212 protein-coding genes and 2 tRNA genes (2 of these 214 cut by a window edge) are annotated in these 221,634 nt (G+C 64.2%); 105 read left to right on the top strand and 109 right to left on the bottom strand.

The annotated features are described in order from the left end of the window. Nucleotides 1-917 carry the 5' portion of a reverse transcriptase family protein gene (locus AADZ90_RS15485; RefSeq protein ID WP_367310622.1) on the bottom strand. Its footprint begins 355 nt before the window's first position, so the window shows 917 of its 1,272 coding nt (coding positions 1-917); its start codon is at nucleotides 915-917; its stop codon lies beyond the left edge, outside the window. 203 nt (nucleotides 918-1,120) lie between these two features. Between AADZ90_RS15485 and AADZ90_RS15480 the strand changes: the two genes are divergently transcribed. The 3 genes from AADZ90_RS15480 (at nucleotide 1,121) to dacB (ending at nucleotide 3,896) form a co-directional block, all read left to right on the top strand. Further along, nucleotides 1,121-1,591 carry an MOSC domain-containing protein gene (locus tag AADZ90_RS15480; protein WP_367310623.1) on the top strand — a complete coding sequence of 157 codons (471 nt, stop codon included), beginning with the start codon at nucleotides 1,121-1,123 and terminating at the stop codon, nucleotides 1,589-1,591. Nucleotides 1,592-1,660: 69 nt separating this feature from the next. After that, entirely contained in the window at nucleotides 1,661-2,284 is a 624-nt protein-coding gene (locus tag AADZ90_RS15475) for a nicotinate-nucleotide adenylyltransferase (RefSeq protein WP_367310624.1), read from the top strand. A gap of 88 nt (nucleotides 2,285-2,372) precedes the next feature. After that, nucleotides 2,373-3,896, top strand: coding sequence for a D-alanyl-D-alanine carboxypeptidase/D-alanyl-D-alanine endopeptidase (dacB, locus tag AADZ90_RS15470; protein WP_367310625.1), 1,524 nt, complete (start codon nucleotides 2,373-2,375; stop codon nucleotides 3,894-3,896). Between the two features lie 50 nt (nucleotides 3,897-3,946). Here the strand turns inward: dacB and AADZ90_RS15465 are convergent, their stop codons facing one another. Beyond that, a complete protein-coding gene (locus AADZ90_RS15465) occupies nucleotides 3,947-4,132 on the bottom strand; it encodes a PLD nuclease N-terminal domain-containing protein (RefSeq protein WP_367310626.1) in 186 nt (61 codons plus the stop codon). 163 nt (nucleotides 4,133-4,295) lie between these two features. Here AADZ90_RS15465 and AADZ90_RS15460 point away from each other — a divergent pair, with 163 nt between their 5' ends. Beyond that, nucleotides 4,296-4,568 (top strand): hypothetical protein, encoded by a 273-nt coding sequence (locus AADZ90_RS15460; protein WP_367310627.1) that lies wholly within the window; start codon nucleotides 4,296-4,298, stop codon nucleotides 4,566-4,568. A gap of 55 nt (nucleotides 4,569-4,623) precedes the next feature. Here the strand turns inward: AADZ90_RS15460 and AADZ90_RS15455 are convergent, their stop codons facing one another. Continuing rightward, nucleotides 4,624-5,073 carry a tellurite resistance TerB family protein gene (locus AADZ90_RS15455; RefSeq protein WP_367310628.1) on the bottom strand — a complete coding sequence of 150 codons (450 nt, stop codon included), beginning with the start codon at nucleotides 5,071-5,073 and terminating at the stop codon, nucleotides 4,624-4,626. A 72-nt stretch (nucleotides 5,074-5,145) separates the two neighbouring features. Between AADZ90_RS15455 and AADZ90_RS15450 the strand changes: the two genes are divergently transcribed. The 14 genes from AADZ90_RS15450 (at nucleotide 5,146) to AADZ90_RS15385 (ending at nucleotide 17,900) form a co-directional block, all read left to right on the top strand. Further along, nucleotides 5,146-6,726: a lysine--tRNA ligase gene (locus AADZ90_RS15450; protein ID WP_367310629.1), complete on the top strand. Its 1,581-nt coding sequence runs from the start codon at nucleotides 5,146-5,148 to the stop codon at nucleotides 6,724-6,726. A gap of 54 nt (nucleotides 6,727-6,780) precedes the next feature. Then, nucleotides 6,781-7,191: a DUF4864 domain-containing protein gene (locus AADZ90_RS15445; protein WP_367310630.1), complete on the top strand. Its 411-nt coding sequence runs from the start codon at nucleotides 6,781-6,783 to the stop codon at nucleotides 7,189-7,191. Nucleotides 7,192-7,313: 122 nt separating this feature from the next. Further along, nucleotides 7,314-9,605, top strand: a complete 2,292-nt coding sequence (locus AADZ90_RS15440) for a glycosyl hydrolase family 28-related protein (RefSeq protein WP_367310631.1) — start codon at nucleotides 7,314-7,316, stop codon at nucleotides 9,603-9,605. A 224-nt stretch (nucleotides 9,606-9,829) separates the two neighbouring features. Continuing rightward, nucleotides 9,830-10,570, top strand: a complete 741-nt coding sequence (locus tag AADZ90_RS15435; RefSeq protein ID WP_367310632.1) for an urease accessory protein UreD — start codon at nucleotides 9,830-9,832, stop codon at nucleotides 10,568-10,570. Nucleotides 10,571-10,572: 2 nt separating this feature from the next. Then, on the top strand, nucleotides 10,573-10,875 hold the full coding sequence (locus AADZ90_RS15430) for an urease subunit gamma (RefSeq protein WP_367310633.1): 303 nt from the start codon (nucleotides 10,573-10,575) through the stop codon (nucleotides 10,873-10,875). A gap of 12 nt (nucleotides 10,876-10,887) precedes the next feature. Then, entirely contained in the window at nucleotides 10,888-11,694 is an 807-nt protein-coding gene (locus AADZ90_RS15425; protein ID WP_367310634.1) for a cyclase family protein, read from the top strand. A gap of 2 nt (nucleotides 11,695-11,696) precedes the next feature. Further along, entirely contained in the window at nucleotides 11,697-12,002 is a 306-nt protein-coding gene (locus AADZ90_RS15420; protein WP_367310941.1) for an urease subunit beta, read from the top strand. Further along, complete coding sequence (locus tag AADZ90_RS15415) at nucleotides 11,999-12,325, top strand: antifreeze protein (protein WP_367310635.1); 327 nt, start codon at nucleotides 11,999-12,001, stop codon at nucleotides 12,323-12,325. The genes AADZ90_RS15420 and AADZ90_RS15415 overlap by 4 nt, the downstream gene beginning before the upstream one ends. 16 nt (nucleotides 12,326-12,341) lie before the next feature. After that, nucleotides 12,342-14,045, top strand: a complete 1,704-nt coding sequence (ureC, locus tag AADZ90_RS15410; protein WP_367310636.1) for an urease subunit alpha — start codon at nucleotides 12,342-12,344, stop codon at nucleotides 14,043-14,045. 39 nt (nucleotides 14,046-14,084) lie between these two features. Continuing rightward, complete coding sequence (locus AADZ90_RS15405) at nucleotides 14,085-14,534, top strand: urease accessory protein UreE (RefSeq protein ID WP_367310637.1); 450 nt, start codon at nucleotides 14,085-14,087, stop codon at nucleotides 14,532-14,534. Then, nucleotides 14,534-15,160 (top strand): urease accessory protein UreF, encoded by a 627-nt coding sequence (locus tag AADZ90_RS15400; RefSeq protein ID WP_367310638.1) that lies wholly within the window; start codon nucleotides 14,534-14,536, stop codon nucleotides 15,158-15,160. Before AADZ90_RS15405 ends, AADZ90_RS15400 begins: the two co-directional genes overlap by 1 nt. After that, entirely contained in the window at nucleotides 15,157-15,771 is a 615-nt protein-coding gene (gene ureG / locus AADZ90_RS15395) for an urease accessory protein UreG (RefSeq protein ID WP_367310639.1), read from the top strand. Before AADZ90_RS15400 ends, ureG begins: the two co-directional genes overlap by 4 nt. A gap of 109 nt (nucleotides 15,772-15,880) precedes the next feature. Continuing rightward, the gene (locus tag AADZ90_RS15390) at nucleotides 15,881-16,141 is read left to right on the top strand and encodes a spike base protein, RCAP_Rcc01079 family (protein WP_367310640.1); all 261 of its coding nucleotides are present in this window, start codon (nucleotides 15,881-15,883) and stop codon (nucleotides 16,139-16,141) included. A gap of 118 nt (nucleotides 16,142-16,259) precedes the next feature. Further along, the gene (locus AADZ90_RS15385; protein WP_367310641.1) at nucleotides 16,260-17,900 is read left to right on the top strand and encodes a hypothetical protein; all 1,641 of its coding nucleotides are present in this window, start codon (nucleotides 16,260-16,262) and stop codon (nucleotides 17,898-17,900) included. Here AADZ90_RS15385 and AADZ90_RS15380 read toward each other — a convergent pair whose 3' ends face one another. The 9 genes from AADZ90_RS15380 to AADZ90_RS15340 all read right to left on the bottom strand — a co-directional run bounded on the left by AADZ90_RS15380 (nucleotide 17,901) and on the right by AADZ90_RS15340 (nucleotide 27,963). After that, nucleotides 17,901-19,235 carry a hypothetical protein gene (locus AADZ90_RS15380; protein ID WP_367310642.1) on the bottom strand — a complete coding sequence of 445 codons (1,335 nt, stop codon included), beginning with the start codon at nucleotides 19,233-19,235 and terminating at the stop codon, nucleotides 17,901-17,903. Then, nucleotides 19,228-19,908, bottom strand: a complete 681-nt coding sequence (locus tag AADZ90_RS15375) for an ATP-binding cassette domain-containing protein (RefSeq protein ID WP_367310643.1) — start codon at nucleotides 19,906-19,908, stop codon at nucleotides 19,228-19,230. Before AADZ90_RS15375 ends, AADZ90_RS15380 begins: the two co-directional genes overlap by 8 nt. Then, nucleotides 19,905-20,708 carry an ABC transporter permease gene (locus AADZ90_RS15370; protein ID WP_367310644.1) on the bottom strand — a complete coding sequence of 268 codons (804 nt, stop codon included), beginning with the start codon at nucleotides 20,706-20,708 and terminating at the stop codon, nucleotides 19,905-19,907. The genes AADZ90_RS15375 and AADZ90_RS15370 overlap by 4 nt, the downstream gene beginning before the upstream one ends. After that, nucleotides 20,701-21,714 carry an NAD-dependent epimerase/dehydratase family protein gene (locus AADZ90_RS15365; RefSeq protein ID WP_367310645.1) on the bottom strand — a complete coding sequence of 338 codons (1,014 nt, stop codon included), beginning with the start codon at nucleotides 21,712-21,714 and terminating at the stop codon, nucleotides 20,701-20,703. The genes AADZ90_RS15370 and AADZ90_RS15365 overlap by 8 nt, the downstream gene beginning before the upstream one ends. 1 nt (nucleotide 21,715) lies before the next feature. After that, complete coding sequence (locus AADZ90_RS15360) at nucleotides 21,716-23,680, bottom strand: glycosyltransferase (RefSeq protein WP_411997054.1); 1,965 nt, start codon at nucleotides 23,678-23,680, stop codon at nucleotides 21,716-21,718. A gap of 5 nt (nucleotides 23,681-23,685) precedes the next feature. Further along, nucleotides 23,686-25,740, bottom strand: coding sequence for a hypothetical protein (locus AADZ90_RS15355; RefSeq protein ID WP_367310647.1), 2,055 nt, complete (start codon nucleotides 25,738-25,740; stop codon nucleotides 23,686-23,688). Nucleotides 25,741-25,748: 8 nt separating this feature from the next. Beyond that, on the bottom strand, nucleotides 25,749-27,071 hold the full coding sequence (locus AADZ90_RS15350) for a nucleotide sugar dehydrogenase (protein WP_367310648.1): 1,323 nt from the start codon (nucleotides 27,069-27,071) through the stop codon (nucleotides 25,749-25,751). A gap of 402 nt (nucleotides 27,072-27,473) precedes the next feature. Beyond that, nucleotides 27,474-27,549: transfer RNA gene (locus AADZ90_RS15345), tRNA-Ala, on the bottom strand. Nucleotides 27,550-27,630: 81 nt separating this feature from the next. After that, nucleotides 27,631-27,963 (bottom strand): TIGR02300 family protein, encoded by a 333-nt coding sequence (locus AADZ90_RS15340; protein ID WP_367310649.1) that lies wholly within the window; start codon nucleotides 27,961-27,963, stop codon nucleotides 27,631-27,633. Nucleotides 27,964-28,079: 116 nt separating this feature from the next. Here AADZ90_RS15340 and AADZ90_RS15335 point away from each other — a divergent pair, with 116 nt between their 5' ends. Continuing rightward, nucleotides 28,080-28,781: a M48 family metallopeptidase gene (locus AADZ90_RS15335; RefSeq protein WP_367310650.1), complete on the top strand. Its 702-nt coding sequence runs from the start codon at nucleotides 28,080-28,082 to the stop codon at nucleotides 28,779-28,781. A gap of 3 nt (nucleotides 28,782-28,784) precedes the next feature. Beyond that, the gene (locus AADZ90_RS15330; RefSeq protein ID WP_367310651.1) at nucleotides 28,785-29,435 is read left to right on the top strand and encodes a GntR family transcriptional regulator; all 651 of its coding nucleotides are present in this window, start codon (nucleotides 28,785-28,787) and stop codon (nucleotides 29,433-29,435) included. Here the strand turns inward: AADZ90_RS15330 and AADZ90_RS15325 are convergent, their stop codons facing one another. Continuing rightward, nucleotides 29,436-30,080, bottom strand: coding sequence for a GntR family transcriptional regulator (locus AADZ90_RS15325; protein ID WP_367310652.1), 645 nt, complete (start codon nucleotides 30,078-30,080; stop codon nucleotides 29,436-29,438). Nucleotides 30,081-30,169: 89 nt separating this feature from the next. Here AADZ90_RS15325 and AADZ90_RS15320 point away from each other — a divergent pair, with 89 nt between their 5' ends. Genes AADZ90_RS15320 through tcuB form a run of 4 tightly spaced genes read left to right on the top strand, consistent with a single transcriptional unit; the run spans nucleotide 30,170 to nucleotide 35,743 of the window. Continuing rightward, a complete protein-coding gene (locus AADZ90_RS15320) occupies nucleotides 30,170-31,768 on the top strand; it encodes a thiamine pyrophosphate-binding protein (protein WP_367310653.1) in 1,599 nt (532 codons plus the stop codon). 2 nt (nucleotides 31,769-31,770) lie between these two features. Further along, nucleotides 31,771-33,183, top strand: a complete 1,413-nt coding sequence (locus AADZ90_RS15315; RefSeq protein WP_367310654.1) for an aldehyde dehydrogenase family protein — start codon at nucleotides 31,771-31,773, stop codon at nucleotides 33,181-33,183. After that, complete coding sequence (gene tcuA / locus AADZ90_RS15310; protein ID WP_367310655.1) at nucleotides 33,180-34,598, top strand: FAD-dependent tricarballylate dehydrogenase TcuA; 1,419 nt, start codon at nucleotides 33,180-33,182, stop codon at nucleotides 34,596-34,598. The genes AADZ90_RS15315 and tcuA overlap by 4 nt, the downstream gene beginning before the upstream one ends. Next, a complete protein-coding gene (tcuB, locus tag AADZ90_RS15305; protein ID WP_367310656.1) occupies nucleotides 34,595-35,743 on the top strand; it encodes a tricarballylate utilization 4Fe-4S protein TcuB in 1,149 nt (382 codons plus the stop codon). Before tcuA ends, tcuB begins: the two co-directional genes overlap by 4 nt. On the opposite strand, the gene AADZ90_RS15300 is transcribed toward tcuB, so the two are convergent. The 3 genes from AADZ90_RS15300 to AADZ90_RS15290 form a co-directional block, all read right to left on the bottom strand. Beyond that, entirely contained in the window at nucleotides 35,740-36,828 is a 1,089-nt protein-coding gene (locus AADZ90_RS15300; RefSeq protein ID WP_367310657.1) for a 4-oxalomesaconate tautomerase, read from the bottom strand. The genes tcuB and AADZ90_RS15300 overlap by 4 nt on opposite strands. A gap of 9 nt (nucleotides 36,829-36,837) precedes the next feature. Then, nucleotides 36,838-38,892 carry a tripartite tricarboxylate transporter permease gene (locus AADZ90_RS15295; protein WP_367310658.1) on the bottom strand — a complete coding sequence of 685 codons (2,055 nt, stop codon included), beginning with the start codon at nucleotides 38,890-38,892 and terminating at the stop codon, nucleotides 36,838-36,840. 73 nt (nucleotides 38,893-38,965) lie between these two features. After that, on the bottom strand, nucleotides 38,966-40,066 hold the full coding sequence (locus AADZ90_RS15290; RefSeq protein ID WP_367310659.1) for a tricarboxylate transporter: 1,101 nt from the start codon (nucleotides 40,064-40,066) through the stop codon (nucleotides 38,966-38,968). Between the two features lie 127 nt (nucleotides 40,067-40,193). Here AADZ90_RS15290 and AADZ90_RS15285 point away from each other — a divergent pair, with 127 nt between their 5' ends. Together AADZ90_RS15285 and AADZ90_RS15280 are read left to right on the top strand one after the other, a co-directional pair. Continuing rightward, nucleotides 40,194-40,862 carry a response regulator transcription factor gene (locus AADZ90_RS15285; RefSeq protein ID WP_367310660.1) on the top strand — a complete coding sequence of 223 codons (669 nt, stop codon included), beginning with the start codon at nucleotides 40,194-40,196 and terminating at the stop codon, nucleotides 40,860-40,862. Then, nucleotides 40,862-42,238 (top strand): sensor histidine kinase N-terminal domain-containing protein, encoded by a 1,377-nt coding sequence (locus tag AADZ90_RS15280; RefSeq protein WP_367310661.1) that lies wholly within the window; start codon nucleotides 40,862-40,864, stop codon nucleotides 42,236-42,238. Before AADZ90_RS15285 ends, AADZ90_RS15280 begins: the two co-directional genes overlap by 1 nt. A 13-nt stretch (nucleotides 42,239-42,251) precedes the next feature. Here AADZ90_RS15280 and AADZ90_RS15275 read toward each other — a convergent pair whose 3' ends face one another. Beyond that, nucleotides 42,252-43,262, bottom strand: coding sequence for an AbrB family transcriptional regulator (locus tag AADZ90_RS15275; RefSeq protein ID WP_367310662.1), 1,011 nt, complete (start codon nucleotides 43,260-43,262; stop codon nucleotides 42,252-42,254). Nucleotides 43,263-43,824: 562 nt separating this feature from the next. On the opposite strand from AADZ90_RS15275, the gene gmd reads away from it, so the two are divergent. From gmd to AADZ90_RS15260, 3 genes are all read left to right on the top strand, one after another. Next, entirely contained in the window at nucleotides 43,825-44,838 is a 1,014-nt protein-coding gene (gene gmd, locus AADZ90_RS15270) for a GDP-mannose 4,6-dehydratase (protein ID WP_367310663.1), read from the top strand. 21 nt (nucleotides 44,839-44,859) lie between these two features. Further along, the gene (locus tag AADZ90_RS15265; RefSeq protein ID WP_367310664.1) at nucleotides 44,860-47,430 is read left to right on the top strand and encodes a glycosyltransferase; all 2,571 of its coding nucleotides are present in this window, start codon (nucleotides 44,860-44,862) and stop codon (nucleotides 47,428-47,430) included. Nucleotides 47,431-47,641: 211 nt separating this feature from the next. Further along, entirely contained in the window at nucleotides 47,642-48,568 is a 927-nt protein-coding gene (locus AADZ90_RS15260) for a sulfotransferase family 2 domain-containing protein (RefSeq protein WP_367310665.1), read from the top strand. A gap of 71 nt (nucleotides 48,569-48,639) precedes the next feature. On the opposite strand, the gene AADZ90_RS15255 is transcribed toward AADZ90_RS15260, so the two are convergent. Continuing rightward, nucleotides 48,640-51,351 (bottom strand): DUF4214 domain-containing protein, encoded by a 2,712-nt coding sequence (locus AADZ90_RS15255; RefSeq protein WP_367310666.1) that lies wholly within the window; start codon nucleotides 51,349-51,351, stop codon nucleotides 48,640-48,642. Nucleotides 51,352-52,204: 853 nt separating this feature from the next. Here AADZ90_RS15255 and AADZ90_RS15250 point away from each other — a divergent pair. Continuing rightward, nucleotides 52,205-52,582: a hypothetical protein gene (locus AADZ90_RS15250; RefSeq protein ID WP_367310667.1), complete on the top strand. Its 378-nt coding sequence runs from the start codon at nucleotides 52,205-52,207 to the stop codon at nucleotides 52,580-52,582. 7 nt (nucleotides 52,583-52,589) lie between these two features. On the opposite strand, the gene AADZ90_RS15245 is transcribed toward AADZ90_RS15250, so the two are convergent. The 4 genes from AADZ90_RS15245 to AADZ90_RS15230 all read right to left on the bottom strand — a co-directional run bounded on the left by AADZ90_RS15245 (nucleotide 52,590) and on the right by AADZ90_RS15230 (nucleotide 59,119). Next, entirely contained in the window at nucleotides 52,590-53,921 is a 1,332-nt protein-coding gene (locus AADZ90_RS15245) for a sigma-54-dependent transcriptional regulator (RefSeq protein WP_367310668.1), read from the bottom strand. After that, nucleotides 53,918-55,744 (bottom strand): sensor histidine kinase, encoded by a 1,827-nt coding sequence (locus tag AADZ90_RS15240; protein WP_367310669.1) that lies wholly within the window; start codon nucleotides 55,742-55,744, stop codon nucleotides 53,918-53,920. The genes AADZ90_RS15245 and AADZ90_RS15240 overlap by 4 nt, the downstream gene beginning before the upstream one ends. A gap of 58 nt (nucleotides 55,745-55,802) precedes the next feature. Then, nucleotides 55,803-58,025 (bottom strand): TRAP transporter permease, encoded by a 2,223-nt coding sequence (locus AADZ90_RS15235; protein ID WP_367310670.1) that lies wholly within the window; start codon nucleotides 58,023-58,025, stop codon nucleotides 55,803-55,805. Nucleotides 58,026-58,141: 116 nt separating this feature from the next. Beyond that, entirely contained in the window at nucleotides 58,142-59,119 is a 978-nt protein-coding gene (locus AADZ90_RS15230; protein WP_367310671.1) for a TAXI family TRAP transporter solute-binding subunit, read from the bottom strand. Nucleotides 59,120-59,346: 227 nt separating this feature from the next. On the opposite strand from AADZ90_RS15230, the gene AADZ90_RS15225 reads away from it, so the two are divergent. After that, complete coding sequence (locus tag AADZ90_RS15225; RefSeq protein ID WP_367310672.1) at nucleotides 59,347-59,973, top strand: class I SAM-dependent DNA methyltransferase; 627 nt, start codon at nucleotides 59,347-59,349, stop codon at nucleotides 59,971-59,973. A gap of 32 nt (nucleotides 59,974-60,005) precedes the next feature. Here the strand turns inward: AADZ90_RS15225 and AADZ90_RS15220 are convergent. The 5 genes from AADZ90_RS15220 to AADZ90_RS15200 form a co-directional block, all read right to left on the bottom strand. Then, nucleotides 60,006-60,080 (bottom strand) — tRNA-Gln (locus AADZ90_RS15220). A gap of 62 nt (nucleotides 60,081-60,142) precedes the next feature. Further along, complete coding sequence (locus AADZ90_RS15215; RefSeq protein WP_411997053.1) at nucleotides 60,143-61,480, bottom strand: mechanosensitive ion channel domain-containing protein; 1,338 nt, start codon at nucleotides 61,478-61,480, stop codon at nucleotides 60,143-60,145. A gap of 15 nt (nucleotides 61,481-61,495) precedes the next feature. Further along, complete coding sequence (locus tag AADZ90_RS15210; protein WP_367310674.1) at nucleotides 61,496-62,986, bottom strand: KpsE/RkpR family capsule polysaccharide export protein; 1,491 nt, start codon at nucleotides 62,984-62,986, stop codon at nucleotides 61,496-61,498. After that, nucleotides 62,970-63,623, bottom strand: coding sequence for an ABC transporter ATP-binding protein (locus AADZ90_RS15205; protein WP_367310675.1), 654 nt, complete (start codon nucleotides 63,621-63,623; stop codon nucleotides 62,970-62,972). The genes AADZ90_RS15210 and AADZ90_RS15205 overlap by 17 nt, the downstream gene beginning before the upstream one ends. A gap of 84 nt (nucleotides 63,624-63,707) precedes the next feature. Further along, nucleotides 63,708-65,006: a Na+/H+ antiporter NhaA gene (locus AADZ90_RS15200; protein ID WP_367310676.1), complete on the bottom strand. Its 1,299-nt coding sequence runs from the start codon at nucleotides 65,004-65,006 to the stop codon at nucleotides 63,708-63,710. A 356-nt stretch (nucleotides 65,007-65,362) separates the two neighbouring features. Between AADZ90_RS15200 and AADZ90_RS15195 the strand changes: the two genes are divergently transcribed. After that, a complete protein-coding gene (locus AADZ90_RS15195; protein WP_367310677.1) occupies nucleotides 65,363-65,716 on the top strand; it encodes a hypothetical protein in 354 nt (117 codons plus the stop codon). Between the two features lie 92 nt (nucleotides 65,717-65,808). Here the strand turns inward: AADZ90_RS15195 and AADZ90_RS15190 are convergent, their stop codons facing one another. Further along, complete coding sequence (locus AADZ90_RS15190) at nucleotides 65,809-66,678, bottom strand: DUF2927 domain-containing protein (RefSeq protein WP_367310678.1); 870 nt, start codon at nucleotides 66,676-66,678, stop codon at nucleotides 65,809-65,811. A 170-nt stretch (nucleotides 66,679-66,848) separates the two neighbouring features. Here AADZ90_RS15190 and AADZ90_RS15185 point away from each other — a divergent pair, with 170 nt between their 5' ends. Both AADZ90_RS15185 and AADZ90_RS15180 read left to right on the top strand, forming a co-directional pair. Then, entirely contained in the window at nucleotides 66,849-67,445 is a 597-nt protein-coding gene (locus AADZ90_RS15185) for a uracil-DNA glycosylase family protein (RefSeq protein WP_367310679.1), read from the top strand. After that, the gene (locus AADZ90_RS15180; RefSeq protein WP_367310680.1) at nucleotides 67,438-68,193 is read left to right on the top strand and encodes an SseB family protein; all 756 of its coding nucleotides are present in this window, start codon (nucleotides 67,438-67,440) and stop codon (nucleotides 68,191-68,193) included. Before AADZ90_RS15185 ends, AADZ90_RS15180 begins: the two co-directional genes overlap by 8 nt. A gap of 2 nt (nucleotides 68,194-68,195) precedes the next feature. On the opposite strand, the gene AADZ90_RS15175 is transcribed toward AADZ90_RS15180, so the two are convergent. The 6 genes from AADZ90_RS15175 to AADZ90_RS15150 form a co-directional block, all read right to left on the bottom strand. Further along, complete coding sequence (locus AADZ90_RS15175) at nucleotides 68,196-69,134, bottom strand: 2-hydroxyacid dehydrogenase (RefSeq protein WP_367310681.1); 939 nt, start codon at nucleotides 69,132-69,134, stop codon at nucleotides 68,196-68,198. Then, on the bottom strand, nucleotides 69,115-70,254 hold the full coding sequence (gene rodA, locus AADZ90_RS15170; RefSeq protein WP_367310682.1) for a rod shape-determining protein RodA: 1,140 nt from the start codon (nucleotides 70,252-70,254) through the stop codon (nucleotides 69,115-69,117). The genes AADZ90_RS15175 and rodA overlap by 20 nt, the downstream gene beginning before the upstream one ends. Continuing rightward, nucleotides 70,251-72,200 carry a penicillin-binding protein 2 gene (gene mrdA / locus AADZ90_RS15165; protein ID WP_367310683.1) on the bottom strand — a complete coding sequence of 650 codons (1,950 nt, stop codon included), beginning with the start codon at nucleotides 72,198-72,200 and terminating at the stop codon, nucleotides 70,251-70,253. Before mrdA ends, rodA begins: the two co-directional genes overlap by 4 nt. After that, the gene (locus AADZ90_RS15160; protein ID WP_367310684.1) at nucleotides 72,197-72,736 is read right to left on the bottom strand and encodes a rod shape-determining protein MreD; all 540 of its coding nucleotides are present in this window, start codon (nucleotides 72,734-72,736) and stop codon (nucleotides 72,197-72,199) included. The genes mrdA and AADZ90_RS15160 overlap by 4 nt, the downstream gene beginning before the upstream one ends. Then, on the bottom strand, nucleotides 72,729-73,628 hold the full coding sequence (mreC, locus tag AADZ90_RS15155) for a rod shape-determining protein MreC (protein WP_367310685.1): 900 nt from the start codon (nucleotides 73,626-73,628) through the stop codon (nucleotides 72,729-72,731). The genes AADZ90_RS15160 and mreC overlap by 8 nt, the downstream gene beginning before the upstream one ends. Before the next feature lie 61 nt (nucleotides 73,629-73,689). Next, nucleotides 73,690-74,736, bottom strand: a complete 1,047-nt coding sequence (locus AADZ90_RS15150; protein WP_367310686.1) for a rod shape-determining protein — start codon at nucleotides 74,734-74,736, stop codon at nucleotides 73,690-73,692. Between the two features lie 178 nt (nucleotides 74,737-74,914). Between AADZ90_RS15150 and AADZ90_RS15145 the strand changes: the two genes are divergently transcribed. Next, nucleotides 74,915-75,889 carry an ATP-grasp fold amidoligase family protein gene (locus AADZ90_RS15145; protein WP_367310687.1) on the top strand — a complete coding sequence of 325 codons (975 nt, stop codon included), beginning with the start codon at nucleotides 74,915-74,917 and terminating at the stop codon, nucleotides 75,887-75,889. An 18-nt stretch (nucleotides 75,890-75,907) separates the two neighbouring features. Here AADZ90_RS15145 and AADZ90_RS15140 read toward each other — a convergent pair whose 3' ends face one another. Together AADZ90_RS15140 and AADZ90_RS15135 are read right to left on the bottom strand one after the other, a co-directional pair. Beyond that, entirely contained in the window at nucleotides 75,908-77,476 is a 1,569-nt protein-coding gene (locus AADZ90_RS15140) for a 2-isopropylmalate synthase (protein ID WP_367310688.1), read from the bottom strand. A gap of 12 nt (nucleotides 77,477-77,488) precedes the next feature. Then, nucleotides 77,489-77,845: a cupin domain-containing protein gene (locus AADZ90_RS15135; RefSeq protein ID WP_367310689.1), complete on the bottom strand. Its 357-nt coding sequence runs from the start codon at nucleotides 77,843-77,845 to the stop codon at nucleotides 77,489-77,491. A gap of 228 nt (nucleotides 77,846-78,073) precedes the next feature. On the opposite strand from AADZ90_RS15135, the gene AADZ90_RS15130 reads away from it, so the two are divergent. Then, entirely contained in the window at nucleotides 78,074-78,739 is a 666-nt protein-coding gene (locus tag AADZ90_RS15130; RefSeq protein ID WP_367310690.1) for an SDR family oxidoreductase, read from the top strand. Further along, a complete protein-coding gene (locus tag AADZ90_RS15125) occupies nucleotides 78,733-80,259 on the top strand; it encodes a cryptochrome/photolyase family protein (RefSeq protein ID WP_367310942.1) in 1,527 nt (508 codons plus the stop codon). The genes AADZ90_RS15130 and AADZ90_RS15125 overlap by 7 nt, the downstream gene beginning before the upstream one ends. 392 nt (nucleotides 80,260-80,651) lie before the next feature. Here AADZ90_RS15125 and AADZ90_RS15120 read toward each other — a convergent pair whose 3' ends face one another. Further along, the gene (locus AADZ90_RS15120) at nucleotides 80,652-82,259 is read right to left on the bottom strand and encodes a 2-isopropylmalate synthase (RefSeq protein WP_411997057.1); all 1,608 of its coding nucleotides are present in this window, start codon (nucleotides 82,257-82,259) and stop codon (nucleotides 80,652-80,654) included. Between the two features lie 119 nt (nucleotides 82,260-82,378). Between AADZ90_RS15120 and AADZ90_RS15115 the strand changes: the two genes are divergently transcribed. Continuing rightward, a complete protein-coding gene (locus tag AADZ90_RS15115) occupies nucleotides 82,379-84,064 on the top strand; it encodes an NAD+ synthase (RefSeq protein WP_367310692.1) in 1,686 nt (561 codons plus the stop codon). 63 nt (nucleotides 84,065-84,127) lie between these two features. On the opposite strand, the gene AADZ90_RS15110 is transcribed toward AADZ90_RS15115, so the two are convergent. The 5 genes from AADZ90_RS15110 to AADZ90_RS15090 form a co-directional block, all read right to left on the bottom strand. Beyond that, nucleotides 84,128-85,303: a PAS domain-containing sensor histidine kinase gene (locus tag AADZ90_RS15110; protein ID WP_367310693.1), complete on the bottom strand. Its 1,176-nt coding sequence runs from the start codon at nucleotides 85,301-85,303 to the stop codon at nucleotides 84,128-84,130. 85 nt (nucleotides 85,304-85,388) lie between these two features. Further along, a complete protein-coding gene (locus AADZ90_RS15105; RefSeq protein WP_367310694.1) occupies nucleotides 85,389-86,300 on the bottom strand; it encodes an MBL fold metallo-hydrolase in 912 nt (303 codons plus the stop codon). 154 nt (nucleotides 86,301-86,454) lie between these two features. Continuing rightward, complete coding sequence (locus AADZ90_RS15100) at nucleotides 86,455-87,459, bottom strand: NADP-dependent oxidoreductase (RefSeq protein WP_367310695.1); 1,005 nt, start codon at nucleotides 87,457-87,459, stop codon at nucleotides 86,455-86,457. 203 nt (nucleotides 87,460-87,662) lie between these two features. Next, complete coding sequence (locus AADZ90_RS15095) at nucleotides 87,663-88,658, bottom strand: DUF4062 domain-containing protein (RefSeq protein WP_367310696.1); 996 nt, start codon at nucleotides 88,656-88,658, stop codon at nucleotides 87,663-87,665. A gap of 239 nt (nucleotides 88,659-88,897) precedes the next feature. Beyond that, nucleotides 88,898-89,290 carry a metallopeptidase family protein gene (locus tag AADZ90_RS15090; protein ID WP_367310697.1) on the bottom strand — a complete coding sequence of 131 codons (393 nt, stop codon included), beginning with the start codon at nucleotides 89,288-89,290 and terminating at the stop codon, nucleotides 88,898-88,900. Nucleotides 89,291-89,351: 61 nt separating this feature from the next. On the opposite strand from AADZ90_RS15090, the gene gltX reads away from it, so the two are divergent. After that, nucleotides 89,352-90,671: a glutamate--tRNA ligase gene (gltX, locus tag AADZ90_RS15085; protein WP_367310698.1), complete on the top strand. Its 1,320-nt coding sequence runs from the start codon at nucleotides 89,352-89,354 to the stop codon at nucleotides 90,669-90,671. On the opposite strand, the gene AADZ90_RS15080 is transcribed toward gltX, so the two are convergent. Then, the gene (locus tag AADZ90_RS15080) at nucleotides 90,668-91,624 is read right to left on the bottom strand and encodes an aldo/keto reductase (RefSeq protein WP_367310699.1); all 957 of its coding nucleotides are present in this window, start codon (nucleotides 91,622-91,624) and stop codon (nucleotides 90,668-90,670) included. The genes gltX and AADZ90_RS15080 overlap by 4 nt on opposite strands. A 402-nt stretch (nucleotides 91,625-92,026) precedes the next feature. After that, nucleotides 92,027-93,013, bottom strand: coding sequence for a DUF2125 domain-containing protein (locus AADZ90_RS15075; RefSeq protein ID WP_367310700.1), 987 nt, complete (start codon nucleotides 93,011-93,013; stop codon nucleotides 92,027-92,029). Between the two features lie 65 nt (nucleotides 93,014-93,078). On the opposite strand from AADZ90_RS15075, the gene AADZ90_RS15070 reads away from it, so the two are divergent. The 9 genes from AADZ90_RS15070 (at nucleotide 93,079) to AADZ90_RS15030 (ending at nucleotide 101,786) form a co-directional block, all read left to right on the top strand. Continuing rightward, on the top strand, nucleotides 93,079-93,600 hold the full coding sequence (locus AADZ90_RS15070) for a gamma-glutamylcyclotransferase (RefSeq protein ID WP_367310701.1): 522 nt from the start codon (nucleotides 93,079-93,081) through the stop codon (nucleotides 93,598-93,600). A 102-nt stretch (nucleotides 93,601-93,702) separates the two neighbouring features. Further along, the gene (locus tag AADZ90_RS15065) at nucleotides 93,703-94,896 is read left to right on the top strand and encodes a biopolymer transporter ExbB (RefSeq protein WP_367310702.1); all 1,194 of its coding nucleotides are present in this window, start codon (nucleotides 93,703-93,705) and stop codon (nucleotides 94,894-94,896) included. 3 nt (nucleotides 94,897-94,899) lie between these two features. Beyond that, on the top strand, nucleotides 94,900-96,510 hold the full coding sequence (locus AADZ90_RS15060; RefSeq protein ID WP_367310703.1) for a peptidoglycan -binding protein: 1,611 nt from the start codon (nucleotides 94,900-94,902) through the stop codon (nucleotides 96,508-96,510). A gap of 231 nt (nucleotides 96,511-96,741) precedes the next feature. Then, nucleotides 96,742-97,659: a manganese-dependent inorganic pyrophosphatase gene (locus AADZ90_RS15055; protein WP_367310704.1), complete on the top strand. Its 918-nt coding sequence runs from the start codon at nucleotides 96,742-96,744 to the stop codon at nucleotides 97,657-97,659. Between the two features lie 129 nt (nucleotides 97,660-97,788). Further along, nucleotides 97,789-98,661, top strand: a complete 873-nt coding sequence (locus tag AADZ90_RS15050; protein ID WP_367310705.1) for a TIGR01459 family HAD-type hydrolase — start codon at nucleotides 97,789-97,791, stop codon at nucleotides 98,659-98,661. Nucleotides 98,662-98,755: 94 nt separating this feature from the next. Continuing rightward, nucleotides 98,756-99,199: a MaoC family dehydratase gene (locus tag AADZ90_RS15045; protein WP_367310706.1), complete on the top strand. Its 444-nt coding sequence runs from the start codon at nucleotides 98,756-98,758 to the stop codon at nucleotides 99,197-99,199. 112 nt (nucleotides 99,200-99,311) lie between these two features. Beyond that, a complete protein-coding gene (locus AADZ90_RS15040; RefSeq protein ID WP_367310707.1) occupies nucleotides 99,312-100,250 on the top strand; it encodes a bifunctional riboflavin kinase/FAD synthetase in 939 nt (312 codons plus the stop codon). After that, nucleotides 100,243-100,728 carry a YcgN family cysteine cluster protein gene (locus tag AADZ90_RS15035; protein WP_367310708.1) on the top strand — a complete coding sequence of 162 codons (486 nt, stop codon included), beginning with the start codon at nucleotides 100,243-100,245 and terminating at the stop codon, nucleotides 100,726-100,728. Before AADZ90_RS15040 ends, AADZ90_RS15035 begins: the two co-directional genes overlap by 8 nt. Further along, nucleotides 100,728-101,786 carry a threonine aldolase family protein gene (locus AADZ90_RS15030; RefSeq protein ID WP_367310709.1) on the top strand — a complete coding sequence of 353 codons (1,059 nt, stop codon included), beginning with the start codon at nucleotides 100,728-100,730 and terminating at the stop codon, nucleotides 101,784-101,786. The genes AADZ90_RS15035 and AADZ90_RS15030 overlap by 1 nt, the downstream gene beginning before the upstream one ends. Here AADZ90_RS15030 and AADZ90_RS15025 read toward each other — a convergent pair. Together AADZ90_RS15025 and AADZ90_RS15020 are read right to left on the bottom strand one after the other, a co-directional pair. Next, nucleotides 101,783-102,523, bottom strand: coding sequence for an alpha/beta fold hydrolase (locus AADZ90_RS15025; RefSeq protein WP_367310710.1), 741 nt, complete (start codon nucleotides 102,521-102,523; stop codon nucleotides 101,783-101,785). The genes AADZ90_RS15030 and AADZ90_RS15025 overlap by 4 nt on opposite strands. Before the next feature lie 3 nt (nucleotides 102,524-102,526). Further along, nucleotides 102,527-103,126, bottom strand: coding sequence for a 2-hydroxychromene-2-carboxylate isomerase (locus tag AADZ90_RS15020; protein ID WP_367310711.1), 600 nt, complete (start codon nucleotides 103,124-103,126; stop codon nucleotides 102,527-102,529). 100 nt (nucleotides 103,127-103,226) lie between these two features. Here AADZ90_RS15020 and AADZ90_RS15015 point away from each other — a divergent pair, with 100 nt between their 5' ends. Then, a complete protein-coding gene (locus AADZ90_RS15015) occupies nucleotides 103,227-104,243 on the top strand; it encodes a ribose-phosphate pyrophosphokinase (RefSeq protein ID WP_367310712.1) in 1,017 nt (338 codons plus the stop codon). A 10-nt stretch (nucleotides 104,244-104,253) separates the two neighbouring features. Here the strand turns inward: AADZ90_RS15015 and AADZ90_RS15010 are convergent, their stop codons facing one another. From AADZ90_RS15010 to AADZ90_RS14985, 6 genes are all read right to left on the bottom strand, one after another. Continuing rightward, the gene (locus tag AADZ90_RS15010; protein ID WP_367310713.1) at nucleotides 104,254-104,601 is read right to left on the bottom strand and encodes an H-type lectin domain-containing protein; all 348 of its coding nucleotides are present in this window, start codon (nucleotides 104,599-104,601) and stop codon (nucleotides 104,254-104,256) included. 104 nt (nucleotides 104,602-104,705) lie between these two features. Beyond that, a complete protein-coding gene (locus tag AADZ90_RS15005) occupies nucleotides 104,706-105,149 on the bottom strand; it encodes a F0F1 ATP synthase subunit epsilon (protein WP_367310714.1) in 444 nt (147 codons plus the stop codon). Between the two features lie 10 nt (nucleotides 105,150-105,159). Then, nucleotides 105,160-106,584 carry a F0F1 ATP synthase subunit beta gene (atpD, locus tag AADZ90_RS15000; RefSeq protein ID WP_367310715.1) on the bottom strand — a complete coding sequence of 475 codons (1,425 nt, stop codon included), beginning with the start codon at nucleotides 106,582-106,584 and terminating at the stop codon, nucleotides 105,160-105,162. A gap of 18 nt (nucleotides 106,585-106,602) precedes the next feature. Then, entirely contained in the window at nucleotides 106,603-107,478 is an 876-nt protein-coding gene (locus tag AADZ90_RS14995; RefSeq protein ID WP_367310716.1) for a F0F1 ATP synthase subunit gamma, read from the bottom strand. A 6-nt stretch (nucleotides 107,479-107,484) separates the two neighbouring features. Further along, the gene (atpA, locus tag AADZ90_RS14990) at nucleotides 107,485-109,023 is read right to left on the bottom strand and encodes a F0F1 ATP synthase subunit alpha (RefSeq protein ID WP_367310717.1); all 1,539 of its coding nucleotides are present in this window, start codon (nucleotides 109,021-109,023) and stop codon (nucleotides 107,485-107,487) included. Then, the gene (locus AADZ90_RS14985; protein WP_367310718.1) at nucleotides 109,023-109,583 is read right to left on the bottom strand and encodes a F0F1 ATP synthase subunit delta; all 561 of its coding nucleotides are present in this window, start codon (nucleotides 109,581-109,583) and stop codon (nucleotides 109,023-109,025) included. The genes atpA and AADZ90_RS14985 overlap by 1 nt, the downstream gene beginning before the upstream one ends. Nucleotides 109,584-109,860: 277 nt before the next feature. On the opposite strand from AADZ90_RS14985, the gene AADZ90_RS14980 reads away from it, so the two are divergent. Then, entirely contained in the window at nucleotides 109,861-110,484 is a 624-nt protein-coding gene (locus AADZ90_RS14980) for a VOC family protein (protein WP_367310719.1), read from the top strand. Between the two features lie 291 nt (nucleotides 110,485-110,775). Here AADZ90_RS14980 and AADZ90_RS14975 read toward each other — a convergent pair whose 3' ends face one another. Further along, complete coding sequence (locus AADZ90_RS14975; protein WP_367310720.1) at nucleotides 110,776-111,552, bottom strand: class I SAM-dependent methyltransferase; 777 nt, start codon at nucleotides 111,550-111,552, stop codon at nucleotides 110,776-110,778. A 61-nt stretch (nucleotides 111,553-111,613) separates the two neighbouring features. Here AADZ90_RS14975 and gloB point away from each other — a divergent pair, with 61 nt between their 5' ends. Beyond that, nucleotides 111,614-112,381 (top strand): hydroxyacylglutathione hydrolase, encoded by a 768-nt coding sequence (gene gloB, locus AADZ90_RS14970; RefSeq protein WP_367310721.1) that lies wholly within the window; start codon nucleotides 111,614-111,616, stop codon nucleotides 112,379-112,381. Between the two features lie 200 nt (nucleotides 112,382-112,581). After that, nucleotides 112,582-114,906: an ATP-dependent Clp protease ATP-binding subunit ClpA gene (gene clpA, locus AADZ90_RS14965; RefSeq protein WP_367310722.1), complete on the top strand. Its 2,325-nt coding sequence runs from the start codon at nucleotides 112,582-112,584 to the stop codon at nucleotides 114,904-114,906. Nucleotides 114,907-115,079: 173 nt separating this feature from the next. Here clpA and AADZ90_RS14960 read toward each other — a convergent pair whose 3' ends face one another. Continuing rightward, nucleotides 115,080-115,961 (bottom strand): LysR family transcriptional regulator, encoded by an 882-nt coding sequence (locus AADZ90_RS14960; protein WP_367310723.1) that lies wholly within the window; start codon nucleotides 115,959-115,961, stop codon nucleotides 115,080-115,082. A gap of 94 nt (nucleotides 115,962-116,055) precedes the next feature. Between AADZ90_RS14960 and AADZ90_RS14955 the strand changes: the two genes are divergently transcribed. Then, nucleotides 116,056-116,544, top strand: coding sequence for a nuclear transport factor 2 family protein (locus AADZ90_RS14955; RefSeq protein ID WP_367310724.1), 489 nt, complete (start codon nucleotides 116,056-116,058; stop codon nucleotides 116,542-116,544). Nucleotide 116,545: 1 nt separating this feature from the next. Here the strand turns inward: AADZ90_RS14955 and AADZ90_RS14950 are convergent, their stop codons facing one another. Beyond that, nucleotides 116,546-117,538 carry a TraB/GumN family protein gene (locus AADZ90_RS14950; RefSeq protein WP_367310725.1) on the bottom strand — a complete coding sequence of 331 codons (993 nt, stop codon included), beginning with the start codon at nucleotides 117,536-117,538 and terminating at the stop codon, nucleotides 116,546-116,548. A 238-nt stretch (nucleotides 117,539-117,776) separates the two neighbouring features. Between AADZ90_RS14950 and groES the strand changes: the two genes are divergently transcribed. Together groES and groL are read left to right on the top strand one after the other, a co-directional pair. Further along, entirely contained in the window at nucleotides 117,777-118,088 is a 312-nt protein-coding gene (gene groES / locus AADZ90_RS14945) for a co-chaperone GroES (RefSeq protein ID WP_367310726.1), read from the top strand. A 57-nt stretch (nucleotides 118,089-118,145) separates the two neighbouring features. After that, entirely contained in the window at nucleotides 118,146-119,786 is a 1,641-nt protein-coding gene (groL, locus tag AADZ90_RS14940; RefSeq protein WP_367310727.1) for a chaperonin GroEL, read from the top strand. 55 nt (nucleotides 119,787-119,841) lie between these two features. Here groL and AADZ90_RS14935 read toward each other — a convergent pair whose 3' ends face one another. Then, on the bottom strand, nucleotides 119,842-120,813 hold the full coding sequence (locus tag AADZ90_RS14935; protein ID WP_367310728.1) for a Hint domain-containing protein: 972 nt from the start codon (nucleotides 120,811-120,813) through the stop codon (nucleotides 119,842-119,844). Between the two features lie 366 nt (nucleotides 120,814-121,179). On the opposite strand from AADZ90_RS14935, the gene AADZ90_RS14930 reads away from it, so the two are divergent. The 3 genes from AADZ90_RS14930 to AADZ90_RS14920 all read left to right on the top strand — a co-directional run bounded on the left by AADZ90_RS14930 (nucleotide 121,180) and on the right by AADZ90_RS14920 (nucleotide 123,923). Beyond that, nucleotides 121,180-122,367, top strand: coding sequence for an acyltransferase family protein (locus tag AADZ90_RS14930; protein ID WP_367310729.1), 1,188 nt, complete (start codon nucleotides 121,180-121,182; stop codon nucleotides 122,365-122,367). A gap of 170 nt (nucleotides 122,368-122,537) precedes the next feature. Then, entirely contained in the window at nucleotides 122,538-123,074 is a 537-nt protein-coding gene (locus AADZ90_RS14925; RefSeq protein ID WP_367310730.1) for a hypothetical protein, read from the top strand. Between the two features lie 12 nt (nucleotides 123,075-123,086). Then, complete coding sequence (locus tag AADZ90_RS14920; protein WP_367310731.1) at nucleotides 123,087-123,923, top strand: DMT family transporter; 837 nt, start codon at nucleotides 123,087-123,089, stop codon at nucleotides 123,921-123,923. On the opposite strand, the gene AADZ90_RS14915 is transcribed toward AADZ90_RS14920, so the two are convergent. Further along, nucleotides 123,889-124,326, bottom strand: coding sequence for an NUDIX domain-containing protein (locus AADZ90_RS14915; protein WP_367310943.1), 438 nt, complete (start codon nucleotides 124,324-124,326; stop codon nucleotides 123,889-123,891). The two genes, AADZ90_RS14920 and AADZ90_RS14915, sit on opposite strands and share 35 nt — an antisense overlap. Nucleotides 124,327-124,415: 89 nt before the next feature. Between AADZ90_RS14915 and AADZ90_RS14910 the strand changes: the two genes are divergently transcribed. Next, nucleotides 124,416-125,135 (top strand): alpha/beta fold hydrolase, encoded by a 720-nt coding sequence (locus AADZ90_RS14910; protein WP_367310732.1) that lies wholly within the window; start codon nucleotides 124,416-124,418, stop codon nucleotides 125,133-125,135. 64 nt (nucleotides 125,136-125,199) lie between these two features. Here AADZ90_RS14910 and AADZ90_RS14905 read toward each other — a convergent pair whose 3' ends face one another. Next, on the bottom strand, nucleotides 125,200-125,913 hold the full coding sequence (locus AADZ90_RS14905; RefSeq protein WP_367310733.1) for a M48 family metallopeptidase: 714 nt from the start codon (nucleotides 125,911-125,913) through the stop codon (nucleotides 125,200-125,202). Nucleotides 125,914-126,023: 110 nt separating this feature from the next. Between AADZ90_RS14905 and AADZ90_RS14900 the strand changes: the two genes are divergently transcribed. Genes AADZ90_RS14900 through AADZ90_RS14890 form a run of 3 tightly spaced genes read left to right on the top strand, consistent with a single transcriptional unit; the run spans nucleotide 126,024 to nucleotide 127,570 of the window. Further along, nucleotides 126,024-126,266, top strand: coding sequence for a DUF8831 family protein (locus tag AADZ90_RS14900; protein ID WP_367310734.1), 243 nt, complete (start codon nucleotides 126,024-126,026; stop codon nucleotides 126,264-126,266). Nucleotides 126,267-126,269: 3 nt separating this feature from the next. Next, nucleotides 126,270-126,848 (top strand): nitroreductase family protein, encoded by a 579-nt coding sequence (locus AADZ90_RS14895; RefSeq protein WP_367310735.1) that lies wholly within the window; start codon nucleotides 126,270-126,272, stop codon nucleotides 126,846-126,848. Further along, nucleotides 126,845-127,570: an EI24 domain-containing protein gene (locus AADZ90_RS14890; RefSeq protein ID WP_367310736.1), complete on the top strand. Its 726-nt coding sequence runs from the start codon at nucleotides 126,845-126,847 to the stop codon at nucleotides 127,568-127,570. The genes AADZ90_RS14895 and AADZ90_RS14890 overlap by 4 nt, the downstream gene beginning before the upstream one ends. Here AADZ90_RS14890 and AADZ90_RS14885 read toward each other — a convergent pair. Both AADZ90_RS14885 and mce read right to left on the bottom strand, forming a co-directional pair. Beyond that, a complete protein-coding gene (locus AADZ90_RS14885; protein ID WP_367310737.1) occupies nucleotides 127,536-127,820 on the bottom strand; it encodes a DUF1467 family protein in 285 nt (94 codons plus the stop codon). The two genes, AADZ90_RS14890 and AADZ90_RS14885, sit on opposite strands and share 35 nt — an antisense overlap. A gap of 4 nt (nucleotides 127,821-127,824) precedes the next feature. Continuing rightward, nucleotides 127,825-128,229, bottom strand: a complete 405-nt coding sequence (gene mce, locus AADZ90_RS14880; RefSeq protein WP_367310738.1) for a methylmalonyl-CoA epimerase — start codon at nucleotides 128,227-128,229, stop codon at nucleotides 127,825-127,827. A gap of 133 nt (nucleotides 128,230-128,362) precedes the next feature. Between mce and AADZ90_RS14875 the strand changes: the two genes are divergently transcribed. Continuing rightward, nucleotides 128,363-129,082: a response regulator gene (locus tag AADZ90_RS14875; protein ID WP_367310739.1), complete on the top strand. Its 720-nt coding sequence runs from the start codon at nucleotides 128,363-128,365 to the stop codon at nucleotides 129,080-129,082. Between the two features lie 280 nt (nucleotides 129,083-129,362). Here the strand turns inward: AADZ90_RS14875 and AADZ90_RS14870 are convergent, their stop codons facing one another. From AADZ90_RS14870 to aspS, 3 genes are all read right to left on the bottom strand, one after another. After that, complete coding sequence (locus AADZ90_RS14870; protein WP_367310740.1) at nucleotides 129,363-130,568, bottom strand: DUF1501 domain-containing protein; 1,206 nt, start codon at nucleotides 130,566-130,568, stop codon at nucleotides 129,363-129,365. A 2-nt stretch (nucleotides 130,569-130,570) separates the two neighbouring features. After that, entirely contained in the window at nucleotides 130,571-131,953 is a 1,383-nt protein-coding gene (locus AADZ90_RS14865) for a DUF1800 domain-containing protein (protein ID WP_367310741.1), read from the bottom strand. 120 nt (nucleotides 131,954-132,073) lie between these two features. Further along, complete coding sequence (gene aspS / locus AADZ90_RS14860; protein ID WP_367310742.1) at nucleotides 132,074-133,855, bottom strand: aspartate--tRNA ligase; 1,782 nt, start codon at nucleotides 133,853-133,855, stop codon at nucleotides 132,074-132,076. A gap of 164 nt (nucleotides 133,856-134,019) precedes the next feature. Between aspS and AADZ90_RS14855 the strand changes: the two genes are divergently transcribed. Further along, nucleotides 134,020-135,219 carry a class I SAM-dependent methyltransferase gene (locus tag AADZ90_RS14855; protein WP_367310743.1) on the top strand — a complete coding sequence of 400 codons (1,200 nt, stop codon included), beginning with the start codon at nucleotides 134,020-134,022 and terminating at the stop codon, nucleotides 135,217-135,219. Here the strand turns inward: AADZ90_RS14855 and AADZ90_RS14850 are convergent. Then, the gene (locus tag AADZ90_RS14850; RefSeq protein WP_367310744.1) at nucleotides 135,204-135,878 is read right to left on the bottom strand and encodes an HAD family hydrolase; all 675 of its coding nucleotides are present in this window, start codon (nucleotides 135,876-135,878) and stop codon (nucleotides 135,204-135,206) included. The genes AADZ90_RS14855 and AADZ90_RS14850 overlap by 16 nt on opposite strands. A gap of 165 nt (nucleotides 135,879-136,043) precedes the next feature. Here AADZ90_RS14850 and carB point away from each other — a divergent pair, with 165 nt between their 5' ends. Together carB and AADZ90_RS14840 are read left to right on the top strand one after the other, a co-directional pair. Further along, entirely contained in the window at nucleotides 136,044-139,598 is a 3,555-nt protein-coding gene (carB, locus tag AADZ90_RS14845) for a carbamoyl-phosphate synthase large subunit (protein WP_367310745.1), read from the top strand. Between the two features lie 346 nt (nucleotides 139,599-139,944). Next, nucleotides 139,945-141,066, top strand: a complete 1,122-nt coding sequence (locus tag AADZ90_RS14840; RefSeq protein WP_367310944.1) for a beta-ketoacyl-ACP synthase III — start codon at nucleotides 139,945-139,947, stop codon at nucleotides 141,064-141,066. On the opposite strand, the gene arsH is transcribed toward AADZ90_RS14840, so the two are convergent. Beyond that, nucleotides 141,063-141,791, bottom strand: coding sequence for an arsenical resistance protein ArsH (arsH, locus tag AADZ90_RS14835; RefSeq protein ID WP_367310746.1), 729 nt, complete (start codon nucleotides 141,789-141,791; stop codon nucleotides 141,063-141,065). The genes AADZ90_RS14840 and arsH overlap by 4 nt on opposite strands. An 80-nt stretch (nucleotides 141,792-141,871) precedes the next feature. Here arsH and AADZ90_RS14830 point away from each other — a divergent pair, with 80 nt between their 5' ends. Further along, entirely contained in the window at nucleotides 141,872-142,438 is a 567-nt protein-coding gene (locus AADZ90_RS14830; RefSeq protein ID WP_367310747.1) for a thymidine kinase, read from the top strand. On the opposite strand, the gene AADZ90_RS14825 is transcribed toward AADZ90_RS14830, so the two are convergent. The 3 genes from AADZ90_RS14825 to AADZ90_RS14815 are packed head-to-tail and all read right to left on the bottom strand — an operon-like array spanning nucleotide 142,435 to nucleotide 144,250. Beyond that, nucleotides 142,435-143,505: a 5-(carboxyamino)imidazole ribonucleotide synthase gene (locus tag AADZ90_RS14825; RefSeq protein WP_367310748.1), complete on the bottom strand. Its 1,071-nt coding sequence runs from the start codon at nucleotides 143,503-143,505 to the stop codon at nucleotides 142,435-142,437. The two genes, AADZ90_RS14830 and AADZ90_RS14825, sit on opposite strands and share 4 nt — an antisense overlap. Further along, nucleotides 143,498-143,974: a 5-(carboxyamino)imidazole ribonucleotide mutase gene (gene purE / locus AADZ90_RS14820; protein ID WP_367310749.1), complete on the bottom strand. Its 477-nt coding sequence runs from the start codon at nucleotides 143,972-143,974 to the stop codon at nucleotides 143,498-143,500. The genes AADZ90_RS14825 and purE overlap by 8 nt, the downstream gene beginning before the upstream one ends. 54 nt (nucleotides 143,975-144,028) lie before the next feature. After that, the gene (locus tag AADZ90_RS14815) at nucleotides 144,029-144,250 is read right to left on the bottom strand and encodes a YdcH family protein (RefSeq protein WP_367310750.1); all 222 of its coding nucleotides are present in this window, start codon (nucleotides 144,248-144,250) and stop codon (nucleotides 144,029-144,031) included. Between the two features lie 162 nt (nucleotides 144,251-144,412). Here AADZ90_RS14815 and AADZ90_RS14810 point away from each other — a divergent pair, with 162 nt between their 5' ends. Both AADZ90_RS14810 and AADZ90_RS14805 read left to right on the top strand, forming a co-directional pair. After that, complete coding sequence (locus tag AADZ90_RS14810) at nucleotides 144,413-144,832, top strand: Hsp20 family protein (protein WP_367310751.1); 420 nt, start codon at nucleotides 144,413-144,415, stop codon at nucleotides 144,830-144,832. Next, nucleotides 144,829-145,053 (top strand): DUF1150 family protein, encoded by a 225-nt coding sequence (locus AADZ90_RS14805; RefSeq protein ID WP_367310752.1) that lies wholly within the window; start codon nucleotides 144,829-144,831, stop codon nucleotides 145,051-145,053. Before AADZ90_RS14810 ends, AADZ90_RS14805 begins: the two co-directional genes overlap by 4 nt. A 35-nt stretch (nucleotides 145,054-145,088) precedes the next feature. Here AADZ90_RS14805 and AADZ90_RS14800 read toward each other — a convergent pair whose 3' ends face one another. Further along, nucleotides 145,089-146,795 (bottom strand): bifunctional sulfate adenylyltransferase/adenylylsulfate kinase, encoded by a 1,707-nt coding sequence (locus AADZ90_RS14800; protein WP_367310753.1) that lies wholly within the window; start codon nucleotides 146,793-146,795, stop codon nucleotides 145,089-145,091. A gap of 171 nt (nucleotides 146,796-146,966) precedes the next feature. Next, complete coding sequence (trxB, locus tag AADZ90_RS14795) at nucleotides 146,967-147,968, bottom strand: thioredoxin-disulfide reductase (RefSeq protein ID WP_367310754.1); 1,002 nt, start codon at nucleotides 147,966-147,968, stop codon at nucleotides 146,967-146,969. A gap of 163 nt (nucleotides 147,969-148,131) precedes the next feature. On the opposite strand from trxB, the gene AADZ90_RS14790 reads away from it, so the two are divergent. After that, entirely contained in the window at nucleotides 148,132-148,632 is a 501-nt protein-coding gene (locus AADZ90_RS14790; protein ID WP_367310755.1) for an Lrp/AsnC family transcriptional regulator, read from the top strand. On the opposite strand, the gene AADZ90_RS14785 is transcribed toward AADZ90_RS14790, so the two are convergent. The 5 genes from AADZ90_RS14785 to lgt all read right to left on the bottom strand — a co-directional run bounded on the left by AADZ90_RS14785 (nucleotide 148,629) and on the right by lgt (nucleotide 152,585). After that, complete coding sequence (locus AADZ90_RS14785) at nucleotides 148,629-149,399, bottom strand: Hint domain-containing protein (RefSeq protein WP_367310756.1); 771 nt, start codon at nucleotides 149,397-149,399, stop codon at nucleotides 148,629-148,631. The two genes, AADZ90_RS14790 and AADZ90_RS14785, sit on opposite strands and share 4 nt — an antisense overlap. Before the next feature lie 216 nt (nucleotides 149,400-149,615). After that, on the bottom strand, nucleotides 149,616-149,771 hold the full coding sequence (locus AADZ90_RS14780; RefSeq protein WP_367310757.1) for a hypothetical protein: 156 nt from the start codon (nucleotides 149,769-149,771) through the stop codon (nucleotides 149,616-149,618). A gap of 104 nt (nucleotides 149,772-149,875) precedes the next feature. After that, nucleotides 149,876-150,631 carry a peptidoglycan editing factor PgeF gene (pgeF, locus tag AADZ90_RS14775; protein ID WP_367310758.1) on the bottom strand — a complete coding sequence of 252 codons (756 nt, stop codon included), beginning with the start codon at nucleotides 150,629-150,631 and terminating at the stop codon, nucleotides 149,876-149,878. Continuing rightward, nucleotides 150,628-151,695, bottom strand: coding sequence for a class I SAM-dependent methyltransferase (locus AADZ90_RS14770; protein WP_367310759.1), 1,068 nt, complete (start codon nucleotides 151,693-151,695; stop codon nucleotides 150,628-150,630). The genes pgeF and AADZ90_RS14770 overlap by 4 nt, the downstream gene beginning before the upstream one ends. Further along, nucleotides 151,692-152,585: a prolipoprotein diacylglyceryl transferase gene (gene lgt, locus AADZ90_RS14765; RefSeq protein ID WP_367310760.1), complete on the bottom strand. Its 894-nt coding sequence runs from the start codon at nucleotides 152,583-152,585 to the stop codon at nucleotides 151,692-151,694. Before lgt ends, AADZ90_RS14770 begins: the two co-directional genes overlap by 4 nt. Nucleotides 152,586-152,680: 95 nt before the next feature. Between lgt and AADZ90_RS14760 the strand changes: the two genes are divergently transcribed. From AADZ90_RS14760 to AADZ90_RS14740, 5 genes are all read left to right on the top strand, one after another. Beyond that, nucleotides 152,681-152,929, top strand: coding sequence for an accessory factor UbiK family protein (locus AADZ90_RS14760; RefSeq protein ID WP_367310761.1), 249 nt, complete (start codon nucleotides 152,681-152,683; stop codon nucleotides 152,927-152,929). Between the two features lie 258 nt (nucleotides 152,930-153,187). Next, nucleotides 153,188-153,691 (top strand): type III secretion system chaperone family protein, encoded by a 504-nt coding sequence (locus AADZ90_RS14755; RefSeq protein WP_367310762.1) that lies wholly within the window; start codon nucleotides 153,188-153,190, stop codon nucleotides 153,689-153,691. A 32-nt stretch (nucleotides 153,692-153,723) separates the two neighbouring features. Next, nucleotides 153,724-154,539, top strand: a complete 816-nt coding sequence (proC, locus tag AADZ90_RS14750; RefSeq protein ID WP_367310763.1) for a pyrroline-5-carboxylate reductase — start codon at nucleotides 153,724-153,726, stop codon at nucleotides 154,537-154,539. Beyond that, on the top strand, nucleotides 154,532-154,870 hold the full coding sequence (locus tag AADZ90_RS14745; RefSeq protein WP_367310764.1) for a tRNA-binding protein: 339 nt from the start codon (nucleotides 154,532-154,534) through the stop codon (nucleotides 154,868-154,870). The genes proC and AADZ90_RS14745 overlap by 8 nt, the downstream gene beginning before the upstream one ends. Further along, nucleotides 154,867-155,826, top strand: a complete 960-nt coding sequence (locus AADZ90_RS14740; protein ID WP_367310765.1) for a 2-hydroxyacid dehydrogenase — start codon at nucleotides 154,867-154,869, stop codon at nucleotides 155,824-155,826. Before AADZ90_RS14745 ends, AADZ90_RS14740 begins: the two co-directional genes overlap by 4 nt. Before the next feature lie 143 nt (nucleotides 155,827-155,969). Here AADZ90_RS14740 and trhA read toward each other — a convergent pair whose 3' ends face one another. Continuing rightward, entirely contained in the window at nucleotides 155,970-156,620 is a 651-nt protein-coding gene (trhA, locus tag AADZ90_RS14735; RefSeq protein ID WP_367310766.1) for a PAQR family membrane homeostasis protein TrhA, read from the bottom strand. Between the two features lie 133 nt (nucleotides 156,621-156,753). Continuing rightward, nucleotides 156,754-157,407, bottom strand: a complete 654-nt coding sequence (fsa, locus tag AADZ90_RS14730) for a fructose-6-phosphate aldolase (protein ID WP_367310767.1) — start codon at nucleotides 157,405-157,407, stop codon at nucleotides 156,754-156,756. 79 nt (nucleotides 157,408-157,486) lie between these two features. On the opposite strand from fsa, the gene AADZ90_RS14725 reads away from it, so the two are divergent. Further along, a complete protein-coding gene (locus AADZ90_RS14725) occupies nucleotides 157,487-159,676 on the top strand; it encodes a primosomal protein N' (RefSeq protein WP_367310768.1) in 2,190 nt (729 codons plus the stop codon). A gap of 582 nt (nucleotides 159,677-160,258) precedes the next feature. Then, nucleotides 160,259-161,551 carry an ABC transporter substrate-binding protein gene (locus AADZ90_RS14720; protein WP_367310769.1) on the top strand — a complete coding sequence of 431 codons (1,293 nt, stop codon included), beginning with the start codon at nucleotides 160,259-160,261 and terminating at the stop codon, nucleotides 161,549-161,551. An 82-nt stretch (nucleotides 161,552-161,633) separates the two neighbouring features. Here the strand turns inward: AADZ90_RS14720 and AADZ90_RS14715 are convergent, their stop codons facing one another. Next, a complete protein-coding gene (locus AADZ90_RS14715; protein WP_367310770.1) occupies nucleotides 161,634-162,629 on the bottom strand; it encodes a Hint domain-containing protein in 996 nt (331 codons plus the stop codon). A gap of 192 nt (nucleotides 162,630-162,821) precedes the next feature. On the opposite strand from AADZ90_RS14715, the gene AADZ90_RS14710 reads away from it, so the two are divergent. The 5 genes from AADZ90_RS14710 (at nucleotide 162,822) to AADZ90_RS14690 (ending at nucleotide 166,770) form a co-directional block, all read left to right on the top strand. Further along, nucleotides 162,822-164,051, top strand: a complete 1,230-nt coding sequence (locus tag AADZ90_RS14710; protein ID WP_367310771.1) for an MFS transporter — start codon at nucleotides 162,822-162,824, stop codon at nucleotides 164,049-164,051. Nucleotides 164,052-164,105: 54 nt separating this feature from the next. After that, complete coding sequence (gene msrA, locus AADZ90_RS14705) at nucleotides 164,106-164,759, top strand: peptide-methionine (S)-S-oxide reductase MsrA (RefSeq protein ID WP_367310772.1); 654 nt, start codon at nucleotides 164,106-164,108, stop codon at nucleotides 164,757-164,759. Nucleotides 164,760-164,882: 123 nt separating this feature from the next. Further along, on the top strand, nucleotides 164,883-165,425 hold the full coding sequence (locus AADZ90_RS14700; protein ID WP_367310773.1) for a sugar O-acetyltransferase: 543 nt from the start codon (nucleotides 164,883-164,885) through the stop codon (nucleotides 165,423-165,425). A gap of 7 nt (nucleotides 165,426-165,432) precedes the next feature. Continuing rightward, nucleotides 165,433-166,302 carry a 50S ribosomal protein L11 methyltransferase gene (locus AADZ90_RS14695; RefSeq protein ID WP_367310774.1) on the top strand — a complete coding sequence of 290 codons (870 nt, stop codon included), beginning with the start codon at nucleotides 165,433-165,435 and terminating at the stop codon, nucleotides 166,300-166,302. A 120-nt stretch (nucleotides 166,303-166,422) separates the two neighbouring features. Then, on the top strand, nucleotides 166,423-166,770 hold the full coding sequence (locus AADZ90_RS14690) for a hypothetical protein (protein WP_367310775.1): 348 nt from the start codon (nucleotides 166,423-166,425) through the stop codon (nucleotides 166,768-166,770). Between the two features lie 73 nt (nucleotides 166,771-166,843). Here the strand turns inward: AADZ90_RS14690 and AADZ90_RS14685 are convergent, their stop codons facing one another. Further along, on the bottom strand, nucleotides 166,844-167,017 hold the full coding sequence (locus tag AADZ90_RS14685; protein WP_367310776.1) for a YjiS-like domain-containing protein: 174 nt from the start codon (nucleotides 167,015-167,017) through the stop codon (nucleotides 166,844-166,846). A 286-nt stretch (nucleotides 167,018-167,303) separates the two neighbouring features. Here AADZ90_RS14685 and ruvC point away from each other — a divergent pair, with 286 nt between their 5' ends. The 16 genes from ruvC (at nucleotide 167,304) to folD (ending at nucleotide 183,050) form a co-directional block, all read left to right on the top strand. After that, the gene (gene ruvC / locus AADZ90_RS14680) at nucleotides 167,304-167,810 is read left to right on the top strand and encodes a crossover junction endodeoxyribonuclease RuvC (RefSeq protein WP_367310777.1); all 507 of its coding nucleotides are present in this window, start codon (nucleotides 167,304-167,306) and stop codon (nucleotides 167,808-167,810) included. Next, entirely contained in the window at nucleotides 167,807-168,460 is a 654-nt protein-coding gene (gene ruvA, locus AADZ90_RS14675) for a Holliday junction branch migration protein RuvA (protein ID WP_367310778.1), read from the top strand. The genes ruvC and ruvA overlap by 4 nt, the downstream gene beginning before the upstream one ends. Nucleotides 168,461-168,776: 316 nt before the next feature. After that, entirely contained in the window at nucleotides 168,777-169,799 is a 1,023-nt protein-coding gene (gene ruvB, locus AADZ90_RS14670) for a Holliday junction branch migration DNA helicase RuvB (RefSeq protein ID WP_367310779.1), read from the top strand. A gap of 126 nt (nucleotides 169,800-169,925) precedes the next feature. Further along, a complete protein-coding gene (locus tag AADZ90_RS14665; protein WP_367310780.1) occupies nucleotides 169,926-170,552 on the top strand; it encodes a hypothetical protein in 627 nt (208 codons plus the stop codon). Continuing rightward, entirely contained in the window at nucleotides 170,549-170,950 is a 402-nt protein-coding gene (gene ybgC / locus AADZ90_RS14660; protein ID WP_367310781.1) for a tol-pal system-associated acyl-CoA thioesterase, read from the top strand. The genes AADZ90_RS14665 and ybgC overlap by 4 nt, the downstream gene beginning before the upstream one ends. 107 nt (nucleotides 170,951-171,057) lie before the next feature. After that, nucleotides 171,058-171,729 (top strand): protein TolQ, encoded by a 672-nt coding sequence (tolQ, locus tag AADZ90_RS14655; protein ID WP_367310782.1) that lies wholly within the window; start codon nucleotides 171,058-171,060, stop codon nucleotides 171,727-171,729. 1 nt (nucleotide 171,730) lies between these two features. Next, on the top strand, nucleotides 171,731-172,210 hold the full coding sequence (gene tolR / locus AADZ90_RS14650) for a protein TolR (RefSeq protein ID WP_367310783.1): 480 nt from the start codon (nucleotides 171,731-171,733) through the stop codon (nucleotides 172,208-172,210). A 6-nt stretch (nucleotides 172,211-172,216) separates the two neighbouring features. Then, on the top strand, nucleotides 172,217-173,401 hold the full coding sequence (locus AADZ90_RS14645; RefSeq protein WP_367310784.1) for a hypothetical protein: 1,185 nt from the start codon (nucleotides 172,217-172,219) through the stop codon (nucleotides 173,399-173,401). 84 nt (nucleotides 173,402-173,485) lie between these two features. Further along, nucleotides 173,486-174,814: a Tol-Pal system beta propeller repeat protein TolB gene (tolB, locus tag AADZ90_RS14640; protein WP_367310785.1), complete on the top strand. Its 1,329-nt coding sequence runs from the start codon at nucleotides 173,486-173,488 to the stop codon at nucleotides 174,812-174,814. Nucleotides 174,815-174,879: 65 nt separating this feature from the next. Next, nucleotides 174,880-175,407, top strand: a complete 528-nt coding sequence (pal, locus tag AADZ90_RS14635) for a peptidoglycan-associated lipoprotein Pal (protein ID WP_367310786.1) — start codon at nucleotides 174,880-174,882, stop codon at nucleotides 175,405-175,407. A gap of 10 nt (nucleotides 175,408-175,417) precedes the next feature. Then, nucleotides 175,418-176,254, top strand: coding sequence for a tol-pal system protein YbgF (gene ybgF, locus AADZ90_RS14630; protein ID WP_367310787.1), 837 nt, complete (start codon nucleotides 175,418-175,420; stop codon nucleotides 176,252-176,254). Further along, the gene (gene tilS / locus AADZ90_RS14625; protein WP_490372066.1) at nucleotides 176,251-177,489 is read left to right on the top strand and encodes a tRNA lysidine(34) synthetase TilS; all 1,239 of its coding nucleotides are present in this window, start codon (nucleotides 176,251-176,253) and stop codon (nucleotides 177,487-177,489) included. The genes ybgF and tilS overlap by 4 nt, the downstream gene beginning before the upstream one ends. Before the next feature lie 82 nt (nucleotides 177,490-177,571). Continuing rightward, nucleotides 177,572-179,488 carry an ATP-dependent zinc metalloprotease FtsH gene (ftsH, locus tag AADZ90_RS14620; RefSeq protein WP_367310789.1) on the top strand — a complete coding sequence of 639 codons (1,917 nt, stop codon included), beginning with the start codon at nucleotides 177,572-177,574 and terminating at the stop codon, nucleotides 179,486-179,488. 203 nt (nucleotides 179,489-179,691) lie between these two features. Then, nucleotides 179,692-180,270 (top strand): MOSC domain-containing protein, encoded by a 579-nt coding sequence (locus AADZ90_RS14615; RefSeq protein WP_367310790.1) that lies wholly within the window; start codon nucleotides 179,692-179,694, stop codon nucleotides 180,268-180,270. 127 nt (nucleotides 180,271-180,397) lie between these two features. After that, nucleotides 180,398-182,074 (top strand): formate--tetrahydrofolate ligase, encoded by a 1,677-nt coding sequence (locus AADZ90_RS14610; protein WP_367310791.1) that lies wholly within the window; start codon nucleotides 180,398-180,400, stop codon nucleotides 182,072-182,074. 97 nt (nucleotides 182,075-182,171) lie between these two features. After that, entirely contained in the window at nucleotides 182,172-183,050 is an 879-nt protein-coding gene (gene folD, locus AADZ90_RS14605) for a bifunctional methylenetetrahydrofolate dehydrogenase/methenyltetrahydrofolate cyclohydrolase FolD (protein ID WP_367310792.1), read from the top strand. 117 nt (nucleotides 183,051-183,167) lie between these two features. Here the strand turns inward: folD and AADZ90_RS14600 are convergent, their stop codons facing one another. Continuing rightward, nucleotides 183,168-183,527, bottom strand: coding sequence for a PaaI family thioesterase (locus tag AADZ90_RS14600; RefSeq protein ID WP_367310945.1), 360 nt, complete (start codon nucleotides 183,525-183,527; stop codon nucleotides 183,168-183,170). A gap of 185 nt (nucleotides 183,528-183,712) precedes the next feature. Between AADZ90_RS14600 and AADZ90_RS14595 the strand changes: the two genes are divergently transcribed. Continuing rightward, nucleotides 183,713-184,516, top strand: coding sequence for a LytTR family DNA-binding domain-containing protein (locus AADZ90_RS14595; protein WP_367310946.1), 804 nt, complete (start codon nucleotides 183,713-183,715; stop codon nucleotides 184,514-184,516). Here the strand turns inward: AADZ90_RS14595 and pdeM are convergent. The 4 genes from pdeM to AADZ90_RS14575 form a co-directional block, all read right to left on the bottom strand. Further along, nucleotides 184,513-185,175, bottom strand: a complete 663-nt coding sequence (gene pdeM, locus AADZ90_RS14590) for a ligase-associated DNA damage response endonuclease PdeM (RefSeq protein ID WP_367310793.1) — start codon at nucleotides 185,173-185,175, stop codon at nucleotides 184,513-184,515. The genes AADZ90_RS14595 and pdeM overlap by 4 nt on opposite strands. 246 nt (nucleotides 185,176-185,421) lie before the next feature. Further along, a complete protein-coding gene (locus AADZ90_RS14585) occupies nucleotides 185,422-187,869 on the bottom strand; it encodes a ligase-associated DNA damage response DEXH box helicase (RefSeq protein ID WP_367310794.1) in 2,448 nt (815 codons plus the stop codon). A gap of 150 nt (nucleotides 187,870-188,019) precedes the next feature. Further along, the gene (locus tag AADZ90_RS14580) at nucleotides 188,020-188,835 is read right to left on the bottom strand and encodes an NAD(P)-dependent oxidoreductase (RefSeq protein WP_367310947.1); all 816 of its coding nucleotides are present in this window, start codon (nucleotides 188,833-188,835) and stop codon (nucleotides 188,020-188,022) included. A gap of 62 nt (nucleotides 188,836-188,897) precedes the next feature. Then, nucleotides 188,898-190,223: a DUF8689 domain-containing protein gene (locus tag AADZ90_RS14575; RefSeq protein ID WP_367310795.1), complete on the bottom strand. Its 1,326-nt coding sequence runs from the start codon at nucleotides 190,221-190,223 to the stop codon at nucleotides 188,898-188,900. Nucleotides 190,224-190,369: 146 nt separating this feature from the next. Between AADZ90_RS14575 and AADZ90_RS14570 the strand changes: the two genes are divergently transcribed. Beyond that, a complete protein-coding gene (locus AADZ90_RS14570) occupies nucleotides 190,370-191,989 on the top strand; it encodes a hypothetical protein (protein ID WP_367310796.1) in 1,620 nt (539 codons plus the stop codon). Here the strand turns inward: AADZ90_RS14570 and AADZ90_RS14565 are convergent. From AADZ90_RS14565 to AADZ90_RS14510, 12 genes are all read right to left on the bottom strand, one after another. Continuing rightward, nucleotides 191,974-192,480 (bottom strand): prepilin peptidase, encoded by a 507-nt coding sequence (locus AADZ90_RS14565; protein ID WP_367310797.1) that lies wholly within the window; start codon nucleotides 192,478-192,480, stop codon nucleotides 191,974-191,976. The two genes, AADZ90_RS14570 and AADZ90_RS14565, sit on opposite strands and share 16 nt — an antisense overlap. Before the next feature lie 13 nt (nucleotides 192,481-192,493). Further along, nucleotides 192,494-193,354 carry a tetratricopeptide repeat protein gene (locus AADZ90_RS14560; RefSeq protein WP_367310798.1) on the bottom strand — a complete coding sequence of 287 codons (861 nt, stop codon included), beginning with the start codon at nucleotides 193,352-193,354 and terminating at the stop codon, nucleotides 192,494-192,496. A gap of 28 nt (nucleotides 193,355-193,382) precedes the next feature. Further along, nucleotides 193,383-193,934, bottom strand: a complete 552-nt coding sequence (locus AADZ90_RS14555; protein WP_367310799.1) for a tetratricopeptide repeat protein — start codon at nucleotides 193,932-193,934, stop codon at nucleotides 193,383-193,385. Nucleotides 193,935-193,984: 50 nt separating this feature from the next. Continuing rightward, nucleotides 193,985-194,968 carry a type II secretion system F family protein gene (locus AADZ90_RS14550; RefSeq protein WP_367310800.1) on the bottom strand — a complete coding sequence of 328 codons (984 nt, stop codon included), beginning with the start codon at nucleotides 194,966-194,968 and terminating at the stop codon, nucleotides 193,985-193,987. 4 nt (nucleotides 194,969-194,972) lie between these two features. Further along, on the bottom strand, nucleotides 194,973-195,944 hold the full coding sequence (locus AADZ90_RS14545) for a type II secretion system F family protein (RefSeq protein WP_367310801.1): 972 nt from the start codon (nucleotides 195,942-195,944) through the stop codon (nucleotides 194,973-194,975). Between the two features lie 8 nt (nucleotides 195,945-195,952). Next, nucleotides 195,953-197,398: a TadA family conjugal transfer-associated ATPase gene (locus AADZ90_RS14540; protein ID WP_367310802.1), complete on the bottom strand. Its 1,446-nt coding sequence runs from the start codon at nucleotides 197,396-197,398 to the stop codon at nucleotides 195,953-195,955. An 11-nt stretch (nucleotides 197,399-197,409) separates the two neighbouring features. After that, entirely contained in the window at nucleotides 197,410-198,654 is a 1,245-nt protein-coding gene (locus tag AADZ90_RS14535; protein ID WP_367310803.1) for a CpaE/TadZ family protein, read from the bottom strand. A gap of 278 nt (nucleotides 198,655-198,932) precedes the next feature. Then, on the bottom strand, nucleotides 198,933-199,565 hold the full coding sequence (locus tag AADZ90_RS14530) for an OmpA family protein (protein WP_367310804.1): 633 nt from the start codon (nucleotides 199,563-199,565) through the stop codon (nucleotides 198,933-198,935). 32 nt (nucleotides 199,566-199,597) lie between these two features. Next, a complete protein-coding gene (locus tag AADZ90_RS14525) occupies nucleotides 199,598-201,031 on the bottom strand; it encodes a type II and III secretion system protein family protein (RefSeq protein ID WP_367310948.1) in 1,434 nt (477 codons plus the stop codon). A 200-nt stretch (nucleotides 201,032-201,231) separates the two neighbouring features. Further along, the gene (gene cpaB, locus AADZ90_RS14520; protein ID WP_367310805.1) at nucleotides 201,232-202,074 is read right to left on the bottom strand and encodes a Flp pilus assembly protein CpaB; all 843 of its coding nucleotides are present in this window, start codon (nucleotides 202,072-202,074) and stop codon (nucleotides 201,232-201,234) included. A gap of 78 nt (nucleotides 202,075-202,152) precedes the next feature. Then, nucleotides 202,153-202,332 carry a hypothetical protein gene (locus AADZ90_RS14515; protein ID WP_367310806.1) on the bottom strand — a complete coding sequence of 60 codons (180 nt, stop codon included), beginning with the start codon at nucleotides 202,330-202,332 and terminating at the stop codon, nucleotides 202,153-202,155. Between the two features lie 268 nt (nucleotides 202,333-202,600). After that, nucleotides 202,601-202,792, bottom strand: coding sequence for a Flp family type IVb pilin (locus AADZ90_RS14510; protein WP_367310807.1), 192 nt, complete (start codon nucleotides 202,790-202,792; stop codon nucleotides 202,601-202,603). Nucleotides 202,793-203,162: 370 nt separating this feature from the next. Here AADZ90_RS14510 and AADZ90_RS14505 point away from each other — a divergent pair, with 370 nt between their 5' ends. Further along, a complete protein-coding gene (locus AADZ90_RS14505; protein ID WP_367310808.1) occupies nucleotides 203,163-203,987 on the top strand; it encodes a lytic transglycosylase domain-containing protein in 825 nt (274 codons plus the stop codon). A gap of 1 nt (nucleotide 203,988) precedes the next feature. Continuing rightward, a complete protein-coding gene (locus tag AADZ90_RS14500; protein ID WP_367310809.1) occupies nucleotides 203,989-205,425 on the top strand; it encodes a UbiA family prenyltransferase in 1,437 nt (478 codons plus the stop codon). Between the two features lie 7 nt (nucleotides 205,426-205,432). On the opposite strand, the gene AADZ90_RS14495 is transcribed toward AADZ90_RS14500, so the two are convergent. The 8 genes from AADZ90_RS14495 to topA all read right to left on the bottom strand — a co-directional run bounded on the left by AADZ90_RS14495 (nucleotide 205,433) and on the right by topA (nucleotide 213,398). Further along, nucleotides 205,433-206,170 carry an SDR family NAD(P)-dependent oxidoreductase gene (locus AADZ90_RS14495; RefSeq protein WP_367310810.1) on the bottom strand — a complete coding sequence of 246 codons (738 nt, stop codon included), beginning with the start codon at nucleotides 206,168-206,170 and terminating at the stop codon, nucleotides 205,433-205,435. After that, the gene (locus tag AADZ90_RS14490; RefSeq protein WP_367310811.1) at nucleotides 206,167-207,477 is read right to left on the bottom strand and encodes an FAD-binding oxidoreductase; all 1,311 of its coding nucleotides are present in this window, start codon (nucleotides 207,475-207,477) and stop codon (nucleotides 206,167-206,169) included. Before AADZ90_RS14490 ends, AADZ90_RS14495 begins: the two co-directional genes overlap by 4 nt. Then, nucleotides 207,477-208,448, bottom strand: coding sequence for a lysylphosphatidylglycerol synthase transmembrane domain-containing protein (locus AADZ90_RS14485; protein ID WP_367310812.1), 972 nt, complete (start codon nucleotides 208,446-208,448; stop codon nucleotides 207,477-207,479). The genes AADZ90_RS14490 and AADZ90_RS14485 overlap by 1 nt, the downstream gene beginning before the upstream one ends. Nucleotides 208,449-208,541: 93 nt before the next feature. Continuing rightward, on the bottom strand, nucleotides 208,542-208,832 hold the full coding sequence (locus AADZ90_RS14480) for a GNAT family N-acetyltransferase (protein ID WP_367310813.1): 291 nt from the start codon (nucleotides 208,830-208,832) through the stop codon (nucleotides 208,542-208,544). 19 nt (nucleotides 208,833-208,851) lie between these two features. After that, on the bottom strand, nucleotides 208,852-209,478 hold the full coding sequence (locus AADZ90_RS14475; RefSeq protein ID WP_367310814.1) for a 3-oxoacid CoA-transferase subunit B: 627 nt from the start codon (nucleotides 209,476-209,478) through the stop codon (nucleotides 208,852-208,854). A 5-nt stretch (nucleotides 209,479-209,483) separates the two neighbouring features. Further along, a complete protein-coding gene (locus AADZ90_RS14470) occupies nucleotides 209,484-209,720 on the bottom strand; it encodes a hypothetical protein (protein WP_367310815.1) in 237 nt (78 codons plus the stop codon). 3 nt (nucleotides 209,721-209,723) lie between these two features. Beyond that, nucleotides 209,724-210,419 (bottom strand): CoA transferase subunit A, encoded by a 696-nt coding sequence (locus tag AADZ90_RS14465; protein WP_367310816.1) that lies wholly within the window; start codon nucleotides 210,417-210,419, stop codon nucleotides 209,724-209,726. A gap of 273 nt (nucleotides 210,420-210,692) precedes the next feature. Then, nucleotides 210,693-213,398 (bottom strand): type I DNA topoisomerase, encoded by a 2,706-nt coding sequence (gene topA, locus AADZ90_RS14460; RefSeq protein ID WP_367310817.1) that lies wholly within the window; start codon nucleotides 213,396-213,398, stop codon nucleotides 210,693-210,695. Between the two features lie 116 nt (nucleotides 213,399-213,514). On the opposite strand from topA, the gene AADZ90_RS14455 reads away from it, so the two are divergent. After that, complete coding sequence (locus AADZ90_RS14455) at nucleotides 213,515-213,946, top strand: hypothetical protein (RefSeq protein WP_367310818.1); 432 nt, start codon at nucleotides 213,515-213,517, stop codon at nucleotides 213,944-213,946. Here the strand turns inward: AADZ90_RS14455 and dprA are convergent. Further along, nucleotides 213,943-215,076, bottom strand: coding sequence for a DNA-processing protein DprA (gene dprA / locus AADZ90_RS14450; RefSeq protein WP_367310819.1), 1,134 nt, complete (start codon nucleotides 215,074-215,076; stop codon nucleotides 213,943-213,945). The two genes, AADZ90_RS14455 and dprA, sit on opposite strands and share 4 nt — an antisense overlap. A gap of 122 nt (nucleotides 215,077-215,198) precedes the next feature. Here dprA and AADZ90_RS14445 point away from each other — a divergent pair, with 122 nt between their 5' ends. Together AADZ90_RS14445 and AADZ90_RS14440 are read left to right on the top strand one after the other, a co-directional pair. Beyond that, nucleotides 215,199-215,798: a GNAT family N-acetyltransferase gene (locus AADZ90_RS14445; protein ID WP_367310820.1), complete on the top strand. Its 600-nt coding sequence runs from the start codon at nucleotides 215,199-215,201 to the stop codon at nucleotides 215,796-215,798. Between the two features lies 1 nt (nucleotide 215,799). Continuing rightward, complete coding sequence (locus AADZ90_RS14440) at nucleotides 215,800-216,963, top strand: serine hydrolase domain-containing protein (RefSeq protein ID WP_367310821.1); 1,164 nt, start codon at nucleotides 215,800-215,802, stop codon at nucleotides 216,961-216,963. A gap of 255 nt (nucleotides 216,964-217,218) precedes the next feature. On the opposite strand, the gene AADZ90_RS14435 is transcribed toward AADZ90_RS14440, so the two are convergent. The 4 genes from AADZ90_RS14435 to AADZ90_RS14420 all read right to left on the bottom strand — a co-directional run. After that, nucleotides 217,219-218,382, bottom strand: a complete 1,164-nt coding sequence (locus tag AADZ90_RS14435) for an endonuclease/exonuclease/phosphatase family protein (RefSeq protein WP_367310822.1) — start codon at nucleotides 218,380-218,382, stop codon at nucleotides 217,219-217,221. A 150-nt stretch (nucleotides 218,383-218,532) separates the two neighbouring features. Beyond that, complete coding sequence (locus AADZ90_RS14430; RefSeq protein ID WP_367310823.1) at nucleotides 218,533-219,501, bottom strand: MBL fold metallo-hydrolase; 969 nt, start codon at nucleotides 219,499-219,501, stop codon at nucleotides 218,533-218,535. A 100-nt stretch (nucleotides 219,502-219,601) separates the two neighbouring features. Then, the gene (locus AADZ90_RS14425) at nucleotides 219,602-221,020 is read right to left on the bottom strand and encodes a TldD/PmbA family protein (protein WP_367310824.1); all 1,419 of its coding nucleotides are present in this window, start codon (nucleotides 221,018-221,020) and stop codon (nucleotides 219,602-219,604) included. Nucleotides 221,021-221,158: 138 nt separating this feature from the next. Then, nucleotides 221,159-221,634, bottom strand: partial view of a TetR/AcrR family transcriptional regulator gene (locus tag AADZ90_RS14420; RefSeq protein WP_367310825.1) — the 3' portion only. 112 nt of this gene lie beyond the right edge of the window; only the last 476 of its 588 coding nucleotides appear in the window; the start codon falls outside the window, past its right edge; it ends in the stop codon at nucleotides 221,159-221,161.

Raw genomic sequence — 221,634 nt, 5'->3', positions numbered from 1 at the left:
CGGGTGTAGGTGGCGCCGAGGGAGCGGGCGAGGCCGGTGAGGCGGCGGTCGAGGCGGAAGACGCAGAGGTTGGCGAGTGCCGGCGAGGTCGGGGCGCCTTGCGGCAGGTGGCGGGTGGCGAAGCGCGGGTCGAGATCGTGCGCTTCGATTACGGCGCGGGGGGTGAGGACGGTGGTGAGGTTGGCGAGGGCTTCGGTGACAGGCTCCGGATAGCCCAGATGGTGGAAGAGGCCGAGGATGCGGCTGCGGGTGACGGTGGGGAAGAAGTCCTTGAGGTCGAAGCCGACGAGCATCGGTTCGGCGGCATGTCTGGCCGCGGCGTCGATGGCGCTGCGGCCCTTGGTGAAGCCGTAGCTGGCCGGGTGGGCCGGCACGTGGTCGAGCAGGCCGTGGAGGAGGCGGCGCTGGAGCCGTTTGAGGAGCGGTTTGGGCTCTTCGATCAGGCGCGGGTGGCCATTCGACTTGGGGATGACGTGGTGGCGGTAATGGGGTGCGAAGGGGGTGGCGGTGCGGGCGGACAGGCATCTGGGATCGGTGAAGCGGAGGATCTGGTCGGGCGACAGGGCGAGCCAGTCTCCCAGCGCCTCGGTCGTGTCGAGCGCGGGAAGAGCGCATTTGGCGAAGGCCGGGTGGGGGGCGAAGCGGGGTGGAGAGATTTCGGGCGGCGGTGGGCCGTTCTTGCGGGCGTGGCCGCGGATGGTTGCGAAGGACGGATGGTGGGAGAGCGTCTGGGCGAGGGCCTCCGTTGTCGGGGCGATGGCGCCGGGATGGCTCGCGTGGAGGTCGGCGGCCAGGGCATCGGCCCGGCGTGTGAGGCGGCGGGGGAGAAGCTTGCGGAGGCGGTCGGCGAGGGCGCGTTCCTCCCATGAGCCGCGGGTGAGGTGCGGGGCGATGCGGCGGGCGAGCGGGTCGGTCATGGGATGGACCGGGGCGTGCCCTCTCCTCGCCAGGCAGGGACCGCACTCGGTGCAGCCGAGCCGCGTCCCTGCGCCGGATGTGCATGGTCTGATATATCGGACGGGGAAGCCCCGCCGCGGACGGTCTTGGCCGTCTGTCGCACGATCCGGTCCATCTTGGGGCCGAGCTTATTGGCCGGGGCAGAGGGGAGGCAAGAGGGCCGATGATGGAATTGAGGGAGATGATGGCGCGCCATGCGCGGAACGGGCGGGTCGACTGGATCGGGGTGCGGCCGGGGCGGCGGGAGGACATGCGGGTGGTCGAAGGGGCTGAGATCGATGCCGCGGGGTTGGCCGGAGATCATGGGCGGCCGGGGAAGCGGGCGGTGACCTTGGTGCAGGCGGAACATCTGGGGGTGATCGGCGCTCTGCTGGGGAGAGAGGCGGTCGATCCGGCCTTGTTGCGGCGGAACATCGTGGTGTCGGGGCTGAACCTTCTGGCGCTGAAGGGGCGGCGGGTCGTGGTCGGCTCGGCCGTTCTGGAGGTCTGGGGGCCGTGCCCGCCATGCAGCCGGATGGAGGAGGTTCTGGGTCGGGGCGGATATTCGGCGGTGCGGGGGCACGGCGGTGTTTATGCGTCCGTGGTGGCTCCCGGAGCAGTGCTGGCCGGGGAGGCCGTGTGGCCGGAGGGCTAAGCGGCTCGTCTTGGCCGGAGTAGTGCGGTATCGGTGGCAGTGCCGGGTTGCGCTGGGGATGGATGGACGATGATGCGGGCGAGCTTGCCGCGGGCGGGCCGGGGGCAGGTGGTGGGGCTGCTTGGCGGGTCGTTCGATCCGCCGCACGGGGGGCATGTGCATATCACGCGCGCGGCGCTGCGGCTCTTCGGGTTGGATCGCGTCTGGTGGCTGGTGTCCCCCGGAAATCCGTTGAAGACGAATGCACCTGCGCCGCTAGCGGAGCGGCTGGCGGCAGCGGAGCGGCTGATGGTCGATCCGCGGGTGACCGTGACCGATATCGAGGCGCGGACGGGTACGCGGTACACGGCCGAGACGATTGAAGCGCTGATGGCGCTTTACCCGGGTGTGCGGTTCGTGTGGCTGATGGGGGCGGATAACCTCGCCGGGTTTCATCGCTGGGAGCGCTGGCGGTGGATCATGGAGACGGTGCCGGTGGGTGTGCTCGCCCGGCCGGAGGAGCGCATCTCGGCCCGGATGTCGCCGGCGGCGCGGATCTACCGGGAAGCGCGGCTGAGGGGGCAGCGAGCGCGGTTGCTGGGCCGGGCGGAGGCGCCGGCCTGGGCGTTTCAGAACCTGCCGATGATGAAGGTGTCGTCCTCGGAGATCCGCGCCGCGGGGCGCTGGAGAGGCGGCGGGCACACTTTGCCATGAACTTTACGCGAGGCTGCCCGGTTTCGGGCATGGGAGGCCGCGATGGTGGTTGCGGTTCTCCGACGCTGGGGCGAAGACAGGTAGCGAGATGACAGGGTATTTCCGATCGGACTGGACGCGCCGGGGGCTGCTTGGGGGCCTGGCTGGTGCGGCGGCGGGTGCGGCCTGGGCGGAGGCGCCCTTGCGGTCGCTCAGGCCGGTGGCGCGCGATCCCCGGCTGGCCGAACAGGCGGCGCTGGCGCGGCCGCGGGCGCGGCGGGAATCGCAGGCGCTGGTCGATCAGGCGGGGTTAAGCGGGGTGGTGGCCTTTGCCGTGGCCGATGCGCGGACAGGGCGGATCCTGGAAGCGCTGGAGGAGGATCAGCCTTTGCCGCCGGCGAGCGCGCTCAAGGCCGTGACGGCGGCCTATGCGTTGGAGCGCCTGGGGCCGTCCTACAGGTTTCGGACGGAGGTGATCGGGACGGGGCCCGTGCGCGAGGGCGTGCTGGACGGTGATCTGGCGCTGATCGGCGGCGGCGATCCGGTGATGAATACCGATCATCTGGGACTTTTCGCCGAGGCGCTGAAGGACCGCGGCATCCGGCGGGTCACGGGCGATTTAGTGATCTGGGCCGGGGCGCTGCCCTATGTGGCGATGATCGACCCGTCGCAGCCCGTCTATGTGGGCTATTCGCCGTCGGTCTCGGGGCTGAACCTGAACTTCAACCGGGTGCATTTCCAGTGGCAGCGCAACGGGACCGATTACGATATCACGATGGATGCCCGAACCGAACGGTATCGGCCTGAGGTTGCGATGTCACGGATGCAGATCGTAGATCGCAGGACGCCGGTCTACACCTACGAGGACCGGGAGGGCGCGGATCTCTGGACGGTGCGGCGCGGGGCCCTGGGTGCGAGCGGCAGCCGCTGGCTGCCGGTGCGGAAACCGGTTCTCTACGCCGGAGAGGTGTTCCGGGTGCTTCTGCGCGGGCAAGGAATCACAATCGGCGGGACGATCGCCGAGGCGGCGGAGCGGCCCGAAGGCCCCGTGCTGGCCGAGCGGACGTCACCTGCGCTGCGGGTCATCCTGCGGGACATGTTGCGCTATTCGACCAACCTGACGGCAGAGGTCGTGGGGATGACCGCGACGGCGGCGGCAGGATCGATCCCGGCGGACCTGCGTCAATCGGGCCGTGAGATGGCCCGCTGGGCGGCGGCACGTTATGGCGTGGGGTCGCGGTTTGTCGACCATTCGGGGCTGGGGGACGGTTCGGCCCTGAGCGCGGTTGAGATGGTGCGGATCCTGAATGGATCGGGTGCAGACGGAGCGTTGCGGCCGATTCTGCGGACGATCCCGATGCGGGATGCGAACCGAAATATCATCCAAGGCCATCCGGTGGCGGTGCAGGCCAAGACGGGTACGCTGAATTTTGTGAGCACCCTCGCCGGGTTCTGCGATGCGGTGGATGGGCGGGATCTGACGTTTGCGATCTTCACCGCGGATATGGGCCGCCGGGCGGGGCTGTCGCGGGCGGAGCGGGAGCGGCCGGAGGGCGGCCAAAGTTGGGCGCGGCGGTCGCGCAATCTGCAGCAGCGGCTGCTGCAGCGCTGGGGCGTCGTGCACGCGACATGAAAAAGGCGGCCATCGAGGCCGCCTTTTTCAAAGCTCTTAGAGGTATTCGGTCAGACAGTCGCGCTGCTGCCGCGTGGACCCGCGATCAGCCAGACGATGAAGCCGACGATCGGGAAGAAGATCACACCGAGGGACCAAAGCACTTTGCCGCCCATCGAAGCACCCGAAGTCAAGATATTGTAGAGCGCGTAGATGATAAGCGCGAGATGTATGAGGCCGAGAATACCATATTCCATAGGATTTCTCCTGTCAGATTGCATGACGTTGTGAGCAGTGAATGGATTGACGATCGCGGAAGTTCCGAAATTCCGGCGAAAAATTATTTTGGAACTTTTCCGCCGAGTGCCGCGTCTTGCAGGTGATTGTGGCGAATGACGTCGCGCTGAAAGGAGAGAAAAAATGAAAGCCGTATGGGCTATTCTTGCAGTCGTAGTTGTGGGTGTTGCAGTTTATCTGGGTGTCGCTCTGGTCGACGTGGATCAGACCCAAGAAGCACAGCTTCCCGATGTGGATGTGACCGTCGAGGGTGGCCAGGCGCCGGAATTTGACGTCGATACGGGCGAGATCGAGACCGGTACGACCACCGTCGAAGTTCCGACGCTCGAGATCGAACGGCCGGCGGAAGACAGCCCCGACAATGATGTCGACACTGCCGAAAACGCCGAAAACTAAGTTTTTGGAATATACAAGGGGCGGCCACTCGGGCCGCCCTTTTTGTTTTCCCTTGTCAGATCGTCAGATGACGGGCCCGGGCGCCCCTTTCAATGGCGGCGGCATGGAGACGGTCGAGATTGAGCTCGTAGCGCATTTCTTCCAGAAGGCGCAGTTCGGACTGGGCAATGACACCGTCTGAGGCGGCAACGTCGCAGGCAAGCGCATAGGCAGTCTCATAAAGCCTCTCTGGCAGCGCGTCGCGGATCAGGCCGAAGAGGGCGTCGAGGCCATCCTCCTGCTCGAACAGCTCGAAAACCATCTGGGACACGAGCCGCAGCTTGTCGGGGTCGTAGCCGCCGAAGACCGGCAGCGTTTCGACGATATTGGTGATCTTGAGGAGCTCCGCCGTCCGCATCGTCTCGTCCGAGGCTGAGACGGCCACCATCATCGCGGCAAGCGCGTCTTGCGGGGTCATGGCGGCGGTATTGTTCACGGGCTCGTCCTCTTGATTGTCGTGCGACATTTATTGACCCCGCGCGCGCCCCGCAATAGGGACCGTTCGCCCGGGATGGCGGGCCGATGAGAGGGTTTGACGATGTCGGAATTGCGCGAAGCCGGAATGCGCTCGAAAGCGTGGCCGTTCGAGGAGGCGCGCAAGATCGTCAAACGCTATGAGGCGGGGGCGCCCGAGAAGGGGCATGTGCTGTTCGAGACGGGATACGGGCCGTCCGGTTTGCCGCATATCGGGACCTTCGGAGAGGTGGCGCGCACGACAATGGTGCGCCGCGCCTTCGAGGCGATTTCCGATATCCCGACGCGGTTGATCTGTTTCTCGGACGACATGGACGGGATGCGGAAGGTGCCGGAGAACGTGCCGCAGCAGGACGCCTTGCGCGAGCATCTGCAAAAGCCGCTGACGTCGGTGCCGGACCCGTTCGGGGAGTTCGAGAGCTTCGGGCACCACAACAACGCGATGTTGCGGCGGTTTCTGGATCAGTTCGGGTTCGGGTACGAGTTCATCTCGGCCACGGAGTTCTACGCGTCGGGGCAGTTCGACGAGATCCTGCTGCGCTGTGCGGAGCGGTATGAGCCGTTGATGGCGCATATGCTGAAGACGCTGCGGGACGAGCGGCGCGAGACCTATTCGATCTTTCTGCCGATCCATCCGGACACGGGGCGGGTGCTGTATGTGCCGATGAAGAACGTCGATGCGGGCGCGGGCACCGTGACGTTCGACGATGAGGACGGGCGGGAATGGACGCTGCCGGTGACTGGCGGCCATGTGAAGCTGCAGTGGAAGCCCGATTTCGGGGCGCGTTGGGCCGCGCTGGGCGTGGATTTCGAGATGTATGGCAAGGATCACGCGGCCAATTCACCGGTCTATGACGGGATCTGCCGGATCCTGGGGGAGCGGGCGCCGGAGCACTACATCTACGAGCTGTTCCTGGATGATAAGGGCGAGAAGATCTCGAAATCCAAGGGGAACGGCATCTCGATCGACGAGTGGCTGACCTATGCTTCGGCCGAGAGCCTGGCCTATTTCATGTTCCAGAAGCCGCGGACGGCGAAGCGGCTGCATTTCGACGTGATCCCGAAGGCGGTGGACGAGTATCACCAGCAGCTGCGGGCCTATCCCGACCAGGCGCTGGATCAGCAGCTGGCCAATCCCGTGCACCACATCCATGGCGGGGACGTGCCGGAGAGCACGCTGATCGTGCCGTTCGCGATGCTGTTGAACCTTGCCGCGGTATCTGCGGCGGAGGAGAAGGAGCGGCTTTGGGGGTTCATTCAGCGCTATGCGCCCGAGGCGTCGCCCGAGAGCCATCCGGATCTGGACGCGGCGGCGGGCTTTGCCGTGCGGTATTTCCAGGACTTCGTGAAGCCGGAGCGGGCCTTTCGCGCACCCGACGAGACAGAGCGGGCGGCGCTGGAGGATCTGCGCGGGCGACTGGCGGCCTGGGACGGGCCGGTCGAGGCGGAGGCGTTGCAATCGATGGTCTTTGCGGTCGGCAAGGCGCACGGGTTCGAGCCGCTGCGGGCCTGGTTCACGGCGCTTTACGAGGTGCTGCTGGGGGCCAGCCAGGGGCCACGCTTCGGCGGGTTCATCGCGCTTTACGGCGTCGAGGAGACGGTCGCACTGATCGATGCGGCCTTGGCGGGTGATCTGATAAAATAGAACCGGACAGGGCCATGGCGCGTATCCTCTCTGTAGCCGGAGAGGAGATGTGCGATGTTGAAGCCTTTCGTGTTGGTGGCGGGGTTGACCCTTGCGGGTGCCGCGTTCGGGCAGAATGCGGCGGATGGCGCGGCGATTTCCCAGACGATCCAGAACCAGATGGACGCGTTCAAAGCGCGCGATGCCGCCACGGCATTCGAGTTCGCCTCGCCCAACATCAAGGGGATGTTCGGGACGCCCGAGCGGTTCGGCACGATGGTCGAACAGGGTTATCCGATGGTCTGGAACAACGACGAAGTCCGGTATCTGGAACTTCGCGAGATCGCCGGGCGGCTTTGGCAGAAGGTCATGATCCGCGATGCGTCGGGCGGGCTGACGATGCTGGACTACCAGATGATCGAAACGCCCGAGGGCTGGCAGATCAACGGCGTGCAGATCCTGCCGATGCCGGGTATCGGCGCCTGAGCCGTTGCGCGCCGAAGGGCACCGTGACGGTGGCGTGAGCCTCTGTTGAGGTTTCGTCCTTAACCCCTACCGCGACGCCGGGACGACCCGGCGGTGCTGCTCGCGAGAAAGGGGTTTTCTGGATGAACATGGCGATTACCGACGGGCTGGCGCTGACGCCGCCACCCTTCGCCGACGGACTTGAGGTCTGGTCGAGCGGGAACGGCACACCGGGATCGGACACCTATGCCGGGTCGGGACCGGGGGCGTTCTTGCCGGCGGATCAGGATTTCGGCGGCTGCCTGGAGATCTTCAAGGCCGACGAGCCGACGCGGCTGCGCTATATGGGTCAGACGCCGATCCTGCCGGGCTGCTATCTGAAGGTTACGGCCCGCGTGAAGGCCGTATCCGGCGTTTTGCCGACGGTGCGGATCGCGGGCTATGCGGCGCGGTCCGATGGCAGCGAAGTGACGACCGTCACCCGACTTGGGCCCGCGGTGCAATTGACGAGCTATGGCACTGTCGTCGAGGTGTCGGCGATCATCGGGACCGGGAATCGCGGCGGCGTGCACATGGTCTGGAGCGGGGATGTCGCCTACGGCCACCTAGGGATCGATATACAGGGCGCCAATGGCGCGGTGATCCGGGTCGACGATCTTGAGATCGAGGATATCTCTGGCGCGTTTCTGAGCCAGCTGGTGTCGACCGTCGATGTGCGCGATTACGGCGCCGTCGGGGACGGTGTGACCGACGATCACGCGGCCTTCGTTGCGGCCGATAACGCGGCCGACGGGCGCGAGGTGCTGGTGCCCGAAGGGACGTTTTTCATCGGTAGCAACCTGAGCATGAGCAGCTTCGTGCGGTTCCGGGGGCGGCTGACGATGGCGGCGACGACGCGGTTCATCCTGACGAACAATTACGACTATCCGACCTATGTCGACGCCTTCAAGGACGAGGAAGTGGCCTTTGCCAAGGCGTTTCAGGCGCTCTTGCATTTTACGGACCATGAATCGCTCGATCTGGGTGGTCGGCGGATCGGTCTGACCCGTCCGTTGGATATGCAGGCGGCGGTGGCGACGCGCGACACGTTCGCCGTGCGGCGGGTGATCCGGAACGGGCAGTTCCATGCGCTGGAAAGCCCGGACTGGGAGGCTGGTGAGGTCACGTCGCAGGCGAGCTACAGCACGTCGAACGCGACCACGCTGTCGAACGTCCAGAACATCGCCAATATCGAGGTTGGCTCGCTCGTCGAGGGCAGTGGCGTGGGCCGCGAGGTCTATGTTCAGGCGGTCAATGTGGGCCAGCGGAGCCTGACGCTGAGCCAGCCGCTGTTCGATGCCGAGGGCACGCAGGTCTACACGTTCCGGCGGTTCCGATATTTGCTGGATTTCAGCGGGTTCAACCAGCTGAACGTTTTCGGTCTGGAAGGGATCGAGTTCCAGTGCGAGGGCCGGGCGAGCGGCATCATGCTGGCGCGGACGGGCGTGGGGTCGTCGATCTCGGGCTGTTTCATCACCAAGCCGAAGGATCGCGGGATCACCTCGATCCAGTCGGCCTGCCAGGGCCTGCTGATCGATCAGTGCCAGTTCCTGTCGAACGAGCAGCCGCTGAGGGTGCAGGACCGGACGACGCTGGTGCTGAACGTCAACGCCAACGACGTGAAGATCCGTGATTGCCGCGCCGTGCGGTTCCGGCATTTCGCTGTGCTGGCGGGCACGGGGCACACGATCACCGGCAATCATTGGTTCAACGGCGATGACGAGACGGACGGTGTCCGCGTCGGCGGGATCGTTTTCACGACGCCGAACGTGAAGAGCCTGATCACCGCGAACTACATCGACAACAACTTCATCGAGTGGACCAACGAGCACGAGGCCAATCCGAACTTCAACAATCAGTTTTCGTTCGGGGGGATGACGATCACGGGGAACACCTTCACCGTCAATGACGCGGCGAGCTGGTTCAACTGGCTGGTAATCAAGCCCTACGGCGAGGGGCACTTCATCCAAGGCCTGGCCGTGATCGGGAACGTGTTCCGGACGCTCAACGGCAATATCGACCGGATCGAGCGGGTCGATACGACCTATGCGGACCTGAACTATTTCCGGATGGTGAATGTCGTCTTCTCGGCGAATACCTTCAACGGGATCAACGAGCCGGTCTACAACCCGGTTAGCCTGCGACACGAGGAGGCCTCGGCCGCGTCAGTCTGGACGGTGAACGGGGCGCCGTATTTGCCGTTTGGCGGCAACGCGCGGGTCTGCGAGTCGGTGGTGCCGCGCGGGGCGTTGAAGAACTCGGGCGGGACGACCGTCTATCCCGGGCATCACGTCGACATCAACGCGGGCAGCAATAACGATCAGTTGCGGATTAACTGGGAACTGCCCGTGAAGGGGGCGGTGAATGTTGTGCTGAGGATGGATAATCCGTCCTGATCCGATTTGGGCGGGCGCTGATGGCGCCCGCCCTTTTTGTTTGCGCTTGCCTATTTGATGGGCGTTCTCGCCGTTCGAGGGGGGTGTCGGTGTGGTGCGGGATGGGCAGTGCCCGAAGGGCCGGTTAGAGTTCGAGGAACGACCCCGAAGGCCTGCACGTGCTGGACGCGACAACCGAAGATCAAGCGATTAGCGCGCAGCCGCGGGCACGGGGGGGTCTTTCCGTGCGCTTCGGGGCCGGTGGGCTGGAGCACTTGCGCCAGTCAGGATCTTTCAAAGCGCTGTTTCCGCGGGGCACGGACCCCGAAGAGATCGTCGGGCTGAACACGGCTGGCGGAATGACCGGGGGCGACCGTTTCGAGGTGGTCTTGTCGGTCGGCGATGGCGCGGCGGTGCGATATACCACGCAAGCCGCAGAGCGGGCCTATCGGGCGATCGGCGGGCAAGTTGCCACGGCCGTCAGCCGGTTGGAGGTCGCAGGCGATGGATGCCTGCATTGGCTGCCGCAGGAGACAATCCTTTACGAAGGATCGGCGTTGGACCGGCGGTTCGAGGTGGATTTGTCCGCCGATGCGACGCTGATCGCCGTCGAGACGCTGGTCTTCGGGCGCCGGGCGATGGGCGAAGTGCCGCAAAAACTGCGGTTTCGCGATCAGTGGCGGGTGCGCGTGGACGGAGCGTTGGTGTTTGCCGATGCCGTGCGGCTGGACGACGCGATCACGCAGATGGACCGGCCGGTGATCGCAGGCGGCGCGGGCGCCGCTGCGCAAGTGCTGGCGGTGACGCCGAAGGCCGAAGGACTGGCGCGGATCCCGGCGCCGGAAGGCGGTGCGGTCAACCTGATCCGGCCGGGCGTCCTGTTCGGGCGGGTGCTTGCCGAAGACGGATTTGCGTTGCGCAAGGTCCTGGTGCCTTATCTCGAAAAACTGACCGGGCGACCGGTGCCGAAGGTGTGGAGGCTCTAGCGATGCAATTGACCCCGCGTGAGAAGGACAAGCTGCTGATTTCGATGGCGGCGGAGGTCGCGCGCAAGCGGCTGGAGCGGGGCGTGAAGCTGAACCACCCCGAAGCGATCGCGCTGATCACGGATTTCGTCGTTGAAGGGGCGCGCGATGGCCGGTCGGTCGCCGACATGATGGAGGCCGGGGCCGAGGTCATCCGCGCCGATCAGTGCATGGCGGGCGTGCCCGAAATGATCGAAGAAGTGCAGGTCGAGGCGACGTTTCCGGACGGAACGAAGCTTGTCACCGTGCATCGGCCCATACGATAGGAGAGATGCGAGATGTGTGATCATTGCGTGATCGAGAGCGTCAAGGCGCGGATGCTTTCGCGGCGGGATCTGTTCAAGGGTGGCGCGGCGGGGGCCGCTGCGCTTGCCGTCGGGGCCGCGCCTGCGGTGGCAGCGGCGCATGGGTCGGTCATCGACCTGACCCATACCTATGGTGAGGATTTCCCGACCTTCTTCGGAGAGCCGGGGATCACTTACGATCAGGCGTTCAACTTCGCCGAACACGGTTTCAACTCGTTCAATCTGTCAATCGACGAGCATACGGGGACGCATATCGACGCGCCGCTGCATTTCTCGGCAGATGGGGCGTCGGTCGACGAGATCCCGACCGAGGATCTGGTGGTGCCGCTCTGCGTTGTCGATATCCGCGAGAAGGCCGCGGAGGATGTGGACGCGCAGGTGACGCCGGACGATCTGAGTTCCTGGATCTCGGCCAACGGAGATATTCCCGCGCGGGCCTGCGTTGCGATGCTGTCGGGCTGGGCTGCGAAGGTCGGGTCGGATAAGTATCGCGGCGTGGACGAGGCCGGTGCCTTGCATTTCCCCGGCTTCCATCCCGAGGCGGCGGCGATGCTGCTGGAGACGGAGGCGGCGGTCATGGCCGTCGATACCCTGTCGCTGGATCACGGACCGAGCGCGGATTTCGCGACGCATTACGCGTGGCTGCCCGCTGGGCGCTACGGGATCGAGAACGTGGCGGGGCTGGATCAGGTGCCAGCGGCAGGGGCCACCATGATCGTGGGCGCACCGAAGCATCGCGGCGGCTCTGGCGGGCCTGCGCGCATTCTGGCGCTGGTGTGACCATGATCCCAGGGGAAGTCATCACTGCCGAGGGCGACATCGTGCTGAACGAGGCCCGCGAGGCGATCACGCTGGAGGTCGCGAATACGGGCGACCGGCCGGTGCAGGTCGGCTCGCATTACCATTTTGCCGAGGCCAATGCGGGCCTCGCGTTCGATCGGGAGGCGGCGCGGGGTCGGCGGCTGGATATCGCGGCGGGCACCGCCGTTCGGTTCGAGCCCGGGCAGCGGCGCGAGGTGCAGCTGATCGAGATTGGAGGCGCCCGGCGCATCTTTGGATTCAACGGTCAGGTGATGGGGGATCTATGAGACAGCGCAAGGGCACACACGCAACGCCTGCGGATCTTATCGGAACTTCGGTTCGGTTCTGGATGCTGATAGCGGAAACGCAGTCGGTCATTGCGATGCGGACGCTGGGGATGGCGGGGCTTTGGTCCGTCAAGCCGACGGAGCGGCGGCGGATGGTAGAAGAAAAGCTTCCCGCCTTTACCGAGGCGGCGATGGCCGCGGGCACGGCCGCATTTCACGGCAAGCGGCCGGATCAGGTGATGGATGCCGCGATGCGGCCTTTGGGGAAGGCAACACGCGCGAACTCGAAACGTCTTTCCAGGCGGGGGGTCTGGCGGCGATGAGGAGAGGAGCGATCTGATGGCGGTGAGGATTTCGCGGAGCGATTACGCAGGCATGTTCGGGCCGACGACCGGGGACCGTGTCAGGCTGGCCGATACGGAGCTCTTCATCGAGGTGGAGCGGGATCTGACCACTTATGGCGAAGAGGTGAAGTTCGGCGGTGGCAAGGTCATCCGTGATGGGATGGGGCAATCGCAGGTGACCCGGGCTGAGGGTGCAGTCGACACGGTGATTACCAATGCGCTGATTGTCGACTGGACCGGGGTCTACAAGGCAGATGTCGGGCTGAAGAACGGCCGGATCGTGAAGATCGGAAAGGCAGGCAACCCGGATACTCAGCCAGGCGTCGATATCGTCGTCGGTCCGGGGACCGAGGCGATTGCCGGGGAAGGTAAGATCCTGACGGCGGGCGGGTTCGACAGCCACATCCACTTTATCTGTCCGCAGCAGATCGAGGATGCGCTTTACTCCGGGATCACCACCATGCTTGGCGGTGGCACGGGCCCGGCCCACGGGACCTTGGCGACGACCTGCACACCGGGATCCTGGCACATCGGGCGGATGCTTCAGGCGCTGGATGCGTTTCCGATGAATTTCGGCCTGTCCGGCAAGGGGAATGCGTCCCGGCCCGACGCCTTGGTCGAAATGGTCGAGGCCGGGGCTTGCGCGCTGAAGCTGCACGAGGATTGGGGCACGACGCCCGCGGCGATCGATTGCTGCCTGTCGGTGGCCGACGACATGGATGTGCAGGTCATGATCCACACCGACACTTTGAACGAGAGTGGTTTCGTGGAGAACACCGTGGCAGCGATGAAGGGGCGCACGATCCACGCCTTCCATACGGAGGGGGCGGGCGGCGGCCACGCGCCGGATATCATCAAGATCTGCGGCGAGGCGCATGTGCTTCCCTCCTCGACCAACCCGACACGGCCCTTCACGGTCAACACGGTGGACGAGCATCTGGATATGCTGATGGTGTGCCATCACTTGGACAAGCGGGTGCCGGAGGACGTGGCATTCGCCGAAAGTCGGATCCGGCAGGAGACGATTGCGGCGGAGGATATTCTGCACGATATGGGCGCGTTCTCGATCATCGCTTCCGACAGCCAGGCGATGGGGCGCGTGGGCGAGGTGATCATTCGGACGTGGCAGACGGCGCACAAGATGAAGGTGCAGCGGGGGCGGCTGCCGGACGAGACCGGGGAGAACGATAACCTGCGGGTCCGGCGGTATGTGGCGAAATACACGATCAACCCGGCGATCGCGCATGGGATGTCCACCGAGATCGGGTCGATCGAGGAAGGCAAACGGGCGGATCTGTGCCTTTGGTCGCCCGCGTTCTTTGGCGTGAAGCCCGAGATGGTGCTGATCGGTGGCACGATTGCCGCGGCGCAGATGGGCGATCCGAATGCCTCTATCCCGACGCCGCAGCCGGTCTACACGCGGCCGATGTTCGGGGCTTTCGGGCGCGCGGTGGAGCGGTCGGCGGTGACGTTCGTGAGCGCCGCTGCCATGGGGATCGGGGATCGGCTGGGGCTTGCGAAAGAGACTGTCGCAGTGGTCGGCACACGGGGGATCGGGAAGGCTGATCTGAAGCTGAATGACGCGCTGCCCAAGGTCGAGGTCGACCCGGAGACCTACGAAGTGCGCGCGGATGGGGAATTGCTGACCTGCGCGCCGACGGAGGAGCTGCCGATGGCGCAGCGGTATTTCCTGTTTTGAACCGATGGTCTTTTGCGGTGGCAATGCGAGGGGCAGGCGATGAGTGAGTTGCCGATTGCGTCTGATGTCGCCTTGGGCGGGTCCTGGGATCAGGCCATGGGCGAGGTGACGCTGACCTATGATGAACGGTTCCTGCGGCGGAAGCGGCTGACGACGGATGATGGGCAGCCGTTTCTGGTGGATTTGCCGAAGGCCCGGTCCCTGGTTGCCGGAGAGGCGTTGATCCTGGGCGATGGGCGGTATGTAGGCGTGAAGGCGGCAGATGAGCCGCTGATCGAAGTGCGCGGAGACCTTCCCCGGCTGGCCTGGCATATCGGCAACCGCCATGCCCCCTGCGAGGTTTTGCCCGACGCGTTGCGGGTTCAGCGAGAGCCCGTCATGCAGGACATGTTGGAGCGATTGGAGGCGGACGTTCGAGAGGTAGAGGCCCCGTTTCAGCCCGAGGGCGGCGCCTACGGCCACGGTCGGACCCACGGGCATAGTCACTGATGCTGGCGCCAGAAGAGCTTTTGTGTGTGTCGCAATGGCTGTCGCCCGCCTTTCCGGTGGGCGGGTTCGCTTACAGTCAGGGGCTGGAGGCGGGCGTATCAAGCGGAGACGTCTGCCCGGACACACTCGAGGATTGGGTCGACGGCGTCCTGAGATACGGCGCCGGACGGATGGATGCCGTGTTGTTGTGCGCTGCGGCGCGCGGCGAGGACGTGTCGGAGCTGGCGGAAGCCCTTGCCGTGTCGTCGGGGCGGCGGCGCGAGACGCTGGAGATGGGCGCGGCGCTGGGGCGCTGTTTGCGGGGATCGTTCGACATGGAGATGCCCGATGGCGCCTATCCGGTCGTATTTGGTCAAGCGGTTCGGGCGCGAGGCCTGCCTTTGGAGCCTGTGGTGGTTCTATTTCTGCAATCGCTTACGACGCTTCTGGTCCATGCAGGTCAGCGGCTGATGCCGCTGGGGCAGGAGAAGGCGCAGAGGATCATCGCGGAGTTGGGGCCCGTCTGCGTGTCGGTCGCCGGAGAAGCGTTGGCGAGCGGGATCGACGAGATCGGCACGGCGACGTTCGGGGCGGATCTGGCGAGCTTGCGGCAGGACAGCCTTGAGGTGAGGATCTTTCGATCATGACATCGGCAAACGGACCTTTGCGGATCGGCATCGGCGGGCCGGTCGGGGCGGGCAAGACAACGTTGACGGCAGAGCTTGCCCGGCACTGGCGCGAGCGATTTTCCGTCGCCGTCGTGACCAATGATATCTACACACGCGAAGATGCTGAGGCGCTGATGCGGATGCAGGTTCTGCCGCTCGACCGGATCCGCGGCGTGCAGACCGGGGGGTGCCCGCATACGGCGATCCGCGAGGATGCCTCGATCAACCTTGCTGCGATCGCGGAGTTGCAGGAAGAGATTCCGGATCTTGATATCGTCCTCATTGAATCCGGCGGCGATAACCTGAGCGCGACGTTTTCGCCCGAGCTGGCGGATGTCACCGTCTACGTGATCGACGTGGCGGCGGGGGAAGAGATCCCGCGGAAGGGCGGACCGGCGATCACACGCTCGGACCTGCTGGTCATCAACAAGACCGACCTTGCGCCCCATGTCGGCGCGTCGCTCGACGTGATGCGGCGCGATGCGGCCCGGATGCGGCCCGACCGGCCTGTTGTGTTCGCCAATTTGCGGCAGGGCGGCGGCGTCGGTGAGATCGTCGCCACGCTGGAGGAAGTCGGCGGGCTGGGCTGACCGTTGCGCGCGCCGGGGGTGAGCGTTCGGGCGCCTCACCTCCCGTTCAGATCCGGGGTTTAGATGCCTTTCCTGAAACATCCTTATTCGTTCAGGGAGGGCTTCGGCCATGAAGGATCTCTTTTCCACCCACTCTGTGGGGCTGACCGCCCCGATCTCGGAAGCGGCTGCTGTCGTGCCGGCTGATGATGTCGACCTGCCGTTTGCATCGCGGGTTCTTTTCGTCGGCGGGGGCGGGGATCTGCGGGTGACGCTGACCGGTGGACGGATCGTGACGCTGCGCAATCTGGCCGCTGGCTGGCACCCCCTGCGCGCCGCCCGGGTCTGGGCCACCGGGACAAGCGCCACCGATATCGTGGCGGGCTGGTAATGATCGGTGCCGGCCTTGGGCGACTGGTCTTTCTGCCGGGCAGCCCCGTTCTACCCGTCGCGCCGCGGCCGCCGGTGCTGACCTATTCACAAATCTTACGACATCTGGAGGCCGAGTGATGGCGACCCAACAGGACCTGGACAATGCCGCGGTCGATGCGCTGGCGTTGACGCGATTCATGACCGCGGATGCGGGCAGCAGCAACTACAACTCGGCCGGGATCGCGGTCGGAACCTTGGCCGATCGGGTTGGCGACCTGTCAGCCCAAACGGCGGAGTTCGAGACCGTGGGCGCCCTGCGGGGTGATCCCGTGGCGCGGCCCGAAGGTTCTATCCTGAAAGCGTTGCGGGAGCGTGCCGCTTACAGGGTCGTCGGGGCGGCTGAATGGGCCGATCTGATCACCACGGGCGGATCCCGGCTGCGGCATATCGAGGGGCCGTATGTTATCGTGCTGACGGGGCAATCGAACGCGGCAGGGTCCAATCCCGATGGCCCGAACCCCGCTTCGCCGCTGGTGCGCACCTGGGATCCGGTGATTGGTGCCTGGGGCGGGTCCGACCGGACTGCGACGCCCTGGAGCCGGGCGAACCCCGATGGAAGCGGCGGAAACAACAACTATGCTCTGGCCAGGGCGCACCGCGTCGCGGACGATACTGGGCGGCCAGTCTTTGTGATCTTCGACGCGCGGGGTGGAGCACCCATAGAGGATTGGGTTGCAAACGGCGTATCCTCGACTCGATATGCCAGCCTCAAGGCGAAGGTCGATGCGGCGTTTGCATCCGAACCGCTCGCCTCGGCCGGTGTGACGGTAGTAGACGAGATTATCATGGCCCAGGGGGAGGCGAACTTCGCCGACGATTTTGCGACCCACCGGGACAACCTGAAGATCTTCAATGCGCAGATCCGGGCCGAGAGCTGGTGCACCGATCATACGCCGGTCTATCACATGGCGCCGTCGGATCTTCATGACCGCTACGAGTGGCGTGGAGCGCTGCAATATCTTTGCAGCCACGTCGATAACCGCAATGTCTTTGTGCCGTCGAACGGCCTGAAGACGGAGTATTCCGAGACCGGATCGGGCGATTATACGCATTTCCTGGGCGAGAGCCTCTGGCAGGCGGGCTACTACCGGATCGCGGACGCGACGCTGACGGAGACGGCGCCGCAGATCTTTTATAATCGGGGCAGCGGGCCGCTTTCGCCGTCTGATTTGACAGCACTCTGCACGTTCGACACGCTGGTATCGCGCGACAGCTGGACGTCGTCGACCCCCGCGGACGGGCCGGCAGCGAACGGGGCGATCAGCTGGGGCTATCAGTGTTATGCAGATGGCAACTATACCGTGGCGACCGGCTATGAATGCGCGACCGGAAACCTTGCCAATTACGGAATCGTCGCAGGACGGGCGGTCGTCGCCGATGACACCTCCGATTACTTCGCGGGGTTCGGATACCAGAATACCCTTTCCGCCCGCTACACGCTGGCCACCGGGCGCGGGCATACTGTCGCGGATGAAGGGGCGACTGCTGTCGGTATGTTCTCGGAATATGTGGCAGCGGAGGCCGATCCGATCGTTTTTCAGGCGGGCGCAGGGACGTCGTCGAGCAATCGCAAGAACGTTTTAACCATCCGCAAATCGGGGCGGATCGAGGCAAAGAACCTGCCTGTCCATCCTGACAACGTCACGGCGCTGTCGGGCGGTCTGTCGGCAGGTGATGTCTACCAGACCTCAGGAGGGGATCTGAAGATCGTCATCTGATCAGAACCTCCGCTGCGGAAGGAGCATCTTGATGGCACCAAAGGCACAGAGTGCCAAAAGAAGGGTCAGGAAAGCCGCTGCGGGAATGCTGGGGTGGGTTGGTGTCGCTGCGCTTTGCGGCGGCACCACGATCTGAAAGACGCTCATGTTTGAGGCTGCATCCTCCCGCGCGGCCGAGAGGGCGCGCTGGGCTTCGGTCAACGCCTCTTCCGCGATTCGAACCTCCAATGCGGTGCGTTCATGCTGCATCAGCTGGGCCGTCAGGGGGGTATCGGACGCCTCTGGTCCACCCACGAGGAGCTGGCGTTCCGCGTTGATCTGCGATTGGAGGCGTGTCTGGAATTGCTCAAGCTGTTCCGTCCGATAGGTGCCGGACTGACCCGCGATCTCCGCCCTTGTAAGGTCGGCTTGGACACGATCCGCCTCAGCTTCCAGCGCTTCGATGCGGCTATAGACACCACCAATCCGCTGTCGCGGGTCGGCCTCCCGCGTTTCGAGCTGCAGCTTGGTGAGATCGGCATGGGCCGAGGCAAGGGATTGCCGCGCCTGATCCACAGCCGCTTCGGCGCTCGCGACACGCTTCGTATAGATATCGGTATTCAGGCGGTTGATCTGCTGTGCGGTTTCTTCGAGCGCCAGTTGGGCGATCTCGGTCGACTGGATGGGATCGGGTGTCTGAACGCTTAGTGTCAGGAGCCCGCTTTGGACGTCAATCGACGCGTCCACGAAGCGGCGGAAACCGCTTTCGCGGTCGATGCTCAGAGTTGGGATGTCCCGCAGGCGGAAGACGGGATCGACGGTTGGGCCACTGAGCGTGCCCACGAGGCCGGTCTTGTCGTCGAGGATAGCCATCATCTGCCCGGACCGGACGAATTCGTGGGCCATGTAGAGTTCAGGTGCGGGGGCGACGCGTCCGCCTATGCCGAAAGCACCCAACGCGCCTTGTTCCGCCCTTTGGCCGTCGCGGGTGATGGCAACGACGGCGGTTGCTTCAAAGAGCGGGACGGCGATCGTCGAGAGGTAGGTCACGACCGCGATGACCGGCAGGACGATGAAGGTGGCGAATTGAGCAAGCAGCCGGGATTTGCGTAGGCTGCGGCGCCGGTCGAGATCGGCAGCGATGCGGGCGATGTCGGCCTCGTCGGGAAGAAGCGCCTCGGCTTCGGCACGTTGGCGTTTGGCCTCCTCTGCCTGCTGACGGGCACGGTCTTCCGCGGCCTGAAGAAGACGTTCCTTCTTACCTTCGTCGGCGATGCGGGCGCGTTCCTCGCGCCAGAGGCGAATCCGTTCGTTCTCCTGAGCGGGTTCCGGGGCGGCGAAGGCAGGTTCAGACATGGGCGGGGTCCTTGCGGTTTTGGCGGCGCTCCGCGGCAAGGTCGCAGGCCGCTTGCGCGACTTTGGCGGACGGGCATGGGCGCAGCATTCCGTCGGTGAGGAGGAGAATATGATCGCACCATGCATCGAGCTGCCTGGCGTTCCGGGAGAGGAAGATCAGCCCTGCATGGTCGAGGCGCCCGCGGAGGAGAGCCTCGCTTTTCGCGCGGGTCTCGGCGTCGCCCACGGTGATCGTTTCGTCGGCGATATAGGTGTCGCATCTGATCGCAAGCGAGGCGGCATAGGCGAGGCGGGCGCGTTCGGCCGGGGAGAAGGACTTCATCCGGGCGGAGAGTGGGCGGTCGAGGGCGGCGAAGCTCTGGCAGAACGCGATATAGTGCGCCGGGTCTTCGCCGATCGTCCGGGCGAGGTGATGGAGGTTATCGGCGGCCGTCAGCTCCGGGTGGAGCATCCCGGCATGGCCGAGCGGCCAGGAGACGCGGCCGGTTGACAGGACCGACCCGCTGGCGGGCCGCTCTATCCCGCAAAGAAGGCGCGCTATCGTGGTTTTGCCGCTTGCGGCGGGCGCGAGGATGCCAATCCTTTGGCGGTCGCCGAAGATCGCGTTTGCACGATAGAGGACGGGCCGGGCTGCGCCTGTCGGCCAGAGGGTGACATCCCGCAAGGCGATCATATCCGGTACCTTGATGCGGTCCGCGCGGTGATCACCCGCTCGACGGGGATGGAGAGCAGCCAGAGGCCGCCCGCGATTCCGAGCGGATACCAGATGTTCGAGATCGGGGAGGCGTATCCGTTGAAGTAGCTTTCCCGCAGAAGCTCCACGATGTGGAAGGTCGGGCTGAACCAGAGCGCGGTTTGCAGCGCTCCGGAGAGCTCGCCCGCGGTGTAGAAGATGCCGGAAAGCCAGAAGAGCGGGCGCAGCAGGATCGGGATCGACCTTGAAAAACTGTCGCTCACGAGGACGAGAACGGCGGCGAGGCGCCCAAAGCCGGTGCCGAGGCACCAGGCAAGGACCATGGCGAGCGCCACTCCCGCTGGGGTGGCGGGCATCGGGGCGTCGAAGAGGAAGGTGATCGCGCCGAAGATCACGATGGCGGCGACGGCCATATTGATGAAATCGAGAAGTGCAGAGGCGAGCATTATCTCGTTCATCGAGACCGGTCTGAGAAAGAGCATGTGCCGAGCGCTGACGACGGACCGGCTCATGGACGTGATCGTCTGGCGGAAGACGAGGTAGGGCAGGATGCCGGTCGCGACGAAGATCTCGGGACCGACATGGATCGGCGGGAAGCGGTTGAGCAGGTGGAAGACGATGACGACGAGCGCGATCCAGGTCACGGGCGTCAGGAAGGCCCAGACGTAGCCGATGGCACTGGCGGCAAAGCGGCTCTGCCGTTCGCGCAGCATGAGGGCGGCGATGCGGTCAGCCCGGCCGGCATAGGTTACGGCGAAAAGCGGTGCTGCGTCAGACATCGTAATAGGATCGGTACCAGTCGACGAACCGCCTGACGCCGTCTTCGACGGGCATGTTCGGGCGGAAGCCGGTGAGCGTGTGGAGAAGGTCGGAGGACGCCCAAGTGCTGGGCACGTCACCTTTCTGCATCTCCATGAAGTTCTTTTTCATTTCGAAGCCGAGTGCGCCCTCGGTGGCCGAGATGAAATCCATCAGCGGGATCTGCTGGCCGTTGCCGATATTGACGACCCGCCAAGGCGCGACGGGGCTGAGAGTGTCGCCTTCCGGGATCGTGTCGCGATCGGCCGGCTCTTCGGGGGCGACGTCGATCAAGAGGCGAATCGCGCGGACAAGATCGGTCACGTAGGTGAAGTCGCGCGACATCTGGCCGTGGTTGTAGATATCGATTGCCTCTCCCGCGAGGGCGGCGCGCACGAACTTGAAAAGGGCGAGGTCCGGCCTCCCCCACGGCCCGTAGACCGTGAAAAAGCGGAACACTGTCGTCGGCACCTTCCAGAGATGGGCGTTGGCATGGGCCATCACCTCGTTCGCCTTCTTGGTGGCGGAGTAGAGCGTCAGGGGATGATCAGTCTTCTGGTCCTCGGTAAACGGCATCTCGATATTCGCGCCATAGACGGAAGAGGTGGAGGCCATCAGAAGGTGATCGACACTGCGGGCTCGGGCCTCTTCGAGGACATTGAAGGTGCCGATCAGGTTAGCATCGATATAAGAACGAGGATTTTCAAGGCTGTAGCGGACGCCTGCCTGAGCGGCGAGGTGGATGATGATGTCGGGCTCGGCGGCGTCGAGGGCCTTTTTAAGAAGTGCCTCGTCCTCCAGCATCCCTTCGGTCGCAGTAAAGGCCTCGTTCTGCAGCAGGTTCTGATGACGCCGCCGTTTCAGCGTGACGTCGTAGTAATCCGTCATGCCGTCATAGCCCGCGACGCGGAACCCTTCGGCCAGGAGCAGTTCTGCCAGGTGGTAGCCGATAAATCCCGCGGTGCCGGTGATGAAAACGGTGCGCATGTCAGGCGGATCCTTTTACGTCCAAGAAGAGATCGACCGTCCGATCGATAATCTTGTCGATAAGGAACCGCGGCTCCGAATGTCTACGGGCTTCGGCACCCATTCGCGTTAACTCGTCGGCATCGCCGAGCATTTCTGCGAGGAGCGTAGCGATGTCAGGGATCGTCGGCGCTTCTGCGCAGGGCAGGAGACGGCCCGTTTGCCTGTCCTCGACCACCTCTGCCGTGCCGCCCGCGGGGGTCGCAAGTACTGGAACTCCGGCCAGTTGGGCTTCGATCAGGACGTTGGGCAGGCCCTCCATCCGGGCGAGGTGCATCACGAGATCAGCGCGGTGGAGGAAGAAGCCTACGTTCTGCCGCAGTCCGGCGAGGAATATGCGGTCCTCCATGCCGAGGGATCGGATCCGATCTGCGCAAGTTGGGAAATCGTGTCCGCTGCCAACGAGGACGAAACGGGTCGTGGGGTCTTGCTCAGCATAGGCGGCTGCAGCGTTCACCCAAAGAAGCGGCCTCTTGTTGTCGTCGAAGCGGAAGATGCCGAGAACGGTTCGCGAGCAGCCAGGCGAGCGGTGAAGGGTTCGCGCCCACCACTCTTCATCTGCCGGGTTTCCTTCGGGAAGAACTGGTGGAATGGCATTCGGCAAGACGGCGATTCGTCCTTCGCGCAGGCCAAGCCAGTCTTCGTAGGCACAGGCGGTCGCGGCGCTGTTGGAGGAGAAGGTAACGTGGGGCAGGCATGCCAAAGCCCGGTAGAGAGCTGGCATTTCCGGCCTGAGGAGCGCGGGGCGCAGGTTGGGGGGCAGCCCGCGGAAGGAGGTGACGATCCGAGGGACGCCGGCGAGAAGGGCGGCGAGGGCGGCGGACAAGACGCCGCCATCCTGCCAGAGATAGGCGACCTCGATTTCTTTATCGCGGAACCAGCGCAGGAGCTTTGCGGTGTGTTCAGCAAGGTCTTCGGGGATGACAGAAAGCAGATCGCGCACTCCCTCGTCGATACCGTCGATCTTGGGCAATTCGATGTCTGCGAGCACCGTGGTTTCAACGCCTGCACGGCGCAGAACCGGGAGGAAGAAGTCACCGCTTCCCGGGGTCGCATGCCGCACGCAGACTTGAGGGGGCAACATGATCCGGCGCCTGCTCGCGAGGCCGCCGCTTTCGTGAATTGCCTGAAAGGACGAGGCGAGGCGGGTCATCTGACGCTCTGCCCCGCCCGTGCCGAGCTGGCCGGTGAAGAACGCGACAGCCCCGACGCGGGACCGGTCGAGGGGCCGGACCGGGCTGTCAGCGAGTCGTTTGACTATGCTACCGAGGATTTCATCCTCGCGATCAATCGCGCAGCGCCTCAGTATTCGTGCCTTGGTTTCAATGAGATCGAGGACGGCGCGCGAGCTTGCCCCGAGCTTTTCGCGATCAACCACACCTGCTGCAATACGATCAGCCTCGATGTAACGAGACTGCTGAGCGAGGCATTGGATGTAGCGCATTCGGATCGGGCGCGCGCCGGGAAAGGTTGCGAGAACCCCTACCATCATCTCGTCAATTGCGGTGAAGGCGCGCAATTCGCTAAGGCCCATCAGGCGGGTCTCAGCTTGCGTCAGGTCTGCGGGGGCGTCTGGAGTGGCGGCGTGGAGCATTCGCAGACCTTCGGCATTGCGCTTTGCCCGTCGGTGCCAGCGCATCGCCATCCGTAGCGGCAGGACCTCACCTGGGAACATCAGGGCGAGATCCGACCAGAACTCGAGCATCCCATCGCTCTTGCGCTGCTTTTCAACCAGCATCGCCGCCTGAAGGACAAGGCGCGGATCAGCCTTGTAGCTCTTGAGCGCGGGGAGGAGACGGTCGAACGCGGTCTGCGCTTCTTCGGGTCGCCGGATCGCAGCAACAACTCTCTCGGCCTCCGTCAGGACCGACGGCGGCAACGGAGCTGCCGCCGGATCGTCAGGCACAAGGCGCGAAAGTAGCTGCATTCTGGTCAGACGGCCTCGGCTAGCGGCACCAAGGTGCCATCGGCGAGTTTTAGTGAGGCTTCACGGGCCAGGCTCGATGTGTCTTCATCACAGAGGAAGAGGACTTGACGGGCGAAACGTTCTGTCCGGATGGTGTCGCCTATTTCGGAGGCGCCGCGCATCAGCATCGCCCATAGCGACAGGTTCTCCGGGCGTGCTTCCGCCACCGGTTCACCCACCGCGATCGCCTCCGCGTAGCGCTCCCTCGTAAAGAGGATCCGTGCCCGAGCAAGCGGTAGGTCAATCAGGGGCTGTGGTAGCGTGGCGAGCGCAACCTCGAGCCTCTCGAGACCCTGCAGGTCTCCCGATCCCGCGAGTGCCTTTGCCTCAGCTGCGGCCTCGCGCCGCAGACCGCGCAGCGCGACGCGGGCATCGGCGTAGAAAGGGTGAGCGACCAGGAGATCAGACAAAAGGCCGGATCTTGTGGCGAAATCAGCGTCGGACAATGCATCACTCAGCCATTCTTCAAGGAGTGACCAGACTGGTGCAGCCTCGAGCGCCGGACGATCCTGTGCCTCGCGCCAGATACGTATGAACTCGACCGCAAGCTGCCGTCTGTCTTTCGCAGAAAGGTACCGGCAGACGGTGTCGAGTTGAACTGGGTCGAGTTCCGTCGCCCGGTCGAGAAGATCTGCTAGATCGGTCCCTGCGATTTTGCGGATCGCAAGCTCCATCGCTTTGCCTGCGGGGAGGTGATTGAGGAGGATATCGATGTCGTTCGCTGAAAGCGATCTCACAAGGGACGGATCGTTTAACAGAATGCCCGCTGTGCCGAGCAAGGCATGCTGATCCGGCGCATCTGCTTGTATTGCTAGTTGAAAGAAGCCAAGCGCGACACGTTGCGCGCCTCTGTCCATCGCTGCCTGACCTTTGTCGGCCAGCGACCCGCCATCGCTCCGTTTGCCGAGCTTTGCGAGGCGCCGTTCACTTTCCAACGCTTCCGCGAAGCGATCCATGGAGTGGGCCAATTGTGCGTGCCGGGACAGGACTTCGGCATCCTCTGGGCTTGTACGCAAGGTCGCGGCCAGCAGCCCAAGCGCCTCGTCGGCGCGGGTTTCGGCGCAAGCCAGCTGGCAGCGCAGATCGTGAAGCGCAGGCATATCGGGCAGGGCTCTCGAGAGGGCGGAGAGGCGTGCATCGATCCCATTGAGGTTGCCCACTGCGATCATAGCCTCAATATGCGGAACGAGGACCTGGTCGATCGCATCTTCCCCTTCTCGGCGAACACGGTCGTCGAGTTTCTCGAACAGGATCTGGTCAAACCAAGTGTCGGCTAAGGCGTGGCTGAAGTCTTCGGTGAAATGCGCGAGCCCTCGGCTTTCATCCTCGATTGCGCCGGATTGACCATGCCGTTCCATCAAGAGGGTTGGGTCAAAGACTTTGTGGTTGTCGGCCTCTCCTACCTTGTGGATGAGGTCGATCAGGGAAGACCGGCTGCCGATCCGCTCCCCGTCCGGCATGCGCGCGTTGACGTGAGTCATGAAGAGGACATCCGGAAGAAGATCAGCCAGTTTGGCCATGTCTGCGCGCAGTGTCGCTTCGTCGGTCATGGACAGACGGACGCGGCGGAGGAGAGCGCGATCCATCGCTGGAGTGCGGCATTGAGACAGATAAGCATCGATCTCTGCCTGATCGCCGGTCTTCGCGAAGTCCCAGAAGCGGCGGCTGCGGCTGCGGCTTGAGAAGAAGGTCGGGAAGGCATTCGTCAGGTAATTGTATTGGACATGAACGTCGTCGATCATGATCCTCTTGGCTGACGAAATCTCGACGATATAGATGTCCGACGGATCATGGGTGGTCTGCAGAACGGCGTTTCGGTCGGCATCACGGGCGATGTAAGGCCAGAGCTCTGCGGGAGGCTCGAACTCACCTCGCAGAAAGTGTGCGGTCTGAACCGCCTCGCCCGAGGAATGGCAGAAGCCGAGGCTCCGGCTGCGATTTAGTGTGAAACCGTAGCGCTCGCGCGCCAGGCGTAGCGGCGTTGCGATGCGGCAGGATCCGATCGGGGTAACTTGAAACATGTGTAACCTCACAATGCCCAATAAGTGAGCCCCGCTGGCCGGGCTCTTTTGCGGTAGGCACCTCTGATATCCATCAGGACGCCACCGGGAACGATCCGATCCAGAAAGGACGGGTCATCGAGATAGACCCGATGCGGTGCCACCACGATTGCCATGTCGAGGGCGGTCATCTCTTCCATAGTGCTTGGCCAAAGCCCCTGTTTTTCAAGCACTTCCGGTGCGCAGAGGGCATCGTGAACCATCGGGGCGAAGCCGAAGCTTTCCAATTCGGCCACAAGCTCGATCGCCTTGGAGTTACGGATGTCGGGTACGTTCTCTTTGAAGGCGATGCCAAAAATGCCGATCCGCGTGCTGCGCGCAATCCGCCCGGTCTGGACGAGAATTCGAGTTGCCGCGGCGGCGACATGCCGGACCATCCCGTCATTCAGTCGGCGACCGGCTAGGATGATCTCCGGGTGATGGCCCAGTTGCTCGCCGAGCGCCGCAAGGTAATATGGGTCAACACCAATGCAGTGACCGCCGACAAGGCCCGGGGTGAAAGGCACGAAGTTCCATTTCGACGAGGCAGCCTCAATCACCTCGGCAGTTTCGATGCCCGCGGCGTGGCAGATCAGGGCTAGTTCGTTCATTAGCGCGATGTTGACGTCGCGCTGGGTGTTTTCGATCACCTTCGCGCCCTCGGCCACCCGGATGGACGAGCAGCGGTGAAGGCCGGCGTCTGTGACCTCGGCATAGATCCGAGCCACCCGCTCGAGCGCCTCGGGCGTATCGGCCGAGATGTTCTTGACGATTGTCTCTACCGTGTTGTCCCGGTCGCCCGGATTGATTCGCTCAGGGCTATAGCCGAGATTGAAATCCCGGCCCGGCTGTAGGCCTGACTGGTCAGAGAGGATCTTGCCGCAGAAATCCTCGGTCACACCGGGATAGACAGTCGACTCAAAGACGACGAGGTCGCCCTTCTTCAAAAGCGGGCCGATCATGTGGCAGGCTCTCTCCAGCGGGCCAAGGTCGGGGCGTTTCTGCTGGTCGATCGGCGTTGGCACAGTGATCACAAAGCAGGTCGCAGATGCGATATCGGCTGCATTGTCGGCAAGACGCAGCTTGCTCTTGGCAAGACGCTGATCAGCGACTTCGCCGGTAGCGTCGTGACCGGAGCGGAGGCCGGTGATACGGTCAGGGCTGATGTCGAAGCCGATGACCTTTTCGAAGCGTTCTGCCAGTCGAACGGCAAGCGGCAGGCCGACATATCCAAGACCGATGACCGCAATGGTCTCGACCACCTGTTCGACCTTTATCGGCGCCTCGTCGACAGTAATCTCACTGACATACATGCACTTATCCTCCGCCACTCGTTCACCAAGCGGTCGTCACCAAACCAGCAAGCGCAACGACCGCCCAACCTGAGCGGTAAGAGGGAAGTCTGAAGGATTGGTTAAGCGCTGATTTACTTTGTTTATGTCCGAAGGACGGCCAATGGAGAGTGGGAGACACTTTGCTCCTGAAAGTTTCAGCTAGCATCCTTGGGCGCAGGGTCTTTGAAATACTGGCACCAGGACATTCCCGGCGGGTCACCAACCGGCGCCTATCTCAATTGATGCAGCGCTCTCAAAGGCAGTCGGAGCATCCTCTCATCAGGACAAAAAGCCTCCATAGGCGCGCAATTCAGGACTTTTGCCGATGATTCGGCGAATGGCGTAATGCCAAAACAAGGATTAGCCTGGAGTATTTGGATCTGGTGGAGCCTAGGGGAGTCGAACCCCTGACCTCTTGCATGCCATGCAAGCGCTCTCCCAACTGAGCTAAGGCCCCGTACCGGCGAACTGCCGTGCGCCGGTGTGTATTCTGCGAAGGATGCGAAACGCAAGCGGAAAAAGGCCGTTTCGCGTCGGGTCAGTCGTCGTCCCCGTCAGAGGCGACATCGGCGATATCGTCGAGCGAGACGTCATCGTCGTCGTCGTCTTCCTCGAGAACGTCATCGCCCAGATCGACGTCCGAATCGTCGTCGTCATCGTCCAGGACCAGTTCGTCGTCCTCCTCCTCCTTGTCGCGCAGCTTCTTGGTCTGCGCATCCTCTGCGTCGGCGACCATGGTGCGGCTCTTGACGGTATCGATTTCCACCGCCTCGCCGGTATAGGGGCTGACGATGGGGTTGGCGTTCAGGTCGTAGAAACGTTTTCCCGTGGTCGGGCAAACCCGTTTGGTTCCCCATTCTTCCTTGGGCATCGGTGTCTTCCTCTCTCGGGCGTCTTGCAGCGGATCGGCGTCCCCTGCCATATGCGATAGGCCGTGTCAAAGCCCTCTGAGGCGATGATGGCACGGGTCGTCTTGAGGAGCGCGATATGGGACGTCTCGTCCTGCCTGGCAAGCCCCCGATCGAGATCACGCTGCGGCGGTCGCGGCGGTCGCGGCGGTTGTCGCTGCGAGTGTCGAGCCTGGACGGGAAGGTGACCATGACGATCCCCGAACGGGTCGACCAGCGGATGGCGCAGAAATTCGCGGCGGAGCGGGAGGCGTGGCTGCGACGGACATTGCAGGGTCAGCAGCCGCCCAGCCCTGTCGCGGGCGGTGCGACGGTTCTGTTCGAGGGACGCGAGATCCGTGTCGAAACCGGTCCTGAGCGCCGCACGCGGCTGGAGGGCGATGTTCTGCGCGTTCCGGCAAGCCGGGCCGTGCCGGCATCGGTCAAGGCATTCCTGAAGGCGCTGGCAAGAGAGCGGCTCGCCGCCGCCTCGGACAAATATGCCGCGCGCGTCGGGCAGGACTTTCGCCAGATCGCGCTGCGCGACACGCGGTCCCGTTGGGGATCGTGTTCGTCGGACGGGCGGCTGATGTATTCCTGGCGCCTGATCATGGCGCCGCCAGAGGTGCTGGATTACGTCGCCGCGCACGAAGTAGCGCATCTGGTCCACCTCGATCATTCGCCTGCGTTCTGGGCGCTCGTGGGCGAGATCTGCCCGAGTTATGGCACGCACCGCACCTGGCTGCGGGACAACGGGGCGTCGCTTCACCGGTATCGCTTCGACCCTGTGCCGGTGGCGTGAGGGATGCTCTCGTCCGCCTCGAACACTGCGCCCACAAAAACCGCCCATGACCGGATCTACCGGGCGCTGCGCAACCGGATCATGCACGGAGAGCTGGCACCGGGGGCGGCACTGACGATCCGCGGGATTGCAGCGTCTTTCGATGTGTCGATGACGCCCGCGCGGGAGGCCGCGCGGCGGCTCGTGGCGGAGGGAGCGCTGTCGCTGTCGTCCTCGGGGCGGGTGTCGACGCCGGAATTATCGAACGACCGGATCGAGGAACTGGCGGCGCTGCGGGCGCTTCTGGAGCCCGAACTGGCCGCGCGGGCGCTGCCCCGTGCGCATTTCGCGCTGATCGACCGGCTTGAGGCGATAGATGCGACGATCGCGCAATCCGTCGCGCGACAGGACATCACGGGTTATATCCGCGGCAATCTCGACTTTCACCGGACTCTCTATCTGCGGGCGCAGTCGCCGGCCACTTTGGCACTGACCGAGACGGTCTGGTTGCAACTCGGCCCGACGATGCGTGCGCTCTATGACCGACTGCGCCGGACTGCAGCCCCGCAGCATCACCGGATGATCATCGCGGCGCTCCGCGCGGGCGACGAGCCGAGCCTGAAGCTGTCGATCCGCTTGGACGTCACGCAGGGGCTGAAGATGCTGCGGCAGTGATCACTCGTCGGTCAGGATCATCTTGAGCCGGATGCGATGGGCCGCCCGGATATGCGCCCGGGCAAGCGCGTCGGCCTCTGCCTGATCCCGCCGGCCGATCGCGTCGAGGATCCCGCGATGCTCTTTCAGGGCGGTCGAGCGGCGATCTTCCTCTGCCAGCGTCGATTGCCCGAGAAGCGCCATCGAGACGGAGAGGCCGTCGAGGATTTCCAGCAGATAGCGGTTATGGGCGCCATTGTAGATTGCCTGGTGGAAGATCTTGTTGAGCCGCGAGGCTTCCTTGCCGTCGTCCCCGGCGCGCTCTTCCTCGGCGAGGATGTCGTAGGCGGCGTCCAGTTCGGGTTGCGAGATATGGAGCGCGGCGAGGCCCGCCGCCGTCCCCTCCAGCACCTCGCGCATCAGGTAGAGCTCGTTGGCGGACTGGTAGTCGAGTTGCCGGACGATCGCGCCCTTATTGGCCTCGTGGACCACAAGGCCTGCGCTTTCCAGCCGCCGCAGTGCCTCGCGAACAGGCGTGCGCGACAGCCCGAATTGCTCGGCCAGCTCGCTTTCGCGCAGGCGGGTGCCGGGCTTGAGCTCGCCATCGATGATCGAGGCGTGGAGCCGCTGATACGCCTCGGTTGCGGAGAGTTTGGTGTCGCTCATCGTGCGGGTCCTGATCTGCCGTTCTTTATTGTGCCCAATAAAATACAAGTGTATACAATTGTGGAACTGGCCGCGCGAGGGAGGAAGAAATGAACGTGTCCGAAGTGATGGCCACCTATCTCAAGGAGGCCGGGATCGGGCCGGTTTTCGGGTATCCCGGCGATCCGTCGGTCGAGTTCCTCGAAGGGTGCCGGAAGGTGGGAATCGATTTCGTTCTCGCCCGGCGCGAAGGCACCGCCGGTCTGATGGCAGAGGCTTACGGAATGCTGACCGGCAAGCCCGGTGTTGCGCTGAGCACGCTTGGGCCGGGGTCGACGAACCTCGTCAATGCGGTGGCGAATGCGTATCTCGACCGCACGCCGATGATCGCGATTTCCGGGCAGATCGATACCAAGCGGCTGCCGACATTCACCCATCAAGTGGTGGATCAACATGCGATCTTCTCTCCCGTCGCGAAGTATGTGGCCGATGTGGCGCCGCACACCGTAGGCCACGTCATGCGCAAAGCCCACCGGGTGGCGCTGGCCCCGCTTCCGGGGCCGGTGCATCTGTCGACACCGGCCGATGTGGTGGGCGCGGACGCCTCGGACGACCGGATCACCCTGCCGCCGGTCACGCATGTCGCAGCGGGGGCGCAGGTCTGGTCGGATGCCCTGGGCGATTCCGCCGCGCAGATCGGGGCGGCGAAGCGACCGCTGATCCTTTACGGCATCTCGGCGATGCAGAACGACGCGGGCGAGGCGATCGTCACCATGGCCGAGCGGATTGGGGCGGCGATCGTCAGTTCCCCCATGGCGAAAGGGACGGTGGCTGAGGACCATCCGCTGTTCGCGGGCACGCTGGACATGGCGTGCAACGCGATCATGTGGGATCTGCTGAAGCAGTCGGACCTGATCCTCTGTGCGGGGTTCGACGCGGTGGAGCTGATCAAGCCGTGGAGTGTGGACAGCCCCGTCATCCATATCGACGAGGTGCCGAACACCGATCAGATCTATGCGGCCGAGACCGAGGTGGTCGGACCCATCCCGCAGATCCTGTCCGCGCTGGCCGATCAGGTGAGCGCGTCAGACGGGTGGGGCAGCGCAAGGTTGACCGAACATCGGGAGCAGCTTGCGGCGGCGTTTTCCAGCGGGCGGGTCAGTGGCGTTCTGAACCCGTCCGATGTCATTGCAGTGGCCGGGCAGAGCGTTGCCGGGGATGCCATCGTCACGACAGATGTGGGGAGCCACAAGCTGCTGGTCGGGCAGGGGTGGCGGCCGGGCGGCCCGCGTCATCTGCTGATGACGAACGGGCTGTCATCCATGGGGTTTTCCTTGCCTGCCGCCATTGTCGCCAAGATGCTGCACCCGGACCGCGAGGTTGTCTGTTTCACCGGCGACGGTGGCCTCGCCATGGTGCAGAGCGAGCTTCGGCTTGCCGCGTCGATGCAGCTGGGGCTGAAGGTTGTGGTCTTCCTCGACAATTCGCTCAACCGGATCGAGCTGAAGCAGATGGCCCGGCAATACCCCTCGACCGGGACGGTCATCGAGGAGACCAACATCGTGGCCTTGGCCGGGAGCATGGGGTGCAACGGCGTGAAGGTGGAGACAGAGACCGCCCTTGCCGATGCCTTGTCAGCCAAGACGGACGGCACGCCGCTTGTCATCGGGGCGGTGATCGACCCGGCCCAATACCGCGAGCAGTTCTGAGGATGGCGGGCAAGGAGTACCTCACGGGCTGCTTTGTCGGCAGTCACTTCGTGGACACGCGGGATGCGCTTGCGGTCGAGGACAAGTTCCGGCTGAAAGCCCTGGCCAGCGTGTCCGTCGCGACGCCTGATGTGGCAGAGCGGGCGCTGTCGCTTGCCGCCTCGTACCAACCGACGGCCGGGTATCGCCGGGCGGAGATCCTGCGCAGGGTGCGTGACCGGTTGGCGGCGCGGCGCGAGGCATTCAGGGATCTGCTTGTCGCCGAGGCTGGGTTTCCCTTGCGCGATGCGGAAGGCGAGGTGGCGCGCGCCATCGAAACGCTCGCTCTGTCCGCGGAGGAAGCCAAGCGCATCGGTGGAGAGGTTGTCCCGTTCGATGGCGCGCCGGGCGGGGCCGGGCGGATGGGCTTCACGATGCGGGTTCCGGTCGGTGTGGTGGTGGCGATCACGCCGTTCAACGCCCCGCTCAACACCGTCTGCCACAAGATCGGGCCTGCTTTCGCGGCAGGGAACGCGGTTATCCTCAAACCGTCCGAGAAGACGCCGCTGGTCGCCAACCTGCTGGCCAGCCTTTTTGCCGAGGCCGGGTGCCCGCCCGGCGGGCTGGCGGTTCTGCATGGCGGCCCGCCTGTCGCGGAGGCGCTGTTGGCCGACCAGCGCCCGGGCTTCTATGCTTTCACGGGGTCGACGGCGGCCGGGGCCTCGATCCATGCGAAGGCAGGTTTGCGGCGGACCCAGATGGAGCTTGGGTCGATCGCCGGCACAATCATCATGGCCGATGCCGATTTGGATATGGCGATACCGAAATGCGTGGGCGCCTCGTTCCGCAAGGCGGGTCAGGTCTGCACCTCGATCCAGATGCTCCTGGTGGAGCGGTCGGTCTACGACGAGGTGCGGGAGCGATATGTGGATGGCGTCGGGCGGCTGGTTGCAGGGGATCCGGCTGAGGCCGGCACGGATGTCGGGCCGATGATCTCGGTCGCGGCGGCGGAGCGCGTCGAAGGGATGCTTGGCGGGGAGACTGTCCTAACGGGTGGGGCGCGCGAGGGGGCGGTTCTCTCTCCGACCGTGATTGAACGGCCCGCCGATGACAGCCGGGCTCTGACTGAGGAGATCTTCGGGCCGGTCGCCTGTCTGGTGCCGATCGAAGATCTGGAAGAGGCGATCTCGCGGATCAACGGTACGCTCTATGGTCTTGCGACAGGCCTGTTCACATCGGACATCGATACGGCTTTTGCCGCGGCAAGGCGGTTGCGCGTCGGCGGCGTGCATATCAACGAGACGTCGTCCTCGCGCGTGGACCTGATGCCCTATGGCGGCGTGAAGGCGAGCGGGTTCGGTCATGAGGGTCCGAAATACGCCGTTCGGGAGATGAGCGAGGAGCGATTGATCACCTTCTCTGGGCTGTCGGGATGAGCGACTATGACGTAATGGTGGCCGGCGGAGGCAATGCCGCCCTTTGCGCGGCGATTGCAGCGGCGAAAGAGGGCGCGCGGGTCTGCGTTCTGGAAGCCGCGCCTAAGGTCTGGCGAGGCGGGAATACACGTCATACCCGGAACTGTCGGGTCGCCCATGACGAAGGCAACGGCATCCTGACCGGTCCTTATCCAGTCGACGAGTTTATGGATGATCTGCTGCGGGTGACGGGCGGCGACACGGATGAGGAACTTGCCCGGCTGACGCTTGAGAAGTCAAAGGAGCTTTGGGATTTCCTCGAGGCGCAAGGAGTTCGCTTCCAGCCGTCGCTGGGTGGGACGCTGTCGCTGGGGCGAACGAATGCCTTTTTCCTGGGCGGTGGCCGGTCGATGCTGAACGCGCTTTATCTGACGGCCGAGTCAGCGGGGGTCGAGGTTCGGTATGACACGCGTATCACCGGCGTGAAGGTCGAAGATGGTTTCTTCCTGTCTGCGACGGCCGAGGAGAACTGGGACGGCGAGAACAGCCGCACCTACGACATTTCCGCTCGGACCTTCGTTGCGGCGGCAGGCGGGTTCGAGGCCAATCTGGACTGGCTGGAAGAGGCGTGGGGGCCTGCGGCACAGAACTTTCTGATCAGGGGCACGCCTTACAATACCGGCGGCGTCCTCAGGATGCTGATGGATGCCGGGGTCGAGACGGTGGCCGACCCTAAGCAATGCCACGCCGTCGCCATCGACGGGCGGGCGCCGAAATTCGACGGCGGGATCGTCACCCGGCTCGACTGCGTGCCGTTCGGGGTCGTGCTGAATGCGGAAGGGCAGCGGTTCTATGACGAGGGTGAGGACTTCTGGCCTAAGCGCTATGCGATATGGGGGCGGCTCGTGGCCGATCAGCCAGATCAGATTGGCCATGTCATCATCGACGCGAAGTCGATCGACCTGTTCATGCCGTCCGTCTTCCCGCCGGAACAGGCGGAGACGCTGGAGGAGCTGTCGGAGAAGATCGGTCTTGATCCGGCCACCGTCGGCAAGACGATTGCGGAGTTCAACGCCGCCTGCCGCGTCGGCACCTTCGATCACACGATCCATGATGACTGTACGACAGTAGGCCTGGACCCGCCAAAATCGCACTGGGCCCGACCGATCGACACGCCGCCCTTCTATGCCTATTCGCTGCGGCCCGGGATCACGTTCACTTATCTGGGCGTGAAGGTGAACCGCGATGCGCGGATGGTGATGGAGGACGGCACGGCGAGCCCGAACCTGTTCGCTGCGGGAGAGATCATGGCGGGCAACATCCTTGGCCGCGGCTATCTTGCCGGGATCGGCATGACCATTGGGTCGGTCTTCGGCCGGATCGCGGGGGAGACGGCGGCGAAGTCTCTCCGTAACCTCGAGGAGGTGGCCAGATGAACGCTCCGAACCTGGCTGAGTTGGCGACGTCGTCGCAATCCGAAGTCGCGCGGCAGATGTCGATCTGCAATGCCTGCCGCTATTGCGAAGGGCTCTGTGCCGTCTTCCCTGCGATGGAGCTGCGGCGGGTCTTTTCGGGGGGCGACACCGACTACCTCGCCAATCTCTGCCACAATTGCGGGGCGTGCTATTACGACTGCCAGTATGCGCCGCCGCATGATTTCAAGGTCGATGTGCCGAACGCGATGGCCCGGCTGCGGGAGGAAACCTACGAGCGCTACGCTTGGCCCGCCTTCGCGCGGCCTCTGTTCCAGCGGAACGGGCTGTGGGTGGCGCTGGCGCTGGCGGTGTCGGTCGCGCTGTTCCTTATCGGATTTGTCGTCGCTTCCGACCCGGCGTCGCTGTTCGCCGCGGGGACGGAGCCGGGGGCGTTCTACCGGATCATGCCGCACAACGCGATGGTGGCGCTGTTCGGGAGTGTCTTCCTGTTCGGGTTGTTCGCCATCTTCATGAGCTTACGGTCATTCTGGATGGCCTCCGCGACGGGACCTGTCACGTTGCGAGGCCTGTGGGAGGCCACGCGGGCGGCGGCCACGATGCGCTATCTCGATGGCGGCGGCATGGGTTGCATGAACGAGAGCGAGAAGCCGACCGACCGGCGGCGGCTCTGGCACCATTTCACCTTCTATGGCTTCCTGTTGTGCTTCGCGTCGACCTCGACCGGAACGCTCTTTCACTACGGTCTCGATTGGCAGGCGCCTTATCCGTGGTGGACGCCTGTGAAGGTCTTCGGCGTGCTGGGCGGGATCGGGATCGTCGTCGGGCCGATCGGGTTGATGATGTCCCGCAAGCAGCGCGATCCGGAGTTGCGCGAGTCTACGACGGGGCTTGGGGCGGCGTTTCTCTGGATGCTTTTGCTACTGGGGGTGACAGGGCTTATCCTGACCGGGTTGCGGCACACCTCGGCAATGGGCCTGCTATTAGCCATCCATTTGGGCGTCGTCTTCGCCTTCTTCGCGACGATGCCCTACGGCAAGTTCATGCACGGGTTCTACCGGTTCCTGGCTCTTGTGAAGTATGCGCATGAGACGGGTTTGTCTCATGGGGCCGAGAAGTCCGGAGATGCGGCGGCTCAGCGCGGCTAGGTCGGCCAGGTTGCGCTGCTGACGAAGACCTCTCCGGCGGCGATCTTGCGCGCCGTGCGGAGGAGGCCTGCAGATTTCACACGGATACCGGTGCCGGTGGGTTCGTAGTCGAGGATCACGTCGATCGCGCCGGTGGGATGCTCGATCGTGACGGTTGCAGGCGGGCCGGAGGGGCGGTTGGCCAATCCATCCGCAACGGTTGCGGGTGTCATCGCGCATGTGGCGAGGCATTGGGCGCCGGTGACGGCCATCGTGGGATGGCAGGCCCACGGCATGAAATAGCGTGCCGCGATGGCGCCACCTTGGCGCGGCTTGGCGAGGATGGCGAATTTCGGGGTGACGGATTTGGTCACGTCGCCGAGGCCCATCATCGGCCCGGCGGCAAGGCGGACCTTCTCGATCCGGTCGAAGAAGGTGCGGTTCTCATCAAGCTCTTCGCGTGTCTCGTAGCCGGTCAGGCCGAACGCCTCGGCCTTTGTGATGACGATGGGCATGGCGACGTCCATGCAGGTGACCTCGATCCCGTCGATCAGGTCGATGGATTTACCTGTGGGGAGGAGGGCGCCGGTGCTTGACCCTTCCACTTCCATGAAGGCCAGTTCGACGGGCGCGGCCGTGCCCGAGACGCCATCGATGGCGGTGCCTCCCTCATAGGTCGGGGTGCCGCCGGGGGTCTGGACGGTCGCGATCACCCGGGCGCCGGTGTTGACCGCGCGGATCTTCACCTCCGTGACCTCACCCTGCGGCACGATGAGGCCCATCTCAAGCGCGGCCGGGCCGACGCCGGAGAGGATGTTGCCGCAGGTCGGGCCGAAATCGACGAGGCGGTCGGTGACGCTGACCTGGGCGAAGAGGTAGTCGATGTCGGCCCAATCGTCCTCAGACGCAGAGAGCATCGCGACCTTGGTCGTCACGGCTGCCCCGCCGCCGAGGCCGTCGATGTTTAGGGGGTGTCCGGAGCCCGTGACCTCGATCAGAACCCTGGAGAGTGTTTCGCGATCCTTCGGCAGGTCTGATCTTCGGAAATACGGCCCCCGCGAGGTGCCACCGCGGAGGAAGAGGAAAGGGATCGCGCGCTGGGTCATGGCCCTATTCTATCCCAGCGGCCAGGGAAGCGACACGGCGTCCTGCAACAGGCCTGCGGGGAAGTCTCGGTTGAGCGTGCCCGCGAGGAAGCAGATGAAGGCGATGCCAAGCGCGGTCAGTCCTGCGGCCCTGAGCCAGCTGAGCCCGCCCCGGACCCTAAGGAAGGTGACGAGGAAGATCGCGAGCGCGAGGATGAAGCCCAGAAGGTAGCTGAGGACCAAGAGCCCTGCGAACCAGGAGATCGTCTGCCAGAGGCCGTGGGGGGCATTCGCGTCCTCGCCGTCCGCTTCCCTGTCGGCGAAGGCGAGGTCGTCTTCGGGGGCGAGGAGCATCCGGGCCAGCAGCGCCAACAGGGAGATGATCCCGATGGTCGAGATCGTGAGCGGGAAGATTTTATCCGACATCAGATCGATTTGGTACGCGTCGATCCAGGCGAAGACACAGTAGCCGAGCATCGCGAGCGTGAAGATCACTGGCGCACGCTTCCGTCCGGTCGGAACGTTGCCCTCGGGCAGGATCTGCTTGGATTGCCGGATGCCGATGATGACGGACAGGACCGTCAGCACGATCAGCACGATGACGATGGGAGAGAAGATATATTCCAGCCCCTCCTCAAGGCTGCGCCGGAAACGGAAGCTTGCGATCTGGTGGGCGTTGTTGGCGAAGTTTTCGGCCTGGCTCGACAGGACGAAGCCAATCAGGAAGGCGGGGCGCGACCAGTCGAACCGGCGCAGGAGGATACCCAGAAGCCCGATCGCGAAGAGCGCCACCAGATCGCCGATGGACTGGCGGGACTGGAAGGCCGCGAAAGCGATCATCATGAAGAGGAACGGCGCCAGATAGGTGAAGCGGATCGTCGTCAGCCGTGCGATCCCGCCGGAGAGGAAGATACAGAGCCCCGCGCCGAAGACGTTGGCGATCGCGAGCGACCAGACGATCGTGTAGGTGATGTTCAGGTCGTTCTGGATCAGTTGCGGCCCAGCGTCATAGCCCAGAAGCGCCAGTCCGCCGATGAAGACGGCCATGGAGCCGGAACCCGGGATGCCGAAGATCAGGGTGGGGACGAGGCCGCCGCCCTCCTTGGCGTTGTTCGAGCTTTCGGGGCCGATCACGCCGCGGATATCGCCCGAGCCGAACTTGGTCTTGTCCTTGGCCGATTGAACCGTATGGCCGTAGGCGATCCAGTCGACGACCGATCCGCCAAGCCCCGGAATGACGCCTACGATCACACCGATCACCGCGCAGCGGACGGAGAGCCATTTATTGGCAAACCAGTCCTTGACCCCGTCGGTCCAGCCCTTGCCCAGTGTCGCATCCTTCGAGATGGAGCGGTCTTGACGTAGGAGCGAAATGATCTCGGGGATGGCGAAGATGCCGAGGCCCACGATGACGAGGGTTACGCCGTCGTTGAGGTATTGGTAGATGTTGTAGCGGATGTCGCCGGTATCGGCGAAGGCCCATTCCATCGGTACGATCCGCTCTGACCCGCCTGCACCCGCAGCGCCGATGGCGCCGACGAGCAGGCCGAGGCAGGCCGCGGCGAGCCCCTTGAGCGGCAGGCGGCCGGCGAGGATAGCGACCATCGAGAGGCCGAGGATTGTGATCATCAGCATCTCGGGCGTGCCGAAGGCCAGCACGATGGGCCGGGCGATCAGGACGAAGAACGTCAGTACCGTAGCGCCGAGGAGCCCGCCGAAGAGGGAGGAGATAAACGCCGCGGAAAGCGCCCGTGCAGCCTCGCCTTTGCGGGCCATGGGAAAGCCGTCGAGCACAGTCGCCTGGCTTGCTGAGGAGCCGGGGATGCCCATCAGGACGCTTGCGAAGGTGTCCGAGGTCGGGATCACCGCGATCAGCCCGACCATGAGCGCTAGGCCCGAGACCGGGTCCATCCCAAACATGAAGGGCAGGACGAGCGACAGCCCGGCGATACCGCCAAGGCCGGGGAAGACCCCCACAGACAGACCGAGCAACACACCGAGAACGAGAAAGCCGATCTGCTCCGGCTGGAGGATCAGTGAAAAGGCCTCCGCTAAGGCGGGGAGGGCCGTGGAGATCAGGTCCATCAAACTTCCGATAAAAGTGCGGCGATCCGGCCCCCGAGGGCCCGGATCGCCGCAGCGTTAGGCCGCGCGGGCGTCAGTTCAGCGTCACGCCATAGCGGTCGGCAAGCCAGTTCGTGACGAAGGTCTTCGCCTCGTCCGGCACGTTGGTGCCCTGTTCCAGAGTCGCTTCGGCAAGGTCGCCGGTCATCTGGGGGTAGATGCCGAGCGTACTTTCCGACAGCTCCGCAAAGTCCTCCCGCGCGAGAACGGCGTCGAAGGCGGCGGAATAGGTCGCGATGGCCTCTTCCGGGGCGCCCTTAGGCAGGAAGACCATCTTCTGCGCGGGGAAACCTGCGATGAAGAAGGCTTTCCACGCATCCCAGGCGTCGCCGCTGGTCTCGCAGCCCTCGGTCGCTTCGCAGACCTCCTTGAAGGTCGGGATGTCGGGGAAGGTCGGGTCACGGACGATGTTGCCATCAGCATCCAGCGCGCCCCAGGTCATCATCGGCACCGCCTGCCCGTTTTCGACCAGCGGCACGACGCCTGACAGATAGGAGGAGGACGTCTGATAGTCGATGTTGGCCTCGCCGCGTTCGAACATCAGGCGGCCGTCGCCGCGGCCCTTGATGCCGAAGATCGGCTCGACGCTCATCCCCAGCATCTCCCACGCGAGAAGCGGCACGAGGTCGAGCCGCGTGGCGCCCTGGCTTCCGTAGATGAAGTCGATGCCTTGCAGGTCGTCGGCATCCCCGTCGAATCGTTCAGCAAGGTCGGCAGGCAGGTAGGCGACGCCACCGGTGCCGGATGCGAGGACCACGTGCCAGTCGCCGTATTCGTAGCGGACGCGCGGGTCGTTCAGCAGGTAGGGAAACTGGGTCGAGCCGGACGTGCCAAAGATAACCGTGCCATCCTCGTAGGTCTGTTCCTGGAACCAGTTGGCGCCCTGGGTCGACCCCGCGCCGGGCATGAAGCGGACGACCACCGTGGGGTTGCCCGGCAGCGCTTCGGACAACAGCGGCGCATAGAAGTTGGCCCATTTTGCGGATCCGCCCGATTCCGAGAAGGGAATGACGAATTCCACGGTCTCTCCAGCAAGGTCGAGCCCGTGCCCCTCCGCTGCGGCACCGGTTGCGGCAAGCGAACAACCGATCAGCGCCGCTGCACCAACAGCACGCGTAACTTGTTGAGCTGACATGTTTTCCTCCGTTGGGATGCCAGCGCGATCGACTGGCGTTATTGTTGGTCCCGGCGGCCTCCGAATCCCCGAGACTCGCCTCAAAGTCGTACGAATACCTTTCACTGTCCTTGCGTTGGGAGCAAATATGCGCATCGCGGTCATCGAAGATAACGAGGCGCTGGCCCATGGCATCGCTTTCCGGATGCAGGATACGGGCCATGCTGTGGACCTTCTGCACCGCGGCGACGACGCGGCGCTACACCTGTCGCAGGAGGGGGCGGACCTCATCGTGCTCGACATCAACCTGCCCGGCAAGGACGGGCTGTCGCTGTTGCGGGAGTTGCGGGCGTCCGGCGACGACACGCCGGTGATCCTGCTGACCGCCCGGTCAGAGACGCAGGACCGGGTGATTGGGCTGGACGCGGGCGCCGACGACTACCTCGTGAAGCCCTTCGAGATGGACGAGCTGGACGCGCGGGTGCGGGCGCTGGCCCGCCGTCGGCATGAGACGTTGCGGCCATTAAAGAGGATTGGCACTGCGGAATACGACCCGATCGGGCGCCAGCTTCTCGTGGGGGGCGCAGCGATCGAGATCCCGCGCAAGGAGGTTGCCGTCTTTGAATGCCTGATGCGGACTCCGGGCCGGCTTGTGTCGAAGGCTGCGCTTGTCGACCATGTCTATGGCGTGGGCACAGATGTGGATGACAGTGTGATTGAGGTCTACGTCTCAAGATTGCGCAAGCGGCTGGCCGACTACGGGATTGTCATCAAGACGGCCCGCAGCCTTGGTTACTACATTGATATGTCACCATAATGCGGACGCCTTCCCTTCGTGTCCGGCTGCTCGCGGTCATTCTTGCGCCACTCATTGTCATTTCGGCGCTGGTAGGGATCTGGCGCTTCGTGGATGCCAGCCGGACAGCGGAGCGGCTGTTCGATAGGACGCTTCTGGCCGCGTCCTTCGCGATCGCCAAAGACGTGGTGACGACCGAGGGAGAAATGCTGTCGCAGACGACCTGGGACACGTTGAACGACGCGGCGGGCGGGCAGATCTATTACCATGTGAACGGCCCCGACGGCAGTTTCGTTATCGGCTATGCGACGCCGCCCGTGCCCCCGGCCGAGATCGATGCGCAGGATCCGGGACCCATTTTCTATAATTCTCAACACCTTGGCGAAGACGTGCGGGTTGTCCGTTTGCGCGAGGAGACGGATATGGGCTGGGTGTCAGGGCTCTCGACGGTCACGACGTGGCAGCGGATCGAGGCACGGCGGGCGTTTGCCTGGGATCTGGCGCGCAGGACCGTTGTCGTCATCACGATCCTTATCGGTTCGGTCGCTTTCGTCGTCTGGTTCGGCGTCCGCTACGGCTTGCGGCCCCTTGCCGATCTTCAATCAGCGATCGCAATGAGGTCTCCAGATGATCTAAGAGAGATCGCCCGTCCGGTTCCAAACGAAGTCGAGGGGATTGTTCGAACGCTCAACAGCCTCTTCAGTCAGGTGGAGCGGCAGATCTCTTCGAAAGATGCCTTCATCTCGGATGCCGCGCATCAGTTGCGCAATCCCGTGGCAGGTGTGTTGTCCCTTGCGGAGGCAGCGCGGGACGCAAAATCAGAGGCTTCGCGGCGGCAGCGAATCGCCCTGCTCGTCACGGCTGCCCGGCATACCAGCCGCCTCACGCAACAATTGCTGTCTTATGAAAGAGCGCGATATCAAGAACTTGGGTCGGATGACCCTCGGATCGACCTTGCCGAGATCTGCCGCGACGTGGCCGGGCGCAATCGTGGTTCTCTACAACCTCGCATCAGCTTGCACGTTATGGTGGACGGCGAGGCGTGGGTCCGGGGGGATGCGGCGATGATGGGGGAGGCGATTCAGAACCTCATCGATAACGCGGTCACCCACGGGAAGACGACGACCAAGGTGACGCTTGAGGTTTCGCGAAACGGACATCAGGTCAGGCTGACGCTGAGCGATGACGGGGAAGGCCTTGCTGCCAATGATTTCGACAAGGCGGTCGAGCGGTTTTCGCAGCTTGGAGACGGGCCTGGCAGCGGGTTGGGCCTTTCTATCGTCAAGGCGGTTTGTGACCGCCATGAGGGGGTGCTGACATTGGAGGAGGTTCCGCGTGGGACACGCATTTCGATGACTTTTCCGGCGGTGGAGGAGGTCGCGCTTGCGGCGGAATAGCCGACCCGAATATCTAGCGAAACCAGCGCTTTAGAAGCGGAGCGCCCAGGATCACCGTTGCGAGCCGGCAGACATGGTGGACTACCACGACGGCCACGTCGGCGCCTGTGACGATTGCGAGGATCACCATCTCGGCCTGGCCGCCGGGCGCAAAGGCGAGGAAGGCTTCAAGCGGAGGGGCGATGCCGAGGGTCATGACGGCCGCCGCGAAGACCGATCCAATCACCATGGCAAGCAGGGAGTAGATCAGCCCCGCAGCAACGAAGCGTCTGATTTCATTGAGGGAAATACCCACGTATTTCACCCCGACACCGAGGCCAATGAAGAACTGCGCAGCCACGATCGCCTCTTGCGGCGGGCGATAGGCAAGCATGCCCGCGAGGGAGGCTGCGGCGCCCAGCAGCATCGGCCCGAGGATTGCCGCCCCGGGCAGGCCGATCCGTGCGGCGAGCCACCAGCCGCCAAGTGCGAGGCCGACCATCAGGGCGAGCTGAGCGGGCGGGACGTTCAAGGCCGGAGTGCCGAAGGTGTCGCCGATCGTCATGTCGAAGCCGAAGGACAGCACGAACGGGATCGTGGCGACGATGGTCAGGACGCGGGTTGCGTGGATCAGGCTGAGGGCACGAACGTCGCCACCTGCGGCCTCTCCGAACAGCAGCATGTCCTGCAGGCCACCCGGCATCGCCGCGTAGTAGCTGGTCGCGGTGTCGAAGCGGTAAACCTTTTTGAACAAAGGAAAACCCATGACCGCGATGCACAGAATGAAGAGCGGAACCATCAGGACAGAGACGATCATCGAGCCCGCCTGGGTGAGGAGCGCAGGGGTGATCGTGGCGCCGATCGCGATGCCGAGGACGGTGCGCATCGCGTGGGAGGCGGGCATCCAGACGGTCAGCCTCACCCTCAGCAATGCTGCAATCAGGCAGGCGAACATGGGCCCCAGAAGCCAGGGCAAGGGCAGATGGGCGAGCTTGAAGACAGCGACACCGGCAAGCCCGATCAGAAGCGTCATGACCAGGTGCAAACGGCGCCTCCTTTCCGGATCGGTCTTAGATGGCTTGTGATATGGTATACAATGGAATGCAAAGGAGAGAAAGCACGTGTGGCGCCCGTAGCATGGAAGGGTGAACAATGTGTCTTTGGAGCGGGCGGGCGCGCGGGGCGGGCAGCGAGGGGTTGGGTACGAATCGGCTACTTTCGCTGGTTAATTCAGGAAAAGGGCCTGCGGCATTCGGGCGGCATCACGTCGGCATATGGTCGGAGGGGAAGGGCGGAACGCGCGGGGTTAACGCTGCGAGCGGAGAAAATCCGCGCAACGGCAAAGCGAAACTCCGGAAACGATAAAGCAATGCCGGATCAATTGTTTTTGGGCTATTTCGATCCCGGGCCGTAATCGGCGAAAAGGTCCACGCTGCGACAGGCTGAAAGCGTTCATCCTGAGATCTGGAATCGCGCTGCGCGCGAATTGCAGCCGCGGACAGTTTCACACTTTCACTCTTTCTTAACCTCGATCTTCCAGGGTCGCCTGGCGTGGGGACGCTGTGCTTGGCCACTATTTCCGGCGGGCTTTGGAGGGTGAGTAACAAGTGAAGAAAGTCTTTATTTCCGGCATTTCTGGGCAGGACGGCGCCTATCTTTCAAAGCTCCTGTTGGAAAAGGGCTATGAGGTTCATGGCGGCGTTCGGCGCATTTCGCACCCCGAAACCGTGCGGCTTGAGCATCTGGGCGTTCTGGACGATGTGCATCTCCACGACTTTGACCTTGCCGAGATGGCGGCGATCTGCCGGCTATTGCGCGAGGGTCAGTACGACGAGTTCTACAACCTCGCCGCGCAAAGCTTTGTCGGCTCGTCCTGGGAGCAGCCGCTTTATGCCGCCGACGTGAACGGGCTGGGGGTTGCCCGGATCCTGGACGCGATCCGCACCTTCTCGCCCCAGACACGGTTCTATCAGGCCTCGACATCGGAGATGTTCGGGCTTGTGCAGGCTGTGCCGCAGACCGAGACGACGCCGTTTCATCCGCGCTCTCCTTACGGTGTGGCCAAGGTCTATGGCCATTACATCACCGTAAATTACCGGGAGAGCTTTGGTCTGCACGCCTCGTCCGGGATCCTCTTCAATCACGAAAGTCCGCTGCGGGGGACCGAGTTCGTGACGCGCAAGATCACGAGGGGGCTGGCCAAGCTTGCCCGCGGAGGGAATGCACCCCTGATGCTTGGGAATATGGAGGCCCGGCGCGACTGGGGGTTTGCGGGCGACTACGTCGAAGGCATGTGGCGGATGCTGCAGCAGGGCGAAGCCTGCGATTACGTGCTGGCGACGGGCGTGACGACGAAGATCCGCGACTTCGTCGACTACGCGGCCCAAGCGCTTGGCCTTGACCTGACCTGGGACGGCGAAGGCGTAGACGAGACGGCGACCGACCGAAGGACGGGCAAGCGGATTGTCGAGATCAGCGAGAAATTCTTCCGCCCGGCCGAGGTTGATCTGTTGATCGGGGATGCCGCGAAAGCACGCGAAAAACTTGGGTGGCAGCCGAAAGTCGATGTGCGGGCCTTGGCCGAGATGATGGCGAAGTCCGACTATGACGCTCTGGGCTGACCGCGGGAGAGGATCCGAGACATGACAAGCAATTCATTGATGCGCCCGCCGGTTCTGAGCCGTTTCACAAACCCGGCGGAACGTGCTGTTCGGGTATTGAAGCGCCGGGCCAGTCAGGGGCCCTTTCAGGGCTACCTCGATGGCATTTCCCATGACGGTTTGATCCGTGGCTGGGTGGTGGACCGGGCGAGCCGGAGAGGCGGCATAAAGGTGGGGCTCTATGCCGGTGGGAGATTGCTGGAGGCGGTCATAGCCAATGTGCCGCGTGGCGACGTGCGGGATCTGACGCAAAGCGATGTTCTGTGCGGGTTCGAGCTTCCGCTTTCGGAAACCCTGTTGAAACGGATGCGAAAGGCCGGTGGGCCATACGAGATGCGGCCCGTCAGCAAGCCGCGCCACGTCATCGGAACGCTGGACATAGCCAGCCAGCAGGGCGAGCCAACCCATCCGGCCGAGCAGATTGCCGCGTGCCGGACAGTGCTTGGGGATGACCTGAACGCATTGCTGGATCTGTTGGCGGATCTGCCCGATAGGATGGCTGACTTGCCGCCTGCCTATCCTCCGAAGATGCCGCTGCACGAGACGCTCTTTTCGACGGCCCCGATTATGCCGGAGGCGCCGCAGAGCGGGCAGATCGCCTATATGGACAGCGCCCGTTTCAGGATGCGGCTCGACACGGTTTTTCCCGTCGAGGATGGCGTGGAGACCGGCGATCGGTACCTGCACTGGTACATCTCGAACTACCGCCGGAATGCCAAGATGCGCACGCCGCTGGGGCGCGAGGCGATCGAATATCTGAATGCGCCGCTCGTCATGGGCGCGCAGAAATTCACGCTCAGCCGGATCATGTGGTGGCGGATGACCAGCAGGCCGGAGCTCATGGCCAACCTCAATCTTGATGAACATTCGGAGTATCTGAAACTGCTTTATTGGTGGGCATGGCACGAGAGCGCCATGCTCTATTACGAAGATTGTCTGGTGCCCGAGCGCTTTGCGGATGTGTTGCGTGGCGTTCGATACGAACATCGGCTCGACGACTATCCGTTAAGTGCATTCATGCAGCTGTTCCTCGAAGAGACGCCGGCGCTGCAGTTTCTCAAAACCGGGAGTGCCGCGGACCGGAAGCTTCTGGCGCTTGTGCTGCTGGTCAAGAGCGCGCGGCGTCCCGATCTGCTGCGCTATCTTCCGCAGCGGGTCATCAAGGATCTGCTGGAGGCGGATGCGACGGGGCAGAGCGCGCTTTCGGCGTTCATCAGCGAGTTGACGGGGAGGCCTGTGCCGATCGGCCGCGCGCGTTTCACGGCGGCTTTGCGGAAGGTGGCGTTTGACGTGCCGAGCTACCGGTTCATGACATTCGATGCGTCCGGCAACCGGCTGGCCGCCGCGGCGATGCCCCGACCGGATGATGCGCCCGAGGGCGCGCGGGCGCCCGAAGTCGATGTGCAACTGATCGGCCCCCTTATGAAGACCTCGGGCCTTGGGCAGGCGACGCGGTTATCGGCGGATATTCTGCGTGCAACGGGGCTGGCAATGCGGGCGGTCGACTACGATCTGGACAATCCCGCGCCGGTCGGTTTCAGCTCGGAGACCGAGATTGACGAATATGGGCCGGCCAAGATCAACCTCATCCATCTGAACGCCGAATCCATTCCATTGGCCTTTGCCTACCAGCCCGACGTTTTCTCGGGCCGGTACAATATCGGCTATTTCTTCTGGGAGCTCGACCGGCCCGCCTATTGTCACTATCTGGCACTGGAATTGCTCGACGAGATCTGGGTGTCGAGCGATTACGGCGTCGAGATCTATACGAAGGATGCCAAGGGCAAACCTGCCGTCAACGTGGGCATGTGCTATGAAGAGACCCCCGAGATCAGCCGTGACGAGGCGCGGGACCTTCTGCGCGAGCGCTTTTTGATCGAGGACGGGTGTTTCGTGTGTCTCGTGGCGTTCGACAGCTATTCCTTCACGCAACGCAAGAATCCACTCGGCGCGATCGAGGCGTTTCAGGCGGCGTTCGACGGCGTCGAGAACGTACGGCTGATCCTGAAGACGCAGAACCGCGGCAACGTCTTTGACCCGGTGCAACTGCAGCACTGGGACAGGATCGATGCGTTCATCGCCTCTGATCCGAGAATTGTGCTGATGAACGAAACGTTGAGCTACCACGATCTGCTGCGGCTCAAGGCGGGATCGGATTGCTACATGTCGCTGCACAAGTCCGAGGGGTGGGGATTTGGCATGATCGAGGCCATGAACCTTGGCGTGCCGGTCGTCTGCACCGCGTATTCCGGCAACATGGAGTTCTGTAACGACGACACGGCCTGGCTGGTCGATTATGAAGAGGCGGCGCTGCAGCACGGCGATTACATCTTCGTGCGGCCGGGATCCAAATGGGTTGAGCCGGACCTTCCCCATGCCGCCCGGCAACTGCGCGCGGCCTATGACGATCCTGACGCCCGCGTGGCCAAGGTCGACGCTGCCCGAACTCTGATCCGCAAGTCGTTCTCACGCGAGGCGATTGCAGAGCGCTATGGCGCGCGACTGGGGGAGATCCTGGAGAAGCTCGAATCGTCCCGGCCGTCGATGGGATGAAGCATGCTGGATCGGAAGCGTCTCGCGTTTGGGCGGGGCAATGACCTTAGCGCTGCGGCAGTTTTGCCCGAGCTATACAGGGTGATTTGCTCAACGCTGGGAGTTCCGGGCGGAGCCCTGGCGAGATCTTTAGTCGGCTTGCGCTTCGGTGGTTGCAGATGCAGCGAGCCTGGCCTTTGACGATAAGCAAGCTAGGAATTGGCGTCCCGATATGAGCCTAAGTGATACTGAAATAGAGCTCGCCTACCGTCTTGTTCTGGGACGCTCGGCGTCGGAGCAGGAGCGGGCAACCATTGCCGGTCAGCACGAGACCCTCGGTTCGCTTCGCGACGCGTTTCTGCGATCCGGCGAGTTCGCGCTGAAGTTCCGGTCTCTGCAAGCCGAGGTGAGCCAAGCGATGGTGCCGGCGCTGGTCCATCTGCATATCCCGAAAACGGCTGGCTCTAGCCTGACGCAGGTGCTGCTTGATGGAGCAAAGCACGAACGCCGCTTTACCGTCGGCGACAACGATATCGGGCGGCTTGAGGCACTCTCCTTCCCGGAGCGCAGAGAGTTGCAGTTCATCTTTGGCCACCTGGCCCATGGGGTCCACGACCTTCTGCCTCAGCCGGTCATCTACATATGTGTCTTGCGCGAACCGGGCCCGCGGCTTCTGAGTTATTACCGGTATATCCATCGACGCACCGATCACCCGCTCCACGACGTTGTCGGCGGTCGCGGCATGTCGTTTGGGCAGTTCCTTGAATACGCCGCCGAGACGCCGACGGTGCGTATCGAAATGGACAACGGCCAGATGCGGTGTCTTGCCGGGAACAAGTCTGTCTCCGGATTGGGTCAGGAAAGTGCGCTCTTGCCGAAGGCGCTGCATAATGTCTTTTCGCCGAACCTCGTTTACGGGCTGACCGAGCACTTCGAGCACTTCATGGATCACCTCACGCGCCGCGGTTTCATCGAGGGCTATACTCCAACCGTCGAGAATGCTGCACCTGAGCCGGGACAGCTCGATGACGTCCTTCGGGACCTGACCGAGACTCAGCTGGCGCTCTTCAATGCTTTCAACATTTGGGATGCACATCTCTATGAGGTCTGCCGAAGTGTCTACTTCGCTGGATCTCAGTCCGAGATCATCCAAGGGTAATCCGCACCATCTTCGGCATCATGCTGTGATCACCTGCCGGAGCATGTCTGGATGCATCGGCATGGGACGGGTCAGAGCATGATCATGTCGTCGTTCACAATGTCGATGCTGGTGTTCAGGAACACAATCGTCACGCCTGCATCGGAGAAGTGCAGGTCCTTTCCGCTTTGCTCCATATTGGCCCGCACATCGTCGGCCGACCCATAGCCAAAATCGGTGAAAGACAGGACGTCCCAGGCCTCCAACTCGACGACGGTATGGGATCCCGCAGTGGCGGCTGAGAAATTGAACTTATCCACCCCGAGCCCGCCAGACAGGACGTTCTCGCCAGCGCCTCCATGAAGCACATCGTCCATCCCGTGGGATCGCATCCAGTCGATGAGGTCGGGTTCGGTGCGGTTCACGAACTCGGCACTTCGGGCAAGGGCGCCGACGGCTTCGGCGCGCGGCATACCGGCGTCAAGGCGGCCAAGCCAGGTGGCAAGCCCTTCCGCGTCCGGCTCGCGTTCCAGCACGTTGCGATAGAGCAGGGTGATGAATTCTGTATCGGTCGTTTCGCCGTACCGCCTTTGGAATTCGGCGGATGCGACGAAACGGCCTGCAGCCTCCTCATAGCCCATGCCATCGGCAAGCCGCTTGGTCCATGTCTCGAACCCGCCCAGATCGGGTTCCCGGTTGAGCGTCGCGCGATACAGTCGGAAGATCTCATCCGATCCTGCCGCCTGAAGGGCGCTTTCGCTGACCGTCAGGGATAGGGTTTCGGTCTTGTCGACGAATTCCTGGCTTTCCGAGAAGCCGAGGGCGACCTCTGACCGGGTTGGCCCGGAATCGAGATGTCTGACCCAATGGGCAAGCCCGCTCGGGTCCGGGTTACGGCCGAGGACATTGTTGTAGAGGAGCGTGATGAATTCTTCACTACTCGTCGCCCCGTAGACCCGTTGAAATTCAGCCGATGCCACGAAACGTGCGGCGATATCGCTGAGGTCCAGCTCGCCGCTTTCGAGCTTGTCGAACCAGTGGATCAGACCGTCCACGTCGGGCCTGCGGCCCAGGATGCCTTGGTAGAGCCGGAAGATGGCCGCCGTTTCGCTATCGAATGCGGGATCGATGCTTTCGGCGATGAGCAGGTCATTGCCGTCATCGCCAAGCAGCACGTCGGTACCGCCGCGCCCTTCGAGGCGGTCATTGCCGCTGCCACCATCGAGGAGCTCACCATCCGCGGTGCCCGATACCGTCTGGTCTGTCGGGTCCAGCGGCGCGGCTATAACGTGGTCGAGGTCGCGCAGGTCTTCCAGGTTGAAATCTTCGGCGGTGAGCGACCGGCCGTCGGCGCTTTCGATCAGCAGGCGCTCGTCGCCGAGGCGCAGCTCGGCGCCGGTGGTGGTTTCGGTGATCTCCAGCCCGCGGAGAATGTAGGCCAGGCCCAATTGCGACAGGTCGATACGGTCGACGCCCGCTTCGAAATCCTCGATCCGATCGGTCTGGCCGTCGGCGCTGAGTACAAAGAGATCTGCCCCGTTGCCGCCGATCAGGGTGTCCTCGCCCGCGCCGTCGAGGAGGATGTCGTCGCCGTCGTTCCCGTAGAGCGTGTCGCGCCCGTCGCCGCCGAGGATCTGGTCGCGTCCGGCAGTGCCCTGGACGGTGCCGCCGGTGCTGGCGCGGATTTCGACGATGCCGATCTGGCCCAGATCGGCCTCCAGGTGGGTGATGGCCATGCCACCTTCGCTGAGGCTGCTTTCCGCCTCGCCGGCGATGAAGAGTTGCAGCGACCGGTCGGACGGGCCGCCGGTGAGCCCGAGGTCCAAAGCCGTGGGGTCGGCAAGAGCGGTGTCGAGCGTGTCCTCTTGGGTGGCGACATGGACGAGGCGGCCGTTGGGCAGGAGTGTGAAGAGGGTGACGCCGTCGTCACTGCCGCCTGCGGCGACGTAGATCTGGCCGTCGACGGTGATGGTCTCGAGCGGGCCGTGGCCGGCGAAGCGTGTCGTCTGGTCATCGTTGATCTGGTCGGTGACGGTCATCGAGCCGTCGGTGTTCAGAGCGACGACGGAGATCGCGCCGGAGGCGCCGACGAGGGCGAAGGTCTGCCCATTGATGTCAACGAGTTCGATCTCGGTTGCGGTGTTGAAAAACAGGCCGTCTTCCTGGTTGATCCGGTAGAGAGGTTCCAGTTCGCCGTCTGGCCCGAGGGCGAAGGTGGTGAGGGCGGGGGTCCCTGCCTCGGCGATGACGATGATGGTGCGCCCGCCGATTTCGGCGCTGTCGAGAGCGAAGACATCGTTGCTGTCGAACGCGCTCGCGGCGATTGTTTGGTCAACCGGATCAAGGGTTTGGCCGTCGAGCCGCCAGACGGAGAGGCTGTCCGCGTCGCGGCTGCTGGCGATCATGTAGGTGTTGCCGCCCGTGGTGACGAAATGGCTGGCGATGGGGGTGGAGGCCCCATCCGCCATGGTCAGATCGAAGCGGTTGCCGAGGCTGCCGTCGGGTTCGATCCAGCGCCCTTCCACAATTCCGTCGGCCCGCCCGGTGGTGAGGAGGGCGGGGGTGCCGTTGATATCGATCATATGCAGCTGCAGCGGTGCCGGATGACCGGATGGCGGATTGCCGAGATCGGCGTCTAACAGGCTGAAATCAGGAGATATTTCAAGGGCTCTCACGCCGCCGTCGCCGCGGCCGGTGCTGTAGACCTGCAGGCCGGTGCCGTTGTCGCGGACCAGAAGATCGCTGAGCCCGGCCATGGAGGCGGCGCTGTCGCCGGCCCAGGTGCCGTGGTGTATGAGTTTCATGTCCTAGCCCCGTGCATGATCCCAGGGGCGGAAGACTTGGGGATGTGTGTGGCGCGCGATAGCGCAGCGGTGTGGCGAAAACGTGTTTTAAAACAATATGTTGTCTAAGATTTTCGACGTATTGCGCCGGCTTTTCCGTGGACCGGTGAACGGGATGCTGCCATGGACGTTGACGAGATGTGTGGGCTGCGTGCGGTGTGTCTGGCGGGCACACCTGCACGGCACCTGCGAATCGCATGTTAATGCAGGCATGGCAGGGTGGAGCGGTGATGCGGCATCCGGGCGGCATCACGTCGGCATCTGGTCGGAGGGGGCGGTTCGGTTTCGCGCGGTTAACGGAGCGGACGATGTGATCCGGCGCAATGGTGCAGCGGACCGATCGACGTGCGCTTATAGGACCGGTGATGTCGCGGAACGCTGGTCGGCCCGCTCTTAGATGCAGGAGAGCTCGCCATTTTCGGAGAGCGGCGGCTCGGCGCTCCCTTGCGGGCGCTTCTCGCTTGGGGCCGAAGAACGCCCGCAAGGGAGTGATGAGGGGCTCGTCAGAGGTGGCGCAGTCGAAGCTGGGGGTGTCGGCCCGGCTGAGGGCCGCGCTGAAGACGGCGGGATGAGAGGTGTCGTTACGGGACGTCCCTGTCCGATGAGCCCGGATTATCAATCTATGCGATAATATGCGGGCGGTGATGTGTTGGAATCCATCAGCTTTGTTTTGTGGGGCTTTAGTCGGAAGAGTTCGGCGGGATAGTGCCTGAATCATGACGCGAAGGTGCGTTTTCGCATTGAATATGCAACTTTTGCGAGAAGCGCTTTGCCCGTCGCGGCAGGGCGTCCGGCAACCCGAGGGAGAAAGCCCATGCGTTATCTGTTGACCGTGATACCCGTTGCCCTGCTGGCCGCGTGTGATCTGCCTGAGCCGTCGGAGACGATGATCAGCGCGCAGGCCAACGTCTCTCCCTCCTATCGGCAGGGGTTCGATGACGGGTGCCATTCGGGGCGGCAGGCGGCCGGATCGCTGTTCGATCAGTTCCGCAAGGATCTGGCGCGGTTCAATTCGGACAGGGAATATGCGCAGGGCTGGTCGGACGCGTTCCGGCAATGCGAGACGCAGCAGGAAGCGGAGGATCGCAGGATCCGGTCAGCGGCGACGATCGACGCGATCCAGCAAACGAACGACAACCGGTTCGACCGCGTGCTGCGGGGGATCGATACGTCGGGGCTGGAAGGGCTTTGACCGGCGGTCATTCGTCTGCGTCAGGGAGGAAGTCGTCGCGGTCGAGGCCGTGGCGCTGCATCTTCTCGTAGAGCGTGCGCCGGGACATGCCGAGCGCCTCGTAAGTGGGGCGGAGGCGCCCCCCATTCGCGGCGATGGCGGCGGTGATGAGCGCCTTTTCGTGCGCCGCCATCTGGTCGGCGAAGGGGGCGGGGGCATTCGCCGGGGCCGCAAAGTCGAGGTCGAGGTCGAGGACGTAGCGGTCGGCCATGTTGGCCAGCTCGCGCACGTTGCCGGGCCAGTCGCGCGCAGCGAGGCTGAGGAGCAGGTGGCCCGGCGGCAGGGGGGCGCGGCGATTGTGGCGGAGCGCGGCCTCGGCACAGAGTTCGGTGAAGAGGGCGGGGATATCCTCGCGCCGGTCGGAAAGCGGCGGGATGCGGATCTGCGCGGTGTTGAGCAGGTAGTAGAGGTCGGAGCGGAAGGTGCCGCTCGCGATCCGGTCCTGCAGGTCGCCTTTGGCGATGGCGATCACGCGGATATCCAGCGGATAGGGGTCGTTGGAGCCCAGCCGAGTGACGGTGCGGTGCTGCAGGACGTGCAGGAGCTTTGGCTGAAGGTCGACGGGGAGGCTATCGATCTCATCCAGGCAAAGGATGCCGTGATTGGCGTGTTCGATCTTGCCGAAGCGCGCGCGGAGCGCGCCGGGGAAGGCGCCGGGTTCGTGGCCGAAGAGTTCGTTTTCGATCAGGTGGGCGGGCAGGGCGCCGCAGCTGAGGTGGATGAAGGGCCGGTCGGCGCGGGTGCCGAGGCTGTGGAGCAGCCGGGCCGCGCGTTCCTTGCCGGTGCCGGTGTCCCCGGTGATGAGGACGTCGACATCGGCCGCAGCGAGCGCCTGGATGCGGCGGGCGGCGTCGGCCATGGCGGGGCTGCGGGTGATGAGGCGGGTATCCGTCCGGGGGGCGAGGGCCTGGCGCAGGGCGCGGTTTTCCAGCGTCAGGCGGCGCTTGTCCCTGGCCCGGCGGATGCGGTCGATCAGGTCGGCGGGTTCGAACGGTTTCTGGACGAAATCGTAGGCGCCGTTCTGCATGCAGGCGACGGCGAGGTCGACGTCGCCATGGCCCGTGATGAGGATGACCGGGAAGTCTGGATCGATCTGGAGGACCTGTTTCATCAGCTCGGTCCCGTCCATGCCGGGCATGCGGATATCGGTGACGAGGACGGCATCGGTGGCGCGGCCGATTTCGGCGATGGCCGTCTGCGCGCTGTCGAAGCAGCGGTGGGGCAGGTCGGCGAGGTCGAAGGCCTGGGCCATGGCGAGGCGGATATGCTCCTCGTCGTCGACGAAAAGGGTCGTGGTCATGCCGGGGCCGCCTCTTGCGCGATGCGGGCGCGTTTGAGGTGGATCGTGAACTCGGCGCCGCCGTCCGGATGGGTGCGGGCGGTGAGGTCGCCGCCGAAATCCTGGATGATGTTGTAGGAGATCGAGAGGCCGAGCCCAAGACCGCGGCCGTCCGGGCGGGCGGAGAAGAAGGGTTCGAACAGCTTGTCGGCGGCGTCCGGGTCGAGGCCGGGGCCCTGGTCGCGGATGGCGATGGTCAGCGCGTCTTGCGTTGCCCCGACGGTGATCCCAATGCGGGGGCGGTCGGCGTCGGGCATGGCCGAGACAGCGTTCGTGAGGATGTTGACGAGGACCTGTTCGAGGCGGACCTCGCCGCCGAGGGTCCAGAGGGGTTCGTCGGGTTTGGTGACGTCGACGGCGATGTCGTGGGTGCGGAATTCGGGCGCCATCAGCTCGAGGGCGTGGGTGAGGGCGCGGCCAACCTCGACCGGGCCGAGGTTGTCGCCGGGACGGCGGGCGAAGTTCAGCAGATGGGTCGAGATGCGGGAGACGCGGTTGGTCATCTGGGAGATGCGCAGGACGTTTTCGCGGGCCTCGCCCGGGCGGTCGCGGTCGAGATAGGCGGCGGCGTTGGCGGCGTAGGATTTGATCGCGGCGAGCGGCTGGTTGATTTCGTGCGAGAGGGCGGCGGACATCTTGCCCAAGGCCGCGAGTTTGCCCGCCTGGACGAGGTGCTGCTGGGTTTCCCGGAGCTGGTTTTCGGCCCGCTTGCGGTCGTCGACCTCGCGCTTGAGTTCGGCGGTGCGTTCCTGGACGCGGATTTCGAGCCGTTCGAGATCCTGCTGAGCGAGGCGTTCAAGCTCGCGGCGGCGGGCGATGCGTTGCAGGAGCAGTGTGAGGAGGAGGACAAGGGCGAGGGCGGCGGCGGCCCAGCTGGCGAGGATCTCCAGCGCGCGGGTCTGGAGCGGCGCCAGCGGCTTGAGCACGATGGCGTGCCAGCCAGGAAGCGCGACGGGTTCGGAGGAGACGAGGAAGCCTTCTGCGGCGTCCCCGTCGCCCAGGGCGATCTGAACGACGCCGCCCGACAGCGGGCTGATTGTGGGGTTGAGATAGGCGAGGCGGGACAGCGGCACCTGGCGCGTCTCGGCGATTTCGGCACGCAGGCCGTCGGAGAGGGGGGTGAGGGAGGTGAAGATCCAGTCCGGGCGGCTTGCCATGAAGATGAGGCCGTTGCCGTCGGCGACGGCGACCCCGCCCGAGAGGTGCGACCAGCTGTCCTCGATCCCGTCCACGGTGACCTTGACGGCGACGACACCGATCACGTCGATCCCGTCGAGGACGGGGGCCGAGAAGAAGAGGCCGCGCTGGCCGGAGGTGGTGCCGAGCGCGTGGAAGAAGGCGGCGCGGCCCCGGGCGGCCTGCCGGAAGTAGGGCCGGTAGCTGAAGTTGCGGCCGAGGAAGCTGTCGTCGCGGCGGTAATTGCTGGTGGCGATCGTGGTGCCGGTGAGGTCCATCAGGTAGATGTCGGAGGCGCCGGTGGCGCGGGCGGCGAGGCGCAGGCGTTCGTTGGCATAGAGGATCTGGGTGCGGTTCTGCGGGTCGGCCAGGGCGCTGCGCAGGTCGGGGCGTTCGGCGACAAGCTCGGGGATCGGGTCGAAGCGGCGGACCAGCTGGTCGACGGCCTGTACGACGAGGCCGAGGGTGACGGTGTTGTCCTGTTCGGCCTGGCGCGACAGCCGCTCTTCGATCCGGGGCAGGGCGGCGAGGCAGCCGAGCGCCAGCACGAGAAGGGCCGTGAGCGCGAAGGCGTGCCGCCGGGCGGGAGCGAGGGGGCGTGACGTCATGGGGGTATCGTGGCCCGGGAATGCGGCCCGGGGCAAGCGGCCGCCGCCGCCCCTGCCGTCAGGCGGCGGGGGCGGGGCCGGAGCGGAAGGCGCGGGCCAGAAGGAACAGCGCCACCGCCCCGCCGATGCCGATCAGATCGGAGATGAGCCCACCTTCGATCATGAAGAGCGCGACGACGATCAGCGCGATGCGGATCAGGCCGTTGGCCCGGCCGCCGACCCACCAGCCCTGTACCCCGGAGGAGAGGAGGAACACGCCGAAGACAGCGGTCGCGCCCGCCCGCAGCACTTCATACCAGGTGCCGTCCATCAGGAGGGCTGCGTTGTAGAAGAACATGAAGGGCACGACGAAGGCCGAGATGCCGATCTTGAACGACGCGACGGAGGTCGCCATCGGGTTCGCGCCCGAAATGCCCGCCGCCGCATAGGAGGCGAGTGCGACTGGCGGCGTGATGGCCGAAACGACGGCGAAGTAGAAGACGAAGAAATGCGCCGTCAGCATCGGGATGCCCATCTGGACGAGGCCCGGCGCCACGACCGAGGCCGCGACCGCGTAGGCCGCCGTCGTCGGCATCCCCATGCCCAGCAGGATCGCGATGCACATGGCGAAGAAGAGCGCCAGAAGCTGGTTCGCGTCGGCGATGTTGAGAAGCACCGACGAGAACCGCGCGCCGACGCCGGTCAGGCTGATGACGCCCACGATGATGCCCGCGCAGGCGCAGACGGCGATGATCTGGATCGCCATGGTGCCCGCAAGCTCGAACGCCTTGGAGACGCTGCGCAGGCCCATCCGGTAGGGGGTGAGCCAGCTGACGACCGCGGCGGCGGCAGTGGCGTAGGTGCCTGCGCGGATCACGGAATAGCCCATGAAGAGCGCGGCGATCAGGATGACGATCGGCAGGAAGAGGAAGACGCGGCGCGCCATGTCGCGGAACTTTGGCAGCTCGTCCTCGCGCATGCCGCGCATGCCGAGCTTGGCCGCCTCGAAATCCACCATGAAGTAGATCGACACGAAATAGAGGATCGCGGGGATGATCGCGGCGATGGCGATGTCCTGATAGGGGATGCCGGTGATTTCGGCCATGATGAAGGCGCCTGCGCCCATGATCGGCGGCATGATCTGCCCGCCGGTCGACGCCGCGGCCTCGACCGCGCCGGAGGTCGTGGGGCGGTAGCCGACCTTTTTCATCAGCGGGATGGTGAGCGATCCGGTGGCCACGACGTTGCCGGCGGAGGTGCCGTTGATCATGCCCATCAGGCCCGAAGCGAAGATCGCCACCTTAGCCGGACCGCCCCGCGCGCGGCCGGCGGCGGCGAAGGCGAAGTTGACGAAGTAGTCGCCCACCTTCGAGGCCTGCAGGAAGGCCGCGAAGATGATGAAGAGGATGATGTAGGTGGACGAGACGGCGGTGGTGGGCCCGAGGATGCCCGCGTCGGTGTAGACCTGGCTGAAGAAGCGGGTCCATTCGATGTCGGGCGCGTTGAGGAAGCCGGGCAGGTAATCGCCCACGAAGACGTAGATCAGGAAGACGCCGGCGATGATGATCAGCGCGAGGCCCGCGACACGGCGCGTCAGCTCCATGATGAGGGCGGTGCCCGCGACGGCGGCGAGGCTGATGCCGACCGGCGCGAAGGGCGTGCCGGTCGAATTGCGCATGAGCGTGCCGTAGATCGTGATAAGATAGATCGCGACGGCAAGCCCGCAGACCCCCAGCACCAGATCGGCCGGCGAGACGGCGCCGCGGATGCGGGGGCGGACCCAACCGATCAGGATGCCGACAGTCGTGGCGGCAAGAAGCGGCACGCCGTAATGCCAGATCTCGGCCTCGCGGATGGCCGCGTCGATACCGTTCCACATGGTGCCGCCCGCGATCTGCCCGGCAAAGCCGATGGCCGTCCAGCAGGCATAGAGCGCCGGGATGATCGCGACCCAGGCGAGCAGGTCGAGCGGGTGGCGCCCGCCGCGATCGTCATCGGGGAAGGCGCGCGCCGAATAGAGCGTGAAGCCCAGGATCAGGGCGCCCGCGATATGGATGATGCGGAAATTCCAGGTCTCGAGCGGGAAGGTCGGCAGGAAGGGGATCTCGATCCCGGTCCAGTCGCCGATAGACCAGCCGTTGAGCGCGGCCATGTGGAACAGCGCGTAGAGCCCCGACATCGTGGCGACGACGTAATAGGCCCAGCCCGCGAAGACGCGGCGGTTGTGTTCGACCGGTTCGTCGTCGACGCCTTCGGCGATGACCTGTGGCTCGGAGTTCTGTGTGTCCTGCGACGACGTCATCGTCATGCCTCCCCGCGATGCGATCCGACTTGGATCGCGGACCCTCCCCCGGCCCTGGTCTCAACATATGGGTCCGCCCGCCGCTGGGACGGGCGGACCCGGTCCGTCAGGCGCGATCAGTTCCCGAAGATCTGATCGGCCGGGATTTCTGCGCCCGCATTTTCAGCGAACCATTCGGCCGCGCCGGGATGCCAGGGCAGGACGCCCGCGTTCTTGTCCCAGTTCTCGGGCAGGGTGGAGCGGGCGGCGCGGTGGATGTTCACCATCCGCTCGTTATCGGACATCACCACGTCGACCGCGGCCTTCACGAAGCTGGCCGGAAGGTCGCAATTGGCGATGGCGAAGTTCCACATCGACACCGACCGCGCGTCTTCCTCGAGCGTGGTGTAGGTGTCGGCGGCGATCATGAATTCCGAAACGGGGAACGCCCCGAGGATCGTCGCCTGCTCGTCCTCGGTGAACTCGATGATGTTCACGTCGGTCTGGACTTCCAACTGGCTGACGGCCGGGACGGGCACGCCCGCGGCGAAGGCGATGACGTCGAGCAGGCCGTCCTGAAGCTGGCCGCCGAGGTCGGACCAGCCGCCGTTGCGGCGTTCGAAGTTGACGCCGAGCTCTTCCATCATGCGGGGGAAGTAGGTGTCGGAGGTCGACCCGGCCGGGCCGAAGCCGATCCGCGCGCCGTCGGGGATGTCGGCGATGCTTTCGATCCCCGAGGAGGAGAGCGCGGTGACGCTGAAGGGCGTCTGGTACATCGGGAACATCGCGCAGGCATTGTCCATCTGCAGGCCCGGGGCGATCGGGTTGGTGCCGGCGATGGATTCCGCGGCGGGGCCCATCGTGGTCATGCCGAACTGCGCGTCGCCGGTGTGGACAAGCGCCATGTTCTGCATCGGGCCGCCGGTGACTTCGCCGGCGCCGGTGAGGCCGAGTTCTTCGGCGACGAGGTTGGCCCAGCCGGAGCCGTAGGCAAAATAGGTGCCGCCCTGGCTGGCAGTGCCGACGGTAAAGCTGTCGGGCCAGCCTTCGCGATCTTGCGCGACCGCTGTGCCCGCGAGGAGAGCCGTCGAAACGGCGAGGTAAACGATCTTCATGTGACCTCCCATTGGTCTTTACAGGCACGTTTTGTCGCACCTGGACTTCCATCGGCCTGCAGGTAACGACAGCAGACCTAAAGCTTCAAGACGTAGTCCGTTTCAAAAATTGGCGAATAGTTGCGTAAGTCTGGGTAGAAGGCTGCCCATCTGGCGGGTCGCGTGTGCCGGAACACGCACAGACGCCTCCCTTTGGCAGGCGGTCCGAGGGCGGTTAGGTATGAGCTATGAAGTCGCCAGCCGATCGGGTGATAGAGCTTTACCGCAGCCATGCGCGTGCCTGGGTGGCGCGCCGCGGGCGGCATTTGACGGAGAAGGTCTGGATCGATCGGTTCCTGCAACGACTGCCCGACGCGCCGTCCGTACTGGATCTGGGCTGCGGGTCCGGCGAGCCGATCGGCCGATACCTGCTGGAGACGGGGAGTGAGGTTGTCGGGGTCGACGGGTCCCAGGAATTGATCGAGATCGCACAGGGGAGGGTTCCCGGCGCCACCTGGATCACCGCCGATATGCGGGCCCTCCGCCTGGATATGGCGTTCGACGGGATCCTGGCCTGGAACAGCACCTTCCACCTGACGCCGGAGGATCAGCGCGGAATGTTTGCTGTCTTCGAACGGCACGCCGCGCCCGGGGCGGCGCTGATCTTTACGAGCGGTCCGCGGTATGGAGACGCGCTGGGTGAGTTCGAGGGGGAAGCCCTCTATCACTCAAGCCTTGACGAGGACGAGTATCGGGCCTTGCTGAAGCAACACGGCTTTGCCGTTGTGGATCATGTCGTTGAGGACCCGGATTGCGGTTTTCTTACGGTCTGGCTCGCGCAGAAAGACGCATCTTTCCCACTGGAGAGGCCGTGATGCAGCCAGAATGGCGCGCCGGGGGAGGTGTCTGGCTGGGGTGGTAGGATTCGAACCTACGATACACGGTACCAAAAACCGCTGCCTTACCACTTGGCTACACCCCAATGACGACGTGCCTCTTAGCGGGCAGGACGGAACGGCGCAAGATCTGATCGGGGGTGTTTGGTCATTCCTCGGGAGCGTCTTCCGAGAGGAGGTCGGGCTTGGCCTCATCGCCGCGTTCATCCTCGATAATACGGTCGAGGGCATCTTCGACATCGGCGGTGACATCGGGCGGACCCTCGGCCTCGGGCGGGCCGGCGGGGTGGGGGGCGGCGGCCTGCGGCTGGATCATCTGGATGCGGTAGGTCGTGTCGGGGACCTCGACGCCTGCGGCCTCGATCGCGTCCTTGACGAGCCGCAGCGCTTCGCCCTTGGCCCGCGGCAGGGAGGTTTCGCGCTGGTCGATCCAGCCGGTGACGGTGAGGAAGATCGCCCCGTCGCCGATCCGGTCGATCCAGACCAGCGGCGCGGGATTGGCAAGCGTGAACGGCAGCCCCTCGACCACCTCGGTCGCAAGGTTGCGGATCTTATCGAGATCGGCATCGGAGGCGACGCCGATTTCGAAGAGGAAGCGGCGTTCGGGGTTGCGGGTGAAATTGGTCATCCGGCTTTTGAAGACCGTCGAGTTCGGGATGCGGATATGGTTGCCGTCGAAGCTGAGCAGGATCGTGGCGCGGCTGGTGAGGCGGATCACTTTGCCCATCTCCTGCCCTTCGATCTGGACGACGTCGTTGGGGCGGAACGGCTGACGGAAGCTGAGCATGATCGAGGCGATGAAGTTTTCCACCGTGTCGCGAACGGCGAAACCGATGGCGAGGCCGATGATCCCCGCGGCGCCGAGGATCGTGCTGAGGAGGGCCGTCGCCCCCATGATGTCGAGCGCGATGACGAGGGCCGCGATCAGGAAGACGAGGCGCGCGATCTGGCGGTAGATGTCGGAGATGAAGCTGTTGGGGGCGAGGCGGTCCCAGGGCTGGCGCATCCGGGCGATGGCGAGGCCGAGAAACAGGATGCCCAGGAAGACGGCCAGCGCCACAAGAAAAAGCGGCAGCGCCCCGACCATCTGGTTGAGGCGGGCATAGAGCCGGTCGAGCGCGGGGTCGAGGCGGCGGACCACATCGGAGGTTGCCTGCACCTCGTTGCGGACCTGCACGACACCGTCGACCCGGGCGGCAAGAGCGCTGAGCTCGGCGACGTCGGCGGTTTCGGCGGTTTCCCCGCGCAGGGTGACGACGCCGGAGCGGACGGTGACGGTGACATCTTCGAACCCACCGAGTTCTTCGAGGATGTCGCGCATCCGCTGGGCGATGGCAGCGTCGGTTCCGGCGTCGCCATCGACCGAGATCGGGCCTTCGGGTTGGGTGCCGTTATCCTGGGCGTGCACGGCGGCGCCGGCGAGCAGGAGCGCGCAGGCGAGGAGGGCCGCAAGGGCGTGGGCGAATAGCCGTGGGATCCGTTCCATGTTGCGCCGTATCGCCTAGGACGAGACCTGTTCCCGCAGGATCGACGCGGTGAGCGAGATCATCAGGTAGACCCCCGAAAAAATCAGAAAGACGAGGAGCGTGTTCTCGAAGGCGCGCGGGTAGGTCGCCTCATCCGGCGCGATGGGTTCCACGTTGAGCGAGAGGTAGCTGCGCTGGCGGTTGGCTTCGATGCGGGCGGTCTCCATCTGCTGGAGGGCCGCCTGAACCATGACCGTCTGGAACTGGTAGTTCTCCTCGGCTGTGCGAAGCTCGGCATTCTTGGCGGCCTGGCTGATCCCCTGGACATTGGCGCGGGTCGCCCGCTGACGCAGGTCGGCAATCAGGCTTTCGATCCGGGCGATATCGCCGCGCACCGCTGCAACGGCCGCCTCGTTCGGGCGCTGCGCGCTGAGGAAAGACTGAAGCTCCAGCTGCTTGGTCTGCATCTGGCTTTCCAGCGTCGAGATCTGCCCGACGAGTGCTGCGGTTTCGCCGACCGGGTCGATCGACTGCACCTCGGCCTGGAGCCGCTCGAGCACGCCCAGCGCCGCTGCCCGGCGCGCCTCGGCCTCTTCATAGCTTTCGCGGGCGCCCGACATCTGATCCTCGCGGACGCGTTGGGTCAGAAGATCGACCTCGGCCTCGGCATAATCGATGAGCGCGCGGGAGAAGGTGACGCTGGTTTCGGGATCGGCGGCGATCACCTCCATCCTGAGCAGGCCTTCACTGGGGTCGTAGCCGATCTTGACGTGGTCACTATAGACGTCGAACGATTCCTCCATCGTGGCCTCGGGATCGAGGCGCTGGAGGGGATCGATCCAGTCCTGACTGAAATGGGCGCGGAAGCCGTGCTCTTCGTCCAGCCGCAGAAGCGCCTCGCGCGATTGTAGGAAGGACTGGACGCCGACGCTGTCCTGCTGGGTGGCGAGGCCCGTACCCTGGAAGAGGCTGCCGAAGCCCGCCGCGGCGTTCTGGGATTCCGCCTTGGTGACGACGAACTCCGAATGGGTCGCGTACATCGGCGTTGCCATTTCGTAGAAGTAGTAACCGAAGAGCGCGGTTGGCAGGAACACGAATACCGCAAGCCGCGAGAACAGCATCGCGATATTGGCGCGGCGGCGGCGCACGATGTCGCGCTGCATCTGCATGACCTCGGCCGCGCGGTCCATTGGCTTTGGCTTGCGTTTTTCGGGCAGGTTCCTGGGCTGCGCCTGGGGCAGCTTCACCTCATCCTTGGGCTTCTGATCCTCTGGTACGACCAGTTCTAGGATGGCGGACCGGCTGAACGGATCGATCCCGCGGGCGCGCAGCTGCTTGACCGCATCGAGATCGGAGCTGACCTTGAGCCCGTGCTTGGCAGCGATCCGGCGCGCGGTGCGCAGCTGGCGACCGGTCAGCTTTTCCTCGGCCGGAGGCTCGGCCGCGGCGGAAGATGCGGCGTCGGCGGGCGGGGCCTTGGGGACCCGGCGGATGTTGAACTTGGCGGCTTTAGGCTTGGAAGTCATAGAGCGCTTTTGCCTCTTCCAGCGTATCGAACATGTGTAGTCTACCGTCTTGGAGCACGGCGGCGCTGCGCGCAAACTTTTCAAGCGTCTCAGGCTGGTGCGAGACGATCACCACCGTGGTGGTTTCGAGCCGATCGCGCATGATCCTGCCGGCCTTGCGGTTGAATTCCACATCCGTGGTTGCCGGCATCCCCTCGTCGATGAGGTACATATCGAAATCGAGCGCCAGCATCAGCGAGAACGTGAAGCGGGCGCGCATGCCGGAACTGTAGGTTCCAAGCGGCATGTCGAAATACTCATCCAGCCCGCACATCCAGCGCGAGAAGGCTTCGACATAATCGGGATCGAGGCCGTAGAGACGGGCGATATAGCGGCAGTTTTCTGTCCCGGTGTGCTTGGTCGTTACCCCGCCCATGAAGCCCAGCGGGAAGGAAATGCGGGCGTTGCGGCGGATGACGCCTTCGTCGGGCTTTTCAAGGCCCGCCATCATGTTGATGAGCGTCGTCTTGCCCGTGCCGTTGGGTGCGAGGATGCCAAGCGAATTGCCAAGCTCGATCCGGAAGGAGACCTGGTCGAGGATCACCTTGCGCTGGGTACCCGTCCAGAAGGACTTGCTGACATTTTCGAATTCCAGCATCCGGGTATGCTCGCCTTCAAGCCGTCTGGGCGGCGTTTTTAAGGAGTATACGCCAATCTGTTAAGGGAGTGTGAGGGCGAAACGTCACGCGGTCTGCTTCTCCACGCGGGCGAGGCGGCCCGCCAACACTGCGACGACGGCGGCAAAGAAGCTGAAGAGCGCGCCCATCTTGGCGGCATCCTGGACCGGCCCCGGCTCGAACGCGACAGCAGCAATGAAAAGCGACACGGTAAAACCGATCGCTGCGACGCAGCCGATGACGAAGAGGTCGACGATCCGCATTCCCTGCGGCAGGCCGAGATTGAGCATTCGCGCGCCGATCCAGCCGAACAGGAGCACGCCGAACGGCTTGCCGATCAGGAGCCCCGCCAGGACAAGCCATGTCGGATCCCCGATGGAGGAGAACTCAACGCCCGCATTCAGGAGGCCGAAGAAGAACAGCACGAACTCCACCGGCAGCTTCAGCATGTGTTCGATGTGGTTCAGCAGGTCGGTCAGGTACTGCTCGGCCTCGCTGAAGATGCCGAAGGCGCGGTCGGCATGGGGGATCGTGGGGACGATGGGCAGAAGGCCAAGGGCGGGGTGCAGCCCCGCTTCGGCAAAGCCGTACCAGCTGAGCGCGCCTGCGATGAGATATGGCCAGAAGGACAGCTTGTGGCGCGCCCAGGTCGACCAGCGTCTGTCCTGATCGCCCCGGTCAAGGCGCCGGGGCAGCCAGTTGAACAGGGCGAAGACACCGATGGCCGCCCCAAGCGAGAGCAGCAGCCAGACCGGCGCAAGCTCTCCGCTTGGGTAGAAGACGGCAAGAATGATCAGGCCCGCTGCATCGTCGGCGATGGCCAGCAGGAGCAGGAAACGCACCGCCGGGTGCCCTGCGCCAAAGACGATGCGGCCGACGAGGTAGGAGAACGCGATATCGGTTGCCGTGGGGATCGCCCAGCCGCGGGCCACGGCATCATAGGTGTCGGAGCCGAAGACGAAGTAGGCGAGACCCAGATAGACGGCGACAGGCCCGGCCATGCCGCCGAAGGTCGCAAAAAGCGGGGTGGCGGCCTTTTTGCCGCGCAATGCGCCGTCGCGGAGGATGATCGCCTCCCACACTTCCTTGGCGGCGATGGCGAAGAAGAACGCCATAAGAAGATCGTTGACGAGGTAGTGGAAGGACAGGACCTTTTCGCTGTCACCTCCGTACTTCTCGTAGCCCTCGCCATAGGCCTTCGCCCAGTACTCAAAATCGAGGCCGATTAAATCATTAAACCAGATCGGGTACTCAACCGTATGATGATAAGAGTGGGGGTCAATATTCGCCCAGATGAGTGCGATCAGGGCCCCCGCGATCAGAAGCAGTGAGTAATTGGTGACATAGTTCCATACCCGATACATGCGTCGGTGCTCCTGTCCCGGCGTTCGCGGTGGCATAAACCGGGGTGCGGCATAGAACAATGCTGCGTTCGACGCATCCCCAGACTGTCACAAAGGGTCGCGAAACGGTCACATGACCTCACGGAACCGCGTGATTCCGCACAGATTTATTTCAGTGCGAAGGTTTCAATGCGATCACATAAAATTATCATTTGAAAACAATTTGTTGTATATGTGCATTTTTGCAATCACGTCTCTATACTTTTGCCAGATGGCAAGATCGCCTGGCAGGCCCATTTTGAGCCGTGTCGAGGGCAACACGCTTTCGCACCGAAACAACCAGACCTTCGGGTCACCTGCTAGAAAGGACTAACATTATGAAAACCCTCGCACTTGCCGCCGTTGCTGCTGCCGCTTTCTCCGCTCCTGCTTTTGCAAGCGATCAACTGGCCGCTCAGCTGGGCCTCGACGCCGGCAGCTACTCTGTCGCTGAGCTGATCGAAATCCGCGCCGCGCTGGAATCCGAAGAGCGGACCCAGTCCGACTTCTACATCAACGAGCGTTCCTCGGTCGTTTCCACGCAAAGCGTTGGCATCACCGCCGGTCACTCGCAGCTGGCCGCTCAGCTTGGTCTCGATCCCAGCGCCTACACCGTTTCGGAACTGGTTCAGATCCGCGCTGCACTTGAGAATGACAAGCGGACCTTCGCTGACTTCTACATCAGCCGCTAAGGTTGACGATTATCCGGGATGCGCCGATGGCGCCTCCCGGCAACATCAAGAACCGGTTCTGCTGCGACATCAGCGGACCGGTTCTTCTCTTTTTAGTGGGCGAGCCTGCTGGACAGGGCCGAGACGATCGGCACGACCTCGTTCCGGCGCATACCGGATCGCAGATGCCCGCTGTAGAGGATGCGCAGGAGCATCTTGTCGTGGTCGGTCAGGACCGCGAATTCTTCATCATCGTTGAAGATCGACGGGCGGGCGCTTTCGCAATCGTTGGGCAGGCCCATGCCTTGGGCGAGTTCCTCGGCGATGCAGGAGGCGCGCATGCGGGGGGCGTGTTCGGCGCGGATGATCGCAACGACGCGGCGGTAGCCCTGGCGCAGGTCGCCATGGGGGACCGCGATGACCTTGCAGAGGTGATTGCGCGGCATCCGCTTGATCGCCATCAGATCGCTGCGGCTGAGTTCCGGCGCGGTCCGTTTGAGGTGGTCTGCGACCCCTGGCAGATCGCTTTGGCCGACGACGAGGACCTGGAAATTGGCCGCACCGCGGGCCGCATGGACCGGATGGCCGGTCGCATGGGCGATGGTGGCGAAGGTTTCGGCAATCACCGTATGGTCCGAGATCCGCTGGGACTGGCCGACCGAGGCGCCGAAGGTCACGGAATAGGCCACCGGCGTCTCCCACCGGACTAAAGGCTTCGCACCGGAGCCGCCATATTCGTGGCGCATGGCGATTTCGGCGAAATTGTTCGTCAGGCCGGAGGCTGTGATGGGCGCGTCGTAGGGCCGCGCATCGGTCCGCAGGCGTCCGGCAGAGAGAAGCTGGGCCTGGAGGTGGGCGTAGTATTGGCCAAGCGAGCTGTTGCGGAGGGAGGATTCGACGAGGCTGTTCGCGAAAGCGGACGGCGCGGCCAAAACTATTCCTGCTGCGAGAGTTGCCTCTCGCCAGAACTGTCGTGTCCTCATGCCTTCCCCTGTTCGTCAACAACGCCCCAACCCGACGGATAACAGCACAGACGCCCCCGCCGGATCAAGAAGTCCGCTACGTCGTTTGCGATGCGTTGCACAAACGTTTGGCATCGCCGGCGGGTTCGAATTGCGAGACGCATGCTCGTTGTGCATTAGATGACCCGCGCATGTCCGACCTGACACATCTGAAAAACGAGCTTGCCGGTTGCATGATCTGCGCCGACCGTTTCGCCGCGACCGCGACAGCGCATCGGCCGAATCCGGTGGTGTGGTTTCAGCAGGGCGCGCGGCTTCTGATCGCCTCGCAGGCGCCCGGGATGAAGGTACACAAGGCAAACACGCCGTTCTGGGATGCGTCGGGCAAGCGGCTGCGGGATTGGCTGGGGGTCGACGAAGCGACGTTCTACGACCGTTCGCGGGTCGCGATCGTGCCGATGGCGTTCTGCTTTCCGGGATACAACGCCGCCGGATCCGACCTGCCGCCGCCCAAGGTCTGCGCCGCGACGTGGCGGCAGCCGATCCTCGGCGCGCTGGAGGGGGTCGAGCTGACCGTGCTGATCGGCGGCTATGCCCAGAAGTGGCATCTGGGGACGAAAACGGGCGTGACCGAAACGGTGGCGGGCTGGCGGGACCATGCGCCGAAGCTCTTCCCCTTGCCGCACCCGTCCTGGCGCAATACCGCCTGGCTGAAGCGCAATCCGTGGTTCGAGGCGGAGCTGCTGCCGGTGCTGCGCGCCCGTGTGAAGGAGGTTCTGGATGGATGAGACGCCGCTCGACCGGGCCGCTCTGCAGGCAGCGGCAGAGGGCAGCGATGCCGCGTGGCGCCGACTGCTCAGCCGGGTGTCGGCAACCGATCTGTTCCTGCTGCTGGAGGCAGAGGCGGAGGGGGATCAGGTGCGCCCTGTCGTGACCGATCCCGGCAGCGGGCCGATGGCGCTGGCCTTCGACCGAGAGGCGCGGCTGGCGGATATGGCGGGCGGCGCACCTTATGCGGCCTTGCCCGGCGGTGATCTGGCAGCGCTGCTGGCGGGACAGGGGGTGGGGCTCTGCCTGAATCTCGGAACGCCGGGAGAGATCGTTGTGACGGCGGACCAACTGGGCTGGATCGTCGGGGCGATGGGCGAAGGGCCGTCTGATGCGCCGGACCCCGTGGCGTTGGAGGCGCCGTTAGCCGCGGATGCGGATCTGCTGGATGCGATCGGACAGGCGGTGGCGCCGTTCGGATCGGCGGCGGGGGAGGTCTATCTGGCGTCGTTGCGGCGAGCGGATGGGACTGCGGGATATGTTCTGGCATCCGTCGGTGCCGAGGACGAGGCGCGGCCGGTCTTGGCGGGCGCTTTCGAGACAGCCGTGCGGCTGGCCGGTGTGGCCGATGCCGATATCGCGTTTGCCGAGGCGGGCAGTGCGTTGGCGGAGCGTTTGGCGCGGGTGGGGGTGCGGTTCGATCCAGAGGAGACGGCTGCGCCGAAAGGGCCGGGGCTCGACCCCGAGAAACCGCCGATCTTGCGCTGAGGTCAGTAGCCGGCGGACCTGTCGACGAGGTGGAGGAACGGTTCGCCCGCCTCGCCGCGGCGGATGTTTTCGGCAATGACGCGGGAGGCGGTCGCTGGCCGGGTTTCGGAGGCGATGTGAGGCGTCACGGTCACGCGGGGATGCGCCCAGAAGGGATGATCCTGCGGCAGCGGCTCGGTGCGGAAGACGTCGAGCGTCGCGTGAGCGATGTTCCGATCGAGGGCGGCGAGGAGCGCGTCGTCATCGATCAGCGCGCCGCGCCCCGGGTTGAGGATCGTCGCACCGTTGGGCAGGCGGGCAAGGCGGGCCGCATCGAGCAGGGTGTCGGTGGCGGGCGTCAGCGGCAGGAGCAGGACGAGGATCTCGGCCTGCGCGAGCGCCTGGTCGAGGCCGCCAGCGCCGGAGAGGCAGGTGATGCCGGGATGGGCCTTTGGGGACCGGCTCCACCCGAAGACGTTGAAGCGGAGGGCCACCAGCGCCTCGGCACAGGCCGCGCCCAACTCGCCCAGGCCGAGGATCGTGACGGTGCGGCTTTGCGCCAGAGGCGGCGGCTCGTTGATCCAGGTCCGATCCGGGTTCACGATATGGGCGTCCATGCCGAGGTGGTGGCGCAGGACGTGGCCCGTGACCCATTCGACCATGCCCTGCCTGAGCCCCTCATCCACCATCCGGGCGAGCGGTTGGGTCAGGGTCGGATTACCGACGATGCCTTCGACCCCGGCCCAGAGGCTGAGAACGGCCTTGGCGCGGGTGAAGGGCGTGAAGTCGGCGACGGGGCCGTTCGGGGCGTAGACGATGTAATCGGTCTGGTCGGGCGCATGATCGCGGGAGAGATCGACAGTCAGCCCTGCCTCGTCGAAAGCGCGCCTGAGCGGCGCCTCCCATGCCGTCCATCGTTCGGGCTTTGCGGCGAAGAGAGCCTTAACGGGGCTTGTGGACATGGGCGCTTTGCACCAGCCCGAAGGCGATCATCAGAACCAGCATCGCCGAGCCGCCATAGCTGACGAGTGGCAGGGGAACTCCGACAACGGGCGCGAGGCCCATCACCATCGCCATGTTGACCGCGAAGAACAGGAAGAAGGTCATCGCGATGCCCATTGTCAGAAGTGAGGCAAAGCGGTCCTTGTTGGTGATCGCGCTGGCGATACAGAAGAGGATGATCAGCGCGTAGAGGATCAGCAGGAAGGACGCGCCGAGGAAGCCGAACTCTTCCGCCAGCGTGGTGAAGATGAAGTCGGTGTGTTTCTCGGGCAGGAAGTTCAGGCGCGATTGGGTGCCCTGCATGAAGCCACGCCCCGTCACCCCGCCGGAGCCCAGCGCGATCTTGGCCTGGGTGATGTGATAGCCCGTGCCGAGCGGGTCGTTGGCCGGGTCGAGGAAGGTGTCGATCCGGCGGTACTGATAGTCGCGCAGGATCTGCCAGGACGTGCCGCGGGACTGGAAAACGGCGGCGATGCTGGCGACGCCTGCGGCGATGACGGTGCCGAAATAGGCCCAGTGGACGCCCGCGAGGAACATGACCGTGCCGCCGCCCATCAGGAGCAGCAGCGACGTGCCGAGATCGGGTTGCCGCACGACGAGCAGGACCGGGATCATGATGAGGATCAGCGGCAGGAGCACCCAGAACGGGCGCGACGTCTTCTTGAGCGGCAGCCAGTCGTAATAGGCGGCCAGCAGCATCACCATGGTGATCTTGGCGACCTCGGAGGGTTGGAGGTTCATCGGCCCAAGGTCGATCCAGCGCTGGGCGCCTTTCTGTTCGACGCCGACGAACTCCACGAGGAGCAGAAGGACGATGGAGCCCGCATAGGCGAGCACCGCCATGTTCCGCCAGAACCAGATCGGCACCATGGCGACGAAGATCATCAGGACGAGGCCGAGGATGAAGCGTTCGATCTGAGGCCGGGCCCAGGGATACATCGACCCGCCCGCGACCGAATAGAGCATCAGGAAGCCGGCGCAGGCGACGGCGATCAGAAGCAGGATGAGCGGCCAGTTGAGATAGAGCAGCTTGCGCGGCCCGGATGGCACGAAGGCGGTGTTGTAGACGAGATAGCTCATGCCCGGTCGCTGCCAGACGGCCCGTCGAAATTGCGCAGATTCAGGCGGTCATGCAGTTCCTGCACCTCGGCGTGGACACCTTCCGGGTAGGCCTCTATCGGCACCTCGCCGTCATAGAGGGCGCGCAGGATGACGTCGCGCCCGATGGGGGCCGCGGCGCGAGAACCGCCGCCGCCATGTTCAACGACGACCGCAACGGCATAACGCGGATTTTCGAACGGTGCATAGCAGACATAGAGCGCGTGGTCGCGGCGCTCCCAGGGAAGATCTTCGTTGCGGGTCACACCGCGGGCGCGTTCCTCGGCGGTGATCCGGCGGACCTGGCTGGTGCCGGTCTTTCCCGCGATCTCGTATCCCTCGGCAACGGCGCGCGAGCGGTAGGCCGTGCCGCGGCGATGGTTCGTGACATCGAACATCGACCGGCGGACACGGCGCAGGATGTTGTCGTTAAGGCCCAAGGCCTCGCCTGCGCCATCGGGCTGGGCGACGCCATCGATCGTACGGATCAGGCGCGGTTTCACATCGCGGCCCGTCGCAAGGCGGGCGGTCATGACGGCAAGCTGCAAGGGAGAGGCCAGCACGTAGCCTTGCCCGATGGATGCGTTGACGGTGTCGCCGCGGCGCCAGACCTCCCCGCGGGTTTCTTGCTTCCAGGCGCGGTCGGGGGCGATGCCTTCGGCGACCGCGCTGAGCGGGATGTCATGGCGGACACCCAGACCAAGGCGGCGCGCCATCTCGGCGATCTTGTCGATGCCGACGCGCTGGGCGATCTCATAATAATAGACGTCGCAGCTTTGCTTGAGGCTTTCGTGGAAGTTCATGTTGCCATGGCCGCCGCGCTTCCAGCAGTGGAAGCGCAGGCCCGAGACGGTGGTGTGGCCGGGGCAGTAGACTGTTTCTTCGGGGCCGATCACGCCAGCTTCGAGCGCGGCGAGGCCGGTCACCATCTTGAAGGTCGACCCGGGCGGATAAATGCCCTGGCAGGCCTTGGCAGCGAGCGGGCGATACTTGTTTTCGTTCAGGGCCCGCCAGCTTGTGGTCGAGATGCCGCGGGTGAACAGATTCGGATCGAAAGAGGGGGAAGAGACCACAGCGCGCAGATCACCGGTTTCGCAATCCATCACGACAGCGCTGGCGCTTTCGCCAGCCAGACGGGCCTGGACGTAGTTCTGCAGCTTGGCGTCGATCGAGAGTTGCAGGTCGGCACCGGGGTCTCCTGGCTGGCGGTCAAGTTCACGCATCACCCGGCCGACCGCGTTGACCTCGATCCGGCGGGATCCGGCGGAGCCGCGCAGCATGTGCTCGCGCCGGGCCTCGACGCCTGTCTTGCCGACGGGAAATTTGGGGATCTGAAGGAGCGGATCCTCATCTTCGGCGAGGTAGCCCCGTGTCATATCGAAATCTGAAACGGGGCCGACATATCCGACGACGTGGGCGAGGTCAGGTCCCTGCGGATAGCTGCGCGACAAGCCGACCTCGGCCGAGATGCCGGGCAGGGCGGGGGCGTTGACCGAAACCTTCGCCACATCCTCCCACGGGATGCGGTCAGAAATGGTCACGGGGACGAAGGGCGAGCGGCGGTTCATCTCATCCATGGCCCGGACGAGATCCTCTTCATCGATGTTCACGATGCGGGTAAGACGCGCCAGCACTTCGCCCACGTCGCCGGCATCCTCGCGGACCATGACGATGCGGTAGTTTTGTTCGTTCTCGGCCAACGGACGGCCGTTGCGGTCGAAGATCAGGCCGCGGGCGGGAGCCAGAAGGCGGATATTGACCCGGTTTTCTTCGGCCAGAAGGCGATAGGTTTCCGCCTCTTCCACCTGCATCTGGCGCAGACGCCAGCCCAGGACGCCCATGATGCCCACCTGCACACCGCCCATGACAAGCGCGCGGCGTGTGACGCGCCGCGCGCTTTCGGCGGTTTCCTGTGGCCCGCGCTTCATAGCCTGTGCCCCAGCGCGTCGACTTCGCCCGGGGCGGTCTTGCGCACGCCGAAGAGGGTGTTCGAGGCGAGAACGGCAAGCGGATAGATCAGGATCGTCGCGCCGATCTGGATCAGTGTCAGGCTGAGCGGGACCTGCGGCGTTGCGGTGACTGCGAGGACCAGCCGGTTGCCGACCATCATCGCCAGAAGCACGGCGCCGACCATCGCCCATTCGGCGATGAAGGTGATGTTGCGCAGGTTGTGGATGCGATTGCGCAGGAATTCGGTGCCGAGGACGACCAGCGCCGCCCAGAGGCCGGGCGGACGGTGGAAGAGGAAATCGGTCAGGAAGAAGACCAGCGCGATCAGCCAGACCGGCAGGAAATCCGGGCGGCGGGCCACCCAGGCGAAGGTCAGCGCCAGCAGCAGGTCGGGCGGTGCGATGTTGCGGGGCACCGTGTTGAGCGGCACGAGGCTGAGGAACACGATCCCCAGCGTCAGCAGCACGAACAGCGCATGGTGCCGCCAGATATCCGACGTCGGATTGTCAGCCATCGGCGGGTCCCTCCGCCGCGAGCTCTGCCGCGTCCGGTTCGGCGACAAGCGATCCGGGATCGGTGATCGGCTCTGCCTCGCGGCTGCGCAGGACGCGCAGGAATTCGAGCCGTTCGTAATCGGCGGCGAGGCGGACGCGCAGGCGTCGGTCGGTGGCCTGGCTGACCGAGCCCACCAGCAGATCGCCCGGAAAGACGCCGCCATCACCCGAGGTCACGACCCGGTCGCCGGGGCGTACGAGGCTTGGATCCTCGAGGAATTCGATCACCGGGCCGATCGTGTTGTCGCCCGCGAGAACGGCTTTCTGCCCCGAGGGCTGGATGGTGATCGGGATGCGGCTGGACGTGTCGGTCAGCAGCATGACGCGACTGGTCTGGCCGCCGACGCCCGAGATACGTCCGACGAGGCCGAGGCCATCCATCGTCGCCCAGCCGTCCTGGATCCCGTCCTGGCGGCCAACATTCAGCAGCACCGATTGCCGGAAAGGCGAGCCGCTGTCGGTCAGCACGACGCCGGTGACGAAGGTCAGTTTGGGGTCGATCCGCACGTCGTTGAGGTCGAGAAGGCGGGCGTTTTCCTGTTCCAGCTGCAGCGCGGCTTCGCGCCAGGCCTGCATGCGCCGAAGCTCCCTCCGAAGCTCTTGGTTTTGTTCGTAGATCTTGGCGTAGCTCTGGAAGTCCGACGTAATGTCAGCGACCGTGCGGACCGGCGCGAGCGCCCAGTCGAAGCTCGGCACGACGCTGTCGACGATGGCGGCGCGCAGCCGCTCGACGCGGGGGTTATCGATCCGCCAGAGGACGAAGGTGCCGATCAGGACAAGCAGCAGCAGGCCGACGACGAGCCGCCGGAGCGGGCCGGTAAACTCCTCTGCCTTGCCTTTGTCGCGCGCCAAGCGATTGCCTCCTGACCCCGGTTTGCCAGCCGCCCGTCAACGGGCTGGCGCCCGTGTTCGTTCAGCTGTCGTAATCGATCACGTGCCTGAGCTGTTTTTCATACTCTAGCGCCTTGCCAGTGCCCAGCGCCACACAATTGAGCGACTCGTCCGCGACCGAGATGGCCAGGCCGGTCTGTTCGCGCAGCGCCAGGTCGAGCTCGCCCAGAAGGGCGCCGCCGCCGGTCAGCATCACGCCCCGGTCGACGATATCGGCGGCCAGGTCGGGCGGGGTGGCTTCGAGCGCGGTCATCACCGCCTCGCAGATCTGCTGGACGGGTTCGGCCAATGCCTCCGCCACCTGCGCCTGGGAGATCTCGGTTTCCTTCGGCACGCCGTTCAGAAGGTCGCGACCCCGGATCTGCATCGAGGCGCCGCGGCCATCGTCGGGCATACGGGCGGTGCCGATGGATGTCTTGATCCGCTCGGCGGTGGATTCCCCGATCAGCAGGTTCTGCTGGCGGCGGAGGTAGGAGATGATCGCCTCGTCCATGCGGTCGCCGCCGACCCGGACGGAGCGGGCATAGACGATGTCGCCCAGCGACAGGACGGCGACCTCGGTCGTCCCGCCGCCGATATCGACGACCATGTTGCCGGTCGGGTCGGTGATCGGCATGCCGGCCCCGATGGCCGCCGCGATGGGTTCGGCGATCAGCCCCGCGCGCCGGGCGCCGGCCGAGAGGACCGACTGGCGGATGGCGCGCTTTTCAACGGGCGTCGCGCCGTGCGGGACGCAGACGATGATCTTGGGCTTGGAGAAGGTAGAGCGTTTGTGAACCTTGCGGATGAAGTGCTTGATCATCGCCTCGGCGGTGTCGAAATCGGCGATGACGCCTTCGCGCATCGGCCGGATCGCCTCGATCGAGCCGGGGGTCCGGCCGAGCATCAGCTTGGCGTCCTCCCCCACGGCGAGCACTTTCTTCACCCCATCCTTCACGTGATAGGCAACCACCGACGGCTCGCTCAGGATCACGCCACGCCCCTTTACGTAGACGAGCGTGTTCGCCGTACCCAGATCAATCGCCATGTCGGAAGAGAAGAGCCCCCCGAAGCCTCCGAAACCTGCCATCTTCGCCCCTAACAGTCCGGCGCATTGAAGCCGCGCCTGATCGTATAACGCGCAATCTTATAGGGGGGCGCCTTGTTGGTTGAAAGGCGAAATCCACATGATCTGGGCCTGTTGCCGATCTGACGCTGCATCCCCTATACGCCGCGGGGTCGAGTTGGTGCGGAAGGTGCCCCGAGGAATGAGGCTGAGCTTGCTGGACCGGCTGCTCGTGCGGGCGGTGGAACTCTATATGCGGCGGTCGTTTAGGGGCCTTGTGAAGCGGCGGATCAAGCGTGCCAAGGGGTTGAACGGCAAGTTTTCGCTCGCCGTTCCCCTTTCCGCGGATGACAAGTTCCTGTGGCGCAAGATCTTCGACCACGATCCGCGTTTCCCGATCATTTCCGACAAGCTGGAATTGCGGACTTGGATCGCGGCGGAGGGGATCGACGTTGCCCTGCCGAAGGTCCACTGGGTCGGGCGGGAGGCGGCGGAGATCCCGTCAGAGCTTTTGATCGGGCGCTTCGTCGCGAAGGCCAATCACGGAAGCGGGACGAACCTGTTCATCGAGAACGAGGCGGATGCCGGGGCAAAGCTGCGCGATCTGGGGCCGGAATGGCTGGCGCTCGATTACGGGAGGAAGACCCATGAATGGGGCTATTTCGGGATCGACCGCCGTCTTTTCATTGAAGAGCGGGTGGGAGGTACCTTTGCGGATGTCGATGTGGTTCGGGCCCTCACGATGGGATCCTGGATCGGGCGGGTCGTGCGGACGGTGGATCTGTTCGGCACCAAGCTGGGCCAGGTCTATGACCCGGCTCCGGACGGTGACGGGCTTGTGCTGTCGGAACGCGCGCCCAGCGTTTGCAACGGGGTGTCGGACAAGCCGCTGCCCGGAACGTGGGACCGCATGCTGGAGATCGCGCGCGAGATTGGGGAGCGGTTCGACCACATGCGGGTGGATTTTCTGACCGATGGCAGCGCGATCTGGTTGAGCGAGCTGACGGTCTACAATCAAGGGGGCTTCATCACGCTCGCTGGCGAGGATCCGGAGAGCCGGGTTTCCAAGGCGTGGGATATCCGGACGTCCTGGTTCCTGACGACGCCGCAGACGGGCTGGCGCCGCCTTTACGCTTGGCGCCTGCGGCTGATCCTTGACCGGGCGGCGGAGGCCTGAGCCCCCGCCGCTGGCCGGTCACCCCACGTCGCGATAGCCCACCGTCTTGAGATCGGCGCCGGGATTGGCGCTTTGCCGGCGGACGATCAGGCGGTTGAGCGCGTTGATATAGGCCTTGGCCGAGGCGACGACGGTATCGGTGTCGCTGGCCTGGCCGGTGGCGATGCGCCCGTCCTCCTCAAGCCGTACGGTGACGGTGCCTTGGGCGTCGGTGCCGCCGGTCACGGCGTGGACCTGATAGAGCTGCAGGCGCCCGCCATGGGGATAGACCGCCTTGATCGCGTTGAAGAGCGCGTCGATGGGGCCGTCGCCGGTTTCCTCGACGCTTTTCTCCTCGCCCTCGCGGATCAGGGTCAGCTTGGCGCGCTGGGGCCCTTCGGTGCCGCAGCGGACCTCGAGGCTCTTGAGTTGCAGCGTCTCCTGCCCGTCCGCCGTCTGTTCGGAAACCAGCGCGATCAGGTCTTCGTCGTAGACTTCCTTCTTGCGATCGGCGAGCGCCTTGAAGCGGACGAAGACGTCCTGCAGCTGGTTGTCGGCCAGATCGAAGCCCAGATCCTTGAGCTTTGACCGCAGCGCGGCGCGGCCCGAATGCTTGCCCATCACGAGCGACGTTTCGGACAGGCCCACATCCTCAGGCCGCATGATCTCGAACGTCTCGGCGTTCTTGAGCATGCCGTCCTGGTGGATCCCGCTTTCATGGGCGAAGGCGTTCTTGCCGACGATGGCCTTGTTGAACTGGACGGCAAAGCCCGACACGGCGGCGACCCGACGCGAGATATGCATGATCTTTGTCGTGTCGATGCCCGTCTCGAACGGCATGATGTCACCGCGGACCTTCATGGCCATCACGACCTCTTCGAGGGCCGTGTTGCCCGCGCGTTCGCCTAACCCGTTGATCGTGCACTCGATCTGGCGGGCCCCGCCTTCGACGGCGGCAAGAGAATTCGCCGTCGCCATGCCAAGGTCGTTGTGGCAGTGGGTCGCAAAGATGATCTCGTCCGCGCCCGGAACCTCGCGGATCAGCATCCGGATCAGGTCGGCCGATTCCACAGGTGCGGTGTAGCCGACCGTATCGGGGATGTTGATCGTGGTCGCACCCGCCTTGATCGCGATTTCCACGACGCGCTTGAGGTAATCCTCTTCCGTTCTTGTCGCATCCATCGGCGACCATTGGACGTTGTCGCAGAGATTGCGGGCATGGGTGACGGTCTGGTGGATCAGGTCCGCCATCTGGTCCTGATCCAGGTTCGGGATCGCGCGGTGGAGCGGCGAGGTGCCGATAAACGTATGAATACGCGGCTTTTTCGCGTGCTGCACGGCCTCCCAACAGCGGTCGATATCCTTGAGGTTGGCCCGCGCAAGGCCGCAGATCACGGCGTTCTTGGCGTTCTTCCCGATCTCGCTGACGGCCTGGAAATCCCCTTCCGAGGCGATGGGAAAGCCGGCCTCGATGATGTCGACGCCCATCTCGTCCAGAAGCCCCGCAATCTCGAGCTTTTCCGCATGGCTCATCGTGGCGCCGGGGCTTTGTTCGCCGTCGCGCAGGGTGGTGTCGAAGATCAGGACGCGGTCTTTGGTATCGGTCATCTTTCGTCCCCCTCAGATACGGTCTTTGGGTGCGGCGGGTTGCCCGCTGTCACCGGTGTTGGCTTCGCCCTTGGGCTCGATCAGCAGGACCTTGCACTCCTGCTCTGCCCGTGGCCGATGCACCTGGCCTGCAGGCACGACGACCAGCTCTCCCGCGCCGACCGTGACGGGATCGGCGCCCTCGTAGTCCATCGTCATCTCGCCATCGAGGACGAGGAAGAAATCGTCGGTGTCGTCATGTTTGTGCAGCGGGAATTCCCCTTGGAATTTCACCACCATAACGTCGTTGGTATTGTAGTCGGCGACGACCTTCGGATCCCAGTGGGAGTCGAATTGCGCCAGCTTTTCAGCCAGGTTTATCGCTTTCATCTTGTGTGTCCTTCTGCGTCTTAGCTTTGATCCGGCGCTGATCCCCCCTGAGCGGTCGCGCCGAAAGGCACGCTCAGAGGCGGCTAAGAAGAAGGAGGGCGCGCAGCAGGCGGGCCGGGATATGAGGCTGCGTCGTCATGATGCGCAGTATATCGCGGGTTTTGCGGCTGGGAAGTCACGAATTTCGCGGGCTTGGACTTTCGCCGGGACGGGCTAGCTCGGCCCATCATGGAACGGGTTTTGGTGATCGGGGCGTCGGGCGGCATCGGCTCTGCCATCGCGGCAGAGGCGGCGCGGCAGGGGGCCGAGGTGACGGGTCTGTCGCGGTCGGGCGACGGGCTGGACGTCACGGATGAGGCGTCGGTGGAGCGGGTTCTGGGCGCGCTGGAGGGGCCGTTCGATCTGATCTTCGTGGCGACGGGCGCGCTGGTCGTGAACGGGCACGAGCCGGAAAAGGCTTTCGCGTCGGTGACTTACAACGGGTTCGCCGATCAGTTCGCGGTGAACGCGATCGGCCCTGCGCTGGTGCTGAAGCATTCCCTGCGGCTTTTGCCGAAGGAGGGGTGGTCGGTCTTTGCGGCGCTTTCGGCCCGGGTGGGGTCGATCGGGGACAACAAGATCGGCGGGTGGCACGCCTATCGGGCGGCGAAGGCGGCGCTGAACCAGATCCTGCACGGGGCGGCGATCGAGATGGCCCGGACCCACAAGGACGCGATCTGTCTGGCGCTGCATCCGGGCACGGTGGAGACGGCGTTCACCGCGAAATATGCGGGGCGCCACAAGACGGTGTCGGCGGCGGAGGCCGCTCAGAATCTGTTAAGAGTGGTTAACGAAGCGTTACCGGAGCGCTCGGGCGGCTTTTACGATTACGCGGGGGAGGAGATCCCCTGGTGAAGCTCATCCTTGTCCTCGGCGACCAACTTACCCCCAGCCTGTCGGCTTTGCGCGAGGGCGACAAGGCCGCTGACGTCGTGGTGATGGCGGAGGTCGCTGACGAGGCGTCTTATGTGAAGCATCACCCCAAGAAGATCGCGTTCCTTTTTGCGGCCATGCGGAAATTCGCGAAGCGCCTGGAAGAAGACGGCTGGCGCGTCGCCTATACGCGGCTCGATGACGAGGATAACGCGGGATCCATTGACGGGGAGTTACTGCGCCGGGCGGACGAATTCGGCGCCAAGGAGGTCATCGCGACCGAGCCGGGGGAATGGCGGCTGATCTCGATCCTCGAGGATATGCCGATCCCCGTGCACCAGTTCCAGGACGACCGGTTCATCGCCAGCCACAAGGAGTTCGAGGAATGGGCAGAGGGCCGCAAGGAACTGCGGATGGAGTGGTTCTACCGCGAGATGCGTCGGAAGACCGGGCTGCTGATGGACGGGGACCAACCGGTTGAAGGGAAATGGAATTTCGACCACGACAACCGGAAGCCGCCACCCGATGGCGTCGATTTCTCGGGGCCGATGCAGTTCACGCCGGATGAGGTGGTGGAAGAGGTTCTGGACCTGGTCGAGCGGCGCTTCGGCAACCATTTCGGCGACCTGCGCCCCTTCTGGTTCGCCACCGATCAGGAGCAGGCGCGGCGGCAGCTGACGCGGTTCGTCAAGCACGCGTTGCCCAGTTTCGGCGATTATCAGGACGCGATGATGACGGGCGAGCCGTTCCTGTGGCACTCGATCGTGAGCCTCTACATCAATGCGGGGCTGCTGGGGCCGCTGGAGGTCTGCGAGGCGGCCCGTGACGCCTACAAGGCCGGTGACGCGCCGATCAACGCGGTCGAGGGGTTCATCCGGCAGATCATCGGCTGGCGGGAATATATGCGGGGGATCTATTTCCTTGAGGGGCCGGATTATACGGGGCGGAATTTCCTGAAGCATGACAGGGACTTGCCCGGCTTCTACTGGGGCGGGCGGACGAAGATGCATTGCATCAGCGAGGCGGTCGGCCAGACCCAGAGAGAGGCCTATGCCCACCATATCCAGCGGCTGATGGTGACGGGGAACTTCGCGCTGCTGGCCGGGATCGACCCGCATCAGGTGCATGAATGGTATCTGGAGGTCTATGCCGACGCCTATGAGTGGGTCGAGGCGCCGAACGTCATCGGGATGAGCCAGTATGCCGATGGCGGGATCGTTGGGTCGAAGCCGTATATCTCGTCGGGCGCCTACATCAACCGGATGTCAAACTATTGTAAAAGCTGCGATTATTCGGTGTCGACGAAGACGGGCGAGGGGGCGTGCCCGTTCAACCTGCTCTACTGGCATTTCATCGACCGCCATTTCGAGACCTTCGAGGACAATCCCCGGATGGGGAACATGACCCGGACCTGGGCGCGGATGGATGACGCGAAGAAAGAGACCATCCGCAGCGAGGCCGAGGCGTGGCTGAAGCGGATGGAGGCGGGGGAAGAGGTCTGATCGGGGTGGCGGCACTCCGTCGGCTTTTGGTCGGCTTTCTGTCGGACATGTTTTTGCGGGGCTTTGGCTAAGTCCTTGATTTTTCGCGGTCGCGCTGGTTGCGGCGGCGTTGATCCATAAGTCGCGACGTATCGGTCGGTGGGACGGATAAGTGACACCTTATGGGTTCGGGTGCGGGTCCTCGGGTTGCGACTGATGAGTGCGGGTGTTGCATGGCGCGGACGGTAACGGAGCCGTTGCCGCAACGTGCGGAGTGTCGAGTTGCAGCGCCGGGGATGGCGGCTCGGCGCTCCCTTGCGGGCGCTTCTCGCTGGGGCCGAAGAGCGCCCGCAAGGGAGCGATGAGGGGCCGTCAGAGGCTGGCGCGGATGAATACGCCCGGCCGGGTCACGTTCAGTTGCTTTCCGGGACGCTCTCTTCGGTGGTCTCGGGCTGGGGCGCGTCTTCCGATCCCTCGGTGTCAGCCGCCTCCGTCTCGGGCGCGGGATCATCCGGCACCGCCGCGTCCGACGGGGCTTCGGCGGGGGTCGGCGTCTCAGGCGCCTCCTCGCCTTCCGCGCTGGCTGAGGTCGCGAGGACGCCGTCGGTCCATTCGCCGGTCGCCTCCTCTCCGGAGGCGAAGCGCATCGTGCCTTCGCCCGAGCGGCGGCCGTTTTCGAACGTGCCTTCGTAGACGTCGCCGTTGGCGTAGGTGGCGATGCCCTGGCCGCTCATCTCGCCGTCGCGCCAGTCGCCGGTATAGGTGAAGCCACCGGGCATGGTGATCGTGCCCTGGCCGTGGCGGCGCCCGGCGAGGAAGTCGCCCTCGTAGACCGTGCCGTCGGCATAGGTCGCGATACCCTGCCCCTCGCGCTGGCCTTCGGACCATTCGCCTTCGTAGCGGTAGCCGTCGGGGTAGACCATGACGCCGAAGCCGTGGTTCTGGGCGGCCCGGAAGCCGCCGGTATAGACGATGCCGCCGTCATAGGTGGCGGTGCCTTCGCCGTCGATCACGCCCTCGACCCAGTTGCCCTGGTAGGTGGCGCCGTTGGCGTAGGTGATCTTGCCCTCGCCATGGGCCACATCGTCGGCGAAGGTGCCGACATAGACCGAACCGTCGGGATAGGTCGCCTCGCCTTCGCCCGCGATGCGGCCTTCGGCCCAGTCGCCGGTATAGCGGAACCCGTCGGCGCCGGTGAAGGTGCCGGTGCCATGGCGGCGATCACCCGAGAACGTGCCCTCGTAGACGTCGCCGTTGGCGTAGGTCATGCGGCCCTCGCCCTCGCGCTTGCCGGCGGTCAGCGTGCCTTCGTAGATGTCACCATTGGGTTGGGTGAGGGTGCCTTGCCCCTCGATCTCGCCGCTGACGAAGGTGCCGGTGTAGCTGAAGCCGTCGGGGAGTGTCAGGGTGCCTTGCCCGTTGCGTTCGTCGCCCTTGAGTTCGCCCTCATAGGTCGAGCCGTCGGCATAGGTGATTGTGCCGCTGCCCTCCTTGGTGCCGTTCAGCCAGTCGCCGGTATAGACGTAGCCCGAGGGCGCGCGCATCGTGCCGGTGCCGTGATGGGCGGCGTTGAGGAAGCCGCCTTCGTAGATCACGCCGTTGGCGTATTCGGCGATGCCTTCGCCGGTGATCTTGCCGTCGGTCCACTGGCCTTCATAGGTGCCGCCATCGGCGAAGGTGATCTTGCCGATGCCTTCTGGCTTGCCGGCGGCGAACTGGCCTTCGTAGACGGATCCGTTGGGGAATTCGGCGATGCCGTTGCCGCGGATCTCACCCTCGACCCAGTCGCCTGTATAGACGTAGCCGTTGGGCAGGCGGTAGGTGCCCTGCCCGTGCTGGCGGCCGTCGCGGAAGGTGCCTTCGTAGACGCCGCCGTCTTCGTATTGCTTGGTGATGACGCCGCCATCGGGCTCCGGCACGGTCTGCGCGGCGGGCTCTGCGCCCGGTGTCTCCTGCGCCGGTGCGGCGGTCGCAGCGAAGATCGCCAGCGCGGCTGTCGTCGCGAAATACGGCCTTGCCATCATACGGCTGTCCTTTTCCCCCGGTGAGCCCCTGGGACGAACGGTAGAGGAGCGGCGGGCGGCGGGCAACGGTGAACGCAGCGCTTTCCTGTCGCTGTGGGTCTGCTACATCGGAGGGCATGGATGGATCGGGGATCAGTGGCGATCGCTTCCGGGTGCTGCTGGGGCAGCTCAACCCGGTGATGGGCGATCTGGCGGGCAACGCGGCCAAGGCGCGCGCGGCCTGGGACGAGGGACGCGCGCGGGGGGTGGACCTGGTCGCGCTGCCAGAGATGTTTCTGACCGGTTACCAGCCGCAGGACCTGATCCGGAAGCAGGCCTTTGTGCTGGACGCGGCCGAACATCTGGACCGGCTGATGGCAGAGTGCGCGGATGGGCCGGCGCTGGCGATCGGGGCGCCGTATGTGGACGGCGTGCGGCTGCACAACGCCTATCACGTGCTGCATGGGGGGCAGGTGATCAGCCGGTCGCTCAAGCACTTCCTGCCGAATTTCAACGTCTTCGACGAGGTGCGGGTGTTCAACCGTGGGGGCGTCGAGGGCCCTTGGACCATCGGCAATCACGGGCCGCGGATCGGCAACCCGGTTTGCGAGGATGCGTGGTATCCGGACGTGACCGAGACGATGGCCGAATGCGGGGCGGAGGTGTTCATCGTCCCCAACGGGTCGCCCTATTTCCGGGACAAGTTCGAGATCCGGCTGAACCAGATGGTGAGCCGCGTGGTCGAGACGGGGCTGCCGCTGGTCTATCTGAACATGGTCGGCGGGCAGGACGATCAGGTTTTCGACGGCGGGTCCTTCGTGCTGGACCGGCACGGGGCGCTGATGATGCAGTTCCCGGTCTTCGAGGAGCATCTGGGCGAGGTCGTGTTCGAGCGGCGGGAGGACGGCTGGCATCCTCTGAAGGGCGAGATGGCGGTGCTGCCCGGATCGCTGGAACAGGATTACCGGGTGATGGTTCTGGCGCTGCGGGATTACCTGGGCAAAACCGGGTTTTCGAAGGTGCTGCTGGGGTTGTCCGGGGGGGTGGATTCGGCGCTGGTGGCGGCCATCGCGGTGGATGCGCTGGGGCCGGAGAACGTGCGCTGTGTGATGCTGCCGTCGGAATACACCTCTGCCGCGTCGCTGGAGGATGCGGCGCGGGCGGCGGCGCTGTTGGGCGTGCGGCTGGACGAGGTGTCGATCGAGGGCGCGCGGGCGGCGGTGGAAGAGGCGCTGGCGCCGCTTTTCGAGGGCCGCGCGGCGGATATCACCGAGGAGAATATCCAGTCGCGGCTGCGCGGGCTGATGCTGATGGCGCAGTCGAACAAGTTCGGGGAGATGCTGCTGACGACCGGCAACAAGTCCGAGGTCGCGGTGGGCTATGCCACGATCTATGGCGACATGTCGGGCGGCTACAATCCGATCAAGGACCTCTACAAGACGCGGGTTTTCGAGATCTGCCGCTGGCGGAACGCCAACTGGCGGGACTGGATGAAGGGCCCGGAGGGGGAGGCGGTGCCGGTGGCGATCATCGACAAGCCGCCGTCGGCCGAGCTGCGGGCGGATCAGAAGGACGAGGATTCGCTGCCGCCCTACGAGGTGCTGGACGGGATCCTGAAGATGCTGGTCGACGAGGAGAAATCCGTCGCCGATTGCGTCGCCGCCGGATACGACCGGGAGGTCGTGAAGAAGGTGGAGCACCTGCTCTATATCAGCGAATACAAGCGGTTTCAGTCGGCGCCGGGCGCGCGTCTGTCGCCGCGGGCCTTCTGGCTGGACCGGCGTTACCCGATCGTCAACCGCTGGCGCGATCCCAGCGGGTAGCGTCTTTCGGGGCGCTCGGCGCGCCCTTGCGGGCGCGTCTCGCTTGGGGCCGAAGAGCGTCCGTCAGGACGCGATGAGGGGCCGGTCAGAGAAGGCGGCCCTGCGGGGTTCTGCGCGCCTTTCCGGGCCGGGCGGTTCAGCCCCGGCATCGATCGACAGGATCTTGCCGGGCAGGGAAAACCCGATCTTCGTGCGACCGGTCGGCGCGGGCAACTGGCGGAGCACGCCGTCCCGCTCTTCCACCAGGTCGCGCACGAGGATCATCGCGGGATGGGCATCGGCCGCGTTACGGCGGGGGATGATCGCGCGGCCGTCCGAACGAAGATCGCTTGCCGGTCCGATCCCGTCATCGGTGAGGGTGAACCAAAGCTGATCGCCGCTGATGGGATCGGGTTCAACCCCGAGCTCGACGGTCGACTGCGCGTAGCGCAAGGTCACTTCGAACAAATTGCGCAAAATGAGCTGCAGGGCCACCCGGTCCGCATGGAGCGTGGCGTCGGGGAACCGGATGGCGAATTGTCCCTCGGGGTCGAGAACGCCCGTCACTTCCCGGCAGATGTGATCGAGGGCGAGGTCCGAGGGCGTGTCGGTTTCGAGGTCGATGGACTCGGCCTTGCGCAGGATGCCCTCCATATGCCTCAGCGCGGTCGAGGCGGTGTCTTCCACCATCTGCAGCTGTCCGACCTTTTCGTCACCGAGATCAAGGAAGCCGTCCTTGATCAGGCCGACCAGGCCAAGGATCGTCTGGAACGGACCGCGCATGTCCTGCGCGGCCATGGCAGAGAACAGGCGCAGGTCATCGACCATGCCCGACAGGCGCGCCCGGTCGGCAACGGCGTCGAATTCCCGCGCCTTGTAGGCAGAGATATCGACGGCGCTGCCGACGATCGTTCTGACCGCTCCGCACCGGTCGAAGATGGGCGACAGCGTGGTCTGGTACCATTTTGCCCCGGTCGGAAGCTCGAGCAGTTCTTCGTAGATATGCTCCTTCCCGCTGTCGCGGCAGGTCGCGTAGTGATCGCAGACCGCATCGGCGATGCGCGGCGGCAGCGCGGCGTGGGCCGGCCGGCCGGCCACATCGGCATTTCGCAGGCCGCTGAAGGCTTCGTGTCGCGGATTGAGGTGCCGGATGAGAAAGCCGCCATCCGGGGCGACCTCGATAAGGAACATGATCTGGCTGATCGCGTCGATCAGGCGCTCAAGCTCTGCCCCCCGGCAGTTGTTGGTCGTTCTGTCCATTGCGATTTCCCCCGTCGCCACGCGGAAGGCGCGGCGACACGAGGAAAGCAGACGGTGATGAAGAAACCCCTAACAGGCCCCGGGCTCAGCCGAGGAACTGGTAGCTGACGGGGACGTAATGGAACCCCTCGCCGCGCGTTTCGACAAAGCCCGCCGCGGGGAAGGGCATGTGGTAGCCGATGATCGGGAAGCGGTCGGTCGCGGCCATGTCGAGGATGCGGCGGCGCGAGGCGGCGGCGGCTTCCTTGTCCATGTCGAACCGCACCTCCCAATCCGGGTAGCCGAGCGACCAGACATAGTGGTTGGCGAGGTCGGCGATCAGCAGGATCTGCTGGCCTCCGGATTCGATCATGTAAGTCATGTGGCCCGGCGTGTGGCCGAAGGCGGCGACGGCGGTGATGCCGGTGCGGACCTCGGCCCCGTCGTCGATCATCTGGAACTGGTCCTGAAGCGGCAGGACGTTGTTCGTGACGGCATCGTTGGGGTTGGCCGTCCAGTGGTCGAATTCGGCCTGGCCGGTGATGTGGACGGCCTCTGCATAGGTGGCGGCGCCGTCGGTCATCAGGCCGCCGACATGGTCGGGATGCATGTGGGTGATGACGACATGGGTGATGTCGGCGGGCGCATAGCCCGCGTCGGAGAGGGCCGTGATGAGGCCGCCCTGGCCGAGGCCGGTGTCGAAGAGGATCCGCTCGGACCCGGTATCGACGAGCGTGGGGGTGAAGAAGAAATGGCCGGCCTCGGGGCTGATGAAGTTTTCCTGCGAGACGCGGTCGAATTCTTCTTCGGAGACGTTCATGCCGAAGATGCTCTGGGGGTCGTCGTCGCGGGCGGTGTGGGCGTCGAGGAGGGTGATGACCCGGAACTCGCCCAGCTGGAAGGCGCGGTTGGTGGGCAGCGCGCTGGCTTCGTGGCCGGCCGCGCGGGTGACGCGCGGGGTGAGGGCGAGCGCGGGGGCGGCAAGGCCTGTGGCGAGGGTCTGGCGGCGGGTGAGCATGGGTGGTCCTCCTGTTGTTGGGCAGGAAGGTAGGGCGTTTGGCCGCAGGGAAAGGGGGGATCACGGGGATGCGAGGGCGGGGGCTCGGCGCTCCCTTGCGGGCGCTTCTCGCTCGGGGCCGAAGAGCGCCCGTCAGGGAGCGATGAGGGGCCCGTCAGAGGCGGACGAGGAGTTTGCCGGTATTGGCGCCCTCGAACAGCAGGTTCAGGGCCTCGGGGGCCTTATCCAGCCCGTCGACCACGTGGGTCGGCATCCGCAGCGTGCCGTCGGCCATCCAGCGGGCGAGGTCCTGCGTGATCGCGGGGAAATCGGCCAGGTGGTCGAGGATGATGAAGCCGCGGATGGTCAGGCGGCGGTTCACGATCTCTCCGAAGCGGTAGGGGCCGGGAACGGGGTCGGTCGCGTTGTAGGCGGAGATCAGGCCGCAGATCGTCAGGCGGGCGAAATCCTTCATGTTGGCGAGGGCGGCGTCGAGGACGGGGCCGCCGACATTCTCGAAATGCAGGTCGATCCCCTTGGGCGCGTGGGCGCGCAGGGCCTTGGCGACATCCTCTGTCTTGTAGTTGATCGCGGCAGCGTAGCCGTAGTGGTCCACCAGCGCCGCGCATTTCTCGTCCGTTCCGGCGATGCCGATGGGATGGGCGCCGTGGGCCCGGGCGATCTGCCCCGCCATGATCCCGACCGACCCCGCCGCGCCGCTGATCGAGACGACCTCCCCCGCCTGCAGCCCGCCGATCTTCAGCAGGCCCAGATGGGCGGTGGGGCCGGCGACGCTGAGGATGGCGAAGGCCTCGGCCATATCGGCGCCCTTGGGCAGGGGGAAGGGGGCGAAGCCCTTGCCGTCGGTGACGAACCGCGCGGCCCAGGGGCCGATGCCGCTGAGATGGGTGCCTTCGGGAAACTGCGGATGGCGGCTTTTCGTGACCTCGCCCAGAAGGACGCCGCGCATGGGACCCCCGATTTGCACGTTATCGGTGTAGAGCGCGCCCTCGGTCAGCCAGACCCGGTTGGTGGCGTCGAGCGAGAGATAGCGCGTGGCGACCTCCACCTCCCCCTCGGCGGGCTCGGGGAGGGGGGTGTCCTCGAGCGAGAACGTCTCCCCCGTGATCGGCCCGGTGGGGCGGGTCCGGTAGATCCAGGTGGGGGTGGTTTGGGGCATGGGGTGCTCTCAGTGAAGAAATAGTACTATCAGGTCCCACAAAAGAGGCAATCTGTCCTCCTTGCTAAGATTTCAAAAGTAGAAGCCGAGCGAAGCAAGAAGTTTCGCTAAGCTGCCAATCTATCAACTAACTCTGTATATAGACGTCTCCTGAACGTATTTTAGCTACGAGGGTGAGCTAACTGGAGCTGTCTCCACTCATATCATTTCTTCACTACCATTCCTTCAATAAAAGTAGAGCGACCCCTTTGTGTAAGACTTAGAAATTCAGAAACCCCACCCGCGACCGTCTTTGATACTTTTGTTGAGATTAGGCCAAGTGCAACAAGTTGAACTTTAATTCTTATCTTATCCGTTTCGTTAATCTTCGCTGGTTCATAATCGGCCCCTGCTTCCTTCATGGCCTGTTGCAGGCCATACAAGATAAAAGAGTCTGGTCGAGCTTGATCCAGCTGACCGGCAACTCCTAGAAAAATCTGCCTCCACGACAAAGAAGCTGTCCTTGGCGTATATACTGAATTGCCGCGCCCATTATAATATCTCGACTCGTATCTGAATTCAAAGCTGTCATCAAAATCTGCTATATCATCGAGAGGTGGATTTTGAGCCTTTCGGAGTTTTGCGATCTCTTCGCGCAGCTCTACGTTCTCTTGAAGAGCTTTGTTGCTCTGTTCCAGAACGCTGTCACTTGCGGCGCTATCACCACGGATCCATCCTACTTGAGGAAGATCATTAAATGCATGTATAAGTGACTTTAATACCAAAGGTTCAAGTTCTTGTCGGTTGCTCCAAGTCTTTACTAGTCTGCCGCTCATAACCTTCGTTCGAAATGTATCGAGTGCATTGAGGATGTTCTGATCTATATCACTCTTGCCAACTGGTATCTGACTGGGGTCACTATGAACAAATGCGATAACTACTTTTCCAGTTTCAACGGCATAATCATATTCTCGTTCAGTGTAGCTAATGCCCTCCGAATCTATTGATCCATAACGCCCACCCATGATCAAGAGATAATAGTCACACTCATCAATAACCTTCTTGATATAGTCGAGTTGATTTATATCTGCGGCCGGAAAAAGTTCCATGCCAGCAGGGATGTGTTTTAAGTCGAGAATATTACGAATAGCGTCTTGCCGCTCATCCATTAGGTCTCGAAATGTAGATGAAACAAATACTTGATACTTCTTCTGCGACATCATTAATAACCGGCCAAGCTAACTCATGCCCAGCCATGCCCTTCTCCTGCAAGAACTCTACCTAAGATTGCTTTATCTGGTCTCCATGTCTAGTGCGATTTTCCTCCCAGCGTAAGCCTCATTCTATTGGTGCGCTCAACTGAGCGATGCCAAATTTGCCTGTATCGCTAAACCGCTTTGCTTATCTGTCGAGACGGTTTGCGTCCTAGGGACTAGGTCCAAAGAGCCTTTAGCAACTCTCACTCCCACCACCGATCCACCTCTGCGATATCGTCATCCGACCACCCGAAGTGGTGGGCGAATTCGTGGATCGTCACGTGGGCGACCAGCTCGGGGAGGGTGGTGCCGGGGCGCTCTTCCAGCTCGGCCAGGATCGGGCGGCGGAAGAGCCAGACGGTGTCGGGGCTGAGCGGCTGGTCGAAGCTCGACTTCTCGGTCAGGGGGATCCCGTCGTAGAGGCCCGTGATCTCCCACTTCTCGTCCGCGTCGCCCGGCACCTCCATCAGGTCGTCGGGGATGAAGTCGGCCGCGACGATGGCGACCGCGGCCGCGGGCCCGGCGAAGGGGGCGGGGAGGGCCGCGATGGTGCGGCGGGCGATCTCTTCGATCTCGTCCAGGGTGGGGTCGGCCATGGCCCGTCATATGGACAAAAGTCCCCTCTCGTGAAAGAGGCGGGGCCAAGGAGATTGTCAGATGGTCACGACGCGTTTCGCCCCCTCGCCCACGGGATACCTGCATATCGGCAACCTGCGTGCGGCGCTGTTCAACTATGCCATCGCGCGCAAGGCCGGCGGCACCTTCATCCTGCGGATCGACGACACCGATCCGGAGCGGTCGAAGGAAGAGTATGTGGAGGCGATCCGGGAGGATCTGCAGTGGTTGGGGCTGGACTGGGACCGGGAAGAGCGGCAGTCGGAGCGGCTGGACCGCTATGCGGCGGCGCAGGCGCGGCTGGTCGAGATGGGGCGGCTTTATGAGTGTTTCGAGACCCCGACCGAGCTGGATCTGAAGCGGAAGAAGCAGCTGAACATGGGCAAGCCGCCGGTTTACGATCGGGCGGCGCTGGATCTGTCGGAGGACGAGAAGGCGGCGTTGCGGGCCGAGCGGGCGCCCCATTGGCGGTTCAAGCTGGACCGGGAGCGGATCGAGTGGGCGGACGGGATCCTTGGGGAGATTTCGATCGACGCGGCGAGCGTGTCGGACCCGGTGCTGATCCGGGGGGACGGGCAGGTGCTCTATACGCTGGCGTCGGTGGTGGATGATACCGAGATGGGCGTGACGGATGTGGTGCGCGGGTCGGATCATGTGACGAACACGGCGACCCAGATCCAGATGATCGAAGCGCTGGGCGGGGATGTGCCGCGGTTCGCGCATCATTCGCTGCTGACGGGCCCGCAGGGGGAGGCGCTGTCGAAGCGGCTGGGGACGCTGGCGCTGCGGGATCTGCGGGCGGAGGGGATCGCGCCGGAGGCGGTGCTGTCGCTGATGTCGCGGCTGGGATCGTCGGACCCGGTGGAGTTGCGGGCGGACGTGGCCGAGGTGGTCGAGGGGTTCGATCTGGCGAAATTCGGCGCGGCGCCGACGAAGTTCGACAAGGCCGATCTGGGGCCGCTGACGGCGCGGCACATCGCGTCGTTGCCGTTCGGCGCGGTGGCGGATCGGGTTTCGGCGGCTGGGGTGCCGGACGCGCTGGCCGAGCGGTTCTGGGGCGTCGTGCGCGAGAACATCGCGACTTTGGACGAGATCGAGGGCTGGTGGCGGGTCTTCTCCGACGGGGCCGAGGCGGAGGTCGCCGAGGAGGACCGAGAGTTCGTGACGAGCGCTTTCGAGATGCTGGGCGAACCGCCCTATGACGACGCCACGTGGGCGGACTGGACCGGCCGCGTGAAAGAGGCGACGGGGCGCAAGGGCAAGGGCCTGTTCATGCCGCTGCGGCTGGCCGTGACGGGCCGGGCGCGGGGGCCCGAGATGGCCGACGTGATGCCGCTGTTGCAGGGGAAGCCGGGGCTTTAACGCCCCAGAACGCGGTCGATCTCGGCCATCGTATCGGGCGGCAGGGGGCCGTGCTGGAGGGCCGCCGCCGTCTCTTCGATCTGGTCGGGCGTTCGGGCGCCGGGGATCGGGACGGCGCGGTCGGATCTGGCGAGGAGCCAGCAGAGCGCGCCCTGGGCCAGCGTGCGGCCGCCGGTCTGGAGCAGGTCGCGGACCGCGTCGAGGCTGGCCAGGTGGGCCGGGTTGACCCGGCCGTTTTCGAAGAAATCGCGTGAGGCGCGGGTGGTGGCGCGGACGTCGTCGGCGGCCATCTGCGTGGTCGCGTCGAACTTGCCGGTCAGGATGCCCATGGCAAGCGGTGATCGGATGAGGGCGATCAGGTTATTCGCCTCGGCGATGGCCTGCATCCGGGGTGCATCGTGGACGACATTCATCGCGAATTGGGTGGCGTTGACGCCCGGACGCAGGGCCGCTTCGGCGCGGTCGGGGAGATCGGTGCTCCAGCCATAGGTGCGGATCTTTCCAGTCTGGCGGGCTTCCTCCATCCGGTCGAGGATCGGGAGGGCGTGCTCGACAGCCATCTCGCCCGCATGGAGGAGCAGGATGTCGATCCGGTCGCGGTCGAGGCGGCGGAGGCAGGCGTCTATGGCTGCGGGGACGTTGGTCGGGTCCGTGTCGGGGCCTTTGAGCTGGCGGGCCTCCTCGTCGATGGCGAGGCCGATCTTTGTGACGATCAGCGCGTCGGGCCGGTCCTTGAGCGCGCGGGCCAGCAGACGCTCCGCATGGCCGGTGCCGTAGGCGGCTGCGGTGTCGAAAAGCTGGATGCCGGCATCGAGGGCCGCGTGGATCGTGCGGATGGATTGCGCGTCATCGGCGCCTGAATAGCCAAGCGGCGTGTCGCCGTCGAAGAACGGGCCGCCGATGGGCCAGCAGCCCATGCCGATGGGGGAAATCGTCGTGCCGAGTATGTCCATGATTTTTCCTCACTTTTCGTTGGGGCAGAATGCGCGCCGATGATCGCCTCGCGAAACGGCGAAGATCGGAAGCGGGGTTGCAGGAGTGGAAGTGTGGGATGGGCGCGGGGCCGGAATGGCCGATGTGATGCGCCTGTCGGAGGTGGCTCCGGGAGTGCCGGGCTGACACCTCGGGACTTCAATACGTCTAGCCAAGGGGTGCCCGCCGATCAAGCGTCCCGCCCGGCGGCAACGCCGGGCATCGCCCGACCTCCCCCAGGAAGGCGATTTTGCGACCTTTCAAGTCGCGGGCCGGTCAGATCGCTGGCAATGCCATGCGAAGCGAGACCGTTGCTACGCCCTCCAGGTCGGGCAATGCCCTTATCGCCAGAGCTCTGCGCTTTCTGACTGGATCGCGGGTCTCTACCGCACCATCGGCAACGGTCCCAGATCCACGCCGCCGACGCTGAGATCGCCGCGATCGAGGGCGAAGGGGATTTCCAGCGGCTGGTCGAGGCCGCCGGTGGAGAGGCCAACAAGGCCGCCCTGAAGGACGGTGGCCTGCAGCGGGGTGAGGAGGCCCGCCTGGGTGGCAAGCTCGATCACGCGCACCCAGTTGCGGGCCTCGAGCGTGCCCTCGCCGCTGGGCAGGCCGTCGGCGCCAAGGGTGAGGGTGCCGCGTGCGGTCAGCTCGATCCCGTCCCAGGAGATCTGCGCCTGCGCGACGTCGAGCGCTGTCAGCTCGGGCCGGGTTTCGGCGGCGAAGCGGTCGAGCGGGGCGGTGAGATCGGCGGTGCCGTCGATGCGCAGCGCGGTGATCGTGCGGGACAGGTCGAAGCCGGGGGGCAGCAGGGCGCCGACGGGGATCTCGATCTCGGTCAGCTCGCCGAACACGTCGTAGCGCCCGGGCTGGTCGGGGACGCGGCGGATGGCGAAGAGGCCGCCATCGGCATGGACCTCTCCCACCGGCAGGCCGAGGGCCAGCTGTTCGAGCTGGGCGGTCGCCCGGTCGAGCGGCAGGTCGGCATCGGCGGCGACAGCGGCGCTGGCCCGCAGGTCGGTCGAGCGGATGGGGATCGTCATGTCGCCGATCGTCAGGGTCTGGCGGTCGGGGAAGACGGCGATGACCTCGGTCGGGCGGTAGCTGAGGGCGAAAAGCTGGAAGAACGGTGCGCGCCAGGTGATCCCGGTGGGCACGTCCTGGATATCGGGGGCCGTAATGGTCAGATCGAAGCGCGAGGGGAAGCCGCGGACCGCGATGCTGTCATAGGTGGGCTCCAACCCGCCGGGGCGGGCGGCCTCGTCCTCGAGCCAGGTGATCGCGCCGCGTTCCAGCGCCTGGGCGCCCACAAACCAGTAGCCGCCATAGAGCGCGGCGGCGATGACGACGATCCAGAACAGCCTGCGCATGGGGCCCCTTTGCCTTGTCCGGCGCCTTCTCTATAGACCCCGCCGAAGGAGGGCCAGCGGCGCTTATGTGGGTATTCGGCTACGGATCGCTTCTATGGAACCCGGGGTTCCGGCCGGCCGAGGCGGTGAAGGCCCGGCTGGACGGGTATCACCGGTCGTTCTGCATGCGCTCGGTCGAGCATCGGGGCACGCGCGATGTGCCGGGCCTCGTGCTGGCGCTGGACGCGGCGGAGGGGGCAAGCTGCACCGGCATGGCCCTGCGCGCGGCGGAGGCAGAGGTCGAGGCGGTGCTGGCCATGCTGCGCGAGCGGGAGCTGGTGACGGCGGCCTATCTGGAACGCCACCTGACGCTGGCGCTGGACGATGGGCGGCAGGTCGACGCGCTGGCCTATGTGATCGATCCTGATCATGGGCAATATTGCCGCCTGCCGCTGCAGGAACAGGCGCGGATCATCGCCACCGCCCATGGTGGCCGGGGGCCGAACACCGAATATCTGCACAATACCGCCGCCCATCTGGCGGAACTTGGCGTGCGCGATGCGGAGATCGAATGGCTTGACGCAGAGGTGAGGCGAATCGCCCACTGATGCCGCCCACGGGGCTTATTGCCGCCATATTCCCGTGGTGTTTCCAAAATCGAACCAGTAACCTCTGGGCAAGGACCCAGTTCAACGAGAGGACCCGTCCGCATGGACAGAAGGGATCCCGAGGCCGAGCCGCAGTTTTCACAGCCGATCAGCCAGTTGGTATGGATGCTGGTCGTGCTCGCCCTGGTCGGCGTGGGTGGGTATCTGGCCTATCCGCGTGTGTCGCCGATCTTCGTCGCGAACCCCTATCTGAACGGGTTCATCTTCCTGGTCTTCGTGATCGGCGTGCTGGCCTGCTTCTTCCAGGTTTTCACCCTGATGTCCTCGGTCCGCTGGATCGAACGGTTTGCCAGCAATACCCGCGACGACGCCGCCGGCAGCGCACCGCGCCTTCTGGCGCCGCTCGCCACGCTGCTGCGGTCGCGCAACGCGCAGATGAAGCTGGGCGCATCCTCGACCCGGTCGATCCTCGATTCCGTGGCGACCCGCATCGACGAGGCGCGCGAGATCACGCGCTATATCGTCAGCCTGCTCATCTTTCTGGGCCTTCTGGGCACCTTCTACGGGCTTGCGACAACCGTGCCGGCCGTTGTCGACACGATCCGGTCGCTCGCCCCGCAGGAGGGGGAGGAGGGCGTCGATATCTTCAACCGCCTGATGACGGGGCTGGAGGCGCAGCTGGGCGGGATGGGCGTGGCCTTTGCGTCGTCTTTGCTGGGTCTCGCCGGGTCGCTGGTCGTGGGCCTGCTCGAGATCTTCGCGGGCCACGGGCAGAACCGGTTCTACCGCGAGCTAGAGGAATGGCTGTCCTCCATCACCCGCCTGGGCTTTTCCAGCGGCGAGGAGGGCGGCGTCGGCGGCGGTGAGGTCGCGGGCTTCGTCGATCACATGTCGGCGCAGATGGAAGCGCTGCAGGTCATGCTGCATCAGTCCGAGATCGCGCGCGGCCAGCTTGAGGATCGGCTCGGGCGGCTTGCCAAGGCGATCGAGGGGCTGGTGAACCAGAACAACGAGGACGATACCCAGGCGACCCTGACCGAAGCACTGATGCACATCGCCGAGGGGCAGGACCGGCTGATCACCACGATGCAGGAGGCGGGCGAAGGCGGCATCGATCCCGAGGCGCGGATGCGCCTGCGGTCGATCGATGTGCAATTGATCCGCCTGCTGGAAGAGATCTCGGCCGGGCGGCAGGAAACGATGGCCGAAATCCGCGGCGATCTGTCCGCGCTGTCGCGCACGATCCGCCAGACCCAGGGCGTTCGCCCGCGCGCCGTGGGCGACCGGGAGGGGTAGGGGATGGCGCTTAGCCGACGCTCCGGCGCCCGCTTCCAGTCGTCGATCTGGCCCGGCTTCGTGGATGCGATGACGGGCCTTCTGCTGGTGCTGATGTTCGTGCTGACGATCTTCATGATCGTGCAGTTCGTCCTGCGGGAGACGATCACCGGTCAGGCCTCGGAGTTGAACGAGCTGACCTCAGAGGTCGCGGCCCTGGCCGAGGCGTTGGGGTTGGAGCAGGACCGGACCTCGTCGCTGGAGGACCGGGTCGGGACCCTGCAGGCCACCCTGACCGATGCCGCGCGGGAAGCGGAGGAGCAATCGGCGCTGATCGCGGCACTCACCGCGGAACGCGACCGGCAGGCGGCGGATCTGGCCGCGGCCACCACCCGCATCACCGATTTCGAGGCGCGGGTCGCGGCGCTGCTGGCGGATCGGGACGCCGCCCGGGCGACGGTCGAGGATCTGCGGACCGAACAGGCCGAGCTTCTGTCGCAGCAGGAGGCGCTGGATCTGGCGCTGGCGCAGGCGCGGGACGAGATCGATGCGCAGACCGAAGCCGCGCGTCTGGATGCCGCCCGGCGCGAGGCGCTGGAGGCGCTGGTGGCCGATCTGCGGTCGGAGGAGGCGGACGGGGCCGCCGCCTTGGAGACCGCACAGACCCAGATCGACGCGCTTGAGGCGCAGCGCCTTGTCGATGCCGCCGCTGCCGAGGCGCTGCGCGCCCGGCTGGAAAACGCGGATGCGGAGCTGACGGCCATGACGCTCGCCCTAGAAGAACAGCGGGCCGAGGCGGAGGAGACGCTGACGCTTCTCGCCGCGGCGCGGGCCGCGCAGGACGATGTGACGGAGGCCCTGTCGGATGCCGATGAGCGCGCCCGCCTGCTGGCCCTCGCGCAGGAGCGGCTGGCCGAGGAAGAGGCGCTGTCGGCGGAAAGCCAGCGCGAGGTCGAGGCGCTGAACCAGCAGGTCGCGCAATTGCGCAGCCAGATGGCCTCGCTCCAGACGCTGCTGAACATGGCCGCCGAGGACGACGCGGCGGCCGAGGTCGAGATCCAGAACCTTGGCGCGCAGCTGAATCAGGCGCTGGCCCGTGCGGCAGCCGAGGAACGCCGCCGGGCCGAGCTGGAGGCGCGGGAGCGCGAACGGCTGGCGGCCGAGGCGCAGGACCTCGAACGCTACCGGTCGGAATTCTTCGGGACCCTGCGCGCGCGCCTCGAAGGCCGCGAGGGCATCCGCGTGGAAGGCGACCGCTTCGTCTTCTCCTCCGAGGTTCTGTTCCCCGTGGGCTCTGCCAGCCTGTCGCCGGACGGCCGGGCGCAGATCGCGAGGGTGGCGGCGATCCTGCGCGAGATCTCTGCCGACATCCCGCCCCAGATCGACTGGGTGATCCGCGTCGACGGCCATACCGACAACATCCCGATCTCGCGCGGCGGGCGCTATGCCAGTAACTGGGAGCTCAGCCAGGCCCGCGCCCTGTCGGTCGTGCTTTACATGACCGAGGCTTTGGGGATCCCGCCCGAGCGCCTGGCCGCCAACGGTTTTGGAGAATTCCAGCCGATCGATAGGGGCGATACGCCCGAGGCGCTGGCCCGCAACCGCCGGATCGAGTTGAAGCTGACCGAGCGCTGACGGCGGCCAAGGGTCAGAATTTTCTAGAAAATTCTGCGCATGCAAATTCTTCTAGAAGAATTTGATGCCAAGGGGTTCCTTGCTCGGGGTTTGAGGATGTGAGACCTGAACCCCGAGAATTCCGCCCTGCACGATCTTCTAGAAGATCGTGTTCTGCCTGCCGTCGCACCCCACGTGACAAGCCTCCTTCGCCTGCCTATACGGGCCGCGAACAACGCTGAGGGATACGACATGATCCAAGTTTTCGGCCATCAGGCCCCCGACACCGACAGCACCGGATCGCCGATCGTCTGGGCCTGGTATCTGTCCCAGATCAAGGGCCAGCAAGCCGAACCGCGCCTGCTGGGGGAGCCGAATACCGAGGCTGCATTCATGCTTGACCGCTGGTCCCTCGACAAGCCGCAGATCATCGACGACGTGGCCGAAGGCGCCGATTGCGTGATCGTCGACACCAACAACCCGGCCGAGCTGCCGGCCTCGATCAACGACGCCAACGTCCTGCAGATCATCGACCACCACAAGCTGACCGGCGGGCTCCAGACCAAGGCGCCGATCGAGATGACGATCCGCCCGCTCGCCTGCACCGCGACGCTGATGCACGACCTGATGGGCGAGGACGCCGCCAAGATGCCCGAGGCGATCAAGGGCGCGATGCTGTCCTGCATTCTCTCCGACACGCTCGAATTCCGCTCGCCCACGACGACCGAGACCGACCGCGCGCTGGCCGAGAGCCTCGCCGCCGATCTCGGCATCTCGATTCCCGATTACGCAGCCGAGATGTTTGCCGCCAAATCCGACGTCTCCGCCTTCTCCGAGGCAGAGCTTCTGCGGATGGACAGCAAGGAATACGAGGTGGACGGCACCAGGTTCCGCGTCTCGGTGCTTGAGACGACGTCGCCCGACCAGATCCTCTCCCGCAAGGAGGCGCTTCTTGCCGCCATGCCGCAGGTCGCGTCCGAGGATGGGGTGGATGAAGTCCTGCTTTTCGTCGTCGACATCCTGCGCGAGGAGGCGACGATGCTGATCCCGTCCGACCTGTCGAAATCGGTGGCCGAGAAGAGCTTCGGCGCGGCCGTCACCGGCGACAGCGTCGTTCTGCCCGGGATCATGTCGCGGAAGAAGCAGATCATTCCCGTTCTCAAAGTCTGAACAATCCCTGGCTCTCGGCGCTTGATTGTAAACCGGAAGGCAAGGCAACGCCGCGGTCCCCTCCGACGTAATGCCGACACGATGCCGACCGGATGCCGACCCGCCGTTTTCAGCCCTGAAAGGCCCCCCATGACACAGATTATCGAAAGCTTTTCAGAGGTTTCGGGCCGCTACGACGCCGCCTTCGTCGATCTCTGGGGCTGCATGCACAATGGCATCGAAGCCCACGCAACAGCCGTCGATGCAATGCGCAAGTACCGGGAAAACGGCGGCACGGTCGTCTTCGTCACCAACGCGCCGCGCCCCTGGCGCAGCGTTGAAAAACAGCTCGACCGGCTCGGCGTGCCGAAGGATACGTGGGATGCGATCGCCACGTCCGGCGACAGCGCGCGGGCCGCGATGTTCCGGGGCGCCGTTGGCAACAAGGTCTGGTTCATGGGTGAATCCCATGATGAGGCCTTCTTCGAACCCCCTGAAATCGTTGACGATCCGGCCCCCATCGCGCGCGTCGATCTGAAGGACGCCGACGGCATCGTCTGCTGCGGCCCCTTTGACCCGCATGCCGATCCCGAGGTCAACCGGCCCGACTTCCTCTATGCCAAGACCAAGGGTCTCAAGCTCCTCTGCGCCAATCCCGACATCGTCGTCGACCGGGGTGAGACCCGCGAATGGTGTGCCGGCGCGCTGGCAAAGCTCTATACCGAGATGGGCGGCGAAAGCCTCTATTTCGGCAAGCCGCACCCGCCGATCTACGATCTGGCCCGACGGCGGCTCGTAGCCTTAGGGAAGGATTTACCGAACGAGGGCATCGTGGCCATCGGGGACGGCATCCATACCGATATCTCGGGCGCCCGGGGCGAGGATATCGATTCCGTCTTCATTTCCGGTGGTCTGGCCGCCGACCTAACCAAAACGTCGCATAATCCTGACGCAGAAGCCTTAAACGCTTATATCGAAAAGGAAAATGTCGATCCGACCTTTACCATGGGGCAGCTGCGCTGACCTTCTTTTCGCTGGACTTTCTGCACCAGCAAAGTAATTAAGTTTCAAGTTTTGACCTTTTCGGGTCAATGATGTTACCTCATGGAGCTGGAAGATGCTCGACAACATGCCCCGCGGTACGATTTGCATCGAAGACCTCGAAATCGGGATGACCCGCCATCTGCGCAAGGTGGTGACGGATCGCGATATCGAGCTCTTCGCCGAGGTCTCGACCGACTGCAATCCGGTCCATCTGGACGACGACTACGCCCGCGACACGATCTTTTCGGGCCGGATCGCCCACGGGATGCTGACGGCCGGTCTGGTCTCTGCCGTGATCGGCGAACAGCTTCCCGGCCATGGGACGGTCTATCTGGGGCAGTCCCTCAAGTTCCTCGCCCCTGTCCGTCCGGGCGACATGGTGACGGCCGAGGTCGAGGTCACCGCCATCGACCATTCCAAGCGCCGCGTGACGATGGATACCCGCTGTCTGGTAGACGGGAAGAAGGTGCTGGCGGGCGAGGCGACGGTGCTGGCGCCGTCGCGCAAGTTCGACTGAACTCGGGGCCAAGCCTCTGATCCGAAACGGCTTTCCGCGGTTAATCAATCGTTAACTCTTTGCCTGGTCTGCTCCCCTTGCGGCTCGTCGCCCGGGGCGCTACGCCACATTCATGCGGATCGTGCGCGACATCACCAAGATCACGCCGGAAGATCGTGGCGCTGCCGCCGCCATCGGCAATTTCGACGGCGTCCATCTGGGCCATCAGGCGGTGATCGACCTTGCCCGCAAGGCTGCCAAGGCGCAGAACGCGCCGCTTGGCATCATGACGTTCGAACCCCATCCCCGCAGGTTTTTTGCCCCTGATATCAAACCTTTCCGCCTGATGGACGCCCGCGCCAAGGCCCATCGACTGGAAAAGCTCGGCGTCGACATCCTTTACGAGGTTCCCTTCAACGAAACCCTGGCCGCCCTGACGGCCGAGCAGTTCGCCGGACAGATCATCCATGACGCCCTCGGCCTCTCTCATGTCGTCGTCGGCGCGGATTTCCGCTTCGGGAAGGGGCGGCAGGGGGATGCCGACACGCTGATATCCTTCGGGAAAACTCATGGATTCGAGGTCTCCATCGCCGAGATGGTCGGCACCCCGGTCGGCGAGGTCTCGTCCACCAATATCCGCCAGGCCCTTTCCGAAGGGCGCCCGGACGATGCGGCGGCGATGCTCGGCCACTGGCACCGGATCGAAGGCATCGTCATCCATGGCGAAAAGCGCGGCCGCGACCTGGGCTATCCCACCGCGAACCTGGCGATGGACGACCTGCACTTGCCTGCCTTCGGCGTCTACGCGACGATGGTCGACGTTCTGACGGGGCCGCATAAGGGCAGCTATTCCGGTGCCACGTCGATCGGCATTCGCCCGATGTTCGGCGAGAACACCCCGAATTGTGAAACCTACATCCTTGATTTCAAAGGTGATCTTTACGATGCCGAAATCTCCGTCGCCCTCGTCGAATTCCTTCGTCCGGAAGAGAAATTCGACAGCCTCGACGGCCTGATCCACCAGATGGAGGCCGACTGCATCCGCGCCCGCGAGGTTCTGCAGGATGCCTGACAGCGCCGCCCCCTCGCCCACCCGCACCGGCCTGCGCGACCGCTACTGGGACCGCATCCCGATGGACGAGATGACGTCCGCGGAATGGGAGGCCCTGTGCGATGGCTGCGGCAAATGCTGTCTCAACAAGCTGGAGGACGAAGAGACCGGTCAGGTGGAACTGACCCGCGTCGCCTGCCGCCTTTTCGACGACACGACCTGCCGCTGCCGTCATTACGAGACGCGGCACGATTATGTCCCTGAATGCATTCAGCTTTCCCCCAAGACGATCACGACGCACATGTACTGGCTGCCCCAGACCTGCGCCTACCGTCTGATCTGGGAGGGTCGGGACCTTTACGACTGGCACCCGCTGATCTCGGGCGATGAAGCGTCGGTGGCGCGGGCGGGCGTCTCTGTCCGCGACAGGACGATCTCGGAAGAAGACGTGCCGAACGAAGATGATTGGGACGATCACATCATAGAGGAGCCCGTCTGATGCATTTCGCTTCCGACAACACAGGCCCCGTCCATCCCAAGGTGATGGAGGCGCTGGTGAAGGCCAACGAAGGCTACGCGATGCCCTACGGTGCCGATCCGGGGATGGTCCGAGTGACGCAGACGCTGCGCGACATATTCGAGGCGCCGGAGGCGGCTGTCTATCTCGTTCCCCTTGGGACGGCGGCCAATTCGCTGATCCTGGCCTGTCTATCGCAGCCGTGGGAGACGATTTTCTGCCACAAGACCAGCCACATACAGGAAGACGAGTGCAACGCGCCCGAATTCTACACCGGCGGGACGAAGCTGACCCTGATCGACGGGGCGGCGGGCAAGATGGACCCCGGGGCGCTTCGCTCTGCCATCGCGGCCGAGGAAGGCCGGGGCGTCCACGGCCCGCAGCGCGGCCCCATCTCGATCACCCAGGCGACCGAGAAGGGCGCGGTCCACAGCCTTGATGAGATCCGCGCGATCACCGACATCGCCCGCTCCTTCGGGCTGAAAACCCATATGGACGGGGCCCGCTTCGCCAATGCGCTTGTCCATCTTGGCTGCAGCCCGGCCGAGATGACGTGGAAGGCGGGCATCGATGCGGTCAGCTTCGGCGGGACCAAGAACGGCCTGATGGGCGTCGAGGCGGTGGTCTTCTTCGACCCCTCCCACGCCTGGGAGTTCGAACTGCGGCGCAAGCGTGGGGCGCAGCTGATCTCAAAGCATCGTTACCTCTCGGCCCAGATGGAAGCCTATCTGACCGGCGATCTCTGGCTCGACCTTGCGCGCAGGGCGAATGCAGCCGCGAAGCGTCTGTCGGAGGGGCTCTCGGCGGTTCCCGACATTCGGCTCCATCACGAGGTGCAGGCGAACCTCTTCTTCGCCGATCTCCCCCGGCGCCTGCATCGCCGTCTGCATGAGGCTGGCGTTGAATACTACCTCTGGGAGGGCGATCTCGACGGTCCCGATCCGGATGAGCCGCTGACGGCCCGCTTCGTCGCCGACTGGTCGGCAGCAGAGAGCGATACGGACGCCCTCCTGGCCCTGCTCGCGCCCGAGACCGTTTAGCGCGGCTTTGGTTGCAGGAGGTCGGCGACCACACCCGGATGGGTGATCGGAAGCATATGCCCGGCACCGTCGACGATATCCCGACTTGCCCCTTGGATCCGGCGGGACAGTTCCCCCTGGATCGCGCCGACAACCTGAGGCGACGCTGCGCCTTCGATCAGATGCACCGGCATTTTGAGCGCCTCCAACCGCCCCGGCCGGAGCAGGTCCGCCCGATCCTCCTCAATCGCGGGGGCGCCTGCGGGGATCAGGTGAATGCGGTCGACAAGGTATTGCCGCTGTGCCTGGGGGATCCGCCCCCAGGGCATCCCGGCGCCCCATAGCTCGGTGAAGATGCGCGCTGCGCTTTCCCTGTCGCCATTGGCCATCGCGGCGAGGAACGGCTGAAAGGCCAACGCATGCACGTTATAGGCAGGATCGCCAGCCTCCCGCGCGGCGGCGAAGAAGACCGGTTCTATCAGGGTCAGATGGGCGACGCGCCGGGGCGCTTCGACCGCGAGGCGCAGGGCGACGGTGCCGCCGAACGAGTGGCCGACCAGCGCCACGGGCTGTTCCGGCAAGGCTGACAGCGCCGCATCCAGCGCCTGATCCTGATAGTCCTGTGCCGCGTCCCAATCCGGCGCCTGGCCGTGGCCCGGCAGCTCGATCAGGATCGGATCATCCTCGCCCAGGGCCTTCAGCAGCGGCGCCCAGACCCCGTTATGGGCGAGCGAGCAATGGATGAATGCGCGCCGCACCCCTTAGAGACGGCCCGCCAGATGCGCATCGAGGTCGTCGAGCCGGTCCTGACCCCAGAACCGCTCGTCCCCGTCGGTGATGTAGAAGGGGGCGCCGAACGCCCCGCGGGACACGGCCTCTTCCAGGTTCGCGGCGTAGGTCTCGGCCCCGGACAGGAGGCCGCTGTCGGCGAGCCCCGGATCGAAACCGGCGGCCTCGAGGCAGGCCTTGATGACGTCGTCTTGCGCGATGTCCTTTTCCTCGGCCCAGCAGGCGCGGCAGATGCCGTGGACCAGCGTGCCCAGATCGCCGCCGCCCTCTTTCTGCGCGGCGATGATGGCGTAGGAGGACGGCGCGGGATTCGTGGGCCAGTGCGCGGGCTGCAGGTTGAGCTTGAGACCCGCCTTCGTGCCACCCCGCCGCAGCTCCTGCAGGCGATAGGCCTTGCGGTTTTCGTGCCGGTCCTTCGGGGGCACGCCGCCCGTCCGCCCGAACAAGGCAATGATATCAAGCGGTTTGTAGGTGATCGTCGCCCCGTGGCGCCCCGCAATCTCTTCCAGCCGGGTGCCCGCCAGATAGGTGAACGGCGAAATTGTCGCGAAGAAGTAATCGATATGCGCCATTGTTTCCCCCCTTTTTCTTGCGCCACGCTAACCCCGTGCTAAGCCGTGTCAACGTCACGAATCCGTCACGAAAGATCGTTGCGGCCCCGGGGAGATTACGATGGCAAATGTTCAGGAGCCCAAACTTATTTCCGGGAACGCGAACAGGCCGCTGGCGCAGGCGGTGGCGCGGCGGATGTCGATGCATCGCGGGATTACCGTCGGTCTTGTCGATGCCCGCGTCGAACGCTTCAACGATATGGAGATCTTCGTCGAAGTGTTCGAGAATGTGCGCGGCGAGGATATGTTCATCATCCAGTCGACCTCGAACCCGGCCAACGACAACCTGATGGAACTGCTGATCATGTCGGATGCGCTGCGCCGGTCGTCGGCGGCGCGGATCACGGCCGTGATTCCCTATTTCGGCTATGCGCGGCAGGACCGCCGCACCAAGGCCCGCACGCCGATCACGGCCAAGCTGGTGGCCAACATGATCGCCGAGGCGGGGATAGAACGGGTGCTGACGATGGATCTGCACGCCGCCCAGATCCAGGGCTTCTTCGACCTGCCGGTCGACAATCTTTATGCCTCGCCGATCTTTGCGCTCGATATCCTGCATCATTTCCAGAAGATGGACGACGTGATGGTCGTCTCGCCCGATGTGGGCGGCGTGGCCCGCGCGCGGGAGCTGGCCCAGCGGATCAAGGCGCCGCTGTCGATCGTCGACAAGCGGCGGGAAAAGGCAGGCGAAGTGGCCGAGATGACGGTGATCGGCGATGTGGCAGGCAAGCGGTGCATCATCGTCGACGACATCTGCGACACGGCCGGGACGCTTTGCAAGGCAGCCGAGGTGCTGGTCGAGAACGGCGCGACCGAGGTCCATTCCTACATCACCCATGGGGTCCTCTCCGGCCCGGCGGTCGAGCGGATTACGAAATCGGTCATGAAGTCGCTGGTCATCACCGATTCGATCGAGGCTTCAGCGGCGACCAAGGCGGCCCCGAATATCCGGATTGTGCCGACCGCGCCGATGTTCGCCCAGGCCATCCTGAATATCTGGAACGGCACCAGCGTGTCTTCCCTCTTTGAGACGAACACGCTCGAGCCGATCTACGAAGGGTTCTATACCGCTGCCTGAGACGGTGCGGTCAGACGTCCCAGCCGTCTTCATCGAAGAGCGACCCTATCGCGATCCAGCCGGCCCGGACGCGCGCGATTTTGGTGTCTTCCCACGTCTTCAGAAGCAGCGTGAAACCGTCCCGTGTGACGTTCACGGCTGAAAGATCGATCCGCGCGTTTTTCCCGCCGGCGATGTCCCACATGCTGAGATTTGCCTGAACGACCGGGGGCTCTCGAAAAGGTTGAGAAAATGCCACTTCGCTCTGCACCGAGCGCGGGCCCTCGCCGGCCCACATCTCACCGCCATTTGCAAAATCCGAGAATAGAACAACCTCGCCCTGATCAACCCCGATCACAGGCGAAAACAACTGCTTCATGACTTACCCTCCCGGCTGAACAGCCTAACATCCGGAAAGAAAGAGCAAAGTCAAAAAGCAAAAGGCCCCACAAATGCGGGGCCTTCCGTGGCAAGATCTCTAAATCACAGGTTGGGTTGCTTGGTCGAAAGGCCGATGTGATCCCCGATCGCAACCATGTCGGAGAGGAGCTTGGCCGCCTCATCCACAGGCCCCGGCAGGTTCTCTTTCTGCGCGGCTTCTTTCTTGGCGTCGTAGGCGGCCTGTGCCTCGGCAACCATCGCCTCGTACTCTTCCTGGGTCACCTCCTGCCGCGGCAGAGCCTTCTCGGCCAGCACGGACAGACCTTCGGAGGTGATCTCGGCAAATCCGCCCGAGACGACATACTCGTCCGTCTCACCACCGTGGGCGACCCGCAGGATACCCGGCCGCAACGTTGTGATGACCGGGGCGTGGTTTGCCATGACAGTCATATCGCCATTGCTGCCCGGGATCTGCACCTCGCTCGCCTCGACGGAGGCGAGGCGCCGTTCGGGGCTGACCAGATCGAATTGCATCGTGTCGGCCATCTTGCCCTCCTCAGGCGGCGTCCGCCGCCATCTTCTCGGCTTTCGCCTTCACGTCGTCGATGCCGCCCACCATGTAGAAGGCGCCTTCGGGCAGGTGGTCGTATTCGCCGGCGACAACCGCCTTGAACGAGGCGATCGTGTCTTCGATCGGCACCTGAACACCGGGCGATCCGGTGAAGACCTCAGCAACGTCGAACGGCTGGCTGAGGAAGCGCTGGATCTTCCGGGCGCGGGCCACGGTCAGCTTGTCCTCTTCGCTAAGCTCGTCCATCCCGAGGATCGCGATGATATCTTGCAGCGACTTGTAGCGCTGAAGGATCCCCTGGACGTCACGGGCGACGCCGTAATGCTCTTCTCCGACGACCGCCGGGTCGAGGATCCGCGACGTGGAATCGAGCGGGTCCACGGCCGGGTAGATCCCAAGCTCGGAGATTGCGCGCGACAGAACCGTCGTTGCGTCGAGGTGGGCGAAGGATGTGGCCGGGGCGGGGTCAGTCAGGTCGTCCGCGGGCACGTAGATCGCCTGCACCGAGGTGATCGAGCCGTTCTTGGTCGAGGTGATCCGTTCCTGCAAAGCGCCCATATCGGTCGCCAGCGTCGGCTGGTAGCCCACGGCAGAGGGGATGCGGCCCAGAAGCGCCGACACCTCGGACCCGGCCTGGGTGAAGCGGAAGATATTGTCGACGAAGAACAGAACGTCCGTGCCGGACTGGTCGCGGAACTGTTCGGCCATGGTCAGGCCGGACAGGCCGACGCGCATCCGGGCGCCCGGCGGTTCGTTCATCTGGCCGTAGACGAGGGCCACCTTGGATTTCGTCAGGTCGTCGGCATTGATGACGCCGGATTCGATGAATTCGTAGTAAAGGTCGTTGCCCTCGCGGGTCCGCTCGCCCACCCCGGCGAAGACCGAGTAGCCCGAGTGCACCTTGGCGATGTTGTTGATCAGTTCCTGGATCAACACCGTCTTGCCCACGCCGGCGCCGCCGAAGAGACCGATCTTGCCGCCTTTGGAATAGGGCGCGAGCAGGTCGATGACCTTGATGCCCGTGACGAGGATTTCAGACGACGTCGATTGCGATTCAAAATCGGGCGCGTCGCCGTGAATCGAGCGGTGGTCGTCGGCGCCGATCGGGCCCTTTTCGTCCACCGGTTCGCCGACCACGTTCATGATCCGGCCCAGCGTTGCGTCGCCCACGGGGACGCGGATCGGGCCGTCGGTGTCCTTCACCTCCTGGCCGCGTACCAGACCTTCGGTCGCGTCCATCGCGATCGTGCGGACAGTGTTTTCGCCCAAATGCTGCGCAACCTCGAGAACGAGGCGCGATCCGTTGTTATCGGTCTCAAGCGCGTTCAGGATCTCCGGCAGGTGATCCTCGAACTGCACGTCGACGACGGCGCCGATGACCTGGGTCACTTTGCCTTTTGCGTTTGCCATTGTCCGGTCTCCGGTTCCTTAGAGCGCCTCGGCGCCCGAAATGATTTCGATCAGTTCGTTGGTGATGACCGCCTGACGCGAGCGGTTGTATTCGATGGTCAGCTTGTCGATCATCTCGCCCGCGTTGCGGGTCGCGTTGTCCATGGCCGACATCCGCGCGCCCTGTTCGCCCGCACCATTCTCCAGCAAGGCGGAGAAGATCGCGGTGGCGACGCCGCGGGGCAACAGATCGGCAAGGATCTCCTCCTCGCTCGGCTCGTACTCATAGAGCGTGGAGCTGTCCTCGGCCACCTCTTCCGGCGCCTCGTAGGGGATCAGCTGCTGCTCGGTCGGGATCTGGCTGACGACGTTCTCGAACTTGGAGTAGAAGAGCGTCGCCACGTCGAACTCCCCGTCGTCGAAGCGGGCGAGGATGTCGCGCGCCACGTTCTGGGCGTCGACATAGCCGACCCGCTTGACCTCGGTCAGGTCGATATGACCCACGAAGGCATCGGACCAGTCGCGCCGCAGGACATCGCGGCCCTTCTTGCCGACGGTCAGGAACTTGACCGTCTTGCCCGCCGCTCTCAGCTCCTTGGCCTTGGCTTTGGCCAGCTTCGCGATATTGGCGTTGAACCCGCCGCACAACCCGCGCTCGGCCGTCATGACGACCAGCAGGTGGGTCTCGTCCGACCCGGTGCCCGCCAGCAGCTTGGGCGCACTGTCGCTGTCGCCGACGGATGCGGCAAGCCCCGCCATCACGGCATTGAACCGTTCGGCATAGGGGCGGGCCATCTCGGCCGCCTCCTGCGCGCGGCGCAGCTTGGCGGCGGCGACCATCTGCATCGCCTTGGTGATCTTGCGGGTCGACTTGACCGTCTCGATCCGGTTTTTGAGATCCTTAAGGGAAGGCATCGCGGATTATCCGAAGTCCTTGGCGAACTCGTCGATCGCCGCTTTCACCTTCTCTTCCGCATCTCCCTTGATCTTCGGGTCCTCGTTCGTGATGTGATCGAGAACGTCTTTCCGCTTGGTCCGCAGGTGGTGCAACAGCCCCTCCTCGAACTTGCCGACCTGATCGACCTTGAGGTCATCCAGATAGCCGTTCGTGCCGGCATAGATGACACAAACGATCTCAGCATTGGTTAATGGCGCGTATTGCGGCTGTTTCATCAGCTCGGTAAGGCGCGCGCCGCGGTTCAGCAGGCGTTGCGTGGACGCGTCAAGATCGGAGCCGAACTGGGCGAACGCCGCCATTTCGCGATATTGGGCAAGCTCCAGCTTGACCGGACCGGCGACCGATTTCATGGCCGAGGTCTGGGCGGAAGAGCCCACGCGCGACACCGAGAGGCCGGTGTTCACGGCGGGGCGGATGCCCTGGTAGAACAGTTCCGTCTCGAGGAAGATCTGGCCGTCGGTGATCGAGATCACGTTGGTCGGAATAAAGGCCGAGACGTCACCGCCCTGGGTTTCGATGATCGGCAGCGCCGTCAGCGAACCGCCGCCGTTATCCTCGTTCAGCTTGGCCGACCGCTCCAGCAGGCGGGAGTGGAGGTAGAACACGTCGCCCGGATAGGCCTCGCGGCCCGGCGGGCGGCGGAGGAGGAGCGACATCTGGCGATAGGCCACGGCCTGCTTGGAGAGGTCATCGTAAACGATGAGGGCGTGCCGGCCGTTGTCGCGGAAGAATTCGGCCATCGCTGTCGCCGTGTAGGGGGCGAGGTACTGCATCGGCGCCGGTTCGGAGGCCGTTGCAGCGACCACGATCGAGTAGTCGATGGCGCCCGTTTCCTCGAGCTTTTTCACCAGCTGGGCCACGGTCGACCGCTTCTGCCCGATGGCGACGTAGACGCAGTAGAGCTTCTTCGATTCGTCGTCGCCCGCGTCGTCGTTGTAGCTTTTCTGGTTGAGCATCGTGTCGAGCGCCACGGCGGTCTTGCCGGTCTGACGGTCACCGATGATCAACTCGCGCTGGCCGCGACCGATCGGGATCATGGCGTCGATGGCCTTGAGGCCGGTGGCCATGGGCTCGTGCACGGATTTGCGGGGGATGATGCCGGGCGCCTTGACGTCGGCGACACTGCGCTGCGACGTCTCGATCGGGCCCTTCCCGTCGAGCGGATTGCCCAGGCCATCGACGACCCGGCCCAGAAGGGCGTCGCCCACCGGCACGTCCACGATGGACTTCGTGCGCTTGACGGTATCGCCTTCCTTGATGTCCCGGTCCGAGCCGAAGATCACGACGCCGACATTGTCGGATTCGAGGTTCAGCGCCATGCCCCGGATCCCGCCCGGAAACTCGACCATTTCACCGGCTTGACAATTGTCGAGGCCGTAGACCCGCGCGATACCGTCACCGACGCTCAGCACCCGGCCGACCTCGGCCACCTCGGCCTCCTGGCCGAAATTCTTGATCTGGTCCTTGAGGATCGCGGAGATTTCCGCAGCTTGGATCGCCATTAGCGGGCCTCTTTCATGGTGTTCTGGAGCGCGTCGAGCCTGGAGCGGATCGAGGTGTCGATCATCTTCGAGCCGACCTTGACGACAAGACCGCCGATGAGGCTTTCATCGACGGAGGAATTCAGTTTGATATCGCTGCCAAAGCGCTCTTTGAGCACTTTGACGAGCTTGTCGGACTGGGCCTTGGTCAGCGCCTTGGCGGCGACGACATCCGCCGTGATCTCGCCCTTGGCGTTCGCGATCTTCTCGCGCAGCTGGGCGATCAGGGCGGGCACGACGAACAGACGACGGTTCTGGGCCATCAGGCGCAGCGTGTTGGTCATCGTGGCACTGAGGCCCATCTTTTCCGCCACGGCGCCGATCGCCTTCTCCTGCTGGTCCCGGCTGTAGATGGGCGAGGTCAGCAGCTGCTTGAGGTCATCGCTTTCGTCCACGGCCGCAGAGAGGGCATCGACGTCCTTCTCCAGCGTGTCGAGCGACTTCTGTTCCTGGGTCAGTTCGAAGATGGCGGAGGCATAACGGCCGGCAATGCCAGTTGAAATCGACGCTGTTTCCGACACGAGCACCCTTCCGATCGTCTGGCCGGCGGGTGAGGGTCCGCACGGCGCTTTGTCGGGGGATATAGGTGGTCCCCCGGGAAAATCAGGGGCGATGTAACAGAGGGTTCTGGACGCCGCAACCGCCACGATGGGGCAAAGGTGTATGGTGGGGAAATGGGTGGAAAGGCTTGTAAATACGGGACGTCTCCCACGGCGCGCGGCGATTGCCGTGGGAGGAGCCGCCGCGCTATCAGGGCGCGACCTTTTGTCATTTCAGGGCCGTTTGCGGGAGGATTCGATGCAGATCACCTTTGACCATCTGGCCGTCACCGCCCCGTCGCTGGAGGCGGGCCTGGCCCATGTCGAGGCGCGGCTGGGGCTGATCGTGCCGCCGGGCGGGGCGCATCCGCGGATGGGAACGCATAACCGGCTGATGCGGCTTTTCCCGGACGAGTTCCTTGAAATCATTGCGATAAACCCCGAGGCGTCCGCGCCCGACAGGCCGCGCTGGTTCGGGTTCGACCGGATTGGCGGGGCGCCGGCCCGGCTATCCACCTGGCTTTGCCGGTGCGAGGATCTGGATGCGACGCTGGCCGCTTTGCCCGAGGGGATGGGCGAGCCGCTTGAGATGACGCGGGGCGATCTGCGCTGGCGGATCGCGGTGCGCCCGGATGGGGAGCTGCCGTTCGGCGGGGCCTTTCCCACCTTGATCGAATGGCCGATGCGGCCGTTTCCGGGGGCGGCGATGGCGGATCTGGAATGCCGGCTGGAGCGGCTGGAGATCCGGCATCCGAAGGCTTCGGAGGTCGCCGGGCTGCTTGAGCCGCAGTTTCAGGATGACCGGATTACGTTCGAGCGAGCAGACGAGGTTGCTCTGCGCGCGGAGATCGGGACGCCGGAGGGGACGCGGTTGCTCGTCTAGCTCGCCAAAGGTCTTAACGGATCGTTGTGGGTGCATATGACGCCCCCCGGGATGGTCGCGAATCGGGGGTTAAGCGCGGAGAACCAGGCGAAATGAGGAGGCGGCATTCGGGCCGCATTGGGTCGGCATCACGTCGGAGGGCGTGAGGCTGGAAAGCGTGGTTAACGGTGCGGCCGGTCGGTTTTGGTAAGTGTCTGTTAAGGTCGCATAGGTGGCGGTTTATGGATCGGGAGGTGCCTCTTTCTGCGAAGGGGAGGGTCAGACGCGACCCTAATCGAGTCGCAGAGATGCCTACTTAGTGGATGTGCGCCGCGCCGGTTCCGGCTGCGGGCTCCCGATGCCTTCGAGCACCCGCAGGGGGCGGCGGACGGCCTCGGGCAGGCCGGGGCGTGTGGGGGCGGCGACCTGCTTGCTGGCCTCCACCATCAGCACACCACCTGCCGCCACGGCGGGCAAGGCCCGGCCGACCCGTTCGAGCATGCCGCCGGTCTTGAGCCAGAACCGCTGGTCGGTCGGTGGCTGGTAGAGCGCAGAGGCCACGGTTTCGGTGACGAAGCGGTGCTTGGCCAGCTGATCCTCCAGCTGCGAGGTCGAATAGGGCCGCCCGAAGCCGAAGGGCGTCCGGTCGCGGCGCGCCCAGATCCCGGCGCGGTTCGGCACGATGAAGAGTGCCCGCCCGCCGGGGCCGAGGGCGCGCCAGCATTCATCCAGCAAAGCTGGCGCATGATCCGACGTCTCGAGCCCGTGGAGCAGCACCAGACGGTCTACCGTGCCCGTATTGACCGGCCAGAGGGTGTCTTCGCACAGAACGCTGACATTGGCCTCGCCCGCGGGCCACGGCATCACGCCCTGCGGCCCGGGCATCAGCGCGATGGTTCGGCGCGCGGTTTTGAGGTATGGTCTGAGCAGCGGAACGGCGAACCCGAACCCCGCGACGGTCTGGCTGCGCAAGATATCCTCTTCGGCGGGCCAGATCTGCAGAAGGCGGTCACGGATCACGCGTTGGACGGCGCGGCCAAGGGCGCTGCGATAATAAAAGCGCCTTAGGTCCAGCACATCGAGATGCATTCAGGAACCGCCTCAGACCGTTCGGGTTGACCTGAAGATAATCATCGTGGACCAAATAGCCATGCCCCTGCACATCCTCACCGTTCCGTGCCTTTCAGACAACTATGCCTACATCCTTCATGACGATGTGACGCGCCGCACCGCGCTGGTCGACGCGCCGGAGGTCGAACCCATCCGCGAGGTGCTGGTGGGCCACGGTTGGGAGCTGTCGGATCTGCTGATCACCCATCACCACCCCGACCATATCGACGGCGTGGAAGAGCTGCACCGGATCTACGATTGCCGGGTGATCGGCGCGCAGGCCGACCAGAAGCGTCTGCCGCCGCTGGACATCGCCGTGGGCGAGACGGATGTGGAGGCTGTTGCGGGCGAAGAGGTCCATATCCTCGACGTGCCCGGCCATACGATCGGCCATATCGCCTTTTACATGCCGGGGGCGCAGGCGCTTTTTTCGGCCGACAGCCTGATGTCCTGCGGCTGCGGACGGCTGTTCGAAGGCACGCCCGCACAAATGTGGGAGAGCCTTCTGAAGATGCGGAAGCTGCCGGACGACACAACCGTCTATTCCGGCCACGAATATACCGAGACGAACATCCGCTTCGCCCTGACGCTTGAACCTGACAGCGATGCACTTATCTCTCGTCAGCGGACGGCAGAGGCGCTGCGCGCCGACGACAAGCCGACCGTTCCTGTTTCCCTCGCCGAAGAGAAACGCACCAACCCGTTCCTGCGGGCCGACGATCCGACGCTGAAAGAGGCGATCGGGATGGCCGATGCCTCTGACGTGGAGGTCTTTGCCGAGATCCGCAAACGCAGGGACAACTTCTGACGGATTGCGCGGCTTTCGGGCTGTGGGTTTGGTCGGTTTGGAGGCATCATGGACCCGATCACGGGGAAATGTGACCACCTGAACAAAGAATCTCCTTGAAGAGCGGTTATTAAAACCGAACTTTAAGATGTAAGAGGCCACGGTCAGGACGGGGCCCGTCAGACGCCCCCCGCCGACCCCGATCTAGAGGAGCACGCGACGTGCCGTCTTTCTCGTCCACGCTTGAGCAGAGCATCCATTCCGCGCTGGCCATCGCCAATGCGCGCAACCATGAACTTGCCACGCTGGAGCATCTGTTGCTCTCGCTGATCGATGAACCCGACGCGGCGCGCGTCATGAAGGCCTGCTCTGTGGACCTCGAAGAACTGCGCAAGACGCTGCAGGAATTCATCGAGGACGAACTTTCCAACCTTGTGACCGATGTCGAAGGGTCCGAAGCGGTGCCGACCGCCGCGTTCCAGCGGGTGATCCAGCGCGCGGCGATCCATGTGCAATCCTCCGGACGGACGGAAGTGACCGGCGCGAACGTGCTGGTCGCGATCTTCGCCGAACGCGAATCGAACGCCGCCTACTTCCTGCAGCAGCAGGATATGACGCGGTACGATGCGGTGAACTTCATTGCCCATGGGGTGGCCAAGGATCCGGCCTATGGCGAAAGCCGCCCGGTGACCGGCGCCAGCGATATCGAGGAAGAGGCGCAGGCGGCTGATCCCGGGGAAGAAAAGGAATCGGCGCTCGCCAAGTATTGCGTGGACCTGAATGCCAAGGCCCGGCGCGGCGATGTCGACCCGCTGATCGGCCGCGACCACGAGGTCGAGCGCTGCATCCAGGTGCTCTGCCGCCGCCGGAAGAACAACCCGCTGCTGGTGGGTGATCCGGGCGTTGGCAAGACGGCGATTGCCGAGGGGCTGGCGCGCAAGATCGTCGATGGCGAAACGCCGGATGTCCTGGAATCGGCGACGATCTATTCGCTCGACATGGGCGCCCTGCTGGCCGGGACGCGCTATCGCGGTGATTTCGAGGAGCGGCTGAAAGCGGTCGTGTCGGAGCTTGAGGAGCATCCCGATGCCGTCCTCTTCATCGACGAGATCCATACGGTGATCGGCGCCGGGGCGACGTCGGGCGGGGCGATGGATGCCTCGAACCTGCTGAAGCCTGCGCTTCAGGGCGGCAAGCTGCGCTGCATGGGCTCGACCACCTACAAGGAATTCCGCCAGCATTTCGAGAAGGACCGCGCATTGTCCCGCCGGTTCCAGAAGATCGACGTGACCGAGCCGTCGGTCGAGGATGCGGTGAAGATCCTGCGCGGGCTCAAGCCTTATTTCGAGGACCACCACTCGATCAAGTACACCTCCGACGCGATCAAGACCGCGGTGGAGCTGTCGGCACGCTATATCAACGACCGCAAGCTGCCCGACAAGGCGATCGACGTGATCGACGAGGCGGGCGCGGCCCAGCACCTTGTCGCGGAATCCAAGCGCCGCAAGACCATCGGCACGAAAGAGATCGAGGCGGTGGTGGCCAAGATCGCGCGGATCCCGCCCAAGAACGTCTCGAAGGACGATGCGGAGGTGCTGAAGGATCTGGAGAAGACGCTCAAACGCGTCGTCTTCGGCCAGGATGCCGCGATCGAGGCGCTGTCGTCGGCCATCAAGCTCAGCCGTGCGGGTCTGCGCGAGCCGGAGAAGCCCATCGGCAACTACCTGTTCGCGGGCCCGACCGGCGTCGGCAAGACCGAGGTCGCCAAGCAGCTCGCCTCGACCCTCGGGGTGGAGCTGATGCGGTTCGACATGTCGGAATACATGGAGAAGCATGCCGTCAGCCGCCTGATCGGCGCGCCTCCGGGCTATGTCGGCTTCGACCAGGGCGGGATGCTGACCGACGGTGTCGACCAGAACCCCCATTGCGTCCTCCTGCTCGACGAGATCGAGAAGGCGCATCCGGATGTCTACAACATCCTGCTGCAGGTCATGGATCACGGGAAGCTGACCGACCATAACGGCCGGACGACAGATTTCCGCAACGTGATCCTGATCATGACCTCGAATGCGGGTGCCGCGGAACTGGCCAAGGCCGCCATCGGTTTTGGCCGCGACCGGCGCGAGGGCGAGGATACGGCCGCGATCGAGCGGACCTTCACGCCGGAATTCCGCAACCGTCTGGATGCGGTCATCTCCTTCGCGCCGCTGCCGAAGGACACGATCCTGCAGGTGGTCGAGAAGTTCGTCCTTCAACTCGAGGCACAGCTGATCGACCGCAACGTGACGATCGAACTGACCAAGCCCGCCGCTGAATGGCTGGCCGAAAAGGGCTACGACGACAAGATGGGCGCGCGTCCCCTGGGCCGCGTGATCCAAGAGCACATCAAGAAGCCGCTGGCCGAAGAGCTGCTGTTCGGCAAGCTCGCCAAGGGCGGCAACGTGCGGGTCGGCATCAAGGACGGCAAGCTGGATCTGAAGATCGAAGAGCCGGAGAAGGCCCGCATCGGCAAGGGCGACAAGCCGCCCCTTCTGACGGCCGATTGAGTCCACCATAGGCGTTGACAGGAAAGGCCGTTTCCCAAGGGAGCGGCCTTTTTCATATCACGGGACCGCGACACGCCACGCATGCCGGTCGCACGACGTTCGCCCTCGCCCGCCGATGCCGGAGGGCGCTGGGCTTGCCGCGTCCGAAAGGGACGACCGGATCGGGGGCGGGGTCAGTCGCCGAGTGCCTGAAGCTCCAGGCGGAGGGCGTCGACGAAGCGCCGCACTTTCGGGAGGTTCGCCCGGGCGGCTGTGGTGAAGGCGTTCACCTCGATTTCGGCCAGGCTCCAGCCGGGGAGGATGGGGATCAGCGGATCGGGCGTCAGAAAGCTGGGGAGCATCGCGAGGGCGAGGCCGCGGGCTGCCGCGTCGCGGATGGCGGAGATATCGTTGGTGACGAGCCGCTTTTCGACACGGATGCGCTCTACCTTTCCGCCGCGGATCAGCGTGAGCGGTTCATCGGTCAGGCGGGGGGCGAGCATGGCCACGGGAGCGCCCGACAGATCGCGCGGCTCGGTTATCGGTGGCCAGCCGGGCGGGGCAACGAGCCGGGGGCGGGTTTTTCCGAGGCTGAAAAGATGGAGACCGGTATCGGGGAGGCGGCCGAGGCGGATGGCGAGGTCGACGCCGTCTTGTATCAAGGCGGTTCCGGCGGTGGTCAGGTGAAGATCGATTGCGACCTCGGGATAGCGTTCCAGATAGTCGACGGCGACCCGCTGCACCACGGCCTGGCCGAGGATCACGGGGGCAGTGACGCGCAGGGTGCCGGAGGGTTCCTTGCGGGTGGCGGCAAGCACGGCGCCTGCGGCTTCGGCCTGATCGAGCATGGGGCGGGCGCGATCGAAGACCTCCCGCCCGGCTTCGGTCAGGGCGATCCGCCTCGTCGTACGCTCGAAGAGCGAGACGCCGAACTGGTGTTCCAGTTTTGCGATCCGTCGGCTGATGGTGGCCTGCGGGATCTTTGTCGTACGAGCCGCGGCGGTTAAACCGCCCGCCTCGGCCACGCGGACGAAGAGGGCGAGGTCGGCGACATGGCTGTCTATTAAGTCATTCATGAATGGATTATATCTGATTTGATGGGCTAATCCATTTTTGAAAGCGATCCATCTATGGCCGATAAGTGAAACCGACCATGGAGCATCGAGAACAATGAAAGCTTTTCTGAAATCCGCTGCTTTCGCTGGCGCACTGGCCATTTCGGGCCCTGCCTTTGCGCAGGAGTTGCCGTCTACGGAGGATCAACTGGCGATCCAGGCCCTGATTGCCGGGATGAACCGGGCGGTCGATAACGTGGATAACGACGCCTATCTGGACTTCTATGCCGACGAGTTCGTGTTCGATCCGGGCTTTGGAGAACAATACACGTCTCGTGATGGGATCAGGACTTTTCTCGAAGAGAACCAGGCGAGCGGTTTCATCGTGGGCAAGCGGCATGTCGCGACCAACCTGATGATGGAGCAGCAGGGCGATCGCATCGTCTCGACCTATTACCTGACGGTGCTGGAGCGGGAACAGGCGCCTGCCGTTGTCTCCACGGCACTGATCACGGACGAGTTCGCGGATGTGGGTGACGAGTGGAAAGTCGTACGCCACGTCACCTCGGTCGATCCCGGTATCTTCACGACGATGGAACAGTAGGTCAGCGGGCGAGTGAGGTGATGGTCCAGCCGCGGCGGGCGAGGAGGTTGAGGACGCCTTGTTCGCCCGGCAGGTGAAGGGCGCCGGCGGCGACGGCGATGTGACGGCGGCCCCGGGCGGCGTTTTCGATCACCGGGATCCAGGCCTCGTTACGGCGGGTGATCAGCAGGTCCTCGGTTTGATCCAGAAGCGCCTCGATCTCGGCCGCGCTGAGGTTCGGCAGTGTCCGCGCGGCGCGCTTCGACGTCTCCCAGATGCGGGCGGTTTCGCCATCGAAATAGGCGTCGACCATCGAGACGTGCTGGGCGCGGGCGATGTCTTCGTCGATCAGCGAGATCATGAGCTGCTCGATCTGCTCGTCCAGCGGGATCGTGTTGAAGAGGTTGAAGACGGTGTCGAAGCGTTCAAGCGAGGCGGTGGGGATGCTGCGTTCCGTCGCCTGTTGTTCCAGCCGCTTGTCGAGGCCGCCCTGGCCGCTGAGGAAACCTGGCATCGCGCAGGGCGGGACGGACAGCATGAGGGACAGGAACCACGGCTGGAAGCGGGAGCCCATCGCGGGAAGGATGTTGCGGTCCGACATGTGACGGGAGAGGCGCTGCCATTCATCCTCGGGCAGCCGTTCGGGGAGTGACGGGCCGGGGATCAGGAGCAGACGGGGGTCGCTCGCCAGCGCCTGCTGAAGGCGCGCCTCTTCGGCGGCGTCGGCTTCGAGGAGGAGGAGTTCCGCCGTGGCGAGACGATCGGACAGGGCATTGAGAAGCGTCCGGTGCCGACGATCGGGCAGGTGCATCGTACCGATCAGCGTGATCGTGGTGCCGCCCTGCCTGGCCTCCCATACGCGGCCGGTGCCGTAGGGCGTTGCCGCGGTGGCGGCGTTGATCGCGGCCTGATCCTGGGCGGAGAGGCTTTCGTAATAGCCCGTTCCGGTGCAGCGGGCGGCGGCGGCCTGGCTGAGGCCGAGCGCGAGAAACAGGGCGAAAAGCGTGCGGATCATGGGGATGTCCTTACTGCGGATTGGCGCGAAGGTAGGCGAGGTGCGCTGGCGGCTCAATAGGTGGCGGTCAAGCGGAAAAACAGGGCGCGGGCGGTGTTGACTCCTCCCATCGGGATTTCTACATGACCGGATGTTGGCACTCTCTATCGGGGAGTGCTAACGGGCTGGCGGAGCGCTTGGACCAAGGCTCTGCCATCGCTCAGGGAGCAATGAAACTTTGAGCCAGGGAGCTGCAAAGATGGCATTTACACCGCTTCACGACCGGGTGCTGGTGCGCCGTGTGGAAAGCGAAGAGAAAACCGCAGGCGGGCTGATCATTCCCGACAGCGCCAAGGAAAAGCCGGCGGAAGGCGAAGTCGTCGCCGTTGGTGCGGGCGCCAAGGACGATGACGGCGACCGGATTGCGATGGACGTCAAGGCCGGCGACCGGATCCTGTTCGGCAAATGGTCGGGCACCGAGATCACGATCGACGGTGAGGAGCTGCTTATCATGAAAGAGAGCGACATCCTCGGTATCCTCGACGGGAAAGCTGCCGCGAAGGCTGCCTGAAAGCCGCGCGTCATCACAAACCACCAACCGTAACTCCAGACATCAGGAGCACCATTCATGGCTGCTAAAGACGTCAAATTCGAAACCGATGCCCGCAATCGCATGCTGCGCGGCGTCAACATCCTGGCCGACGCCGTAAAGGTGACGCTAGGCCCCAAAGGCCGCAATGTCGTTCTCGACAAGAGCTTCGGTGCGCCGCGCATCACCAAGGACGGTGTGACGGTCGCCAAGGAGATCGAACTTGAGGACAAGTTCGAGAACATGGGCGCGCAGATGGTCAAGGAAGTGGCCAGCCGCACCAATGACGAGGCCGGCGACGGGACCACGACCGCCACGGTTCTGGCCCAGGCCATCGTCCGCGAAGGCATGAAGTCGGTTGCCGCCGGCATGAACCCGATGGACCTCAAGCGTGGCATCGACCTGGCTACGTCGAAGATCGTCGAGCAGATCCGCGGCATGGCGCGCGACGTGAACGACAGCGACGAAGTTGCGCAGGTCGGCACGATTTCCGCCAACGGCGAAGTCGAGATCGGCCGCCAGATCGCGGATGCGATGCAGAAGGTCGGCAACGAGGGTGTCATCACCGTCGAGGAGAACAAGGGCCTCGAGACCGAGACCGACGTGGTCGAGGGGATGCAGTTCGACCGTGGCTACCTGAGCCCTTACTTCGTGACCAATGCCGACAAGATGACGGCCGAGCTGGAAGACGCGATGATCCTTCTTCACGAGAAGAAGCTGTCGTCGCTGCAGCCGATGGTTCCGCTGCTCGAGTCGGTGATCCAGTCGGGCAAGCCGCTTCTCATCATCGCGGAAGACGTGGAAGGCGAGGCTCTGGCCACGCTGGTCGTCAACAAGCTGCGCGGCGGTCTGAAGATCGCGGCCGTCAAGGCGCCGGGCTTCGGCGATCGCCGCAAGGCCATGCTGCAGGACATCGCAATCCTGACCGGTGGTCAGGTGATCAGCGAAGATCTGGGCATGAAGCTGGAAAACGTCACGATCGACATGCTGGGCTCTGCCAAGCGGGTTTCGATCACCAAGGACGAAACCACCGTTGTTGACGGTGCCGGTGAGAAGGCCGAGATCGAAGCACGGGTCAACCAGATCCGTCAGCAGATCGAAGAGACCACGTCGGACTACGACCGTGAGAAGCTGCAGGAGCGGGTTGCCAAGCTCGCCGGTGGTGTTGCTGTCATCCGCGTTGGCGGCATGACCGAGGTCGAAGTGAAAGAGCGTAAGGACCGTGTCGATGATGCGCTGAACGCGACCCGTGCGGCGGTTCAGGAAGGTGTTGTCGTGGGCGGCGGTGTTGCGCTGGTCAAGGCGGCCATGTCGCTGGACGGCCTGAAGGGCGAGAACTCCGATCAGGATGCCGGTATCACGATCATCCGTCGCGCCATTGAGGCGCCGCTGCGCCAGATCGCCCAGAATGCGGGTGTCGACGGTGCGGTCGTTGCGGGCAAGATCCGCGAAAGCTCGGATGCGTCCTTTGGCTTCAACGCCCAGACCGAGGAATATGGCGATCTGTTCAAGTTCGGCGTGATCGACCCTGCAAAGGTCGTGCGCACCGCGCTGGAAGATGCAGCGTCGGTTGCCGGTCTGCTGATCACCACCGAAGCAATGGTGGCGGATGCGCCCAAGAAGGACGAACCGGCAGGCGCCGGGATGCCCGACATGGGCGGCATGGGCGGCATGATGTAAGCACGCCTGCCGTTCTGGCAGTCAGGGAAGGGGCCCGGTTCGGGCCCCTTTCTTTTTAGGCAACGGCGAGTTCCGGCATGACGGGGGCCGGCGCTGCCGCGGCCATCGCCGGAAGGTGTTCTGTGTAGTGCTGCCCGATGAGCCGCCCCTCCCACCCTTTGAGCGATGGGCGGGCGGAGGGCAGTTCGTCGGCGAAATCTTCGATCATGGCGAGCCCGCCGGCAAAGAGCATCGCCTGGCATCCGGGGACGAGTGTCTCGGACCAGATCCCGTCTGAGCAGACGATCTCGTGCGTGTCGAGCAGGAGGTGAATGTATTCGACCGGCCCGTCGATTGTCGCGCGGCGGATGCTCGACCCGTTCTGGAGGAGGTGAGCGGGTACGAGAACTTCCTCTTCCGCGAAGAGCATCTCAAACTCGTGCCCTCGCAAAAGAATGCGGTGCTGTGGAGAGACCGCGAAAGCCCGGGTGTTGCCGATGGCCCCGGCGTCGAAATGGATGGGTGTGTATTTCGGCATTCGGGAGACAAGTTGCTCTGACAACACACTGCGCGCGACGTCCCTGACACGGCAGGGGCCGTTGTCGAACGTATCGACCATGTCCCCGGGCTTGAGCGCCTCGACCGGACGAAGCGACCCGCCAGCACAGCGGATCAGGGTGCCCGGCGTGAAACAGATGATGAAGTCTTCGTTGATAGTGATGTCGTTGGCCGCGATCTGGCCGGTTCCAACAATGACACCGTCTTCGTTCGCGATAAGATAGGTGTTGAGCTGCAACGGGGGATCTTCGGTGCCGAAGGTTTGGGACGATGTCTGGGTAATTGTGAAACCGGGAGGCACGTTCAGCACCACGGTTTCAATGTTTCCGTCGTCAAGCAGAACATTCTGGGCGGACTGGATATCGAAGGTAAGCGAATTGACGTCGGGTGGCAGGTCGACCGTTGCAATCAGGGTGTTGTCTTCGCCGTTAGCAGGGAACGCAAAATTGAAGGATCCCGGTGAATCGATCGTCTCGTTGAATGTTGCCATCGTGAGCTCCTCGAAGGGCAAAAAACTAAGTTCGTCGATAAATTTCCTGCAGCCTGCCTCGTCTAGATTGTTTCCAAGGATTACCACTTAAACGAGAATTATGGTGGCTCAATATTCTATGATAGGCAGTTTTCTTCTCATTTAGGTTATTTTTTGAGCCGAATAATCTACTTAAGGTAGCTTTTTTGACTTGCTGGAGGCCGGATTCACGCGCGCGACTGTCTCTGAATGGGGAACACTGATGAGCCCGGGAGCGAAGAGACATGCATTGCGTGTCGGGCCGGGCGTAGTTGGGCGTTTTCCTTGCTGCGGGTGATGGCCTAGGGGAAGGACCGTTGTCTGGTCGAGAACTGCCGGGGGGTTTTTATGGAGCGTCGCTACGACATCGACCGGCTGCGGATCCTGCTGTTCGCGCTGCTGGTGCCGCACCACGCGGCGACGGGCTTTGTCGCGTTCGGAGAGCCGATATATGGACTGGTGAATGACCGGCTGGCGGGGCCGGGGCTGGAGCTGGCGATTTACTTCAGCCATGGCTGGCGGCTGCCGTCCCTGTTCGTCATCGCCGGGATCGGGACGGCGTTCGCAACGCGGCGCGGGGTGACAGGCGGGTTCATCGGCAAGCGGATGTGGCGGCTTCTGGTGCCGGTCGTCTTCGGCGTGCTGTTCCTGAACATGCTGTCGGGCTATGCGCTCTACCGGGCGGGGGCGGTGACGAGCGGGGTAGCCGCCGTACCGGCTGGTCCGGCTTTGGGGTTTTTCGCCTTCTGGTGGGAGTGGCTGAGCCATCCGCGGCTCAATCACGTGCATCATCTGTGGTTTCTGCTGAGCCTTGCGGCCTACACGCTGATCCTTTGGCCGGTGATGCGGCTGCGGGAGCGGATCGCGGGGTGGACGGTTTCAGCCCCGGCGCTGCTGGCGGCGATTGTTCTGGTTGTGACGTTCATCGCGATAACCGCCAAACCGTTCGGGGCGGCGGTGGCGGGGGAGGGGTATCAGTTTCCCTGGTATCTCGGGATCTTTGCCGGGGGGTATCTGATCGGGATCCACGCGGAGCGGGTTCTGGCCGTTCTGGAGCGGCGGGCGTTCTGGTTTCTGGGGCTCGGGGTGCTGACCTTTGCCACGGAGGTGGTGCTTTTGGGGGCAGGGCTTGAGGGATCGGAGGCATACGGCGTGGCGCTGGCCGAAGGCGGATGGGCGGCGCAGGGGATTGCGCCCGCCTACGGCGCGCTGCCTGTCGCCTTTGCGGCAGTCGAAGGCGCGAATGCCTGGATGTGGGCCTTTGCCGTGATGGGTCTGGCGGCGCGATATCTGCGGCGGCCCGGACGGGCGTTGTCCTGGCTGACGCGCGCGGTGTTTCCATTTTATGTGCTGCACTTTCCGGTGGTGCTGATCGGGCTGTCGATGCTGGCGCAGGTGGCGTGGCCCTGGGGGTGGGAGCTGCTTTTGCTGATCGTGGGGACGTATCTGGTGACGGGGCTGGTTTACCTCGTAGCGCTTCAGACGGGGCGCGCTGTGGTGCTGATCGGCGGGCGCGCGGTGGCGACGGCGCCCTGAGATCCGGGCGGGGCGACTGCGCTTTCGGCTGCGCCTTAGCGACACCCGCCCGCCCGGCCTTCGGGGACGTTCCGCGGGGTGGCGAATGTTACGGTTCGTCACCGAAGCGTGGTTTGTTCAGGAGCGCGGGCTGCGCCTAGGTTGGGTCTGACTGATCCCGGAGAGTTGCCATGAGACGTTTCGCCTTTGCCCTTCTGCTTGTTTTCGCAGCGCCGGTTGCCGCGCAGGAGGGGCCGGAGTTCTCGGTGACAGAGCCGCCGATGACGCTGGAGCGCATGGCGCGGATTGCTGAGGCGTTGGACCCGGAAGCGCGGGCGCAGGGGAATGTGATCGAGCTGACGATCGATGATATTCCGGTACTGATCGTGACCGATCCCTTGGCGGATCGGATGCGCGCGATGGTGCCGATCCGGTCGGCGGACGGGCTGAGCAACGACGAGCTGATGCGGCTGATGCAGGCGAATTTCGACAGTGCCCTGGACGCGCGCTATGCGGTGGCGAACGGGCGGCTTTGGAGTGTGTTCATTCATCCGCTGTCGCCGCTCAAGCGGGATCAGTTCATCAGCGGGATCGGGCAGACCATCAATGTCGCGACGACCTATGGCTCGCTCTATACCGGGGGTGCGATGCAGTTCGGGGGCGGGGATAGTCAGCCGTTGCAGCGCCAGCTGATCGACCGGCTGCTGGAGAAGGGCGAAGAGATCTGACATCTCTGCCGGATGCGGATCTTTCTACTGACGGCAGTGACGATGGTCGCGTTCGCGGCCAATTCCGTGCTGAACCGGATGGCCTTGGATGGGGGCGCGATCGGGCCTGCGGCCTTTGCGGCTGTGCGGCTGGTCTCGGGCGCCCTGATGCTGGCCGCGCTGGTTCTGTGGCGCGGGCGGGCGCGGTTTGCGTTCCGGCCTGTGGGAGCGGGGGCGCTGGCCGTCTACATGCTGGGATTTTCCTTCGCCTATGTGAGCCTCGATGCCGGGCTGGGGGCGTTGATCCTGTTCGGCGGTGTGCAGGTGACGATGTTTGCCGGCGCGGTTCTGTCGCGGGAGGCGATCCCGCTGCTGCGCTGGCTTGGGGCCGGGGTGGCACTGGCGGGGCTGGGCTGGTTGCTGGCGCCCGGGGCCGCGTCGCCGGATCTTTGGGCGGCGGGGCTGATGCTGGCCGCGGCGGGCGGCTGGGGCGTCTATTCGCTGCTGGGGCGCGGGGCGGCGGATCCGCTGGGGGAGACGGCGGCGAATTTCCTGTGGGCGGCGCCGGTGGCCTTGCTTCTGTGGGTCTTCGTGGCGGATGGGACGAGCTGGCGCGGCGTCGGGCTGGCGGTTCTGTCGGGCGCGGTGACGTCCGGGCTGGGCTACGCGCTGTGGTACCGGATCCTGCCGCAGCTGGGCGCGAGCCGGGCGGCCGTGGCGCAGCTGACGGTGCCGGTGATCGCCGCCGCCGGCGGAGTGCTGCTGTTGGGTGAGGTCATCGGGCCGCGGCTGCTGCTTGGAGGCGCGCTGGTGCTGGGAGGCGTTTTGCTGTCGCTTAGCGCAGGATCGGTTCGAGCGGGTCGTAGGTGAGGGTGCTGTCCTCCCAGGCGAGGCGGGGGAGGGTGTCGGGCTTGATGCGGAGGGTTGCGGCTTCGTCCCGCGTGACCCAGCGGCGCTGGGTGACGATGCCTTCGGGGTCGGTCCAGTCGGCGTGGGGGTCGCCCGAAACGAACGTGCAACGGAAGGTGATTTCGATCTGGTGGAAGGCGCGTTCGGGGTCGTGGAACTCGTTGACGAGAGCGGGGGCGCCGACGGCGACGGTGAGACCGGTTTCCTCGTGGATCTCGCGGGCGAGGTTGTCCGGCAGCGAGGCGTGCGGTTCGACGCCGCCGCCGGGCGCGCACCAGAGGTCGCCGCGGCCGCGATAGGCGTTGACGAGGAGGAGGCGGTTCTCAAGCAGGAGAAGGCCGCGGACGGCGAGGCGGATCGGCATGGCGCCGAGAGTGGCGCGGCGCAGGGGCAGCTGCAAGCGACGCAGCGTGCCGGATAGGCAGACCGGTGATTCGGCCTTATGTGCGAAGGATGAGATTTGTTCTGGCCTTTCTGGTGCTCTTGCCGTCGGCAGTCGCGGCGGAGTGTGTCGTGCTGCTGCACGGGCTCGCGCGGACCTCGCTGTCGCTGACGGTGATGGGCGAGGTGCTGGAGGCGGAGGGGTATCGCGTGGTCGCACCGTCCTACCCGTCGACGGAGGCCAAGATCGGGGCGCTGGTGTCCGCCACGGTGCCGCAGGCGGTCGCGGCCTGCGACGGCGACGTGACCCATTTTGTGACCCATTCTATGGGCGGGATCCTCGTTCGGGCCTGGCTGGCGGAGAACCCGATCGAGCAGATGGGGCGGGTCGTGATGCTGGCGCCGCCCAATCAGGGGTCAGACCTGGTGGACGTGTTCGGAGACTACCCGCCGTTCGAGTGGATGAACGGGCCGGCGGGGATGCAACTGGGGACAGGCGACGATGCAGTGCCGCTGCAGCTACCGCCGCCCGATTACACGGTCGGGGTGATCGCCGGGGACCGGTCGGTGAACCCTGTGACGTCGGCTGTGATCGCCGGGCCGGACGATGGCAAGGTGTCGGTCAAGGCGACGCGGATGGAGGGGATGGCGGACCATATCGTGCTGCCCGTGAGCCATACCTTCCTGATGAACAATCCGATCGTGATCGCGCAGGTGCTGGCTTTCCTCGAGACCGGAGCGTTCGACCACGACCTGACATTTCTGGACGTGGTGTTCGGGACGGAAGACTAACGCTTCTCATGTCCCGGGATGAAGAAAGGCGAGGGAGCATACCCTCGCCTTTCTTGCGTTCCAATCAGAGACCGGCGGCGACCCGTTGGACCGTAGCCATACGTTCGGCATTGGGCGGGTGGGTGCCCAGGAAGCGGTCGCCGGGATCGGGGATGCGGCTGAAGAAGGCGGCGCCGCGGAGGGGGTCGTAGCCCGCGCGGGCGGTGATGACGGTGCCGAGGGCGTCTGCCTCGAGCTCGAACTCCTTGGAGAAGGTGCGCGCGCCGACGGCCGCACCGAGCTGCTGGGCGGTGCGGACGCTCGCCCCGCTGTCGCCGAGCGTGGTGGCGAGCTGACCGAGGACGGTCGCGCCGACCGTCGCGGCCTGGCGCTGGCGGGCGAGGTGGCCCTCGATATGGTGGGCCGCTTCGTGGCTCATCACGAAGGCGATTTCGTCCTGGTTACGGGTGTCGGCGATCAGCGCGAGTGTGAAACCGATCACCGGGCGACCGTTACGGTCGAGCGTCTGGAAGGCGTTCGCGGGCACGCCGGGGCGGTCGTCGACCACGATCAGGAAGTCGCAGTTGAAGGTGGGCTGGCGCTGGCGGCAGTAGGATTCGGCAACGGGTTCGACCCGGCGGACCACGGCGGCGAAGTTGCGCGTGGCCGTCTGCAGGTCGATGCGGTCGGCCTGGGGTTGGGGCAGGGCGGCCGGGGCCGGTGCTGTCGTTGGCCCAACCGGGGCGCAGGCCGCGACCAGGACAAGGCTGGCAGCGAGGAGGCTGGCGAGACGGATCATGGGGGTCTCCTGTAATCTTTTGTCCTTATCGTAGCAGCGGATGCGTCGGTGACCAGTGATAGGGATGTGAACGGTTGCATCATGTGGGCCTCGGGCATACCTCGGATGCCATGTTCACGATCGAGCACGAATTCGACACCACGGTGATTACGCTTGTCGATGAGGGGCCTGCGCCCTTGAAAGAGGACGTGACGGTCAGCGCCTTCGAGGATTGCGTGACCGTGTCCCAGTTCGACCCGCGGCGGGATGCGGAGGTGACTGTGACGCTGTCGATGGCACAGTTGCGCGACCTGTCGGCGGCGCTGGATCTGCCGGAAGGGGTCTACCGCATCGCGCGGCCAGAGGAGCGCTAGGGCGTGCCGGAGGCGAATCAGGCCGTTTTGGACTTTCTGCTGACCCGGCGGTCGCGCCCGGCCAAGACGCTGACAGAGCCGGTGCCGACGCGCGAGGCGCTGGTGCCGCTGTTGACGGCCGCGGCGCGCAGCCCGGATCACGGCAAGCTGGAGCCCTGGCGGTTCATCGTGCTGGAACGGGCGGCGCTGGAGCGGCTTGCTGCGCTGGTCGTGGTTCGCGGGGCGGCGCTGGGTCGGGATATGGCGGATATCGATAAGGCGGCGGATCAGTATGCGCGAGCGGGGCTTGCGGTTGCGGTGATCTCCTCTCCGAAGCCGTCGGAGAAGATCCCGGAGGTCGAGCAGGTGTTGAGCGCTGGTGCGGTCTGTCTGGCGTTGCTCAACGCCGCGCTCGCTTCCGGCTGGGGTGCGAACTGGTTGAGCGGTTGGCCGTCGCATGATCCGGATTTCGTGCGGGAGGGGTTTGACCTTGTGCCCGGAGAGACGGTGGCGGGTCTGATCCATATCGGGACCGAGACCGTCGCCCCGCCGGAACGGCCACGGCCGGATGTCGGCGCGATCACCACCTGGATGGACAGATGATCTTTCACGATTTTTCGCGGGCCCTGTCGCAGATGTTCGATCCGCGGTTTCGCCGGGTTCTGTTCCTTGGGCTTGGCCTGACATTCGTCCTGCTTCTGGGCGCCTATGCCGGGCTTTTGCTGCTTGTGGAATGGCTGACGGGGGACGTCGTCGTTCTGCCGATCGTGGGCGAGGTGACGTGGTTCGGCGATTTGTTGTCCTGGGGATCACTGCTTTTCATGATTGTCCTGTCGTTCTTTCTGATGATCCCGGTGGCGTCGATCATCACCTCGATGTTCCTCGATGATGTGGCGAGCGCGGTGGAGGATCAGTTCTATCCGCATCTGCCGACAGCCGCCGGGATGGGATTCTTCGACGGGCTGAAGGAGACCGTCAATTTCCTGGGCGTCCTGATTGCCGCGAATATCGGCGCGCTGATCCTCTGCATCTTCTTCGCGCCCTTCACACCCTTCATCCTCTACGGAACGAACGGGTATCTTCTGGGGCGGGAATATTTCACGCTGGTTGCGCGGCGCCGTCATTCGGATGCGGAGGCGCGGGTCTTTCGGCGCCAGCACAGGATGCAGATCTGGATGGCGGGCGTGCTGATGGCGGTGCCGCTGACCATCCCGATCATGAACCTGTTCATCCCGATCCTAGGGGCGGCGACCTTCACGCACCTGTTCCACCGGCTGGTTCCGGAGCCGCCTAGCGCGACACCTCGGGCGTCGACATACGGTTGAACCAGTCGAAGTCGCGGACAGTGATTGCGCCCGACCAGATGACGCCTGCGACCACAGCCCAGACCAATGCGGCCCAGATCGTCACGATCTTTGCCTTGCGGCCCAGTTGGGGGTCGCTGGGGGCGGAGGCGTGGGTTCCGGGGACGATCTTGCCTTCGTCGCCTTGCGTGGTCAGCCGCAAGGGCAGGACGATGAAGAGGATCATGAACCAGATGACTGCGAAGAGCACGATGGCGGAGACGGGACCCATACCCTCAGACCTCCTCTAGCTCGATCAGGCAGCCGTTGAAGTCCTTCGGGTGCAGGAAGAGGACAGGTTTGCCGTGGGCGCCGATCTTGGGCTCTCCGTCGCCGAGGATGCGGGCGCCCTGGGCGATCAGCGTGTCCTTCGCGGCGCCGATATCCTCGACCTCGTAGCAGACGTGGTGGATGCCGCCGGACGGGTTGCGGTCGAGGAAGGCCTGGATCGGGCTGTTTTCGCCCAAGGGGTAGAGCAGTTCGATCTTGGTGTTCGGCAGCTCGATGAAGATGACGGTCACGCCGTGATCCGGTTCGTCCTGGGGGGCGCCGACAGTTGCGCCGAGGGCGTCGCGGTATTGGGCGGCTGCGGCGTCGAGATCGGGGACGGCGATTGCGACATGGTTCAGGCGGCCGATCATGGCGATCTCCCTTGCGGTTTGGCGAGCCGTGTACCGTTGCGCGGGACGGTGATGCAAGGGCAGGCGGCGTTAACCGGTCGTTAGGCACGGGCGGCCTAGAGTCGCGGCGGGGACTGCTATGAGAGATACTGCCATGGATGATCTGCAAGATTTCATGTTTCACCAGACGCCGACCGCCGACCGGCCCCTTCTGGGGACGACAATTCTGGTCGTGGAAGACAGCCGGTTCGCCTGTGAGGCCTTGCGCCTGCTTGCTTTGCGGAGTGGGGCACGCATCCGGCGTGCGGATTGTCTGACGGCTGCGCAACGCCACCTGAAGACCTATCGCCCGACCGTCGCCATCGTTGATCACGGATTGCCGGACGGGTCTGGTGCGGAGCTGATTCGCGAACTTGCGGGCGCCGTGCCGCGGATCCCGGTCATCCTGGGGATGAGCGGGGATGACGGCGCAGAGGAGGCCGCGCTTGAGGCCGGGGCTGACGGGTTTCTGTCGAAGCCGGTCGCGCGCCTGTCTGCCTTTCAGCAGGCGCTTCTGGCGCATCTGCCGCCGGACCGGCACCCGACCGGGCCGCGGGCCCTGTCGCAGGACGAGATCGCGCCGGATCCGGTGGCTTATCGCGACGATGTAGCACGCGCGGCAGAGATCCTGTCGACCCGGCGGGATGAAGCGACGGTGGCCTATCTGCGCCAGTTTCTGGCCGGATGCGCCCTGAGCGCGAACGACCGCCCGATGGGTGACGCCCTGGCCGATCTTGCGCGTGAGCGGCGGCCGGGCGGGCCGACGCCGGAACAGACGGCGAAGCATCTGTCGGGCCTGATGGCCTCGCGGATTGCGGGTATCGGAACTTTGTAGACGGCGCTGCCGACACCTTTCCCCGGGAATGGCCACTTTTTGCCAGATTCTCCGGCGAGGACTTTCCTTGCTGCTGAATGTTCTTGGGGATGTCGACCGTGCTAAGCCGTCTGACCGCTGGAGAAACCGGGAAAACGCCGCTTGATCGTGCGGTCTTCTTGATTGGTGCGCTGATGCTCACCGCGGCCCTTCTGGGCACCATCCTTCCGTCATCGATGACAGCGACGGTGTCTGCGGAAGCGTCGTCCCAGTCAGCCCTCTGACCCGCTGGCGAAGCTGATCAGGCGATCAGCTTTGCGTCTTCGCCCATATCGAGACCCGGGAAGATCGCGCTTTCAAGCGTGGGTCGGTCGATTCCGAGCAAATCGTGCATTGCCCAGGCCGCAACGCCGCGGATGTCGCGCGTCGGCATCAGGTCCCGCTCCTGATAGAGCGCCTCTGCCGTGAGGCCCGGCCAGTCGCCCAGCACCTGACCACCGCGCACCGCGCCTCCGGCATAGATGAGTGCACCGCCGGTCCCGTGGTCGGTGCCGCCCGATCCGTTCTGCCGCGCCGTCCGGCCGAATTCGGTCATGGCGAGCAGGCAGGTCTTCGACCAAGCGGGTCCGAGCCGTGTCTTGAGCGTCAGGATCGTATCGGTCAGCTGGGTCAGCGCGCGGGGCAGGGTCCGGTCCTGCGCGGCATGCGTATCCCATCCGTTCAGCGAGAAGGCGGCGACGCGCGCGTCTTCCCGCAAGCGATCAGCGGCGAATTCGGCGATCTTCACGTGCGGCCGCCCGCGCTGGATCTCGGCCATCATGGGCGAGGCCATCATCATCTCGTCGCCCGCCTCTGCAATCTCGGCACCGGCGTCCATTTTGGAGGCGATTGCGATCGCCTCGGCCGAGGCTTGCCGGAAGAGGGGATCGCGGTGCTGCACCAGTTCGAGAAGGCGTTGGGCCTGCGGACTGATTGCGAGCCGGGCATCGGGGGACCAGCGCGATACCGGAGCTGATCCGGTTGTCAGCAGCATCTGTTCGAGGCCGATCGCGAAGGTCGTGCTGGCCTCGACGCCCGGGACCGCCTGGAGCATCCGGTTCAGCCAGCCGTCGCGGGTGGAGCCGTCGACATTGGGGTCTGACCCCGCCTCGAGCAGATCTTGCCCGTCGAAATGGCTGCGCTTGTCGCGGTAGGGGGTCGAGACGGCGTGGACGGCGCCGAATTCGCCTGCATCCCAGAGCGGCTTGATCGGGGCGAGAGCGGGGTGGAGCTGGTAAAATGGCCCCGCGTCGAGCCCGCCTTCGGCGAGGTCGGGGCGCAGCGCGGCGAAGGCCGGGTCGCCCATGGGACGGAACACGTCGACCCCGTCCATCCCGCCGCGCAGGATGATGACGATCAGCCGCTCCTCCCACGGGGCCGAGGCGAGCGCCATGGGGGTGAGCAGCGGGCTGGCGGCGGTGGAGCAGCCTAGGGCCAGGCCGTTGCGCAGGAACGTGCGGCGATCCATCGTCACCTCCGTTGGAAATCGGGCGAGGCGAGGACGATGCCGATCGCCTCGGCCGGGGTTTCTGCGGCGCCTGCGGCGAAGACGACCGCCTCGTCGGGCTCAGGCCCGAGCGCGCCGTGAACGAAGCGGCGCGGGTCGGGCAGGTCAGGGCCGAGGACGACAGGCAGGCGCATCGCCCAGTCGATACGGCCTGCCATGCCTTGCGGGGTCACCCAGGCCTCGGCCTCTTCCGGCCAGCCGTCGGGGCCGACCGGCCCGCGGGGGGACTGGCCCATGACGGTGAGCGGGCGGTGCAGATAGCGCTGCACCTCCTTGCGGTCGAGGGCGAGGAGCTTTTGCGGCGCGACATCGACCGCGCGCAGGGCGCTTTCCACGAAATCGTAGGGTTGCTTGACCTTTTGCTTTTCGACCGACCAGGAGAGTGGATGCCCGACAAGTGTCGCAGCCATTGCGAGCAGCGCGCCGCCCGTCTCCCGGTAGGTGGCCGACAGGGCCATGACCAAATCGTCGGGCGGCACATCCGCGATGAAATGACGGGCGAGCTTGCGGGATAGATGCTCGGCCGTGGCTGGATGCGCGGCGAGGTCGTCGAGTACGGCGTGGATGTCGGACAGGCTGGGCTTGTCGCCACCATAGGATTGTCCGAGTACGGTTTCCGCCCCGGGTTCCGCATAGTGGCCGCGAAAATCGAACTGACGGTCGCCATCATGGCTGAGGCCTGTCAGAAGCTCGGCCAGTTCGCGCACATCGTGCTGGGTGTAGGGCCCGTCGACGCCGAGCGTGTGCAGTTCGAGCAGTTCGCGGGCGAGGTTTTCGTTGAGCCCGCCCCGTCCCAGGCGTTCTGCCCGCTTGCTGTTGGGCCCGAAGGAACGGTTCTGATCGAGGTAGATCAGCATCCTTGGGTGGGTGATCACCGCCTTCAGCATGTCGGAGAACCGGCCTGTCACATGCGGGCGGATCGCCTCTTCGATGTAGATCGGGACGAATTGGAGGTTCTGGCCGCCTTTCGCGCGGATGGTGAAGTGATCGGCCCAGAACCGGACAAGCCGCTCGCGCAGGCCGTCCTGGGTCTCGATCGAGCGGGCGAGGGCGATGGTGGAGAACTCGGCCCATCTTATCATGGCCTGGGTCCGTATCGCCTTGAAGGCCTTGTCGGCTTCTTCTTCCCGCGGGGTTCCGCTCGCCTCCCGTCGGGCGCGGGCGGCCGCGCTGTATTCCGAGGCGGATGGGGTGACCTCTGTCGAGTTCGGGATCGCGTAGCGCTGTGCCACAAGGTCGGGCCCGGCCAGACGGTCGAGCATGGCAGCGGTGGTCTCAGGCGGCGAAACGCGCGGTGACAGGCCGACGCCGAAACGGGTTTCTGCAAGGGTTGGAGTGAAGGGCACGGGCAGCTCTCCTTCCTGCCACCCTAGCCTGTGCGGGCCTTTTTCGCAAAGGCGAAACGGGCTGTTCGCAGGGGGTTGCCGAGCCTGTGACGAAGGCTCGGCAAAGAGGTGCTGGCGCGTCTAATTGTCCTGCTGGACGACGCGCAGCGACAGCTCGCGGAGCTGAGTCGCCGTTGGGTCAGACGGGGCGTCCATCATCAGATCCTGCGCCTGCTGGTTCATCGGGAACATGATGACCTCGCGGATGTTCATCTCGTCGGCCAGCAGCATGACGATCCGGTCGATCCCCGCGGCGCAACCGCCATGGGGGGGCGCCCCGTACTGGAAGGCGGTAACCATGCCGCCGAAGCGGTTGTCGACCTCTTCCTTCGGATAGCCCGCGATTTCGAACGCCCGGTACATGATCTCGGGCTTGTGGTTCCTGATCGCGCCCGAAACGAGTTCGTAGCCGTTGCAGGCGAGGTCGTACTGGTAACCGAGCACATCGAGCGGGTCGCCGTCGAGCGCCTCCATCCCTCCCTGGGGCATGGAGAAGGGGTTATGTTCAAAGTCGATCGCGCCGGTCTCGCTGTCCTTCTCATAGATCGGGAAGTCGACGATCCAGGCGAAGGCGAAGCGGTCCTGGTCGGTCAGGCCCAGCTCGTCGCCGATGACGGCCCGCGCGCGGCCCGCCACGGCCTCGAAGCTTTCGGGCTTGCCGCCGAGGAAGAACGCGGCGTCGCCCACGCCGAGGCCAAGCTGCTGGCGGATCGCCTCGGTCCGCTCGGGGCCGATGTTCTTGGCCAAGGGGCCCGCAGCATCCATCACACCCTGGTCGATTTCGCGCCAGAAGATGTACCCCATCCCCGGCAGTCCTTGCTGCTGGGCGTAGGCGTTCATCCGGTCGCAGAACTTGCGGGAGCCGCCGCCGGGGGCGGGGATGGCACGGATCTCGGTGCCGTCCTGTTCGAGGAGCTTGGCGAAGATCGCGAAGCCGGAGCCGCGGAAATGGTCGCTGACAATCTGCATCTTGATCGGGTTGCGCAGATCAGGCTTGTCCGTGCCGTACCAGAGCGCGGCATCGCGATAGCTGATCTGGGGCCAGTCGGTATCGACTTTCCGGCCATTGCCGAATTCCTCGAAGATGCCCGTCAGCACCGGCTGGATCGTGTCGAAGACGTCCTGCTGGGTGACGAAGCTCATCTCCATATCCAGCTGGTAGAAGTCGGTGGGCGAGCGGTCGGCGCGGGGGTCTTCGTCGCGGAAGCAGGGGGCGATCTGGAAATACTTGTCGAAGCCCGACACCATGATCAGCTGCTTAAATTGCTGCGGCGCCTGGGGCAGCGCGTAGAACTTGCCCGGATGCAGGCGCGAGGGGACGAGGAAGTCGCGCGCGCCTTCGGGGGAGGAGGCGGTGATGATCGGTGTCTGGTATTCGCGGAAGTTCTGATCCCACATGCGCCGCCGGATCGAGGCGACGACGTCGGAACGGAGCGTCATGTTGCGTTGCATGACCTCGCGCCGAAGATCAAGGTATCGGTACTGCAGGCGGGTTTCCTCGGGGTATTCCTGATCGCCGAAGACGATGAGCGGCAATTCGTTTGCCTGCCCCAGGATTTCGAGGTCGCGGATAAAGACCTCGATCTCGCCGGTCGGGATCTTGGGGTTGATGAGGCTGTCGTCGCGCGCCTTCACCTCGCCATCGATGCGGATGCACCATTCCGAACGCACCTTCTCGACCTCAGCGAAGACCGGCGAATCGGGGTCGCAGAGAAGCTGCGTGACGCCGTAATGGTCGCGCAGGTCGATGAACAGCACGCCCCCGTGATCGCGCACCCGATGGACCCAGCCGGAGAGCCGGACGGTCTGGCCGACATTGCCTTTGGTCAATTCTGCGCAGGTATGGCTGCGGTAGGGATGCATCTGTGGCTCCTTCCGGGGGTCGCGATCGCGCGAGGTAACACAGTTTCGGATCGGCAAAGTCAAGCCGATGCCGCCTCTGGACAAATCGTCACAGACTGTGAGTATCGGGGATGGTCTTGCCCGAAGAGGCAAGTCACGGAAGACATTGAAGAAAGGGTCGGACCATGTGGGCCCGTGCATTTGATGCCGTGATGGATCGATTTATCCGGAACGGCGCCCTGGAAATCACCCATGCGGACGGACGGACAACCCGCCATGGCGATGACAGCGTCCCGATACGGATCACGCTGAACGATCCCGATCTGCCGCGGAAGATCCTGATGGAGCCCGAAATCGCGTTGGGGGAGGCCTATATGGATGGCCGACTGACGATCGCGCAGGACGATCTGCACGGGTTTCTGACGCTGGCGATGCGCAACCGGGCGACGCACAGCGCGGGCGACCTGTTCCGCTGGCGCCAGCGTCTGGCAAGCCCCGTCCAACCGGTAATCGATCGCTTCTCGGCCAATCGTTCGAAGGCCAATGTGGCCCATCACTACGACCTGTCGTCTGAGCTTTACGAACTCTTCCTCGATGAGGATCGCCAGTATTCCTGTGCCTATTTCGCGAGTCCGGACATGACGTTGGAAGAGGCGCAGGAGGCGAAGAAGCATCACATCGCCCAAAAGCTGTGCCTGTCGGAAGGTCAGAGTGTTCTGGATATTGGCTGTGGTTGGGGCGGCATGGCCCTGACGCTCGCGCAGGATTACGGCGCGCGGGTGACCGGCGTGACGCTGAGCGAAGAACAGCACCGGGTCGCCAAGCGCCGGGCGGAGGAGGCTGGCCTTGCCGACCGGATCGACATCCGGCTTGAGGATTACCGGCAGGTGAAGGGCACATTCGACCGGGTCGTTTCGGTGGGGATGTTCGAACACGTGGGGCGCCCGCAATACCTGACCTATTTCCGGCATGTGGAAAACAGCCTCGCGCCCGACGGGATCGCCCTGATTCATACGATCGGGACCCTGACGGCGCCCCGTGCAACATCGTCGTGGATCCGCAAATACATCTTTCCCGGCGGCTATCTGCCCGCCATGAGTCAGGTCGTGCGCAGCGTCGAAGTGGCGGGCCTGTCGCTGACCGATGTGGAGGTGTTGCGGGACCATTACGCGCGGACGCTGGCCCATTGGCAGGAGCGGTTCGTGACCCGCATCGAAGAGGCGCGCGCGCTTTATGACGAGCGGTTCTGCCGAATGTGGCGGTATTACCTGACGGCCGCCGAGCTTGGCTTTCGCGTCGACCGGCTAGCCGTCTTCCAGTTTCAGATGGCGCGCGACAAGGACGCGGTGCCGGTGACGCGCGGGTATCTCTATTCGGCCGCCTGAGGCCGGGCAAGGAGTGTCGGATCAAGTGCATCGCCGGCGGCGATGCAGCCGTCCGGAAAATCCTGCCCGTCTGCATCCCTGCCCGCGAAGGCGATGCAGGCGATGCCGGCGGCAAGCGCCGCTTCGGCGCTTTCCGGCGTATCTTCGATCGCGAGAGCGCTTTGCGCAGGCAGGTCGAGTGCCTTGAGCGCGTCGAGGTAGATATCCGGCGCAGGCTTGCTGTTCTCGACCCTGCCCCGTTCGCCGATATAATCGAAATCATCCGCCGAGATCCCGTCGAGAACGCCCAGGATCAGGTCGATCTGGCGCTGCCCCGTCGCGGTGACGAAACCGCATTTCATCCCTTGGTCCTTCGCCGTCTCGAGCATCTTTTTCACGCCGGGGCGCGGTGTGATGCCCTCTTCGCGGACAAGCCGTTCGAAGTGTTCGACCTTGGATGCGTGAAGCGCATCGGCGTCGACCTCCTGCCCGCGCGCTTCGCCGTATTCGCGGATCCGGCGTGTGCCGCCCGGGCGTTTGAGAAGCTCGCGATACTCCGTCTCGCCCCAGTTCCAGCCCAACCCAGCCTCGTCGAAGGTGGCGTTGAAAGCGCGCCGCTGGATGTCGGAAGTTTCGGCAAGCGTTCCGATGGAACCGAAGAGAAGAGCGGAATAGGGCATGGGGAGATCCTGGTTGAGATGATGTTCCGAAAACGCCGGGACAGGCCGAACGTTCCGGCGGAGTTCGGTGGCTGCGAAGTTCCGCGGGCGGGCCGATGTCCAGAAACCGCTTGAACCCGCGGGCAGCCTACCTATACCTCCCGCCAATTTGCGCGAGGTCCGGGGATGCCGAAGAGAACCGATATCAGCTCGATTATGATCATCGGCGCGGGGCCTATCGTGATCGGGCAGGCCTGCGAGTTCGACTATTCGGGCGCCCAGGCCTGCAAGGCCCTGCGGGAAGAGGGCTATCGCGTCGTCCTCGTGAACTCGAACCCAGCGACGATCATGACGGATCCGGGCCTGGCCGATGCCACTTATATCGAGCCGATCACTCCCGAGGTCGTCGCCAAGATCATCGAGAAGGAGCGGCCCGATGCCTTGCTGCCGACGATGGGCGGGCAGACCGGGCTCAACACCTCGCTCGCGCTGGAAGAGATGGGGGTGCTGGAGAAGTTCGGCGTCGAGATGATCGGCGCCAAGCGAGAGGCCATCGAGATGGCCGAGGATCGCAAGCTCTTCCGCGAGGCGATGGACCGGATCGGGCTGGAGAACCCCAAGGCCACCATCGCGAACACCATGGACGACTGCATGGCCGCGCTCGAGACGGTGGGCCTTCCGGCGATCATCCGGCCCGCCTTCACGCTGGGCGGCACCGGCGGGGGCGTGGCCTATAACCGCGAGGAATATGCGGCGATCTGCAAATCGGGCCTCGACGCGTCGCCGGTCAACCAGATCCTGATCGACGAAAGCCTGCTGGGCTGGAAGGAATACGAGATGGAGGTCGTCCGCGACCGCGCCGACAACGCGATCATCGTGTGTTCCATCGAGAACGTCGATCCGATGGGGGTGCATACGGGCGACTCGATCACCGTGGCACCCGCACTCACGCTGACCGACAAGGAATACCAGCGGATGCGCAGCGCCTCGATCGCGGTCCTGCGCGAAATCGGGGTGGAGACCGGCGGGTCGAATGTCCAGTGGGCCGTAAATCCCGAAGACGGGCGGATGGTCGTGATCGAGATGAACCCGCGGGTGTCGCGATCCTCGGCGCTGGCGTCGAAGGCGACGGGCTTCCCGATCGCCAAGATCGCGGCGAAGCTGGCGGTGGGCTACACGCTGGACGAGCTCGACAACGATATCACCAAGGTGACGCCCGCGAGCTTCGAGCCGACGATCGATTACGTCGTCACCAAAATCCCGCGCTTCGCGTTCGAGAAGTTTCCGGGGGCAGAGCCGAACCTGACGACGGCGATGAAGTCGGTGGGCGAGGCGATGGCGATCGGCCGCACGATCCACGAATCGATGCAGAAGGCGCTGGCGTCGCTTGAGACGGGGCTGACGGGGTTCGATGAGATCGAGATTGATGGTGTTAGGCCTGAAGCCAGGACGGCTGCCAGGGCTCTGCTTAAGGAAGCGGCGTCGATCCCTGTCGAGGTGTCTGATCAACTTGCGAAAACGCAGCGCCGTTTGGACGCCACAGAGCCGCTTTCAGAAACGGCGAAAGCAGAGATGGAGCGTCGCCTTGCCGCTCTCGAAGAAGCGAAGCGGCAAGAACTTGTGCAGCGACAGGCCGAGGAAGCGGTTGAACCCGACAGCCAGCACGAGCGCTCCGAGATCGTCATCTTGAATGCCTCAGAGCTGACCGCGATCCACAAAGCGCTGTCCCGGCAAACTCCCGACCGCCTTCGGGTCATCGCCCAAGCCATGCGCCATGGTTTGTCGGATGACGAGATCAACGCGATCACGATGTTCGATCCGTGGTTCCTCGCCCGGATCCGCGAAATTATCGATAGCGAAGAGCGCGTGAAGGCCGATGGCCTTCCGAGCGATGAGCGGGCCCTGAGAGAGCTCAAGATGATGGGCTTCACCGATGCCCGCCTCGCCATCCTCACGGGCATGTCCGAGGCTGAGGTTCGGCGGGCCCGGCAAAATGCCGGCGTCACCGCCGTCTTCAAGCGCATCGACACCTGCGCGGCAGAGTTTGAGGCGCAGACGCCCTATATGTATTCGACCTACGAGACCCCGGTCATGGGCGAGGTCGAGGACGAGGCCCGCCCGTCTGATGCCAAGAAGGTTGTCATCCTTGGCGGCGGCCCCAACCGGATCGGGCAGGGGATCGAGTTCGATTATTGCTGTTGTCACGCCTGTTTCGCGCTGAGCGATCAGGGCTACGAGACGATCATGATCAACTGCAATCCCGAGACCGTCTCGACCGATTACGACACCTCGGACCGGCTTTATTTCGAACCGCTGACCTTCGAACATGTGATGGAGATCCTGCGCATCGAGCAAGAGCGCGGCACGTTGCACGGGGTCATCGTGCAGTTCGGCGGGCAGACGCCGCTGAAGCTGGCCAATGCGCTGGCGGAGGAGGGGATCCCGATCCTCGGCACCACGCCGGATGCGATCGATCTGGCCGAAGACCGCGAGCGGTTCCAGAAACTCGTGCAGGATCTTGGCCTGAAACAGCCGCACAACGCCCTGGCCCGCACCGATGCGGAGGCCTTCGCGGCGGCGGAAGAGATCGGCTTTCCGCTGGTCATCCGCCCGTCCTACGTCCTGGGCGGGCGGGCGATGGAGATCGTGCGAGAGATGCCGGCGCTGGAACGCTACATCGCCGAGGCCGTGGTGGTGTCGGGCGACAGCCCGGTTCTGCTTGACGGCTACCTCGCGGGCGCGGTCGAGGTCGACGTCGACGCGATTTCCGACGGCGAACAGGTTCACGTCGCCGGGATCATGCAGCATATCGAAGAGGCGGGCGTGCATTCGGGCGACAGCGCCTGTTCGCTTCCGCCCCACAGCCTGCCCGACGACATCATCGCCGAGCTTACAGAGCAGACCGAAGCGCTGGCCAAGGCGCTGAACGTTCGCGGCCTGATGAATGTGCAATTCGCCGTCAAGGACGGGGAGATCTACCTGATCGAAGTGAACCCCCGCGCCTCCCGCACCGTGCCGTTCGTCGCAAAGGCCACCGACTCGGCCGTCGCGGCCATCGCGGCGCGTGTGATGGCAGGGGAGCCTTTGTCGAACTTCCCTGAGCGGTCGCCCTATCCGCCTGCGGAGGACCCAATGACTGTTCTGCCTCTGGGCGATCCGTTCACGCTGGCCGATCCGAAGACGCCTTGGTTCTCGGTCAAGGAGGCTGTGATGCCGTTCGCGCGCTTCCCCGGGGTCGATACGATCCTGGGCCCAGAAATGCGGTCGACCGGGGAGGTGATGGGCTGGGCGCGGTCATTCCCCCGCGCATTCCTCAAGGCGCAACTCGGCGCGGGTGTGACGCTGCCGTCAGAGGGCAAGGTCTTCATCTCGATCCGGGACGCGGACAAGACCGAGGCGATGGTGGAAGCGGCGCGAATCGTGATCGATCTGGGGCTGCCGATTCTTGCCACCCGTGGCACGGCCGCCTGGCTTGTCGAGAAGGGCCTCGAAGCGGAAACCGTCAACAAGGTTTACGAAGGGGGCCGCACGATTGCCGACCGGATGAAGGACGGTGACGTTGCACTGGTCTGGAACACCACTGAGGGCGTGCAGGCCATCGAAGACAGCCGCTCGATCCGGGCGATCGCGCTCAACGACAAGATTCCCTATTTCACAACGGCGGCCGGGGCCCATGCCTCTGCCCTTGCGATGAAGGCTCGTCATGAGGGGGATATCGGGGTCCGCGCCCTTCAGGGCTGACCCGTCTGTTATCGGAAAACACGGCCTAAACCTTGGGTATATGGCCCGGATGGAGTGGCGGAATTTGGCCGTCTGTCTTCCGGTTATAGCATAGCGATCTGAAACCGGGTCATGTGGCCCCAGTCTGCAACCGCCCCCAGAGGCGGAAGACGCAATGACGATCCGCAGGTAGTTGCCAAGGGCTGCCCCCCAGTGTCCCGCGGCGACGGATCGCATCAGCACCGTCCGAGCCGCCACTCTCGGACGGTGCTTTCTTTTTGGGGCTGCCTCGGAGCCCGCGCAAAATGTCCATATGGTTGACGGCCCCCGCGTTGTGGTATCGAACGCGCGGAACGAGGAGGCCCCCATGTATTCCGTCGCGATTACCGGTACCGGTGTCTATACGCCCGAGAATGTCATCACGAATGATGAGCTGGTCGAGAGTTTCAACGCCTATGCCGAGCGTTTCAACGCCGAGAATGCTGACGCGATTGAGCGGGGCGAAGTGGCGCCCAAGCCGAGTTCCTCAGCCGAGTTCATCACCCAGGCGTCGGGGATCGAGCAGCGCTATGTGATCGACAAGGACGGCGTACTTGACCCGGCGCGGATGTATCCGCGCCTTGAGCCGCGTACCGATGACGAGCCATCGCTAATGGCAGAGATTGCGCGTGAGGCGATCGGCAAGGCTTTGGCGCAGGCGGGCAAGGGCGCGGGCGATGTCGATGCCGTCATCTGTGCTGCATCGAACATGGAGCGGGCCTATCCCGCCATGGGCGTGGAGATCCAGGCGCTGATGGGGATCGGTGGATTCGCCTTCGACATGAACGTGGCCTGCTCGTCGGCTACCTTCGGCATCCAGACGGCGGCGGACATGATCCGGTCAGGATCGATCCGGTCTGCTATCGTTGTGAACCCCGAGATCTGTTCCGGGCACCTCGAATGGCGCGACCGGGACTGCCACTTCATTTTCGGTGACGTGGCCACGGCGACGTTCCTGGAGCGGGCGGAGGATGCGACAGGGGCGCACTATAAGGTCCGTTCGACCCGGTGCGCGACGCAGTTCTCGAACAACATCCGCAACAACAACGGCTATCTGCGCCGGACCCACGATCAGATGGAAGATCGGCGGGACATGCAGTTCATGCAGAACGGGCGGAAAGTGTTCAAAGAGGTCCTGCCGCTGGTCTCGGCCCATATCGCCGGGCACCTTGGCGATGAAGGTGTGGCGGCGTCAGACCTGAAACGGCTTTGGCTGCATCAAGCGAACAAGACGATGAACGATTATATCGGAAAGAAGGTGCTCGGCCGCGCGCCTGAGCCGCACGAGCAGCCGAATATCCTGCAGGATTATGCCAACACCTCTTCGGCGGGGTCGATCATCGCGTTTTCGAAGTATTCCGACGATCTGGTGGACGGCGATCAAGGGCTGATTTGTTCGTTCGGGGCCGGTTATTCGGTGGGGTCGGTGCTGGTGGAGCGGGCGGCTTAGGTCTGGTTTGCCGAGGCATTGATGCGTGCGCGGGCCTTTTCCGCGCTTTCCACACGTTCGGAATAGCGGTCGGTCAGGCCGTCGGAGCGGGTGCGAATCATCCAGGTGAAGCGCGTCAGTTCCTCGCAGACATCGACGATCCGGTTGTAGAGCGATCCGGGCTTCATCCGGCCCTTTTCGAACTGCATCCACGCCTTCGGGACGGAGGATTGGTTGGGGATCGTTACCATGCGCATCCAGCGGCCGAGGATGCGCATCTGGTTGACTGCGTTGAAGCTCTGTGAGCCGCCGGAGACCTGCATGACGGCCAGCGTCTTGCCCTGCGTCGGTCGGACGCCGCCCATGGAGAGCGGCAGCCAGTCGATCTGGGTCTTCATGATGCCGGTCATCGCGCCGTGACGTTCGGGGCTGGACCAGACCATCCCTTCCGACCAGGTGGCGAGCTCGCGGAGTTCGGCGACCTTCGGGTGTGTCTCTTTTACCGAGTCAGGCAGCGGGAGATCGCGGGGATCGAAGAGGCGCGTTTCGCAGCCCATGACTTGCAGCAATCTGGCGGCTTCCTCCGCGGCGAAGCGGGAATATGAGGACTCGCGGAGGGACCCGTAGAGAAGCAGGATCCGGGGCGGATGGCCTGGATCGCCTTCCAGGGCGAGGTTGCTGGGATCCGGGGCGCGGAAGCTCTCGGGATCGAGATTGGGAAGGTCGGAGAGGTCAGGTGTGGCCATGCCCCGCCTATCGGTCAAACGGGGCTGTCGGGCAAGAGCCACCTTGAAATTCGCAAAGAGGGGCGGCAGAGGATCCCGCCATGGCAAAGCTCTATTTCCACTACTCGACGATGAATGCGGGCAAGTCGACGCTGCTGTTGCAGGCCTCCTACAACTACATCGAACGGGGAATGACGACCCATCTGATGACGGCGGCCCATGATAACCGGGCCGGGATGGGGCGCATCGCATCGCGCATCGGGATCGGATCGGAGGCGGCGACCTTTACGCCCGAGACGGATCTGTTCGCCGAAATCGAAGCGAAGCGCACTGACTGCACCTTCATCGACGAGGCGCAGTTTCTGACGGAGGCGCAGGTCTGGCAGTTGGCTCGGGCGGTCGACGATCTGAGCGTTCCGGTGATGTGCTACGGACTGCGGGTGGATTTCCAGGGGCGGCTGTTTCCGGGCTCGGCGGCCTTACTCGCGCTGGCGGATGAGATGCGGGAGGTGCGCACGATCTGTCATTGCGGGAAGAAGGCGACGATGGTGGTGCGCAAGGACGATCAGGGGCGGGTTCTGACCGAGGGGGCGCAGGTGCAGATCGGCGGGAACGAAAGCTACGTGTCGCTCTGCCGGAGGCATTGGCGCGAGGCGACGGGTGGCTAGGCGGTCGGCTTCAGCCGGTTGATATGGCCCATCTTGCGGCCGGGGCGCGGCTCGGACTTGCCGTAGAGGTGGATTTGGGCGTTTTCATCGGCGAGTGCGGGCAGCTTCAGAACGTCGTCGCCCAGCAGATTCTCCATCACCACATCCGTATGACGCGTGGCGGGGCCAAGCGGCAAGCCTGTGATCGCGCGGATATGCTGTTCGAACTGGTCGATGGCGCAGCCAAGCTGGGTCCAGTGGCCCGAGTTGTGGACGCGCGGCGCGATCTCGTTGACGATCAGGCCGCCCTTGGTGACGAAAAGCTCGACACCCATCACGCCGACATAGTCGAGCGCGTTCAGGATCTGTCCGGCCAGAAGCACGGCGTCGGTCCGGTCGCGGTTGGTGACCTCCGCCGGGACCGTGGTCGTGTGCAGGATGCCATTCCGATGCACATTCTCGCCCGGGTCGTAACAGGCCACGGCCCCGGTGGTGGAGCGGGCCGCGATAACGGAGATTTCTTTCGTGAAGGAGACGAAGCCTTCGAGAATGGCGGGTGCGCCTGCGATGGCATCGACGGCGCCTGAAACATCTTCGGGTGTGTCCAGGCGGATCTGGCCTTTGCCGTCATAGCCCAGTGTGCGGGTCTTCAGGATGGAGGGTGTGCCGATCGCCTCGAGCGCCGTCGCGAGCGTTGCCGTATTTTCGACCGCCTCGAACGGGGCGGTGGTCAGGCCGAGGTCGCGCAGGAAGGTTTTCTCGGTCAGGCGGTCTCGGGAAAGGGTCAAGGCGCGCCGGTTGGGGTGGATCGACGCGGTCTGTTCGATGGCGTCGAGCGCCTCGGGCGGGATGTTCTCGAATTCATAGGTGACGACTGCGCAGCTTTCGGCGAACGCGGCCAGCGCGCCCGCGTCGTCGTACGGGGCGACGGTGCCATGCCGGGCGGTGGCAAAGGCGGGCGCCGCGGGATCGGGATCGTAGATATGGGTCTCATACCCCAGCCGGGCCGCCGCGACCGCCAGCATCCGGCCCAGCTGTCCGCCCCCGAGGATCCCGATGACGGCGCCTTGCGGTAGCGGTTCACTCATCCGATGGGGCGTCCGGGATCGAGGCGGTAAGATCAGCGCGCCATTGGTCAAGCCGGTCGGCCAGGGCCGGATCGCCAAGGGCCAAGATCTGTGCGGCCATCAGGCCTGCATTGGCCGCGCCGCCGATCGCCATGGTGGCCACCGGAAACCCGCGCGGCATCTGCACGATGGAGAGGAGGCTGTCCTGACCGCCAAGCGCCTTGGTCTGGACGGGCACACCGATCACCGGCAGGCGCGTTTTCGAGGCCATCATGCCCGGCAGATGGGCTGCCCCGCCGGCGCCGGCGATGATCACCTTGAGGCCGCGTTCGACGGCCTCGACCCCATAAGACCAGAGACGGTCAGGGGTGCGGTGGGCCGAGACGATGCGGGTCTCGTAGCTGACATTCAGATCGTCGAGGATCGCGGCCGCCTCGCGCATCGTGGGCCAGTCGGACTGGCTTCCCATGATGATACCGACCTCTGGCATTACGGACCTCCCTCGCGTCCGCAGCGGACTAGCGGCGGGGCGGCGGATTGTCCATCAGGCGATGATGTCGGGGGTGATCTGATCCTCGATCCGGGCGATTTCGTCCTTCAGCGCCAGCTTCTTGCGCTTAAGCCGTTGGAGGGTCAGCTGATCGCCTGTCCCCTTTTCCTGCAGGGCGTGGATCGCATCGTCGAGATCACGGTGTTCGCGGCGCAGAACCTCGAGCTTGACGCGCAGAACCTCTTCAGCTTCGAGTCTTTCGGGCGGTTTGGTCACTTTGGCGGCCTTCTGACGGACATATGAAGCATAAACTGTGCCGCCTGCCGCGCCTAGCCGCCTCTTGCGCAGGAGAGTGCCGTTTCCCATATTTCAAACAGGACGCGGGATTGCCTGAGAGGGATCCTGCGGATGATGTCGCTTGGATATCGAGGACACGAAATGACGAAACTTACTTTGGGGGCACACCCTTTTCTTCTGGGGTTTGAGCAGTTGGAACGCCTCGTCGAACGGACCGCGAAGAGCGGGAACGACGGGTATCCACCCTATAACATCGAACAGGCATCCGAGACCTCTTACCGGATTACGCTGGCCGTGGCCGGGTTTACGGAGGCCGATCTGTCGATCACGGTCGAAGACCGTCAGCTTGTGATCCGCGGACGCCAGCAAGACGATGCGGACGACAGGGTCTACCTGCACCGCGGGATCGCGACGCGTCAGTTTCAGCGATCCTTCGTGTTGGCGGACGGTGTGGAGGTCGGCGCGGCGGTCATGGAAAATGGGCTGCTGCACGTAGATCTGAACCGGGCTGTGCCCAACAGCGTTGTTCAGACAATCGAGATTCGGAGGACCGGGTCATGAATACGAAGTACGATTTGAGCGCGATCGAGCAGAAGCTCGTCTATGTAAAGCCCGTCAACGTGGCTGATCTGCCGCAATCCGTGCAGGATCAGGCGGGTGATGCCGAAGAGCTTTATGCGGTGCATAACTCCGATGGCGAGCAACTGGCGCTGGTCGCCGACCGGAACCTCGCCTTCATGCTGGCACGCCAGCACGACATGCGGCCGGTGACGGTGCATTAATGGATGGAAGCCGGTCCCAGTGACCGGCTTCTTTCTTACGCGGCGATCAGCCCCATCGATTCGAGCTTGAGCAGGACCTGATGGGCGCAATTGTCCACCTCGACGTTTTCCGTCTCTAGCCGCAATTCCGGGTTCTTGGGCACATCGTAAGGGTCCGAGATACCGGTGAATTCCTTGATCTTGCCTTCGCGCGCCAGCTTGTAGAGGCCCTTGCGGTCGCGTCGCTCACATTCCTCGATCGAGGTCGCCACGTGGACCTCGATGAAGGCGCCGAACTGCTCGATCTCTTCCCGAACCGCGCGCCGGGTGGTTGCGTAAGGCGCGATGGGGGCGCAGATCGCGATGCCACCGTTCTTGGTGATCTCCGAGGCGACATAGCCGATGCGGCGGATGTTGAGGTCGCGGTGCTCTTTGGAAAAGCCCAACTCCGACGACAGGTTCTTTCGAACGATGTCCCCGTCCAGAAGGGTTACGGGCCGCCCGCCCATCTCCATCAGCTTGACCATCAACGCATTGGCGATGGTCGACTTGCCCGAGCCCGAGAAGCCCGTGAAGAAGACGGTGAAGCCCTGGTTGGACCGTGGTGGTTTCGACTTGCGCAGCTCTTCCACGACGGCGGGAAACGAGAACCAGTCGGGGATTTCCAGCCCTTCGGAGAGGCGGCGGCGCAGTTCTGTGCCAGAGATGTTCAGAACGGTCGCGCCATCCTCGACTTCGTCGGCGGGTTCGTATTGGGCGCGGTCCTGGACGAAGACCATCTGTTTGAAATCGACCATCTCGATGCCGATTTCGTCCTGGTGTTTCCGGAAAAGATCCTGCGCGTCGTAGGGGCCGTAGAAATCCTCGCCCTTCGAATTCTTGCCCGGACCCGCATGGTCCCGACCGACGATGAAGTGGGTGCAGCCGTGGTTCTTGCGGATCAGGCCGTGCCACACCGCCTCGCGCGGGCCGGCCATTCGCATCGCGAGGTTAAGGAGCGACATGGTGGTTGTTGCCGCCGGGTACTGGTCGAGCACGGCCTCGTAGCAGCGGACGCGCGTGAAATGGTCGATGTCACCTGGCTTGGTCATACCGACGACGGGGTGGATAAGGAGGTTCGCCTGCGCTTCTTTCGCGGCGCGGAAGGTCAGTTCCTGATGGGCGCGGTGGAGCGGATTGCGGGTCTGAAAGGCGACGACACGGCGCCAGCCGAGCTTGCGGAATAGCGCGCGAAGCTCGTTCGGCGTGTCGCGGCGGCCGCGGAAATCATAGTGGATCGGCTGCTGGATACCGGTGACGGGGCCGCCGAGATAAACCGGGCCCGCCGTGTTGTGGAGGTAGTTGACCGCCGGGTGGGCGCTGTCATCTGCGCCGTAGACCTTCGCTGCCTCACGCGCCTTGTCGGGGGTCCAGCGGTCGGTGACGGTCATCGTGGCGAGAATCACACCCTCCTGATCGCGAAGCGCGATGTCCTGCCCGATCTCGATCTTCTCGGCGAACTCCTCTGACACGTCGAGCGTGATCGGCATCGGCCAGAGTGTGCCGTCGGCGAGGCGCATGTTGTCGACGACGCTGTTGTAATCCTCTTCGCTCAGGAAGCCCTTGAGCGGGTTGAACCCCCCGTTCATCAGAAGCTCCAGATCGCAGATCTGGCGCTGAGTCAGGTCGTGAGAGACAAGATCACCCGCCTCGGCCTTTAGCTTTTGCGCGCTGTCATAGGAGACGTAGAGCTCTGGAATCGGGACGAGGTTCGGGGTTTGCATGAGGGCACTCCTCGGGAGGGTTCGGCGGGTGCCTAGACGCGGTATGCCGTTCACGCAAGGGCCACGGGGCAGGTTGATCGAGGGTTTTCTCGCTGTTGCAGCATGATCGGCGATCCGCCGCGCGAGAAAGGGGGCAGAGCGCCGTTTTTGGCGGCAGATCAGGTGTCTGCGCTATTCCGCTGCAGTCTCGGTGCCGTATCCCAATGGCTCCGTCACGTCCTCACGCGTCGCTTCACCCTGTTCTGCAAGGAAGCGCTCGGCTTCCAAGGCGGCCATGCATCCCATCCCGGCTGATGTGACCGCCTGGCGATACTTGTGGTCGGTCAGGTCACCTGCCGCGAAGACGCCCGGAATGGACGTTTCTGTCGAATCAGGCTTGGTCACGACATAGCCGCCCATATGGGTTTCGAGTACGTCCTGGACGAGTTCGTTAGCCGGTGCATGGCCGATGGCGATGAAGACGCCCTTCGCCGGGATTTCGGTGATCTCACCGGTTTTTGTGTGCTTGAGACGGACAGCCTCCACACCTTTGGGGTTATCGGCGCCGACCACCTCGTCAAGTTCGTGGAACCAGACCGTCTCGATCTTGTCGTTGTCGAAGAGACGTTTCTGCAGGATCGCTTCGGCGCGGAGTTCGTCGCGGCGATGAACGAGAGTGACCTTCGAGGCGAAGTTGGTCAGGAAGAGGGCCTCTTCCACTGCGGTGTTGCCGCCGCCCACGACGACGATCTCCTGCCCGCGATAGAAGAAGCCATCGCAGGTGGCGCAGGCCGAGACGCCGAAGCCCTTGAACTTCTCCTCAGACGGCAGGCCCAGCCATTTCGCCCGGGCGCCGGTGCAGAGGATGACCGACTGCGCCTCGTAGATCGTGCCGCTGTCGCTCGACGCGATGAAGGGGCGCTGGGAGAGGTTGAGATCGGTAATGATGTCCGAGATGATCTCGGTTCCCATTTCTCGGGCATGATGTTCCATCGTCAGCATCAGTTCCGGGCCCTGGATCGAGGCGTGGCCCGGCCAGTTCTCGACCTCTGTCGTTGTGGTGAGCTGGCCACCGGGCTCGAGCCCCTGAACGAGGATGGGGTCCAGCATCGCGCGGGCCGCATAGACAGCCGCGGTATATCCGGCAGGACCCGAGCCGATAATCAGAACTTTGGTTTTCCGGGTCTCGGCCATGACATCTCTCCTAAGCGGTGGAGCCCTGATATAAAGGGCGCTTTCGCCGGTTGAAAGGGCCGCTGGAACACAGGTGATTTCATATGCGGGTGCGGTTTTGAAAGATTATTGCGTATTTTTGAAGCCGAAACTATGTACCCCTCAGACTTTAGGGGAAGATTGTATGCCCGGTTCCAAGCTGGACGAGATTGATCGCATGATATTGGCCGAGCTTCAGGCGGATGGCCGGATGACGAATGTCGAGCTTGCCAAGCGTGTTGGTATTTCGGCCCCTCCGTGCTTGCGGCGGGTTCGGACGCTTGAGGAGTCGGGGTACATTCGCGGGTATCATGCGGATGTGGACGCGCGGGAGCTGGGGTTCGAGGTTCAGGTCTTTGCCATGGTCGGTCTGCAGAGCCAGGCCGAGGCAGACCTGAGCGCGTTCGAGGAGCGGTGCCGGAGTTGGCCCCTTGTCCGGGAATGCCACATGCTGAACGGGGAGGTCGATTTCATCCTCAAATGCGTGGCACCGGACCTGACGAGTTTTCAGTCCTTCCTGACGGGGGAGCTTCTGACGGCGCCAAACGTGGCCAGCGTCAAGACCTCTCTTGTGATCCGTGGCGCGAAGGACGAGCCGGGCGTTCCGTTCGACGTTCTGGAAGAGCGGCTCGCGAAAGAGGCCTAGGCCGCGCCGTACAGATCGGGCCGGGTATCCATCCTTGGCCAGCGAAGGGGGCCGAAGCTCTCAAGATCGGAAACCTGGGGAAAGAGCGCGCGGTAGAGGCTGCGGAACTCATCGGGAAGATCGGCTGGCTCTGGGCTGCCGGGATGAAAGGTTTCGACATCGATCCCGTTGGCGATGATCGCGGCGTGGTAGCCGACGCTGATCTGAAAGGCCTGGACCGGGGTGGGCGGTGTTACCTGTACGATCGTTTCGCCATCGATCTGGTCACGAGCCGGTCGCAGCTTCAGCGGTGTTCCATCGCTTGACCGGTGCAAGAGCCGCGCATGGGGCCCGAGAAGGAGATCGGAGGCCGGCCGGCAGGGGCCGATACAACCTTCGGTCAGGCGGGTCAGCGTACCCATATCCTCGCATTGATTAGGGGCGCGGGGCACAATGTTCATCGTGCCGATCCAAGTGACGCGCGCCTCTATCCCGTCGGAGGTGAGAACACGGTCACCGGGCAAAAGGTCTTCAATGGCGATCCATCCTTCCGACGTCTGGATCTGGCTGCCGTAGCCCAGACACGCGAAAGCTGCCTCGAACGCAGGAGTCGCTGGAGCGATGCGGGAGAATTCCCTGACCACACCCTCATCAGCAATCCATGCGACATGGTATCGGCGCATCAGTGGTCGGGGGCGTCTTCCGCTTTCGATGAAACGGCCTGACGTCGTCGGGGGAGGGTGGTCGTCCTGTGCCGCGAAGGCGGCTTTGCGGGGTGTTGTGTTCATGCGATTACCTTGCGGTTGGTCACATCATCAGCCGGCCCCCACCAACGACGTCCGAAGGACTGTGCGTCTCGAAGATGTCTAAAATGCGCAAACTGCATCAAAGGATTGGGAGCTATGCGCCGAGTGACAAACCGCGCCCTGTGGTATCCAAATGAGGTAGCTGCGGTTTGATGCAATGCGCGGAACATCAACCGCGCAAAGGTATATTCTGTCAGACTAACCGTTAGCGGTCAGCGGGGGGATCGTCGCCTCATAGCCGCGCAGACGCTTGGACAGGGCGATCCGGCGGGCGCCGCGCGCCCAAGGCATCTGAACCTCGGTCTGGGACGCTTCGTTGGCGAGGGCGAGGATCCAGCGATGCTTTCTGGTCATGCTCGATATTCTCCTTCAGGTTGTATACAGCATGAACCGTAAAAGCGGCCCTAATGCGACCACCAAAAGACGCGAGACGCATTTTTTCGGGGCAGTGAGGCGGATCAGAGACGGATTACGGAGATCAATCGGCCATAATCCGCCTCTTTCTGATGAACGCTTCGACGGTAGCTGAAGAAACGTTCGGGGTCGGAATAGGTGCAGTGCCGGGTCCATTCGGCATGGCCGACACCGGCCTCTCGCAACCTATGCAGGCCGAAACCCGGCAGGTCGAACTGGTAACGATCGCCGTTTCCCTGGGCGAAGAAGCGGGCGTAGTCGTCATCCTCGGTCAGGAAGGCATCCAGGAAATCGGGACCGACCTCGTAAGCCCGCTGGCTGATCGCCGGGCCGATGACGGCAGCGATGCGGCCTCTTTCTGCGCCGACCGCCTCCATCGCGTCGAGGACGGCCTCGAGCACACCGCCCAAGGCGCCGCGCCAGCCCGCATGGACCGCACCGATCACCTGCGCCTCGGCGTCGGCCAGCAGGACCGGCTGGCAATCGGCCGCGAGAACCGAGAGCGCAATGCCAGGCCTGTCGGTTACGAGGCCGTCCGCCTCGACCCCGGCGGGTGCCCGGTCGGTGATCGTGAGGATCCGGGCGGAATGCACCTGATGAACCCCCTTCAGGGCCACGAGCGGCAGGTCGAGCGCGGCGGCGGCCCGGCTGCGGTTGATCGTGACGATCTCGTGCTGGTCGGAGGATCCATAGCCACAGTTGAGACCTTGAAACACACCTGAAGATGCGCCGCCTGCGCGCCCAAAGAATCCATGTTGGAAGGGCCTGAGCGCGTGTGCCGTGATGATGTCCAGCGTCATGGGGCAAGCCCGGGCAGCGGAGGGGCCTGCCGTCGCGTCAGGCCCATTACCTTGAAGAGGTGTCCCATTTCGCCCGTATGGGTCAAGCGGCGATGCGCAGCAATGTGCCGGTCGAGCGGTTCTCCCGTCATCTGCCGTGCGAGTGCCTGAGCGCGTGGCGTGATCCCGAGTGTCTCGAGGAACACCCCTTGCGGGACTGGCCCGGTGGCGCTTGCGCCGGCTGCCTCTGCCGCGGCGATCAGCGGCGCAAAGTCGACATGGGCGGTAAGGTCAGCCTGGCCCGGATGTGCGAGCGGATCGTCTGGAGCCTGCTCGTAGAGGGCCTGGAGCGTATCGCCGCGCGAGGGCATGTCGCCGTAGTCGATGATAAGCGCACCGCCGCCGTGCCGCGCGATGATGCCTGCCACGTGACCAACGACAGCTGGGCCCCCGACGGGAAATTCCACCATCATGCCCGGCTCGGTATCTGCGAGGCGTGGGTCAAGGTCGGGGATGGCGCGTGGTTCGGTCAGGGCGAAGGCCAGCCGGTCGTCGCGCAACGTCACCATCCGCTCGGACCAGCCATCTGTCTGGCGAATGAACTGGCGCACCGGCAGCGCATCGAAGAACTCGTTCGCGATCAGGAAAAGCCGCCCCTCGGGAAGGGTCGAGACGTCGTCATGAAACACCGGCGCATGGGGCGAAAGCGCATCCGCCTGGATCTTCCTCAAGTGGGGCGACAGCTCGACAAGGTGCAGCGACAGCGCGGCGTGAAAGCCGGGCACCGCTTTCGTCGCCCGCAACGCATCCGCCATCAGCGTCCCGCGACCCGGGCCTAGCTCGGCCAGGGCAAAAGGCCCGCCACCTTGGTCCAGCCATGCCCGTGCCAGCGAAAGGCCGATCAATTCCCCGAACATCTGGGATATCTCGGGCGCGGTGATGAAATCGCCCCCCGCTCCGAACGGGTCGCGCGTCGTGTAATAGCCGTGTTCTGGGTGGTCGAGGCACAGCGCAATGTAGTCGGCCACGGTGATCGGGCCATCGAGGCGAAGACGGGTTCGGATGTGGCGCTCGAGCGGCGTCACGCCGGCTGGCGCCGCCGGTTCAGCGCAAAGATCAGGTACAGACCAAGGGCGATCATCGGCAGGCTCAGCGTCTGCCCCGCCGTCAAGCCGACCCCATCGACATGCAGGTACAGACCCAGCGGATTTTCGGGCGATTGGAACTGCAGGTCGGGCTGGCGCACGAATTCCACCAGAAAACGGCCCACGCCGTAGCCCACCAGAAACAGTCCCGTGATCCGTCCGGGCCGCTTCAGCCAGCCACGCCGGAACGCCAGCCACAGAAGGACGATCATCAGCAGAAGACCCTCGAGGAACGCCTCGTAAAGCTGCGAGGGATGGCGCGCGCAAAGCCCTTCGACGCCGGGGCAGAACTGCGCCATCTGGCCGGGAAAGATCACCCCCCAGGGCAGGTCGGTCGGTCGCCCCCACAGCTCTGCATTGATGAAGTTCGCGATGCGTCCAAGCAGAAGTGCAGGCGGCGTGGCGAGCGCGATCAAGTCGGCGGCCGGGATCAGCGGGATCTTGTTCCTGTAGGTGAAGATCAGCAGGACCAGCACCACGCCCAACAGGCCGCCATGGAACGCCATGCCGCCTTCCCAGATCTTCACGATCTCCCACGGGTTTTCCAGATACCGTTGCGGATCATAAAAAATGACGGATCCAAGACGTCCGCCCAGAACGACACCCAGAACGATCCAGGTCAGCAGGTCTTCCAGCTGCTTGGGCGTCATCGGTGGCCCTTCCGGCCCCCAGATCGCGGGCCGCTTGACCGCGACGACCGTCAGCCGCCAGCCGATCAGGATCCCCACGATATAGGCCAGCGCATACCAGCGCAGGGCGATCGTCAGCCCGAAGACCTCGAACGAAAAGATCTCGGGCGAAATCTCGGGGAAGGGGATCGCGGCCAGCATATTCGGCGTCGTGCCGGGAGGGCTGCACGAAGTCAACCTTGAGCGCGCGGGGGCGGAGGCCCATATAGGCAGTGAAGCCGGAAGGAGCCTGGACGATGCAGACGCGCAACAAGATCTTCGACGATATCTCGCAACTGATGACCAACGCGATGGGCGTGGCCCAGGGCGCACGGGACGAGGCCGAGACGGCGTTCAAGGGCATGGTCGACCGGTGGCTCGCCGACCGCGATCTGGTGACGCGCGAGGAATTCGACGCCGTTCGTGCGATGGCCCAGAAAGCGCGCGAGGAAAACGCGGCACTCGAGGCGCGCATCGCAGCGCTCGAGGCTGCCGCCAAAGGCTAGAAAGCCCTTTACAGTCTCGGCCGGTCACACAACCCTTGCGGGACTGTTTCCTTATATTCACGAAACAGCTGATTTCGCGGCGGTTTATCGATCCGCCCACAACTTATTGCGGTTTGCCGCAAGAAATCCCTTTACAGGCCCCCTCTGCCTGACCACCATATCTGGTAAGGAAACGGGCGCAGAACCCCGATCCTTGAACAGGCACCTAGCGGTTGGGACGCTGCCGCAGCCCTCCCGCTAGCTTATCAGGAGGCCGTTATGGCACTGTCCGAGCAGTTCATCGCATCCGAAGACATTCATCCCATCGACGTGGTGGAGCACATCGCCGAGCACCACGACTGGGAGTTCGACCGCATCGCCGACGATCAGATCGCCATGGCCGTTGAAGGCCAGTGGCGGACCTATTCGATCACGCTTGCCTGGTCGGCCTATGACGAGACGCTGCGCCTGATCTGCACCTTCGAGATGGAACCGCCCGAGGGGCGCGTGCCCGCGCTTTACGAGGCGCTGAACCTCGTCAACGACCGCTGCTGGGCGGGGGCCTTCACCTACTGGGCCGAACAGAAGCTGATGGTCTATCGCTACGGCCTCGTCTTGGCAGGAGATCAGATCGCCGGACCAGACCAGATCGACACGATGATCAACTGCGCGGTGATGAGCGCAGAGCGCTTCTATCCCGCGTTCCAGCTGGTCACCTGGGGGGATCGGGCTCCTGCCGAGGCGCTGGATGTCGCCATTGCGGAGGCGTTCGGCCGGGCCTAGAACCGGTCCCGTCGCAAAGGCGGGGAGCGTACATGGCATTCGAAGAAATCGCCGCCCGGGGGCTGGTGCTTCTGGGCGCAGGGCGGATGGGATCGGCCATGCTGTCGGGATGGATCTCGGCAGGCATTCCGCCTGGCGCAGTTACGGTATTGGATCCCGCTCCGGCTGACAGCGTGAAGCGGTCCGGGGTTCGGATTGGCGACGATCTGCCTCAAGCGCCTGCTGTCGTCATCGTGGCCGTGAAGCCTCAGATGATCCGCGAGGCGCTGCCGCAGGTGGCCGGGTTCGGGGGCGGAGAGACGTTGGTCATTTCGGTCGCTGCGGGGACACAGATCGCACTGTTCGAGGAGATTTTCGGAGCGGGCACGCCCGTTATTCGCGCCATGCCGAATACACCCGCTGCGATCGGGCGGGGGATCACCGCGATCGTTGGGAATTCGGCGGCCGGAGCGGACGACCTTGATGTGGCGGAGGCGCTGCTTGTCTCGGTTGGTCAGGTGGTTCGGTTGGAAGCCGAGGAACAGATGGATGCTGTCACCGCGCTCAGCGGGTCGGGTCCGGCTTATGTCTTTCACCTGATTGAGTGCATGACGGCAGCGGGTATCGCCGAGGGGTTGGGCGAGGACTTGTCACGGGAGCTTGCGACGGCGACCGTGGCCGGGAGCGGTGCGCTGGCTTTGGGTACGGAGGAATCTCCGGGACAACTCAGAAAGAATGTGACCTCGCCCGGCGGCACGACGCAGGCGGCGCTGGAGGTTCTGATGGATGGCGAGACGGGCCTTCCGCCGCTGATGCGGCGGGCGGTTGCGGCGGCGGCGCGGCGGTCGCGGGAGCTGGCGGATGGATGAGATCTCGTTTGACGATTTTCTCAAGGTGGATGTCCGTGTCGGGCAGGTCTTGCGGGCGGAGCCGTTTCCGGAAGCGCGGAAGCCTGCAATCAAGCTCTGGATCGATTTTGGCCCCGAGATCGGGGAGCGCAAGAGTTCTGCCCAGATTACAAGGCATTACACAGTGGAAGAGCTTGTTGGGCGGCAGGTGCTTGGTGTCGTGAACTTCCCGCCGCGGCAGATCGGGCCGTTCATGTCGGAAGTGCTCGTCATTGGCGTGCCGGATGCGGATGGGGAGGTCGTGTTGGTGCGCCCCGATCAGGACGTGCCGATCGGAGGGCGGCTCTATTGACCAAGCTTCTTGTCACGCGGGCCTTGCCTGAGCGGGTCTTCGAGGGCCTGCCGGGGTCGGTGGACCTGACGGTTCGGGAGGAAACCGAGCCGCTGACGGCGACGGCGGCGAAGGCGGCGTTGCAGGTTTACGATGCGATCCTGCCAACCCTGGGCGACGACTTCTCGGCGAAGGCGTTCGAGGAGGGATCGCGGTGCAAGATCCTCGCTAATTTCGGGGTGGGGTATAACCACATCGATGCCGCGGCTGCTGAGGCGGCCGGGGTGGTGGTGACCAACACGCCGGGGGCCGTGACGGACGCGACGGCCGATATCGCGATGATGCTGATCCTGATGACCTGCCGCCGGGCGGGGGAAGGCGAGCGGCTGGTGCGGTCGGGCCGGTGGGAGGGGTGGCATCCAACGCAGATGCTGGGGCTCCATCTGGGCGGCAAGACGCTGGGCATCATCGGGATGGGCCGGATCGGGCAGGCGGTGGCGCGGCGGGCTGTGCATGGCTTTGGGATGGATGTGGTTTTCTACAACCGGTCCCAGAAAGGCGCCGGGGCGCGGATGCGGCAGTTGGGGAGCCTTGAAGAGGTTTTGCGGGTGTCGGATGTGGTTCTGCTGACGGTGCCGGCGACGCCGGAGACGCATCACCTGATCGACGCGGCGGCATTGGCGGAGATGAAGCCCGGGGCGCATCTGGTCAATGTCGCAAGGGGCGATGTGGTGGCTGAGGCGGCGTTGATCGACGCCTTGTGGGAGGGGCGGATCGCCGGGGCGGCGCTGGACGTTTATGAGCACGAGCCGAAGGTGCCGGCGGCTTTGCGCGAGATGGAGAACGTGGTGCTTCTGCCGCATCTGGGGACGGCGACGCTGGAGGTGCGTGAGGCTATGGGGCTGCTCGCGGTCAAGAATCTTCGGGCGTTTTGGGGCGGGAAGGCGCCGCCGAATGCGGTGAACTCGGTTTCCTGATCTTAACTCAGTCGAACGGCGCGGAGAGGGCATCGCCCTCCTTGGGGAGGTCTGGCGATGCCGGGCGCTGCCGCCGGGCGGGTCGGTTTGGGCAGTGTATAGGCGTGACTGGCGGCGTTAACGATTCGTTAAGCTTCTAAGCCTCACGCATAAGTCGTTCCCACCGCAATCGCGGCGAAGAAGCAGCCGGAACCGGCGAGGACGAAGCTGTGCCAGATCGCCTGCGAGAACCTCATGGAGGGCCGGGAATAGATCAAAACGCCTGCGGAATAGACGAGCCCTCCGCAGATCATCAGGATCCCCGCGGCGAGCGGCAGGGTTTGGAAAACCGACCAGATCAGAAGAAGGCTGAGCCAGCCGAGCGCGAGGTAGATCAGGGAATGTCCCGTCTTCGGGTTCCGCCAGAAGATGAGCTTTCGGACGGCCCCGCCGAGGGCGAGCAGCCAGACCACCGCCAAGACAACATAGCTGAATGCGCTGCCGATCAGGACGACGAGCGGCGTGTAGGTCCCCGCGATCTTGAGGAAGATTGTCGCGTGGTCGATGCGGCGGAAGAGGGGGCGCAGACGCTCCCACGGGGTCATGTGGTAGAGTGCGGATGCGGTGAAGGCGAGGAGGATCGCGACGGAGTAGATCGTGATGCCCGCAATCTCTCCCCCCGTTAGCCGTGGCCAGCCGAGAGCAAGAAGCAGCGTGACCCCGACGATGCTGCCGACGATGCCGAGCGTGTGAACGATCCCGTCGGCGATCCGCTCCGCCAGCGGATAGGAGGGATAGACATCGTTCAGCGGCATGTTGCGTCGGGCTCCTTCCGGTGTTGCATCGGCCTGTTGAACTGAACATATGGCCTGCCCCGGCGCAGTCGAGAGCCGGGACGCGACTTTGATGGCCCGAGACGTGCTGACGCCTGGTTAACGGGCCGGTCGCCTAGAGGATGGACTGGCCCGTCTTCTCCCAATCCTTGAGGAACCCCTCGAGGCCTTTGTCCGTCAGAGGATGGTTCGCCATCTTGCGGATCACATCCGGCGGGGCGGTCGCGACATCGGCCCCGATCTTGGCGCATTCGGACATGTGATTGGCCGAGCGGATCGAGGCGGCGAGGATCTGCGTCTCGTAGCCGTAATTGTCGTAGATTTCGCGGATGTCGGTGATCAGTTCCAGCCCGTCGAGATTGATGTCGTCGAGCCGCCCGATGAAGGGCGAGATGAAGGTCGCGCCGGCCTTGGCAGCAAGGATCGCCTGGTTGGCCGAGAAGCAGAGCGTGACGTTCACCATGTGCCCGTCATTGGTGAGGCTGTTGCACGCCTTCAATCCGTCCCACGTGAGCGGCACTTTGATCGCGATATTGTCGGCGATCTTGGCGAGTTCCTTGCCTTCGGCGATCATGCCGTCGGCGCTTGTATCGACGGTTTCGGCAGAGACGGGGCCGTCGACCAGATCGCAGATTTCCTTGGTCACTTCCTTGATATCGCGTCCGGATTTCATGATCAGCGACGGGTTCGTCGTCACGCCGTCGACCATGCCGAGCTCGTTCAGTTCACGGATCGCATCGATCTCGGCTGTGTCTACGAAGAATTTCATGGCGGTTCCTCCCGCGGCAGTATTGGCGTTTCGCTCGCCTCTCGTCTACCTCAGGGGTCCCGGAGGGTGAAGAGACGCGATGGACGGCTTTTTCCATGAAGGAGATTTGGTCTCGGTGCTGACGACGCAACCCGTTGGGCGGCCGTTTGACTACAAGGCACCCGAGGGGGGATGCGCCTTGGGCGCGTTCGTCGAGGTGCCCTTGGGGCCGCGCAAGGTGCTGGGGGTCGTCTGGGGGGCTGGGCAGGGGGACTACGACCGGGCCAGGGTGCGGTCGGTGATCCGCGTGCTGGATGCGGCGCCTCTCAGGGACGAGATGCAGGTGTTTCTGCAGCGGGCCGCCGATTACACGCTGACGCCGTTGCCCGCCATGTTGCGGCTGGCGACCCGGGCGCCGGGGCTGGGCGATCCGCCGTCGATGCGGACAGTCTATCGGTTGGGCGACGGTGAGCCCGCGCGCATGACCGATGCGCGGCGCAAGGTGCTGGAGGTGCTGCGGGACTATGGCGGGCTGGCGTTTACCCTGAAGGAGCTGGCGGAGGCGGCGGGGGTGACGCCGTCAGTCGTGAAGGGGTTGGTAGAAAGCGGCGCGGTGCTGGAGGAGGCGGCGCCGCGGGATCTGCCTTATCCACGGCTCGATCCGGATCTGCCGGGGAAGGCGCTGACGGAGGATCAGGCGGCGGGGGCGCAGGCTTTGGCCGGGGCTTTGCGGTCAGGGGCTTACGGGACGACGCTTCTGAAGGGTGTGACCGGGTCGGGGAAGACGGAAGTGTATCTGGAGGCGGTCGCGGAGTGTCTGCGGCAGGGGCGGCAGGCGCTGGTTCTGCTGCCCGAGATCGCGCTGACGGCGGAGTTTCTGACGCGGGTCGAGGCGCGGTTCGGGGCGCGGCCTGCGGAGTGGCATTCGGGCGTGACGATGACCGAGCGGCGCAGGCTCTGGCGGATGGTGGGGCGCGGGGAGGCTCAGTTCCTCGTGGGCGCGCGGTCGGCGCTTTTTCTGCCTTACAGGGATCTGGGGCTGGTTGTCGTCGATGAGGAGCACGATACGTCTTATAAACAAGAGGATGGGGTGCTTTACAACGCGCGGGACATGGCTGTGTTGCGCGCGTCGATCAACGACGCGCAGGTGGTGCTGGCGAGCGCGACGCCGTCCCTGGAAAGCTGGGCCAATGCGGAGGCCGGGAAGTATCAGCGGATCGAACTGACGGCGCGGTTCGGGGAGGCGGTTCTGCCGTCGATGCGGGCCGTGGATATGCGGGCGGAGGACGTACCGTCGGGGCGGTGGGTGTCGCCGACCTTGAAGGCGGCGGTCGAGGCGCGGCTGGCGCGTAAGGAGCAGGCGCTCTTGTTCATTAACCGGCGGGGCTATGCGCCGGTGACCTTGTGCCGGGCGTGCGGGCATCAGATCGGCTGCGATCATTGCGATGCGCGTATGGTGGAGCACCGGTTTCTGAAGCGGTTGGTCTGCCATCAATGCGGGGAGAGCAAGCCGATGCCGACGGTCTGTCCCTCTTGCGGGGCGGAGGATCGATTGGCGCCGGTGGGGCCGGGAGTGGAGCGGCTGGCGGAGGAGGCGGCAGGGCTGTTTCCCGAGGCGCGGATCGCGGTTCTGTCGTCGGATCTTTATGGCTCGGCCCGGCAATTGAAGGCGCAGATCGAGGAGATCGCGGCGGGGGGTGCGGATATCATCATCGGGACGCAGCTGGTGGCGAAAGGGCATAACTTTCCGCTGCTTACGCTGGTGGGCGTGATCGATGCGGATCTGGGGCTCATGGGGTCGGACCTGCGGGCGGCGGAGCGGACGTTCCAGCTGATGCGGCAGGTGGCGGGGCGCGCGGGGCGGGCGGAGGCGCCGGGGGAGGCGCTGCTGCAGACCTACCAGCCGGAGCATCCGGTGATCCGGTCGATCCTGACCGGCGACGAGGAGGCGTTCTGGCGGGCCGAGGCCGAGGAGCGGCGGCAGGCGGGGATGCCACCTTACGGGCGGATGGCGGGGATCGTTCTGAGCTCACCGGACGTGCAGCAAGTCTTTGATCTGGGGACGGAAATGGCGCGGCGCGATCAGCCCTTGAGGGCCATCGGGGCCGAGGTTTTCGGGCCGGCGCCGGCGCCGATTGCGCGGATCCGGGGGCGGCACCGGGTGCGGCTTCTGGTGAAGGCGGCGAAGGGCGCGCCGCTGCAGAAGGCGCTGGCCGCCTGGGCGGGGCAGTTCCGGTTGAAGGGCGACCTGCGGATGGCGATCGACATTGATCCGCAGAGCTTTTTGTGAGTCGTCCAAAATTCGCAGCGAAAGTTAAACCTGCGGACGGAGGATCGGCTGCGTGTCACGGGTGAGCAAGCGCGAATCGCCTGTCTGGCCTTGTTAACCAGCGAAAACCGCGTGTTGACATCCCGTCGGATTCTTGTCGGACTTCTGTCGGACATCGCAGGAGCTCCGAGGCCGGTTAACGCACCGAACGGTCCGTTGCCATGCAACGGATCCCGGGACAAAAGTGGGACTGAAAGATCATTGATATTGCAGGAGAAACAAATCGCCTCTGCGATGTATGACGTATGGTCAAAAGTCAATCCTGGGTTGTTTAGGGTCTGAAATCAGAGGTTTGGCCGGGTTTTCCGGCCTCCGTGGCGGCCTCAGAAGCTGCCATTCTCCAACATAATTCGGTCGCAATTGAAAGGTTACTGAAAGGTTCCGGTCCGTCGGGCCGGTCATCCGAACGTGCGCCGTCGGCCCCCTACCGGCGGCGCATTTCGGGACCGGAATGGGAGGACCGAAAGCATTGGGTGGCGCCCGTCAGGCTGCAAAAGGACGGCGTGCTTTCGTGAGTTTAAGAGAGGAGCTTTGCAGGACGTCATGCGCAAACTGACTGCTATTCTTGGAGGAGCGATGATCGCCCTCGGCCTCGCCCCGGCGACAGCCGAGGCTGAGCTGATCATCCCGTCATTGACCTATCGCACAGGCCCTTATGGGCCGAGCGGGATACCGTTTTCGGACGGGTTTTCGGACTACGTCACCCTGCTGAACGAACGGGATGGCGGCATCAACGGGGTGCCGATCCGGCTTGTCGAGTGCGAATACGGCTACGACACGGAAAAAGGCGTCGAATGCTTCAAGCAGACGATGGAGCAAGGCGCCCTGGTGTATCATCCGATGTCGACGGGCCTGACCTATCAGCTGATCCCGATCGCCCATCAGGAAGGCGTCGTGATCCATACGATGGGCTACGGCCTGACCGCTGCGGCGGATGGGGAGACGTTCCCTTACGCGTTCAACTTTCCGGCCCATTACTGGCACGCGGCCTCGGCCCAGATCCGGCATATCAAGGATGTCGAGGGCGGCTCGCTGCGCGGGCTGAAGATTGCCCATGCGTTTCACAATTCGGGCTATGGCAAAGAGCCGATCCCGACCTTCGAGCGCCTGGCCCGGGAAGAGGGGTTCGAGCTGCAGCTGTTCCCGATCGACCATCCCGGTGAGGACCAGTCGGCGATCTGGCCCGCCATCGAGGAGGCCGATCCCGACTACATCCTGCTTTGGGGCTGGGGGATCATGAACCAGGTCGCCCTGCGCGGCGCGCGGGACATCGACTTTCCCATGGACAAGCTGATCGGCATCTGGTGGTCGGCGGGCGAGGGCGATCTGCGTCTGATCGGGCCACGGGCCAATGGCTACAAGGCCGTGACGTTCCATGCGGTCGGCACCGAGTTCAAGATCTACAACGACATGAACATGCTGGTCTATCAGCAGGGCAAGGCTCGCGGGGACATGAACAACCTGGGCGAGGTCTACTATAACCGGGGCGTGATGGCGGCGATCTTCACCACCGAAGCGATCCGCAACGCGATGGAGATCCATGGCACGACCGAGGTGACCCGTGCGATGGTGCGCGACGGCTACGAGCAGCTGAGCATGGATGCCGCGACTTTCGACGAGCTGGGGATGGAAGGCTTCATCCCGTCGGTCGAGATCTCGTGCGAGAACCACGCGGGCGCCGGTCTGGTTGCCGTCACCCAGTGGGATGCGACGCGCCGCCAGTGGAAGCAGCTGACCGACTACTACGCGCCCGACGCGCGCCTGATCGAGCCGCAGGTCGAGGCCGCGGCCGCCGCCTTTGCCGAACAGGCAGGTCTGCGCCCGCGCGGCTGCTGATCGGGTCCAACTTGAGGGGAGAACGCCTCGGCCGGTGACGGCCGGGGCTTTTTTTGTTCTGGGGCTGGCCTGCCGGGTTTCCCTAGATCATCCCGCGAAGGGCGCGCCCCTCGCGCACGGTGATGGTCGGTCTGCTGAGATGCAGGTCGAGCGGGCCGGGCCAGCGGAGTTCGGGGAACAGCTCGAGGATCTCTTCCGTTTGCTCGGGAGCGAGCATGAGGCTGGCCTGATCGCCGACAAAGAGGCTTTCGCTTTCGGCCCCGTTTGCACGCACGATCTCGTGCCGGTCGAAGAGCATGTGGTGATAGGTGATCTGCGGGCGCGGGGTCTGGGTGATCGTGGTTCCGTTGATGAGCGCCTTTGCGGCGACGAGCACCTCGTCCTCTCCGTAAAGGATCTGGGCGGGGTAGCCAGTGATCAGCATGCGATGGTTCGGGGAGACGAGCAGGTTGCGGGTATTGCCGACAACGCCTGTCGAGAAGCGGATCGGCGCCATTGTTCCGAGGCCGCTGATCGTCCGGCCCCCGATCCACGAGATCGGCGTGAAGCCGCTATCCCGGGTCCAGACGTGATCCCCTGCAGAAAGCGTTTCGATCGCGCGTTCGCCGCTGTCGCAGAGGATGCGGGTGCCGGCGGCAAAGCAGATGAATTGGTCGTAGGGTTGGGGGTTGGTGTTCCCGATATTGGCCTCATCGGTGAACGTGTACTCGACGCCGGGTTCGAGCGGTCCGGTCGAGATGATGGCTGTGGTCGTATTGTTGCCGGTGTTGGTGCCGCCGATGGTGATCGAGTAGACGCTGGGGACGCCGTCACCGCTGAGCTCGTAGTTGAGATAGACGGGCGTGCCGGCGGGATAGGTGGTGCCATCAATGGTCACAGGCTCGGCAAGGACCTGGTTCGTGTCGCCTTCGGAGAATTCACCATCGTCGTCGTCGATGACGATCTGGATCGGTTCGGCGCCCGGTGCGAGTTCGAGGGTGAAAGGGGGATTTCCCTGTGCGGTGTTGCCGCTTTCATCCGGGGGAGGCGTTACGAAATCTGACGGCGCATAGACGTAGGCGATAAGGAATTCGGCCATTTCGGAGGTCCTCCGACAATATATGCAACTCTTGGGACTGTTCGCAATTCAGTTGAAGATATCAACCTAAGGTTATATCAGCGCGGCCGAATGTCCTAAGCCCGATTTGTCGCGCCGGGCTGCCAGGCGGTGCGGGAGCGATGTGCATTCGTGCGGCTATTCTTTCCCGGACAAGAGGCGTAAGGGCGGGGAATGAAGATCGTTCCCCTTTCCGAGGCCCAGGCGCTGCCGGTCTGGCGGCGGCCGATTGCGCTGTTGTTCCTGATGGCCGCGGCCATGCCGGTGGCGTTTGCGACGTGGTCGGCGCTGCTCAACAACTTCGTGGTCGAGGCGGCGGGGTTCGACGGGCAGGATATCGGGTGGCTGCATACGGTGCGGGAGATCCCGGGGTTTCTGGCGATCGGGGTGATCCTGGTTCTGCTGGTGATGCGCGAGCAGGTGCTGGGGCTGGTGTCGCTGGGGCTGCTGGGCGTGGCGACGGCGCTGACGGCGCAGTTTCCGACGATGGGCGGGATCCTGATGATCACGCTGCTGAGTTCGATCGGGTTTCACTATTACGAGACGGTCAACCAGTCGCTGCAACTGCAATGGCTCGACAAGGCGCGGGCGCCGCAGATGCTGGGCTGGCTGATCTCGGCCGGGTCGGGGGCGACGCTTCTGGCCTATCTGCTGATCATCGCGACGTGGGAACGGTTCGATCTGAGCTACGACTTCGTCTATTGGGTGTCGGGCGGGTTTACGGCGCTGGTCGCGCTTTACTGCTTTTTCGCCTTCCCGCAATTCGAGTCGCCGAACCCGCAGCGCAAGCAGATGGTGCTGCGGCGGCGCTATTGGCTCTATTACGCACTGCAATTCATGAGCGGGGCGCGGCGGCAGATCTTCGTCGTCTTCGCGGGCTTCATGATGGTCGAGCGGTTCGGCTATGAGGTGCATCAGATCACGGCGCTGTTTCTGGTGACGCTGGTGGCGAATATGGCCGTCGCGCCGCTGCTGGGCCGGGTGGTGCAGGTGTTCGGAGAGCGGCGGGCGCTGATCTTTGAATATGCGGGGCTGTTCGGGGTCTTTGTCGCCTATGCGGGGGTCTATTTCCTGGACTGGAGCGCGGGGGTGGCGGCGGTACTGTATGTGGTGAACCACCTGTTCTTCAGCCTGGCGCTGGCGATCAAGACCTATTTCCAGAAGATCGCGGATCCGCAGGACATCGCGCCGACGGCCGCCGTGGCGTTCACGATCAACCATATCGCGGCGGTGTTCCTGCCGGCTTTGCTGGGGATGGTGTGGCTTGTCTCGCCAGGGTCGGTCTTCGTGCTGGCGGCAGGGATGGCGGCGGTGTCGCTGGGGCTGTCGCTCTTGATCCCGCGGCATCCGGTGCCGGGGGGCGAGACGGTGTTTGTCCGGCCTGTCGCCGCGGCGGCGGAGTAGCCGGTGGGGCGGACGGGCCCTATATCTGCAGGGAGTGAGGCAAGGAGGCCGACGATGTTCAATCTGATGAGCCGCAAGCCGGTGGAGATGGTGGCGCCGGAGAATGCTCTGCCCGGGCGGGACCAGCCGATCCCCACGGCGAAGACGCATTTCGTTTATGACCGGCCGCTGACGCTGGACGTGCCCGAGGGGATGGAGGTCGCCGTTTTCGGGATGGGCTGCTTCTGGGGCGTGGAGCGGATGTTCTGGACGCTCGACGGCGTGTGGCTGACCATGGTGGGCTACGGGGCGGGCTATACGCCGAACCCGACCTACGAGGAGGTCTGCACCGGGCGGACGGGCCATAACGAGCTGGTGCGGGTGGTCTATGATCCCGCCGTGATCTCCTATGACGAGCTGCTGAGGGTGTTCTGGGAAGGGCATGACCCGACGCAGGGCATGCGGCAGGGCAATGACCGGGGGACGCAATACCGGTCGGGCGTTTATTATGTGAACGACGCGCAGAAGGCAGCGGCGGAGGCGTCGAAGGACGCGTTTGCGCCGCGGCTGGGCGCGGCGGGCTATGGGCCGGTGACCACGGAGATCGCGGAAGCCGGGGAGTTCTACATGGCCGAGGATTACCATCAGCAATATCTGGCGAAGAACCCGAACGGCTATTGCGGGATCGGCGGCACCGGGGTGAGCTGCCCGATCGGCACCGGCGCGTGAGCGGCGGCCGGGTGCCCGCCGTGCCTGCGGCACGAGCGCCCACCCGCCCAGCCGCATTCGGTGCCTTGCTGCAGGCGGTGCGATGGCGGTTTGGCGGGATTTGAGTATTTGGAGCCAGATGAAGTGACCGCACGGGCCGTGATGGGAAGCGGTGAGTGGTACTCCTGCCTGGAGCCGGAATACGAGGTCATGCGGCAAGCGGCGCGGCGGGCCGTCCATGCGCATAACACCGCAGAGCCGGACGCGCGGGGCGCGGTCTTTCCGCTGTTGGGCGCGCTTTTCGCTGCAGTGGGCGCAGATGTCTGGATCGAGGCGCCGTTCCATTGCAGCTACGGCATCAACATCACGCTTGGGGATGGGGTGTATCTTAATGCGGGATGCGTGGTGCTTGACAGTGCGGCGGTGACGATCGGGGCAGGGTCGATGCTGGGGCCGGGGGTTCACCTTTATTGTGCCGATCACCATCGCGACCCTTCGAGGCGGCGGGCCGGGATCGAGCGGGCCTTGCCTGTGACCATCGGGCGGGATGTGTGGATCGGCGGCGGGGCGATCGTGCTGCCCGGTGTGACGGTCGGGGATGGGGCGATCGTTGGCGCGGGCTCTGTCGTTTCGCGCGACGTTCCGGAGGGCGCCCGGGTTGCGGGTGTTCCGGCGCGCGCGATATAGGCCGCGGATGACGACCTTTACGGCCTTGACGACTTTGGACGGGCGCGCCCCGGCAGAGGCGTTGGGCGCGGCGATGGAGCGGCTGGATCCGGCGCCCGTCGGTGTCGGCGTGTTCGAGATCGAGGATGGCAGCGGGCTTTGGGAGGTCGGCGGCTACTTTGTGGCGCCGCCGGATGCGGGCGGGCTGGCGCTTTTGGCCGCGGCCCATGGAGCACGCGATTTTGCCGTATCGGAGCTGCCGGAGACGGATTGGGTCGCCCATGTCCAGCGGGAGCTGGCGCCTGTCGAGGCGGGGCGGTTCTTCCTTTATGGCAGCCACGATGCGGAGAAGGTGCCGGAGGGGCGGATCGGCCTACTGATCGATGCGGCGATGGCCTTCGGGACGGGGCATCACGGGACGACCCTGGGGTGCCTGCGCGCGCTCGACCGGTTGGCTTCGGATGGGGTTGCGGGCAGCCGGGTGGCCGATATCGGCTGCGGGACCGCCGTTCTGGCGATGGCGGCGGCGCGGCTGTGGGGGCAACCGGTCGTGGCGGGCGATCTGGATCCGGTGGCGGTCGAGGTGGCGCGCGCGAATGTGGCGGCGAATGGATTGCAGGGCCTTGTGACCTGCGTGGAAGCGGCGGGGTTCGATGCGCCCGAGATCGCGGCGGCGGCACCGTTCGATCTGGTCTTCGCCAATATCCTGAAAGGGCCGCTGATCGACCTGGCCCCGGAGATCGCGGCACGGACCGATTCTGGTGGGGTCGCGATCCTTTCGGGGATTCTGGCGGAGCAGGCCGAGGAAGTTTTGGGCGTTTATCTCCGAAACGGGTTCAATCTGGACAACCAGGAGAGAATTGTTGACTGGATGACCCTGACGTTAAGGAAGAACTGAGGCAAATCCGCCGATCAGCCTTCAATCCGCCGTCCTTGCCACAATGTTGACGCAATTGATGTAAAATTCTAACGAACACCGTCAGGGTGGGGGCCCTGTCTTTAACAGTGGAGCATGATGATGACTGCCAGTCATGCCGTCTTCGACAAGCGGGTGAAGCGCATCCAGCGCCAGCACCTGAAAATGAAAAAGGGAGGCGTGGTTCACTCGGTGAGCCATGACGGGCTGATCATGGCCCGGCCGCGGCGCCAATTGCCGCGTTTTCCGATCAAGGCGCTCGTTTTCCTTGTCGCAGCCGTGTTTCTTTTCAAGGCGTTCCTTTTCATTAGCCTTGGTCCGACTGAATATCAGTCCCGCGTGGAGACGCTCGCGGCGGGGACCTCTGTCGAACAGGCCGGCGGGATGCTGATGCAGACCGAGCCGGTGACGCTCTGGATTGTGGAGATGATGCAGCGCTACGCGCTGTAATTTCTGCCGACGTCAAGCAAAAGGCCGCGCTGGAATTGATCCGCGCGGCCTTTTCTTTTGCGTTCCGGGTGCCTTAGCGGCGGGCGAGGCTGTCGCAATCGCTGAGGCTGAGGCCGAGATCGGCAAGTTCGCGCGCAGAGAAGCTGCGCAGCATCTTTTCGGCGGCCCGACGGTTCTGCCATTCGGCGATGGCGGCGGCGGCACGGCCAAGAGGCCCGGTACGGGGGATGAAGATCGCGGCAGTCATGCTCGGGGCTCCTTCGTTCTTGGATTGACGTTTTTTTGGGCGGTAGCAGGGAAGATATCCGGCGAGAAGCGTTATTTCTGCATGGGTCGTCTGCCGAAACTGCATAGCGAAAAAGCGACGTAACGCGATGAAATATCGACGGTTCTCAAGGGTGCCTGTGTCGGAAACAAGCGGGTCTGCGTCGTTTTTCGGCATCGGTTGATTGGGGTGTCGCTTACAGGCCCGCTTTCCAGATGTTCGCCTTTCGTGCTAGGCACGAAAAAACGTCGAGCAGGACGGGCAGAACATGCGCATTTTGGGAATCGATCCCGGTCTTCGGAATATGGGCTGGGGGGTGATCGACGCCTCTGGCGGGCGGCTCTCCTACGTGGCCAGCGGGGTCTGCCGGTCTGAGAGCGGAAGCCTGGCGGAGCGGTTGTTGGCTTTGCATGACGGGTTGGTCGATGTGCTTGCGCGGTTCGGGCCCGATTGCGCGGCGGTAGAAGAGGTTTTCGTCAATTCCGATGCCCGGGGGACGCTGAAGCTGGGGCAGGCGCGGGGGGTGGCGTTGCTGGTGCCGGCGAAGGCGGGGCTGGCGGTCGTGGAATATGCGCCGAACCGGGTGAAGAAGACGGTGGTCGGCGTGGGACATGCGCAGAAGCAGCAGGTGGCGCATATGGTGCGGCTGCAACTGCCGGGGGCGTTGCCCGAGAGCGCGGATGCGGCGGATGCGTTGGCTTTGGCGATTTGCCATGCCCATCATGCGGGGAGCGGGACGTCGCTGGAGGCTGTAATGCGGCGGGCTATCGGATGATCGGGCGGCTGACGGGGCGGCTGGAGTATCGCGCGGCGGATCACGTGCTGATCGATGTGCGCGGGGTCGGGTATATCGTTTATGTCTCGGACCGGGTGGCGATGGCCTTGCCACCGGTGGGCGAGGCGGTGTCGCTTTATACCGATCTGCTGGTGCGGGAGGATCTGCTGCAGCTTTTCGGGTTCATGACGCTGGCCGAGAAGGAATGGCACCGGTTGCTGATGGGCGTGCAGGGGATCGGCGCGAAGGCATCGATGGCGATCCTGGGCGTGCTGGGGCCGGATGCGGTGGGCCGGGCGATTGCGATAGGCGACTGGTCGGCGATCGCGGCGGCCAAGGGCGTGGGGCCGAAGACGGCGCAGCGGGTGGTGAACGAGCTGAAGGACAAGGCGCCTGCGGTGATGGCGATGGGGGCGGCCGTGGCTGCGCCTGTGTCCGAGGAGGTTGTGGAGGTCGGTGCGCCGGTGGCCGTGGCAACGCCGCGGGCGTCGGGCGGGGCTGAGGCGGAGGCTTTGTCGGCTTTGGGCAATCTGGGTTATGCGCCGTCGGAGGCGGCGCGGGCGGTGGCCGAGGCGGCCTCGGCCGAGCCGGAGGCGGGGACCGAGGCGCTGATCCGGCAGGCCTTGCGGCTGTTGGCGCCGAAGGGGTAGGGCGGGGCGTGAGCGTTTTTGCACCAGCCTGTTCTTCTTCAGAGCGTTCCGCTTGGTGCGGAGGGCAGCGCCCGACCCGACGGGGCGGGGTTGAGCTAGTCGTGTCGTTGCAAGCTCCAGAGACCTTTGTGCTTTTTGCAGAGCGTGGAGAAGCGCTGGGCTCTGCCCGTTCACGCCGGAAATCGTCCACTGGACGATTTCTGTTTCGGCGCTCACCCCCGTGGGGGGCGGGTCGGGCGCTGCCCGGCGTGAACGCCGGGCGGATCATGGCTACTAAGCGGAGCGCCAAATTGGCGATATGGTCGGGGACTTTGGCATGACCCTCACGCCCGATCCCGACCTTCGCCCCGAACGGCAGCCCGAGGACGCGGACCGCGCCTTGCGGCCGCAGAGCCTGGACGAGTTCATCGGGCAGGCGGAGGCGCGGGCGAACCTCAAGGTGTTCATCGAAAGCGCCCGGACGCGCGGGCAGGCGATGGATCATACGCTGTTCCATGGTCCTCCGGGGCTGGGCAAGACGACGCTGGCGCAGATCGTGGCGCGCGAGCTGGGCGTGAACTTTCGGATGACGAGCGGGCCAGTGCTGGCCAAGGCGGGGGATCTGGCGGCGATCCTGACCAATCTCGAAGCCCGCGACGTGCTGTTCATCGACGAGATCCACCGGCTGAACCCGGTGGTGGAGGAGGTGCTTTATCCGGCACTCGAGGATTTCGAGCTGGATCTGGTGATCGGCGAAGGGCCCGCGGCGCGGACGGTGCGGATCGAGTTGCAGCCGTTTACTCTGGTCGGCGCAACGACGCGGATGGGTCTTCTGACGACGCCACTGCGGGACCGGTTCGGGATCCCGACGCGTCTGCAATTCTATACGGTCGAGGAGTTGCATTCGATCGTCACGCGGGGGGCGCGCTTGCTCAGCGTGACGACCGATGAGGGTGGCGCGCGGGAGATCGCGCGGCGCGCGCGGGGGACGCCGCGGATCGCCGGGCGGCTGCTGCGCCGGGTCGTGGACTTCGCCGTGGTCGAAGGCGGCGGACGCGTGACGGAGGATCTGGCTGCGCGGTCTTTGACGCGGCTGGGTGTGGATGAAGCGGGGCTCGACGGGGCGGACCGGCGGTATCTGCGGCTGATCGCGGAGAATTACGGCGGCGGGCCGGTCGGGATCGAAACGCTTTCGGCCGCACTCAGCGAAAGCCGGGATGCGCTGGAGGAGGTGATCGAGCCCTATCTGCTGCAGCAGGGATTCATCCAGCGGACACCGCGGGGCCGGATGCTGGCGCAGCGGGCGTGGCGGCATCTGGGGCTGGAGGCGCCAAAGGCCGACGGGGATTTGTTGCTGTGAGCGGCCGCGGATGCCCGCCGTGCCTGCGGCACGAGCGCCCACCCGCCCGGCCGCATTGCGGATGGCTGCCGGTTCGGTGTGGGTGGCTTTGAGTATTTGTGGCCAGATGAAGCGAGGGGGTCGTCCGTGACGGAGGCGGGCGTCGAGGCGCTGTTCACGCGGAGCGACGGCAGCTATGCGTTTGCCCGCTGGGGCCGGCCGATCGTGCCGGTGGTATTCGGGGTCGAGGAGGAGACGCTGTCGGTCTTCAAAGGGGCGATCGAGGCGGTGGTTACCTTGGCGGATCACCGGATGGCGGAGACGGACCCGGAGTTGGGGGCGAACCTTCTGATCTTTTTCTGCACGGCGTGGTCGGAGTTGCGGTGGGTGCCGAACCTTGATCGGCTGATCGCGGGGTTCGACGGGTTGCTCACGCGGCTGGAAGAGGCGGAGGCGAACCAGTACCGGGTGTTCCGGTTTGATGAGGCTGGAGCGATCCGGGCGTGTTTCGTTCTGATCCGGATGGATGCGCATCTGCAGGCGGTTCCTGCGGAGACGCTGGCGCTGAGCCAGGCCGTGCAGATGATGCTGCTCTGGTCGGATCGGGCATTCACCGACGTCTCGCCCCTGGCCGTCGTGGGCGAGGGGCGGGTGATCCTGAAGCCCGAGATCGCCGAGGTCGTGCGGGCGGCCTATGATCCGGTGATGCCCGCCGCGGCGGGTGATGCGAGCCATGCGCTGCGGCTGGCGGCGCGGTTGGGACGGGCGCAATGAGCCATCGGATGCAGATCCGGGTCTATTACGAGGACACCGATTTCGGTGGGGTTGTCTATTACGCCAATTACCTGCGCTTCATCGAACGCGCGCGGAGCGAATGGGTGCGCGAGCTGGGGATCGATCAGGTGGCGATGAAGGAGGTGCATGGGCTGGTCTTCGTCGTGCGACGGGTGGTGGCGGATTATCTGGCGCCGGGGCGGTATGACGATCTGCTGGTGGTCGAGACGATCCCGAAGGAGATCGGGCGGGCGAAGTTTGTCGTGGGTCAGGTGGTTCGTCGCGGGGAGGAGCGGCTGTTCGAGGCCGAAGTGACCATCGCCGTTCTGTCAGCGGAAGGGCGGCCTGCGCGGATCCCGGCGGAGATCCGCCAAGCCTTGTCACAAGACGCCGGTTAATTTTCGCGCTGCGAAACCCGTTGTGATTGGCTTTTCCATGCGGATTCCGCTAGGAATCCCATAATGCGGCACGTCAAGAGGGCCGCGAGGGCAAAAGAGCAGGCGTAATGGAAAGCTTCGATTATTCGATGTGGGCTCTGTTCGAGCGCGCGACAATTACCGTGAAAGCCGTGATGATCATGCTGGTGGCCGCCTCGATCTGGTGCTGGGCGGTGATCATCGACAAGTGGATCCAATTCAAGAAAGCACGGCGCGAGGCCGACAGGTTCGACCGGGCGTTCTGGTCGGGCGAACCTCTAGACGAGCTCTATGAGGATATCGGACCCGACCCGACGGGGCAGTCGCAGAAGATATTCGCGGCGGGGATGCTGGAATGGCGACGATCCCATCGCAGCGATGGTGGACTGATCGCGGGGGCGCAGGCGCGGATCGATCGGGCGATGGATGTGGCCATCGCGCGCCAGTCCGAGAAGCTGCAGAAAGGGCTGCCCATTCTCGCGACGGTCGGGTCGACGGCGCCGTTTGTGGGACTGTTCGGAACGGTCTGGGGCATCATGAACGCCTTCATCGAGATCGCCGAGCAGCAGAACACCAACCTTGCTGTGGTCGCTCCAGGCATTGCGGAGGCTTTGCTGGCCACCGGCCTTGGGCTGCTTGCGGCGATTCCGGCGGTGATCTTCTACAACAAGCTGTCGGCCGATAGCGACCGGATCGTGAACGGCTACGAGGCCTTCGCCGACGAGTTCGCGACCATCCTCAGCCGCCAGTTGGACAGCTGAGATGAGCGCTGGTGTGATGCCGCAGGGCGGTGGCGGCGGGGGGCGCAGGCGCGCCCGACGGTCGCGGCGCAGTCAGCCGATGTCTGAGATCAACGTCACGCCGTTCGTGGACGTGATGATGGTGCTTCTGATCATCTTCATGGTCGCGGCGCCCTTGCTCACCGTGGGCGTGCCGATCGACATGCCCGAGACGGCAGCGAACGCGCTGCCGACCGATGAGGAGGAGCCGTTGACGGTGACGATCACCGCCGAGGGCACCGTGATGATCCAGGAGACGGAGGTTCCCCAGGAGGAACTGATCGCCCGCCTGCGTGCGATCGCGGCAGAGCGGGAGAGTGACCGGATCTTCCTGCGGGCGGACCGCGAGGTGATCTATGATAGGGTGGCCGTGGTGATGGGGGCGCTCAATGCGGGCGGGTTTTCCAATATCGGGCTGGTGACGGATATCGGCGGCCCGACGCTCGACGGATCGAGCGGGTAGGGCGACATGACCCCCGGCGGCTACATATCAGGCGCCGCGCACGCGGTTTTTCTGAGCTGGCTCTTTCTGGGATGGGGGCTGGATCAAGAGCCGTTGCCGTTCGAGTTTTCCGAGGTGGATGTGGTGTCGGCGGAGGAATTTGCCGCGCTGACCAACCGGACAGCGCCCGACGTGCCCTCCGAGGAGCCGCCCGCGCCGGTTGTCCCGGAGCCGGAGGAGGTCGTGCCACCTGCGGCGCCGGAGCCAGAGGATGTGGCCGTGGTCGAGCCGGAAGAGGTGACGCCGCCGCCGGTGGAGGAGCAACCGCCGGAACCCGAGGCGCCGCCGGAGCCACCTGCGCCGGAACCGGAACCCAACCCCGAGCCTGTCGCTGAGCCGCAGCCGCCTGCGCCCGATCCGTTGGACGAGCCTGAGCAGGAGCCGCTGCAACCGACGCGGCCGCAGGCGCCCCAGAACCTTGCCGCTGGCGATGCGACGCGGCCGGTGCCGCGGCCGTCGGAGAGGGTGTCCGACGAAGCCAATGTCCCGCAGGAGCCCGACGTGGCGACAGCGGATGAGGTTCAGCAGGCCGTCGTGGAAGACGCCGAAGAGCCTGACGTGCAGGACGAGGCGCAGGAGGATGCGGCGCCAGAGGAATCCTCGCCCGTGACGGTGACCGAGGCTGATGAGCCTGCGGATGGAGAAGTTATTCAGGAAGAGCCGGTCGCATCGCTCGCCCCGGGTCGGTCTCTGCGTCCGCAGATCCGGCCGAACCGGCCCGAGCCGCGAGTGGCGGAGGCGTCTTCGGAGAATGTCGAGCCGGAGACGGGGAATGTAGAGGACGTGCTGGCCGGTCTCGTCGAGGAAACACCGGAAACACCGGCTGCGCCGAGCGGGCCGCCACTGACGAGCGGTGAGGTCGAGGGGTTACGGCTGGCGATCGGAGATTGCTGGGTGCTGCCGATTGCGACGGATGCGCAGCAGACGACCGTTGTAGTCTCGTTCGGATTGACGCGGGAGGGCGGCGTGGAAGGCGTTACCATGGTCTCTGCCGATGGCCCGAACCAGACGGCGAACACGGCGGCGTTCGAGGCAGCGCGGCGGGCGATTCTGCGCTGCGAGCGTGGGGGCTATGATCTTCCGGCGGAAAAATACGAGCATTGGCAGAGGGTTCAGGTGACGTTTGACCCCAACCAGATGCGGCTGAGATAAGAACAGGAAAGGCGGAACCGCATGTGTCCTGAAAAGCATTCACCAGAAGGGTTCATCCGGCCCAGAACCGAAGGGATCCGAGCCATGGTCAGATATCTTCTTGTCCTTCTTTTCATGGCTCTGGCCGGCACGGCGAGCGCGCAGGGTCGAACGTGCCCTGAAAACACACTTTGTATTGACGTGAATATCGGAACGATCGAGCCGCTTCCGTTTGCCCTGCCGACGTTCCAGGCGGAAACACCCGATGCCCAGCAGGTGGCGGCCGATATCAGCCGGGTGATTTCGGAGGATCTGACGGGGACGGGGCTGTTCCGGCAGATTCAGCAGGAGGCCTTCATCAGCCAGGTTGCGGCCTTCTCGGACCCGATCCGGTTTCCGGACTGGCGGGCGATCAATGCGCAGGCGCTGATCACCGGGTCTGTCGCCGTGAACGGGACACAGCTGGTGGTGAAGTTCCGGCTGTATGACGTGTTTACCGGCGAACAGTTGGGCGAGGGCCAGCAGCTGGCCGGGACGACGGATGGATGGCGGCGCATGGCCCACAAGGTGGCCGATCAGGTCTATGCGCGGGTGACGGGCGAGCAGCCCTACTTCGACAGCCGGGTGGTTTTCGTGGCCGAGACGGGGCCGAAGGACAACCGGCTGAAGCGACTGGCGATCATGGATTTCGACGGCGCGAATGTGCAGTACCTGACCGACAGCAGCTCGATCGTGCTGGCGCCGCGGTTTTCGCCGAACGGGGACCGGGTGCTTTATACCAGCTATGAGAGCGGGTTCCCGCGGATCAACATGATCGACGTCGCCTCGGTCGGGCGGCGGGAGATCCAGACCGCGCCGGGCGAGATGGCGTTTTCACCGAGATTCTCTCGTGACGGGCAGGAAGTGATCTATTCGCTGGCCAATGGCGGCAACACGGACATCTACAAGACGAGCCTTGCCACCGGGCAAAGTATCCGGCTGACGCAAGCGCCGTCGATCGAAACCGCGCCGAGCCTGAGCCCGGATGGGAGCCAGATCGTGTTTGAGAGCGACCGGTCGGGGAACCAGCAGATCTACATCATGTCGGCGGGTGGCGGGGAGCCGCGGCGGATCAGCTCGGGCTCGGGCCGGTACGGCACACCTGTCTGGAGCCCGCGGGGCGATCTGGTGGCGTTCACCAAGCAGGATCAGGGGCGGTTCTTCATCGGCGTGATGCGGACCGATGGGAGTGAGGAGCGGCTTCTGACGGCCTCGCCCCTGGACGAGGGTCCGACATGGTCGCCGAACGGGCGTGTCATCATGTTCATGCGCGACCCGCTGGGCGCGACCGGGGAGCCGTCGCTCTATTCGGTCGATATCACGGGGCGGAACCTCAAGCGGATCCCGACGCCGGGGCCAGCGTCTGACCCGTCGTGGGGGCCGTTGCAGCCGTGATTCACAAGGCGGGCCGGGCGTGTTATCGTCGGCGCGAAACATGACAACGAGCAGGACAAAAACACATGTTTTCTTATCGGACAGCGCTTTTTCTGGTCGCGGGCCTTGCCCTTTCGGCCTGTACGGATCCCGACCGGTTCGGTGAAAACGGCGCGGGCGGCGACCCGAACGGCGGCTTCGGCGAAGGCGTGCCGCTGGGCGGCCCCGGTGGTGCGAATGACCCGACGAGCCCGGCCTTCTTCAACCAGACGGTGGGCGACCGGGTGCTTTTCGCCGTTGACCAGTCGACGCTGACGCCCGCGGCGCAGCAGACGCTGAACGGGCAAGCGCAGTGGCTTCTGCAGAACAGCGATTATCTGGCCGTGATCGAAGGCCATGCGGACGAGCAGGGCACGCGGGAATACAACCTTGCCCTTGGCGCACGCCGGGCGAATGCGGTGCGCGAGTACCTGGTCTCGCAAGGGGTGCCGGGATCGCGGCTGCAGACCGTCAGCTATGGCAAGGAGCGCCCGATCGAGATCTGCTCGACCGAGGAATGCTACCGGCAGAACCGTCGGGCGGTGACGGTCATCTCGATCACCGCGACAAGCTAAGGAGAGCGCGATGCGCCGTCTTGTCTTCAGCCTGATGCTGGCCTGTGCCCCGCTTTCCGCGATGGCGCAGGACCGGGAGCAGACACTGGCCGATATCCGGCAGGAACTTTCGGTTCTGTTCGTCGAGATCCAGCGGCTGAAGCGAGAATTGTCGACGACGGGCGGTGCGCAGCCGACCGCGGGCGGATCGGTGCTCGACCGGGTGAACGCGATCGAGGCGGAGTTGCAGCGGCTGACCCAGCGCGCCGAGCAGCTGGAGTTCCGCGTGGATGCGGTAGTCCGCGACGGGACGAACCGGATCGGCGATCTGGAGTTCCGGTTGTGCGAGCTTGAGGCGGATTGCGATATCGGGTCGCTGGGCGATACGCCGTCGCTGGGCGGGGAAGAGGCCGCGCCGAACACGGCGCCGCCGGTATCTCTGCCCCCGGCGGTAAGCGGCGGGTCCGAAGGCGGACCGGCTCTTGCCACGGGCGAGCAGGCGGATTTTGACGCGGCGCGGGAGGCGTTCGAGTCGGAGGATTTCCGGGCGGCTGCGGATCGATTTGCGCAGTTCATCGAGACCTATCCGGGCGGGCCGCTGAGTTCCGAGGCGCATTTCCTGCGGGGGCGGGCGTTGCAGAACCTTGGCGAGATGACGAATGCGGCGCGGGCCTATCTTGAGGCCTTCTCAGGCGCGCCGGACGGGCCTTTGGCGCCGTCTGCCCTGACTGCTTTGGGGGCGAGCCTTGGGCGGATCGGGCAGGTGCAGGACGCCTGCACGACGCTGGGCGAGGTCGCCGTGCGTTTTCCCGAGAGTGCCGAGGTTGCCGCTGCGCGGCAGGAGATGACGAACCTCGGCTGCTCGTGACGCCAGAGGAGTCGTTCGCCCTTTCCATGGAAGACCTGACTGCCGGGGCGCCCCCGGCGCGACTCGGCTTGGCCGTCTCCGGCGGGTCGGATTCCATGGCGCTTTTGCAATTGGCTTGTGCGTGGGCTGCACCCCGGGACGTTTCCCTGTCGGTCGCGACGGTGGACCATGGGTTGCGTGCGGGCGCGAAGGACGAGGCGGCGCTGGTCGGAGAGATCTGTGCAGGGCTGGGGCTGCAGCACTCTGTCCTGGAATGGCGCTGGGAGGGGCAGGGGAATTTGCAGGACGCCGCCCGGGACGGGCGGCGGCAGCGGCTTGCGGATTGGGCACGCGCGGGCGGGATCGGTGCGGTTCTGCTGGGGCATACGGCGGACGATCAGGCGGAAACGGTGCTGATGCGGCTTGCGCGCGGGTCGGGCGTGGACGGCCTTTGCGGGATGGAGGCCGTGACGGAAACGGAGGGGGTGCGCTGGTGGCGGCCTCTTCTGGATCAGCGGCGGGCAGCGTTGCGCGCGTGGCTGAGCGCGGGCGGGCACCGGTGGGCGGAGGATCCGAGCAACGCCGATCCGCGTTTTGACCGGGTGCGGGCGCGGGAGATGCTGGAGGCGCTGGGCGATCTGGGGCTGACGGTCGACCGGCTGACGCGGACGGCGGAGCATATGCGGGCGGCGCGTTTGACGCTTGAGAAGGCCGCCGCCGAATTCGTCGCCAAACATGTAACCGAGGAGGACGGCGATCTGATGATCGGCCGGGCCGGGCTGGAACAGCGGGAGGGCGATACGCTCTGGCGGGTTCTTGCGGAAGCGGTGCGCTGGATCGGTGGTGGTCACTACAGGCCGCGTTTTGATGCGCTGCGGTTCTTTCTGGATCGCGCCATGGAGGGACGCCCGGCGACGCTGGGGGGGTGCCTTGCCGTTCCGGCGTCGGATGGGGCGTTGCGTTTCATGCGGGAGGCGGGCGCTGTTGGAGCGCCTGTGCCTTATCGAGCCGGGATGGTCTGGGATGGCCGCTGGGTAATCGAGGGGCCGGAGGAGGAGGGCCTAACCGTTGGCGCCCTTGGCGACGCGGATCTGGCGCAGGTCGACTGGCGGGCGACGGGGCGGCCCCGCGCGGCGCTTGCGGCGAGCCCGGCGCTGCGGGCGAATGGCCAAATTGTTGCCGTACCTTCGGTTGACGCCGGGGAATGGACGGCGCGGATCGTCGCGCCTTTCGCGACACGGTTCGTTTCCCGTTGAAGATCGGGCGCTGATCTCTATCTTTATGCCGTGGTGAGCCAACCTTGACGGTGGGCTCGTCGTCATTCTTGGGAGAGTTTCCTTGGGCAACGCGAGAAACATCGCCTTCTGGGTCGTCCTCTTTTTATTGGTGGTCGTCCTGTTTCAGGTCTTCAGCGGCGGATCGAACGCCACGCTGCAGAACCGTCAGGTCAGTTATTCGGAATTCGTCGATCGGGTTCAGACAGGTGAGGTAGAGCGCGCGACGCTCGATGGGGAGCAGGTACGCTTCACGTCGCAGGGGCGGGAATACATCACGATCCGTCCGGATGATGCGCAGACGACCGAGCTGCTGGAAGCGAACGAGGTCGCCTTCGAGGCGGAGCCGCAGCGGCAATCGGGTTTCCAGACCTTCATCCTGTCGCTTCTGCCCTTCCTGCTGCTGATCGCCGTCTGGGTCTATTTCATGAACCGGATGCAGGGCGGTGGCCGCGGCGGCGCGATGGGCTTTGGCAAGTCGCGCGCAAAGCTGCTGACCGAGAAGCACGGGCGCGTCACCTTCGATGACGTGGCCGGCATCGATGAGGCCAAGGAAGAGCTGGAAGAGATCGTGGAGTTTCTGCGGAATCCTCAGAAGTTTTCGCGCCTTGGCGGCAAGATCCCGAAGGGCGCGCTGCTGGTGGGCCCTCCGGGCACGGGTAAGACGCTTCTGGCGCGCGCGATTGCGGGCGAGGCGGGCGTGCCGTTCTTTACGATCTCGGGCTCGGACTTTGTCGAGATGTTCGTGGGTGTCGGTGCAAGCCGCGTGCGCGACATGTTCGAGCAGGCGAAGAAGAACGCACCCTGCATCGTCTTCATCGACGAGATCGATGCGGTGGGCCGGTCGCGTGGCGTCGGTTATGGCGGCGGCAACGACGAACGTGAGCAGACGCTGAACCAGCTGCTGGTCGAGATGGACGGGTTTGAGGCGAACGAGGGGATCATCATCGTGGCGGCGACGAACCGTCCCGACGTGCTTGACCCCGCCCTGCTGCGCCCCGGCCGGTTTGACCGGCAGGTGCAGGTGCCGAACCCCGACATCAAGGGCCGCGAGAAGATCCTGGGCGTTCATGCGCGCAAGGTGCCTTTGGGCCCGGATGTGGATCTGCGGATCATCGCGCGGGGCACTCCCGGGTTCTCCGGGGCGGATCTGGCGAACCTCGTGAACGAAGCGGCGCTGATGGCGGCGCGCGTCGGGCGGCGGTTCGTGACGATGATCGATTTCGAGAACGCCAAGGACAAGGTCATGATGGGCGCAGAGCGCCGGTCGATGGTGATGACCGAGGACGAGAAGAAGCTGACCGCCTATCACGAAGCGGGCCATGCTGTTGTCGGTCTGAACGTTCCGCAGCACGACCCGATCCACAAGGCGACGATCATTCCGCGTGGGCGGGCCCTGGGCCTTGTGCTGTCGCTGCCGGAGCGGGATCAGCTTTCGGTCAGCTACACCAAGTACACGTCCAAGATCGCCATGGCGATGGGCGGGCGCGTGGCGGAAGAGCTGATCTTCGGGCCAGAGAACGTCACCTCTGGCGCGGCGTCGGACATCCAGCAGGTAACCAAGATCGCGCGGGCGATGGTCACGCAGTTCGGGTTCTCGGACGAGCTGGGCTATGTGGATCTGGCGAATGAACAGCAGAGCTATCTCGGCGCCTATCAGGGCCCGTCGAGCATCGCGCCCGAGACGCAGGAGCGGATCGATGCGGAGGTGAAGCGGATCATCGACGAGGGCTACGAGACGGCCAAGCGTGTCCTGACGGAGAAGGCAGACGATCTGGAGCGTCTGGCTCAAGGACTGCTGGAATACGAGACGCTGACGGGTGATGAGATCACCCGCGTTATCGCGGGTGAGCCGCCGAACAAGGGCGACGATGCGGACGACGCTCCGCCGTCCTCGGGCAGCTCTGTCACGGCGATTCCGAAAACCCGGAAGCCGAAGGATACGGGCGGGTTCGAGCCGGAGCCTGAGCCGTCGGCGTGATACCGGTCTGAGAATTGAAGCGGCCTCCTTCGGGAGGCCGTTTTCGTTTTCGGGGTTCTGATCAATTGATTGACGGTTGTCGCAGTCCAACTGCCGGGGCCGGCGGCGTCATCGGGCCGCGCCTGACCCTTATCTCCTTTCATTTCTGGTTTGCGGGCGTTGGGTGCTCCGGCGATAACATCCGAAACGGATGGAGGTTTGCGATGCCGTCGCTTGTGAAGACCGAACATGTGGGCCGGATCGTCTGGCTCGGGCGGGTGCCGGACCGGGAGGCTGCGTTGCGGTCGGAGGCTCTCAAAGAGGTCCAGGCGACCTATGCGGGTATTCCGGGGGAGGATCATGGCGGGCTGACGCGGCCGTCATGTGCACGGGTGGTGACACAGTACCCGAAGGGAACGGAGATCCGGAACGTGCGGCAGCTGTCTGTCGTGTCGTCGGAAGAGTTGGCCGCGATTGCCGAGGAGATGGGGGTTGAGAGCTTCGATCCGGGCTGGATCGGGGCGTCGGTGGTCGTCGAGGGGATTCCGGATTTCACCCATGTGCCGCCTTCCTCGCGTCTGCAGACCGGGCGGGGCACCACCTTGACAATCGATATGGAGAACCGCCCGTGCCACCTGCCCGCGCCGGTGATCGACGAGGATGCGCCGGGGCACGGGAAGGCCTTCAAGGCGGCGGCCAAGGACCGGCGGGGCGTCACCGCCTGGGTCGAGCGGGAAGGCCCGCTGGCGGTCGGTGACGAGATCACGCTGCACGTGCCCTCGCAACGCGCTTGGGCGCCGTAGCTTTCCGATCGGCTTCGTCCGTTTCCTGCCAAGGCCGCGAAACGGCACGGAAATGTCGTTTCACCGTCTCGCGCTCCCCGGTCGCTCGCGTATAGGCGAAGGAGAGTTTTGAGAGGGAAGGCGGACCATGGCCCACAAGACCGATATCGAGATTGCGCGCGAAGCGACGAAGCGGCCGATCCAGGAGATTGGCGAGGGTCTGGGTATCCCGGTGGAGCATCTGCTGCCCTTTGGGCACGACAAGGCCAAGGTCTCTGCCGAGTTCATCAAGGGACTGAACGGAAACGAGAACGGTAAGCTGATCCTTGTGACCGCGATCAATCCGACGCCCGCGGGCGAGGGAAAGACGACGACGACGGTGGGCCTTGGCGATGGGCTGAACGCGATCGGAAAGAAGACGGCGATCTGCATCCGGGAGGCCTCGCTGGGCCCTTGCTTCGGGATGAAGGGCGGCGCGGCGGGCGGTGGTTATGCGCAGGTCGTGCCGATGGAGGATATGAACCTTCATTTCACAGGCGATTTCCATGCGATCACCAGTGCGCACAATCTGCTGGCGGCGATGATCGACAACCACATCTACTGGGGCAACGCGCTGGAGATCGACGAGCGGCGGGTGACCTGGCGGCGCGTGATGGACATGAACGACCGGGCGCTGCGCGATTGCGTGACGTCGCTGGGCGGTGTGGCGAATGGATTTCCGCGGCAGACCGGGTTCGACATCACGGTCGCGTCGGAGGTCATGGCGATCCTCTGCCTTGCCACGGATCTGGACGATCTGCAGAAGCGGCTGGGCGATATTATCGTGGCATATCGGCGGGATAGGTCGCCGATCTATGCGCGCGACATCAAGGCGGACGGGGCGATGACAGTGTTGCTTCAGCAGGCGATGCAGCCCAATCTGGTGCAGACGCTGGAGAACAATCCGGCCTTTGTCCATGGCGGGCCGTTCGCGAATATCGCCCATGGCTGCAATTCGGTGATTGCCACGACGACGGCGCTGAAGCTGGCGGACTACGTCGTGACGGAAGCCGGGTTTGGGGCCGATCTGGGCGCCGAGAAGTTCATGAATATCAAGTGCCGCAAGGCGGGACTGGCGCCCGATGCGGTGGTGCTGGTGGCGACCGTGCGGGCGATGAAGATGAATGGCGGCGTCGCGAAGGGCGACCTTGGCCGGGAGGATGTGGAGGCCGTCGAGGCCGGGTGCCCGAATCTGGGGCGGCATATCGAGAATGTGAAATCCTTCGGTGTGCCGGTTGTCGTGGCGATCAACCATTTCTCGGGCGATACGGAGGCGGAGATCGCGGCGGTGAAGACCTATGTCGAGAGCATGGGGTCGGAGGCAATCCTTTGTAAGCACTGGGAAAAGGGATCTGCCGGGATCACGGATCTGGCAGAACGGGTCGCGGAGATCGCCGAAAGCGGTGTCTCTCAGTTCGCCCCCCTATATCCTGACGATATGTCGCTTTTCGACAAGATCGAGACCATCGCGAAACGCATCTACCGGGCCGACGAGGCGCTGGCCGATCAGAAGATCCGGGATCAGTTGCGGGCCTGGGAGGCGGATGGCTATGGCGACCTGCCGGTCTGCATGGCGAAGACCCAGTACAGCTTTTCGACCGACCCCAACCTGCGGGGCGCACCCGTCGGGCACGGGGTGCCGGTGCGCGAGGTGCGGTTGAGTGCGGGGGCCGGGTTTGTGGTGGCGATCTGCGGGGAGATCATGACGATGCCGGGGCTGCCGCGGGTGCCGTCGGCCGAGCAGATCGGGTTGAACGAGGCGGGTCAGATCGAGGGTCTTTTCTGAGCGAAATGGACCTGCGGCATCCGGGCGGCACTCGGTCGGCATCACGTCGGAGGGGAACGAATGTTCCGGTGAGAGAAAGTTAACGGATGGAGACGGGATGACAGCGGATGTGATCGACGGAAAGGCCTTTGCGGCGGGGATCCGGGAGAAGGTGGCGGGCCACGTGGCGCGCCTGTCCGAGGAGCATGGGATCGTGCCGGGGCTCGCCGTTGTGCTGCTCGGCGAGGATCCGGCGAGCCAGGTCTATGTTCGCTCGAAGGGGAAGATGACCCGCGAGGTGGGCATGAAGAGCATCGAGCACCGGCTGGATGCGGGCACGTCTGAAGAGGAACTGTTGTCGCTGATTGCGGAGCTGAATGCCGACCGGGAGGTGCATGGCATCCTGGTGCAGCTTCCGCTGCCCGGGCATCTGAATTCGGAAGCCGTGATCGATGCGATCGATCCGGCGAAGGATGTCGACGGGTTCCACATCTCGAATGTCGGGAAGCTTGCGACGGGGCAGGCGGCGATGGTGCCGTGTACGCCGCTGGGCTGTCTGATGATGTTGCGGGAGCAGCTTGGGGATCTGAGCGGGCTCGATGCGGTGGTGATCGGGCGGTCGAATATCGTGGGCAAGCCGATGGCGCAGCTTCTGCTGCGGGACAGTTGCACCGTCACGGTGGCCCATTCCCGCACGAAAGACCTGCCGGAGGTGGCAAAACGGGCAGATATCGTTGTCGCAGCCGTGGGGCGGCCGAAGATGGTGACGGGCGACTGGATCAAGCCGGGTGCGACGGTGATAGATGTGGGGATCAACCGGGTCGATGGAGGCCTTGTCGGTGACTGCGATTACGACAGTTGCGCGGCGGTGGCTGGAGCGATCACGCCGGTACCTGGCGGTGTGGGCCCGATGACGATCGCCTGTCTGCTCGCAAATACCGTGACGGCCTGTTGCCGGGCGCATGGATTGGCCGAGCCGGAAGGGCTGACAGCGTAGGCTTCCGCCGGTCGTTAACCTTTTGTTAACTGTTTTGCCGGAGTGATCCGAGGCAGTGGTGTAACGAAGGTTGGCCGGCGCCCGTGTGGTGGGCGTTGGCCAGCTTCGGGGTGAAACTCAAAGTGGGATCATTGTACCTTGCAGGAGCGCGATCAGCGTATCGGCCTCGGCTTGCGTCGCACGGACTTCGGCGGTTACCACCGTCAACCTGCGACCGGCGCGAACCACGCGGCCTGTTGCAAGCAAACGGTCGCCTTTCGCGGGAGCAAGCAGGTTGATCTTCATCTCGGCCGTCAAAACCTCGGACCCGTTAGGCATGAGCGAGAGGGCCGCATAGCCCGCGGCGCTGTCGCCAAGCGCAAAGGTGAGGCCGGCATGGCCATATCCATGCTGTTGGCGGGCGCCATCCACGATCGGCGCCTCGATCTCGCAAAGGCCGTCGCGGGCGCGGAGCAGGGTCGCGCCGAAGGTCTGCATGAGGCTCTGGCGGGTAAAGCTCGCGAGGATGTCATCTTCATTCACGCGGTTGACGCTAGGTCGGGACTGCCCCGCGCGCAAGAATCTTGCGATATAGGGCGCTAACATGTTGCAGACTGTCGCAGCTGGTATTGGCCTGGTCGCCTTCTGAAATAGATCAAAGAGCGGGTTCGAGAGTGACGTATATGAAGTTGGGTTTGGCAGAGGATCGCAGCCGGTGGGACGGCTTCTGGCGCGATCTCGTCGCTTACTGCCTGTCCCCGCCAACCTTCATAACGGTCGCATCGGTGACGGTGATCGTGGCGGTGGCCGGGCCGTTCGGCACTGCCGAGACCCAGTCCTTCATCGAGCGGTTCATCTACTGGGGCTTGGTTCTGTCGATTGCGATGCCGTTCGGATTTGCGTCCAAGCTCCTCATCCTGCGGCTGCGGCCTGATTTTCCGGGTTCCGTTCATGCGTTCTGCACCGCTTCTTTCTTTACGGCTCTCTACGCGCCCATGCTTTGGTGGCTCTGCGCGATCATCTCTGCGGGGCAGTCACGCGAGACGCTGTCCCTTGCGCTTTTGTCGGCTGGTCTGTGGATGCTGGCGCAATGCGTGTCGCTGGCGCGGCTTGTTCTCGACATGGATCCGATGCGGCCGTCCGCTCCGGCAGAGGTAGCGCCCGAGATGCCGGAGCCGCGGCTTGCGCGGCGGGTCGAGTTGACGCCGGGGGCGCGGATCGTGCGACTGACGGCAGAGGGGCATTTCGTCGACGTCCATAGTGATGACGGGCGTGTTCAGCGGATCCGGCTGCGGTTTGCGGATGCAGTGGATGAGATGGAAGGTGTGCCTGGCTATTGCGTCCACCGGTCCCATTGGGTCGCCGTTGCGGCGATCGCTTCGCGCGAGCGGGAGAGCGGGCGGGACTTCGTGCGGCTGCAGGATGGCTCTCGCGTGCCGGTGGGGCGCAAGTACAAGCCTCAGCTGGTTGAGGAAGGCGTAATCTAGGCGGCGGCGCTGCGCGGCATCGGGACGGGGATTGCACGGCGGCCGGTCAGAACAGCGATGGCGCCGGGGCGCATGATCTTTTGCAGGACAGGCGCTTCGCAGGCGAGCCCGCCGGTATAGGCGCCGTAGGCGGGCAGGACCACACGGGTGTCGTCGTAGAGGAAGGCCGGGCGGGACTGGCCGCGGACCGAGGCCTTCGGGTGGTAGTGGCCCGAGAGCTCGGGCGTGGCGTCGGTCGCGATGTGGCGGAAGGCGAGGGGGCCTTCGCGATGCTCGGCGAGAGGCGTGCCGCCGAAGCCGTCAAGCGGGCCGGGGTCGTGGTTGCCTTCGACCCAGAGCCAGGTGCGGTTCTGCTGGAGCGTGGCGATGGCATTGCGGTCGTCCGTGGTCAGGCTGTCGGCGGCTTCCCGGTCGTCGAAGCTGTCGCCAAGGCAGAGGATCGCCGCCGGGTCGGTGGCTGCAATGTCGGCGGCGAGGCGGGAGAGGGTGGCCGGCGTCTCGTAGGGGGGAAGCATGGTGCCGCGGCGGCGGGCGACGCGTTCGGACTTGCCGAGATGGAGGTCGGATACGACGAGGAGCCGCCTTGCGGGCCACCAGAGGGCGCCGGTGGGGAGCGCGTGGAGATCGGCACCGGCCAGGGTGAAGACATGGGCGTTCATGGGACGTTCTATGTGCCAGAGGCTGGCATTTGCGTCTAGAGGGGCGTGGGGTCAGGTGTGGTGGCGGTGGCTTTGCTTCGGCATTGGCCGTGCAAGTTGCTCCTGCTGCAATGAGTATTTTTGGCCAGATGAAGGATGGGGCTTTCTCTGAAAGGGGCGCGTTAAGGTTAATGGCGGTTGGGGGTGTTGCGGTTCGGGACGGACGTGGTCGGGCTTCGCTGGGGCGGTTTGTGACGGGGTCCGGATCTACCAGGGAACGCGCCATTTGGGGCGTTCGGGTTCGGGGGCGAGGCCGTCGAGGCCGGAAGCGGCCATCAGGCGGTCGGCGTGCTCTTCAAGGAGGCGTTCCTGGCCGGCGCCTTTGACCGGGACGCGGCCCGCTTCGAGAAAGAGGGGAGCGGCCAGCGGCGTGACGCGGTCGAGGTGGAGATGGTCGATGCGGCCTTGGATGCGGGCGGCCATTTCCTCGATCCGGCCGAAATCGACGAGGCCGCGGGTCGCTTCCTCGCGCGTGATGTCGAGGAGGAGGTGGTCGGGGTCGTATTTCTGAAGTGTGTCGTAGAGGATGTCGCTCGAGAATGTCGCCTGGCGTCCGGTCTTGCGGGATTGCGGCGTGTTGCGTTCGATGAGGCCCGCGATGGTGGCCGATTGCTTGAAGGTTCGCTTCATGACGGCGTTGCCCTTGAGCCAGGTTTCCAGCCCCTCGCGCAGATTGCGGGCCTCGAAGAGCGGTTCGGGATCGTCGAGCGGCTCGAGCCCCCAGATCAGGAGCGCGTAGTCGGTGGTGACGAAGCCAAGCGGGTCGAGGCCGCGTTCCTCCATCCTTTGGGTCAGGAGAAGGCCGAGGGTCTGCATCGCGTTGCGGCCGGCGAAGCCATAGACGACGGTCTGGCAGCGGCCCTCGAAGGGGAAGCTTTCGATCAGCAGGCGGTCCGGTTCGGGGAGCTTCGAGACCTGGCGTTGGAGGGCCAGCCAATCGGCGGTGTGTTGCGGCAGTTCGGGCCAGGACGGCTGTTGGAACATCCGCAGGATGCGGTGGGAGAGCTGGGTGGAGGTTGCGAACTTGGTGCCCATGAAGGTCGCGATGCGCGGCTTGTCGGACGGGCGGCGCGTGACCTCGACCGTCATCTGGTTGAGGCCTTCGTAGCGGACGATCTGACCGCCGATCAGGAAGGTGTCGCCGGCGGTGAGGGTGGCGGCGAAGCCTTCCTCGACCTCCCCGAGCGGCTTGCCGCCGCCGCGATGCTTGAGGCGCACCTTCAGCGTGTCGGTGTCCATGATCGTGCCCATGTTCATGCGGATATTGCGGCTCGCGCGCGGGTCGCGGAGGTGCCATGTGCCGCCCGTTTGCTTGAGGCGCTGCCACTTGTCATAGGCGCGGAGCGCGTAGCCCCCGGTGGCGCAGAAATCGAGGCAGGCGTCGAACTGGGGGCGGGTGAGGGTGCGATAGGCGCCTGCCGTGATGACCTCCGCGTAGAGTTGGTCAGCGTCGAAGGGGCCTGCACAGGCGGTGAGCAGGACATGCTGGCAGAGGACATCGCGCGGGCCGGGGCCTTTTGGGTCGCCGTCGAGGTCGTGATCCTTGACCGCTTCGAGGGCGGCGACGCATTCTACAACTTCGAAGCGGTTCGCGGGGACGAGGAGGGCCTTCGAGGGGGCGTTGTAGCGGTGATTGGCGCGGCCGATCCGCTGAACGAGGCGCTTGACGTTTTTCGGGGCGCCGATCTGGATGACGAGGTCCACGTCGCCCCAGTCGATCCCGAGATCGAGAGAGCCGGTGCAGACGATGGCGCGGAGGTCGCCGCGGACCATCGCGGCCTCGACCCGCTCGCGCTGTTCGCGGGCCAGCGAGCCGTGGTGGATGCCGATGGGCAGGTCGTCTTCGTTGGCGAGCCAGAGGTTATGGAAGAAGATCTCGGCCTGGGCGCGGGTGTTGTGGAAGATGAGGGTCGTCTTGTGCTGCCGGACCTGGTCGAGCACGGCGGGGATCGCGTATTTGGCGCCGCCGCCCGCCCAGGGGGGCAGCTCTTCGGTGGTGAGCATCCGGATGTCGGGCTCGGGCCCCGGGTCGGCGTTGATGATCAGCGTCGGGTCGGGGTGGTGGGCGAGCTGGTCGGCGATGGCCTGGGGATCTTCGACCGTGGCGGAGAGGCCGATGCGTTTGAGGCCGGGTTCCAGCGTCTGGAGGCGGGCGAGGGCGAGCATGAGCTGGTCGCCGCGTTTGGATTCCGCCAGCGCGTGGATCTCGTCGACGATGACGCGCCTGAGGCCTTTGAAGATGCGGGGGGCGTCCTCATAGCTGGTCAGAAGCGCGAGGCTTTCGGGGGTCGTCAGCAGGATATGGGGTGGGTCGGCGCGCTGGCGGCGTTTCTGGGTGTAGGACGTGTCGCCGGTGCGGTCCTCGACGCGGATCGGCAGGCCCATTTCGGTGACGGGGGTCGTCAGGTTGCGGCGAATGTCGGCGGCGAGCGCCTTGAGCGGAGAGACGTAGAGGGTGTGGAGGCCGTCCCGGGGGGTGTGATGCAGGTCGATGAGGGTAGGCAGGAAGCCCGCGAGCGTCTTGCCCCCGCCCGTGGGCGCGATGAGGAGCAGGGACGGCGCATCGGCCGCGTCGAGCATGTCCTGCTGGTGGGGGTGGATCGTCCAGCCTTTGGAGGCGAACCAGTCAACGAAGGTCTGGGGCAGGGTGGTCATGGGGTGGATGTAGGCGGGGATCTGTCAGTGTCCGCTGTCCATATGTGTGGTGAGGGAGGGAGCCTCCGGCGGGAGTATTTTCGGCCAGATGAAGGGGAGGGGTAGGCCCTTTGCCAGAGCAGGGCGCGTTAAGGTTAAGGCTTGTGGAGGTTAATGGCTTGGGTGGCGATGGCTCGGGAGTATTGGCGCTCTTCGGGGTGTCAGGGCCCGGATTTTCCGGCGGATTTGGGTGAGGAGCGTTGTGTCGGTTTCGCCGGGGAGGGCGTCGAGGGCGGCGTCGATATCCTTGGTCAGGAGACCGATGGAGTTATCCTCGGCCCAGCCGTCGCGGGCGAATTCGATCTCGTCGAAGCCTTCTGTGAGCCAGTTGCGGCCGGAAGAGCTGTTGAGAAGAGCGAGGAAGGCCGCCTCGTCGAGGCCCGCGGCGTCGGACCAGTCGAGAACCTGGCGGGTCATGGCGACCGATGTTGCTGCGAGGAGGTTGTTGAGAACCTTGGCCTGCATCCCGGCACCGAGCGGGCCCATGCGGTGGACATGGGCGCCCATGGCCTGAAAGAGCGGCATGAGATGGTCGATCTCGCCCGGATCCCCGCCGAGCATGAAGGACAGGCGGGCCTTTTGCGCGGCGATCCGGGCGCCGGACATGGGAGCATCGATCAGGTGGATCCTTTCCGGCAGGCGGTCCTGGAGCTTGGTGATGTAGCGGGGTGAGACCGTTGACGAGATGATCAGGTGCGTGAGATCCGGCGCATGGTCGAGCAGACCCTGGTCATTGAAGAGAAGCGCGTCGGTCTGGGCGGCGTCGCGGACGACGGTGATCAGGATGCGGAGGTCGCGTGCGAAGCTGGTCGGATCTGTCGTGATGTCGGGGCCGAGGCCATCGCGGATGTCGAAGCCGTGCGCGTCGACGCCTGCCTTCCGGAGAGCCTGCAGCATTGGGTGCCCCATCCGGCCGCAGCCGGCCACCCCGATGCCGTGAAATCCGCGCCCGCCAGTTTCGCCACTGGAGGCGGGCGCGGAGGTACTCGTCAATGCTCGATATGCTCTTGCCGGACGAACATGTTTTCCCAGGCGCGATCGATCAGTTCGGGGGTCATCTGGTAGGGGATGCCCTCGAATTCGCAGATCGCCCGCATCTGGTCGATCAGGAAGATCGGCTGGTAATTCGCGTAGATGTTGTCGATCGTCGGGTACTTGACCTTCAGGAGATGGATCAGCGCCTTCTCGTCGAGCGGCATCTTCCGCTTGCGGGCGACGAGGGCGAAGATCTTGAGGAAATCCTCCTGGTTGGGGCCGTCGATCTTGATCTTGAAGAAGATCCGGCGCAGGGCCGCTTTGTCGAAGATCTCGTTCGGGTGGAAGTTCGTGGAGAAGATCACGAGCGTGTCGAAGGGCACCGTGAATTTTTCGCCCGATTGCAGGGTGAGGATGTCGCGGTTTTCTTCGAGCGGAACGATCCAGCGGTTGACGAGCGCCTGGGGCGGTTCTTCCTGGCGGCCAAGGTCGTCGACGATGAAGATGCCGCCGGTGGACTTGAGCTGCAGGGGCGCCTGATAGGTGCGCGCTGTCGGGTTGTAGACGAGATCGAGCATGGTGAGTGAAAGCTCACCGCCGGTGATCACCGTCGGACGCTCGCAGCGGACATAACGGGTGTCGAAACGACCGGATGTGCGGCGCAGCGAGTTCGGGTCGTCGATCTCTTCCTCTGCGGCCGAGTGGACGATCGGGTCGTAGACGGTAATGACCTGACCGGAGTACTCGATGGCGCGCGGGATATAGATCTTGTCACCGAGAGAGTCCCGGATGCCGTGCGAGATCGAGGACTTACCGTTGCCCGGCGGACCATAGAGCAGGATCGACCGGCCTGCGCTGACCGCGGGGCCGAGATGGTCGAGCATCTCGTCGGGGATGATCAGGTGCCCCATGGCGGAGGTCAGCTGATCGCGGGTGATCTGAATGTTGCGGATCGACTGGCGTTTCACTTGCTCGGCATAGACGGCCAGCGGAACGGGCATCGGGCCGAAATACTCGGACTGTGCCAGGGCGTCCATCGCGCGGCCTTTGCCGGCCTCGGTCAACTGATAGCCCATCTCGCCCGAATTGTTGGCGTTCAGCGTGCCGGTCGCCTCGAGCAGGTTCTGGCTGCGCGTGATGTCGACGAGTTCCTGCGTGACCGGGATCGGCAGGCAGATGACGCGCGCGATATCCGTCACCATATCGAGATTCATGCGGAACATGGTCTTGAGCAGGATATCGCGCATCATAACGCGCGACAGCTGCATCTGCTCGAGCGATTTGGGTGCGGGCGGCGGAGAGACGGAGGGCCGCTCGGTCGGATTGGTCTGAATGTTCATGAATGCCTCGGAACGCTCCGCAAGTTTTGTGGCCAATCCGTCCCTACGGTGCCTTTCAAACGACAAAAAAGACCCGCACCACGGACAATGACGGGTTAGACCCGATAGAATCGTCAAAAAAGAAACAGCAATGAGGCAAAGCAGAGATGGAGCGCCGCAATTCGCTTATTCTTGCCGCAATTTTGACCGGATTGATTGTGGTTTTGGGGGGTGCCGCACTGTTGCAGGGCGCCGTGCTGCTGACCAAGCACGAGGGTGACGCCATCCACATGTCGGAGATCGTGCTGCGCATGGCCGATGGTCAGGTGCCGCATCTGGATTTCATGACGCCGATCGGGGGCCTTGCTGCAGCGCCATTCGCTATGTTCGTCATGGCCGGGTTCGGGATCGGTCTGTCCATCATCTTTTCGCAGATCCTCGTTGCCGTCATCCTTGCGCCGATGGCCTGGCGCGTGGGTACGAGCCGCTTTGGGTTCTGGCCCGCTGTCCTGTTTGCCGGAAGCATCGTCGTGCTTGCGCTGGCCATGATCGATGGCGGGTCGAGCGAGGGCCTGTCGATCTCGATGCATTACAATCGCTGGGCCTGGGCGATCTCCTTCATCGCGCTGGGATTGGCTGTTTTCGAACCGCGAAAGGCTGCTCCCACGCTTGACGGGATTGTGATCGGTTTGTGCGCTGCGGCTCTCGTCCTGATCAAGGCGACATATGCCGCTGTGCTGATCCCGATCCTGATCCTGGCGCTACTTATGCGTCAGGACTGGCGGGCGCTGGCTGTTGCCTTCGTTGCGGGGCTGGTCGTGGCGGCGGGTGTCACGTTATGGCTCGGACCGGAATACTGGATGGCCTATGCCGGTGATCTGCTGACCGTTGCGCAGTCTGAGATACGGTCCGCCCCGGGCAAGAGCTTTGTGGGCGTGCTGACGGCGCCGCCCTACCGTGCCGGGACACTTGCTGCATTGGCGGCGGTCATCATCCTTCGCCAAAGCGGGCGGGAGCGTGAGGGCCTTTTGCTGCTGCTGCTGTTGCCCGCCTTCGCCTACATCACCTACCAGAATTTCGGCAATGATCCGCAATGGCTCCTCTTTGTCGCTGTGTTGCTTCTAGCGGCTTTGCCTGACAACAGCGTTGAAAACGGCGTTGGCTGGAACATGCGTATGGCGACGGTGGCGACGTCGGCTTTCGTTATTGCGTCTATTGCGCCGTCCTACATCAACATGGCCTATTCGCCCATCGCGATGGTTGGGATCGATGCCGAGGAGGATTATACTCCGCTTTTGCTTTCGCAGAAGCGGCACAACGATTTGCTTCTAGCGCGGACGAGACAATTTCGCTCGGAAGTCATCGTTGCGTTGGATGAGCCCGGTGGACCCTTAGCTACCCTCGCAGATCCGGATCTCTTGCCGGATGATACTTCGTTCCAAGGCGAGACCTTCCCGTCTTGTGGTATTAGGTTTGGCGTCGCGATATTGATGCTGCAGATAACGACGAGCCTAGAAGATGCTGGGTTTGCTCAGAAGAAGATATTCGTCGCCGATCTACAGTCGTTCCCATGGTTGTTTGGCGATTTTGGACGTCTCAAGAATGGCTCACCTTGGTATTATGGTGGTTTGCCGGGATGGGATGATGCGGATTATCTGTTAGTCCCATTTTGCTACATGTCACTTCAGATGCGGCGGGAAGTCCTTGAGACGCTCGAGGAGACGCTTGAAGAGCCCTTGGAGGAGGTCATGCGGACGGAGCTCTTTGTGCTCTACGCCGCGCCGTAGAAGAGGCCCGCCACGAGATAGGCGAGAAGGCTTCCGGCGAGCGGGTAGCCCATCGGGAACTTCCGCTTGCCCACCTCCGGGTTCCAACTTACCCAATCGGGGGTCCATCTGCGGATCGGGGTGCGTTTCGCGATCTTGTGAGACGCCACACCAGCCAGCGCGGCGGCGCTGACAAGTACGAGGATGATCACGAGGTCACCAAAGGCGATAAATGGGGCCGCCGATGCGCAAAACTTGGCGTCGCCGCCGCCCATGGCACCTGCGGCGTTGAAGGCGATGCCGAGTGCGAGGACGACACCGAAGTGAAGCCAGCGCCAGAGATAGGCATCAAAGGGCAAGGCCAGGAGGCCGACGATTGCAAAAACGACGAGCAACGTGTCCGTCGCGATGTTCGGGATCTTCATCCGCGCCAGATCGGACCAGATGACGTAAATGCAGATCGGAAGCACAGGCGGCAGAAACCAGAGCGCCTGTGCTGTTGTCAGGTCCACCGGCGTGGCCGCATCAGTTGGTGACGTTCGCTTCGAGCGCCTTGAGGCTGCGCGATGCGGCTTCGAAATGCTGTGGATGGGTATCGATCGCCGCTTTCAACAGGCCGCGGCCAGTAGCGACGTCGCCTTGCTTTATTGCAGCCAGAGCGACCGTGTAGAGGAGCTGTGCGCGTTCGATCTGGGTCATCTGGATGACCGGCAGGTCATAGTTGCGCTGCGCCGCACGGGCGAGAACGAGGTTGTTCTTGGTCGTGAACTCGCCCGGATCCTCGCGTAGTGCCTCTGCGAATAGACGTTCCGCACCGCGCGCATCGCCGCGGGTGAGCTTGGAGAATCCCCAGTTATTGAGGACCGGCGCGGGCTTGAGCGTCAGGCCGATGGCGATCTCGTAGAAGCTGTCGGCCTTTTCCCATTGCTGCTGGCTATCGGCGACCATCGCTTCAAGCCGATAGCGCTTGTAGGTTTCGTGGGTCGGTGGGATCGCGTTCAGCGTCGCACTCGCCTCGTCCCACTTACTGTCGCGGATATAGGCGTCGGCCAGTTCGACCTGATCGTCGTAGGTCGCCTCTTCCATTTCCGTGACACGCTTCCAAGCCTGGATCGCCATGGCGGGGCGCTTGGCGCGGATCAGGGATTTGGCAAGGCCACGGGCGAGATCGATCCGATCCGGATTGGCGGTGCTTGCCCGTGTGAAGTAGGCGACGGCTTCGCCCGGATCGCTCGACTGGAGCATCACGTCGTTGAGATTGGTCTCGTCGATGACGTTGATGTCGCGGAGGGCCCTGTTGACCTCTGCCTCGCTGTCCGGGCGGTCGCATCCGGATACAGCGATAAGCCCCGTCAGAGACAGGGTTACAAAGATAGAGTGGCGCATTGTTGCGTCCTTTTACTGCTCTCGCCTGCTATGGTGTTTGCAGAATGAGGTATCGCCCCCCGCCCTGCGCCACCAATTTGAATTCGCTATCGTTTTGAGGATCATACCCCGGATTGTTGAGATTTGCGATAGCCAGTTTCAGGTTGTCGCGAATCTCGTCGCTTTCGCCATTTGACGTTGCAAAGGCGCGACGAAAGACTTGGCGGGCCTCGGCGAATTCGCCCTTCTCCATCAGGACGACACCGAGATTGTTCCAGGCAGCGGGAAATTCGGGGTCTTCGTCAACGGCGCGACGCATAAGCGCCTCGGCTTGGTTGAGGCGGCCGAGGCGGAGATTGGCCGAGCCGAGAGCCGATAGAGTGTCGGCATTGAAGCCACGCTCTGCGGTTGCGCGCAGATATGCCTGACGGGCGAGCTCATATTCTCCAGAGGCCATCAGGCGATGACCAACCAGAAGCTGGTCAACGGTTTCGCCACGGCTGGCGACGCCCGGCGCGTAAACCCGCTCGCCGACTGGGGCGAACGGGTCATCGGAGCAGGCCGCGAGGAGCGGCGTCAGACAAAGAACGAGGTGTCTCATCTTACCCATGTGAGACCGATACACTTTCGCCAGCTTGCCGGATGTTTGCCTCAGCTCGGCGAGAAGTCACTCGAGAGCGTAACCCACATTCCGTAGACCGATGGTCCGATCAAGATGATCAGGAGCGGCGGAACCGTCAACATCATCGTTGCGAGCGTCATCTTCGTCGGAAGCGTATTCGCCTTTTCCTCGGCCCGCATGACTCGCTTGTCACGCATTTCGTCGGCATAGACACGAAGTGCTTCGGCGATGGAAGTGCCGAATTGTTGGGACTGGATCAGAACGGTAACGAAGCTAGCGACGTCAGGAACCCCAGCACGTTCCGACATGTCTTTTAGAACAGCGGTCTTGTCTTTGCCCGCCTTGATTTCGTGAGCGACCATTTCGTACTCATCCGCAAGTGCGGGGAAACCTGACCGGATCTCTTTCGCAACGCGGACGATCGCCTGGTCGAGCGATTGACCGGCCTCAACACAGACCAGCATCATGTCGAGGCTGTCTGGAAAGCCGTTCTCAATCTCCGTTTGACGGGCCTGCTGGCGACGAGTGACCCAATATTTTGGACCGAGATAACCAACTGCTGCAGGTATGAGAATCGAGAAAATCGTCGCCGCAGACGAAGGCTGGCCAGTAGAGCTTGCGACGATGGAGTATGCGATGCCGGCCAGCAGGCCAATCATGCCGAAGGCGAACTGGGCGAAGTGGAAAACTTGAACGGCCGATTTGCCGCGATACCCCGCCTGGATCAGCTTGAGCTTGATGGCGGAATATTCTTCCTCGTTCTGCGGCTCGAGGAAGTTTTTGTAGCGCTCCAGCCGGTCGATCTTGCTGCCCGGGCGGAAGCGGAGACCCGCCTTCTTTTCATTGCCGAAGTCGAGATTTGCGCCGCCCTTGAGTTTGTCGAGCGGGTCGACCTGCTTTTTCAGAAGGATGGGCAGCGTCATCAGGATCAGGAACATCCCGGCGACCCCAAGGACGAGAAGGGGGCCTAAAGGACCAAGCATCTCGGTAAAGTAGGTGGTGAAAGCTTCCATGGGATCAGACCTTGATGTTGGTGAGCCAGCGCATGACGAACAGGTTGGCAGCCAGGAATGCGCAGACGACAAGAACCGCCGGAACGAAGGCAGGGGTGCCCTGCACCTCGGAGTAATAGTCGGGCTTTAGCAGGTTGATTGCAATAAGAGCTAGAAACGGGAAGGCGGACAGGAACACACCCGACCAACGTGCCTCTGCCGTGATTGCCTTGACCTTACGGAAGAGACGGAACCGCGCCCGGATCACCTTGGCCAGGCCATCGAGGATCTCGGCGAGATTGCCCCCGGCCTGCTGCTGAATGGTAACTGCGACGGCGAGAAAGCGAAGGTCCTGCATATCCATCCGCTCTGCAAGGTCTTTCAGGCTTTCCGAGATTTCACGGCCATAAGCCGATTCATCAGCAATGATCCCCATTTCCGATCCGAGTGGATCCGGAACCTCCTTCGCGACGATGTTGATTGCCGAGGCGAACGGGTGACCGACGCGGAGGGACCGCACCATCAATTCCACGGCCTCCGGCAGCTGCTCCTCGATGGCACCGAGGCGCTTCTTGGCGCGGCGGTTGACCCACATGTAGACCCCGCCGACGCCCATGCCGACTGCGACAACGACTTTCACCGGTCCGCCGGCGCTTGTTCCAAAGGTGAGAAACACAAACGCGATGACCGTGACGACGCCCATGATGATGATCAGCTGGATCGGGGAGAAGGCAATGTTCCCCTTCTGGGCCTTCTCCGCCAGTATCGAATAGAGCGGGATGCCCGATGAGGACATGTGCTGGCTCATCTCCTTGCGGAGCTGTTCCAGAACCTTCTCGCGGTTGCCGCCGCCTTTCTCGAGCATCTCGAGCCGGCGGTTGACGCGTCGGTTCGTGCTGATCGATTTTCCGAAGAACAAGAGATACAGGCCTTCGACGATCACGAGGACCGCCACGAAGATCAGGCCGTAGATGATGGGTTCGATAGAGATCTGCATGGTGAGGTTTACTCCGCAACCATGGGTTCGAAGATCGAGGCCGGCAGGTCGAAGCCCCAGAGCTTGAAACGTTGCGAGAAGTGCGAGCGCACGCCGTTGGCCGTGAAGTGGCCGATGATCTTGTTGTCGGGCGTCAGGCCGACGCGCTGGTAACGGAAGACCTCCTGCATCGAGATCACGTCGCCTTCCATCCCGGTCACCTCTGTGATCGAGACCATGCGACGCGAGCCGTCCTGCAGACGGCTGACCTGCACGATGAGGTGGGCAGCCGAAGCGATCTGGGCGCGGATGGCCTTCACCGGCATCTCAATCCCGGCCATCGCGACCATGTTTTCCAGACGCGAGCAAGCGTCACGGGCGGAGTTGGCGTGGATCGTGGTCATCGAACCGTCGTGGCCAGTGTTCATGGCCTGGAGCATGTCGATGACTTCGTCGCCCCGCGTCTCCCCCACGATGATGCGGTCGGGACGCATCCGCAGGGCGTTCTTCAGACAGTCCCGCTGGGTGACGGCGCCGCGCCCTTCGACGTTGGCCGGGCGGCTTTCCATCCGGCCCACATGGGTCTGCTGGAGCTGCAGTTCCGCCGTATCCTCGATCGTCAGGATGCGTTCGGCATCGTCGATGAAGGAAGACAGCGCGTTGAGCGTGGTCGTTTTACCGGAACCGGTACCGCCTGAGACGATGATGTTGAGGCGGGTCGACACGGCCGCCTGGATATAGGCGGCCATCTCTTCGGTGAAGGCGCCGAATTTCACCAATTCGTCGATCGACAGCTTGTCCTTTTTGAACTTACGAATCGAGACGAGCGATCCATCGACTGCAATCGGTGGCACCATCGCGTTGAAACGCGAACCATCCGCAAGGCGGGCGTCGACGTACGGGTTCGATTCATCGACGCGGCGGCCGACGGCCGACACGATCTTGTCGATGATCCGCAGAAGGTGGCGTTCGTCCTTGAAGGTAACGTCTGTCAGCTGGAGCTTGCCGTCGCGCTCGACGAAGATCTGTTGTGGGCCATTGACGAGAATGTCGTTGACCTCATCGTCCTGCAGAAGCGTTTCGAGCGGACCAAGGCCCTTAACCTCGTGGAACAGTTCCTGGTTGAGTTGGGACCGGTCCTCGCGGTTCAGGGCGACGCCCATTTCTTCGAGCGTCTCGCTCGCGATCGAGCTGATTTCCTGACGCAGCTCTTGCTCAGACGCCTTTTCGAGGGCCGCGAGGTTCAGGTTGTCGAGGAGCGCTTTGTGGAGCTCGAGCTTGACGTCCTGCAGCCGCTCCTTTTTCTTGCGCTCCTTATCCACAGGCGACGCCTCGGCAGGGCGCTTCGGTTGCGGCGCGGGCTTACTCGCGCTCGACGCGACCTTGCGGGTCGCTTCGGCCTTGGGCAGCGGGGTGACGTTTCCGCCAGCGGCCTGGGGTTTTGACGGGGTGTCTTTTTTGTATTTGGAGAACATCGGCAGCGTCCTTATTGAGCGACGGCTTCAGCGCGACTGACTTCGTAGATCGATTGCGCCAGTTTTGAGAATTCCTTGCGAAGCGGCAGTTTGCCTGCGAACTCGGCCAGCGGTGCGCCGTGGTCGCAGGCCTCGACAACCTGCCTGCCGCCGTCTGGCAGATGAACTTCGAGAGAGATGCCAAGCGATTCACCCAGCCGTTTCACCCTGCTCTTGCCGTTCAGATCCATGCCCTTCGGAGCGCGATTCAGGATGAAGCGGAACTTTTCGAACGGTAGCTCTTCCGATTGCAGGAGGCGCTTCATCCGCTGGGTGTTCTGAGCCGACCGCATTTCGAGCTCGAGCGTTGCCAGGTAGATTTGCGCCGCGTTCAGCACCGTTTCCGTCCAGGGAACAATAGTCGAGGGCATGTCGATGATGACGAAGTCGAAATTGGTCCGTGCCATTTCGACGATGCGCTCGACATCTGCGGGGTCGATGAAATCGAGCGGCAGCATCTCGGTCGGCGAGGTGAGAACCTGCATCTTCTCGCCATAGGTCACGGTCGCGTCGACGAACGATTCGCTGTCCATGTTCTCAGTGTCTGACAGAAGCTCGAAGATGGTTTCCCGCCGGGGCAGGTCGAGATAGGTCGCAACGCTGCCCTGCTGGAGGTCGAGATCGATCAGGCAGACCTCGGGCTGTTCCTTCTTGCGCCCGGTATTGGCCAGTTCCCAGGCCAGGTTGACTGCGGTGAGCGTCGCGCCGGTTCCACCTGCCATGCCGTGCACGGCGATGACCTTGCCGTCCTTGTTGCCTGTCTTCTTGATCTGTGCCTGCATCTCTTCCGGCAAGGCGGCAATGGGATCTGGACGGCGGATACGCTCGATCGCGTTGGCAAGCTCACCTTCCGGAAGGGGGTAGGGGACGAACTCGTCACCGCCTTTGCCCATGAGCGTATGAAGCGCGCCGGGCGTGATGTCGTCGGCGATCACGATGACCTTGAGCTTCTTCTGCTTCGCGGCCTTCACGATATCGGTGATCAGCGCGAGAGAGCTTTCATCCCGATCATCAACCGCGACGGCGACGAATTCCAGTTGGGCCGCTTCGGGCTGATCGAGAAACGCGATCGCATCGTCGAAGGTGAGGTCGCCCCAGCTTTCGCCCAGGACAGACTCCATGTCTTCGATGAGAAGATCGAAGCGCTGGACATCGCGGCTGATCGTACAGGCGACGATCGGCTGAGGTTCGGTTTGCAAGACGGCGTTGCTCGACATCGGCAGGTATCCCTTTCGCAGGCCAGAACGGAGATCCGGCCAACCGCGCGGTGCGAACACCTATCCGATCAGCGACATCCCCGCCGAGGCGGCCGCAGATTCGCGCACACGCCTCTCCCGTTGTGGAAACAGTTGCGCGGAAACTTGGCGAGATTTGGGCCAAAAAAATCCAATTGTGCGGAGTGGGGAGACATTAGCGGTCAGAAGCCCGAAATGTTGACGGCCCTCCCGATTGGGGAGGGCCGTCAAATGAGCTGCATGCAATCTATGTCGCGGTGTTATCCGCCAACAGCGATCTCGCCGATATCTTGACCGATCGTCGTCAGCTGCGGCGGACGCGTCGCGCTTTCGACGTATTCGCGGAAGATCACCTCGGCATACTTCCCATTCAGAACCGCCGGGTGGTTCCGGACGAAGCCCGAAACCTCGGTTACCGTACGGCGGTTCCGCATTTCGCGTCCCTCCGTCACGACCAGCGGCTGAGTTTCCCCGCGGGAGACGACCGCTTCAAGCCTGGAGCGGCTGACGCCTTGGCTGGTCAGGAAGGCAACCACAGCCTGGGCGCGGCGAAGACCGAGCCGTTGGTTGTAGGCGTTGGAGCCGACCAGGTCAGTGTGCCCGAAGACCTTGAAGCGGAGTTCCGGGAACTGGCGGATGAAGTCCGCCTGCTGCCGGAGGATCGCCTGAGCCTCTGCGTCGAGCACGGTCGAGTCGAACGCGAAGTTCACCATTGTCGGAACCTCTGCGGCAAACTTCCGCGAGAGGGCGACGGCGTAGTCGCGTTGCCCGGTCATGACCAGGTGGTTGTTCATGGTCGCGTTGCCGAACGTTCCGAGGTCAAGTTGGGACCCGGCCTGTTCGCTACAGGCAGAGACTGCCAGCAGCGCCACCGATGCAAAGAGGTATTTCATGGCTTTGCCCTCGCTCTTTCCTGTATGTACCATCAGTCCATCACATAGCCGTAGGACCCGTTGAAGTCCTGCTGCGCTACCTCTCCTGCTGCGCCGCCAAGCGGCTGGCCTGTTGCGATGCCGATACGACCGCCGAGGAAGAGTTCGCCCTCGGTGGGGATGCGCACCCGATCGGTCGGAAGGGCAAAGGCCTCTCCGCGGGTCGGGGTCACAAGATGCGGCGTGATGATGATCACCAGTTCGGTTTGTTCGCGGCTGTACTCAGTGCTGCGGAACAACGTACCGAGAACCGGGATGTCTCCGAGCCACGGAACCTGAGCGACTGCATCCCGGAAGTCATCCTGAAGAAGACCCGCGATCGCGAAGCTTTCCCCATCACGAAGCTCGACCGTGGTCGAGGTTTCGCGGCGACGGAAGGCGTCAACCACGAATTCATCGTTGATGACGAGCCGGTTCGATGGGTCGATCGAACTAACCGCAGTCTTCATTTCAAGATTTATCGTATGACCATCGACCACAGTGGGAACGAAAGACAGCTCGACACCGAAAGGTTTGAACTCGATCGAGATGCCGTCTTCGTCGGCAACCGGAACCGGGTATTCGCCTCCCGCGAGGAAGTTCGCCTCTTGGCCGCTCAGTGCCGTCAGGTTCGGCTCTGCAAGTGTGCGAACAAGCCCCTTGTTCTCTAGTGCCTCTAGAAGAACATCCACGGCAATGTCGCCAATCTCGAAGGCGCCGGCGATCCCGCCAATATTTTCGCCCAGGGTGAGTACCGACGCGATACTCCCGATCCCATCGGAATCTGCGCCAGTCACGGTAAGCCCGCCGCTGCCGCCGCCGGCGACGTAGTCAACGTTGCCACCGTCAGTAATCGCGATGCCGCCCTCAAGGCCTTTGCTCACCGTCCGCTGCATTTCTGCGAAGCGCACTTTCAGCATGACCTGGTGGACACCACCGACGACCATCAGGTTCGAAACCCGGTCAGGTGCGTAGCGGTTGGCGAGGTCGAGAGCCCGATCGAGTCTCGCAGTGCTAGAGACAGTGCCCGACAGGACAATGCCGTCATTGGCCGTACGAACCTCGATTTTTTCGCCGGGAAGGATCTGGCTGAGCCGCTCCTTGAACTCGGCGATGTCCGGCGTCACGTGGACATCGACGTTGGTGATAAGCCGCCCGTCTGCGCCCAAGAGGGTCAGTGTCGTACGACCAGGAATCTTGCCGAGAACGTAGATCGTTCTGTCCGACAGGGTGGAGATGTCAGCAATGCCGGGATTGGCAATGCTAAGTTCGGTGAACGGGACGTCGCTTTCGACGACCACTGCGCGGTTCACCGGAACGCTGAGCGCGCTGGACGGTGTACCGCGCATCACACGCAGTGTTTCGGCTTGCGCCGGAATGGCGGTCACGGACGAGGCCGCAACCGTAAGCCCGATGAGGGCTGCCTTCAGGTATCTATCATAAGTCATGGACCTGCCTCTGTGATCACGCCCGAAATGCAGGTCTGACGCCTGCCTGCGCAAAACCTGCACGGGGCGGAAAATTAAATCAAGAATCAATAACCTAGGGCGGGAAGTTGATGTGGATAAATCGCAACAGGTCGGAAAATGCAAAACCGCCGCTCGCGCTGAGGCTGAGCGGCGGTCAACACTGTTCTGACAACTAAAGTCTAGTCTCTACAGGGAATTTCGATCTGGGTTATCTGTCCGCCGCCACGCTGGTTTATATAGCAGCGACGCGCTTCTGGCGCCTGGACCGGAGTTTCTTCTCGGATACCAAGTAGGCTGTTGGTATCGATCTCGATGCCTTGTGCCGTCTGCTGCTCGTCCTGGCTAACCAGCGAGAGTGAGATCCGTCCCGTATTCTGGGCCTGTGTAAGTGCGGCGACCTGTTGGGGCGTCGCTTCGACAGTCACAGTCCGTGCCACCCGCGTGCCCGCGAAGTTCTGATCCGATGTTTGGTCGATCGCGATGATACGAACGTTGCTCTCGATCAACTGCGTGAAATCGGTACCTCGTCCTCTAACGCTACCGGTCCAGTACACATTCACCCGATCACCTGGACGCAAGAGACCTGAGACGCCTCGCTGGGCATCAACCGCAACCGCGAAAGCGTTCATTCCCGGAGAAAGGAGTTGTGAGATGCCAGCGATTTCACCTGGCTCAGTAGTCTTGATAGACATCAGCGGTTCATTGGGCTCGATCGGGCGGATCGCATATCGAAGAACACTTTCGCCTTGCGGAAATACCTCTTCCAGCGTCTTGAAGATGCCCTCCGGGAGAGATGCCTCAGGATACTGGATCTCCTTTAGGTCTTCGCGGCGAATTTCTTGGCCATAGACCAGCGAATTGGCCGCGGCCATCACCGTAACCGTCCTGACCATCTGTGCACGCTCGGCTTCGAGCTGCTGTCGAGCAGCATCCTGCGCCGCCATATAGTCTTGTGCGAGGTAAACTGCCCCACCGGCCAAGCCAAGCCCGAGGAGAAGCACCAAGAGAAAAACCGCTCTCATTCTATTGGCCTTTCATGTCTAGGCGAATGGAGCAATCGTGCGTTCTGTGCAGTCAACGTGACTGCGGATCCACTCCACTCAATCGATTGTGACAGTGTTGATTGCAGATGCAATATTTCTCTTTCCCTGGTTGGACGCTTCGGTGATAACCGCCAGCAGACCAATGGAGAGCCCGACCACAAGCGCAGTCAAGACAACCCAGTCTGCGGTAACGGCGCCACTTTCATCTTCGCGGAAGCTCTTCAGAATTCCCAACACTACCTTCTCCCAGAGTTGACCGAGCCAACCCCCACCACTGCTCGGAGAAATGGTAGTGGATTGTGGCATTATCTAGGTTGTGGGAAGGTTTGATCGCGGCAGGTCGATCTTGCTCACTTTGGCGTCGCTCGCATGTCCGGCAGTTTACGTCAGAACGTTGCGGCTCAAATGAAAAAGAACAAATGGCCGCGATCAAGATTGGATCGCGGCCAAGTTAGTTCAAGCCAAAGATTTGCCAATCAAGGCAATCAAAAAGGCTTATAGTTGATTACGGAGTGGCTGTGTTCGGGTCCACGCCGTCAATAGCGGTCGCAATGTCAGAACCCAGACCGTCCACAGCAGTCTCGATCAGTGCCAGGAGGCCGATGGCCAGGCCGACGACGAGAGCCGTCAGGACAACCCAGTCAACCGTGACAGCGCCGTCTTCGTCCTTGCGGAACTTGGCGAGAAACTTGGTCATATTATATCCCTCCAGAGGATGTTCGCTCAGTTATCTTCAATACCCGTGCCGGTTCGCATCAGGCTGACCTCACTGTAGCCCGACCCCGTCTGGGATGACCCGATATAGCCAATGGATTCGGGCCAGACTTTGGCGTGAATTTAGCGAGACCTGACTTTTTCAAGGTATTCCTGGAAACAATCGCTAACATTATGAAATGAAAGAGAAAATTAACCTCCGCCCTTCAGGCGTAACAGGATAGGACTGAGGCCGACGTTGCAAAAACGCGTCGAATCTGGCGGTTTTGCCTTATTTGCGGCCTTCTAGTCCTGTTCAAACGTTAACTCTACGGTACAAAGCCTCAACGATAACCGGGCAGGATGTTCGGAGCATGAGCAGGTTCCTACTAGCGCTTGGCATTGCGGCAACAATTGCCGTTGTGCCGGTCGCCGTATCGGCGCAATCCGATCCCCATTCGGGTGACTTCACCTTTCGGCGCGTCGGGTTGCCACAAGCCGGATCAAGCCGCATCACGGTTCAGGCAGACCCGCCCACGCTCGCTGTCGCAGCTCCGAAGCCGAAACCCGACGAACCCTCAGCGGAACCCGCGGTAGCGGGACGGAACCATGCCGATTGGTTCTGGAGAGCCGTTTCTCCCGGCCTCGAGGAAGAACCCTTCGCGCGCGCCGTTTCCGCGATCGAACATATGGCCGATAGCGCCGAAGGGCGTGGTGTCGGTCGACCACGGCTCCAGTTCATGCAGAACATTGCCGCAAATTACGGTATCTCCATTTTGTCGGAAACGCTTGGCACCCAGGTTTCGCCTGCTTTCGTCGTCGCTGTCATTGCGACGGAAAGCGCCGGTCGGGCCGATGCCGTCAGCCATGCGGGTGCGCAGGGGCTGATGCAGTTGATGCCGGGCACTGCAGAACGCTTTGGCGTGACAGACAGCTTTGATCCTCATCAGAATATCCGCGGCGGGATCGCTTATCTTGACTGGCTGATGACGGAGTTCGATGGCGACCCTATTTTGGCGCTTGCCGCATATAACGCGGGCGAGAATGCTGTGAAACGGGCGGGCGGCGTTCCTGATTATGAAGAGACGCGCAACTACGTGCCAAAGGTGCTGGCTGCGTGGTCGGTGGCGCGAGGGCTATGTGTCACCCCGCCGGACTTTCTGGATGACGGCTGCGTCTTTGCGGTAACGGGCGGATAGTTTGAGCGAGACAAGGCGGCCGCTGATTCTCGATGTAGACGGGACCTTTCTGCGGACCGATCTGTTGTTCGAGACGTTCTGGCTAGGGTTGGGGCGCGCACCACTGCCGACACTGCGCGCTGCTCTCGGTCATTTTCGTGATCCGGCTGCGTTGAAAGCGGCGCTCGTGGACATCACCCAACCGCGCCTTGATCTTATGCCGGTCTCGCCGGAGATCGATGGTATCATAAAGACCGCGCGCGAGACGGGGCGGCCGATTGGGCTGGCCTCGGCTTCTGATCGCCGGCTCATCGCAGCGCTATCGGACCATCATGGGTTTGAGGAGCCACCGCTTGGAACAGCCGACGGACGAAACCTGAAAGGGCCGCAGAAGGCCGAAGCGCTGGTCGAACGCTATGGCGAGGGCGAGTTCGACTACGCGGGCAACGAGGCGGCGGATCTGACCGTCTGGCGGTCCGGGAAGGAGGCGATTGTCGTTGGCGATCCGGCCTCGGCCGAGGTTCTGCGCGAGGAAGGCCGCGTTGTCACCGAACTCGACGGGGGATGGGCCCCCCGTGATCTCTGGAAGGCGCTGAGGCCCCATCAGTGGGTCAAGAACATCCTGCTGTTTCTGCCTGCGATTGCGGCGCATGACTTTGCCTTTTCGACTTTCTTTCTTGTGCTTCTCGGGATTGTCGCGTTTTCGGCTGCTGCGTCGAGCATATACATCGTCAACGACCTGCTCGATCTCGAGGCGGATCGCCTGCATCCGACGAAGTGCAATCGCCCTTTCGCATCCGGCAAGGTGCCCATCCGGATCGGGATGGTCGCGAGCGCGGTATCTGGATTGATTGCCCTCGGGATTGGGGCGGCTTTGGGTGGCGGATTCTTGGGAATTGTTGCGCTCTACATGCTGTTGTCGTTGAGCTATTCGCTGAAGCTCAAGCGGATGCGCTGGGTTGATATCGCAGTACTGGCGACGCTCTATACGCTGCGGGTTGTTGCAGGGGCAGCGGCGAGTGGGGTTGATGCGTCGATCTTCATGCTGGTCTTCATCTTTCCCGTTTTCCTGACGCTTGGCTGCGTCAAGCGGCTGACGGAACTGGCGCTGGCCACCTCGGACGAGCGGCTGCCGGGACGTGGCTATGGCCGGACGGATCGGGGTGATCTGCTAAACATGGCGGGGATCGGGACGGTCGGCGCGTTGGTGATCTTTCTGCTCTATTCGTTCAGCGCGCAGGCTCAGGTGCTTTATCCGACGCGGTGGCTCTTGTGGGTGGCGCTGATCCCGATCGCGGCCTGGCTGATCCGGATGGTCAAGCTGGGTTGGGAGGGGCGGCAGGACTACGACCCCATCGTCTTTGCCCTTCGGGACCGGATGGGGCTAGGTATCCTGCTGATCACCCTGTCGCTGATGTTCTATGCGGCAGGACTTTGGGCGGAGTGGTTCGGGCTCTGACCCCGCTTCAGATCTTCATCTTCTTGAAGATCGGCTCGGGCACGGCGCGGATCACGAGCATGACCAGGCGCCAGATGCCGGCCGTGTAGACCACATTCTTCTTCTTGCGTGCGGCCTTGAGGATATCGTCGGTCACCTTCTCGGGCGTCGTCATAAAGGGCAGCGCGTCTAGGCCCCAGGTCATCGCGGTGTCGACCGGGCCCGGCTTGACTGTCACGACGTGGACGCCGGAGCGGGCGAGGCGGTTGCGCAGGCCACTAAGATAGGTCGTGAAGCCGGATTTCGCACCGCCATAGACATAATTCCCGAGGCGGCCCCGGTCGCCGGCGACGGAGCTGAGGCCGATGATTGTGCCGCTGCAGCGTTCCTCCATCATCGGGGCAAGACGCTGAAGGAAGCCTGCGGGCCCGGTGAAGCTGTCGGTGATGACACCGTCGAGGAGGGCGGGGTTTGCGTCGATCTCGGATTGTTCGGGCATGGAGCCGACGAAGACGGCGCAGTTGAGCGTGCCGTCCTCTTTCGCGGCCCGGTCCAGGATCGGCTGGAAGGTGGCGGGATCGCGGGCGTCGAAGGCGACGGCCTCTGCCGCCGTTGCGCCGCGGGCCTTTGCATCAGCGGCGGTCGCTTCGAGGTCGACCATGTCGCGCCCGGCGAGGAGGAGGGTTGCACCGTTTTCCGCCAGACGGCGGGCGGTGGTGCGCGCGATGGAGGACGTCGCGCCGAGGATGATCCAGGTATCGCTCATGCAGGGTCCCTCAGCTTCAGGCGGCGGATGAGATCGGTGGCCAGCGCGCCGCCGGGGTCGGCCTTGGCGACCTCCTTCTGCCAGCGGGACAGGTCGGGATACATCGCCTGGACACGCTCGGGCGTCGCGAGGGCATCCTTCGCGAAATAGATGCGGCCGCTTGCTTCGGTTGTCATCTCCTCAAGGCGGGTGATCAGTTTGCGGGCCTCAGTGCTGTTCGGAAAATCGACGGCGAGCGTGTAGCCCTCCATCGGGAAGCTGAGGTAGCCGGCGCGACCAGGCCCCATGCGCTTGAGGACGGCAAGGGGCGAGGCGAGGCCGCTTTGGGCGATGAGGTCGAGCATTGCGCGGAGCGCTGGCGCCTCGGCGATGGGGACGACGCATTGGAACTGGTGAAAGCCGCGCTTGCCGTAGAGGCGGTTCCAGTCGTGGATACGGTCGAGGGGAAAGAAGAAGTCCTGGATCGGTTTGACGACTGTCCGGCCGGAGGCGGGGACGCGGCGATAATAGGCCTCGTTGAAGGTGCGGACGATCGGTTTCGAGAGGGCGAAGCCGGGGGCATCGGTGGGGATGGCCTTGGATTTCTTCGGGGCGGGGACGAGGCCCGCGCCGGTTTCAGCCTCTTCGAGGATACCACGGCCGAGTTTGTCGCCTTGGGCGGTCGCGTCGATCCAGCCGACGGTATAGGTTGCTTCGCTGCGGTCGAGGAGGTCGAGGAACTGGTCCCAGCCTTCGGCCCGCCGCTCGGTCACCATCATGACGTCGCCCTTGCAGCGCTGGAGGCGGAGCGTGGCCTTGGAGATGATGCCGGTCTGGCCGAGGCCGCCGATTGTCGCCTGGAAAAGCGCCTTGTTCTTGGCGGTGATGGTGCGCTCAGTGTCGCCCTGCAGCAGGGTGATGTCTTCGACATGCTGCCCGAAGGAGCCGAGATTGTGGTGGTTCTTGCCGTGGACGTCCATGGCGATCGCGCCGCCCACAGTGGCGAAGCCCGTCCCTGGCATGACGGCGGGCAGCCAGCCCTGGGGGGCGTAGATCTTGGCGAGATCGCCCAGGGTCAGGCCGGCCTCGACCTCGACCATGCCGGTTTCGGCGTCGAAGGACAGGATGCGGTCGAGCTTGGTCGTGTCAATCGCCTTGCCGCCGTCGTTCAGGCAGGCATCACCGTAGCTGCGGCAATTGCCGATGGCAGGCGCCGGTTCGGAGGCGGCGATGGCGGCGAGGTGGTTTTGCCGTTCAGGGCGGGCTTTCTCACCCGCCGCGGAGAGGGCCCGGCCCCAGCCGGTATAGGTGTCGGATTTCCAGCGCATCAGAGGGCCTTTGCGGCTTTGCGTTCGGCGATGGGGAAGACGGCCAGGCCGATGGCGATCGCGAACCAGAGGGTGGTCAATCGGATGATGGAGGTGGCCGCGATGGCGACCTCGGGCGAGATGCCCTTGAGGGTCAGCAGGGCGACCATGGCGATTTCGGCCCCGCCGAGGCCGCCGGGGGCGCCGGTCAGGCCTCCCGCGAGGGTCGCGAAGAGGAAGATCGCTATGGCGGTCGCCATGTCGAGCTCTGCCCCGAACCAGACGAGGAGAAGGTGGAAGGCATAGCCCTCGGCCAGCCAGCCGAAGAGGGAGAGGAGGCCGACGGCGGTCAGGAGCTTGGGTTCGGTGAAGAGGCCGAGCGACAGGGCCGCGCGGCGGGCGCGGGACATCAGGCGCGGGGCGCGGCCGGTGAGGCGGAAGGTCAAGGTGACGATGCGGGAGAGAAGCGCGGGGCGGGTGACGATCACCGCGAGAGCGACGGCGAGCGCGGCGACGGGGGTGGCGTATGCGATGCCGCCGGCACCGAGGGCGAGCGTCAGGCCGAGGGCAAGGCCCATCGCGGCGAGATCGGCGGCACGGTCGACGAGAACGAGTGGCGCGGTCCGGTCGAGGGAGGCGCCGGTTTCGCGGGAGAGCCAGCGGAGGCGGATGAGCTCGCCCACACGGCCCGGCGTCACGGACATGGCGAAGCCGCCGAAGAAGTGGCGGATCGATTGCCCGAGATGGGTCGGCAGATCCAGGCGGCGTGTGAAGAGATGCCAACGGACGGCGCGCATTCCGTAATTGACCAGCGACAGGACAAGCAGGATGCCGACCTGCGCCCAGCCGAACTTGGCGAGTTCGGCGCGTGTTTCCTCCCACCCGGTCGCGATGGCCAACCCTGCAAGGCCCGCAAGGACGAGCACCAGAAGCCCGCCGATCAGTGCAAGGTCGCGCCAGCGCCGGTTTGGCGCCGGGGAGGGGGCTGTCATGGTGGTGCTAGAGGATGCCATCGACGCTGCCAGTAGGGATCAATTCCGGCAACAATATGGAGCCTTTCGGCAGATTTGTATCGGCGCTTCAGCTTATGCCTGAAAGAGATCGGCCCATTCCGGATGGCGGCGGCGCTGGGCATTCACGAAAGGGCAGAGGGGAACGATCTTGAAGCCGTCCTCTTTGGCGTCTGCGATCAGGCGTTCCAGCAGCTTCAGCCCGATCCCCTGGCCTTCGAACGCGGGCGGGACGCCGGTGTGGTCTGCGATGACCAGTTTCGGCGACAGGATCGAGATGGTGAGTTCGGCCTCGTCATCACCGTCGCGATAGACGTAGCGGCCCTTGCTGCCATCGACCTCTTTGGTGATTTTGTCGCCGGTCATCGGCGGGCCCGGGCGGGCATCAGACGATCTTGCCCTTCGTCTTCGACACGATCTCGTCCCGCGTCACGTCGGGGGCGAGCTCTGCGATATGCAGGCCTTTGTGGGTCACGTCGAGGACGCCGAGATTGGTGATGATCCGGTCGACGACGCCGGTCCCCGTCAGCGGCAGGGTGCAACGGTCGAGGATCTTCGATTCACCCGCCTTGTTCGTGTGATCCATCACGACGACGACACGACCGACGCCCGCGACGAGGTCCATCGCGCCGCCCATGCCCTTGACCAGCTTGCCGGGGATCATCCAGTTGGCGAGATCGCCGTTTTCGGCCACTTCCATCGCGCCGAGGATCGCCATCGCGATCTTGCCGCCGCGGATCATGCCGAAGCTGGTTGCACTGTCGAAATAGCTCGTCCGTTCAAGCTCGGTGATCGTTTGCTTGCCGGCATTGATCAGGTCGGGATCGACCTCGTTTTCCGTCGGGAAGGGGCCCATGCCCAGCATCCCGTTTTCGGACTGGAGCGTGACGTCGATGCCTTCGGGGATGTGGTTCGACACGAGCGTGGGGATGCCAATGCCGAGATTGACATACATCCCGTCCTCAAGCTCCTGAGCGGCGCGCGCCGCCATCTGGTTGCGATCCCAGGGCATCTTGGTCAGTTTCCTTCGATCAATTCCTTGCGGAGCGCATCAACGGCCGTATGCATCGCGTCCATCTTGTTCATGGTCATCAGCGCCTTGGCGGTTTCGATCACCAGCGAGTTATGGGCGCCCTTCGCCTCGTTCGGGAAGTGAGAATCGACGAGTTTCCGCGCTTCGAGGATCCAGCCGTAAAACTCTTCGGATATCTGCTTCCGAGTTTTCTGCGTATCCTGCAAATCAAAATCCTTCATGGCTCAACTCTCCCGTATGGTGCGCTGTTCGATGCGTTTTTCGTGATCTCCCTGGATCAACCGGTGAACATAAATGCCCGGGAGGTGGATATGATCCGGATCGAGAGAGCCCCGGGGCACGATCTCTTCGACCTCTGCGACGCAGACCTTGCCGCACATGGCGGCAGGGGGATTGAAATTGCGGGCGGTCTTGCGGAAGACGAGGTTGCCCGTATCGTCCGCCTTCCACGCCTTGACGATGGACAGATCTGCCACGATCCCCCGTTCGAGGACGTAGGTCTCTCCGTCGAAATCCTTGTGTTCCTTGCCGTCGGCGATGACGGTGCCGACGCCGGTCTTGGTATAGAAGCCGGGGATCCCGGCGCCACCGGCGCGCATCCGTTCGGCGAGAGTGCCTTGGGGGTTGAACTCGATCTCGAGTTCTTCGGCAAGATACTGGCGCATGAATTCGGCGTTCTCGCCCACATAGGATGAGATCATCTTCTTGACCTGCTTGGTCTGCAGCAGGATGCCGATGCCGAAATCGTCGACGCCGGCATTGTTAGAGGCGAAGGTGAGGTTCTTGGTGCCGGCGTCCTTGATGGCGGCAAGCAGGAGTTCGGGGATGCCGCATAGACCGAAGCCGCCCGCGGCGATGAACATGCCATCGAAAAGAAGCCCGTCGAGCGCTTCGTTCGCGTCGGCATAGATCTTCTGCATCCCAGAGCCCTTCAAAATCTCCCTCAAGCCGTTGTGGCGTGAGGGATCGCGGAATGTCAACGCGAAGCACGACCCAACGTCACCTAAAAGCAGACACCCCTTAGAGATTCGTCATACCGCCCTGATTTCAAGCAACATTTCCAGAAAACTGCGGTCTGTCTCGCTCAAGAAGGGTTACTCGCTCTCGAATTTCTCTCTTAGGTAGATTTTCTCGGTCCGGATCAGCCGTAGTCTGGCTTCCACATATGTCCTGAGCCCTCAGATCGAGCCGTCCTATCCCTTTGCCGCAGTCGGCTTTTTCGTCGCGGCCTTCTTGCGCGGGGCGGCTTTCTTTTTCGCCGGCTTCTTGCCGGATTTTGCTGCCCGGGCAGTAACGAGGGCGACAGCCTCTTCCATCGTGATGGCTTGGGGGTCGATGCCCTTGGGGATCGTGGCGTTGATCTTATCCCATTTCACGTAAGGCCCGTAGCGACCTTCCATCACGTTGACCGGGCCGCCGTTCTCGGGATGATCGCCTAGCTCTTTCAAGGGCTTGGCAGTTTGGCCTCGGCCGCCGCGCGTGGGTTTCTTGGCCAGCTCCTCGACCGCGCGGTTCATGCCGATGGTGAAGACGTCGTCGACCTCGGGCAGGTTGGCGGTCTTGCCGCCTTTCGCCGGATCCTCGCTGTGGCGCAGGAAGGGGCCGTAGCGGCCGATGGAGGCCCAGATCATCACGCCGTCTTCGGGATGGGGGCCGACTTCACGCGGCAGGTTCAACAGCATCAGCGCCTTTTCCAGGTCGAGCGTGTCGATGGGCCAGTCCTTCGGGACGGACTGGCGGGGTGGCTTCTTGTTCTCTTCGCTGACCTCGCCGCGTTGGACATAGGGCCCGAAGCGGCCATCGTGGAGCCAGATCGGATCGCCCTGATCCTCGCCCAGCATCTTGCCTTCGGGCGGAATGCCGGAGGTGGGGGCGGTGTCGTCGGTGGGCGGGCCGAAGGGGCGGGTATAGCGGCAATTCGGGTAGTTCGAGCAGCCGATGAAGGCCCCGCCGGAGCGGGCGGTGCGCATCGACAGGCGCCCTTCGCCGCAATTGGGACAGAGGCGCGGGTCCGAGCCGTCGGGTTTCGCCGGGAAGAGATGGGGTTCGAGGATCTCGTTGATCTTTTCGAGGACGTCGGTGATGCGCAGCTCTGACGTCTCGGACAGGGCGGCGGAAAAATCGCGCCAGAACCGGGCCAAAACCTCTTTCCAGTCGCGTTCCCCGGCGGTGATGTCGTCGAGCTCCTCCTCGAGCGAGGCGGTATAGTCGTACTCGACATATCGGCTGAAGTAATTGGCAAGGAAGGCAGTGACAAGACGCCCTTTATCCTCTGGAATCAGGCGGTTGCGGTCTTTCTGGACATAGCCGCGGTCTTGGATCCGGTCGAGGATCGACGCGTAGGTTGAGGGGCGGCCGATGCCGAGCTCTTCCATCCGTTTGACCAGCGTCGCTTCGGTATAGCGGGGCGGCGGCTGGGTGTGGTGCTGCAGTCCAAGCACCGCCTTGTCCGCAAGGATCGCGTGGCCGTTCGATTGCAGGCCGGAAGCGGCGGGCGCGTCGTCAATCACGTCGTCGGATTTGGCGCCGGCCTTGGCGTAGTCCTCGGACAGCTTGGTCGCGGCGGCGAACTCTGCCGGTTCGCCCTGCATGATCTGAGGCAGGATGCCTTCGTCATCGTCGGTCACGTCGTCACGGCCCTCGACATAGATCTTGAGGAAGCCCTCGAAGACGATGCGCTGGCCGGTGGCGCGGAAGCCGACCTGTTTGTCGGCGCTTTCGATTTCGACCGTCGTGCGTTCCAGCTTTGCCGCGGCCATCTGGCTGGCGATGGTACGCTTGTAGATCAGGTCGTAGAGCTTGCGCTGGTCGGCGTCGGAGATGCGCAACTTGTCGGTCGAGGCGGCCAGGTCCGTGGGCCGGATGCATTCATGCGCCTCTTGCGCGTTCTTGGCCTTATTCTTGTACATGCGCGGCGAATTGGGGAGGTAGTTTTCCCCGTAGACCGCCTTGATCGCATCGCGGGCAGCCATCACGGCCTCTGGCGCCATGTCGATCCCGTCGGTCCGCATGTAGGTGATGTGGCCCGCCTCGTAGAGGCGTTGCGCGGCGCTCATCGTCTGCTTGGCGCCGAAGCCGAATTTGCGCGATGCCTCCTGTTGCAGGGTCGACGTCATGAAGGGCGGCGCGGGATTGCGGGTGCCCGGTTTCGCCTCGACGCTGGCAATCTGGAAGCTTCGGGTTACGGCGGCATTAACGGCAAGCTCCGCCGCCGTTGCATCGCCCAGATCGAAGCGGTCGAGCTTCTTGCCGCCATGGACGGTCATCCGCGCTTCGAAGTCTTGCCCGCGGGGGGTGACGAAGATGGCTTTGACCGACCAGTATTCCTGCGGCCGGAACGCCTCGATCTCCATCTCGCGTTCGACGACGAGGCGCAGGGCAACCGATTGGACCCGTCCTGCGGATTTCGCGCCGGGCAGCTTGCGCCAGAGGACGGGCGAGAGGTTGAACCCCACGAGGTAGTCGAGCGCGCGGCGGGCGAGATACGCCTCGACCAGTTCCATATCGACCTTGCGGGGGTTCTTCATCGCCTCGGTCACGGCGGTCTTGGTGATTGCATTGAAGACCACGCGGCTGACCGGCGTGTCCTTCTTGATCGACTTTCGCTTGGTCAGCGCCTCCTGCAGGTGCCAGGAGATCGCTTCGCCTTCGCGGTCGGGGTCGGTTGCGAGAATCAGTTCGCCGTCTTCGGCCAGGGCATCGGCGATCGCCTTCACATGCTTCTTGCTTTCCGGCGCGACCTCCCACGTCATGTCGAAATCGTGATCCGTATCGACCGATCCGTCCTTTGCAGGAAGGTCGCGGACATGGCCATAGGAGGCGAGCACGGTATAGTCGGGGCCGAGATACTTGTTGATGGTCTTTGCCTTCGCGGGTGACTCGACGACGACGACGGGCATGAAGATCCTTTCGGGGAACGGAGGCTCGTGGCGGCGAGAGATGTGGGGTCTACGGGGGCTTTGTCAATGCGGGCAATCGCTGCCCGCGGTACGGGAATGAGAGGTAGGAGGACAGGATGCGTGGGATCTTGAGCGCATTTCTTCTTTGTCTGGCAGGGGTTTCGGCCGCGGCACCAGCCGAGCCGCCGCGCGGGTCCGATTTGCGGCGCGACATGCTGGATGCGCTGCGGCCGTTCGCGGAATACGATCTGGGGCCGCCGGTGGAGTTCGTGGTCGACACGCTGCTGTATGAGGGCGACCGGGGATTTGCGATCGTGAACGCCCAGCGGCCGGGCGGGCGGCGGATCGCGTTGAACCAGACGCCCATGGTGCTGCGCGACAACGAGCCGTTTTCGCTGTTCGACGGGACGCAGATGGTGGCGTTTCTCTATCGTCAGGGCGGCCAGTGGCGGCCCGAGGTCTATGAGATCGGAGCGACCGATGCGTGGTGGGCGGCTGAGGCCTATTGCGACGACTACGCGGCGTTCCTGAGCGGCGTTTGCCCCTAGGGTCGCGAAAGCAGGCCACCCGGGTGCCGCTGGATCTTGCCGTCGAGTTCGAGGTCGACAAGGGCTGGTGTGACTTCCTGCGCTGGGCCTGACAAGTCGCGGATGAGCTGATCCTCGGCGACCGGTGACGGCCCGAGGCGGGCGAGGATCTGGCTGTGGATCGCCGCCGTTTCCCGCAGGGTGCGTTTGGGCGGTGTCGGATCGGGCAGGGGGAGTTGCTCGGCAAGCGGCTGTTCGGGGGTTAGGCTTTCGAGGATGTCGGCGGGGCCGCGGACGAGGCGCGCCCCGTCGCGGATCAGCATGTTGCAGCCTGCGGCGCGGGCGTCGAAGGGGTGGCCGGGGACGGCCAGAACCTCCCGCCCCTGATCGAGCGCGGTACGGGCGGTGATCAGGCTGCCGGATTTCGCGGCCGCTTCGACCACGACGACGGCTTGGGACAGGCCCGAGATGATCCGGTTGCGGCGCGGGAAGTGGCGCGCCTGGGGCTGCAGGCCCATCGGCTGTTCCGACAGGATCAGGCCCTTGTGCTGGATCCCGTCGAACAGGTTCATGTTTTCTGCCGGATAGCAGATGTCGACCCCGCCTGCGACGACCGCGATCGTTCCGGTGTCAAGCGCCGCATTGTGGGCGGCGGTATCGATGCCGCGGGCAAGGCCCGAGACGATGATCTTGCCTTCCGCGCCAAGCTTGCCCGCAAGCGAGGCGGCCATGCGGGTGCCGAGGGAGGAGGCGTTACGGGCACCGACAAGGGCAATCTTGCCAGGCGCGTTTAGCAGGTCGACGCGACCCACCGCCCAGAGAAGCGGGGGCGGGTCGTCAATCTCGCGCAAGGCGGCCGGGTAGGCGCCACTGTCCCACCGGATCAGCGTGGCGCGGGCGGACTGGCCCGCCTTGAGTTCGGTCTGGGCGACGGCGGTGGGACAGGGGGCATAATCGTCGATCCCGGCTGCCCGGGCGATGGCGGGGAGTTCGGCCAGCGCGGCACGGGCGCTGCCATGTTCGGCGAGAAGGCGGAAGAAGGTCGAGACGCCGACGCGGCGGGAGCGCAGCAGGCGGAGCCAGTCGAGGTCCGAACCCTTCTGGGTGGAAGGGTCGTGGGTCTCTGCGGAAGATGTCCGGGCCTCGGTCAAAAACGGCAGCTCCGCCTGTTGCAATTCCAGTGATACGGCAACGCGGTTAACTGAAGGTAAACACGAAGAAAGAAATGCGGAGGGATTGCTGCCGGCTGCGTCATGGCTCTATCGTCCGGCGAATGGAGCTGCGCGATGGATATTTCGATGTGCCCGCGGGCAAGGTTGCGGCCGTTGTCACCTATCTCGATCGTGCGTTGCGGGACCTGTCGCCTGTCACCTCTGCGCCCGAAGGCGTCCGCCTTTGCGAGGTGTCGAAGCCGGATCCGGACGCCTATCGCAGGCTTTTCCGGAGGGTAGGATCGGAGTGGCTGTGGGCCTCGCGCCTCGCCTTGTCCCCCTCGGATCTGGCGAAGGCGTTGAGCGCGCCGGGGGTGGTGCTGTTCGTTCTTGAATGTGACGGACACGAAGCGGGCGTTCTGGAGTTGAAATTCGACGCGGAGAGCGCGTGCGAGATCGCGTTTTTCGGCCTGTCAAGGCAGGCGATGGGACGCGGCCTTGGGCGCTGGTTGATGGCTCAGGCCTTCGTTCGGGCGGTGGAGGGAGGAGCCAAGCGGGTTTGGCTGCATACCTGCACGCTCGATTCGCCTGGGGCGCTGGGGTTTTACCGGAAGATGGGGTTCCGCCCCTATAAGCGATCGGTGGAAGTGTTCGACGATCCGCGGCTGCGGGGGCTTTTGCCGGCCGAGGCGGCGCCGCAGATCCCGCTGATCGGAGGCTGAGATGGCCGCTGCGGGCGCCCGCGTGCTGCGCACGACGCCCGCCCGCCCGGCCGCGCGAGGGCGCGCTTGGCGGGGACGAGGTGCTATTTTATCAAGTCTTGCGCTTTGTGCTGCTGCAACGGTGGGCGTCGCAGACCCGGCGGCGCGGTTTCAGGCGGTGTTCGAGGCGGAAACCCGCGGGATGGGGACGGTCGCGGTCGGTGCTGGATTTGCGTTCGGAGATGATGCACCCACGCTTTTGGTGCGGGGCAACCGGTTCAAGGGATCGGCGGAGGCGGTCCCCGAGGATGCCACCTGGCATGTGGGGTCGATCACCAAGTCGGTCACGGCGACCCTCGCGATGCGGAGGGTTGAGGGGCAAGCCCTTGATCTGAAATCACCTTTGGAGGCGATTCTGCCGGATCTTGCGGAGGGGATGCATCCCGACTGGCGGCGGATCACCATGGACGAGTTGCTTGGGCACCGCTCCGGTTTGCCGCCGAACCTGCCGTATCGGGCCTTTTTGTCGAAGGAGACGGATGCGCGGGCGGAGCGGCGGCGGTTGCTGGAGGCGGCCTGGGGCAAGCCGATCCGGGGCGAGCGCGGGACGTTTCGGTACTCCAATACCGGCTATGTCTTGGCGGGGCATGTCCTGGAGACGCTGGACGGGCGGCACTGGGAAGCTCTGGTCGCCGAGGAGATTGCCGGACCGCTGGGGCTGACGAGCCTCGGGGCGGGGGCGCCCGATGGTCCGGGCACGCCGTGGGGGCATCGGAGCTTTGTCGGATATCTGACGGCTGTCGATCCAGGCGATGCCCGGTCGGACAATCCGCCCTGGATGGGGCCTGCGGGCACTTTGCACATGTCTCTCAATGACTTGCTCGAATGGGGCCGGGTGCATGTGGCGGCGTGCCGCGGCGAGCGGCCGGAATTTCTGAGCACGGCGGCTTGCCTGCGGATGCGGGACGGACAGGCGGAAAACTATGGGTATGGCTGGGTCGTTCAGGAGATGCGGACCCATGGGCTGACCGCTGTCTGGCATAACGGGTCGAATACCATGTGGTATGCGGTTCTGACTCTGATCCCCGAGCGGGATCTGGTGATCACCGTAACGCTGAACGCGCCGATGGGGGCGCAGGGGGATGCCTTGATGAATGCGCTGGCCGATGCGCTTCTGGGCGGGTGAAACCTTGCCGAGAGGTTAGGCGCGCGGGCTGTGGTTTTGGGCCGCGCAACCCGGGGGCGGGCGCGACTCATCTGTTAATGCAGGGAATAAGGCCGAAATGGCACTGCGGCATCCGGTCGGCTTTGCGTCGGCTTTCTGTCGGACATTCGCGGGCAACGGAGCGGGGTTAACGCGCCGCACGGTCCGGAAGTGTTGTCGAGAGGTTAAGCCCCGAGGCGAGTCATGCGTGACGGGCGATGGGTCTTTCCCCGATGTTCAGGCCGACCCCGAGACCTCGAAGTCGAAGGTGACGGGGAAGTGGTCGGAGGCGTCCTTGAGCGCGGCTTTGAGCTCTGGCTGATCCTCGAAGGCGCTGCGGGGCCGGAAGGGATTCCAGATGCGCCAGGGATCGGAGGCGGGATCGGCGAGGCGATAGATCCTTTCCGAGACGAGAATGAAGTCGATCAGGGCGTTCAGGAACTTGCCGGTGTCGCGCTGGTAGAAACTGGCGGTTGCAGGCGTCCAGCCGCTGGAGCCCGACCATTTGGGTTTCAGTGTCTGGGTGCGCAGGATGCGGTCGGGATCGCCGAGAACGCCCGCTGTGAGTTCGACCCCGGAGCGGCCGAAGCGGCGTTCGTAGAAATCGAGGCCGGGGCCGTCGTTGAAATCGCCGGCCACGACGACCGGTTCGCCGTCGTCGAGATATTCGTCGACCCGGTCGCGGATCCACTGGCTTTCGGCGAGAATGCGGCGGCGGTTGGAGAGATCCTTGATCTCGTCCCTGAGTTCGTCGGAGACATCGAAGACACCTTTCGATTTCACGTGGGCGCCGATCATCCGGAAGGTGAAGACCTCGGTGCCGCCGTCGAGGAGGCCGATCCGCGCCTCGAAAGGCGGGCGGGTGAACTGGTAGATCTCGAGGAGGCGGTCATCTTCGCTGTCGAAGGGATAGACCGTGTCGAAGCGGGGCGCTGTGTCGATTTTACGGCCGCGGAGTGTATCGAGGGCGAGGGGGAGCTGTTGTGCGCGCTCTTCGGTAGAGAGGTCGCGAAGCGCGGCTTCGGTCATCGCCAGCGGCTTTCCGGCGGGATCGTGGGCGACGGTGACCTTGGCCGGGTCGAACATCAGGGCGATTTCCTGCTGGCCGCTGGAATTGAAGCCGATGGCGGCGTCGCTGCAGCGCAGGTTTCGGTCTGCCGCGAAGTTTTTCAGCGCCGTGACCGTGTCGCGCGTGCCGGAGGTGGTGGTGCCGGGCGCCTCGATCACGAGGAGGATGTCGGGGTCGATCTCCTGGATGACAAGGGCGACGGCGTCGAGCTGTTCCTGCGCGGTGACGCGGTAGCGGGTTTCTTTGTCGGGATCGGGCGGGGTGGGCTGGTTGTCGGCGGTGAACAGCGCGTTGAAATGTTCGATGTTCCAGGTGGCGAGCCGGATCTGCATGGGGAAAACTCCTTAAGACTACCGTTTAACGTCAAAAATACCCCTCTATTAAACCACGAATTGTGTTGCGTGCCTATGACAGCCCGCCAGGGCGGCGGAGACCGGCGCGTCGGGCGCTGTGCCTGCGGAACGCGGGCGGCGGTTGGCAGCCTAGCGGAGAATGCCGGACCAGCGTTCGGGGACGTAGGCGAAGCCGTCCCCGGTTGCGGCGACGCGGCCAATCGACGGGAAGGGGAAGTGATAGCCGATGATCCGCGCGCCGTCCGCCGCTGCCCGGTCGAGGAGGGCGATGCGGGTCTCAGTGGCCTGAGGGCCGTCGGCGTCGAAGACGACGTGCCAATTGGGGTTGGCGACGAAGAGCGCGGGATAGGTGACCGTATCGCCGAGGATCAGGAGTTCTTCGCCCTCGCTTTCGACGTGGAGCACGATGTGGCCCGCCGTGTGGCCGGGAGAGGCAAGGGCGGTGATGCCGGGCGCGATTTCCTCGCCGTCGGTGATCAGGCGCAGGCGGCCTTCGTAGGCGGAGAGCTTGGTGCGGGCCTGGTCGGCGAAGTTTTGCATCATCTGGGGCAGTTGGCCGGTGCGGGCGGGATCGAAGAGGAACTGGTGTTCGGCCTCCGGGAACAGGATTTCGGCATTGGGGAAGGCGGGGGTGCCGTCGGGATTGGTCAGGCCGCCGACATGGTCGGGATGGTAGTGCGTCAAGACGACGAGATCGACATCTTCGGGCGCGATCCCGGCGGCGGCGAGGCTGCGGGCACCCTGGTCGATGGAGGGGTCGAAGAGGTCGCCGGTGCCGGTATCGACGAGGATCAGCTGCGCCCCGGTATTGATCGCGGTGAAGGTGTAGGGGTTGTCGATGAACTCTGTCGGCAGGAGCGCGGTTTGGAGTGCTGCTTGCACGTCGGCGAAAGGCGCGTTGCGGATATAGGTGTCGTCGATGGGGCGGCGCAGCTCGCCGTCGAAGAGGGTGGTGATCTCGAACGCGCCGAGGCGGGTGCGGTAGACGCCCGGCACCTGTTCGGTCGCCATGGGGGTGGTGGCCATGGCGCTGGGGGCGAGCGCCGCGAGGGCGGCGGTTTGGGCGAGGAGGGCGCGGCGGGAGATCTGGCGGGGCATCGGGGCAGCTCCTTTGGGCGGGGGATCTGCCGGATGACGTAAGGTGCGGCCCCGGTCGCGCAACGCGCGAACAGGGGCTGTGCGGAGGTGCGCGGGCCTCCTAGGTGGCTGCGCCGCCGACTGTGAGACCGCCGATCAGCATCGACGGCTGGCCCACGCCGACGGGGACCCATTGGCCCGCCTTGCCGCAATTGCCGATGCCGGGGTCGAGCGCCATGTCGTTGCCGATGGCGCGGATCTGGCGCAGCGCGGTGGCGCCGTCGCCGATCAGGGTCGCGCCTTTGACGGGTTCGCCGACCTGGCCGTCGCGGACGCGGTAGGCCTCGGTGCAGGAGAAGACGAACTTGCCGTTGGTGATGTCGACCTGGCCGCCGCCGAAGCCGACCGCCCAGATGCCGTCCTTGAGGTCTGTCAGCAGGTCTTTCGGGTCGGTCTGGCCGCCCAGCATGTAGGTGTTCGTCATCCGCGGCATGGGCGGGTGGGCGAAGCTCTGGCGGCGGCCGTTGCCGGTGGAGCCGGTACCGGTGAGGCGGCCGTTCTGGCGGTCCTGCATGTAGCCGACAAGGATGCCGTCCTCGATCAGGGTGGTCGCCGAGGAGGGGGTGCCTTCGTCGTCGATGGTGATGGAGCCGCGGCGGTCGGGGAGCGTGCCGTCGTCGAGGACGGTGATGCCGGGGGCGGCGATGCGTTCGCCCATCAGCCCGGCGAAGGCCGAGGTGCCCTTGCGGTTGAAGTCGCCTTCGAGGCCGTGGCCGATCGCCTCGTGCAGCAGGATGCCGGGCCAGCCGGGGCCGAGGACGACGTCCATCACGCCGGCGGGCGCCGGGACGGCCCTAAGGTTGGTGGTGGCGATGCGAAGCGCCTCCTGGACGAGCGGTTGCCAGTGGGTGGGGTCGATCAGCTGGGCGAGGCCGTGGCGCCCGCCGCCGCCGGCAGTGCCGGTTTCGCGGCGGCCGTTTTCTTCGGCGATGACCGAGACGTTGAGGCGCGCCATGGGGCGGATGTCGGTCGCGAGCGTGCCGTCGGGGCGGAGGATCGCGACCTCCTGATGCGAGGCGGCGAGGCTGACGGAGCACTGAACGACACGGGGGTCGAGGCCACGGGCATAGGCGTCGATCTCTTTCAGCGTGTCGATCTTGGCGGGGAAGGTCGCATCGAGGATCGGGTCGGCGTCGGTGTAGAGCTTGCGATTGGTCTGCGCGGGCGCGTCGGCCAGCGTGCCGCCGCCGTCGGCCACGGCGAGGCGGGCGGTGGAGACGGCGCGTTTGAGCGCGTGTTCATCGAGCGTGGTTGAATGGGCGTAGCCGGAGGTTTCGCCGTGGACGGCGCGCAGGCCGAAGCCTTCGGAGGCATCGTAGCTGGCGGTTTTGACCCGGCCGTCATCGAAGGACAGCATCTCGGACCGGCGGCGTTCGACGAAGAGCTCGCCGTCATCGGCGCCCGCGGTGGCCTCTTGCAGGTGGCGCAGCGCGGTGTCGCGGTCGAAGGCGGTCTCGAAGGGGCGGAAGGTGTCGGTCATGGGGCTCTATCCGGATGGGGGCTGTCTCAAGAGATTGGCCGTGTGCGGGGAGTTGCAAGGGCTGGGCTGTGATAGCGCGGCAGCGGGGGGCTTGGTAGGTCTGTCCTGGGCGCGTGAGTTCGGGGTGCCGGGCTCTGTTCAGGAGGAGAGCCCGAGGTCCAGTTTGATCTGATCGCGCAGGATCGATTTTGCGGTCTGCGGCGTCATCACCTGCTCTCCCAGAAAGACGGCGCCAGCGAGACCGTCGACGAGGGCGCAGAGGCGCCCGGCGGCGGCCGGAGTGCCGGGGCGGTGCCCGATGCCGTCCTCGACCAGGCGATCGATGATCCGGATCACGACTTGCTGCCACTGGATGTAAGCGGCCCTCACGACCTCGGCGAGTTCGGTGTCGCGCCGGGCTTCGTCGACTGCGTTCAGCCAAAGGCTCCAGTGGTGAAGATCACCGTCCGCCGTCATCCAGTCGACCAGCAGCTCGATCCATTGAGGTGGGGGAGTACGGTCGAGCGTCTGCTGCAGCTGGGCAATCTCGCTTTCGACCGAGTGCCGGACCGCTTCGGCGCGCAGGGTCTGCCAGGACTTGAAGTAATGGTGCAGTAGGCCCGATCCGACCCCGA

The organism is Aestuariibius violaceus (assembly GCF_040779325.2).
GTDB classification, from domain to species: Bacteria; Pseudomonadota; Alphaproteobacteria; order Rhodobacterales; family Rhodobacteraceae; genus Aestuariibius; species Aestuariibius violaceus.
This window is presented reverse-complemented; position numbering and strand designations above follow the sequence as displayed.

What these genes read in the sequence shown, in the direction of transcription:
- AADZ90_RS14995 (WP_367310716.1), bottom strand. Translation starts at nt 107,478, where the DNA reads ATGCCTTCCCTTAAGGATCTCAAAAACCGGATCGAGACGGTCAAGTCG.
- AADZ90_RS15280 (WP_367310661.1), top strand. Translation starts at nt 40,862, where the DNA reads ATGCGGACGCCTTCCCTTCGTGTCCGGCTGCTCGCGGTCATTCTTGCG.
- AADZ90_RS14575 (WP_367310795.1), bottom strand. Translation starts at nt 190,223, where the DNA reads ATGAACATTCAGACCAATCCGACCGAGCGGCCCTCCGTCTCTCCGCCG.
- AADZ90_RS14785 (WP_367310756.1), bottom strand. Translation starts at nt 149,399, where the DNA reads ATGAACACAACACCCCGCAAAGCCGCCTTCGCGGCACAGGACGACCAC.
- AADZ90_RS15045 (WP_367310706.1), top strand. Translation starts at nt 98,756, where the DNA reads ATGCTCGACAACATGCCCCGCGGTACGATTTGCATCGAAGACCTCGAA.
- AADZ90_RS14435 (WP_367310822.1), bottom strand. Translation starts at nt 218,382, where the DNA reads ATGCAGATCCGGCTCGCCACCTGGAACATCGAACATTTCAACGCGCTG.
- ruvC (WP_367310777.1), top strand. Translation starts at nt 167,304, where the DNA reads ATGCGCATTTTGGGAATCGATCCCGGTCTTCGGAATATGGGCTGGGGG.
- ybgC (WP_367310781.1), top strand. Translation starts at nt 170,549, where the DNA reads ATGAGCCATCGGATGCAGATCCGGGTCTATTACGAGGACACCGATTTC.
- topA (WP_367310817.1), bottom strand. Translation starts at nt 213,398, where the DNA reads ATGCCCGTCGTCGTCGTCGAGTCACCCGCGAAGGCAAAGACCATCAAC.
- mrdA (WP_367310683.1), bottom strand. Translation starts at nt 72,200, where the DNA reads ATGAAGCGCGGGCCACAGGAAACCGCCGAAAGCGCGCGGCGCGTCACA.
- AADZ90_RS14495 (WP_367310810.1), bottom strand. Translation starts at nt 206,170, where the DNA reads ATGAGCGATACCTGGATCATCCTCGGCGCGACGTCCTCCATCGCGCGC.
- AADZ90_RS15255 (WP_367310666.1), bottom strand. Translation starts at nt 51,351, where the DNA reads ATGAAACTCATACACCACGGCACCTGGGCCGGCGACAGCGCCGCCTCC.
- AADZ90_RS14955 (WP_367310724.1), top strand. Translation starts at nt 116,056, where the DNA reads ATGAAAGCTTTTCTGAAATCCGCTGCTTTCGCTGGCGCACTGGCCATT.
- AADZ90_RS14690 (WP_367310775.1), top strand. Translation starts at nt 166,423, where the DNA reads ATGACTGCCAGTCATGCCGTCTTCGACAAGCGGGTGAAGCGCATCCAG.
- AADZ90_RS14885 (WP_367310737.1), bottom strand. Translation starts at nt 127,820, where the DNA reads ATGGGTCCCGTCTCCGCCATCGTGCTCTTCGCAGTCATCTGGTTCATG.
- AADZ90_RS14555 (WP_367310799.1), bottom strand. Translation starts at nt 193,934, where the DNA reads ATGAGACACCTCGTTCTTTGTCTGACGCCGCTCCTCGCGGCCTGCTCC.
- ybgF (WP_367310787.1), top strand. Translation starts at nt 175,418, where the DNA reads ATGCGCCGTCTTGTCTTCAGCCTGATGCTGGCCTGTGCCCCGCTTTCC.
- AADZ90_RS14480 (WP_367310813.1), bottom strand. Translation starts at nt 208,832, where the DNA reads ATGACCGGCGACAAAATCACCAAAGAGGTCGATGGCAGCAAGGGCCGC.
- AADZ90_RS14505 (WP_367310808.1), top strand. Translation starts at nt 203,163, where the DNA reads ATGAGCAGGTTCCTACTAGCGCTTGGCATTGCGGCAACAATTGCCGTT.
- AADZ90_RS14535 (WP_367310803.1), bottom strand. Translation starts at nt 198,654, where the DNA reads ATGTCGAGCAACGCCGTCTTGCAAACCGAACCTCAGCCGATCGTCGCC.
- AADZ90_RS14510 (WP_367310807.1), bottom strand. Translation starts at nt 202,792, where the DNA reads ATGACCAAGTTTCTCGCCAAGTTCCGCAAGGACGAAGACGGCGCTGTC.
- AADZ90_RS15480 (WP_367310623.1), top strand. Translation starts at nt 1,121, where the DNA reads ATGATGGAATTGAGGGAGATGATGGCGCGCCATGCGCGGAACGGGCGG.
- AADZ90_RS15135 (WP_367310689.1), bottom strand. Translation starts at nt 77,845, where the DNA reads ATGAAAGCGATAAACCTGGCTGAAAAGCTGGCGCAATTCGACTCCCAC.
- AADZ90_RS14455 (WP_367310818.1), top strand. Translation starts at nt 213,515, where the DNA reads ATGCGTGGGATCTTGAGCGCATTTCTTCTTTGTCTGGCAGGGGTTTCG.
- folD (WP_367310792.1), top strand. Translation starts at nt 182,172, where the DNA reads ATGACAGCGGATGTGATCGACGGAAAGGCCTTTGCGGCGGGGATCCGG.
- AADZ90_RS14615 (WP_367310790.1), top strand. Translation starts at nt 179,692, where the DNA reads ATGCCGTCGCTTGTGAAGACCGAACATGTGGGCCGGATCGTCTGGCTC.
- AADZ90_RS14595 (WP_367310946.1), top strand. Translation starts at nt 183,713, where the DNA reads ATGAAGTTGGGTTTGGCAGAGGATCGCAGCCGGTGGGACGGCTTCTGG.
- ruvB (WP_367310779.1), top strand. Translation starts at nt 168,777, where the DNA reads ATGACCCTCACGCCCGATCCCGACCTTCGCCCCGAACGGCAGCCCGAG.
- AADZ90_RS14825 (WP_367310748.1), bottom strand. Translation starts at nt 143,505, where the DNA reads ATGAGTGAACCGCTACCGCAAGGCGCCGTCATCGGGATCCTCGGGGGC.
- AADZ90_RS14645 (WP_367310784.1), top strand. Translation starts at nt 172,217, where the DNA reads ATGACCCCCGGCGGCTACATATCAGGCGCCGCGCACGCGGTTTTTCTG.
- AADZ90_RS15175 (WP_367310681.1), bottom strand. Translation starts at nt 69,134, where the DNA reads ATGTCCACAAGCCCCGTTAAGGCTCTCTTCGCCGCAAAGCCCGAACGA.
- AADZ90_RS15005 (WP_367310714.1), bottom strand. Translation starts at nt 105,149, where the DNA reads ATGGCCGACACGATGCAATTCGATCTGGTCAGCCCCGAACGGCGCCTC.
- AADZ90_RS15185 (WP_367310679.1), top strand. Translation starts at nt 66,849, where the DNA reads ATGTCCGACCTGACACATCTGAAAAACGAGCTTGCCGGTTGCATGATC.
- cpaB (WP_367310805.1), bottom strand. Translation starts at nt 202,074, where the DNA reads ATGAGAGCGGTTTTTCTCTTGGTGCTTCTCCTCGGGCTTGGCTTGGCC.
- AADZ90_RS15260 (WP_367310665.1), top strand. Translation starts at nt 47,642, where the DNA reads ATGAGCCTAAGTGATACTGAAATAGAGCTCGCCTACCGTCTTGTTCTG.
- AADZ90_RS14425 (WP_367310824.1), bottom strand. Translation starts at nt 221,020, where the DNA reads ATGACCGACACCTTCCGCCCCTTCGAGACCGCCTTCGACCGCGACACC.
- AADZ90_RS14905 (WP_367310733.1), bottom strand. Translation starts at nt 125,913, where the DNA reads ATGATCCGTCTCGCCAGCCTCCTCGCTGCCAGCCTTGTCCTGGTCGCG.
- AADZ90_RS15065 (WP_367310702.1), top strand. Translation starts at nt 93,703, where the DNA reads ATGGACAGAAGGGATCCCGAGGCCGAGCCGCAGTTTTCACAGCCGATC.
- AADZ90_RS14445 (WP_367310820.1), top strand. Translation starts at nt 215,199, where the DNA reads ATGGAGCTGCGCGATGGATATTTCGATGTGCCCGCGGGCAAGGTTGCG.
- AADZ90_RS14745 (WP_367310764.1), top strand. Translation starts at nt 154,532, where the DNA reads ATGGATGAGATCTCGTTTGACGATTTTCTCAAGGTGGATGTCCGTGTC.
- AADZ90_RS15405 (WP_367310637.1), top strand. Translation starts at nt 14,085, where the DNA reads ATGAGTGAGTTGCCGATTGCGTCTGATGTCGCCTTGGGCGGGTCCTGG.
- AADZ90_RS15375 (WP_367310643.1), bottom strand. Translation starts at nt 19,908, where the DNA reads ATGATCGCCTTGCGGGATGTCACCCTCTGGCCGACAGGCGCAGCCCGG.
- tolR (WP_367310783.1), top strand. Translation starts at nt 171,731, where the DNA reads ATGAGCGCTGGTGTGATGCCGCAGGGCGGTGGCGGCGGGGGGCGCAGG.
- AADZ90_RS14685 (WP_367310776.1), bottom strand. Translation starts at nt 167,017, where the DNA reads ATGACTGCCGCGATCTTCATCCCCCGTACCGGGCCTCTTGGCCGTGCC.
- AADZ90_RS15080 (WP_367310699.1), bottom strand. Translation starts at nt 91,624, where the DNA reads ATGGACATACTCGGCACGACGATTTCCCCCATCGGCATGGGCTGCTGG.
- AADZ90_RS14920 (WP_367310731.1), top strand. Translation starts at nt 123,087, where the DNA reads ATGCGGATCTTTCTACTGACGGCAGTGACGATGGTCGCGTTCGCGGCC.
- tcuA (WP_367310655.1), top strand. Translation starts at nt 33,180, where the DNA reads ATGAGCGACTATGACGTAATGGTGGCCGGCGGAGGCAATGCCGCCCTT.
- mce (WP_367310738.1), bottom strand. Translation starts at nt 128,229, where the DNA reads ATGATCGGCCGCCTGAACCATGTCGCAATCGCCGTCCCCGATCTCGAC.
- ureC (WP_367310636.1), top strand. Translation starts at nt 12,342, where the DNA reads ATGGCGGTGAGGATTTCGCGGAGCGATTACGCAGGCATGTTCGGGCCG.
- AADZ90_RS14910 (WP_367310732.1), top strand. Translation starts at nt 124,416, where the DNA reads ATGAGATTTGTTCTGGCCTTTCTGGTGCTCTTGCCGTCGGCAGTCGCG.
- AADZ90_RS14600 (WP_367310945.1), bottom strand. Translation starts at nt 183,527, where the DNA reads ATGCAGACCTTCGGCGCGACCCTGCTCCGCGCCCGCGACGGCCTTTGC.
- AADZ90_RS14960 (WP_367310723.1), bottom strand. Translation starts at nt 115,961, where the DNA reads ATGAATGACTTAATAGACAGCCATGTCGCCGACCTCGCCCTCTTCGTC.
- gloB (WP_367310721.1), top strand. Translation starts at nt 111,614, where the DNA reads ATGCCCCTGCACATCCTCACCGTTCCGTGCCTTTCAGACAACTATGCC.
- AADZ90_RS15330 (WP_367310651.1), top strand. Translation starts at nt 28,785, where the DNA reads ATGCTCTCGTCCGCCTCGAACACTGCGCCCACAAAAACCGCCCATGAC.
- AADZ90_RS14890 (WP_367310736.1), top strand. Translation starts at nt 126,845, where the DNA reads ATGATCTTTCACGATTTTTCGCGGGCCCTGTCGCAGATGTTCGATCCG.
- AADZ90_RS15300 (WP_367310657.1), bottom strand. Translation starts at nt 36,828, where the DNA reads ATGACCCAGCGCGCGATCCCTTTCCTCTTCCTCCGCGGTGGCACCTCG.
- AADZ90_RS15055 (WP_367310704.1), top strand. Translation starts at nt 96,742, where the DNA reads ATGATCCAAGTTTTCGGCCATCAGGCCCCCGACACCGACAGCACCGGA.
- pdeM (WP_367310793.1), bottom strand. Translation starts at nt 185,175, where the DNA reads ATGAACGCCCATGTCTTCACCCTGGCCGGTGCCGATCTCCACGCGCTC.
- AADZ90_RS15020 (WP_367310711.1), bottom strand. Translation starts at nt 103,126, where the DNA reads ATGGCGCATATCGATTACTTCTTCGCGACAATTTCGCCGTTCACCTAT.
- AADZ90_RS14550 (WP_367310800.1), bottom strand. Translation starts at nt 194,968, where the DNA reads ATGGAAGCTTTCACCACCTACTTTACCGAGATGCTTGGTCCTTTAGGC.
- AADZ90_RS14525 (WP_367310948.1), bottom strand. Translation starts at nt 201,031, where the DNA reads ATGACTTATGATAGATACCTGAAGGCAGCCCTCATCGGGCTTACGGTT.
- AADZ90_RS14800 (WP_367310753.1), bottom strand. Translation starts at nt 146,795, where the DNA reads ATGCAAACCCCGAACCTCGTCCCGATTCCAGAGCTCTACGTCTCCTAT.
- groL (WP_367310727.1), top strand. Translation starts at nt 118,146, where the DNA reads ATGGCTGCTAAAGACGTCAAATTCGAAACCGATGCCCGCAATCGCATG.
- aspS (WP_367310742.1), bottom strand. Translation starts at nt 133,855, where the DNA reads ATGCATCCCTACCGCAGCCATACCTGCGCAGAATTGACCAAAGGCAAT.
- AADZ90_RS14950 (WP_367310725.1), bottom strand. Translation starts at nt 117,538, where the DNA reads ATGATCCGCACGCTTTTCGCCCTGTTTCTCGCGCTCGGCCTCAGCCAG.
- AADZ90_RS14465 (WP_367310816.1), bottom strand. Translation starts at nt 210,419, where the DNA reads ATGCAGAAGATCTATGCCGACGCGAACGAAGCGCTCGACGGGCTTCTT.
- ruvA (WP_367310778.1), top strand. Translation starts at nt 167,807, where the DNA reads ATGATCGGGCGGCTGACGGGGCGGCTGGAGTATCGCGCGGCGGATCAC.
- AADZ90_RS14870 (WP_367310740.1), bottom strand. Translation starts at nt 130,568, where the DNA reads ATGGATCGCCGCACGTTCCTGCGCAACGGCCTGGCCCTAGGCTGCTCC.
- dacB (WP_367310625.1), top strand. Translation starts at nt 2,373, where the DNA reads ATGACAGGGTATTTCCGATCGGACTGGACGCGCCGGGGGCTGCTTGGG.
- AADZ90_RS14695 (WP_367310774.1), top strand. Translation starts at nt 165,433, where the DNA reads ATGACGACCTTTACGGCCTTGACGACTTTGGACGGGCGCGCCCCGGCA.
- AADZ90_RS14715 (WP_367310770.1), bottom strand. Translation starts at nt 162,629, where the DNA reads ATGGCCGAATTCCTTATCGCCTACGTCTATGCGCCGTCAGATTTCGTA.
- AADZ90_RS15335 (WP_367310650.1), top strand. Translation starts at nt 28,080, where the DNA reads ATGGGACGTCTCGTCCTGCCTGGCAAGCCCCCGATCGAGATCACGCTG.
- tcuB (WP_367310656.1), top strand. Translation starts at nt 34,595, where the DNA reads ATGAACGCTCCGAACCTGGCTGAGTTGGCGACGTCGTCGCAATCCGAA.
- AADZ90_RS15295 (WP_367310658.1), bottom strand. Translation starts at nt 38,892, where the DNA reads ATGGACCTGATCTCCACGGCCCTCCCCGCCTTAGCGGAGGCCTTTTCA.
- AADZ90_RS15230 (WP_367310671.1), bottom strand. Translation starts at nt 59,119, where the DNA reads ATGAAGATCGTTTACCTCGCCGTTTCGACGGCTCTCCTCGCGGGCACA.
- AADZ90_RS14530 (WP_367310804.1), bottom strand. Translation starts at nt 199,565, where the DNA reads ATGAAATACCTCTTTGCATCGGTGGCGCTGCTGGCAGTCTCTGCCTGT.
- AADZ90_RS14980 (WP_367310719.1), top strand. Translation starts at nt 109,861, where the DNA reads ATGCAGATCACCTTTGACCATCTGGCCGTCACCGCCCCGTCGCTGGAG.
- AADZ90_RS15015 (WP_367310712.1), top strand. Translation starts at nt 103,227, where the DNA reads ATGGCAAATGTTCAGGAGCCCAAACTTATTTCCGGGAACGCGAACAGG.
- AADZ90_RS15460 (WP_367310627.1), top strand. Translation starts at nt 4,296, where the DNA reads ATGAAAGCCGTATGGGCTATTCTTGCAGTCGTAGTTGTGGGTGTTGCA.
- AADZ90_RS15285 (WP_367310660.1), top strand. Translation starts at nt 40,194, where the DNA reads ATGCGCATCGCGGTCATCGAAGATAACGAGGCGCTGGCCCATGGCATC.
- gltX (WP_367310698.1), top strand. Translation starts at nt 89,352, where the DNA reads ATGGTCACGACGCGTTTCGCCCCCTCGCCCACGGGATACCTGCATATC.
- AADZ90_RS15150 (WP_367310686.1), bottom strand. Translation starts at nt 74,736, where the DNA reads ATGGCAGGTTTCGGAGGCTTCGGGGGGCTCTTCTCTTCCGACATGGCG.
- AADZ90_RS15390 (WP_367310640.1), top strand. Translation starts at nt 15,881, where the DNA reads ATGAAGGATCTCTTTTCCACCCACTCTGTGGGGCTGACCGCCCCGATC.
- AADZ90_RS15240 (WP_367310669.1), bottom strand. Translation starts at nt 55,744, where the DNA reads ATGACGTCACGCCCCCTCGCTCCCGCCCGGCGGCACGCCTTCGCGCTC.
- tolQ (WP_367310782.1), top strand. Translation starts at nt 171,058, where the DNA reads ATGGAAAGCTTCGATTATTCGATGTGGGCTCTGTTCGAGCGCGCGACA.
- AADZ90_RS15440 (WP_367310631.1), top strand. Translation starts at nt 7,314, where the DNA reads ATGAACATGGCGATTACCGACGGGCTGGCGCTGACGCCGCCACCCTTC.
- AADZ90_RS15060 (WP_367310703.1), top strand. Translation starts at nt 94,900, where the DNA reads ATGGCGCTTAGCCGACGCTCCGGCGCCCGCTTCCAGTCGTCGATCTGG.
- AADZ90_RS14855 (WP_367310743.1), top strand. Translation starts at nt 134,020, where the DNA reads ATGTGGGCCCGTGCATTTGATGCCGTGATGGATCGATTTATCCGGAAC.
- AADZ90_RS15250 (WP_367310667.1), top strand. Translation starts at nt 52,205, where the DNA reads ATGCGTTATCTGTTGACCGTGATACCCGTTGCCCTGCTGGCCGCGTGT.
- AADZ90_RS15070 (WP_367310701.1), top strand. Translation starts at nt 93,079, where the DNA reads ATGTGGGTATTCGGCTACGGATCGCTTCTATGGAACCCGGGGTTCCGG.
- trxB (WP_367310754.1), bottom strand. Translation starts at nt 147,968, where the DNA reads ATGGCCGAGACCCGGAAAACCAAAGTTCTGATTATCGGCTCGGGTCCT.
- AADZ90_RS14610 (WP_367310791.1), top strand. Translation starts at nt 180,398, where the DNA reads ATGGCCCACAAGACCGATATCGAGATTGCGCGCGAAGCGACGAAGCGG.
- AADZ90_RS15290 (WP_367310659.1), bottom strand. Translation starts at nt 40,066, where the DNA reads ATGTCAGCTCAACAAGTTACGCGTGCTGTTGGTGCAGCGGCGCTGATC.
- AADZ90_RS14935 (WP_367310728.1), bottom strand. Translation starts at nt 120,813, where the DNA reads ATGGCAACATTCAACGAGACGATCGATTCACCGGGATCCTTCAATTTT.
- AADZ90_RS14585 (WP_367310794.1), bottom strand. Translation starts at nt 187,869, where the DNA reads ATGACCACCCTGCCCCAGACCTTCGTTGACTGGTTCGCCTCCAAAGGC.
- AADZ90_RS15040 (WP_367310707.1), top strand. Translation starts at nt 99,312, where the DNA reads ATGCGGATCGTGCGCGACATCACCAAGATCACGCCGGAAGATCGTGGC.
- tolB (WP_367310785.1), top strand. Translation starts at nt 173,486, where the DNA reads ATGGTCAGATATCTTCTTGTCCTTCTTTTCATGGCTCTGGCCGGCACG.
- AADZ90_RS15340 (WP_367310649.1), bottom strand. Translation starts at nt 27,963, where the DNA reads ATGCCCAAGGAAGAATGGGGAACCAAACGGGTTTGCCCGACCACGGGA.
- AADZ90_RS15110 (WP_367310693.1), bottom strand. Translation starts at nt 85,303, where the DNA reads ATGGACAGAACGACCAACAACTGCCGGGGGGCAGAGCTTGAGCGCCTG.
- AADZ90_RS15370 (WP_367310644.1), bottom strand. Translation starts at nt 20,708, where the DNA reads ATGTCTGACGCAGCACCGCTTTTCGCCGTAACCTATGCCGGCCGGGCT.
- proC (WP_367310763.1), top strand. Translation starts at nt 153,724, where the DNA reads ATGGCATTCGAAGAAATCGCCGCCCGGGGGCTGGTGCTTCTGGGCGCA.
- AADZ90_RS14485 (WP_367310812.1), bottom strand. Translation starts at nt 208,448, where the DNA reads ATGACAGCCCCCTCCCCGGCGCCAAACCGGCGCTGGCGCGACCTTGCA.
- AADZ90_RS15160 (WP_367310684.1), bottom strand. Translation starts at nt 72,736, where the DNA reads ATGGCTGACAATCCGACGTCGGATATCTGGCGGCACCATGCGCTGTTC.
- AADZ90_RS15350 (WP_367310648.1), bottom strand. Translation starts at nt 27,071, where the DNA reads ATGTATGTCAGTGAGATTACTGTCGACGAGGCGCCGATAAAGGTCGAA.
- rodA (WP_367310682.1), bottom strand. Translation starts at nt 70,254, where the DNA reads ATGAGCTATCTCGTCTACAACACCGCCTTCGTGCCATCCGGGCCGCGC.
- carB (WP_367310745.1), top strand. Translation starts at nt 136,044, where the DNA reads ATGCCGAAGAGAACCGATATCAGCTCGATTATGATCATCGGCGCGGGG.
- AADZ90_RS15425 (WP_367310634.1), top strand. Translation starts at nt 10,888, where the DNA reads ATGTGTGATCATTGCGTGATCGAGAGCGTCAAGGCGCGGATGCTTTCG.
- fsa (WP_367310767.1), bottom strand. Translation starts at nt 157,407, where the DNA reads ATGAAATTCTTCGTAGACACAGCCGAGATCGATGCGATCCGTGAACTG.
- AADZ90_RS14720 (WP_367310769.1), top strand. Translation starts at nt 160,259, where the DNA reads ATGCGCAAACTGACTGCTATTCTTGGAGGAGCGATGATCGCCCTCGGC.
- AADZ90_RS15365 (WP_367310645.1), bottom strand. Translation starts at nt 21,714, where the DNA reads ATGCGCACCGTTTTCATCACCGGCACCGCGGGATTTATCGGCTACCAC.
- AADZ90_RS15245 (WP_367310668.1), bottom strand. Translation starts at nt 53,921, where the DNA reads ATGACCACGACCCTTTTCGTCGACGACGAGGAGCATATCCGCCTCGCC.
- AADZ90_RS15190 (WP_367310678.1), bottom strand. Translation starts at nt 66,678, where the DNA reads ATGAGGACACGACAGTTCTGGCGAGAGGCAACTCTCGCAGCAGGAATA.
- AADZ90_RS15030 (WP_367310709.1), top strand. Translation starts at nt 100,728, where the DNA reads ATGCATTTCGCTTCCGACAACACAGGCCCCGTCCATCCCAAGGTGATG.
- AADZ90_RS15100 (WP_367310695.1), bottom strand. Translation starts at nt 87,459, where the DNA reads ATGCCCCAAACCACCCCCACCTGGATCTACCGGACCCGCCCCACCGGG.
- AADZ90_RS14560 (WP_367310798.1), bottom strand. Translation starts at nt 193,354, where the DNA reads ATGCGCCACTCTATCTTTGTAACCCTGTCTCTGACGGGGCTTATCGCT.
- AADZ90_RS14810 (WP_367310751.1), top strand. Translation starts at nt 144,413, where the DNA reads ATGACGAAACTTACTTTGGGGGCACACCCTTTTCTTCTGGGGTTTGAG.
- trhA (WP_367310766.1), bottom strand. Translation starts at nt 156,620, where the DNA reads ATGCCGCTGAACGATGTCTATCCCTCCTATCCGCTGGCGGAGCGGATC.
- AADZ90_RS15095 (WP_367310696.1), bottom strand. Translation starts at nt 88,658, where the DNA reads ATGTCGCAGAAGAAGTATCAAGTATTTGTTTCATCTACATTTCGAGAC.
- pgeF (WP_367310758.1), bottom strand. Translation starts at nt 150,631, where the DNA reads ATGACGCTGGACATCATCACGGCACACGCGCTCAGGCCCTTCCAACAT.
- AADZ90_RS15225 (WP_367310672.1), top strand. Translation starts at nt 59,347, where the DNA reads ATGAAGTCGCCAGCCGATCGGGTGATAGAGCTTTACCGCAGCCATGCG.
- AADZ90_RS15455 (WP_367310628.1), bottom strand. Translation starts at nt 5,073, where the DNA reads ATGTCGCACGACAATCAAGAGGACGAGCCCGTGAACAATACCGCCGCC.
- AADZ90_RS15145 (WP_367310687.1), top strand. Translation starts at nt 74,915, where the DNA reads ATGAGGCTGAGCTTGCTGGACCGGCTGCTCGTGCGGGCGGTGGAACTC.
- AADZ90_RS15320 (WP_367310653.1), top strand. Translation starts at nt 30,170, where the DNA reads ATGAACGTGTCCGAAGTGATGGCCACCTATCTCAAGGAGGCCGGGATC.
- AADZ90_RS14930 (WP_367310729.1), top strand. Translation starts at nt 121,180, where the DNA reads ATGGAGCGTCGCTACGACATCGACCGGCTGCGGATCCTGCTGTTCGCG.
- AADZ90_RS15200 (WP_367310676.1), bottom strand. Translation starts at nt 65,006, where the DNA reads ATGTATCGGGTATGGAACTATGTCACCAATTACTCACTGCTTCTGATC.
- AADZ90_RS15445 (WP_367310630.1), top strand. Translation starts at nt 6,781, where the DNA reads ATGTTGAAGCCTTTCGTGTTGGTGGCGGGGTTGACCCTTGCGGGTGCC.
- AADZ90_RS14805 (WP_367310752.1), top strand. Translation starts at nt 144,829, where the DNA reads ATGAATACGAAGTACGATTTGAGCGCGATCGAGCAGAAGCTCGTCTAT.
- AADZ90_RS14570 (WP_367310796.1), top strand. Translation starts at nt 190,370, where the DNA reads ATGGAGCGCCGCAATTCGCTTATTCTTGCCGCAATTTTGACCGGATTG.
- AADZ90_RS15130 (WP_367310690.1), top strand. Translation starts at nt 78,074, where the DNA reads ATGGAACGGGTTTTGGTGATCGGGGCGTCGGGCGGCATCGGCTCTGCC.
- AADZ90_RS15210 (WP_367310674.1), bottom strand. Translation starts at nt 62,986, where the DNA reads ATGACTTCCAAGCCTAAAGCCGCCAAGTTCAACATCCGCCGGGTCCCC.
- AADZ90_RS15035 (WP_367310708.1), top strand. Translation starts at nt 100,243, where the DNA reads ATGCCTGACAGCGCCGCCCCCTCGCCCACCCGCACCGGCCTGCGCGAC.
- AADZ90_RS15205 (WP_367310675.1), bottom strand. Translation starts at nt 63,623, where the DNA reads ATGCTGGAATTCGAAAATGTCAGCAAGTCCTTCTGGACGGGTACCCAG.
- AADZ90_RS15265 (WP_367310664.1), top strand. Translation starts at nt 44,860, where the DNA reads ATGACAAGCAATTCATTGATGCGCCCGCCGGTTCTGAGCCGTTTCACA.
- AADZ90_RS14440 (WP_367310821.1), top strand. Translation starts at nt 215,800, where the DNA reads ATGGCCGCTGCGGGCGCCCGCGTGCTGCGCACGACGCCCGCCCGCCCG.
- AADZ90_RS15140 (WP_367310688.1), bottom strand. Translation starts at nt 77,476, where the DNA reads ATGACCGATACCAAAGACCGCGTCCTGATCTTCGACACCACCCTGCGC.
- AADZ90_RS15075 (WP_367310700.1), bottom strand. Translation starts at nt 93,013, where the DNA reads ATGCGCAGGCTGTTCTGGATCGTCGTCATCGCCGCCGCGCTCTATGGC.
- AADZ90_RS15400 (WP_367310638.1), top strand. Translation starts at nt 14,534, where the DNA reads ATGCTGGCGCCAGAAGAGCTTTTGTGTGTGTCGCAATGGCTGTCGCCC.
- lgt (WP_367310760.1), bottom strand. Translation starts at nt 152,585, where the DNA reads ATGCTGGCCGCGATCCCCTTCCCCGAGATTTCGCCCGAGATCTTTTCG.
- AADZ90_RS14760 (WP_367310761.1), top strand. Translation starts at nt 152,681, where the DNA reads ATGCAGACGCGCAACAAGATCTTCGACGATATCTCGCAACTGATGACC.
- AADZ90_RS14470 (WP_367310815.1), bottom strand. Translation starts at nt 209,720, where the DNA reads ATGAAGGATTTTGATTTGCAGGATACGCAGAAAACTCGGAAGCAGATA.
- AADZ90_RS15180 (WP_367310680.1), top strand. Translation starts at nt 67,438, where the DNA reads ATGGATGAGACGCCGCTCGACCGGGCCGCTCTGCAGGCAGCGGCAGAG.
- groES (WP_367310726.1), top strand. Translation starts at nt 117,777, where the DNA reads ATGGCATTTACACCGCTTCACGACCGGGTGCTGGTGCGCCGTGTGGAA.
- AADZ90_RS15325 (WP_367310652.1), bottom strand. Translation starts at nt 30,080, where the DNA reads ATGAGCGACACCAAACTCTCCGCAACCGAGGCGTATCAGCGGCTCCAC.
- atpD (WP_367310715.1), bottom strand. Translation starts at nt 106,584, where the DNA reads ATGGCAAACGCAAAAGGCAAAGTGACCCAGGTCATCGGCGCCGTCGTC.
- AADZ90_RS14915 (WP_367310943.1), bottom strand. Translation starts at nt 124,326, where the DNA reads ATGCCGATCCGCCTCGCCGTCCGCGGCCTTCTCCTGCTTGAGAACCGC.
- AADZ90_RS15355 (WP_367310647.1), bottom strand. Translation starts at nt 25,740, where the DNA reads ATGTTTCAAGTTACCCCGATCGGATCCTGCCGCATCGCAACGCCGCTA.
- AADZ90_RS14900 (WP_367310734.1), top strand. Translation starts at nt 126,024, where the DNA reads ATGTTCACGATCGAGCACGAATTCGACACCACGGTGATTACGCTTGTC.
- AADZ90_RS14925 (WP_367310730.1), top strand. Translation starts at nt 122,538, where the DNA reads ATGAGACGTTTCGCCTTTGCCCTTCTGCTTGTTTTCGCAGCGCCGGTT.
- AADZ90_RS15105 (WP_367310694.1), bottom strand. Translation starts at nt 86,300, where the DNA reads ATGCTCACCCGCCGCCAGACCCTCGCCACAGGCCTTGCCGCCCCCGCG.
- msrA (WP_367310772.1), top strand. Translation starts at nt 164,106, where the DNA reads ATGTTCAATCTGATGAGCCGCAAGCCGGTGGAGATGGTGGCGCCGGAG.
- AADZ90_RS15465 (WP_367310626.1), bottom strand. Translation starts at nt 4,132, where the DNA reads ATGGAATATGGTATTCTCGGCCTCATACATCTCGCGCTTATCATCTAC.
- AADZ90_RS14790 (WP_367310755.1), top strand. Translation starts at nt 148,132, where the DNA reads ATGCCCGGTTCCAAGCTGGACGAGATTGATCGCATGATATTGGCCGAG.
- AADZ90_RS14780 (WP_367310757.1), bottom strand. Translation starts at nt 149,771, where the DNA reads ATGACCAGAAAGCATCGCTGGATCCTCGCCCTCGCCAACGAAGCGTCC.
- AADZ90_RS15360 (WP_411997054.1), bottom strand. Translation starts at nt 23,680, where the DNA reads ATGCAGCTACTTTCGCGCCTTGTGCCTGACGATCCGGCGGCAGCTCCG.
- AADZ90_RS14830 (WP_367310747.1), top strand. Translation starts at nt 141,872, where the DNA reads ATGGCAAAGCTCTATTTCCACTACTCGACGATGAATGCGGGCAAGTCG.
- AADZ90_RS15380 (WP_367310642.1), bottom strand. Translation starts at nt 19,235, where the DNA reads ATGTCTGAACCTGCCTTCGCCGCCCCGGAACCCGCTCAGGAGAACGAA.
- arsH (WP_367310746.1), bottom strand. Translation starts at nt 141,791, where the DNA reads ATGGCCACACCTGACCTCTCCGACCTTCCCAATCTCGATCCCGAGAGC.
- AADZ90_RS15475 (WP_367310624.1), top strand. Translation starts at nt 1,661, where the DNA reads ATGATGCGGGCGAGCTTGCCGCGGGCGGGCCGGGGGCAGGTGGTGGGG.
- AADZ90_RS14875 (WP_367310739.1), top strand. Translation starts at nt 128,363, where the DNA reads ATGGATGATCTGCAAGATTTCATGTTTCACCAGACGCCGACCGCCGAC.
- AADZ90_RS15010 (WP_367310713.1), bottom strand. Translation starts at nt 104,601, where the DNA reads ATGAAGCAGTTGTTTTCGCCTGTGATCGGGGTTGATCAGGGCGAGGTT.
- AADZ90_RS15420 (WP_367310941.1), top strand. Translation starts at nt 11,697, where the DNA reads ATGATCCCAGGGGAAGTCATCACTGCCGAGGGCGACATCGTGCTGAAC.
- AADZ90_RS14545 (WP_367310801.1), bottom strand. Translation starts at nt 195,944, where the DNA reads ATGCAGATCTCTATCGAACCCATCATCTACGGCCTGATCTTCGTGGCG.
- AADZ90_RS14840 (WP_367310944.1), top strand. Translation starts at nt 139,945, where the DNA reads ATGTATTCCGTCGCGATTACCGGTACCGGTGTCTATACGCCCGAGAAT.
- AADZ90_RS14755 (WP_367310762.1), top strand. Translation starts at nt 153,188, where the DNA reads ATGGCACTGTCCGAGCAGTTCATCGCATCCGAAGACATTCATCCCATC.
- ureG (WP_367310639.1), top strand. Translation starts at nt 15,157, where the DNA reads ATGACATCGGCAAACGGACCTTTGCGGATCGGCATCGGCGGGCCGGTC.
- AADZ90_RS15315 (WP_367310654.1), top strand. Translation starts at nt 31,771, where the DNA reads ATGGCGGGCAAGGAGTACCTCACGGGCTGCTTTGTCGGCAGTCACTTC.
- AADZ90_RS15235 (WP_367310670.1), bottom strand. Translation starts at nt 58,025, where the DNA reads ATGACGTCGTCGCAGGACACACAGAACTCCGAGCCACAGGTCATCGCC.
- AADZ90_RS15430 (WP_367310633.1), top strand. Translation starts at nt 10,573, where the DNA reads ATGCAATTGACCCCGCGTGAGAAGGACAAGCTGCTGATTTCGATGGCG.
- AADZ90_RS14725 (WP_367310768.1), top strand. Translation starts at nt 157,487, where the DNA reads ATGGACGGCTTTTTCCATGAAGGAGATTTGGTCTCGGTGCTGACGACG.
- AADZ90_RS15120 (WP_411997057.1), bottom strand. Translation starts at nt 82,259, where the DNA reads ATGGCAAGGCCGTATTTCGCGACGACAGCCGCGCTGGCGATCTTCGCT.
- AADZ90_RS15215 (WP_411997053.1), bottom strand. Translation starts at nt 61,480, where the DNA reads ATGGAACGGATCCCACGGCTATTCGCCCACGCCCTTGCGGCCCTCCTC.
- AADZ90_RS15115 (WP_367310692.1), top strand. Translation starts at nt 82,379, where the DNA reads ATGGATGGATCGGGGATCAGTGGCGATCGCTTCCGGGTGCTGCTGGGG.
- AADZ90_RS15385 (WP_367310641.1), top strand. Translation starts at nt 16,260, where the DNA reads ATGGCGACCCAACAGGACCTGGACAATGCCGCGGTCGATGCGCTGGCG.
- AADZ90_RS14430 (WP_367310823.1), bottom strand. Translation starts at nt 219,501, where the DNA reads ATGCCCCGCCAGATCTCCCGCCGCGCCCTCCTCGCCCAAACCGCCGCC.
- AADZ90_RS15050 (WP_367310705.1), top strand. Translation starts at nt 97,789, where the DNA reads ATGACACAGATTATCGAAAGCTTTTCAGAGGTTTCGGGCCGCTACGAC.
- AADZ90_RS14975 (WP_367310720.1), bottom strand. Translation starts at nt 111,552, where the DNA reads ATGCATCTCGATGTGCTGGACCTAAGGCGCTTTTATTATCGCAGCGCC.
- pal (WP_367310786.1), top strand. Translation starts at nt 174,880, where the DNA reads ATGTTTTCTTATCGGACAGCGCTTTTTCTGGTCGCGGGCCTTGCCCTT.
- atpA (WP_367310717.1), bottom strand. Translation starts at nt 109,023, where the DNA reads ATGGCGATCCAAGCTGCGGAAATCTCCGCGATCCTCAAGGACCAGATC.
- AADZ90_RS14475 (WP_367310814.1), bottom strand. Translation starts at nt 209,478, where the DNA reads ATGCCCTGGGATCGCAACCAGATGGCGGCGCGCGCCGCTCAGGAGCTT.
- AADZ90_RS15415 (WP_367310635.1), top strand. Translation starts at nt 11,999, where the DNA reads ATGAGACAGCGCAAGGGCACACACGCAACGCCTGCGGATCTTATCGGA.
- AADZ90_RS15195 (WP_367310677.1), top strand. Translation starts at nt 65,363, where the DNA reads ATGAAAACCCTCGCACTTGCCGCCGTTGCTGCTGCCGCTTTCTCCGCT.
- AADZ90_RS14710 (WP_367310771.1), top strand. Translation starts at nt 162,822, where the DNA reads ATGAAGATCGTTCCCCTTTCCGAGGCCCAGGCGCTGCCGGTCTGGCGG.
- AADZ90_RS14850 (WP_367310744.1), bottom strand. Translation starts at nt 135,878, where the DNA reads ATGCCCTATTCCGCTCTTCTCTTCGGTTCCATCGGAACGCTTGCCGAA.
- purE (WP_367310749.1), bottom strand. Translation starts at nt 143,974, where the DNA reads ATGCCAGAGGTCGGTATCATCATGGGAAGCCAGTCCGACTGGCCCACG.
- AADZ90_RS15450 (WP_367310629.1), top strand. Translation starts at nt 5,146, where the DNA reads ATGTCGGAATTGCGCGAAGCCGGAATGCGCTCGAAAGCGTGGCCGTTC.
- AADZ90_RS14490 (WP_367310811.1), bottom strand. Translation starts at nt 207,477, where the DNA reads ATGCGCTGGAAATCCGACACCTATACCGGCTGGGGCCGGGCCCTCTCC.
- AADZ90_RS14540 (WP_367310802.1), bottom strand. Translation starts at nt 197,398, where the DNA reads ATGTTCTCCAAATACAAAAAAGACACCCCGTCAAAACCCCAGGCCGCT.
- AADZ90_RS15090 (WP_367310697.1), bottom strand. Translation starts at nt 89,290, where the DNA reads ATGGCCGACCCCACCCTGGACGAGATCGAAGAGATCGCCCGCCGCACC.